Genomic DNA, 230,686 nt, shown 5'->3' with positions numbered 1-230,686 from the left:
CTCGGTGAGCGTGGCGACCGCCCCGTCGACCGCATCGCCCAGCCCGCTCGCGACCAGCGCGACCACCCCCAGCAGGGGCCAGCGGCCCCCGGCCTCCGCCGTCGCGAGCGCCACGAGCGCGAGCCACACCGTGGCCCCGGTCAGCAGGTCCGGGTGCACCCCACGGCGCGCGAGCGGGCGCGCCAGCGCGTAGGCGACCGACAGCCAGCCGCGCACCCACACGTTGTCCGCCGGGTCGTAGCCACCGTGCAGGGCCGACCAGCGCGCGAAGTAGGCGGCGCGGTCGGGTACCGGCGACGCGGGGGGTCGCGCGAGGCCCCACGTGAACGCCAGGTGCATGACCGTGCCGGCCACCGCGAGAGTCACGAGCAGCGCACCCATCTGGGCGGACCCTACCGGTCATCGATGGGTCACGACCCATCGACGAGTCACGACCCACGGGCCGCAGCCGCTGAGTCCGTGCGCTCCGCGCGTGCCGACGGTTGCAGCAGGATGTGGTGGTCATCGGGGCGCAGGATCTCGCGTCGGATCGACGTGAACATCCTGGTGCAAGCGGAGGTCACCGCGACTCCGGCAATCCGGCGCGAGATCCTGCGCCCCGATGACCTCGTCGATCCTGTGCACGCCATCCCCCGCACGCGATGACCCCCTGCAGGCCGTGTGACGGCGACCCACCCCGCGCAACCTGACCGCGGTCACCCGCACCAGTAGGATGCCGCGCGACCCCGCACCCTCACAGGAGTCGCCATGGACCTCGGCCTCAACCTCGGCTACTCCGGCTCGTCGATCGGCGAGGTCTTACCGCTGGTCACCCACGCCGACCGCGTCGGGCTCGACAGCGTCTGGGCAGCCGAGGCGTACGGCAGCGACGTCGTGACCGTGCTCAGCTACCTCGCCGCACGCACCGAGCGGATCAAGGTCGGCAGCGCGGTCATGCAGATGCCCGCGCGAACCCCCGCCAACACCGCGATGACCGCCATGACCCTCGACCACCTGTCGGGCGGGCGCTTGTTGCTGGGGCTCGGCCTGTCCGGCCCGCAGGTCGTCGAGGGCTGGCACGGGGTCCCCTACGGCAAACCGCTCGGGCGCACGCGCGAGTACGTCGAGATCGTGCGCAAGGCGATCGCCCGGGAGGAGCCGCTCAGCCACGAGGGCACGCACTACGAGATCCCCTACCGGGGCGCCGACGCCACGGGGCTCGGCAAGCCGCTCAAGTCGATCTTGCACCCCCTGCGGCCGACCATCCCGATCTACCTCGCCGCCGTGGGACCCAGGAACACCGCGCTGGCCGCGGAGATCGCCGACGGCTGGTTGCCGATCTTCTACTCACCCGAGCGCGAGGCGATCCTGACCGAGCACCTCGACGCGGGCCTCGCCGCGGCCGGACGCGACCCGGCCGACCTCGACATCGCCGCGACGGTGTACGCGGCCGCCGGTGACGACGTCCAGGCCTGCCGGGACCGGCTCAAGCCGATGCTCGCGCTCTACGTCGGGGGCATGGGCTCGCGGGACAAGAACTTCTACAAGGACCTCATGGTCCGCTACGGCTACGAGGCCGCCGCTCAACGGATCCAGGACCACTACCTCGCCGGCCACAAGGCCGAGGCCGCGGCCGCGGTGCCCGACGAGCTCGTCGACGAGATCGCGCTGGTCGGGCCGCTCGACCGCATCGTCGACCGGCTCGCCGCCTGGCGGGAGAGCCGCGTCGGCACCCTCATCCTCGGCACCCAGCAACCCGAGATCCTCGAGCCGATCCGCGACGCCCTCGGTTGATCCGACGCGCGTCCGCCGGCGCTCAGGCCGGGGCGTGCAGGTCGTCCGAGTGCTCCGCGACTCCCGGCGACGGGCCGACATAGGCCGCGCTCGGACGGATGAGGCGGTTGGTTCCGGCTTGTTCGAGTGCGTGGGCGCACCAGCCCGCCATCCGCCCGATCGTGAACGTCGGGGTGAACAGCTCCGCGGGGACGCCCACCCGTTCCATCACCACCGCGGCGTACAGCTCGACGTTGGCGTGCAACTCGCGTCCGGGCTTCAGCTCGGCGAGGGTGGCGACCACGCGCTCCTCGACCTCGTGGGCGAACCGCACCCGCTGCCCGCCGAGTTCCTCGGCGGTCTCGCGCAGCAGCCGCGCCCGGGGGTCGGCGGTGCGGTACACCCGGTGTCCGAACCCCATGATCCGATCGCCGCGCGCGACCGCCTCGCGGGCACGCCGCTCCGCATCGTCGATGTCGTGGGCCGCGTCGAGGAACTCGAGCGCACGACCCGGTGCGCCGCCGTGCAGCGGTCCGGACAGGGCACCGGCCGCCGCGGTCACCGCCGCCCCAAGGTCCGCGCCGGTCGAGGTGACCAGCCGCGCGGCGAAGGTCGAGGCGTTCAGCCCGTGTTCGGCGACGATCGACAGGTAGCGCTCCAGGGCGGCAGCCGCCGTGTCGTCGGGGTCCCGCCCCGTCAGCTGCCGCAGGTAGTCGTTGGCCAGACCCCGCGCGGGATCGGCGGCGATCGGCGCGAGTCCGCGCGCGAGACGATGCAGTCCGGCCACCAGGCTCGGCGTCACGCCGATCAGCCGAGCGGCCACGGCCCGCTGCGCCTCGGGGTCCTGGTCCTGCCATGGCGCCGCGCCGAGGAGCGGCGCGGCGATCGACAGCGCCGACCGCACCCCCTCGAGCGGACGCCCCGCGGACGCACGCGCGATCACCGGCAAGGCCTCGGCGACCGGCTCGGGCAACTCGCGAGCCGAGGTGAGCTCGGCCGCGAACGCGGCGTGCTCCGCTGCACCGGGCAGGTGCCCCGTGAGGAGGAGGTGCGCGACCTCCTCGAAGGTGCGTTCGCGGGCCAGCCGGGTGGCATCGAGGCCCCGGTAGGACAGGAGGCCCTCGCTGCCTCGCACCTCGCCGATCGCGGTCTCGACGACGCGCACGCCGGCCAGGCCGGGTGGGACGTCCAGGCCGGACTCGGCATCGGGGCGAGATGGGGTCGGGGTGGACATGGCGGCCTCCGAGGACGGCGAACCGATCGACGACCGCAGTGTCGGACGCTCCCTCGGTAGAATCAATCTCGATCAATGTTCAATATCGTGGGCCGGAGGGAGCGGCGAGGGGATGGGCGACAGCGACGCGACGGGCGACAGCGACGCGACGGGCGACAGCGACGCGACGGGCGCGAGCGACGGGATGGGCGACAGCGACGCGACGGGCGACGGCGACCTGGTGGACGGCGATCGCTGGGTTCCCTCCGACGAGGCCTGCCGCCGGCTCGGGGTGAAACCACAGACCCTGTACGCGTACGTGAGCCGCGGCCGGATCGAACGACGCCGCGACGCGCACGGTCGGAGTCGCTTCCCCCTCGACGCGGTCACCCGACTGGCCGCCAGCGGGCGCGGCGGCCAGCGCACGCGCGCCGACGCGGTCGAGGTCGCCATCTACTCGGACCTCACCTGGATCGACGGGGTCACCGTCGCCTACCGCGGGCACGACGCGGCCACGCTGGCCGGCGCGCAGCCGTTCGAGGCGGTCGCCGAACTGCTGTGGACCGGCACGCTGCCTCGGTCGGCGCCGACCTGGCCCGCCACGCCGGCCTCGCGCGAGCTATGCCGTGAGGCCGCGGCCGGAGCGGGCGCCCACGCCACACCGCGCGACCGCCTCGCCCTGGCCACCACCGCACTCGCCACGGCCGACCCTTTCCGGGGGGACCTGCGCCCCGACGCCGTGCGCACCGCCGCCCGTCGGCTGCTCGCTGCCCTGCCGACCGCGCTCGTGCCGGGAGGCGAGGCGCTCACACCGGAGCACGAGACGCCCGCGCCGGGAGGCGAGGCGCTCACACCGGAGCACGAGACGCCCGCGCCGGGAGGCGAGGCGCCCGACACGGTCAGCGGGCGCCTCGCCGACGAGATCGCCGCCCGCCTGGCGGGTGACGGGGCGGCGAGCGCGACCGGAGACCTCGTCGACGCGGCCTTGGTCCTGCTCGCCGACCACGAGCTCGCCCCCTCGACCGTGGCCGTGCGAGCGGCCGCCTCCACCGGCTGCGACCCCTACGCGGCGGTGGCCGCCGGCCTCGCGGCGGTGAGCGGGCCCCGACACGGTGGCGCCTCCCGACCCCTCGAGGGGATGTTCGCCGCGATGGCCGACCCCGGCGAGGCGCCGCACCGGCTCGGCGAGCTGATGCGGGGCCGGCAGGAGACGCCCGGCTTCGGCATGCCGCTCTACCCCGGCGGCGATCCGCGGGCGAGCCGGCTGCTCGAGCTGGCGAGCGACGCAGCAGCCGACGACCCGCGGCTCGCGCGCGTACAGGCCGTGCGCACCGCCGCCGCGGACCGGGGACTGCCTCCGCCCAACATCGACCTCGCGCTCGCGGCCGTCAGCGCGCTGGGCAGCATGGCACCCGGCGCGGGCGAGGCCCTGTTCGCCATCGGTCGCAGCGCCGGCTGGATCGCCCACGCCCTGGAGCAGTACACCCAGGGCAGCCTCCTGCGACCGCGCGCGGTCACCGCGCCTCGCTGACGGTGCCCGCCCGGAGGGCGGTGCGAGCCAGTGACCTCGCACCGGCGCACCTCACGTGGAAGCGAGGGGGCAGTGACCTCGCACCGGCGCACCTCACGTGGAAGCGAGGGGGCAGTGACCTCGCACCGGCGCACCTCACGTGGAGGCGAGGCCGAGCAGCCGCGCCGGGTTGTCGTGGCAGACCGCCCGCAGCCATGCGGGGCCGAGGTGGAGTCGGCGCAGCGCCTCGAGCTGGTGGGCGTAGCGATGGGGGATGTTGGGGAAGTCGGTTCCCAGCACCACGCGTTCGGGCACGTCGGCGAGCCGGTCCCGCAGCTCCAGTGGGTAGGCGGAGCCGAGCGTGCCCTCCATGAAGTCGGTGAACGTCATCGTCGTGTCCAGGTGCACCCGCGGGTAGGCGAGGGCCAGGTCGAGGAACTCCCGGTACTCGGGGCCGCCCATGTGCGCGATGACCGCCACGAGCTCCGGGTGGGCGGCGAGCACCTCACCGAACGGTCCGGGCCCGGTGTACGCCCCCGGCTGGGGCCCTGACCCGCAGTGGACGACGACCGGCACCCCGGCGAACTCCAACCGTCGCCACACCGGCGCGAGACACGGGTGCCGCGGGTCGTAACCCCCGACCTGCAGGTGCACCTTGAACACCCGTGCACCCTGCTCGAGCGCCTCGCCGACGTAACGGTCGGCTTCCGGCTCCGGGTAGAAGGTGGCGGAGTGCACCACCTCGGGGTGTGCGGCCGCCAGCTCCGCGCTGTAGGCGTTGAGCCACTCGGCCATCCCCGGCTTGTGCGGGTAGTTCAGCGCGGTCCAGGCCCGAAGGCCCATCGCCCGCAGGCGCGCGAGACGGCTGGCTTCGTCCTCCCGGTACTGGATGGGCCACGGGCCGGGATCCTCGACCCGGTCGAAGAAGGCCCAGACCTTCTCGAGCACCCGCTGCGGCATGAAGTGCACGTGCAGGTCCACGAGCCCTTCGACGCCGAGCGCTGCGGCGAAGGCCGGCACGTCGGCGTCGCTCTCGAGGGGCGGGGGAAGGCTCACCATCGACGACGTCAGCGTAGCGAATCCCCGCCCGCGGCGGGTCAGCCGCCCGCGGCGGGTCAGCCACCCGGACCGGTCAGGCCGCCGCCTTGAGCCGCTCGAGATGCTCGATGATCGCGTCCACGAGCCGCTTGTCGCCGGAGACGAAGCCCTCCCACGTCTTGCCCGGATCCCCGGCGCGCCCGGTCGACTGCAGGGGCTCGGGACTGGTCTCGAAGCCGACGAAGGCGACCGGCTCGGGCGAGCTGGTCAGCAGGTACCACTGGTTCTCGAGCGCCAGGGGGTCCTCCTCGAGGGGGACCCAGTCGACCTCGAGGGCGAGCCGCGGCTGCCCGGCCCCGAACGCGGTGACGTGCGTACCGCCGGCCACGAGATCACGGTAGATGTCGCGCTCGGTGTCGAGTTTCTCGCCCCGCTGGAACCCGACGTAGAGCGCCGTGTCGACCCCCGACACCGCGGCCTCGATCTCGCGCGTCGACGCGAGCATCTCACCCGCGTCGTGCAGGAAGCGGGTGCCCGTGAGGGGCGGGCCACCGATGGCCTCGTACGCGCGGCGCAGCAGGTCACCGATCCCGTGGGGATCGGCGGGGTCATCGCGTGGGATGCGCCGCCACTGCATGAGCACCATAACCGCATGATCCCCCACGGAGGTACGCATTGACACGCCTGGCCGTCCGTCGCCGACCACGATGCCCGTCCGGGTCGAGCTTGACGGGCGACGCCGAGGTTCGTACGGTCTCGCGCATGTGCGCCACGGTTACGATTGTACGCACAGCGCACAGCCGCGGATCGTGACCTGCCCCCGCTCGGTCGGCGCACCTCGCGAGGTCCCGATCGTCGCCGGGCTCTTCCTCTGCTACGGGGCGGTGTTCTTCGATCGGCTCGCGCCGCTGTACCTCGTCACGCTCATCGCCGCCGACCTCGGCGTCCCGTCCGCGGCCGAGGGCGGTCGCCGCCCTGCTGTTCCTGGTGGGGGGCGTCGGCATGGGCGGCCTGCCGTTGGTGATCTCGATCGTGCCCGCCGAAGCCGTCGCCGAAGGCGAGGTCAGTCGCGCCCTCCTGGTGCCCATCGCCAGCGCCGAGCTGCTCGGGGCGGCAGCGCTACTGCTCGCCGCGGCGGCCGCAGCGGCGGCCGTGGGCCATCCGCCGGTCGTGGCCGCCACCGCCGCGGGCCTCGTCGTCCTCGCCGCCGCGGCGCTCGGCCTCCGCCGGATCCACGCCTCCGCGACCGGGTGAGGCGGGCGGACAGTGCCGCGGCGGCGAGGCCTCGAAGCCGCCCGCCCCAAGGCGGCCCACCACGCACACCACGTTCCTGCGCGTGTTGACCGGAACGGCAGAGGTGGTAGCGTGCGTTCAGAGAACAGTCGTTCGTATCGCGAACACAATTGGCGGTCCGGCGTACCGTCGACCCGTCAGCGTATCGGCCGCACGCACCACGAGGACCAGGTCGGGCCGGGAGGAGAGGAACCCGATGAGAACCCAGGTCGGCATCGTCGGTGCAGGACCCGCGGGGCTCCTGCTCAGCCACCTCCTCGCCCTGCAGGGCATCGAGTCCGTCGTGCTGGAGAACCGCAGCCGCGAGTACGTCGAGGCCCGCATCCGCGCCGGCGTGCTCGAGCACGACACGGTCGACGTACTGATCGAGACGGGCGTCGGGGACCGGATGCAGCGAGAGGGCCTCGTCCACGAGGGGCTCGAGCTCCGGGTCGACGGCCACGGCACCCGGATCCCCCTCACCGAGCTCACCGGTCGGCGCATCATGGTCTACGGCCAGCAGGAGGTCGTGAAGGACCTGATCGCCCACCGCCTCGCCGATGGGGGGACGGTGCTCTTCGAGGCGGAGGCCACGTCCATCTCCGGCATCGACAGCGACGAGGCGGTGATCCGCTTCACCCAGGACGGGGAGGAGCACGAGCTCGCCTGCGACGTCGTTGCCGGGTGTGACGGCTTCCACGGCATCAGCCGCGCCGCGATGCCCGACCACGCCTACCGGGAACGGGTCCACGACTACCCGTTCGGGTGGCTGGGGATCACCGCCGAGGTGCCCCCCTCGACCGACGAGCTCATCTACACGTGGCACGAGCGCGGGTTCGCGCTGCACAGCCTCCGCTCGCCCGAGCTCAGCCGCCTGTACGTCCAGTGCGATCCTGGCGACGACATCGAGCAGTGGCCGGACGAGGCGATCTGGGCGGAGCTGCAGACGCGCATGGCCCGCGCGGGCTGGACGCTCAAACAAGGACCGATCGTCGAGAAGGCGATCACCCCGATGCGGGGGTTCGTGACCGAGCCCATGCAGCACGGGCGCCTCTACCTCGCCGGCGATGCCGCACACATCGTCCCGCCGACGGGCGCGAAGGGGCTGAACCTCGCGGTCGCCGACGTCCGCGTGCTCGCGGACGGGCTCGCGGCCTGGTACGCCGACGGCCGCACCGACCTGCTCGACCGCTACTCGGAAACCGCGCTCAAGCGCGTCTGGAAGGTCCAGCACTTCTCGACCTGGATGACCCACATGCTGCACACCTTCCCCAACGACCCCGACGGCTTCTTCCGCCGTGTGCAGCGCGCCCAACTCGACTACGTGACCGGCTCGCGAGCCGCCGCGACCAGCCTCGCGGAGTTCTACGTGGGGCTGCCGACGATCATTCGGTCCGATGAGGAGCCCTCGCTGCGCGAGCTCTGAGCCGGCCCGCCCCGCGGCCACGCGACCGGGTGAGAAGGGAACGGTTATGGACGTCACTGACGATGTCCTCGGACCCGAGCGACTCCCCCGGTACTTCCACGCGGGCACCGGCGCGGAGCTCGGCGTGCCCCCGCCGGCCGACTACCGGGGCCAACCGGTTCGCACCTGGGCCCGGACCCTGGCGGGCATGCAGAAGGAGGCGGTCGTGCTCTCGGGCGCGACCGGGCACGTGTGGCGGCTGGTCAGCGACGAGGGTCCCTACCTGGCGGGACACGACCGGGCGCCCTGCCCGCTCGCCTTCATGACTACGGGCATGGTGGCCTCCTACATGGAGGAGTTGCGCACCGTTGCACGGGCCCGCGGGATCACCCTGCACGACGTCGAGCTCGTCCTCGACAACCGGTACACGTTGGAGGGCTCGGCGCTACGCGGGACCGGGACCATGATCGGTGGCGCGCTCGACCCCCACGTGGAAGCCCGTGTGGACAGCGACGCAACCTCCGACGCGGTCGAGGAGGCGCTCGCCGCCGCCGTCGCGTCGTCGCCGGTGCGCGGCCTGGTGGAGGACGCGCTCACGAGCCGGTTCTCGCTCATCTGCAACGGCGAGCCCGTGCCGGTCGGCCGCGTCGGCACGGTCGAGGCGCTGGCCGACGCGACCGCGCTCGGACCGTACGAGGCCGCCCGCGCCGCGGGCCCGGGCGACGCGCAGCTCGTGCGGATGCGGACCCCCGCCGACGAGGTCAGCGGCGTGCCGGGCGCGGCGGGGTCGAGCCTTCAGGCGGACCAGAGCCGCACCCTGCACGTACGGGGCACGTGCACGCTGGAAGCCGACGGCACCAAGCGCGTCGAGCAGGAGCTGTTCCAGCCAATCGGCTCCGCGTACACCCTGTGGTCGGACGAGGCCGGGTCGGGCGAGGCCGAGCCGAGCGGTTCCAGCGAGCCGACCACCTCGCCCCGCGCCCCGGACGCGGCGACGTACGTGGCCGCCGGCCTCGCCTTCTGCTTCATGACCCAGCTGGGCCGGTACGCGACGATCGCCCGCAAGCAGCTCGACGCCTATCAGGTCGTTCAGGACCTGCAGCTCTCCCCGACCGCCGCCCCCGAGCACCGAGGGCTCGCGCACCCGGTCGAGACCCACGTGGCCCTCGAAACTCCCGAGGGCGACGAGTTCGCCCGCACGGTGCTCGACACGGGCGAGCGCACCTGCTTCCTGCACGCGCTCTGCCGCAGCAAGCTCACCACCCGGGTCACCGTCGACGCGCCGGTGCGCTGACACCCCTCGCGGCCGCGGGCCCTGCCGGGTGGTCAGTACATCAGCCCGGGCAGGAAGAGCACGATGTCCGGGAAGGCGATCACGAGCAGCACCGCCGCGATGAGCGCGAGCCAGAACGGCGCGACGGCCTTGAAGATCTTGCCGAGCGGGATGTCACTGATTCCGCCCACCACGAACGTGACGAGCCCGACGGGCGGGGTGAGGAGCCCGGACAGCAGCATCATCACCGTCAGCACGCCGAACCAGATCGGGTCGTAGCCGAGCTGCAGCATCACCGGGTACGTGATCGGCGTCATGATGACGAGGATCGCGATCTCGTCCATCAGTGCGCCGAGCAGGAAGTACACGGCGAAGACCATGGTGGCCACGACCCAGGGAGCGACCGCGAGGTCGCCGACGAACGAGCCCATGGCCTGCGGGATCCCGGTAGCCGAGAGGAAGAACCCGAAGATCTGGCCGGCGATGATGATGAGGAAGATCATCGCGCTGATCCGGATTGCCTGGCTCGCCGCGTCCCAGACGCCGCTCCATCCCAGCCGGCGGGTCGCGATGCTGTAGACGAAGGCCATGGAGGCGCCCGCCGCGCCCGCCTCCGTCGGGGTGAAGACCCCGAAGTAGATGCCGCCCATGCTGAGGCCGAAGATCACCGGGACGGCCCAGACGCGCAGCAGCATCCGGACGACCCCGGGCCCGAGTCGCTCGGGCACCGCCGGCGCGAGCTCGGGCCGCCACCAGACGATGACGAGCGCCGTGACCATGAGCAGCAACGTGGTCATGATGCCCGGCACGATCCCGCCGATGAGGATCTGGCCGATGGACTCCTCGGTGAGGATCCCGTACAGGACGAGGACGGCACTCGGCGGGATCAGGGTCCCGAGCGTCCCACCGACCGCCGTGCAGGCGGCCGCGAGGCCGTCGTCGTAGCCGTAGCGGCGCATCTCGGGGATCGCGACCACCGACATCGTCGAGGCGGAGGCCACGGCGCTGCCGCTCACCGAGCCGAACCCGCTCGAGGCCGCCACCGTGGCGAGGCCGAGACCCCCGCGGACGCGCCACAGGGCGGTATTGAACAGGTCGTAGAGGTCCTTGCCGAGCTCGGCGCGGGCGAGCAGTAGGCCCATCAGGATGAACAGGGGGATCACGCTCAGCGTGTAGCTCGCGGCCCCGCTGAAGACGTCACCGCCGAGCCGCGCGAGGGCGGCGTCCGGGCTCACGATGAGGGCGTAGCCGGCCATCGCGACGGCGATCATCGCGATCCCGACCGGGACCCGGAGCACGAGCAGGAGGATCAGGGCCAGGAAACCCAGCAGGCCGACGAGTTCGCTCTCCACGGTCACACTCCCCCGCCCGAGTCGGCCTCACCGTCGTCCGGGCCGCCCGACTCGTCGTCGGTGGCACCGCGGCGCGATCGCTCGATCCAGGTCGAGATCACCGCGAGGCCGTACGCGACGATACCGAGCACGGCCAGCCACGCGACGGGGTGAAGCGGGATGCCGAGGGTGTTCGTCTCGCGTCCGGTGTCAACGAGCCCTTGGCGGTACACGTTGAGCTGCCACGCGACCAGCGCGAGCACGACGATCGTGAGCAGCGACGCGAAGACGTCGGTCGCACGCTGCACCGGCCGCGGCATCTTCAGGTAGGCGAGGTCGATCGTCACGTGGTCGCCACGGTTCTCGGCGTAGGCCATGCCGAAGAAGACGAGCCCGGTCATCGCCAACTGGGTCAGCTCGACCGTGCCCGGAACCCCGAACCCGAGACCCCACCGCCCGACGATGTTCGTCGCGATCATCAGCATCAAGACCAGCAGGATGCTCGCGGCGATGTAGTGCAGGCCGCGGTTGATGAGGTCCGAGCCGCGTACGAAGCGGTCCATGGCCGTTCCGCTCTCCGAGTGTCGGCATCATCGCACCCCTGCCGGTGCGCGGCAGGGGCGCGCTCAGGGGCGATCGGCCGGCCGGCGCGCGCTGCACCGGCCGGCCGACGTCGCCGACCCTACTGGCCGCTGATCTCGAGGAGACGCTCGTACATCTCCTCGGCCGGCACGTCGGGGTCCTGGTCCTGCATCCACTCGTCGGGGACCTCGTCGGTGGCCTCGATCCACTCGTCGAGCTCGTCGCCCTCGAGCTCGGTCACCTCCAGGCCCTCCTCCTCGAAGCTGGCCTGCACGTCCTCGTAGATCTCGTCGTAGGCGCGCGCGCCGGTCAGCGACAGCTCCCGACCGCTGGTCTCCTCGATGACCTGCTGCTGCTCGGCCGACAGCTCCTCCCAGGTGCCCTGGTTCATGACCGCGTACTGCGCACCCACGTAGAAGCTGCCGACGGTCGCGTACTCGAGGGTCGGCCAGAGATCGAAGCTGTTCAGCCCGGAGTTCGCGATCATCAGGCCGTCGATCACCCCGCCGTCGAGGGCGTCGAACAACTCGGGCGCGGGCAGGCCCTGCGCGTCCCCGCCGAGCGCCTCGACGAGGTTGCTCTGCTCCGGCCCGGGGGCGCGGAGCTCGAGGCCCTCGAGATCGGACGGTGACTCGACCGGCTGCTCCGTGGTGAACAGATCCCCGATGTCGTGCACCCACAGGGCGATGACCTGGGTGTCGTCGAACTCCTCCTGGAACTCGGGGAACTCCTCGTAGAGGTCCCACAGCCCGTCGGTGGCGTCCTCCGCGCTGTCCCAGACGAAGGGCAACTCCACCAGGCGCGTGATCGGGAAGCGACCCGGCGTGTAGCCGTGCAGCGCCCAGCCCATGTCGAAGGCGCCGGCCGCGGCGTTCTCGTACACCTCGTCCGGCGGCGACAACGCGCCACCGGGCTGGACATCGAACGTGACCGTCCCCCCGGTGCGCTCCTCCACGTCCTCCATCCACGGATCGAGCATGTTCACCGCCATCGGATGCTCGGCGGGGAAGGGGTGCGCCAGTGTGATCTCGACGTCCGGCCCCTCGGCCGCCTCCGCGTCCACGTCGTCGGTGTCCTCGGCTTCCTCGTCCGGCTCGTCGTCCTCGTCCGGCTCGTCGTCCTCGTCCGGCTCGTCGTCCTCGTCCGGCTCGTCGTCGTCCTCGTCCGGATCGTCCTCGACGTCCTCCTCGGGGTCGTCGTCGACCTCCTCGTCGTCGACGTCCTCCTCGCACGCCGCCAGGAGCAGCAAGGCGAGTACCGACAGGAGCAGCAGGGGCAACGGGGCTCTCGAGCTACGCATGGGATCCACCCTCCTCATCGACCGGCCACCCGCGTGGACGGGCTCACCGACAATTGCAGCGCCCGGACGACCCGGTCCACCGTCCCGCCTCCGGCAGGGGTCCGGATAGGAGCAGGCCGGACTCGCGGCCCGGCGCCTCTCGACCGAGGACTCTAGCCGCAGCGGACTAACAGCGCACATCCGTTCGCATCGCGTACGCAGACGATTGTCACCGAGAAGTCGAGGGGACGCAACGGGCCCGGTCGTATCCGAGCGGCCCGCCGTCCGGGCGCGGCGTCAGGCCGCGACCTCACACGGGCTGCATGCATCATCACCCGTTCATCCCCCTCACTGCATGCAGGACTCCGCCGACACGGCGCTGACTTCCCGCCGTACGGGGCATCGTGGCACCACCCACTGCCAGCGTTGCATGCAGGATCCGGGTCACCGTATGCTCATTCGGCGTCGCCGGACGTGCCCACCTCGGAGGCTTGCATGGACGACGTCCCACCGGAGCACGGGCAGCTGGGGTCGGCGAGATGACCGCCGCGACCGGCCGCGGCCCCGAGGAGCGGGACCAGCGACCCTCGCAGCAGCTCCGCGCCCAGTTGGGGCTGCGCGAACTGATCCTCGCCGGGGAGTTCGAACCCGGCGAGCGGGTGAGCGAGCTGCCCCTCGTCGAGCGCCTCGGGGTCTCCCGCACCCCGCTGCGGCTCGCGCTGACCGCCCTGGCTCACGAGGGGCTGCTCGAGGCCCACGCGACATCGGGGTTCGTCGTCCGATCCTTCACGTTCACCGAGGTGATCGACGCGATCGAGCTTCGCGGGCTCCTCGAGGGCAACGCCGCGCGGCTGGCGGCCGAGCGCGGCCCGAGACCAGCCGATGTGCAGCGAGCACACGAGCTGGTCACCGAACTCGACGAGATCGTGCGGCTCGGAGGCCTCGAGTTCGACGACTTCCTCGCCTACGTCGACCGGAACGAGGCGTTCCACGCGCTGTTGCTGGACATGGCCCGCAGCTCGGTCCTGCGCCGCGCACTGGAGCACGCGGCGGCGTTGCCCTTCGCCTCCCCCAGCGCCTTCGTGCACACCGAGGCCGAGCTGCCGGAATCCCACCGTGTCCTCGTCGTCGCGCAGGAGCACCACCGCGCGATCGTGGAGGCCATCGAACGGGGCGAGGGCGCCCGCGCCGAACAGCTGGGGCGTGAGCACGCCCGCATCGCGCGCCGCAACCTCGAGCTCGCGCTCACCGACGAGCGGCTCCGCGCCTCGGTGCCGGGCGGATCGCTGATCCTCATGCCCGACACGCAGGAGGTCGGCAAGGCCCGGGACTCGCCCTCGCCGCCAGACCGCCCGAGACCGCCCGTGGCGTGGGGCGGGACGCCCCACGCGCCAACCGACCAGGGAGGACGGCATGTCACTCGGTAACAAGCCCCCGTTCCGCGCCGACCACGTCGGCAGCCTGCTGCGGCCGACGGAGCTGATGCAGGCCCGCGAGCAGCACGCGGCCGAAGAGATCGACGACCCGAAGCTCAAGGAGATCGAGGACCGTGCGATCACCGAGGTGGTCGCCGCCCAGGAGCGGACGGGCCTGGCCGCGGCCACCGACGGCGAGTTCCGCCGCGCGTCGTGGCACATGGACTTCATCTACCAGCTCGGTGGGATCACGCGGGTCGACAGCGACCTCGCGGTGAAGTTCCGCAACGAGCACCGGTCCATCGAGTTCACGCCCTCGGCCCCCTACGTCGCCGAGAAGCTGCACCTGGCGTACCCGATCTTCGGGGAGCACTTCTCGTACCTCGCGGAGCAGGTGCGCACGGCGGTGCCCAAGCTCACGATCCCCTCACCCAGCATGGTGCACTACCGCGGCGGGCAGGCGGCCATCGACCCTGACGTGTATCCCGACATCGAGGAGTTCTGGCACGACCTCAGCGCCGTGTACGCCGAGCAGCTCGCGGCGGTCTACGAGCTCGGCTGCCGCTACCTGCAGCTCGACGACGTGAGCCTCGCCTACCTCAACGATCCCGAGCAGCGGCGGGAGCTCGCCGAACGCGGTGGCGACCCGGACACCCAGCACCTGCGCTACATTCGCCAGATCAACGCCGCCATCGCGGACAAGCCGAGCGACATGACCGTCACCACGCACATGTGTCGGGGCAACTTCCGGTCCTCCTGGGCCGCGGAGGGCAGTTACGACTTCGTCGCGGAGGCCCTGTTCAGCGAGCTCGACGTGGACGGCTTCTTCCTCGAGTACGACGACGCGCGGTCGGGGGGATTCGAGCCCCTGCGCTACGTGCCCGAGGGCAAGTACGTCGTGCTCGGGCTCGTCACGAGCAAGAGCGGCGAGCTCGAGGATCCCGACGCCATCAAGCGCCGCATCGAGGAGGCATCGAAGTTCGTGCCGCTCGACCAGATCTGCATCTCCCCGCAGTGCGGCTTCTCGTCGACTGTCGAGGGCAACGACCTGACCCACGACCAGCAGTGGGCCAAGCTGCGGATGCTGATCGACGTCGCCGAGGACGTCTGGGGCTAGCGTGCACGGCACGCTCGCCCCAGACCGCGAGGGCCCGCCGCACGGCGGGCCCTCGCTTGACGGGGCCCCCGCCCGCAGCTACTGTTCGCCAGAAGAACGATCGTACGTATGACGAACAGTTGACGGTGGGGAGGGCGGCTCTCGCGCCGAGCCCCTCCCCGCGGGAGTGGGATGGCACAGATCACGAGCCTCTCGGAGGGCGTCGCCGAGCTCGTCGGCGACGGGGACACCGTCGCCTTGGAGGGCTTCACGCACCTCATCCCCGTCGCCGCCGGCCACGAGCTGATCCGGCAGCGTCGGCGGGATCTCACCCTCGTCCGCATGACGCCCGACATCGTCTACGACCAGCTGATCGGCGCCGGCTGTGCGCGGCGTCTCGTGTTCAGCTGGGGCGGGAACCCGGGCGTCGGCTCGCTGCACCGCTTCCGCGACGCGGTCGAGCACGACTGGCCGCGACCGCTCGAGCTCGAGGAACACAGCCACGCGGGCATGGCCAACCGCTACGTCGCCGGCGCCTCCGGGCTGCCGTTCGCGGTCCTGCGCGGCTACAGCGGCACCGACCTCGCCGCGCACACCGACACGATCGCGACGGTGGCCTGCCCCTTCACCGGCGAGGAGGTCACCGCGGTCCCGGCGATCAACCCCGACGTGGGCATCGTCCACGCCCAGCGGGCCGACCGTGACGGCAACGTGCAACTCTGGGGCATCACCGGGATCCAGAAGGAGGTCGTGCTCGCCAGCGACCGTTCGCTCGTGACCGTCGAGGAGGTCGTCGACCGGTTCGAGCGGGTGACGGGCGACCTGGTCCTGCCCTCGTGGGCGATGACGGCCGTCGCTCCGGTTCCGGGCGGCGCCCACCCCTCCTACGCACAGGACTATTACGACCGCGACAACCAGGCCTACGTCGCATGGGACGCGATCAGCCGGGATCGGTCGACCTTCGGCGACTGGCTCCGCGACGAGCTCGGCGTGTCCCTGGACGACGAGCCCGCCGGCGAACGGGGTGAGCGGTGAGCACCGAGCAGGGCAGCCAGCGGGACTGGACCGCGGACGAGATGATGACCGTCGCGGCCTCGCGGGCACTGGCCAACGACACGGCTTGCTTCGTGGGGATCGGGTTGCCGAGCAAGGCGTCGAACCTCGCGCGCCGCACCCACGCCCCCGGCCTCGTGCTGATCTACGAATCGGGCACGATCGGCGCGAAGCCGGCCACGCTGCCGCTCTCGATCGGCGACGGCATCCTCGCCGAGACCGCCGACAGCGTCGTCAGCGTCCCGGAGATCTTCAACTATTGGCTGCAGCCCGGCCGCATCGACATCGGGTTCCTCGGCGCCGCCCAACTCGACCGCTTCGGCAACATCAACACGACCGTGATCGGCGACTACGACGACCCCAAGGTGCGGCTCCCGGGCGCCGGTGGTGCCCCGGAGATCGCGGCGAGCTGTGGCGAGGTCATCGTCGTCGTGCGCCAAACGGCGCGCTCGTTCGTGCCCGAGCTCGACTTCGTGACCTCGCTCGGGTACGGCCGGGGGGCCGGCGACCGCGAACGGCTGGGCGTGCGGGGCCGCGGCCCGACCATGGTCATCACCGATCACGGCGTCCTGGAGCCGGATCCCGGTACGCGCGAGCTCACGCTCACCCGAGTGCACCCGGGCGTCACCGCCGAGGAGGCGCGCGCCGCGACCGGATGGGAGCTCGCCGTCGCCGACGACCTGGACACGAGCCCGGAGCCGACCGCGACCGAGCTCGAGGTGCTCCGGGCGCTCGAGGCCGCGACCGCCGAGGCGGTCGAGTCCACACCCTCCGCACCAGGAGTGCGTACATGACCGCCCTCACCGAGACCTACGTCCTGGACGCCGTCCGGACGCCGTTCGGGCGCTACGGGGGCGAGCTGGCCGGTACCAGACCCGACGACCTGGCCGCCTACGTGGTCGCGACCGTGGTGGGGCGCCGTGCGGCGCTCGACCCCGCCGACATCGACGACGTGCTGTTCGGCAACGCGAACGGGGCGGGCGAGGACAACCGCAACGTCGCGCGCATGGCCGCGCTGCTCGCGGGCCTGCCGACCAGCGTCCCGGGAGCGACGTTCAACCGGCTCTGCGGATCGGGGATGGAGGCGATCATCGCCGCCAACCGTGCGATCGCGACCGGCGACGCGCGGCTGGTCGTCACGGGCGGTGTCGAGTCGATGAGTCGCGCACCGTGGGTGCTCGAGAAGCCCGAGCGCGCCTTCCCTCGCGGCCACGAGACGCTGCACTCGACGACGCTCGGCTGGCGGATGGTGAACCCGCAGATGCCCGAGCAATGGACGATCTCGCTGGGCGAGAGCGCCGACCTGCTTGCGGAGCAGTACGACCTGAGCCGGGAGGCCCAGGACGCCTTCGCACTGAAGAGCCACGAGCGCGCGGCCGCTGCCTGGGACGCCGGCCGCTACGACGCCGAGGTCGTCCCTGTTCCGGGGACCGAGCTCACCGAGGACGAGGGTGTCCGTCGCGACACCTCCCTCGAGAAGCTCGGCAAGCTGGGCCCGGTCTTCCGCCCGGGCGGCACCGTCACGGCCGGCAACGCCTCCCCCATGAACGACGGCGCTGCGGCCCTGCTCCTCGGGGACGCCGAGACGGCCGATCGGCTGGGGCCACCGCTCGCGCGTGTCGTGAGCCGCGGCGTGTCCGCGGTGGACCCCGACGTGTTCGGGATCGGCCCGGTGCGGGCGGCGGAGATCGCGCTGGAACGGGCCGGGCTCGCCTGGGGGGACCTCGCGGCGGTCGAGCTGAACGAGGCGTTCGCGTCACAGTCGCTGGCCTGCATCGCCGACTGGCGGGGGCTCGACCCCGAGATCGTGAACCCCAACGGCGGGGCGATCGCGATCGGCCACCCGCTCGGGGCGTCGGGGGCGCGCGTCATCGGGACCCTCGCGCACGAGTTGGCCCGGCAGGGCGGCGGCTACGGGCTCGCGGCCATCTGCATCGGCGTCGGCCAGGGGCTGGCGGTCGTCCTCGAAGGGAGCGCGCGATGAGCGAGAGCGAGATCCTGCTGCCCCGCTACCCGCGGCCGGACGGCGTCCATCCCCCGCTGCTGTTCCCCGACTACCGCTCGACGCCGCGGCGCGCTCCGTCCCGGCGCCTCGACGGGATGCCCCAGACCCTGACCGAGATCACCGGGCCGGTCTACGGCGAGGCGATCGTCCGCGACCTCGACGCGGACCTCACCCGGCAGCACGCCGACGAGCCGCTCGGCGAGCGGATCATCGTGCACGGTCGGGTCCTCGAGGAGGACGGCCGGCCGGTGCGCGGCGCGCTCGTCGAGGTCTGGCAGGCCAATGCCGGGGGGCGCTATCACCACGACCGCGATCGCCACCCGGCGCCCCTGGACCCGAACTTCACCGGGGCGGGGCGATGCGTCACCGACGACGAGGGGCGCTACCGGTTCGTCTCGATCAAGCCGGGCGCCTACCCGTGGGGCAACCACGACAACGCGTGGCGTCCGGCGCACATCCACTTCTCGCTGATCGGACGCTCGTTCATGCAACGGATCGTGACCCAGATGTACTTTCCCGGCGATCCGTTGTTCTACCAGGATCCGATCATGAACTCCGTGCCCGATCCCAAGGCGCGCAGCCGCATGATCGCCCGGTTCGACCTCTCCGAGACGGTGCCGGAGTGGGCGCTCGCCTACGAGTGGGACATCGTGCTGCGCGGGCGCGACACCACGCCGCGGGATCCCGACGACGAGCCGGAGGCGTAGACGGTGACCGACACGTTCGACTACGGGCCGACCCCGTCACCGGGACTCGGGGAGCCGACGGGGCTCACGCCCTCCCAGACCGTGGGCCCGTACCTGCACCTGGGCCTGCCCTGGCCCGACGGGCCCAACGCCGTGCCCGAGGGCACGGCGGGAGCCTTCTGGCTCTCGGGGCAGGTCCGCGACGGCGACGGCGCACCCGTCCCCGACGCGCTCGTCGAGACGTGGCAGGCCGACCCGGACGGCCGCTTCGCTCATCCCGACGACCCGCGCGAGCCCGGCCGACGCCCGCCGGGCTTCCGAGGGTTCGGGCGCTGCGACACCGACGGGGAGGGCCGGTACGCGATCCGCACCGTCAAGCCCGGAGCGGTGCCGGCCCCCGACGGCGGATGGCAGGCGCCGCACATCGCGATCGGGCTCTTCGCCCGCGGCCTGCTCGACCGCGTGATCACCCGTTGCTACTTCGCCGACGAGCCGGAGGCGAACGCCAGCGACCCGGTCCTCACCCGACTGGGCGAGGCCGAGCGCGTCACGTTGCTGGCCAGCCCCACCGCTGACGGCTACGCGCTCGATCTCGTGCTGCAGGGCGGGGACGCGACCGCGTTCTTCGACCTCTGATGCACCGCGTCACGCTGCATCGCACCGTCGACGGGCCGGCCGACGCGCCGGTGCTGCTGCTCGCCGGCTCGCTGGGCAGCACCCGAGCGATGTGGGAACCGCTGCTGCCCGCCCTCACCGACGCCTACCGGGTCGTGCGGGTCGATCTGCGCGGGCACGGCGGCTCGCCCGCGCCCCCCGGCCCCTACACCGTCGACGACCTCGCCGGTGACCTGCTCGGCGCGCTCGACGAGCTGGGGATCGAGCGCGCTCACCTGGGGGGCGTCTCGCTGGGCGCGATGGCCGCGATCCGCGCGGCCGCACGAGCCCCCGAGCGGGTGAGCAGCCTCGCGCTCCTGTGCACCGCCGCCAGGCTCGAACCGGCGGATTCCTGGACGCAACGCGCGACCACGGCCCGCACGCAGGGGACCGCGAGCCTGGCCGCCGCCGTCGCCTCGCGCTGGCTCACCCCAGCCGCGCAGACCGCTGACCCGGCTCGCCTCGCGTGGCTGGCGGCGATGATCGGCGCGACGGACGACGAGGGCTACGCCGGTTGCTGCGAAGCGATCGCCGCGATGGACCTGCGCCCCGATCTCTCCCGGATCGAGGCCGCTACGCTCGTCGTCGCCGGGGCCGACGACCCCGCGACGCCGCCCGCCGACGGCGAGCGGCTGGCGGCGGGGATCCCCGACGCGCAGCTCGAGGTGGTCGACCACGCGGCGCACCTCGCCAGCGTCGAGCAACCCGAGACGGTGGGGCGGCTGCTGCGCGCCCACCTCGACGCTCACCCCATCCCGTCGGCCGACGCGCCCGCGGCCCGCGCCCCCGCGGGTGGGGAGTCGGCCGCCGCCGAAACCCGCGACCCGCAGTGGGACCGCGGCATGCGGGTGCGGCGCAGCGTGCTGGGCGACGCCCACGTGGACCGAGCGACGGCGAACGCGACGCGGTTCTCCGCACCGTTCCAGGAGTACGCGACCCGCGCCGCATGGGCCGAGGTCTGGGCACGCCCCGGCCTCGATCGTCGCACACGCAGCCTGCTCACCCTCGCCCTGATGACCGCGCTCGGCTACGAGGACGAACTCGCCATGCACGTGCGCGCCGCGGTCGCGGGGGGCGTGACCGCCGAGGAGATCGCGGAGGTCCTCCTCCACGCGGGCCTGTACGCCGGGATCCCCGCGGCTAACGTCGCCTTCGGGGTGGCACAGCGCACCCTCGCCGATCTCGGTCTCGAGGCGGCGACCCAGGGGAAGGACGCACCGCATGACGAGCACCCCCGAGGAGACTGACCCCGACGGCCTCCCAAACCCCGCGTCGGCGGACGAGCCCACGGACCCCGAGCATCCCAGCGGGTACGTGCAGTCCCTCGCGCGCGGCCTCTCGGTGATCCGGGCGTTCGACGCCGACCAGCCCGAGATGACGCTGAGCGACGTCGCGCGGGCCACCGGGCTCACGCGCGCCGCCGCCCGCCGGTTCCTCATCACGCTCGTCGACCTCGGGTACGTGCGTCAGCGTCAGGGGCGGTTCGCGCTCACCCCGCGGATCCTCGAGCTCGGCTATGCGTATCTGTCCAGCCTGACCCTGCCCGAGCTCGCCCACCCCCACCTCGAACGTCTGGCCAGCACGGTCCGCGAATCCACCTCGGTCTCGGTCCTCGACGGCGACGAGGTCGTCTACGTCGCGCGGGTCGCGACCTCGCGGATCATGACCGTCCGCATCGACGTGGGGACCCGCTTCCCCGCGCACGCCACATCCATGGGCCGCGTCCTGCTCGCCCACCTCTCCGGCGAGGAGCTCGACCGCCGGCTGGTCGACACCAAGCTCGTCCCGCTCACCGACCGGACCATCACCGATCCGCAGCGGTTGCGGGCCGAGCTCGCAGCGGTCCGCGAGCAGGGCTACGCCCTGGTCGACCAGGAGCTCGAGGAGGGTCTGCGCTCGATCGCTGCCCCCGTGCGCGACGGATCCGGTCGGGTGGTGGCGGCGGCCAACGTCTCCGCCAACGCGACCCGCACGAGCGTGGACGAGATGCGCGACCGGCTGCTGCCCGCGCTGCGGGACGCGGCCGAGGCGATCAGCCACGACCTCGCCGTCGGCGCGGGCGGCGCGCAGTCGACGGTCGGGCCGCACGACTGAGCCGGCGGCTTGCACGCGGGGGACGCGTGGGACACAGTGACTCCCGTATCCGTGCCGCCTCACGAGGGAGCTGTTGTGGATCGTCCCCGCTCCACCGACGTCACCGAGGGTCAGCGTCGCGCGCCCGCGCGCGCCATGCTGCGGGCGGTCGGGATGACCGACGAGGACTTCGCCAAGCCGCAGGTCGGCGTCGCGAGCTCGTGGAACGAGGTCACCCCGTGCAACCTCCCGCTCGACCGGCTCGCGAAGGCCGCGAAGGACGGCGTGTCGCGCACCGGCGGGTTTCCCCTCGAGTTCAACACGATCGCGGTCAGCGACGGCATCAGCATGGGCCACGAGGGCATGCGCGCCTCGCTGGTGTCCCGCGAGGTGATCGCGGACTCGGTCGAGACCGTGATGCACGCCGAGCGGCTCGACGCGCTCGTCACGCTCGCGGGCTGCGACAAGAGCCTGCCCGGGATGATCATGGCCGCGGCGCGCCTCGACCTGCCCAGCGTGTTCATCTACGCGGGGTCGATCCTGCCCGGGCGCTACCGTGACCAGGCACTCGACATCACCAGCGTGTTCGAGGCCGTCGGTGCCTGTGCGGCCGGCACCATGAGCGAGGACGAGCTGGGCGAGATCGAGCGCCGCGCCTGCCCCACCGAAGGCGCCTGCGCGGGCATGTTCACCGCCAACACCATGGCCGCGGTCAGCGAGGCGCTCGGCATGTCGCTGCCGGGCTCGGCCTCCCCGCCCGCCGTCGACCGCCGGCGCGACGACGACGCGCGGGCCTCGGGCGATGCCGTGATGCGCCTCCTCGAATCGGGCGTGCGCCCGCGGCAGATCCTCACCCCGGAGGCCTTCGAGAACGCGATCGCGGTCGTCAACGCGCTGGGTGGCTCGACCAACGCGGTGCTGCACCTGCTCGCCATCGCCCACGAGGCCCGGGTGGACCTCCGGCTCGAGGACTTCAACCGCGTCGCCGCCCGGGTGCCGCACATCGCGGACATGACCCCGGGTGGACGCTTCCACATGGCCGACCTCGACCGGATCGGCGGCGTGCCCGTGGTCCTCAAGCATCTCCTCGACGAGGGACTGCTGCACGGGGAGGCGCTCACGGTCACCGGTCGCACGATCGGCGAGGAGCTCGAGGCGATCGACCCGCCGGCACCCGACGGGCAGGTCGTGCACGCCCTCGGCGACCCGCTCCACGCCGAAGGGGGGATCGTGCTGCTCTCCGGCTCCCTCGCGCCGCGCGGGGCGGTCGTGAAGGTCGCCGGCCTCACCGACGAGCAGATGCGGTTCGACGGGCCCGCCCGGGTGTTCGACGACGAGACCCACGCGCTCGACGCGATCCTCGCCCGCGAGATCCAGCCCGGGACCGTGCTCGTCATCCGCTACGAGGGCCCCAAGGGCGGGCCCGGAATGCGGGAGATGCTCGCGGTGACCGGCGCGCTCAAGGGCGCGGGCAGGGGCGGCGACTGCGCGCTGATCACCGACGGTCGGTTCTCCGGTGGCACGCACGGATTCTGCATCGGTCACGTGGCACCCGAGGCGGTCGACGAGGGGCCGATCGCCCTGGTGCGCGACGGTGACCGGGTCACGATCGACGTGCGCGACCATCGGCTCGACCTCGACGTCGACACCGGCGAGCTCGACCGCCGGCGCGGCGAGCTGAAGCACCCCGAACCGCGCTACACCACCGGGGTCCTCGGCAAGTACGCGAAGACCGTCTCGGGCGCCGAGCGCGGCGCCGTGACGGGCTAGCCGACCCGCCGGACGCCGGGAGCCGCCGTGGCCGATCCGCCCAGGGAGCCGTCCCACCCACCCGAGCTCCTGCTCGTGACGAGCAGCGCGGCGGCCGCCACGAGCGTCGCGCAACGCCTCGCCGACCCGAGGCCGGTGGAGACCGAGGGGTTGGCGGGCGAGCGGGGCGACCTCGCCGGTGCGGACACGGCGGTCCACGCGGTCGGCCTCGGGCGGGCCGCGGCCGCGTTCGCGCTCGCGCGGCTGCTGCGCGATCCCCCGACGGCGGTGGTCGCGTGCGGCGGGTTGCTGGCCTACCCCGACAGTGGCCTCGAGGTCGGCGACGTCGTATCCGGCACCGTGGACACCTACGCCGACCTCGGCGCCGAGCGGGAGGGGGACGGCCTCACCGACGCGGCGGAGCTCGGCTTCCGGGTCGCACCCGGCGCGCCCGGCCAGTCGTTCGTCTGCGATCCCCGCGTCGCCGAGGCCCTGCGCGATGCCGGAGCGGACCGGGACGGTCCCCTGCTGACCTCGGAGCTCGCGACGACGACGGCGGCCACCGCCGCGACGCTGCGACAACGCTGGGGCGCAGCGCTGGGCGAGTCCCGCGAGGGAGCGGCGGCAGCGCACGCGTGCCTGCTCGAGTCCGTGCCGTTCGCACAGCTCCGCAGTGTCACCGCGGTCGCCGGCGACGGGGCCACCGGACGGGCCGACGCCGAGTTGCCGCACCGCCTGCTCGACGTGCTCGCGACCGCGGTCCCCACCATCCGCGACACCCTCGACCACCCCTTCTCGTAGGGCGTCGATCACCGTCCGTCCCCGGCGGACGGACGGGAGGTGCCGAACGCCGGCCGAGCGGGGATACTGGGGGGTGCGACGCGGGCCCGCCCCGCGTTCCGGAACGCGCAAGGAGGCGCCGGTGGAGGTCCTGCTCATCGCTGCGGTGCTGCAGCTCGTCGCCGTGCTCGGACTGATCGTCCTCGCGTCGAACGACCCGGGGATTCCGCTGCGCTTGCGTGCGCGGCGTGACGGACGGACCGAACCCGCGCCCGACGACGGCGCGCTCACCCTGCGCCGCCGTGCCGCGTTCGTCCTGCTCGGTCTCCTGGCGGGCGCGACGGCCCTCGCGGCCCTCGGTGTCGGCCGCGTCTACTAGGGCGTCCAGCGGGCCCTGCCCGCGCCTACACGCCGTCGTCCGTCGACCCGCCCGCGACGGCGGGGATGATCGAGACGGTCGAGCCGTCGGGAACCGCCATGTCCAGGCCGTTCTGGAACCGCACGTCCTCGTCCTCGACGAAGATGTTGACGAAGCGGCGCAGATCCCCGGAGTCGTCGAGCAGCCGCTCGGCGATCCCGGGATGCTGACGCTCGAGGTCGTCGAGGACCCCACGCAAGGTCGTCCCCTCGGCCTCCACGGTGGCCGCACCGTCGGTGGCGGTGCGCAGCGGGGTGGGGACACGGACGGTGGCAGTCACGGGCGTCTCCTTCCAGGGTCGGTCACAACGGGGCGGATGAGCGGGGCGGATGAGCGGGGCCGATGAACGGGGCCGATGAGCTCGTCGCTCATGCCGACGCGAGCGGCGTGGTACCGCGTCCGGCGTTGGACAGCGCCTCCTCGAAGTCCCCGAGGCCGGCGCCGATCTCGAACGTCGGGCGAGCCATCCCGGAGATCGCGTCGGTCGTCTTCAGGCCGATCCCGCTGATGACGGCCACGGTGCGGCCGGCGGGATCGACCGCCCCCTGCGCGACGAGCTTGCGCAGGGTCGCGACGGTGACACCGCCCGCCGTCTCGGCGAAGACCCCCTCGGTCGAGGCCAGCAGGCGGATGCCCTCGACGACCTCGGCGTCGGTCACGTCCTCCATCGAGCCGCCCGTGCGTTGGACGGCGTCGATCGCGTAGTAGCCGTCGGCGGGCGTGCCGATCGCGAGCGATTTGGCGATCGTGTCGGGCTTGACGGGCCGGATCACGTCGCCCTCGCCCTTGAGGGTGGCCGAGATCGGCGCACAGCCGCTGGCTTGGGCGCCGGAGATCCGCCACTGCCCCTCGTCGACCAGGCCGACCTTCGTGAGCTCGCTGAAGGCCTTGTCGATCTTGACGAGCATCGAACCGGACGCCATGGGCGCGACCACGTGGTCGGGCAGTCGCCAGCCCAGTTGTTCGGCGATCTCGAAGCCGATCGTCTTCGAGCCCTCGGCGTAGTAGGGGCGGACGTTCACGTTGACGAACGCCCACGGGAACTCGCCCGCGACCTCACCACAGAGCCGGTTCACGTCGTCGTAGGTGCCGTCCACCGCCACGAGGTTCGGTCCGTAGACCGAACTCGCGATCACCTTCGTCTCCTCGAGGTCCCGTGGGATGAACAGGTAGGCGTCCATGCCCGCGTGCGCGGCGTGCGCGGCGACGGAGTTGGCGAGGTTGCCCGTGGAGGCGCACGCGGCGACCTCGAAGCCGAGGCTGCGGGCCGCGGACAAGGCGACGGTCACGACCCGATCCTTGAACGAGTAGGACGGGTTGACGGTGTCGTTCTTGATCCACAGGTCGGACAACCCGAGCGCCGCTCCCAGCCGGGGGGCCGGCACCAGCGGGGTCAGGCCGGCACCGAGGTCGACGCGGTCCCCGGGGGCCGCGTCGGGGAGCTCGGGCAGCAGGTCCGCGTAGCGCCAGAGGCTCCGCGGACCGTTCTCGATCCGCGCCCGCGACGTCACCCCGGCGATCGCGTCGTAGTCGTAGACGACCTCGAGCGGCCCGAAGCAGAACTCGCAGACGTGGACTGCCGCGAGCGGGGCGTCCTTGCCGCATTCGCGACAGCGCAACCCGGTTACGAAACTCATCCGTTGATCCCTCCTCGTCCGGTGCGCGGCCCGTGGCACGGAGGGATCGTTCGAGCCATCTACCCCCTCGCGTGGGGCCGGAGTTCGCACCTGCGCGCGGCGCGCGTGGTTGCGGCGGCGTCGACGGGCCGGTTCCCTCAGCCGCTCTCGATGGCACCGACAACCTTGGCAGCCGAACGGCTCGACCGCAAGCCGGCCCGGCGCGGGAGCCCATGGCATGCTTGCGCCATCGTGAGCTTCCTCGACGATGCTGCCGCCCGTCTCGTGGCCCTGCCCACGGTCCGCGTGCTCTACGCCGACCTCGACGGCACGCTGCTCGGCCCCGGCGGGTCGTTGCTGCACGACGTGCACGGCCGCCCCAGCGCTCGGGCCGCCACCGCGTTGGCCGAGGCGGCGGCCGCGGGCCTCCTCGTCGTGCCGGTCAGCGGCCGGCACCGGGCCCTGGTCGTCGAGAACGCCCGGCTGCTCGGCCTCGGCGATGCCATCGGGGAGGCCGGCGGGGTGCTCCACCGCGGTGGGGAGGTCACCTACGCCTGGGGGCAGTGCCCCCGAGGGCTGGCGGACACGCCCCGCGGCGCGCTCGAGGCGGCGGGGGTGGTGACCACGCTGCTCGAGGCGTTCGCGGGCGATCTGCGCCCCTACGAACCGTGGGACGCCGGTCGCGAAGCGGGCTTCCTGCTGCACGGCGACGTCGATGTCGGCCGCGCCAATGCCGTCCTGCGGCGAGCGGGCCTCGGCTGGGCCGAGCTGGCCGACAACGGACCCGCGGACGGCTGGCCGGGGCGCGCGGTCCGGACGTACCAGTTGCGCCCGCACGGGGTCGGGAAGTCGGTGGCGGTGGCCGAGGACCTCTCGGCCCGTGGCCTGTCGCCGCAAGCCGCGGCGGCGATCGGTGACTCTCCCGAGGACGCCTCGATGGCGAGCGCCGTGGGGGTCTACTTCGTGGTGGCCAACGGCACCGGAAGGCCACCGGATCCGGCGCTGGTCACCCCCGGCGCGATGGGTGAGGGCGTGGCGCAGGCGATCGAGGCGCTGCTCGCGGTGGCCGAGGTCCGCGCCGAATCAGGCACCTGAGCTACTGCGGCGGCGTGCTCCGCGTCCGGGTGACCGGCGGCCGCGCCGGGACCTCGCCGGCATCGGTACCGCCGGGGGCGCCGTGCTCGATCGGCGCCGCCTCGCCCGGTGACGGCCCCGCGGGGGCCTCGGCAGGGGTCGACCACTCGCCCGGGGGCGCGTCGTCCGGAGCCGCGTCGTCCGGGGTCGCATCGTCCGGGGTCGCGTCGTCGCTGCCGGCGCTCCGCGATGCCGCCTCGCCACGCGCCCAGGGGACGCGGGTGCGCCAGAAGTGGCCGGCCAGGACGTTCGCGGCCGCGACGATGGGCACCGCCACGATCAGCCCGAAGATCCCGTACAACGTGCCGGCGACGAGCAGCGCGAGGAGCACCACCAGCGGGTGCAGCCGGACGGTGCGACCCATCACCAGGGGCGACACGATCTGGTTGTCGCCCTGCTGCACGATCGTCATCACGGCGACGACGACGAGCGCCAGCCCGACGCCGTCGGTCAGCAGCGCGATCCCGACGCCCAGCGCGCCCGCGATGAACGGCCCCACGAGCGGGACGAGGTTGGTCACGCCGGCGACAACCCCGAGCACCAGCCAGAACGGCAGGCCGACGATCGCCAGCCCGATCGAGGTGGCGATCCCGACGTAGGCGGCGACGATCAGCTGCCCGCGGATGTAGCCGCCGACGACCTCGGACAACTGGCGTCCCACCTTGTTGACCTCGGCGCGATGGCTCGGTGGCAACAGGCCCTGCACCCACCGACGGACCCGGGGCAGGTCCCACAGCAGGTAGGCGGCGATGAAGGGTCCTACGACGATCGCGAGGCCGAGGGTGACGACCCCCGTCGCCAGCCCCGAGAGCCCGCCCAGGAGCTGGAACAGGGCGCCCCGGCTCTCGGGGTCCGCGAGGAACTCCTGGGCCTCCTCGGCGGCCGCGGCGGGATCGATCGCGTCGACGCCGACGTCGATGCCCACCCCGGCCAGCCACTCGTTCGCGTTGTCGGTGAGCTGCTGGCCCAGTTCGGGCAGCTCGTCGGCGAACGTGCCGACCTGTTCGGTGAGGGGCGGGCCCACCGCCGCCCCCAACCCGAAGAGCGCGCCGATGAACAGCGCGAGGGCGACGAGGGTCCCGATCAGCCTCGGGATCTTGATCCTGTTCAGCCCGCTGACGATCGGGTTGAGCAGGTAGACGATGATCAGCGCGACGAGCAGTGGGGGGACGACGACCGCCAACGGGCGCGCCAGCACCCACAGCAGCGCCGCGCCGAGCAGGACGAGCCCCACGGTGAGCCACACCCGGTAGGTGATACGCTGCAGCCGCGTCAGCTCGCCCGTTGCCATGTCCCGATCCTAACCACGTGGGACCGTCGGTAGGGATCGTCTGCACGTCCGGTCGGGATTCGTGGGAGTCGTGGGAGGGCTGGCACGTCCGTGGACCGACGGCCTACCCTTCCCGATCAACGCCGGGATAGCTCAGCTGGCAGAGCAGCCGCCTTGTAAGCGGCAGGTCAGGGGTTCGAGTCCCCTTCCCGGCTCTCGCCGTAGCCGGCGCCGGCGCCGGCGAGCGACTCCAGGCGCAGCGGCCGGGACGGGACGAGGTCAGGCGAGCCCGTACGCGGACTCGAGCAGCTCGCGAACGCCTGACTCCGTCACCGGGCGGGGTGAGGCAGGGGCGGCCTCCACCACGTGGGCGACGACCTCCTCGATGCGCTCGACTCCCGGGCCCGCGACCTCGCGCAGCGACGTGGGCGCTGCGAGCGCGCGCGAGAGGGCGAACACGCCCGCGGCGGGCTCGGCCGCGAGCACCCCGACGAGCGGGGCAGTGACCGCGTCGGCGTAACCCTCCTGCCATGCGAGGACGTGGGGCAGGAGCGCAGCGTGGGTCGCCGCGTGATCGCCGCCCATCCCGCCGAGCACGTGGCAGGCCTTGTGGTGGATCCCCATCGTCGCGTTCGCGAGGCAGGCTCCGGCGAGGAGCGCCCCGCGCAGCGCGACGGCCTGTCCCTCGCGGTCCGTGGGATCGGCCACGCAGCGCGGCAGGGCTCCGGCCAGCGAGCGTGCGCTGTCGAGGCTCGCGTCTCGCACCGCCGCCGTGCGATCCGGCGCCCAGAGCGCCTCGACCGCGTGCGCGAGGGCGTTGAGCCCGCTGGTCGCGATCTGCCCCGGGTCCAGGGTGGTGAGCAGCCCGGGGTCGGCGAGCACGACCGCCGGGAGCACCCGCCAGTCCCGGCCGGTCGTCTTGCGATCACCGTCCGTCTCGCCCCAGACCGGCGTCATCTCGCTACCCGCATAGGTGGTCGGTACCGCGAACAGGGCGACGTCGCGATCGCGCGCGAGCACCTTGCCGAGTCCCGTCGCGGATCCGCCACCAACGGTCACGACGGCGTCCGCTCCCGACTCGTCGAACACGGCGATCGCCTCCGACGCCCGCCGCCTCGGTACGTGGGGCGCCACGTCGGCGATCCGGGCCACCTCGCGATCGCCCAGAGCCTCGCGAACGATGGTGCTGCCGGGGTGGTCGCGTCCGGCGACGAGCAGCGCGCGGGTGCGGCCGAGCGCATCCAGCTCCTCCCCCACGCGCGCCAGCGCGCCGCCACCCACGAGGACACGAGGGGTCCGCAGGCCCCGGGGAGGGTCGAGGGCTTCGACGGTCCCGTGGGAGCTGCCACCGCCGCCGGGTCGGGTCGAGGTCACCGAGTCCCCTTCCGTCGGCTCCGCGTGGCCGGCATCGAACGAACGCGTGTCCGCTCACCGTAGACTGCCCGCATGAGCGAACGGGATGCCCCCGCACGGGTGGTCGCTGCAGCGAGCGAGTTCGGGATCTCGGTGGAGGTCGTGACCTTCCCCGACGGCACCCGCACCGCGGCCGATGCCGCCGCGGCCATCGGCTGCGAGGTCGCGGCGATCTGCAAGAGCCTGGTGGTCACCACGGACGACGGCCCCGCGCTCGTGCTGTGCAGTGGTGCCAAACGGCTCGACGAGACCCTCGTCGGCCGGGCGCTGGACAGGAGCGGGGTGCGTATGGCGACCCCCGACGAAGCACGGAACGCCACGGGGTTCCCGATCGGTGGAACCCCGCCGTTCGGTCACGCCATCCCGCTGCCGGTGCTCGCCGACCGCGACCTGCTCGACCACGAGACCGTGTGGGCGGCGGCGGGCACGCCCCAGGCGGTCTTCCCGATCCCGCCCGGGGAGCTGTTGCGCGCGAGCGGCGCGCGAACGGCCGAGGTGGCCGCCTAGCTTCGACGCCCGCCCCATCGACGTGGGGGCTCAGCCTCGCGCGGGGGGTTCACCGTCCTCGGACTCCTCGCCGGGCAAGCGCGGCTCCGCGAGCCCGTCCGGAGGAGACCCCCCGTGCGCGCCGCGGGTCAGCGGCCACGGCTGCCGACGACGGGCACGGGCCAGCATCGCGAGGTCCACGACGGTCGCGACCAGGAACCCCCCGGCGAGGCCGGCTCCCGCCGACAGCGCGGCCACGAGCGGTGCCCCCGGCGCCGCGGCCACCGCCACGACACCCGCCACGAACGGCACGAGCCCGACCCGGCCGCCGGAGAGCAGCAGCACCGCGCCCGCGATGAGCAGCGGGACGGCAGCGGCGAGCGCGAGACCGACCGCTCCGGCGTCGTCGGGCGCGAGCGCGAGACCGACCGTGCTGACCACGCCACCCGCGATGACCGCGACCGCGCGATGGGCCGGCCCACCCGCCGGATCCGTGGGTTCGGCCGGCCGGAACGCCGCCACGAGCCCGAGCGGCACCGTCCACCACGGGCCCTCCAGCGCGCCGAGCGCCGCGGCGACGAGCGCCGCACCGGTCAGCGCGAGGCCACCCCGGGCGACCTCGCTCATGTCTGCCCACCCGCGGCCTCGGGCGCCTGTTGCGTGCGCGCCACGGGACCGGGCCGGACCGGTTCGGGCGGCGCGTCGAGCTCGGAGGTTCCGTCCCACGCGGCATCGGGCGGCGTCGTCCCCGCGGGTGCCGCCCCCCGACGGCGCCGGTCCCTCCAGCGGTGATAGCGGTCCCACAGCACCAGGCCGCTCGTCTCGGCCACGATCGCGGCGATCAGGGCGTAGAGGATCGTGATCGAGGTGACGATCCCGAACTGGCGGATCGGCTCGAGGTTCGACAGCCCGAGCACGCCGAACGCCGACGCGGTCGTCACCGCGGAACCGATCAGCGCGGCACCGGTGTTGCTCACGGTCTGGTGGATCGTCCCCGCGATGTCGGCACCGGCCCCGCGCTGCTCGAGGTAGCGGTTCGTGAGGTGGATGCCGTACGGCACCCCGATCCCGACCGCGATCGAGGCGACCGTCGCGGTGAGGGCGTTGAACGCGAGGCCCACGACCCGCATCGACCCCAAGATCAGCGGCACCGCGAGGATCGGCGGGATCATCGTCACCACCCCGAGCATCGGCCGGCGAGCGGTGGCGGCGTAGTAGACGACCAGCAGCACGAGGGCAGCACCGAGGCTGATCACGATCGCGCCGACCTGGGCGTTGGTCAGCTCGTCGAGCGTCTCGCTGATCAGCAACTGCTCGCTCGCCACGACTGCCTGCGCGCCCGTCGCGGTCAGGGGCTCCAGCTCGGCCCGGATCGTGGCCGCGAGAGCCTCCGCCTCCTCCTCGCCGGCCTGGCTCGAGACGATCAGCAGCCCCGCGCCACCGTCCTCGGTGAGGACCGAGTCGAGGTCGGCGCCGAGGAGCTCCCGCGTCAGGGCGTAGAGGCCCTCCACGTCCGCGTCGTCAGCCACACCGTCACCCGTCCAGCCGAGTTCGCCCATTCGACCGGCGGCGTCGAGCAGGTCCCGGGTGGAGTCGTCCAGCTCGTCGAGCGGGTAGCCGTGCGCCTCGAGCGTCGCCGTGTCGAGCTCCTCGGGATCGAGATCGGCGAGGGTCTCGAGGTGCTCGTCGCTCACGCCCTCGGGCCCCTCGTCCTCGAGCTGCTCGGCGAAGCCTGCCCGGAGCTCTCCCGCGAGCTCCGCCCCGGGGACGACCGACAGCAGCGCGTCCTCGGCGGTGACGCCGCTCGGCAGCCGGTCCTCCAGCGCGTCGAGGTCGACCTCGTCGAGCGGGACGTCCCCGCCCAGCTCGTCGCCGGTGAGCTCCTCCCCGTCCTCGAGCTCGTCCTCGAGCAGCGCGTCGGGAAGATCGTCGACGGTGAGATCGGTGGGCAGCGGCAGCTCCTCGGCCCCGGCCTCGGGATCGGCGAACAGTTGCAGTTGCGCGGACAGTTGCTGCTGGGCCGCGTCGATCTGCCGGTCGAGGTTCTCGAGCACCGAGAAGGGGCTGCGGACGTCCGCTGCGTCCCCGCGGGTGTTGACGTCGTCGACGGACGCGAGGTCCTCCTGGACCTGCTGCATCGCCTGCAGGACCCCTGGATCGCGAAGGTCCCCGTCCACGAGCACGAACGTCTCCTCCGAGACGTCGCCACCGAACAGGTCCTCCTGGCGGTCGAGCAGCTCGGCCGCGTCGGAGTCGCCGGGGATGAACTCGTCCTGGCTGAACGAGGTGTCGATGCCGACGGCGAACCATCCGGCGAGCGCGGCGAGGAGCGCGGCGGCCACGAGGGAGAGCACGGGCGCGCGTGCCGGCAGCTGCGCGACCGCGTCGACCGGCGAGCCGCTGGCGGGGGCCGCGGTCTGGCGCTCCGTGCCCGAAGGCGCGGCCGGAGCCGTGGCCTGCCGGTCGCGCCGGCGGTCGAGCAGGGTGCGGGTGCTCGGGACGAGCAGGCCCATCACGACGAACGCCGAGGCGATGCCGCCCGCGGCGAACGCGCCGAAGTCGGCGATGGGCGGCAACGGGGTCGCGAGGTTCGAGAGGAACCCGATCACGGTCGTGATGGTGGCCAGGAGCAGCGCCACCCCCACCGTCCGCACGGCGGTGGAGGCGGCGTCGGCGCCCGGTGCTCCGGCTCGTCGCTCCTCCTGGTAGCGCGCGTTCAGATGGACGCTGTAGTCGATCCCGAGCCCGATGAGCAGGACCGGGACCGCGATCGCGATCTGGTTGAACGGTCCGGTGAGCTCGAGGTAGCCGGGCCCGAGCAGCACCGCGATCCCCTGCATCCACAAGATCGTGAGGACCAGCCCGCCGACGCCGAGCACGACGTCGCTCGCACGCCGGAACAGGAACGACAGGATCACGATGATGAGCGCGAAGCTCACGCCCATGAGGATCGGGAGGTCGTCGAGCATCCCGTCCTCGATGTCCTCGGACAGGATCTCGAAGCTGAAGGCGTCGGCGGAGATCCACTCGAAGTCCGCGGCCTCGAGTGCGTCGACGAGCGCGAGCCCCGCCTCCCGCGCCTGCTGCTGCTCGAGCCCCGGCTCCAGCGAGATCGAGACCAGCCCCCCGCGCGCGGTCGCCCCGTCGCCGCGCTCGTCAAGGTCGTCGGAGAGCAGGCTGCCCATCTGGTCGCCCTGCCCCGAGTCGAGGACGTCGTCGACGATCGCGTCCACGAAGCTGTCGGTCAGTTCGTCGACGTCGAGGTCGTACACCTCGACCTGCCCGAGCAGCGGCGCGGCGTACGTCACGATGGCGGGCGACCGCTCGGTGTCCTCCTGCAGTGCCGCCTCGACCTCGGGCGTCTCCTCCACCACGTCGACGATTCGTTCGGCCGCCTGCAGACCGTCGGCGGTCAGGACGTTGCCGCCCGGCCCCGCGTCGACGATCACCTGGATCGAGCCGCCCCGGCCGCCGAAGTCCTCCTCGACCCGATCGAAGATGCGGGAGGTCTCGCTGTCGGCCGAGAACTCCGCGATGTCGGTCTCGACCTCCTGCTGGGTCCCCAGCGCCCCGAAGACGACGCTGCCGACGGCGACGACGAGGATCATCAGGCCCGGATGGCGGGAGACCCCTCGGGCCATGAGTGCCAGGATCCACCTCACGCAGCACCCCCGCGCGTTTCCCGACGGCGGCGCGAGGGCGCACGTTCCGACTGTGCGGACGCTGATCGCGGTCGCGAGCACAGGCGCGCCCGCGCATCGGAGCGCGACCGCCCGCGAAGATCGTGGTGGCGGCAAGCTGGCATGGTTCCACCACCGTACCGACCTAACTGGACACCGTGTCAAAACAGTGCCGATGGGACCCGTGCCCGCCCCCGACCCCGCGCGCCCTCGTCCCTCCGGCCCAGCGGTGCACCCGCAACGGGGAGCCGTCATCGGATGACTAGGCGACCGACTGCTCTGATGTGACCATCTCGGGGTGGTTCGGACCGACTACCCAGAAGGACCCTAACGAGGCATGGTCACGTCACAGTGTGTTGGGCATGCTTTCATCACTCCAGGTAATGGCGGGCTACCTGGGAACGGGGTGTCCCTGCCCAGGCGGGATGGGCAGGGACGCCCCGGACTCCTTCCCCGTGATTGGGCGCGTCCCGGCCTCCCATGGTCGTCGAGGCATCCAACGCACCCACGACGTACGACGCGGGAGCTCGGCTGCGCCCTCGTGGCCCTCGCCCTGTTGCTCGTGGGCGCGTGCACGCCCGCGGAGGATCCCAACGAAGACGTCACCAAGCGTGACGGCGCAGCGAGCGAGCCCTCCCCGAACGGAACCACCCCGCCCTCCGACGAGGCGGTCGACGTGTGCGCGGCCCCCGAACGGCTCGGGTCGTTCGACACCGAACGCGTCGCCTGGGACGCCGACGACCGCGGCTACACGACCGTCAGCGAGCGAATCGGCGACGTGTGGCAGGCGCGCTGCGGCGGTTAGCCCCCGTCGCCGTCGCCCTCGCCTTCATCGCCCTCATCGCCGTCATCGCCGTCATCGCCGTCATCGTCGGGTTCGGCGTCATCGTCGGGGTCGGGGGCGGGAATGACGAGCTCGGTGCCCTCGACGAGCAGGTCGGGATCGTCGATGTCGTTGGCCTCGACGATGGCGTCGGCCTCCACGTCGAACTCGTTGGCGATGGCGGACAACGTGTCACCGGACTGGACCTCGTAGGTCTCCTCCTCGGGTTCCTCCGCCTCGTCCTCGTCGTCGGGCTCGTCGTCCATGTCGAGCTCGTCCTCGCCGTCCTCGTCGGGCTCGGCGTCGATCTCGAGCTCGTCGCCCTCGTCATCGGCCTCGTCGACCGTCTCGTCGTCCTCACCGCACGCGACGAGGAGCGCCACGGCCGCGCTCACGAGCAACAGCCATCCAGTGCGTCGTGCCATGATTCCTCTCTCGCACGCGGTGGGCTCCGTCACCCCATGGAACCACATCCCGTCGCCGAAGGGGCGCAGGTCCGACGCGCGTTCACGACCCGGCGGGGGAGGTTCCGCGCCGGGATCCGGGCATCGCCGTGACCGCAGCTGGGCACATCCGTGCCCGAGACGAGACGCCGTACCCGCCACTCGGACCGATCGCCGGTGCGCCGCGGACGAGCCCACCGTCGGCGACAAGGAGCATCCGTGCGACACCGACCGACCGTCGCCCACCGCGCCGGGTGCGGGACCGACCTCGGCGCCGCGCTCGCCCCCGACGAGGTCCTCTCGCAGGACGTGTGCGCGGGGCCGCGATGATCACCGGCGCTGGCGAGCCAACGCCGAGTGGCCCACCGACCCCCTGGTGGCGCGAAGCCGTCGTCTACCAGATCTATCCCCGCTCGTTCTGCGACACCCGCGGCGACGGCGTCGGAGATCTCGACGGTGTGCGCCGGCACCTCGACCATCTCGCGTGGCTGGGCGTCGACGCCCTCTGGCTGTCCCCCATCTACCGGTCGCCGATGGCGGACTTCGGCTACGACGTCGCCGACCACACCGACGTCGACCCCCTGTTCGGTGACCTCGCGACGTTCGACTCGCTCCTCGCGGACGCACACGCCCGCGGTCTGCGGGTCCTGCTCGACTGGGTGCCCAACCACACCAGCGATCGTCACCCGTGGTTCGTGAGCGCCCGCGCGAGCCGCGACAGCCCCCACCGAGACTGGTACGTGTGGCGCGACGGGGCCCCCGACGGCGGTCCACCCAACGCGTGGGTCGCGACCTTCGACACCAGCCGTCCGGCCTGGACATGGGACGCGGCCACCGCGCAGTGGTACCTGCACCTGTTCCTTCCCCAGCAACCGGACCTGAACTGGAACCACCCCGCGGTCGAGGCCGCTCAACTCGACGGGCTGCGCTTCTGGCTCGATCGTGGGGTGGACGGCTTTCGGGCCGACGTCGTGCACCTCATCGGCAAGGATCCGGCACTCGCCGACGATCCCCGCGACAGCGCCGGTGAGCCTCGGGTGAGTTTCCACTACGAGCCGGAACGGCTCCACCCGCGACTCGAGCGAATCCGTGCGCTCCTCGACACCTACGGCGGGGATCGCACGATGGTCGGCGAGATCAACCTCCACGACTCCGGGGCGATCGCGGACTGCTGCGCCGGGGCCGAGCACGGCGAACGGCTGCCCCTCGCGTTCGATTTCTCCCTGCTGCGGGCACCGTGGGACGCGGGGGTCTGGCACGACGTGATCGCCACGAACCTCGCGGCGTACCCGCCGCGCGAGGCGTGGCCGACCTGGGTGCTGTCCAACCACGACGAACCGCGGCATCGGACACGGCTCGGATCGCTCGCCCGCGCCCGGGCTGCCGCGCTCGTGCTCCTGACACTGCGCGGCACCCCGTTCCTGTTCGCGGGCGAGGAGCTCGGCCTGGTCGACGCCGAGGTCGCGGCCGATCGGCGCCTCGACCCGGGCGGACGGGACGGTGCTCGGGCCCCTATCCCGTGGGACCCCGGCCCGGGGCACGGCTGGGCCGGCCAGCCCTGGCTGCCCTGGCCACCCGACGCTGCGGGGCACAGCGCCGCGGCCCAGCGCGAGGATCCGGCGTCGACCCTGCACCTCTACCGCGACCTCCTGGCCGTCCGACGGCGCAGTGACGCGCTGCGCAACGGCACGCTGGAACTCCACGACGCCCCTCGCGGGGTCCTGGGCCTCGAGCGCCACGGCGACGACGGGCGGTGGAGCGTGCTGGTGAACATGACCGAGACGCCACGCTCGGTGGAGACCACGGGCGACGCGACGGTCGTGATCGGCAGCGATCGGCGCGGTGAGGGGCACCCTTTCGGCGACTACCTCGAACCCTCACAGGGCGTTCTGCTGCACCACGAAGCATTCACCGGTTAAGTTCGGCGCGCAGGAGTCGAGAATCGCCACCGTGACCCCACATCAGCAGGGACAGGGCGCGAACCCGATGACCGGCACGACATGAGCCCCCGCAACGGCGCGACCGAGGTGCCCCACCCCGGGGGCCCCGCGACCCACGACCCCCCGGCCGACAGCCCCTCGGGGCTCGACGAATTGGTCGTCCGGGTCGCGAGCCGCTTGATGCCGGCCCGGCACGACACCGCCGGCACCGCCGTCGCGGACACGTTGCGGGTGTTGCAGGAGTACTTCGGTGTCGACACCGTCTTCCTGCGGCGCCACGACCACGAGCGTCGGATGTCGGTGCTCGTCGACGAGTGCCCGCGGCGGGAACCGGTACCCGAGCCCGACCCCCTGGGGGAGGTGCCGTTCGACAGCGACGCCGTCTGGCGGGCCACCGAGCACCTGGGCGAACCCTTCATCCAGCGCCCCCGGGACTCCCCCGCCTCCTATCAGGAGCGCGTCCGAGAGGCCTCCGGTGTCGAGGAGGTGTCCCTCGCGGTCGTCCCGCTCTGCGACGAGGAGCAGACCACCGGCGTCCTCGGATTCATCGCCTTCGGCGATCGCCCGTGGTCCGAGCGCGAGGTCGGGGCACTGCGGGCGATCGCCTCGCTGCTCGCGCAGATGCGGGCACGGACCGAGGCCGAGGAACAACTGCACGTCCTGGCCAGCTACGACGCATTGACGGGGCTGCCGAACCGGCGCCTCTTGTTCCCCGAGCTGCAGCGCCGGCAGGCCGCCCACCGAACGTCGCCCGCCGCCCTGCTGTTCATCGACCTCGACAACCACAAGGACGTCAACGACGTGCTCGGCCACCGGGCCGGGGACGAGGTGCTCGTCACCGTCGCGGAACGGCTGCAGGCCGCGTGCCGACCAGACGACTTCGTGGCGCGCTTCGGCGGGGACGAGTTCGTCGTGCTGCTCGACGGGTTCGCCGACGAGGAGAGCGCCCGCGAGGCCGCCACGCGACTCGTCCGCCTCGCCACCGCCGAGATCCGGGCCGCCGGCCAGCTGCTCCGCCGCACCGTGAGCGCGGGCGTGGCTCTGTCGGTCGGCACCGCCACCGCCGACGAGTTGCTCGCGGACGCCGACGCGGCGCTGCACCGAGCGAAGACCGACGGGCGCGACCAGGTCGTCGTGTTCGACGATGCGCTCCGCGCCGAGACGGTGGCCCGGCGCGACCTCCAGATCATGCTCCGACGTGCGATCGATCGGGACGAGCTGCGGCTGCACTACCAGCCGGAGATCGACCTGCACACCGGCGCGATCCTGGGCGTCGAGGCGCTCGTCCGCTGGCAGCACCCCCGCCACGGCCTGTTGCCCGCGGACGCCTTCATCGAGGTGGCCGAGAGCTCCGGCATGATCCTCGACATCGGCCGCTGGGTGATGGTCGAGGCGAGCCGGCAGGCCGCCGAGTGGCACGAGCGCATCCCCGGACTGGACGCCGTCGTGCGCGTCAACGTCTCACCGTTGCAGCTGCGCAACCGCGACCTGCTCCACACCCTCGCCCAGTGCCGGGCGCACGGGCCGCTGCGGGGCCGCCTGTCGCTCGAGCTGACCGAACACGCCGTGCTCCAGGACGTCGATCACGCGGTCTCGGTGATCAGGGAGGTGCGCAACCTGGGCGTGAGCGTGGCCCTCGACGACTTCGGGACCGGGCAGAGCTCGCTGAGCCAGCTGAAGCGCCTGCCCGTGGACTTCCTCAAGATCGACCGCAGCTTCGTCCGGGATCTCGGGACCGACCCGGCCGATCGCGCCGTCGTCGACGCGATGGCCGATCTGGCGCGCGCATTCGACCTGTCACTGATCGCGGAGGGCATCGAGACGCACCGACACATCGCGCAGCTGCTCGAGGTCGGCTGCCGACGCGGGCAGGGATTCCTGTTCTCGCACCCGCGTCCCGCCCACGACCTGGACCCGATGCTCGCGGACGGGGCGCTGCCCCTGCCGACGCGATCACGACGTACAGCCACTGCAGCGATACCTTGAGTTTACTCAACCCATTCTGTACCGTCATCGCAACCAATGCGAGAGGCGGGTAATGCGCAGAGTAGGGTTCGGTTCCTCGTTCGTTGACCGGCCCTCAGGGCTCGACATCGTCGGCCACCACCCCGCGGAGGCGCCCGAGCAGTGGCGCCGGTACCTGGACGGGGTGACCGCCCGGTACCGCGAGTTCGGCGTCGAGGACGTGGTGCGCCGCGAGGAGATCGCCGACGGTCGCACGACGCCCCTGTTCTGGACCGCGCACGACGGCGACCGGATCGTCGGCGGCATCCGTTGTCACGGCCCGCTGCTCGTCGCGGCGCAGGCGGTCGCGGTCGAGGAGCTGGAAACCCACCCCGACCTCCCGTCGTTGCAGGCCACGCTGGACGCGTGTGCGCCGGCCGGACTGCTCGAGTTCAAGGGGATGTGGGTCGAGCGGGACCATCCCCGACAACGCGCCGTGAGCGCCGCGCTCGCTCGGTGTCAGGCCCACTCGCTGCACTGGCTCGACGCCCGTTTCGCGGTCTGCACCGCAGCCGCGCACGCCGCGCCGTCCCTGGCCTCGTCCGGCGGTCGCCCCGATCCACGCATCGAGCCGTTCCGCTACCCCGACGAACGCTACGAGAGCCGGGTGTTCTGGTGGGACCGCGATCGGCTGCCGTTCGACGCCTCCCCCGACCAGCTCGAGCTCATGACGGGGGAGGCCGAGCAGTTGCAGCGGACCCCCGCGGGCACGCCACCGCCCGCGGCCCCCGTGGAGACGTGGCGCCCGCTCGTGCTCGTCGAGGGAGCCGACGGGGCGGACGACCGGCTCGCGGCGCTGCGAGCCGACCCGGGCGTGACCGTGACCGACCGGCTCGACCGTCAGCGCGAGGAGCTGCGGAAGCTGCGGCCGGCGTGTCCCCCCGAGCTGCTCGAGGAGCCGCCCCGGTGGGTCTACTACCCCTGGCGTCGAACCGCCGTGCGGCTGCTCGGTCCGCAAGGGTTCCGGCGCCTGCGCCTCGATCGCAACCGCAACAAGATCACCCTCGAGGAGCAGGAGCAGCTGCAGACGCGGTCGATCGGCGTGGTGGGCCTGTCGGTCGGCCACGCCATCGCCCACACCCTCGCCCTCGAGGGTCTCTGCGGGCACCTCGCCCTCGCGGACTTCGACCACCTCGAACTGTCCAACCTCAATCGCATCCCGGCAACGGTGCTCGACCTCGACATCCACAAGGCGGTGATCGCCGCCCGTCGAGTGGCCGAGCTCGACCCCTACCTCGACGTGAGCGTGTGGACCGAGGGGATCGGCACGGGGAACCTCGACGCCTTCTGCGAGGGGCTCGACATCCTGGTCGAGGAGTGCGACTCCCTCGACGTCAAGCTCATGGTTCGGGAGGCGGCACGCCGTCACCGCCTGCCGGTGCTGATGGAGACCAGCGACCGAGGGCTGCTCGACGTGGAGCGGTTCGACCTCGACCCGACCCGCCAGGTGTTCCACGGACTGCTCGACGGCGTCTCCGCCGAGCAGCTGCGCGGCCTGTCGACGCGCGCGAAGGCGCCCTACGCGCTGCGCCTCCTCGAGGCCGACGGTCTGTCCGCGCGGATGGCCGCCTCGATGGCCGAGATCGACGAGACCGTCACGACGTGGCCACAGCTCGGCGGGGACGTCACGCTCGGCGCCGCCACGATCGCGGCCGCCGTGCGGCGCACCGTCCGCGAGCCCGGCCTCGCGTCCGGCCGCCAGCGCATCGACCTCGACGAGGCCCTCGGGGGCATCGCCGAACCCGACCCACCGAAGCACCTGGTCGACGTGCGTGTCGAGCGCGAGCCGCTGCCCGACGATCCGCTCACCGCGCTCGCGCACGCCGCCCACCTCGCCCCGTCGGGGGGCAACGCCCAGCCGTGGCGTTTCGTGCTCGATGGTGAGCGACTTCGCCTCCACCGCGAGCCGCGCGCGAGCGTGACGATGGACGTGGCCCATCGCGGCAGCTACCTCGCCCTCGGCGCCGCGCTCGCCAACGCGCGGATCGCCGCCAGCGCCGCGGGCGTGCTCGGCGAGGCCCGGGTGCTTCCCGATCCCGGTGACCCGGACCTGGCCGCGACCCTCGAGTTGGGGCGGGGCACCGACCTCGACCTGGCCGGGCTCCACGACGCGATGCTCACGCGCCACACGAACCGCCAACCGGGGACGCCCACTGCGCTGGACCCGTCGGACCGCACGGCACTCGCCGAGGCCGCGGAGCGGGAGGGTTGCGGCCTGCGGCTGCTCGACGAGGCCGACACGATCACGCGCTGCGCGGAGTTGCTCGCCGAGTCCGATCGGCTGCGGTACCTCTCCCCCTGGTTGCACGCCGAGATGATGCGCGAGGTGCGCTGGCCCGGGCACGACGACCTCGCCCGGGGCATCGACGTCCGCACGCTCGAACTCGACGCGACGGAGCTCGCGAAGCTCGACGTCGCCCGGCGGGGCGACGTCATGCGCCACCTGGCCGACTGGGACGCCGGAACGGCCCTCGGTGAGGTCACCCGCGACCGGGTCGGGACGAGCTCGGCAGTGGCCGCCGTGACGATCCGCGGCGACGATCCCGCGAGCTACGTCCGCGGCGGCGCGGCGGTCGAGCGGGTATGGATCGCCGCGGAGCAGGCCGGGCTCGCGGTCCAGCCGGTCTCGCCGATCTTCCTGTACGCCACCAACGAGGACGAACGCGCCGAACTGGTGCCGGACCGCTTCCTCGACCCGCTCACAGCGGTCGCGCGACGGCTGCGGGCGCTGCTCGCGCTCGAGGAGGACGAGCAGTTCGCCCTGCTCCTGCGGCTGTCGCACGCTCCGGCGGCCACGACCCCGAGCGGGCGCCGACCGTTCTCCGAGGTCATCGAGCGCACCGGGGTGGTCGAGCTCGCGACGTGAGCTCGGGCGGGCCGGTCGCCTCGCAGGCTGACGCGGCTACTCAGCGGCCTCCGCGCGCTCGAGGAACGCGTACGCCTCGGCCAGGTCGACGCCCGGGAACGTCCCGGCGGGCAGCGCCGCGAGCACGTGGCTGTGCGGGCGGGGGCTCGGCCAGACCTTGCCGTCCCACTTCTGCACGAGCTGCGGATCCGGTTCGCGGCAGCACGGCCCCTCCGGGCAGCGCGAGCGTGACCGACGTCTCGTGTCGCGCCCACGGAAGTACTTCGCCTCGGCGAACCGGGCCCCCACGGTGATCGCATGGCTGGGTTCGCGGTCGCCCTCGAGGTAGGTCACGCACCAGTAGGTGCCGCTCGGCGTATCGGTGTACTGGTAGTGCAGGTCGAACTTCTCCTCGCTGGAGAACACCTGCCGGGTCGCCCACTGCGCGCAGAGGCGCTGCCCCTCGATCGCACCGTCGGGGTCGGCGGGGAACGGCACTCCGTTGTTCTCGTACGCCTTCCAGATCACCCCGTCGGCGTCGGAGCGGACGAAGTGCACCGGGATGTCGAGGTGCCGCGTCGCGAGGTTGGTGAAGCGGTGCGCGGCCATCTCGTAGCTGACGCCGAACAGTTCCTCGAGCTCGGCGACCGAGAGGTCGCGGGCCTCCTTCGCGGCCTGCAACCTCGCCACGGCGGCGTCCTCGGGCATCAGCACCGCGCCGGCGAAGTAGTTGGCCTCGACCCGTTGCCGCAGGAACTCGCCGAAGCGGCCGGGATCGGCATGGCCGAGCGCGAGATGGCCGAGCGTCTGTAGCACGACGGTGCGGGCGCTGCGACTGTCGAGCTCGTCGCGCTGCGGGATGTAGATGCGGCCGTTGCGCTGGTCGACCAGCGAGCGCACCGAGGCGGGCAGCTCCTGCACCGGGCGGACCGTGAAGCCGAAGTGGCGGGCCAGGTCGGCGAGCTTGCGTTGCGGCAACGGGCCGTCGCGGTGCCCCACCGCGTCGAGCGCGTCGCGGGCGAGGCCCTCGATCGCGGGGAAATAGTTGCCGCGGTCCCGCATCTCCTCCCGCAGGGCCGCGTTCGTCTTGCGAGCCTCCTCGGGGGTCTGGGCGCGCACGCCCCGCTGGCGCTTCAGCTCGGCGAACAGGCGGACGATGTGCTCCAGCGCCTCGTCGGGCAGCCGCGCGGAGGGCTGCAGGTCCGGGAGCCCGAGCTCGCGGAAGAGCGGGTCGGCCTGCGCGCGCCGCAGTGCGATCTCGAGCTCGGCGCGGCGGCTGGGCGGCGTCGGGTCCAGCAGGCCGGCGACATCGGTGCCGAGCGCCGACGCGATCCCGCCGAGGAGCGACAGCGTCGTCTCGCGCTTGCCGTTCTCGATCTGGGACAGGTACGGGGCCTGGCGGCCGACCAGCTCGCCGAGCCGGGCGAGGGTGAGGCCCTGCTCGACGCGCAGGTGGCGGATGCGCTGGCCGATCACCAACGGGTCGGCCTCAGCGGGGGCGGAAACTTCCTCGGTTACGCGAGACTCGGAAACTTCCGTCATTGTTTTCGCCTCGCTGGTTGGATTCGCGACTCAACCGAAAACAATCCTACTCCTTGTCGGGGCGGGCGCGACGCTCGGGCCTCCGAGCCACGCACGCGCCACCGCACCGACGACGACCGGCAGACACAGCGACAGGAGGACGACATGGGCACCCCCGACCGTCAGCGCATCGTCGAGCAGCTCGAGCAGGAGTGGGCCTCCCCCCGCTGGGCGGGCATCCGCCGCGACTACACCGCGGATGACGTGGTGCGGCTGCGCGGGTCGGTGGGCGTCGAGCACACGCTCGCGCGCCGTGGTGCGGAGCGGTTGTGGCGGCAGCTGCACGACCTCGACTACGTGCACTCGCTAGGCGCGGTGACCGGCAACCAGGCCGTGCAGATGGTCAAGGCCGGGCTGCAGGCCATCTACCTGTCCGGGTGGCAGGTGGCCGGCGACAACAACCTCGCCGACCAGACCTACCCCGACCAGTCCCTCTACCCCGCCAACTCCGCCCCCGCGCTCGTGCGCCGGCTCAACAACGCGCTCATGCGGGCCGACCAGATCGCCTGGGCCGAGGGCGACGGCTCCACGGACTGGATGGTGCCGATCGTCGCCGACGCCGAGGCCGGTTTCGGCGGGGCGCTCAACGCCTTCGAACTGATGAAGAGCTTCATCGAGGCCGGCGCCTCCGGGGTCCACTTCGAGGACCAACTCGCGAGCGAGAAGAAGTGCGGGCACATGGGCGGCAAGGTGCTGGTGCCGACCCAACAGCACGTGCGGACGCTGACCGCTGCCCGGCTGGCCGCCGACGTGATGGACGTGCCGACGCTCGTGGTCGCACGGACCGACGCGAACGCCGCCACGCTGCTGACCAGCGACGTCGACCCTCGCGATCACGCGTTCCTCACCGGTGAGCGCACCGCCGAGGGCTTCTTCAAGGTCCGCCCGGGGCTGGAGGCCGGCATCGCCCGGGGGCTGGCGTACGCGCCGTACGCGGACATGCTGTGGCTGGAGACGTCCTCACCCGACCTCGACGAGGCCGAGCGCTTTGCGGCCGCCATCCACGAGCGCTTTCCGGGCAAGAAGCTCGCCTACAACTGCTCGCCCTCGTTCAACTGGCGCGCGAACCTCGACGAGCCCACCATCGCGAAGTTCCAGAAGGAGCTTGGGCGCATGGGCTACGCCTTCCAGTTCATCACGCTGGCGGGTTTCCACGCGCTCAACGCGTCGATGTTCGAGCTCGCGAACGGCTACGCCGAGCGTGGCATGAGCGCCTACGTGGAGCTGCAGCAGCGCGAGTTCGCCATGGAGCCGCACGGCTACACCGCGACCAAGCACCAGCGCGAGGTCGGGGCCGGCTACTTCGACGAGGTCAGCCAGGTGATCTCGGGCGGCAGCTCCTCGACCCTGTCGCTCAAGGGCTCGACCGAGGAGCAGCAGTTTTCCCACGCGTGACGGAGGGGGTCGCCAGAGCGCCCGCTCCGATACGTGGTGCGGTTACCCGCGCCCGCGCGGGTAACCGCACCAGCCCTCTGCGCGGCGAGCGCACTCGGAGGCTCCGCTGTGCGGCGATCGCACGCGGAGCCCGTCCCTACCAGCGGTGGTGGACCTGCGGGGCGATCCGCTCCTCGTAGAGCCACCGCACCACGTCTTGGAACTCCTCGTCGAGGGCGGGCATGAGCGAGGCCGCGGCGTTGTCGCGGGCCTGCTCGGGGGTCTTCGCGCCCGGGATCGTGGTCGAGACGCCCTCGTGCATGAGGATCCAGCGGAGCGTGACCTGCGGGAGCGTGGCCCCCTCGGGCACCCGGTCGGCGAGCTGTGCGGCGGCCTGCACCCCCGTCTCGAAGTCGACCCCCGAGAACGTCTCCCCCACGTCGAAGGCGGCGCCTTCGACGTTGAACGTGCGGTGATCGTCCTCGGGGAAGGACGTCGCTTCCGTGAACTTGCCGGTGAGCAGGCCACTCGCGAGCGGCACACGGGCGATCACCCCGACGTCGCGCTCCTTCGCGCGTGCGAGGAACAGATCAGCGGGGCGCTGACGGAACGGGTTGAAGACGATCTGCACCGAGCCGAGATGGGGATACTCGACCGCCTTGAGGGCCTCCTCGACCCGTTCGACGCTGACGCCGTACGCGTTGATGACGCTCGCAGCGACCAGCTCGTCGAGCGCCTCGAACACCTCCGGGGTGTAGTAGACCTCCCAGGGAGGACAGTGCAGCTGCACGAGGTCGAGACGCTCCGTGCCCAGGTTCTCGCGCGAGCGGTCGATCCACTCGAAGAGGTTGTCCGGGGTGTACTCGCGCACGTCCAACGGTGCTCGGCGGCCCACCTTCGTCGCGATGACGATCTCCTCGTCACGCTCGGCCCGGAAGCGCGCGAGCAACCGCTCGCTGTGGCCGTCGCCGTAGACGTCCGCGGTGTCGAAGAACGTCACGCCGGCGTCAGCGGCTGCGTGCAACGCCTCGAGGCTCTGATCGTCGTCCACCGGGCCCCAGCTGCCGCCGATCGCCCAAGCGCCGAAGCCGATCTCGGACACCTTGTAGCCGGTCTTGCCCAAACGGCGGTAGCGCACGTCGCTGCTCCTTGCATCGCGGTCGCCTCACGGGCGTGGCGGTCAAGGTCCTACCCGCTGTGCGCGCGTCAACCCGGACCCGGGAGGATGCAACCTAACGGCCCGAGTCAGCGGCGCCGACGCCCATCGGCACAGGGAGCAAGGCAGCCGTCCGCTCCAGCGCGTCACGAACCGCGGACTCCACCGCCATGCACCGTCCCCGAGCGTACGCGGCATCGGCGGCCGAGGCGCCCAACCAGCGGCGCACCTCGGTCAGGGTGTGCGACTGCTCCGCGCGTTCCGTCGCCGTGAGGGGCAGCTCCACCGCGGTGTGCAACGTCGCCGCGGCGCCGAGCAGTTCGGCGGCGAGCTCGTGCGAGTCGGCGCGGGCGGCGATCGCCGCGAGCCCGTGCAGATCCTGCGGCAGACCAACGAAGTCGAGGCTCGACACGGTCAGCCGCAGACTGCGGACGAGGTTCTCCCGGTGCAGCCGCAGCGCCGTCTCGGGGTCGCCCTGACCGCGAGCGACCCGCGCGGCCCCCAGCCGGGCCAGGCACCCGCTCCACTCGTCGCCCCCGTCGCGATGCGCGCGCTCGGCCCGGGCGAACGCGGTCGCCGCGTCACCCAGCCGGCCTTCTCGCCAGGCGACGAGGCCGCGGGCCTCCTCGATCTCGGCGGCGACACCCGGGGCCTCGTCGGCCGCGAGCACGTCCGCGACACGGGCCAGCGTCGCCTCGGCCGCCGCCAGATGGTCCAACGGGGAGGTCACGTCGACGCCGCGCCCCTGCGACGCCGGCGCCGCGATCGGACCCCGCCCGACCCCCGATCCGGAGGACTCGGCCACCGCGACGGCCAGGCGGGCGGAGCCCGTGGCTTCCAGCGCGCCATCGCCGGCCCCGGCCGCCGTGTCGCGTGCCGCCGCGAGCCGCTCGGCGCTGCGCACGTGTTCGCCCCGGGCGCCCGCGATGCGCCCGGCGCCGAGGAGCAGCCGCGCGCGGACCCACGGCGGCGAGGACGGATCATCGAGCGCCGCCGCCAGCCACCGCTGCCCCTCGGCCACGTGCCCGAACTGCAGCCAGAACCGCCAGCAGCTGGCCGCCACCCGTGCCGCGGTGTCGTCGCCCTGCGGTCCGCCGCCGCGCGCGAGCACCGCACGCAGGTTGTCGTGCTCGACGTGCAGGCGGTTGAACCACGCAACCTGGTCGGCACCCGTCAGTGCGGGTGCCGCGCGCTCGGCCAGGCCGGCGAAGAACTCGGCGTGGCGAGCCTCGAGACGCGCGACGTCCGGATCGGCGGCGGCATCCGGTCCGCCGAGCCGGGCTCGCGCGTACGTGCGCACGGTGGCGAACAGATCGTGGCGGGCGGGACCGGCGGCCCGCACCGGCTGCACGAGCGACTTGTCGATCAACGCGGCGAGATGGTCGAGGACGTCGGCCTCATCGACGCCGTGCCCGGCGCAGACCGCCTCGACCGCGTCCAGCGTGAACCCTCCGGCGAACACCGACAAGCGGGCCAGGAGTCGCTGCTGCGGCCGCTCGAGCAGGTCGTGGCTCCAGTCGATCGCCGCCTCGAGCGTCCGGTGCCGAGGCGGCGCCGAGCGCCGGCCGTGGCGCAGCAGTCGGAAGCGGTCCCCCAATCGATCGGCCAACTCCTCCAGCGAGAGCACCCGCAGCCGCGCGGCCGCCAGCTCGAGGGCCAGGGGGATCCCGTCGAGCTCCCGGCAGACCCGCGCGACCGTGGCCGCACGCTCGTCGTCCATCTCGAACGAGGGGTCGGCCTCGCAGGCGCGGGCGACGAACAGTTGCGCCGCTTCGCTCTCGCGCAGGTCGTCCGCGTCACGCACCTCGCGGGGCGGCAGGGCCAGCGACGGCACCCGCGAGGTGCGTTCGCCCGTGATGTCGAGCGGCTCGCGGCTGGTGGCCAGCAGCGAGAGCGCGGGACAGGCGGCCAAGAGCTCCGAGGCCAACTCGGCGCAGGCGTCGACCAGATGCTCGCAGTTGTCGAGGACGAGCAACGTCGGGTGCGTCCCGAGTCGCCGTGCGATGCGGAGGGCCAGGTCGTCCGGCCCACCGTCCGGCACCCCGAACACCTCCGCCACGGCGCGGGTGACCAGGCGCGGCTCCACGTGGCTGCCGAGCTCGACGAGCCACACGCCCCCGGGGAACCTCGGGGCGAGGTCGCTCGCGACGCGCAGGGCGAGGCGGGTCTTGCCGCAGCCGCCCGCGCCGGTCAGCGTCACGAGCCGTTCGCTCGACAGCAGGGCGGCGAGCTCGCCGCGCTCCTCGCGACGGCCGACGAAGCCGCCGAGGGGCAGCGGCAGGTTCCCCAGCGGGCGGTCGGTGGCCGACGGCTCACCGGTGCGGCCGTCCCCCGCGGGCACCTCCCGGCTTGACCACCGCTCCTCCCACGGCGCGAGCGAGGTCGCCTCGTGGGGGTCCACGGGCCCCTCGGCCGCCGAGGGTGCGGCGAGCGTGGGGTCCTGTTCGAGCACGCGCTGCTGCAGCGCCCGCAGTTCCGTCCCCGGCTCGATGCCGAGGCCCTCGACGAGCGCCACACGCGCCTCGCTGTAGGCCGCGAGGGCATCGCCCTGCCGTCCCGCGGCCGCCAGCGCGCGGACCCGTTGCGCGTGCAGCGACTCGCGCAGCGGGTGTTCGCGGACCAGGGCCGCGAGCTCGCCGGCGAGCTCGGAATGGGCACCGAGCGCCAACTCCGCCTCGATCCGCTCCCCCAGCGCCGCGAGACGCAGGTCCTCGAGGCGCGCCACCTCGGCACCCAGCAGAGGCCCCATCCCGGCAGCGGATGCCTCCCCGGGCACGAGCTCCTCGACCACTCGCCCGTGCCACCGGGCCAAGCCGGCGCGGAACGCCGCCGCCGCGGCTGCCGGCTGGTGCTCGCGCGCGGCCCGGCGACCGCGCTCGACATCGGCCACGAACGCCGCCGCATCGACCGTGTCCGGACGCAGCTCGTAGCTGCTGCCGTGAGTGACCAGACGGTCGCCGACGCCGACCCGGGCGAACGCCGTCCGCAGTCGCGACAGGTAGCTCTGCAACGTGTCGACGGCGCTGCGCGGTGGGGCCTCGCCCCAGACCTCGTCGACCAGCCGCTCGATCGGCACGGTCCTGCCGGCACGCAGTGCGAGCACGGCCACGATCGTCTTCGGCCGGCGCCCGCCGAGCGCCACGGGGACGCCGTCGACGACGACGTCGACGGGTCCGAGCACACGGACCTCCACGTCGCCCCCTTGCCTACCGCCGCGGAGGCCATCGTAACCTGTCCGATCGGACCTCTGCAGGCGCGTTGCAGGCGTGTTGCAGGCCGTGTCCCGGATCCTCGGTCGCAAGGCCGTGTCCTCGCGATCCCACCGTGGGAGGCACCGGCGCCCCGCCGTCCGACAGGAGGATCCACGATGGTCGATCTGAACGCACCGGTGCTCGTGACCTTCGTCGTCTACCTGATCGCGATGATCGGTATCGGCCTCTGGGTCTACCGGCGCACCGTCACCCTCAGCGACTTCGCGCTGGGGGGCCGTGACCTGAACGCACCGACGGCGGCGCTGTCGGCGCAGGCCAGCGACATGTCCGGATGGCTGCTGCTCGGCCTCCCGGGTGCGGTGTACGCCGCGGGGATCGGCGCGACGTGGATCGCGGTCGGCCTCGCCGTCGGCACGTACCTCAACTGGCTGATCGTCGCGCCGCGGCTACGCACCTACACCGCGCGGGCGAACAACTCCATCAGCCTCTCGGCCTACTTCGAGGAGCGCTTCGAGGACCGCACCCGATCGATCCGGGTCGTCTCGGCAATCGTCATCATCGTGTTCTTCACCGTGTACGTCTCCAGCGGCCTGGTCGCGGGCGGGGTGCTCTTCGAGTCGACGTTCGGCGTCCCCTACACCACCGCCGTGACGGTCGCGACGCTGGTGATCGTCGTGTACGCGTTCCTGGGCGGATTCCTGGCCGTCAGCCTCACCGACGCGGTGCAGGGCACCCTCATGTTCCTGGCACTGCTGGTCCTGCCGCTCCTCGGCATCGGCGTGCTCGGCGGGTTCGACGTGCTCACCGGCCAGGTGCAGGCGGCCTCGCCCGACCTGTGGACCCTGGGCACCGAGGCGACCTACGACGCGGAGGCGGGGACCTGGGGCGCGCCGGAAGCGGTGGGGGCGATCGGGATCGTGTCGTTGCTCGCCTGGGGGCTCGGATACTTCGGGCAGCCGCACATCGTCGCGAGGTTCATGGGGATCCGGTCCGCCACGATGGTCCCGACCGCGCGCCGCATCGGCACGACCTGGGTCGTCGTGACCCTGGCCGGGGCGACGCTCGTCGGCCTCGTCGGCATCGGCCTGCTCGACCAGCCGCTCGACGATCCGGAGACGGTGTTCCTCGCGTTGATCCAGGAGCTCCTCAACCCGTGGGTCGGCGGCGTGCTGCTGGCCGCGGTGCTCGCGGCGATCATGTCGACCGCCGACAGCCAGCTGATCGTGTCGTCGACCGCGCTGACCGAGGACTTCTACCGGGCATTCCTGAACCGTGACGCCAGCGGCATGACCCTCGTCTGGGTAGGGCGCGCCACGGTGATCGCCGTGGCGATCGTCGCCTACATCATCGCGCTGCCCGGCGAGACCGCGATCCTCGACATCGTCGCGTTCGCCTGGGCGGGGTTCGGGGCCGCGTTCGGGCCGGTGATCATCCTGTCGCTGTTCTGGTCGCGGATGACCGGGGCCGGCGCGATGGCTGGCATCGTCGCCGGCGCAGCCACCGTGCTCGTCTGGGAGCAGGTCCCGGCCCTCGTCGACACCGGCGTCTACTCGATGCTGCCCGGCTGGGCCGCGGCGCTGATCGCGGCGTTCGTGGGCGGGCGCTTCTTCGGCAAGGTCCCCGAGCGCGCCTGGGTCGGCGACTACGCCGACGAGGAGGCCGAGGCCGCCCCGCAGGCATAGCCGACGCAAGGCCCCTCGGCGGTGCGGCGGGCGCGGACATCGCGCCGCCGCGCCGCGGGCACGATGACGGTCCCGGCGACCGGGGCCGGACCGAGAGGAGCCCGCGATGGTGTCGACCGTGCTCGCGAAGGCGTCCGAGTCACGCCGCTTGGAGCGCCTGGTGGCTCGCAGCCGGCCGGCGCGTGCGGTGGCCATGCGGTTCGTGGCGGGAGAGCGCCTGGAGGACGGCCTCGACGCGGCCTCCGCCCTCGCCGAGCGGGGACGGTCGACGAGCCTGGACTTCGTCGGCGAGCGCGTGGTGACCGAGGAGGACGCCCGCGAGGCGGCTGCCATGTACCACCGGGCGCTCGACGGCATCGACGCGCGTGGTCTGCCCGCGGGCATCAGCGTGAAGCCGACCCAGTTGGGGTTGTTGGCGTGGCCGGCGCGCTGCGCCGAGCTGGTGGACGGGATCGCGACCCGCGCGGGTGAGGTCGGCGCGCACGTCACGCTGGACATGGAGGACTCGGGCACGACCGAGGCCACGGTGCAGCTGGTGGAGGCCTGCCATCGCGCCGGCCACCACCACGTCGGCTGCGCGTTGCAGACCTACCTGCGTCGCACGGAGGCGGATGTGGTGCGCCTCGAGGGGATCGGCGCGAGCCTGCGCCTGTGCAAGGGCGCGTACGCCGAGCCGGCGCATCTGGCCTACCAGTCGCGTCGGGAGACGGACGCGAGCTACCGCCGTTGCGCCACCCGCCTGCTGGCGCACGGCACCTACCCGCGGTTCGCGACGCACGACGACGCGCTGATCACCCATGTGCTCGACGAGGCAGCGCGACTGGGCCGCTCGGCGGACAGCTTCGAGTTCCAGATGCTCTACGGCGTGCGCGCCGAACTGCAGGCGCGCCTGGTCGACGAGGGCTTCCGGGTCTGTGTGTACGTCCCGTTCGGGCAGCGTTGGTACGCGTACTTCATGCGCCGTCTGGCCGAACGCCCCGCGAACGTGTTGTTCCTGGCCAGGGCACTGCGCGGACAGGTGTCGCGCCGGGCCGACCGAGGGGCGCGCACCGTGCCGTCGTTGCCGGTCGATGCTCGCAGTGGGCCGCGCCCACCCGAGACGGTCCCTGATCCCGCTGGCACGGAGGAGGTCGATCGCTGATGACGTTCCGAGTCCCCGCCCCGTACAACGAGCCGATGCGTGCGTACGCGCCGGGCAGTGCCGAGCGCGCCGCGCTGTCCGGTGAGATCGAGCGGTTGCGCAAGGAGCGCGTGGACGCGCCGTGCGTGATCGGCGGGCAGGAGGTGCGCACCGGCGAGGTGTTCACCGCGCGCAGTCCGCACGATCACACCTGCGAGCTCGCGGACGTCCACGCGGCGCGGCAAGAGGAGGTCGAGCAGGCGATCGACGCGGCCCGGGAGGCCAAGGCCGAGTGGTCGCGCTGGTCGTTCGCCGCCCGCGCGGCGGTGTTCCTCAAGGCCGCGGACCTGCTGAGCGGCCCGTGGCGGCCGACGATCAACGGCGCGACGATCCTGCACCAGGGCAAGTCGGTGCACCAGGCCGAGATCGAGGCCGTCGCCGAGTTCGCGGACTTCCTGCGCTTCAACGTCGCGTTCGCCCAACAGCTGTACGAGCAGCAGCCGTACTCGCCCGAGGGCGTCTGGAACCGCATGGAGTACCGCCCGCTCGAGGGGTTCGTGTTGGCGATCACGCCGTTCAACTTCACCGCCATCGCCGGCAATCTTCCGACCGCGCCGGCGCTCATGGGCAACACGGTGGTGTGGAAGCCCTCGGAGAAGCAGGCCTACGCCGCGCACTTCACGATGGAGATGCTGCGCGCGGCGGGGCTGCCCGACGGGGTGATCAACCTCGTGCACGGCGACGGGGCACTGGCCACCGATGTCGCCACCGCCCATCCCGAGCTCGGCGGGGTGCACTTCACCGGCAGCATTGACGCGCTGCGCTCGATCTGGAAGAAGGTCGGCGCCGGCATCGATCACTTCTCGAGCTTCCCGCGCGTGGTCGGCGAGTCCGGCGGCAAGGACTTCGTCGTCGCACACCCCACCGCCGACGTGCCGGCGCTGGTGGTGGCGCTCGGGCGCGGCGCGTTCGAGTACCAGGGCCAGAAGTGCTCGGCGGCCAGCCGCGCCTACATCCCCCGCTCGCTGTGGCCCGAGGTGCGCGACGGCCTCGCCGACCTCGCCCGGCAGGCCAAGGCCTCCATGGGTGACGTGAGCGACCTGTCCACGTTCATGGGCGCGGTGATCGACCGAGCCGCGTTCGAGAAGCACCGCGACGCGATCGAGGGGATGCGCGCCGACGGCGCCGAGATCATCGCCGGCGGCGGCACCGACGAGACCGACGGCTGGTTCGTCGACCCGACCGTGATCGTCACCACCGACCCGCAGGCCGACACCATGCAGCGCGAGCTGTTCGGGCCGATCCTCACCGTGTACGTCTACGACGACCCCGACTGGGACGACACCCTGGCCCTGGTGGACCGGACCAGCCAGTACGCGCTGACCGGCGCGGTGTTCAGCCAGGACCGCGCCGCCGGCTACCACGCGCTCGACCAGCTCCGCGACGCCGCCGGCAACATCTACTTGAACGACAAGCCCACCGGCTCGGTCGTGGGCCAGCAACCGTTCGGCGGCGCCCGCATGAGCGGCACCAACGACAAGGCCGGCAGCCTGCTCAACATCACCCGCTGGACCAGCGCCCGCGCCATCAAGGAGAACTTCGTGCCACCGCACGACTGGCGCTACCCGCACATGGGATAGGGTCGACGGCCCACCGCCGACCCGGAGCTGCCTTGGCGTCATCCGTCGCACCTCGCCGCTGGCCGCGGCGCCTGGTCGTCACGCTGCTGGTCGTGCTGCTGACCGCGGTGCTCGGGGTGACGGTCGGGGGATGGCTGCTCCTTCGAGCCGCCTACCCCGACCACGCGGGCGAGGTGAGGCTCGCCGACCTCGACGCGGAGGTGGAGGCCCGACGCGACGAGCGGGGGGTCCCCTACCTCCTCGGCGACACGAGCGAGGACCTCTACCGCGCGCAGGGGTTCGTCCACGCCCAGGACCGGTTCTGGCAGATGGAGACCATGCGCCACATCACCGCCGGCCGAACGGCGGAGCTGTTCGGACCCGAGCAGCGCGACACGGACCGGTTCCTGCGCACGCTGGGGTGGCACCGCGTCGCCGAGGAGGAGTACGCGGCCCTCGACGACGAGCACCGCGGGCTGCTCGACGCGTACGCCGACGGGGTCAACGCCTACCTCGAGGATCGCGCGCCGCACGAGCTCGGGGTCGGGTTCCCCCTCCTGCGCCTCACGGGCGTGGCGCACGAGCCCGAGCCGTGGCACCCGCGGGACACCCTCGCGTACCTCAAGCTCATGGCGTGGGAGCTCGGGGGGAACCTCGAGGAGGAGCTCGAGCGCGCCGTGCTCGCCCGGACGCTGGACGACGACGAGATCGCCGAACTGTTCCCCGAGTACCCCGAGGACGTCCCGCGGATCGTTCCGTCCGACCCCGACGACGAGGGGAGCCACACGGGTCCGGCGACCCCCGGGTCCTCGAACCTCGCGTCCGAGACGTCCGAGGGCCCGGGCGTCGCCGACGCGCTCGCCAGGGCGGCCGCAGCGCTGGAGGCCGGCGAGCGTGCCCTCGGACCGGTCACCGACGGGATCGGCTCGAACGCCTGGGTCGTCGGCGGGGAGCACACCTCCTCGGGCGCCCCGCTGCTCGCGAACGATCCGCACATCGGCGTCCAGAGCCCCGCGATCTGGTACGAGGTCGGCTTGCGTTGCCGCGAGCGGACCGAGGCCTGCGCGGACGACGTGACCGGGTTCTCGTTCCCCGGCGTCCCCGGGGTGGTGATCGGCCACAACGATTCGGTGGCCTGGGGCTTCACCAACCTCGACCCCGACGTGCAGGACCTGTTCGTCGAGCGCGTGGACCCCGACGACCCGACCCGCTACGAGACCGGGGAGGGCCCGGCCGAGGCCGAGGTCCTCACCGAGGAGCTGCACGCGAGCGACGGCTCCGTGGAGACCCTCGAGATCCGGGTCACGCGCAACGGGCCGATCATCTCGGACGCCTTCGAGCCGCTCGACGAGCTCGACGTCGACGGTACCGCCGCGCGCGCGGGTGAGCCGTCGCCCCTGGCCGAGCGCACCGATGGCGAAGCACCGACCGGAACCGGCGGGGGGCGCATCGCGGACCCGGTGCACGAGATCTCGTTGCGCTGGACGGCCCTGGAGCCGACCACGGTCTTCGAGGCCCTACCGGCGATGAACCGGGCCCGCGACCTGGAGGAGTTCCGCGAGGCCGCCGCCCGCTTCGAGGTGCCGGCACAGAACCTCGTCTACGCCGACACCGCCGGCACGATCGCGTACCAGGCGCCCGGCACGATCCCCGTTCGCGGCGCCGGCGACGGGACGGTGCCCGCACCCGGCTGGGACGACGCGTATCAGTGGCAGGGCTCCATCCCCTTCGACGAGCTGCCGCGAGAAGCCGATCCGGACCGAGGATGGATCGTCACCGCGAACAATCCCGTGCCACCGGAGGACTACCCGTGGTTCCTCTCGGTCGACGACGAGCACGGGTACCGGGCCGGCCGGATCATCGAGATGCTCCAGCGACGCGTCGACGCCGGCGGCGACATCGACGTCGCCGCGGCCGCCGCCGACCAGCTCGACACGAGGGACGGGTCAGCGGACTTCCTCGTGCCGCATCTGCTCGCGCTGGACTCGGACGCGCCTGCGGTGGCCGAGCTCGGGGACCTGCTCGACGAGTGGGACGGGCGCGCGCACGCGGACAGCGCGGGCGCCGCGGCGTACGCGGCGACGTGGCGGGCGCTGCTCTCGCAGACGTTCGGCGCGTACCTGCCGGAGGCGTACCAGCCCGAGGGCAACTCTCGGTGGTTCGAGGTCGTGCGCCGCGCCCTCGAGGACCCGGGGAGCCCGTGGTGGGACCACCCGGACACCCCGGTCACCGAGACCCGCGACGACGCCCTCGAGAACGCGCTCGCCACCGCGTGGTTCGAGCTGCGACGCGAGCTCGGCACCGACCCCGACGATTGGCGCTGGGGCGACCTCCACACCGTCACGTTCGTCGAGGGCACGCTCGGCGAGTCGGGGATCGCACCGGTCGAGGCCCTGTTCAACCGCGGTCCCTACCCCGTCGACGGCGGGACGGGCATCGTCAACGCGACCTCGTGGGCGGCGGACGAGGGGTACGAGGTGCGGGCGCTGCCCTCCATGCGGATGGTGGTCGACCTCGGCGACCTCGACCAGTCGACGCGACAGGCCACGACGGGCCAGTCGGGCCATCCGGGCCACCGGCACTACAGCGACACCATCGATGCGTGGCTCGAGGGCGAGCAGTTCGACGTGCCCTGGTCCGAGGCGCGCATCGAGGACGCGACCGTCGACCGCCTCCGCCTGCAGCCGTAGGCCGAAAGAGCCCGCGCGGGGTCTCCTGACTCAGCCGTCGAGGGGCGTCTCCGGCAGCGGCACCGCGTCGGGCCGGGCCCCGACCGCCGCGGCGAGGCGGCCCGCCAGCGGCCCGAGGCCCCACCCGTCCAGGGTGGCCGCGACCGTTTGGGGGGCGGGGCGTCGGAAAGCGGCGTCGAGGTCCACATCGAGATCACGGCGCACGTTCATGAGCGCCACGTTGCGTCGGTGAACGGAGTCCGGTCCCCGCGCGAGGTCGTCGAGCAGCGCCTGACCCGCCTCGCGCCCGAGCACGCTGCGACAGCCGATCGGGTCGGCACCGGCCGCTTCCACGTCGTCGAACGCCTCCAACAGCGCGGCGGCCCGCCGCGGCCCGATGCCGGGGACCCCCGGCAGGTTGTCGCTCGTGTCGCCCCGCAGCGCGGCGTACTGCACGTAGCGCGCCGGCTCGATCCCGAGCTTGCGCCGCAGCCGCTGCGGCGTGAGGTGCTCGGTCCGCTCGGCCGCGTTGCGCAGGCGCAGCACGGTGGTGCGCTCCGTGGCGAGGGCGTAGGCGTCACGGTCGCTCGTCGCCACCGCGCAGCCCCAGCCGCGGGCCTCGGCCGACGCGGCGGCGGAGGCCACGACGTCGTCGGCCTCCCACCCCGGCGCGACCACCGCGCAGAGGCCGAGCCGCGTCAGGTCGTGCGGCAGCCGGTCCAGCAGCTCGACGAGGTCGTCGGGCTTGTCGCCGCGCTGTGCCTTGTAGGAGGGCTCGAGGTCCCTGCGGTGGGATCGCTCCCGGCAGTCGAATCCGACGATCAGCCCGTCCGCGCCGGCCTCGTCGCAGATCGCCGCGAGCAGTGCGAGGAACCCGTAGCGTCCGCCTCGTCCGTTCGCGTAGGCGTGGTAGGCGCGGTGGGCGACCGAGTCGCCGTCGACCGCCAGCACGCGTGGACCCGCGGCCGCTTGAGCCGCGGTCGTCGACCAGGGGGCGGCAGCGGGGCGGGGGGGCGCCGCGGCGGTGTCGACGCCCACCGCCGACCCGGCCGCCCTCGGGTTCAGCTCGGCGTCGAAGAGCGTGAGCGCATCCACCGGTGGGGTCCTTCGCTCGTCACGCGGGAAGGGTCGCGGGGAAGCGGACCCCAGCATGCCCGATGGGATCCGCCGAACGCGAACACCTGACCCCGGTTCCGGCCCGCCGTCCCCAACGTCGGCCGGTCCCCGGGCCGTACCATCGATCGTCGGCCGGCCACCCGGGCCCTACTATCGATCCTTCGTGTTCCGACCATCGCTGCGGCCCGCGACGGAGGAGGCGGCGTGGAACTGGACGGCAAGATCGCGGTGGTGACCGGCGCCTCGAGCGGACTGGGGGAGGCCGTCACCCTGCGGCTGGCCGAGGAGGGCATGACCGTGTACGCGGTGGCACGTCGGGCCGAGCGGCTCGACGGCCTCGCCACCGCGCGCCCGCCCCACGCTCCCGGCCGGATCGTGCCGCATCCCGCGGATGTCACCAGCGACGACGACGTCCGTCGCCTCGCGGCGCGCGTCCGCGACGAACGCGGTGCGTGCCACGTGCTCGTCAACAGCGCGGGCGCGGTGTTCGGCGGACGGTTCCGCTCGGACGAGGACCGCGCCGACGTGGAGGCGCTGATGGACCTCAACTTCGGCGGCACGGTGCGCTGCATGGGAATGTTCGCCCGTTTGCTCGCCGACAGCGCTCCCAGCCGGGTCGTCAACGTCGCGAGCGTCGCCGGGAAGCTCGCCGCGGGCCCGCCGGGGTACCCGGCCAGCAAGTTCGCGACGGTGGGGTTCACCGAAGCGGTCGGCCCGCACTGGGCACGGCGCGGGGTCGAGGTCAGCCAGCTCAACCCGGGCTTCGTGCGCACCGAGGGCTTTCCGCAAGTGGGGCTCGTCGGATCCTGGATCGGGCGCCGCCTGGTGATCGAGCCCGCCGACGTCGCCGAGGCCGTCGTCGACGTCGCCCGCCGGGGCACCCCTGAGCGCACCGTGCCGCGTTGGTACCGGCTGTTCGTCGTGGCCCGCCACGTCGCGGCGCCCGCCATCCGGTTCGTGAGGCGGCGCGTCGGCTGAGCCCCGAACGCACAGCACCCGGGGCCGGCCCCGGCAGTGCCGGACGTCAGGGCCGCGCCGCCGAGTCGCCCGAACGGTGGCCGTCCGGCTCGTCACGCTCCACCACCGGACCGGGCCGCAGGATGACCGCCAATCCGGCGCCGACGAGCAGCAGCGGCCACCAGTCGGCGGCCGCCACTAGCACGTCGAGCGCCTCGGCGAACTGGATCACCCCGACGGCGGTGAGCGTCGCTCCCGGCAGCAGCGGCCACCACCCGCCGACACGCCCGCCGGTCGCGAGCCGGTCGAGCAACGCGACGAACAGGAACCCGGTCCCGAGACCGAACAGCGTCGCGCCGGGGACCTCGAGCTCGACCTCGATGACGAAGCCGCTCCCGAACCCGGTGAGCAACCCGCCGGGAACCAGGAACTCGTAGCGTCGCGTGAGCGCGTAGACGCCGAGGAAGCCCGCTCCGATCAGCGCCGGTACCAGCGTGGGGGCGAGATCCAGCTGCAAGACCGTCAGGAGGATGATCCCCACGGTCACCAGGGCAAGCCCCACGACGCGGTCTCGGCTCACGGGTGGCTCGTTCCTCTCTGGTCGGGCGGCGCCCCCATCTTCACCGATCGACGGTGCCACGGGCAACGCAGCGTGCACGAGTCCGTCCGATCCCGCCGCACCGCTCCCCCGCAAGCCTCGTACCCTGGACGCCTGCAACCCACGACCGGGGTCCCCCACTCGAGAGAAGGCCGTCGCGTGCATGCCAACCTGACCCGTGAGGAGGCCCGCGCCCGCGCAGAGCTCGTCAGCGACGTCGCGTACGTGGTCGAACTCGACCTGCGTGAGGGCGACGATCCCGCCGTTCCCACGTTCCGGACCCGCACGACCGTGTCGTTCCACGCGCGGCGGCCCGAAGCGGCGACCTTCCTCGACCTCGACGCCAGCGAGCTGCTCGCCGCGTCCCTGAACGGCGAGCCCGTGCCCTCCGACGCGTACGACGGGACGCGCCTGCACCTCGACGGGCTCGAGGAGCGCAACGTCGTGGAGGTCACCGCCCGCGCGGCGTACGAGCGCTCGGGGGTCGGCCTCCACCGCTTCTTCGATCCCACCGACGGCGCCGCCTACCTGCACACCCAGTTCGAGCCGTTCGACGCCAACCGCGTCTACGCGTGCTTCGACCAGCCCGACCTGAAGGCGCCGTTCCGCCTCGTCGTGACCGCGCCCCCCGCGTGGACGGTGATCGGCAACCAGCCCCCCGACGGCGAGCCGGTGCCCGTCGACCCCGTGACGCCGGAGGCCGGGCGCACCTGGCGCTTCGGTGCGACGCCGCCGATCTCGACCTATCTCACCGCGGTGTGCGCGGGCCCGTTCCACGCGGTGCACGACACGTGGCGGCCCTCCCCCGAGGCCCGCGAGTTCGGCGCCCAGCCGGTGACCCTGGGGCTCTACGCGCGCGAGTCGTTGGCCCCGCACCTGGACACGGACGCGCTGTTCGACGTCACCCGACGTGGCCTCGAGTGGTTCACGACCGCGTTCCGCCACCCCTATCCGTTCGCGGACTACGAGCAGCTGTTCGTGCCCGAGTTCAACTGGGGCGCGATGGAGAACCCCGGCTGCATCACCTTCAGCGAACAGTTCGTCTTCCGGTCGCGCGTGACCGATGCCTCCCGTCAAGCGCGTGCCTCGACGATCCTGCACGAGATGGCGCACATGTGGTTCGGCGACCTCGTGACGATGCGCTGGTGGGACGACCTGTGGCTCAACGAGTCGTTCGCGACCTACGCCGGCACTCGGGCGCTGGCCGAGGCGACGGAGTTCACCGACGCATGGGCCAGCTTCTCGGTCGGCACCAAGGCCTGGGCGATCACCCAGGACCAGCTGCCGTCCACCCACCCGATCGCGGCCGACATCCCCGACGCGGAGTCGGTCCGGACCCACTTCGACGGGATCACCTACGCGAAGGGCGCGTCGGTGCTCGTGCAGCTCGCCGCCTGGGTCGGCGACAAAGCCTTCTTCGACGGGCTCGCCGCCTACTTCTCGCGGCACGCGTGGGACAACGCCGAGCTGGGCGACTTCCTGGCCGCGCTCGAGGAGGGCTCGGGTCGCGACCTCGCGGCCTGGTCGCGCACGTGGCTGGAGACCAGCGGCATCGCGACGCTGCGCCCGACGGTCGAGTCGGACGCGGATGGCCGCTACACGCACGTACAGGTGCACCAGGAGGTCCCCGACGCGCACCCGACGCGGCGGCCACATCGCCTCGCCCTCGGCTGCTACGACGACGACGGGCAGTGGATCACCCGCCGGGAACGCATCGAGCTCGACGTCGACGGCGCGATCACCGACGTCCCCGACCTGGTCGGCGCTGCCCGACCGGACCTGCTCGTGCCGAACGACGGTGACCTCACGTTCGCGAAGCTGCGCCTCGACGAGACCTCGCTGGCGACGCTCGAGCGCGGGCTGCCGCGGATCGCCGAGCCACTGGCCAGGGCCGTCTGCTGGGGTGCCCTGTGGGATCTGACCCGCGACGCGGAACTGCCCGCCAGCCGGTTCGTCGGTCTCGCCGCCGACCATGCCCCCTCCGAGGGGACCATCCCGCTGCTGCAGGTCGTGACGCGCCGCGTCGAGCACGCCATCGCGGCGTTCGTCGAGCCGTCGCGGCGCGAGGACGCGCGCCAGCGGATGTGGGCGGCCGCGCAGGCGGCGCTCGGCGACGCAGCCCCGGGCTCGGACGCACAGTTGCAGTGGGCCCGGGTCGCCGCGGCCGTCGCGGCCGACACCGAGCACCGCGAATGGGTGCGCGGCCTGTTGGGGGGCAACGTCGTGATCGAGGGCCTCGAGGTCGACGTCGACCTGCGCTGGTACCTGCTCGTCGCGCTCGCCGCGCACGGGGATGTCGACGAGGACCGCATCGACGAGGAGGCACGCCGGGATCCCACCGACATGGGTGCCCGTCGGGCCGCGGCCGCACGGGCGGCCCGCCCGGACCCGACGGCCAAGGCCCACGCGTGGGAGCAGCTGACCATCTCCGACGAGCCGTCGCTGGCGCTGCGGCGCGCGATCGCCGAGGGGTTCTGGCAACCTGGCCAGGAAGCGCTCCTCGCGCCGTTCGTCACCGAGTACCCCGAGACCGTGGCGCACGCATGGCGCGACCGGAACGTCGAGGAGGCGATCACCATCACGACCGCCGCGTACCCGCGCACGGTGGTCGGCACGGAGGCCGTGGAGACCGCGGACGCCGCCCTGGCGCGCGGCGACCTGCCGGCTCCCGCGCGCAGGACGGTCGCCGAGGAGCGGGACCACACGCTGCGGGCACTTCGGGCTCGCGAGGCCGACGCCACGGGCTGAGCGTCCGGGGACGTGGCCGGTCGGACGGGGAGCCCGGGCATGGTGGGCGTTTCCCGCACCAGGAGACATGGGTAGGCCGTGCTCGCGAATTCCGGCCAAGAGCCGGAAACGCCCATACTTCCCCATTCGGAAGGCGCATCCATGCCGCGCATGCGACCTCGCCCGCCGTCCACGCTTCCGGTCATCGCGCTCGCCTTCGCGTTCGCGGCCACCGCCGAGTACACGGTGGAACCGGGCGACACGCTCTCGGGCATCGCCGCCGAGCACGGCGTCTCGCCCGCAGAACTGGCCGAGGCCAACGACCTCGCCGACCACGACCTCGTCCTGGCCGGCACGACCCTGCGCATCCCGGAGGCCCGTCCCGGCGGCTCGGGAGCGTCCGCACCGGGCGGCGACGGCGTCCCGATGTCCGCCCCGCCCGCGATCGGCGACCTGATCGAGCGCACCGCGCACGAGCACGGCTGGAGCCCGGCCTTCGTCAAGGCGGTGGCCTGGCAGGAGTCCGGGTGGCAGCAGCAGCGGGTGAGCAGCGCCGGTGCCGTCGGGATCATGCAGGTCATGCCGGGAACGGGGACGTTCGTGTCCACGCGGCTCGCGGGAGAGGACCTCGATCTGGCTGACTCCGCCGACAACGTCCGCGCCGGCGTGCTGTTCCTCGACCACGTCCACGACCTGACCGGCGGGGACGTGGAGCTCACCCTGGCCGGCTACTACCAGGGCCTCGCGTCGGTCGAGCGGTACGGCAAGTTCGACGACACCCGCGCCTACATCGACAACGTCCTGGCGCTGCGCGAGCGATTCCGCTGATCGGACAGCAGGGCTCACGGCGGGACCCGGGCGCCTAGCCGAGCGCGATCGCCGCCGCCGCGGCCGTCACCGCCGCCGCGTTCAGGCCCCAATGGGCCAGCAGCGGCGCCAGCAGGCTGCCACTGCGCCCCCGCAGCCAACCGAACAGCCACCCACCGATCGCGGACACCACCACCGCACCGCCGATCGCGCCGACTCGCGCCGCGGGCGCCTGGGCGAGTTCGTTGGCCTCGAGTGCGATCCACGTCGGGGTCACGTGCCAGAGACCGAACACGGCGCTCTGCACCAGCTGGGCGCGGCGCCAGCCGATCCGCCGCGCCCAGGCCCCGAGCAGCGCCCCGCGGAACGCGACCTCCTCCAACAGGGCCGTGCCGAACGGGATCCGCACGAGCGCGCGGAACGCCACCCCCGCAGCACCCAGCTCCGCGATCCGGGCGTCGGCGAGCAACGGCCGCGCGGCGGGCACCAGCACCGCGGCGCCGAGGCACAGGAAGGCAGCCAGCGCGACACCACCGCCCCAGGCGACACCCGAGGGCACACGAGCCCTGGTGAGGCCCAGCTCCGGCGTCCCCAGCCCGGCGGACCGGCTGAGCAGCACGATCCCCGCAGCGACTGCCAACGAGACCGGCATGTACCAGCGCTCGAACGGCTGCCAGAGGTTCGCGACGTTGTTCCAGAGGGCGAGGAACGCGGTGAGCCCGGCGGCGAACCACATCGGGCCAAGGGTGCCGCCCGCGGTCGGAGCTGGCACCCTGCCGTGGCCGGCCCACGACACCGTCGGTGCCAGCCGGCCAGCGGCGGCACCGACCGGCGGGCCCGGCGACGAGCACGCGGCCGGACGACGAACACGGCCGGCGACGAACACGGCCGGACGACGAACACGGCCCGGCGGTAAGGGGCCCGGGGACGAGGAGGGCACGGTGAGACCCGCGCACACGCTGCACGCCGCACAGAGCCATGCGGGCTGGGATCGCGACCTCGCCCCCGAGCTCGAGGTCGCCCCGGGAACGACGATCGCGCTGGAGACCCACGACGCCTCGGGCGGGCAGCTGGCGCCCGGCAATGACGCCGAGGCGCTCACCACGCTGGACTTCGGGCGTGTGAACCCGACGACCGGGCCGGTGCGCATCGATGGTGCGCAGCCGGGCGACGCCCTGGCCGTGCGCATCGAGGCGCTCGAGCCCACCGGCTGGGGCTGGACCGCGAACATCCCCGGCTTCGGGTTGCTGGCCGACGACTTCCCGGAGCCGGCGCTGCGCCATTGGGACCTCACCGGCGGTTCCTCCGCGGCCTTCGGGGACGCGGCGCGGGTGCCGCTGCGTCCGTTCCCCGGCACGCTCGGCGTCGCACCCGCCGAGCCCGGCCCGCACAGCGTCATCCCACCGCGGCGGGTCGGGGGGAACATGGACACCCGCGACCTCGTCGCCGGCACGACCGTGTGGCTGCCGGTGGAGGTCGAGGGCGCGCTGTTCAGCCTCGGCGACACGCACGCCGCCCAGGGCGACGGCGAGGTCTGCGGCACGGCGATCGAGTCGCCGATGACGGTGACGGTGACCCTCGACGTCGTGCGGGGCGACGCACCGCACGCACCGGTGTTCGAGACGACCCGCTCCCAGCGCGACGGCGAGGACCGCGACGGTGTGCTCGCCACCACCGGGGTGGGTCCCGACCTGTTCGAGGGGGCCAAGGAGGCGGTCCGAGCGATGATCGAGCTGCTTGGCCGACGTCACGGGCTGGAGCCGGTCGACGCCTACCTGCTCTGCTCGGTCGTCGCCGACCTACGGATCTCCGAGATCGTCGACCAGCCGAACTACGTCGTCACCTGCGCGTTCCCTCGCGCGGTGCTCACCTGAGCCCCACCCGGGCGGGATCGTGTGCATCTGTGCACGTCGCTCCGCCCGGGCGGGTTGAGGCTCACCGCGCCCGGGCAGGACCATGTGCAGGGACGCACACACCCCCGCCCGGATCCCGGGTCGGCAGCGACAGGAGCGCACGTGCGGCCGAGAACAGGAGCGCGCGCGGACGAGGCCACCCGCCTCGACGCGGTGATCTTCGACCTCGACGGGGTCCTCACCGACACCGCCGAGTTCCACGAGCGCGGCTGGGCGCGGCTCGCCGACGAGCAGGGCTGGCACTTCGACTCCGCCCTGGCCGACGAGCTGCGCGGGGTCTCGCGGATGGACTCGCTGGAGCGGATCCTCGCGGAGAACGGCGTCACCGCGGACGTCGAGCAGAAGCGCGAGTGGGCCGACCGCAAGAACCGCTACTACGTGGACGCGCTGGACGAGCTCTCCCCCGCCGACCTGCTGCCCGGCGCCCTCGAGCTGGTGCTCGCGTGCAAGGACGAGGGCCTCGCGGTCGCGATCGGTTCGTCGTCGCGCAACGCACCGATGGTCCTCGACCGGCTCGGGATCACCGACCAGTTCGCCGCGGTCAGCGACGGCAACGCCGTCGAACGCGCCAAGCCCGCGCCGGACCTGTTCCTCCACGCGGCGGACCAGCTCGGGGTCGCGGCCGAACGTTGCGTCGTGGTGGAGGACGCGGCCAGCGGGGTGGACGCCGCCCTCGCGGCCGGCATGGTGACGGTCGGCGTCGGCCCGGCCGAACGGCTCGGCCACGCGCACCACCGGTTCGACACCGTCGCCGAGATCGACCTCGACCGTATCCTCGATCCCGAGGGTGCCGGGTCCTGACGAATACGACTCCGCACGTCGTTCGTGGGCCGTCGCGCGTCTCAGCCACGACACATCCCGAAACGGAGTCCTGAGGAGGCCACATGTCCGCCCATCCGCTCGGCTCGACCCGGATACTCGCGGCCGCGGCCGCGGCGGTCGGCGCGCTGGCGCTCGTGGGGCTGGTGCTGGCCACCGGCTCGGCCGGGGCCGCGGAACACGACGGAGCGGACCCGACCGTCCCGCGGGTGGCGGGCGCCGATCGCTTCGAGACGGCCGCCGAGGTCGCCGGCGACGGCTGGGAGACCGCGGCCACGGCGGTGGTGGCCACGGGCCGCGACTTCCCCGACGCGCTCACCGCCGGGGCACTCGCCGCGAGCCGCGACGCCCCGCTCCTGCTCACCGAATCGGACGAGCTGCCCGGCGCCACCGCCGACGCGCTCGACGATCTCGAGGTCGAGGAGGTCCTTCTGGTGGGCGGTCCCGCCGCCGTCGACGAGGCGGTCGCCGGCGAGCTCGAGGGCCTCGTCGACGACGTCGATCGGCTGAGCGGACGAGACCGCTACGAGACCGCCGCCGAGGTCGCCGCAGCCGCCGCCGAGGGGACCGACGTGGAGGAGGCCCTCGTCGTGTCCGGCGAGGACTTCGCGGACGCGCTGGCCGCCGGCGCGCTTCTCGACGGGCAGCGGCCGGTCCTGCTCGCGCTCCCCGGCGCGCTCCCGCAGAGCACCGCCGACGCGCTCGACGAGCTCGCGCCGGACCGGGCGACCCTGCTCGGAGGCGAGGCCGCGCTCGACGCCGCGGTGGCCGAGGACGTGGCGGCGCTGGTGGACGAGACGGACCGCCTGGCGGGCGACGACCGCTACGGGACGAGCATCGCGGCGGTGACGCGGGCGCTCGACGAGGGCGCCGATACCGAGGCCCTCGCCGCCAGCGGGGCGACGTTCGCCGACGGCTTGTCCGCCGGGCCGCTCGCGGCTCGGCTGGACGCGCCGCTCGTCCTCGTCCCTGCCGAGCGGCTGACGGATGCGCTCGACGCGGCGCTGCGCGACGACGTCGATCTCGAGGCCGCGCGCATCGTCGGTGGGGAGGCCGCGGTGAGCGCCTTCGTCGCCGAGGAGCTCGCCGCAGCGTTCGCCGGGGACCCGCGGCCGTCGCCGCCCGAGGACCCGGTCGAGATCACCGAGACCGACATCGCCACCGGCCTCGACGCCCCGTGGGACGTGGTCTTCCGCGAGAACGGCGACGTGCTGGTGACCGAGCGCGACAGCGGCCGGGTCCTCGAGCTCGACGCCGAGGGCGGGACGCAGGAGGTGCACCGGTTCGACGTGAACAACGCCGGGGAGGGGGGGCTGCTCGGCCTCGCCGAGCGGCCCGGGACCGGGGATCTCTACGCCTACTACTCGCGGGCGAACGAGAACCGCGTCACCCGCCTGTCCGACCCCGGGGAGGCCGAGGAGGTCGTCTTCGACGGCATCCCCCACGGGAGCATCCACAACGGCGGGCGGATCGCGTTCGGTCCCGACGGCTACCTGTGGGTCGCCACCGGGGACGCCGGCGACGGCCAGCGCAGCCAGGATCCCCGGGATCCCGCGGGGGCGATCCTGCGGCTCGAACCGGACGGGAGCGTGCCGTCTGACAACCCCACGTGGGATGGCGGCGAGCCCAGCCCGGTCTACGCCACCGGGATCCGCAACAGCCAGGGCCTCGACTGGGACGCCGAGGGTCGCCTGTGGGCCTCGGAGTTCGGTCCCGATGTCGACGACGAGGTGAACGTCATCACCGCCGGCGGCAACTACGGCTGGCCGGACGAGACCGGCGTCACCGGCGACCCCGAGCTCGAGGACCCGGTGTTCGTGCGCCAGCCCCCGGTCGCGTCGTGGTCGGGGCTGGAGGTGCTGGTCGACGGGGCGATCCCGCAGTGGGAGGGCGACGTGCTCGTGGCGGCACTGCGCGGCGAGCGGCTGTGGCGCCTCGAGGTCGACGGCGACGAGGTCACCGCCAGCGAGGAGCTGCTGACGAGCGAGCGCGGCCGGCTGCGCGAGGTCGTGACCGCGCCCGACGGGAGCCTGTGGGTCCTGACGAACAACACCGACGGGCGCGGCGACCCGCGGGCGGGCGACGACCGGATCATCCGCCTCGGCGCGGAGCCCGAGGCCACGACCCGTGCACTGAACGACGACGAGCGCGACGCGATGAACGGCACGAGCTGGGAGCAGGGCTGTCCGGTCGATCCGCCCGATCTCGCGATCGTCGAGACCCCCCACTGGGACTTCGCGCACCAGTTGCGGACGGGCGAGCTCGTCGTCGCTGACGACATCGCGGGGGAGGTCGCCGACATCATGAGCGACCTCGCCGCCGCGCGCTTCCCGATCGAGCGGATGGAACCGATCGCCGCCTACGGCGGCGACGACGACGCCTCGATGGAGGCGAACAATTCGTCGGCCTTCAACTGCCGTCCGATCACCGGCAGCAACACGTGGTCGGAGCACAGCTTCGGCACGGCGATCGACCTCAATCCCGTGCAGAACCCGTATCGGCGTGACGGCGAGGTGCTCCCGCCCGCCGGTGAGGCGTATCTGGACCGCGGCAACGAGCGGCCGGGGATGATCGTGGAGGGCGACGCGGTCGTGGAGGCGTTCGATGCCCGCGGCTGGGAGTGGGGGGGCCGCTGGCGCAGCCTCGACGACTGGATGCACTTCGAGCGACCGTAGGTGCGGGACCGTCGGGAGCGATGCCCGCAGGCCTGCTGTCAGACGACGCGCTCGGCCTCAAGCAGCTCGTCCGCCTCGCGCAGCTCGGCGAACGTGGTCGCGCCGAGCTGGTCGAGCAGGGCTTGCTGCGCACGCGCCCACGGCTCGTGGACCGCGCAGCGGTCCTCCCACCGGCACGGTCCCCCGCGGAGCACGCAGTCGGTGGAGCGCACCTCGCCCTCGACGGCGGTCACGACGTCGAGCATCGACACCCGCTCGGGCTCGGTGGCGAGCGCGTAGCCCCCGTCCGGTCCGGCCACGCTCGTGACGAGCTCGGCGCGCACGAGCGCGGCGAGGATCTGCGGCAGGAACGTCTCGGGGACGTGCATCGCCTCGGCGATCTCACGAGCCTTCGCGCGCTCGCCGTGGCGCCGCGCGATGTGCAGCACGGCGCGGATGGCGTAGTCGGCCCGACGGCCCAGCCGGATCTGCATTGAGGAACCTTCCGATCTCGTCGCGATCCTAGTGCACGCACCACCCCCCCTCGGCCGCTCGCAACCCGGCCCGATGACCAGCGCACCCTCGGCCACCAACCCACCTGACCGATCGGCCGTCCCCATCCCGGGAAGCAGGCGGACCGCCGGCACCGCGTCGGGGTAGCCTGCCTGGCTGGCGGCGAGTGCGGGACCATTTGCCGCCCGACGCACCCCCACTGCGTCCAGCCCGCCGACGGGAGCCGACGAGGTGTCGACCTCATGACCCGTACGATCGCGTTGCACATCGACGAGGAACTCGCCTTCGAGATCGTCGACCGCGATCTCGCCCTCATGCTGATCGAGGCGCAGGCGGAGGCCCTCGCTGAGGATCTCGCCGCGAACGACGACGACCGCATGGCCTGGATGCGCGCGATCGCGAGCGCCCACCTCGAGCGCCGCCGTCTGCAGCGCTCGATCGCGCGCACGACCGGCGGCACCACCACGGCCGCCGACGTCGACCGTGCCGTGCGCCTCGCCCTGGTGCGCCGGGGGCTGGCCGGAGACCTGCTCGACGTCCCCGATGCCGAACCTCACCACCACCCCGAGGCGCCCGCCGCCTAGTCCTGGCGTGACGCAGACGGTCACCGCGTCGATCACGATCCCGAGACCGCCCGCGGTGGTGTTCACGATCGCCACCGACCCGGCGCGCATGGCCCGGTGGCAGGAGGGGCGTTCACGAGGTCCGGGCCCCGGACGGGCACGCCCACGCCGGCGGCGAGGGCTCCCTTGGCGCCACCCCGGGTGTGGGCAGCCGCCTCACCGGCACTCGCACCTACGCGGGCGTGACCTTGCCGTGGACCGTGGAGATCACCGCCTGGGAGCCCCCTCACCGTTACGCGTTCGCCTTGATCAACGGTCGGCTCCGGCTGGCGGGCGAGCAACGCTTCGAGCCGGCCGGCGACGGGTGTCGCGTCGAGGCGCGGCTGGACATCGGCGTTCCGTGGCTGCGGCTCGGCCGGCTCGGCGGTCGCATCGGCAGCGCGGTGCTGCAGCGGGTGGAGGTGGCGTTGGCCGAGGACCTCGACGCCCTGCACGACCTCGTCGTCGCCGAGACCTGAGCGTCGCCCTCGTCAGGCACCGGCCCGCGCGCGTCCGTAGGTGAGGCGGCGCCACAGCCGCTCGACCGGCCCCATGTCGAAGCGCGACATCCACAGGGTGCACCCGGCCACGACGATCACCCAGACGGCGACGACGACGAGCAGGGCCGCCGCCGGCGACAGGCGATCGTAGAACCCCAGCCACACGAAGAACGCGGTGCACAGCAGGCTCTGCGACAGGTACGCGGTCAGGGCCATCCGCCCGGTTCGCCGCAGCGGGTCCAGGCGCGCGAGCACCTCCGGACGCTGGCACAGGAGGGCGATGACGGACAGGTAGCCCACCGCGAGCAGCGGGGACCCGACGAGATAGGCGGCCATGGTGCCGGCGGTCTGCGCGGCGTCGACCTCACCGCCGGTCCCGATCGCGGCCGCCCCCAGCGAGCCGGCGAATCCCGACGGGAGGTTGAGCACCAGCCCCACCGGCAGCGCGACCATCGCCGTGCGCCGCAACCAGGGCTCGTGAAGACGGCGGTGCAGCCCCGCTCGACCCGCTGCCAGGCCGAGCAGGAACAGCGTGAGGACCCAGGGCAGCAGGAACAGTTGGCCACTCTGCAGGAACAGCGCCTCGATGGATCGAGCGGCGACCTGCTCGCCCAGGCCCCCCGTGGTGAAGGCCTGCTCCGCGAAGGCGGCGCGGTCGGCGAAGAACGCCTCCATCTCCTGCATGACGGGATCGTCGGCGGCCGGTTCGGGAGCCGTCGCCGCCAGCGTGGTGAACCCGACCGCCAGGACCAGGTAGGCCACGCCGATGCCGACCGCCCACCAGCGGGCCGTCCGGGCCCGCACCCCGAGGAACAGGAGCAGCACGAACCCCGCCAGCGCGTACTGGAAGAGGATGTCGCCGGCGAACAGCAGCGTCATGTGCAGGATCCCGAGGACCGCGAGGACCACGTAGCGTCGAGCGAGCAACCCGCGTGCTGGGCGTCCGGCAACACCGGCCCGCTCCGACATCATCGCGGCACCCAGTCCGAACAGCAGGGCGAAGCTGGAGAGGAACTTGCCGTACGCCAACCACCCGACGCCGAACTGCACGGCTCCGTCGACCCCGTCGTAGTCGGGGATCTCCCCCATCACGACCTGGTAGAAGTCCGATCCGCGGAACAGTTCGATGTTGACGATCAGGATCCCGAGGATCGCGACCCCGCGGAGCACGTCGAGCGTGGCGACCCGCTCGCGCGTGGCCGTCGGACGGACCGGCTCGGGCACCTCGGACTCCTGCACCACGATCCACCTCCGAGACGCCACGACGTGTCCCGCCGAACGGCAGACTACTCGAGACGCTCCGACGCACGGGGACCGTTCAACTGACGACACGGGGGCCCGTGGGTGTGGATGGCCGTGGGCGGGGTGCCGCGCTGGGCGGGTCTCCGGTCCGTCAGCCGCTGAGCGGCTGGAACCGGGCCTGGAAGAACCGCAGCTCGCCGGGCTCGTAGGTGAACTCGAGCCCGGGGATCTGCTCGGCCTCGTCCGTGACGTGGGCGATGGACTCGGCGGTGACGTCCATGTGCGCCTGCGTGTAGACCCGACGCGGGAGGGTGAGCCGCACGAGCTCGAGCTTCGGGGTGTGGTGCTCGCCCGTCTGGGGGTCGCGGCCGGCGGAGACGATGCCGCGCTCCATGCCCCGCACCCCGGAGTCGCGGTAGATCGCGGCCGCGAGCGCCTGCGCGGGCAGGTGTTCGTGCGCCAGGTGCGAGCAGATGCGGCGGGCGTCCAGGAACACCCCGTGCCCGCCGACCGGTCGCACGATCGGCACCCCGGCCTTCACGAGCAGGTCTCCGAGATACTCCACCTGCCCGACGCGCGCCCCGACGTGGTCGTCGGTCTCGACCATCTCGTGGATGCCGCGGGCCAGGGCCTCCATGTCGCGCCCGGCCATGCCGCCGTAGGTCTGCAGGCCTTCGAACGCCACGAGCAGTGTGCGGGCGCGGCGGGCGATCTCCGGGTCCCGGACCGCGAGGAAGCCGCCGATGTTGACGAGGTTGTCCTTCTTCGAGGAGACCGTCGCCCCCTCGGAGTGGTCGCAGACCTCCCGCAGGATCTCCGCCACGCTGCGGTCGGCATAGCCGCCCTCGCGCTGCTGGATGAACCAGGCGTTCTCGAGCGCGCGCGTGGCGTCGAGCATGACCGGGATGCCGTAGTGCCGGCACCGTTCGTGGACCGCCTTGATGTTGGCCATGGACGCCGGCTGTCCCCCGGCCATGTTCACGTTCGTCTCGAACGAGACATAAGGGACGCGATCGGCCCCGTGCGTGTCGATCACGGCCTGCAGCTTGTCGAGGTCGATGTTGCCCTTGAACGGGTGCAGGCTCTCGGGATCGTGCGCCTCGTCGATGATGACGTCGACGAACCGCCCCCCGGCGTACTCCTGATGGAACCGTGTGGTGGTGAAGTACATGTTCCCGGGAACCACGTCACCCGGTGAGATGAGGACCTGGCTGAGCAGGTGCTCGGCGCCGCGGCCCTGATGGGTGGGCACGAGCTCCTCGTACCCGTAGACCAGACGGACCGCCTCCTCCAGGCGGTAGTAGCTCCGACTGCCCGCGTAGGCCTCGTCGCCGACCATCATGGCCGCCCACTGCTGGTCGGACATCGCGGCCGTCCCCGAGTCCGTGAGCAGGTCGATGTACACGTCCTCGCTGCGCAGCAGGAACGTGTTGTAGCCGGCTTCTGCGATGCGCTCCTCGCGTTCGGCCCGCGTGGTCATCCTGATCGGCTCGACGACCTTCACGCGGTACGGCTCGGCCCAGCTGCGACGCTCCACGGCATCCTCCCCGTCACATCGAGCACGGCAGCCGCGAACGAGCGCTCCCCGGCGCATCGGAGGCCCGGCCTCCCGAGCCGGCTCGCGGTGCGTGCGTCGCGTTCGCCCCGGCAGCCTAGCGGCTGACATCCTCGACGGGGGTGCCGCGGGTGACCCCGAGGGCCGCCACCGCCCCGACGAGCGGGAACACGCTCAGGGCCACGAGCGCCCCTCGGAGGCCCAGCATCCCCGCGAGCCCGCCGGCGAGCGCCGCGCCGACCGCGCCGCCGGTGAACATCGCGAGGTTGAACAGCCCGATCGCCCCGCCGCGCAGCCCCTCGGGCACCAGATCGGGCACCGCGTCGAGCAGCACCACATGGGCCCCGCCGAAGCAGGCGGCGACGAGGGCGAGGCCGAGTACGAGCGGCGCCGGCTCGCCACCCGCGGCGCCGCCGATCGCGAGCCCGACCGCACCGATCACCAGGAGGCCGGCGGCGATGCGACCGCGGTCCCGCTGCCGACGACGGGTCGAGACCGCCCGGGATGCGAGCGCGCCGATCGCCGCCCCGGGCACCATAGCGACGCCGATCCGCCACGGCTCCCAACCCTGGACGCCGGCCAACAGTTCGGGCACGGCCAACAGCATCGCGAGCCACGACGTCAGGGTCGCGAACCCGGCGAGGCAGGCTCGCCGCAGGCCCACGTCACCGAGCAGGCGCCGCGGCAGGAACCCGCGGGGGCGTCGCCGGACGTGCACCACGAGCGTGGCGGTGGAGACGGCCGCGACCACCGCCACGCCACCCATGGCAAGAGGGGCGAGTGTCCCGCCGACCGCCTGCAGGAGGACCATCCCGCTGCCCACGCTCGTACCGGTCAGGAGGGCTCCGGGCAGATCGAGCCCGACGCCGCGGTCGTCCCCGGAGGTGGTTGCCAGCCGGGCCACCGGGAGCACGAGCAACAGCACCAGCACCGGCAGACCCACGACGGCGCGCCAACTGAGCGCGTGCTCGATCGCGCCGCCGATCAGCGGCCCCGAGCCGGACACGATGCTGACGATCACGCCGATCACACCGAGCATGCGGGCTCGCTCGGCACCCGAGAAGCGGGCGGTGACCAGGCCGGTAACCACGACCGGCACCGCCCCGCCGCCCGCACCCTGCACGAGCCTGCCGGCGATCAGCACCTCGAACGACCCGGCGGTCGCCGCGGTCATCGATCCTGCGGCCACCAGCGCGACGCCGACGAGCAACGGCCGGCGCAGACCGACCAGGTCCGCCCATCGCCCGAAGACGGCGGTGGCCACCGCCAGCGTCAGCCCGAACGACGCGAGCACCCACGACGTCGCGGCCACGTCGAGCCCGAGATCGGCCGACAGCGTCGGCAGGGCCACCGCCACCCCGGAGGAGCCGATGATCATCAACGCGACCATGCTGCCGAGCGGGAGCGCGAGCCAGGTCCTCGACACGTGGGGCCTCGTTGACAGCGGCGATGGCGCGGATCGTCCGAAGAGTGCCACGCCGTACTCTGCGACCTCGGCCGCCACCGGGCAAAGCCCCTGGCGGGGCACTGTTCGTCGCCGCCACCACGGCCAGCGAGGACCTGCGCGACGTCCCCGGCGTCGCGAAGGTCTCGGCACGCCCACCCTGGTTCGCCTTCGGCCACGACGGCTGACACACTTTCCGCCGCGTGTCCGACATGGGGCAGGCAGGCGGTCGGGGACGGGCAACCGGCACACCTGACGCCACCCACGCCGGTCGGCCAGGCCGGTCGCCCCAGGCCGGTGGCGCCATGCCGGTCGCCGGATACCGGTCGCCGGATACCGGTCGCCGGAGCCTCAAGGGGACGAATGTGCTCAGTCGCATGGTGCTGAACCCGTGGGTCGCGAGCGTGTCCGCGACGGTGATCGCGGCCTTCGTGGTGCTCGGCGCGACCGCCCCGGAGCTGCTCGGGACCCTCTTCGATCGCGCGCAGGCCGGCATCGCCGCGAGCCTCGGCTGGTACTACATCCTCGTCGTGGGTGGGCTGCTCGTCCTCCTCGTGTGGCTCGGCGCCAGCCGGTTCGGGCGCATCCGCCTCGGCCCGCCCGACAGCCGGCCCGACTACGGGTATCCGACCTGGTTCGCGATGCTCTTCACCGCGGGGATGGGCATCGGCCTCGTCTTTTGGTCGGTCGCCGAGCCGCTGAGCCACCTGACCGACCCGCCGCAGGCCGAGGCCGGGACCGTGGCGGCGCGGCAGGAGGCGATGCAGTTCACGTTCTTCCACTGGGGCTTGCACGCATGGGGCGTCTACGCGGTGGTGGGCCTCGCCCTCGCCTACTTCGCGTACCGCCACGAACTGCCGCTGTCGATGCGCTCGGCCCTCTACCCCCTGCTCGGCGACCGGATCCACGGGGGCGTCGGCAACACCGTCGACGTGTTCGCGGTGTTCGGCACCATGTTCGGCGTCGCGACCTCCCTGGGGTTCGGGATCCTGCAGGTGAACGCCGGCCTCTCCAGCCTCGGGCTGCTGCCGCAGAACCAGGCGGTGCAGCTGCTCATCCTGGTCGCGGTCACCGCCGGCGCGGTCACCTCCCTGCTGCTCGGCATCGACAAGGGCATCCTGCGGCTCTCGATCACGAACCTGTGCGTGGCTGTGACCCTGCTGGTCTTCGTGCTGTTCGCCGGCCCGACCGAGTTCGTGCTGTCGAGCTTCGTGGAGCAGGTGGGTCGCTACGTCCAGACGCTGCCGGAGACGACGTTCTGGACCGACGCGGGCGGCGACGGTCGCTGGCAGGCCGAGTGGACGATCTTCTACTGGGGCTGGTGGCTGTCGTGGTCGCCGTTCGTCGGCCTGTTCATCGCGCGTGTGTCCCGCGGACGCACGATCCGCGAGTTCGCCTTCGGCGTGTTGTTGGTGCCGGCGGGGCTCACGTTCCTGTGGATGGCGGTGTTCGGGAACACGGCCTTCACCATGGACGAGGCGACCGGCGGAGAGCTGTCCGCCGCGGTCGCCGAGGATCCCGCGATCGCACTGTTCGAGCTGCTCGGGGCGTTGCCGCTCACCGAGATCATGACCGTGCTCGCGATCCTCCTCGTCGCGATCTACTTCGTGACGAGCTCGGACTCGGCGTCGCTGGTCATCGATCAGCTCACGAGCGGGGGGTCGACCGAGACGCCACGTTTCCAGCGCGCGTTCTGGGCGATCGGTGAGGGCGCCGTCGCCGGTGCGCTGCTGCTCGCCGGGGCCGGGGGGTTGGAAGCCCTGCAGACCGCCGCGATCACGACGGCCCTGCCCTTCAGCGTCGTGCTCCTGCTGACGTGCTGGGGCCTCGTACGGGCGCTCTACGCCGACGATCTCGGCACGCCCATCGAACGGGTCGTGCTGTCCCAGCCGGACCATGAGCGCGTCCCGCCCGGGAGCGCGGGCCGCAGCCCGTTCAAGGACGGGATCTCCGGCTCACCCTGACCGGAGGGACGAGTGACAGGCGCTCCGCGGGATGGTGGGGCATCATGGTGGTCGATGCCATTGCTCACCGTGCTCCGCCACGCGAAGTCCTCGTGGAACGACTCCTCGCTCGCCGACCACGATCGCCCGTTGAACGAGCGTGGGCGCGTCGATGCCCCGCACATGGCCCAGCGCCTGCTGGGAACGGCCCCGCCCCCCGACCTCGTGCGCTGCTCGACGGCCCGGCGCGCGCAGGAGACCCTCGCCCTGCTCGAGGCCTGGGTCGGTAACGCGCCGGTGTCGAGCGAACCGGAGCTCTACGGCGCCAGCGCCGCGGAACTCCGGGACCGGCTGCGCGACTCCGAGGCCACCGCGGGCCACGTCCTGCTGATCGGCCACAACCCCGGCATCGGGGAGTTCGCGGCCGCTCTGGCCTCCAGCCCGGAACACGCCGCCGACCGCCTCGGCAAGTTCCCGACCTGCGCGGTGGCGATGCTCGACGTCGAGGTCCCCTGGGAGGCGCTCGACTGGCGCACGGGGCGGCTGAGCCGCGTTCTGACCCCCAAGGACGCCGCCGGAACGGACGGGGGACGCTAGTGCTCATCGTGCTGTCCGGCCGACCGGGGGTCGGCAAGACGACCGTGGCGCAGGCGGTCGCGAGAGAGCTCTCGGCCGCAGGGGTCCCCGTCGGGGGATTCGTGACCGAGGAGGTGCGCACCGGACCGGAGGCCGCGGGGAGCCGCGGGGCCTCTCCGAGCCGTCGCGGCTTCGCCGTCGAGGACCTGCAGAGCGGACAGCGGGCGACGCTCGCCGACGTCTCGCTCCCCGGGCCACCGCGCATCGGGCGCTACGGGGTCGACGTCGAGGCGTTCGAACGCGTCGCGCTGCCGGCGCTCCGGCGTCCTGCCGGCGGTGTGCTCGTCGTCGACGAGGTCGGGCCGATGGAGCTCGAGAGTACGGCGTTCCGCGACCGGATCGCGAGGCTCGCCGACGATCCCGAGCCGGCGGTCGTGACGGTCCCCGCCCGCACCCACCCACTCCTGGAGCGGCTGCGCGCCGCCGGGGACGAGGACGCCGTCACGACCGAGACGCGCGACGGGCTTCCGGCCAGCATCGTCGCCCGTCTACGGCGGTCGTTGCGGGACGAGGAGGCCGCGTGACGATGTCGGCTGGCTGTCAGGCCTCGCCGCCGCCACTCTCGTCGGGCACGAGCGGCACGAAGCGCGCCGCGGTCAACTCTCGGTCGCGGACGAGCGCGTTGTCCCGGCGGACGTACCGGACAACGACCTGGTGGCCCTGCGCCCCGACGGGTGCGACCAGCCGTCCCCCGTCGGCGAGCTGGGCCTCGAGTGCCTCGGGCACCGACGGGGTCGCCGCCGAGACGATCACCGCGTCGTAGGGCGCGTGCGCCGGCACGCCCCGAAACCCGTCGCCCACGACGACGCGGACGTGCGGGAAGCCGGCGAGCCGTTCCGCGGCCTCTTCCGCGAGGGACGCGTGCCGCTCGATCGAGACGACCTCGGAGGCGAGCTGGGCGAGCAGCGCGGTCTGCCAGCCGAACCCGGTGCCGACCTCCAGCACGCGGTCCGAGGGGTCGACCTCGAGCGCCTCGACCATGAGGGCGATGAGCGAGGGCTGGCTCGTCGTCTGGCCCTCGCCGATCGGCAGGGGCTCGTCGGCGTCGGCATCGCCGACGAGCGAGGCAGGAACGTAGGCCGATCGGGGCGTGGCCTCGACCGCCTCGAGCACTCGCGCGTCCCGCACGCCCGCTCGACGAGCCGCGCTCACGAGGACGCGCTCGGCGCGGCGGCGCCGACGCCAGCCACCGCGACGTTGCGTGGAGCCGCCCGATTCGTTCGACATGACCCCTGCACCCTTCCCGGTATGGGGCACGCCGCAACCCGGACGCCCCCACCGACCCCGATCCGGCGCGGACGAGCCCGGAGTCGATCGGGGTGATCCCCCGCAGCGGGAACCCCCCGCGGACGCTTCATTGGGGGTTGCACCGCACGATCCGCAACGCACGGCCGAGGAGACGTCCCCATGACCGCGACACCCGATCCCGCGACGGGCACGACCGGGGCTCGGGCCCCCGACAGCGCTCCGGACCCCGACAGCGCTCCGGCCGCCGACAGCGCTCCGGCCCCCGACAGCGCTCCGGCCCCCGACAGCGCCGGCCTCGATTCGCAGAGCCGAACGTTGGCGAGCCTCGCGCACCTGTCGGCGCTGGTGACGCTGCTGGGCCTGCCCGGTGTGCTCGGACCGCTCGTCGTGCTGTTGGCCGCCCGCGACGACCCCTTCGTGCACAGCGAGGCGAAGGAGGCGCTCAACTTCAACCTGTCGGTGCTGATCTACGCCATCGCCGCGGCGGCCCTTGCGGTGCCGGGGATCGTGCTCACGCTCGGGCTGGCCGCGCTCGCCCTGCTCCCGCTCGCGCTCGCCGCCGCCGTGGCGTGGCTCGTCCTTGCGATCGTCGGTGGTGTCCGCGCCTCGCAGGGCCAGGGCTTCCGCTACCCGTTGACGATCCGGTTCCTGGCGTAGGCCTCGCGCACGGAAGGAGCCGCCGCGGCGACGACCGCGGCGGCTCGATGCCCGGGCCGGCGGCTAGTCCTTGCGTGTGACGAGGACCGGGCACCGCGCGTGACGGACCACCTGCTCGGACACGGAGCCGAGACGCAGTCCCTTGAAGCCCCCGTGCCCGCGCGAGCCGACCACGAGCAGATCGCAGTTCTCGGAACGCTCGATCATGGCGCGCGACGGCCGCTTGTCGGGCACGACCGTCCAGCGAACATCGAGATCGTCGAGATTCACGTCGATCTTCTCGAGCCACTCCCCCAGGTCCTTGTCGGCCTGCTCCTTCGCGCGCTCGGTGTCCACCCGGTCCCTGCCCTTGTCGGGCATGGCCGGGAAGGCCGCGGCCTTCTCGGGGGGCTCGAAGGCGTAGACGACTTCGAGCGACGCACCGTGCCGACGTGCTTCGTCGGCGGCATACCGGACCGCCTCCTCGGCGTTCGGGGAGGCATCGACGCCCACCAGGATTCGTTGCATGCTCCTACCCCTTTAGTTCGAGCAAGTTGCGGCTGGGACGTAGCTGACGTGGGGCTGCCGGGGCCGCCCGCCTCGGACGGCCAGCGACCCCGACACCGATTCGGTCAGGCACCGATCCGGCTAGGCCGGCCCACGCTCGTCACCCGAGTCGGTCGCCTCACTGGCTGCGGCGTCGTTCATGCCGTCTTCGATCGGCTTGGGGCGCTCCTCGGGGTCGGCACCGGCCGCGATCTGCGACAGGGAGTAGTAGCTGCGCTCGGTGCGCAGCCCCTTGATCAACCCCACCACGACGACGAGCAGCACGATCGTGAACGGCAATCCGGTCGCGACCGCGCCCGCCTGCAGGGCGTCGAGGGCGAACTCCCCGCCGGCCCACAGCAGGACCGCCGCGACGAGCCCCTCGCTGACCGCCCAGAAGATCCGGGTGGGCACGGGCGGGTCGGGATTGCCGCCGCTGGTCAGGATGTCGATGACGAACGAACCGGAGTCCGAGCTCGTCACGAAGAAGAAGATCACCACGAGCATCGCCACGATCGCGGTGAGCAGCGACAGCGGGAACGCGTCGAGCATCGCGAACATCGCGACCTCGTCGCCTCCCTCCTCCATCGCGCCGAAGATGTCGACGACCCCCCGGTCCATCAGGTCGAGCGAGGTGTTGCCCATCACCGTGAACCAGAGGAACGACACGAGGGTCGGGACGAGCAGCACGCCCAGGATGAACTGCCGGATCGTGCGGCCACGCGAGATGCGGGCGATGAACATCCCGACGAACGGTGCCCAGGAGATCCACCACGCCCAGTAGAACAGCGTCCAGTCACTGAGGAACGCCGGCAGCGCGTACTCGGCGTCGACGGTCTCGTACGCCCCGCTCGCGGTCAGCACCTGGACGAAGTTCTGGACGTAGTTGCCGAGATTGTCGAAGTAGGCGGTGAGGATCAGGATCGTCGGGCCGACGAGCGCCACGAACAGCAGCAACGCCCCCGCGAGCACCAGGTTCGTCTGCGACAGGATCCGGATGCCCTTGTCCAGCCCGGTGACGACCGAGGCCACGGCAGCCGCGGTGATGACGGCGATGATGATCAGTTGGATCGTGATGTCGACCTGCACGCCGAACACGAACTCGAGGCCGGCGTTCACCTGCATCGCCCCGAGCCCCAGCGAGACGGCGACGCCGACGAGCGTCCCGAGCACCGCGAGGATGTCGACGATGTTGCCGATCGGGCCGTAGATCCGGTCCCCGATCAGGGGGTAGAGCGCCGCACGGACCGTCAACGGGAGCTTGTGGCGGAACCCGAAGTACGCGAGCGACAGACCCAGAACCGCGTACACCGCCCACGGGCCGAGCCCCCAGTGGTGGTAGGTCCAGAGCATCGCCTGCTCGGCCGCCTGCTCGCTCTCCGGCTCGGCGAACGTGTCGGACACGTAGTGCCAGACCGGCTCGGCGACGCCGTAGAAGAGCAGCCCGATGCCCATGCCGGCGCTGAACAGCATCGCGAACCAGGTCGCGTAGCTGTAGTCCGGTCGCGAGTCATCCGGTCCGAGCCGGATCTTGCCGTAGGGGCTGATGACGAGATAGATGCAGAAGACCAGGAACACCGCGACCGCGGCGATGAACAGCCATCCGAAGTTGTCGGTGACACCGGCCAGGATGTTCTCGTTCAGGACCTCGAACGCCGCCTCCGGCCAGATCGCACCCCAGATCACCAGGGCGATGGCGAGGCCCGCCGCCGTGAAGAACACGGGCTTGTGGATCTCCAGCCTCATGCCACCGGAGCTTTGTTGCTCCTCCTGCTGCATGCGTCGCTCCTTCGTCAGTCTGCGGCCCCGCCGAGTTGCGGGCCGGGAACGTCCTCGTCGCGACCGCCACCGAATCCCGGCGATGAACGGGCACTCGAACCACCCGGAGCCGGACCTCTCACCTTCTGCTCGGTACGGACACTACCGATCACAGCACGACACACAAGTGAAACAACGCTACGTCTCGCCCGCCTGATCGCGGGGGACCGTCGATGTCGGCAACCCGGATCGTTCCGCGCGGCGCAGCAGGCTAGCGTGCACACCCGGGCAGCGGAAGCCCCGACCGCCGCGGGTGCCCCGACCGGCGCGGGTGCCCCGACGGTCGCCGGCGCCCGGACCGTCGCGGGAGCCCGGACCGTCGCGGGTGTCCAGACCGTCGCGGAGCCCGGACCGTCGCGGACGCCCGCCCGCGCGCGAAGAGTTCGACCCGAGGGGCACAGGAGGGGTCCGTTGGCACGACCTGACGCATCAGACGCCCCACCCGGCTCGATCGTGCTGATCGGGGGCGGCCTGGCAGCCGCCAGCACGGCCCAGGGTTTACGCGATCGCGGTTTCGACGGCTCCGTCGTGATCATCGGTGACGAGCCGAACCCCCCGTACGAGCGCCCGCCGCTGTCCAAGACCTACCTTTCCGAGCACGCTGCGGCGGATGAGCTGACCCTGCTCGACGCCGACCGCGCCGCCGAGCTCGAGCTCACGATCCGCACCGGCGAGCGCGCCGATGCCCTCGACCGAGGAGCGGGGGAGGTCGTGCTCGAGTCGGGCCATCGCATCGCGGCCGACGCGGTCCTGCTCGCGACGGGCGGCACCGCGCGCACCCTCCCCCGCCTGTCGGGTGAGCACGTGCACACGCTCCGCACCCGCGCCGACGCCGAACGCTTGCGCGCGACCCTGGGGTCCGCGGAGCGGCTGCTGCTCGTGGGGTTCGGGTTCGTCGGCGCCGAGGTCGCGGCGACCGCGCGGGCCTTCGGCGTCGAGGTGACCGCGGTGGAGGTCGATGGCCACCCGTTCGCGCGGGTTCTCGGGGGCGAGGTCGCGGAGGCGTTGCTCAGCCGTCACCGCGAGGCGGGGGTCGACCTGCGCACCCGCACGACCGTCGAGGCCTGCGACCCCACCAGGGAGGGCGTCCTGGCGGAGCTCTCCGACGGGTCACGGGTCGAGGCGACGGCGGTGCTCGTGGGCGTCGGCATGGCTCCGTCCACCGGGCTGGCCGCCGACGCCGGGCTCGACGTCGACGATGGGGTGGTCTGCGATGCCTCCGGGCGCTCGAGCCTGCCCGGTGTCTGGGCGGCCGGCGACGTGGCCCGCTGGGAGCACCCGTTGCACGGGGCGGTCCGGGTCGAGCACTACGACACGGCCCTGCGTCACGGGGAGGTGGTGGCCGCGTCGATCCTCGGGGGGTCGGAGACGTACGAGGAGCCGCACTGGTTCTGGACCGATCAGCACGAGCAGCGGCTCCAGGTCGCGGGCGTCACTGCCGACGCCGACGACGTCGTCGTGCACGGCCCGGATCATGAGGGCCGGCTCCTCGCCTTCTACCGGTCCGGCGAGGTGGTGTGCGCGGTCGCCGGGATCGACCGCACCCGGGACGTACGCGGCGGTCGACGGCTCGTGACCGCTCGCGCCACGCCGAGCCGCTCGGAGCTCGCCGACCCCGACGTCGACCTTCGTGCGCTCGCGCGCGCCCACCGCTGATCTCTGGTCGGCGTTGACCCTGCTCGGTGGCCGCTGCCCGTTGGCCGGGACCACTGTCCGTTGGCCGCGACCACCGCCCACTCACCGGGACCACTGCCCGTTGGCCGCGACCACCGCTCACTCACCGCAACGATCGGGTTGCCGCGCGTGATCGGGCGGTTCGATTCGTGGTGCGGTTACCCGCGCCGGCGATCACGGCCCGATTCGTGGTGCGGTTACCCGCGCCGGCGCGGGTAACCGTACGGCGGTTCGGATCAACGCCCAGGATCCGCGCCCGCGTCGACGCGCATCGGCGACGGCCAGCGCCCGTACGTTCCCGCCCGCCACAGCGCCTCGACCGGGCCGAACCGGAAACGCCGCACCCACCAGGTGGCGGCGGCGAGGTTGACCGCCCACATGACCGGGACGAACCCGAGCGCAGCCACGAGCGGAAGCTGTGCGTACAGCGCGAAGCCGTAGAACACCCCGGTCGCGACGAGGCTCTGGAGCAAGTAGCTGGACAGCGCGGTGCGTCCGACGGCCTCCATCGCTCGCACCGGGCCACTCCCCGGCCTCGCGAGCCCCACGCGGGCGGCGATGGACGCGTACCCCAGTGCCAGGAACGGCGCACCGGCGGTCATCAGAGCGAACGCAGCGATGCCGCTCGCGGTGCTGATCGCGGGATCGGTGGCCACGAGCGCTCCGGCGAGCAGGTTCACCGGCAGACCGATCGCGAGCCCCCGCCGCGTCCAGCGACGGAGGAGGTGCCCGTGATGGGCGAGGTGTGCGACGACGCCGCCGTTGACGGCCGCGATCCCCAGCTGGGCCATGGCGAGCGTCATGGGCACCAGGGAGAGGTGGCTCGCGGCGAAGAGCGGGAGCTCGGTGCCGACGCGGAACGCGAGGATCTCCGCGTAGTTCCGGGATGTGTACGCGGCCTCCGCCTCAGCGGCGAGTTCGGCCACCTCGGCCTCGGCGGCCTCGAGCTCCGCGGCGACCTCGGGATCCTGGCCCGCCACCTCCTCGCCGACCATGAACAAGCCCCCGGCGATCAGGAAGACGACCGCGCTCGCGCTGATCAGGACGGTGGCCCACGTCACGAGGGTCCTCGGCGCGCGGTCGAGGAACGGGATGAGGAGCAGCCCGAGCACCGCGTAGAAGAGCAGGATGTCGCCGGACCAGATCAGCGTCGCGTGTAGCCCCCCGATCACCGCCAGGACCACCAGGCGCCGGAGCAGGACCGCGTAGCCTCGGGAGCGCTGCAGGGCGAGTCCGAGCCCGAAGAGCAGGGCGAACTGGGTGACGAACTTCGTCTCGAAGAAGGCGCCGACGACGCCGCGAGCGACCTGGTCGACGAGGGTCTCGGGGGCCAGGTAGGCGCCGACACCCGCGAACAGCAGGATGTTGACCGCGAAGATGCCGAGGATCGCGACGCCGCGGGCGACGTCGATGGCGGCCACCCGCGACCCTGGGGAGGTGGGCCCGGCAGACGAGCCTGGGGAGGTGGGCCCGGCAGACGAGCCTGGGGAGGTGGGCCCGGCAGACGAGCCTGGGGAGGTGGGCCCGGCAGACGAGCCTGGGGAGGTGGGCCCGGCAGACGAGCCTGGGGAGGTGGGCCCGGCAGACGAGCCCGGGGAGGTGGGCCCGGCAGACGAGCCCGGGGAGGTGGACCCGGCAGACGAGCCCGGGGAGGTGGACCCGGGGGGACGTGGCTCGGTGGGCCGCGGGGCCTCGTCGGGATCGGTCATGGCGTTCCCTCGGACTCGTACCGGGTCGATGGAGCGTCGGACGTGCGCACCGCCAGCGTGGCGGGCCTGCGAGCCTACGACGTGGAGGCCGGCTGCTTGCAGCGATTCCCACGAGCCGCTACACCCACGGGCAGCCGCGGCGCGATGGGAGCGGGAATGGCAAGCAGCGAGGCGTCCGGGCGCGATCTTCCCCCGAGCGGGCCGGAGGTGACCCATGAGCCGGCGGGCGCCCAGCCGCCGGGGGACCAGGCGGGCGCAGGGGATCCCGCCGCTTCCGGTGGCCCGTCAGCGCCCGCCGAGGAGGAAGCCCCGGCCGACACGGCTCGCGCGCTCGGGGCCGAGGCTCCGCAGGCCCCGTCCGACGCCACCCAGCGTCGAGAGGGGGCGGACCCCGCCCCGGCGCCGATTCCCGGCCAGCCGGCGTGGCTCGCCGCGCGTCTGGTCGCCGCCGCGATCGACCTCGCGCTGGTCGCTCTCGTCGCGGCACTGCCCGGCGCGGGCCTGTTCGCGCTGCTCGTCGAGGCTCGCGGACCCTGGGGCGTCGACGCGCTGTCGGCCGTCGGCATCGCTGTGGCGACGCTCGGGCTCGTGACCTTGCCCCTGGTCGTGCTGGTCGGCATGGAAGCGTGGGGTCGCAGCCCGGGCCGTTGGCTCGTGGGCATCGCGGTGGTTCTCGGCAACGGCCATCGACCGGGACCCCGGCGCGGGGCGGCTCGCGCGTTCGCTCGCGTGGGGGGACTGGCGTTGTGGCCCTTCGGTCCTTGGGTCGCCGTGGGGGTGCTGGTGCTCGTGCACGGCGCTGTGCTCCTGCATCCACAGGGCCGTGGGCTGCACGACCGCCTAGCCGGCACGATCGTGGTGCGCCGGTGAGGGGCGAGAGCGACGTGCCGGCACGCGACGCGACCGACCGCGACGCGACCGGCCCCGTCCCGCGCCGGCGGTTCCTGGCGGGGGCCGCCGCAGTCGCCGGATCCGCCCTCACCGCCGGTGCGACCCCCCTCGTCGACCCCGAGCGGAACCGCGCTCGACTGTCCGATCCCGCCGCAGCGCGCGTTCGCGCCGAGGCCCCGACCGTGCTGGACGAGCTCGCCCGACTGGCAGGGCAGGCCGGCGAGGGCGAGCCCTGCTGCCTGATCGACCTCGGTGGCGTGGAGCACAACCTCGATGCGCTGCTGCGGTTCGCCGAGACCCACGGCTGGACGTTGCGTCCGCGCCTCGACGTCCTCGGTGGCCCGCAACCCGCCGCTCGTGTGCTCGACGCGCTGCCCGAGCCGCGCGGCCTGGTCCGCCGTTTGCGGGACGTCGCCCCCACGCTGGAAGCGGCGCCCGAGGAGGCCGACCTGATCGTCGCCGAGGCACCGACGGACCGTGAACTCGCGCGCTACCTGACCACGCCACCGACGCGCGCCAACCAGCGGGTACGGCTCTCGGTCGGCGACCTCGCGACCCTCGACACGACCATCGACCTCGCCCACGAGGCCGGCACCGACGAACCCGTCGAGCTGTGCCTGGAGCTCGACTCCGGAGCCGGGAGAGGGGGGTTCCGCGAGCCCCAATCGGTCGTCGCCGCCGCCGGGAGACTGCGCGATGCCGGTGAGGTGGTCCGCTGCACCGCGTTGCGCGCTCGCGACACCCACGCCCGGGTCACCGCCGCGAGCCCGGTGCGGACCGGTATCGCCCGCGACGCCCGGGCGCGTCTGCGCGAGCTCCGGAGGCTCCTGGTGGAGGCCGCCGGTGGCGCCATCGACCCCGACGAGCTCGTGGTCGGAGGCCCCGGCTCGGCGAACTACCGCAACTGGGCCGAGGGCGACGAGCTCGACGAGATCCATCCCGGCTCGGCGGTCGTCTACTCCCGGTGGTTGCGCGAGGGGTTCGACGACGACGAGCTGGTGGTCGCGCTCGTCGTCGCGGCGCCGGTCCTCGGGGTGGTGGGCGCGAGCCCGCGCGTGCCGCTGACGGACTTCTCCATGCCCGGCAGCGACCGCGAGCAACTCACCCTGCGCGGCGGCAGCTGGCCGGACGCCCGCGGCGAACAGCCCGAGCTGCTCTGGCCCGAAGGCCTCGACGACGACCGCCTGCACGGAGGTCGCGGGGAGCACACGAGCGCGATCACCGCACCCGCCGGGCGACTGGAACGCGGTGACTACGTTCTGATGTGGCCCGAGGACACCGACGCCGCGGTGGGACGGTTCGGGTCGGTGATCGGCGTCCGTGAGGGCACCGTCGAGGACATCTGGCCGACGTTCACTCGCTGGGGGGCACCGTGGTCCGAATGAGCCGACGAGACCAGCGACGCAGGCGGTTGGCGACCCGAGGGGCGCTGGTGGCGGCGGGTGCCACCGCCGGCGCCGCATGGCTCGCCAGGCCCACCCCGGTCGTGCCGCCCCGGACCCTGGTCACCCAACGCCCCACCCGCATCGCGCACCGCGGTGCGAGCGCGGCGCGGCCCGAGAACACGCTCGCCGCCTTCACCCACGCGCTGGACCTGGGAGTGGACGGACTCGAACTGGACCTGCGGTTGACCGCCGACGGGCACGTCGTCGTCCACCACGATCCCTCGGTCGATCGCACGACGGATGGCACGGGGCCCGTCGACTCCCGAACGCTGGCCGAGTTGCGACGGCTCGACGCCGGCGCGGGCTTCGTCGCACCCGACGGCAGCCGTCCCTTCGCGGGCCAAGGGATCGCGATCCCCACACTCGGGGAGGTCCTCACAGCCACCGACACCTTCTGGGTCCTGGAACTCAAGGCCGGCGGTGAGCGGCTCGCGGCCGCTGTGGCGGACAGCGTCCACACGCACGGGGCCGCCCACCGCGTCATCGCGGCCTCGTTCTCGGACCAGCTGCTCGCGACACTGCGGCGCCTCGCTCCGGAGCTTCCCACCAGCCTCTCCCCCCGCGAGATGCGCGCCCTCTGGCACCTGTCGCGCCTCGGTCTCGGGCGGTGGACACCGACGCGCGGGGTGGCCGCCCAGGTGCCCGAACACGCGAGTGGGCGCTACGTGCCGACCCCGCGCTTCCTCACGGCGGCGCACGCGCTCGGAATGCACGTCCACGTGTGGCCGATCAACGACGAGGGCAGCATGCACCGGCTGCTCGACGAGGGCGCCGACGGCATCATCACCGACGTGCCGGACGTCCTGAACGCGGTCCTGTCCGAGCGTGGCGACCCGCGTCTGCACCAGGGACTCCTCCAGCCCTGAGCGAGGGACTCCACCAGCCCTGAGCGAGGGACTCCGCGCGACGCCTGCTCAGTCGAGGTCCGCGCGACGCCTGCTCAGTCGAGGTCGGTCCGCAGGCTGCCCGGGGCGGGCAGCACGATCTGCGGGACACCGTCGCGCTCGTCGAGCTCGCCGACCGCGCAGATGCGCTCGCCCGGCAGCGCCTGCTCGGGGTCGAAGCCGAGGCCTTCGCGCTCGGACTCGTACACGACCACGTCGAATCGCGGCTCGTCGGGGTAGGCGTTGCCGAGGTTCAGGAACGTGGGCGCGCCCCCGAGGTCGGGTTCGGTGCTGGCCGCCTCGACCGGGCCTTCGACCGCGACCTCCGTGCCGACCTCGTGGCCGTCGACCGCGTCCCAGGCGACCGGGTCGTCGCAGCTGGCCCGCGGATCGGTATCACCGCCGATCGGTAGCGTCCCCCCGATCCGCCCGAAGCCGACGCCGATGACGAGCACCACGCCGAGCGCGATCCCCGCGATGTTGCCCCACCGGCGGCGCGAGCCTTCCTCGTTGCGACCCATCGGTGCCACCGTACGCGCGGACCACCGCTCCAGCCCCGCGCCACGGCCGGTGTGAGCCGGCACGGGCGGGCGAGGCGCGACGGTGGCGGGCGAGGCGCGACGGTGGCGGGCGAGGCGCGACGGTGGCGGGCGAGGCGCGACGGTGGCGGGTGAGGCGCGACGGTGGCGGGCAGGCTCGCCGCGCGGAGAGCACCATCGGAGCACCCGTCCCAAGGAGCGGCTTTGACGAACGACCTTCGCTCGGCCGAGCCCGTGGCCCGCAGCGGCGTGTTCGAACTGGCCGGTGAGCAGCCGGTCCGCCGCCTCGGCTTCGGCGCCATGCGCCTCACCGGGAAGGGCATCTGGGGCGAACCCGGCGACCCGGAGCAGGCGCGGCAGGTGTTGCGACGCGCCGTGGAGCTCGGCGTCACCCTCATCGACACCGCCGACAGCTACGGCCCCGAGGTGAGCGAGCGACTGATCGCCGAGGCGTTGCACCCCTATCCCGAGGAGCTCGTGATCGCCACCAAGGCGGGGCTGTGTCGCACGGGACCGGACCAGTGGGTGCCCAACGGGCGTCCTGCCTATCTCGTCCAGCAGTGCGAGCTCAGCCTGCGCCGCCTCGGGGTCGACACGATCGACCTCTTCCAGCTGCACCGGATCGACCGCGACGTGCCGATGGCCGAGCAGCTCGGGGCACTGCACCAGCTCCGGGAGGCGGGCAAGATTCGCCACATCGGCCTCTCGGAGGTCGACGCCGAGCAGCTCGCGGCCGCCCGCGAACACGTCGACGTCGCCAGCGTGCAGAACCGCTACAACCTCGCCGACCGTGAGCACGAGCCGGTGCTCGAGGTGTGCGAGGCCGCGGGGATCGGCTTCATCCCGTGGTTCCCGGTCGCCACCGGCGACCTCGCGCAGCCGGGGGGTGCGCTGGACGAGGTCGCCCGGCGCCACGACGCCACTCCGGCACAAGTCGCGCTCTCGTGGCTGCTGCACCACAGCCCGGTGGTGTTGCCGATCCCGGGCACGAGTCAGGTGGCGCACCTCGAGGAGAACTGTGCCGCCGCGACGATCGAGTTGTCCGAGCGGGAGGTCGCCGAACTCGCGGTCGCCGGCGAGCAGGTCCGGCCCGGCTACCTGCAGCGGGGGTGACCCGAGGAGATGCGTTCGGTCGGCCGCCTCAGAGGTAGAGCGGACTCGGCGGATCGATCAACCGGCGCAGTCGCCAGGCGGCCTGCGTGGACTGCGCGAGCGCACGGGTGGAGCCCTGCGGGAGCCGCGCCAGCGACCCGCCGTCGAGCTGCTCCTCGACGAGTTCGGCCAGGTCGGCGGCCAGCTTCTCCAGCGCCTCGGCGGTGCGCCGGACGCGCTCGCCGGCCGCGCTCCACGGGTCGAGCGGGGACACGTTCTGTTCGGCGGAGGCGAGCGTCACCTCGAGCCGCGTGGTCGCGTCGGGGAACAGCTCGTCCTCGAGCTCCCCCGCGGCCCGCACGACCTGTTCGGTGGCCTGGACGTGGATCGGCAGCGGATCCTCCGGCTCGGCGCCCGCACGGTAGGCCGCGACGACGTCGGCGAGCACGAGCGGCTCCGGGGTTCCGTCGGGTGGGAAGGCGAGCCACTGACCGCCGAACTCGGGCTCGGCCTCCTCGACCCACACGAAGCGGCGCACGACATCCTCGTTCATCGCGGGCAGCCTAGTGGATCCGGCGCCCGATGGATGCCAGGTGCGGTCGTCGGCTACGGAAGCTTCCAATCGACGGGCTCTGCGCCCTGCTCGGCGAGCAATGCGTTCGCGCGGCTGAAGGGCCGCGAGCCGAAGAAGCCGTGGTGGGCGGCCATGGGGCTGGGATGCGGCGACTCCACCACGGGGGTCCTGCCGAGCAGTGGCTTCAGGCTCCGCGCGTCCTTGCCCCAGAGGATCGCCACGAGCGGCTGATCGCGCGCGGCCAGCGAGCGGATCGCCTGCTCGGTGACCTCCTCCCAGCCCTTCCCGCGGTGGCTGGCGGGCTTGTGCGCCTGCACCGTCAGCACCCGGTTGAGCAGCAGCACGCCCTCCTCGACCCACGGCGTCAGGTCGCCGTTCGCGGGCATCGGATGGCCGAGGTCCTCGCTGTACTCGCGGTAGATGTTCTGCAGGCTCTTGGGCAACGGCCGCACGTCGGAGGCGACCGAGAAGCACAGCCCGATCGGGTGTCCGGGCGTGGGGTACGGGTCCTGGCCCACGAGCAGCACCCGCACCGCCTCGAGGGGCTGTTGCAGCGCGGCGAAGATCCGATCGCCACGCGGGAGGAACGGTCGACCCGCGGCCTGCTCCGCCCGCAGGAAGTCGCCGAGGCCGGCGACGCGGTCGCGCACCGGCTCGAGCGCCTCCGGCCAGCCGGGGCCCACGACGTTCGACAGGTCCCGCTCGCCCATCACGCACCTCGTCCGCGGATCGCGCCGTTCCGACCGTCCCGGGACACGTCCCGACCGCGGTGGCGGCGGGGTGCCCGCAAGGCGGCCGATGCTCGATCGGACCGGCGCGACGCGCAAGTCCGCCTGCTGGACCACCGTGCGACCAGGCGCGGTGGTCCGCGGCGGCGGCGCCACGCGGGTGATCCCGTCGCGGCCGAATCCTGCTGCGTCGGCCCGCGGAGGGCAGGATCAGGAGCATGACCCGGGACCGCGCCCTCGTCGTGCTCGGAACCTCGAGCCGCACTCCCACCCGCGAGCGCAACCACAACGGCTACCTCCTGCGGTGGGACGGCCACGCGATCCTGTTCGACCCCGGCGAGGGAGCCCAGCGCCAGCTGATCCGCGCCGGTGAGTCCCCCGCCGCGGTCGACCGGGTCTGCATCACCCACCTGCACGGCGACCACTGTCTGGGGTTGCCCGGCGTTGTCATGAACCGTTCCCAGCACAACGCGAGCGTGCCCCTCGAGACCCACGCGCCCGCCGAGGACGCGTGGCGGGTGGGGCGACTGATCGAGCTGACGGGCGAGTCCGCGGCGGGCACGAGGGTGCGTCCCGCCGAGCCCGGCGACCTGGTGGCGCCACCGCCCTACCGGCTGTGGGCGGCGCGGCTCGACCACGACATCCCGACCCTCGGCTACCGACTCGAGGAGCCCGACGGACGCAGCATGGATCCCGAGGCGCTCGCCGCTCGGGGGATCCACGGGCCGGCGGTCGGCCGGCTGCAGGAGGCCGGTCAGCTCACCGTGGGCGGGCGCACGGTCACCGTCGACGAGGTCAGCCGCCCACGCCCCGGTCAGCGCGTCGCGTTCGTGATGGACACGCGACCCTGCGAGGAGGCGGTCGCGCTCGCGCGCGACGTCGACCTGCTCGTGATCGAGGCCACCTTCCTCGACGAGCACGCCCACCTCGCGGAGCGCTACGGCCACCTGACCGCGCGCCGGGCCGCCGAGGTCGCCCGCGAGGCGGGCGCCCGAAACGTCGTGCTGACCCACTTCTCCCCCCGCTATCGCGATCCCGAGCGGATCCGGGCGCAGGCCGAGGAGGTGGTCCCGAACGTCCACGTCGCGGCCGATCTCGACCGCATCCCCGTCTGACGCCCACTGGAGGGGTCGGCGGTCGCGGCCGGGCTATCGGGCCAGCCGGATGCGGGAACACTCCGGGCCGACACGTCGTTCGGATCCGTACGAACCCCACGCACCTCCTGCCGACCCGGAAGCGAGCCCAACGATGACGCACACGGACACCGCGACTCCCACCGCCCTGCACCTCGCCCCCGAGGACTACCACGTGATCCGGGCCGAGGACTTCAACGCACCGGGCCTGCAGGCCCGCGAGGCGATCGGCCCGTTCGTGCGGGTTCAGGCGCTCGGCAACCTCCTGACCGTGCACGACTCGTCGTTCGAGGCCGAGCGGGGCATCGGCCACCACCCCCACCAGCGCATGGAGCGCCTGTTCTACATCGTGGACGGCACGGTCGACCACGACGACGTGCTGAACCACATCACCGGACACATGGGCACCGGCGATCTCGGCATCCTCACCGAGGGGATGCGCGGGATGATCCACTCCGAGTGGAACAACTCCCCCGGCCCGGCCCGTGCCTACATCTTCGTCTACCCGAACCAGCCGCTGCACGACAGCGCCTCGTTCGGCGCGATCCGCGACCACGAGGCACCGCGCGTGACCGAGCGGGACGGCGTGGTCGCCAAGCAGGTCGTCCGGCGCGGTGAGGAGCGCATCAACGGCGACTTCCGCCGGTTCGACGACGTCGCGGTCGCGGCCGGCGCGGCCACCGAATGGGAGCTCGACGAGGGGGAGGCCGGCCTGCTCTTCGTGCTCGACGGCTCGGCGGACGTGACCGTGGACGGCGAGCCGGTCGCCCCGGCCGGGTTCGAGCACACCGTGGCCCTGCCCCCGGGTCCCGAGGTGCGCCGTGTGCAGGCCACCGCACGCGAGGACAGCCGCCTGCTGCGCGCGATCACCGGGCCCGGCTTCGGGCTGCGGCTGCAGGAGTAGGGCGCCCGACCACGGGCAGGCCCACCGCCCCCGTCGGCGGCGACGCCTACCGCGGGGCCGAAGCCGCGACCGCGATCCGGTCGGCGAGCTCCGGCACCGCCTGGCTGGCCGGAGCCCGGATGGCCGCCCCCCGCTCGACCCGCCGCGCGAGATCACCGAACGGGTTGTCCTCCGGATTCACGTCGAGCAGCGCGCCGCCGCTGCGCACCACCTGCTGGACGACGAGGTTGGGCAGGTTCGTCGCTCCGCTCGTGCCGACCGTGACGACGAGGCTCGCCCGACCGGCCGCGTCCAGGCTCGAGTCGAGGCGGAACCAGGCCTCGTCGTAGGCCTCGTCGAACCAGAGCACGTGGGGCCGCGTCCACGCCCCGCAGCGCGGACAGGTGAGCAACTGCCGCTCGTGGTCGGTCAGCGCCTCGTCCCGATCCTTCGCGGGGATCTCGTCGGGCAGCGGCAGGAGCTCGCGCTGACACGGCTCGCTGCAGCGCATCCGGCCGAGCGACCCGTGGATCTCGTAGGTCCGTCCGGGGGTCGAGCCCGCCCGTTGGTGCAACCCGTCCACGTTCTGGGTGATGAGCACGAACCGGTCGGAGAGGGTCGCGTCGAGCTCCGCGATCGCGCGATGGGCCGCGTTCGGCTCGGCCTCACGGACCACGCCGAGGCGGAACAGGTACCAGCCCCAGACGGCCTCCGGCGCGCGGGCGAACATCGCAGCCGTCGCGATCTCCTGGGGTGTGTGGACGGCGCTGCCGACGGTCCAGTAACCCTCGGGTCCGCGGAACGTCGGGATGCCGCTCTCGGCGGATACCCCCGCGCCCGTCAGCACCACCACGAGCCCGTCCTCGGCGACCGACCGGTCGACCAGTCCGGCGATCTCGCGGTCGATCACCTCGCTGCCCCACATCGCACACCTCGACGTCCTCGCCGGCATCGGCCTCCTCCGGCCACATCGCCCGATCCTCGCACGCCCCGGCCCGGCAACGCACCCATGGACCGGGGCCTCAGGGGGTCGCGAGGCCGCGCACCGTCTCGATCGTGTCGGCCTCGTCCGGGCTCTTGTCGTCGCGATAGCGCAGAACGCGCGCGAACCGCAGCGCGAGCCCCGCGGGGTAGCGCGGACTCCGCACGAGCCCGTCGATCGCGACCTCGACGACCTGTTCGGGGCGAACGTGCACCACCCCGGGCTCGCGGTGGGTCTCGAGACCGAGGAACCGCTGCGTCTGCCACGCGAGCCGCTCGTCGGTGAGCCCCTTGAAGGTCTTCCCGAGCATCACGAACCCGCCGTCGGGGTCGGGGGCCCCGAGGTGGAGGTTGGACAGCCACCCGGTCCGCCGCCCCGAACCCCATTCCACCGCGAGCACGACGAGGTCGAGGCTGTGCGCGGGCTTGACCTTGCGCCACGCGCGCCCACGTCGCCCCGCCTCGTAGGGACTGTCGAGCGCCTTGACGACGACGCCCTCGTGACCGGCGTCGAGCGCCGCGTGATAGGCCGCCTCCGCGTCGTCGCCGGAGCGGACGGGGGTGTGGGTCACCCGATGTGGATCGGGGACGACGTCGCAGAGCTCGGCGCGCCGCCGGACGAGTGGCACGTCGAGCAGGCTGCGTCCGTCCCGGTGGAGGAGGTCGAAGAAGAAGACCGCGAGCGCCGTGTCCTCGTCGCCGAGGGCCCGCATCGTGTCCTGCAACGGCCGCGGCCGTCCGTCGGGGTCGAGGGCGAGCACCTCTCCGTCGAGCACCAACGAGGTCGCCGGCAGCTCCCGCACCAGATCGACGATCCGCCCCGCCCCGGTCGTCAGCTGCTTGAGCGTGCGCGACCACACCCCCACGCGGTGCCCGTCCCGGTGCACTTGCAGCCGTACCCCGTCGAGCTTGGCCTCCACGGCTGCGCCCCCCACCTCCTCGAGGGCGGTGACGACGTCGTCGGAGGTCTTGGCGAGCATCGGCTGCACCGGGCGGAACAGCTCGAGCTCGAAGGCGCGGACCGCGGCCTCGCCCCCGGTGGCCGCCGCCTGCGCCACCACGCCGAGGTCACCCGCGAGCATCAGCGCTCGGCGCACATCGGCCTCGCGCAGCTCCCAGGCCCGTGCGAGGGCCTGGGCCACCATCCCCTCGAGCGCTCCCTGGCGCAGCTCGCCGAGGACGAGGCCGCGCAGGAAAGCCTGCTCGGCGTCGGTCGCTGCGCCGAACAGCCCCGCCAGCAGCTCCGCGCGCCGGCCGGTCGAGCCGGGACCGGAGGCGGACGCGATCTCCCCGAGGACTCGGTCGACCTCGACGAGCCCCAGCCGGGGGTGGGGTGCCGGCTCGACCTCCACCGTTCGCAGCGTCCGCCACCCCACCGACACCTTGCCCTGGCGGGGGTGCCCGGCCAGGAGGCTCGCGGCGACCGGCAGTTCACGGGGCTCGGCATCGCGCAGCAGGTCCGCGAGCGCGGCCACCTTCTCGCGGCGCGAGCTCGTGGCGCGCACCGCGTCGCTCACCGCGACGACGTCCGCCAGCCTCATGGGCTCCTCCTTCCCCGGGCAACCCTCATGAAGGCCACGGCGCGGCCGACCTTGCTCGCATGCACGACTCTCCCGGCCGGCCATCGAGGATGCCCGCTTGGCATCCTCGCGGCCTTTCCGGCAGCATGCCGCGGGGCGACACTCGCCGGCGCGTCGCACCGCCCGCGCGAGCGGCCCGCGAGCCGTCGCCCGACCCCACGATCGACCACCCGCCGCATCCCGCGACGAGCCTCGGAGCGTGCCGGATGAAGACCCGTGAGCCCGAACCGCTGCCCGAGCACATCTTCCCTGTCGACCCCTGGCGACTCGTCGAGCGCCGCTTCGACCGGAACCTGCTCGACCGGACCGAGACGCTGTTCGCCGTCGCCAACGGCTACCTCGGCATGCGGGGCAATCCCGAGGAGGGGCGACCGGTCCACGACCACGGGACGTTCGTGAACGGCTTCCACGAGACCTGGGAGATCGTGCACGCCGAGGAAGCGTACGGGCTCGCGAAGACCGGCCAGACGATCATCGACGCACCCGACGCGAAGATCATCAAGCTCTACGTCGACGACGAGCCGCTGCACCTGCACACCGCGACGCTGCGCGACTACGAGCGGGCGCTCGACATGCGGACCGGGGTGCTGCGCCGGACGCTGTTGTGGGAGACGCCGTCGGGCAAGGAGGTGCGGGTCACGTCGACACGGCTCGCCTCGACGCGACACCGCCACCTGTGCGCGACGCGCTACGAGGTGCAGGTCACGAACGCGGACGCGCCCGTCGTGATCAGCTCGCAGCTGCTCAACCGACAGGACACCAAAGCGCCCGACGACCCCAATCGCCAGCAGTTCGACCCGCGGACCACGCGCACGTTCGACCACCACGTACTGGAGCGGCAGTCCGCGCGCGAGGGGGAGCTTCGCGTCATCGCCGGCTACCGGACGGCGAACAGCCGGATGACCCTCGGCGTCGGCATGGACCACGTGATCGATACCAACTGCGAGTGGCAGGCCACCCGGGAGACCAGCGAGAATCTCGGCAAGGTGATCTTCACGATCCCCGCACGCCAGGGCTGCACGATCCGCATCGACAAGTTCGCGAGCTACCACACGAGCCAGAACGTGCCGTCGAACGAACTCTGCGACCGCGTGGACCGGGTGCTCGACCGCGCGGTGGACCAGGGTTTCGAGGCGCTCGAGGCCGATCAGGCGGAGGACCTCGCCGCGTTCTGGGAGACCGCGGACGTCGAGGTCGACACCGACGACCCGCGCATCCAGCAGGCGGTCCGCTGGAACCTGTTCCAGCTCTTCCAGGCGAGCTCGCGCGCGGAGCACACCGGCATCCCGGCGAAGGGCCTCACCGGTCACGGCTACGAGGGGCACTACTTCTGGGACGTCGAGATCTTCGTCATGCCGTTTCTCGCCTTCACCACGCCACGTGTGGCGAAGAACCTGCTGCGCTTCCGGTACGGCATGCTGGACGCGGCCCGGGAGCGGGCACGCGAGCTCGACCTCGACGGCGCCCTCTACCCGTGGCGGACGATCACCGGCCCGGAGGCGAGCGCCTACTTCCAGGCCGGCACCGCGCAGTACCACCTGAACGCCGACATCGCGCACGCCCTCAAGGTGTACGTCGACGTGACCGGCGACACGGAGGCGCTCGGCGAGTTCGGCTCCGAGATCCTGGTCGAGACGGCGCGACTGTTCGGCGACCTGGGCTTCCACTCGAAGGACGACGACGCCTTCCACCTGCACGGGGTGACGGGGCCGGACGAGTACACGACGGTCGTGAACGACAACGCGTTCACCAACCTGATGGCCAAGCAGCACCTCGAGTACGCCGGCCACGTGCTGCGGATCCTCCGGGCGACCGACCCGGAGTGCTACGAGATCCTCTGGAACGAGCTCGAGATGACCGACGACGAGCTCGCCGCCTGGCGTCGCGCCGCCGCCACGATGCACATCCCCTACGACGAGCGACGCGGGATCCATCCCCAGGACGAGCACTTCCTCCAGCAGGAGGTGTGGGACTTCGCCGCCACCCCGGCGGACAAGTACCCGCTGCTCCTGAACTACCACCCGCTCATGATCTACCGCTACCAGGTGATCAAGCAGGCCGACGTCGTGCTCGCGATGTTCCTGCTCGGCGACCACTTCTCGCTCGAGCAGAAGCGCCGGAACTACCGCTACTACGACGCGCTGACGACGAGCGACTCATCCCTGTCACCGCCGGTGCACGCGATCGTCGCGAGCGAGATCGGCGAGGAGGACGACGCGCTCGAGTACTTCCGCCTCTCGCTCTTCATGGATCTGCTCGACGTCGCCGGCAACGCCGACCAGGGGGTGCACGTCGCCTCGACGGGCGGTGTGTGGATGGCGCTGGTGCACGGGTTCGCGGGGATGCGCTCCTACCACGGGCACATCACGTTCGACCCGCGCCTGCCGTCCGAGTGGCAAGGGCTGCGCTTCCCCCTGCAGGTGCGCGGCCGGAGCCTGCGCGTCGAGCTCACCCACCACCACCTCGGGTTGGAGCTGCGGTCCGGCAACCCCCTGACCGTCGGCGTCCGCGGCACCGAGGTCGAGGTCACGCCGGGCGAGCCGGTCCAGGTGGCGCTGAACGAGCTCGCGCCGATCGACTGAGGTCAGCCGCCTTTGCCCTTGCGGCGATTGCGCTTCTTCTTCGATCGCCGCGCGGCCAACTGACGGTTCGCGGCCTCCGCGCGCGCGGAGCGGCGGGCGAAGAACACCGCCAGCAGGATCACCACGAGCGTGACGAACAGGACGTTCACGAGCACGGCCTCGAGACCCTGCGGGATCGTGGCGAGCGCGACGACGACCGGCCCGATCGCCCAGCCCCAGCGCCAGAAGCGACGCTGGTTCGCGGCCAGCGCCGCCGCGACCAGCGCCTCGCGCGGGTCTCCCGATTCGACCTCGCGGCCGCGGTTGGCCGCCCGCCGGACACGGCGGCGACCGTCGCGGTCGAGCCGCGCCCATTGCGAGCGCATCTCCTCTCGGCTGGGAAGTGGAGCCTCGGAAGCCATGCCGCAGATGCTAGCCCCCAGCCGCCCCCGACGCGCCACGGTGTGCGCCCGCGCGGAGGCGTCGCGAGCCGCCTGCAGCCCCTACCCTGCGATGGTGGGCGGTGGTCCAGCGGCGGACCGTGGACGGTGCCGGGCTTGCGCCGGGATCGGGAGGACCGATGGCGACACCGACGGGCGACGCCCCCGTCGAGCGCAGCATGCCGATGCTCGAGCGGCTGGGGCTGCACCGCCGCGAGCTGCGCGCGTGGGCGTTCTACGAGTGGGCGACGACCGGTGTCTACGCCGTCATCGTGACGGCGGTCTTCCCCGTATACTACGAGACGGTCGCGGCCGACGGACTGTCCGCGGCGACCGCGAACCAACGGTTCGCGATCACGACCACCCTCGCCATCGTCTCGGTCGCCGTCATCGCCCCGGTCATCGGCGCCTACACCGACCAGGTCCCCCGCAAGAAGCGGTTCCTCGCCGCGTTCCTTGCCGTCGGCGTCGTGGGTACGGCCGGCCTCACGGCGGTCGGCACGGGCGACTGGCTGCTCGCCCTGGGATTGTTCCTGCTCGTGAACGTCGGGTTGAACGGGACCAGCGTGTTCTACGACGCGTTGCTGCCCCACATCGCGCGGCCCGGAGAGGTCGATCGGGTCTCCTCCGGCGCGTTCGCGCTCGGCTACCTCGGGGCGGGACTGTTGCTCACGGTCTGTCTGGTCGTCATCGAGGTTCCGGGACGGTTCGGCCTGCCCGAGCGCACGCTGCCCGCCCGGGTGGCGTTCGCGTTGGTGGCGGCGTACTGGCTCGCGTTCTCGTTCCCGCTCTTTCGGCGCGTACCGGAGCCCGCCCCCAGGATCGACCCGCGCGACCGCCCCGGCGACGGACCGGTCGTCGCCGCAGTGCGACGGCTCGCGTCGACCCTGCGGGAGCTCAGGCGCTTCCGCGAGGCCTTCCTGCTCCTCGTCGCCTACCTCGTCTACGGCGACGGGATCGGCACGATCATCCGCCTGGCCGGGACGTACGCATCGGGCCTCGGGATCGACCAAGCCACGATCATCGGCGCGGTCATCGCGGTGCAGTTCGTCGGCGTGCCGTGCGCGTTCCTGTTCGGCGTCCTCGCCGGACGCATCGGCACCAAGCGGGCGATCCTCCTCGGCCTCGTCGTCTACATGGGCGTCGCCGTCTTCGCCTTCTTCATGGAGACGGCGCTGCACTTCTGGGCGCTGGCGATCGCGGTCGGCACGGTGCAGGGCGGGACGCAGGCCCTGTCGCGCTCGCTGTTCGCCAGCATGATCCCGGCGCACAAGTCCGGGGAGTTCTTCGGGCTGTACGGCGTGATGGACCGGTTCGCCGGGATGATGGGCCCCGCCCTGTTCGCCGCGGTCATCGCGATCACCGGCGTCGCGCGGACCGGGATCGTCTCGGTGATCGTCTTCTTCGTGGTCGGCGGGGCGCTGCTGTTGCTCGTCGACGAGCGGCGCGGGAGGGACGTCGCCCGCGCGGAGGAACGAGCGGCGGTGCGGGCCTCCTCCACGGGGCAGGCCTGATCCGGCCGTCCGACGGCGTGACGGCCGTGTCGACCCGCCTGGCGTGACGGCGTGGCTGCCACAAGGTGTCAGTTGCGTCCGGGGTCCTCGGGGATGGTGGTGAAGACGCCGCCCTGACGCTGCAGCACCGTGCGCCAGAGCCGCTCCGGCTCCGGGGAGACGGCGTCGTCGGGCTCCGCGTCGACGATGAACCACCCGCCGTCGGCGCGCTCCTGCTCCAACTGCCCGGCATCCCAGCCCGCGTAGCCGGCGAACACCCGGGCTCGCTCCGTCACGCCCGCCGGACCCTGCGCGAGGTCCACGACCGCGAGTCCCGGGATGATCTCCTCGGGATCCGCGGTCCCGTGGGGTACGCGGCCGAGGCCGATGGTGACCTCCTCGGTCTGGACCGGCCCGCCCACGAACACTTGCCCCGGCGGGGCGACGACCTCGCCCCACTCCGGTAGGACGTCGGCGACCTCGACGGCGCTGGGACGGTTCAGCACGACCCCGAGAACGCCCTCGTCGTGCTGGTCGAGCACGAGGACGACCGTGTGGGCGAAGTTCGGGTCGCTGAGATCCGGGGCGGCGACCACGAGCCGCCCGGTCAGGGGGCGCGCGTCGGCGTCGGGGGCAGGCATCGGCGTGTGGTCCAGTTCCGGCTCCGGCGAGGGGACCCGGGAAGCCTAAAGGAGCGGCCGGCCGGCAGCGACCCGATCAGCGGCGGCGCCGCGGCTTCGGCGCACCGCGCACCGGAGGCCGTACCATGCGCGCGGACCGAGCGAGACGCGCGATCGAGCGAGACGCGCGATCGAGCGAGACGCGCGGACCGAACGAGCCATGGGGACGAGCGGCGATGGGTGAACTGGCGGACGACGACACCACGCACGAGGGCGGCTCGAGCGACGATCCCCGTCTCGAGCAGGTAGAGGAGCGGTTCGCTCTCCCCGTGATCCTCGCGGCGATCGTCTCCGTGCCGGCGGTCTTCATGACCATGCTCGACGGGACGACCGCGCTGGTCGGCCAGGTGCTCAACACGATGTCGCTCATCGTGCTGACCGGCGAGACGGTCGTGTTGTTCGTGCTGGCCCGGGACCGACGCCAATGGGTGCGCGAGCACAAGTTCATCATCGGCGTCACCGCCGTCACCGTGCCGGCCGTGATCTTCGCGGTCGGGCCGGTGCAGCTGCTGCGGCTCGTCCGTTTCGTCGGCGCGCTGCGGGTGATCCGTGTCGGTCGGATCCTCAAGGCGGGCCGGATCCTGTCCGAGCGTGCCGGCCTGACCCGCTGGTGGCAGAACGCCATCGCCTTCGGGGTCAGTGCCCTCGTGGCGGCGTTCGTAGCGATCATCCTCGCCGACGAGACGAGCACCAGCCGCGAGCTCGCCGACGCCATGCTCGGGCGGGTCGGGATCGATCCGGGACCGGGCCTCGCCGTGCTGGCGGGCGTGTTCCTCGCGATCGCGACCTTCGTCGTGCTGCGCTACGGGTCGTCGCGGGGGTCAAGCGAGGACGGGTCCGAGTCGAGGGCGGAGGCGACGCAGCCCAGCGGTACCCCTCGGGATCGTCAGCACGCGGACGAACGGCCAAGGCCCGACGTCTAGCTCGCCCGTAAGGGTCTACCACCGTCGTGCGTCTCTGGAGAGAGACGCACGACGGGCAGAGCCACCCCCTGGGTATCTGCGGAATGGCCGTGGGTCCCGTTTTGCCCTGTCCACTGCGTTTCGCGGTCGCCGGGACGGCGGCCGAAGTGCCGTGTTCGCGCCGTGCGGGCGCCGAGGACTTCGCTCTCGGGACGGCGCGACTCGGTGCGCCACCAGCAAACGCTGGCACGCCCACGAGCGTGAAGGAGGGCGTGCCGGCCGCTTGGGCGGCGCTGTCGGCAGCCGACAGCGTCACCGCGAGCAGCAGCAACGAAACCTTCGCGCGCAAACGAGCGACGAGGAGGCAGGTTTGCCCCGCGGGAGCGTGCAACGCCGGGACGTGCTGGCCGGCATGGCCGCAGGCGCGGCTCTGGTCGGCCTGCGGCCGCGGATCGCCCTGGCCGACAACGGCACGCGTCACGAGGTGATGACGCCGAGCGCCGTCGCCGCGAGAGCCAGACGCGACCTCGGCCCGGGCACGGTGCACACCGACTCGCCGTTCCGCGTCGTCGGGTTCCGCCTCCCCCGCGGTGCGAAGCACGTCCGCGTGCGCACGAGCAGCGACGGCGAGACCTGGACCGACTGGCGGACGCTGCGACCGGCGGGCGACGCCGGCGAGGCGCCGGACCGCGAGGCAGGCGAGGACACCCCCGAGACGGCGCGGGTCACCGAGCCGCTCAGCGTCCCCCGTTCGGAATGGATCGAGGTCCGCGACGTCGAACTCGAGGACCTGGAGATCCATCTCGTCGACGACACGGGCGAGGACGTGCCCGTCCGCCCACGCGCGGCGGGCGACGAGCCCAGCATCATCAGCCGCAGTCAGTGGGGGGCGCCGAGTTCGACGAGCCCCGCCAGCCGCCTGACCCGCGCGCGGTCGGTGATCGTGCACCACACCGCGACCAACGGTGACTACAGCCCCAGCGAGGTCAACGCCATCGTCCGCAGCTTCCATCGCTACCACACCCAGTCGTTGGGATGGAGCGACATCGGCTACCAATACCTCGTCGACAAGTTCGGCAACATCTACGAGGGCCGTGGTGGCCACGCCGCGGGCGCCCACGTGCGCGGCTTCAACAGCGAGACCGTCGGTATCTCGCTGATCGGCGACTTCAACGGCCGCAGCGCGACCGAGGACTCGTGGCGTGCGCTCGCCGAGGCCGCGGGCTGGCAGTGTGCCGTTCACCGCATCGACCCGCGCGGCGACCTCGCGCTCCTGTCCCGCGGCGGCGACCGTTTCGTGTCGGGTGCACAAGCGCCCGGCCCCGCCGTGCGCGGGCACACCGACCTCGGCTCCACGTCGTGCCCGGGCAGCCAGGTCCACAGCCGGCTGGACGACCTGCGCGAGCGGGTCATCGAGGACGCCGAGTCGCGCGCCTCCGCAGCGCAGCTGGGCCAAGCCGCGCGCCCGAGCAACGAGCTCGACTCGACGGTCGAGCGGATCGACAGCCGGGCCCCGACCGCCGTGGGGCTCGCGGCGGCCGCCCACGCGTGGGCTCACACCCCCACGTTGGTCATCGCGAGCGGCGACGACTTCGCCGACGCGCTGTGCGGTGGCGCCCTGGCCGCCGCCGAGGACGCGCCGTTGCTGCTCGTGCCAGAGGGCGGTCCGTCGAACTGGCTCAAGGGCGAGATCCTCGGCCTCGGGGCCGAACGGGTCTTGGTGCTGGGGGGATCTGCCGCGATCGACGAGGGCGCCGACGCCGACTTCGGCGAGCACGGCGCGACGGTCGAACGCATCTACGGCGCGGACCGCTTCGAGACCGCCGTGGAGATCGCCCGCAGGATCGGGGCGCCCACGGGGGAGGTCGCCATCTGCCTCGGCCGTCACGAGGAGTTCGACCGGGCCTGGCCGGATGCCCTGTCGGCCGCCGCTCTGGCCGCCGCGCCACGGCCCGTGCCGACGCTGCTCGCCCGGGAGGACCGGGTCCCCGACGCGACCCTGGACGCGCTGGAGGAGCTCGACGTCTCCACCGCGATCCTCATCGGCGGCGAGGCGGCGCTGCAGGCCTCGGTCGAGGAGGAGCTCGCCGGGGCAGGAGTCTCGACCACCCGGTTGGCCGGCGAGGACCGCTACGGCACGAGCCGAGCGGTCCTGCTGGAGGCCCTCTCGCGGTTCGACGGCGGGGACGGCTCCGTCGTGGCCGCACCCGGCCGCTCCTACCCCGAGGCGGTCGTCGCGGGCGCGCTCGCCGCGCACGAGGGCGCCGGCGTGCTGCTCGTGCCGAGCCACGACCTCGAGGACGAGTCCTCCGAGGTGCTCGGAGACGTCGACCGAGGCTTCCTCGTCGCGGATCCGAGCGAGGTCAGCGAGCAGGTCCGCGAGCAACTGGTCGAGTTCATCGAGTAGCCGATCACGCCACCCGGGCGGGATCCTGTGCACACCAGCACATCACCCCGCCCGGACGGTGGAGGACGATCCTCGCCTCGTTCGGCGCCGGTGGTCAGCGGAGATCAGCGACCGCGAGGCTCCGTAGACGGTTGAGCGCAGCGGCCACCTCGAACCGCCGCGGCCGGGCGAGATCGACGGGCGCATCACCGGCGAGCCCGTGCACGCCGACCTCGGCCAGGTGCGCGTCGAGCGCGTCGAGCCGCGCGGCCAGGGGCCGATCGTCACCGCCACGATCGTCCGCGAGCCAACGCAGCGCCCGACCCACGGCCGCGGTCTGGCTGGGGTCGACGAGCTGCTCGACGGCGTCGAGGTCGATCGTCGCCTCCCCGTAGCGCAACGCGTCGACGCCGCGCGCGGACACCTTCGGCTTGCCCGGGGGCGTGAGGCTGTTCGAGCGGGGCACGCGACCGCGGCGTGTGGGAAAGACCGCCGGCTCCCCCGGCTTCGGGGCGTCCTCGGCGATGGCGTGAGCCCGATCGGTCACGTCGTGCGGGGCGAAGGCGTCCATGTGCACGACCGTGTCAGCGACCCCGAAGTAGTCCCCGGAGCCACCGAGCACGAGCACGGTGGCCACCTCCCGGTCGCGCGCGAGCGAGCGCACCAGGTCGACGAACGGCGTGAGCGGTTCGCGGTCACCGACGACCAGCTCACGCATCGCCGCGTCGCGGATCATGAGGTTCGTCGCACTGGTGTCCTCGTCGATGAGCAGGCTGCCCGCACCGGCCTCGATCGCCTCGACGATCGCGGCGGCCTGCGACGTCGACCCGCTCGCGTTCTCGGTGGAGAAGTCGCGGGTGTCGTCCCCCGTGGGGAGTTCACCCACGAACGCGCTCACGTCGCAGCGGGTGACCGCCCGCCCGTCCTCGGCCCGGATCTTGACCGCGTCGTCGCGCGTCACGACCCGTTCCCGGCCGTCACCGGGCACGTGGTCGTACACGCCGCGTTCCAGGGCGCGCAGCAACGTAGACTTGCCGTGGAACCCGCCCCCGACGACGAGGGTGACGCCGTCGCGGATGCCGAGCCCTCGCACGAGCCCCGCGTGGGGAGCCTCGAGCTCGACGGCCAGCGTCTCGGGCGCCTCCAGGGGCACGCCCCCTTCGAGGGGGCGGTCGTCCACGCCGCTGGCCCGGGGCAGGACGCTGCCGTCGGCGACGAAGGCCACGAGCCCGCGTGCGGCGAGTTGCGCGCGCAGCGCGACGGCGTCCTCCACCGTGTCCGCGGTGGCGACGGCGGCGGAGGCGTCGATGGCCTCCCAGCGCAAGCTACGTGTGGCGGCCTGCGGGAGCTCCTCGGTCAGCAGGGCCGCGGCCGCGCGACCCTTGATCTTGCGGCCCGCGGCGGGAAGCGAGGCACCGAGCCGCACGGTCACGTTCCCGTCGGCGTCGAGGTGCACGGCAGAGCGCTCGAGCACCTCCTGCCGTCCGGCGTCCACGTGCAGGTCGCGGCCGACCTGGCCGTCGAGCAGCCGCAGGAGGTGGTCGGCGACCGCTCGGCGACGAGGTTCGTTGGCCCGCTCGCTCCCTGGGACCTTCGCGGTGGAGGCCGGGACGTGCAGCGTGAGGCGACTGGGTGGGGCGAACGGGTCGGCCTGGACGCGCTCGACACGCAGCTCCGCGCCGGGAAGGCCGGCCTCGTCGAGGGCGGCGCGCTCATCGCGTAGCGACTTGTAAGCGCCGTAGCCCTTGCCGTCGAGCTCCTGGACGTGTCCCCGCAGGGCGCTCAGGGTCGTGGGTGCTGCCATCGATCTTGCTCCGGTTGCGGTTGGGTCAGAGCCGGCGTAGCCATTGTTGGGCCCGGTCCGCGCGCCGCTCGAGCTCGTCGAGGGTCGCTTCGGTGACCCGTCGTACCCCGGCCAGGCGGTTCAATTCGGCGTTGACCTCCTTGTGGGACTTCCCCGTCAGCCGGGCGAGCTCACGGGCACGCTGCGCGTTGCGATCGCGCAGGGTCTTCTTCCGGGCCTCGCGGGTCGTGCCCTCCGCACCGCCCGCCTCGTCGATCCCACCGCCGCCCGACACGTCGTCCCCGCCGACGACGGGCGGCGGGGTGAGCTCGACGAACAGCTCGTCGTCCTCGTCCGCCCCGCCGAGCGGGGAGGCCGCGGGCGGGGCCTCCACCGAGGCGCCCACGGGCCGCGTCCCCGCTCCGACCGGAGGGTCGGCGACCTGGGGGTCACCGAGCGTTCGGGCGCTGATCGCCTCGAACAGCGACAGCTGCGCGTCCTCGCTGTCGACGGGCTCGACCGGGGGCTCGTCGAACTCGTCGTCGTCGCCCTCGGTCTCGTCCTCCTCCCGCCGGCGGAGCACGTGACGTCGTTCCTCGCCGATCTGTGCGGCGAACGCCCGCAGCCGCACGTCGTCGGGGATGAAGAGGTGCGCGGGATGCGTCCCCGTGTCGGCACGCACGCGGACCAGGCGGCCGACCGCCTGGCGGAAGAAGAGCTCGGTGACGACGTTCGTCGCGAAGACACCGACCCGAAGCCGGGGGATGTCGACGCCCTCGCTGACCATGCGGACGGCGACGATCCACGGCTCGTCCGACTGGGCGAACCGGGCGATGCGGCGCCCAGCGTCGGGATCCTCGCTCACGGCGACGACCGGCGAGATACCGACCCGCTCACGCATGAGCGACGCGATCGCCCGCGCGTGCGCCTGGTCCATCGCGATGACGAGGCCACCGGCGTCGGACTCGTGGCGCCGGGTCCCGAGCAGTTGCCCGTGCGCTCGCTCGAGGACCGCGGGCAGCCATTCGCCTTCCGCGCTGAGCGCGGTCCGCAGGCGCTGACCCGCACGGACCCGATCGAGCGGGTCGTCGAAGGTGTGGGCGTGGCGTTCGCCGTCCGGCGCGGTCCACTCCATCTCCCCGTCCACCCGGGGGAACCGCACCGAGCGGACGACCCCGCCCTCGGCGAGCGCGTCGGCGTATCCGTACACGAAGTCGGGCTCCGCCTCGTCGCCGTCGTACCGCACGAACGGGATCGCCTGGGTGTCGGAGCGGAACGGGGTGCCGGACAGCGCCAACCGTCGCCCCGCCCGTTCGAAGGCGTGCGCGAGCGCGGCCCCCCAGGCCCGCTCCTCGCCGGCGTGGTGGAGCTCGTCGAAGATCGCGAAGGCACCGTCGGCGACGCGGCGGACGGCATCGGGGTCCGCGGCGACCTGCTGGTAGGTGACGACCGCCCCGTGCAGGTCACGGGGCAGCACGCCGTCACGGCCGCTCCAGTCGGCTGCGAGGTGCAGGCCCAGCGCGGCGGCCGCCCCGGCCCACTGCGACTTCAGATGGGCGGTGGGTGCGACGACGACGACCCGGCGACCGGATCGGCTCGACCCATCGGGCCCATCGGGTCGACCGTGTTCGCCCGCGAGGTCGCGGATGGCGGCCGTGAGCGCGAAGGTCGTCTTCCCGGCGCCGGGCGTGGCGACCGCGAGGAAGTCGGCGCGACCCGCCTGGTCGAAGGCGGTGAGCGCCCGCTTCTGCCAGGGTCGCAAGCGGACAGATCTCGGCATGACCTCCGGATGCTGCCACCAGCGGGCGACGGTCGCAGATCGCCTGGCGAGCCGCTCGACTGGAATGGTTGACGACGCGACAGCTATTATGGAACGCTCCAATAGCTGTCCGCCCCGACGGGAGGTCCTCGTTGCCCGCTGGATACGCGGTGGCAGGGGCGCCCTGCAACCTCGGCGTCGGATCCCCGGACGCCGCCTCGTCCGACCCTGCAGCGTTCTTGGGCCGGCTGGCCGGGGACGGCTTCGACGGCACCGACCTCGGCCCTCCCGAGTACCTGGCATCGGCGGACGGCCTCGTCGCGAGCCTCTCCCACCACGGGCTCGGCCTGGCTGGCGGCTGGGTGAGCCTGGGCGAGGACTCGAGCGAGCGGGAGCTCGAGCACGTCCTCGACGCATGCGACATCGGGGCGTCCGCCCGACCGGACCTGCCCACGCCTCGGCCGACGTTCGGCGCACCACGCACCCGGTCCGGCCGGGTCGGCACGGGCGAGCACGAGACCGACGCGCGTGAATGGGCACGGCTCGTGACGCTGGTGGAGGACGCTCGGCGGCGCTGCGAGGACCGCGGCCATCCCGCCGTGTTCCACCCGCACGCCGGGACGCTCGTCGAGACCGCCGTGCAGACCGAGCGACTGTTGGCCGAAACCAGCGTCGAGTTGTGCTTCGACACCGGCCACGTGCGCTTGGGCGGCGACGATCCCCTGGCGACCCTGCAGGCGTGGCGCGACCGGGTCACGCACCTGCACGTCAAGGACGTCGACGCCGCGACCGCCGACCGCCTGCGGCAGGGGCGTTCACCGGTGGACGACGTCTGGGACAGCGGCGTGTTCGCGGAGCTGGGCACCGGCGACCTTCCCCTCGGCGAGGTGCTCGGGCAACTGCTCGACTGGCAGGGCTGGGTCGTGATCGAGCAGGACGCCAGCCCCCGGACCCCCGAGGCGGTGAGCCGCGCCCTCGAGGCCCACGGACGGAATCGGCGTTTCCTGGCGGAGCTGGGATGGTGATGGGGACACCGCAGGAACCGGTGCGGCTCGCGGTGGTCGGGCTCGGCACGGTCGCGCAGCTGGTCTACCTTCCCCTGCTGGCCCGACGCCGGGACCTCTTCCGGCTCGTGGCGGTGTGCGACCGTTCGCCCCGGGCCGTGGCAACGATCGGGGACCAGTGGTCCGTACCCCACCATCGACGCCTGGAGACGGTCGAGGAGGTCGCCGCCTGCGAAGAGATCGATGCGGTCCTGCTGCTCACCTCGGGCTCGCACGGTCAGGCCGCCCGGGTGCTCACCGAGGCCGGGATCGCGGTCCTGTGCGAGAAGCCCCTGGCGTTCACGCGCGAGGAGGCCGAGCAGCTCAAGGGCTCCGACAGGCTGCACTTGGGGTACATGAAACAACTCGACCCGGCCGTGGAGACGGCGGCCGTCGATCTGCGGGAGGTCGGCAGCCTGCGCAGCGTGGAGATCACGGTCCTGCACCCGAGTCTGGAGCGGCAGCTGACCCACCTCGGTCGCTCCCCCCAGACGTGGCCTCCCCCGGCGACCGTCGCGAACACCGACGCGGAGCTCCGAACGATCGCCCTGGGCCCGGCGGGCGCCACCACGCTGGGTTCGATCTACACCGACGTGCTGCTCGGCAGCGTGATCCACGAACTGTCGGTGCTGCGCGCGACCGTGGGCCCGCTGGCGACCGTCGACGCCGTCAGCGAGTGGGCGGGCGACGTCGGCCGCTCCCTCGTGCTGACCGGCCAGCTCCCCGGGGACGCCCGGGTCGACATCGGGTGGCACCTCATGCCCGACTACCCCGCCTATCGCGAGCAGGTCCGGGTGCACGGCGAGCGCGGCTCCATCGAGTTCGAGTTCCCCTCGCCGTACCTCCTCCACGCCCCGACCACCTATCAGCTCACTACCGCCGAGGGCGAGGGCCACCGCCAGCTGCACCGGACCTCGCACCGCGAGGCCTTCGAGCGACAGCTCGAGCGTTTCCACGCCGTCGCCCTGGGGCTGTCCGCGCCACCCAGCGGCGCCGTCGAGGGCCTCGAGGACATCATCACCTGTCAGAGCGCCATGGCCGTGCTGGCCGCCCAGCAGGGCGTCACGATCGGTGGAGAGGCCGCCCTATGAGCGCGACCCGGGTCCACGTGATCCCGCACACCCACTGGGATCGTGAGTGGTACGAGCCGTTCCAGACCTTCCGTTTGCGCCTGCTGGGGACCGTGGAGACCGTGCTCGCGATGCTCGAGGACGACCCACGCTTCGTCTTCACCTTCGACGGGCAGACCGCGGCGATCGAGGACTACCTGGAGCTGCGGCCCGAGGAGGAGCCGCGCGTGCGGGCGCTGGTGCGCGAGGGCCGCCTCCTCATCGGGCCCTGGCGGATCCTCGCCGACGAGTTCCTCCCGTCGGGCGAGACCCTGGTCCGAAACTTCGAGACCGGCTGGGCCGTCGCGGAGCGCCTGGGCGGGGCGATGCCGGTCGGGTATCTCCCCGACATGTTCGGTCACGTCGCCCAGATGCCGCAGATCCTCGCGCGCGCGGGCCTCTCGGATGCGGTCGTGTGGCGGGGGGTGCCTCGCGCCATCGAGCACCACGCGTTCCGCTGGAGCGCCCCGGACGGGTCGTCCGTGCGCGCCGAGTACCTGGTCGACGGTTACGGGCACGCCGCCCACCTGCTCCGGGTCGAGGACCGTCTGGCGGTGGACGTCCAACGCTTCCAGGAGCGGCGCGCGGGCTTCATGCCCGAGGGCCACCTCCTGATGCTGCACGGTGCCGACCACACCGCACCACCGACCGACCTCCCGCAGCGGATTCGCAAGGCCGACGCGCAGCTCGACGACGTCACCGTCGAATGCTCGACGCTGCCTGCCTACCTGCAGGCGGTGCGCGATCAGGGGCCACTGCCCACCTGGCACGGCGAACTGCGCTCCGGGGCCCGGGCGAACGTCCTGATGGGCGTGACCTCCACCAGGGTCGACATCAAGGTGCTCGCAGGGCGGGCCGAGCGCGCCCTGGAGCGCTACGCCGAGCCGCTCGCAACGGTGCTGGGCGACACGTGGCCGGGCGAGGAGCTGGCGTCCGCGTGGGCACGCCTCATCGAGAACGCCGCGCACGACTCGTCTGCGCGTGCTCGCACGACGAAACCGTGGCCCAGGTGGGTGTGCGGTACGCGGAGGCGGCGCAGATCGGTGAGGAGCTCGCCGCGCAGCGGCTGGCCGGACCCGCCGCCTCGGCCCCGATCGACGGCGCGGTGGCGTGGAACCCGTCGCCCGCGGCCCGCTCCGACGAGGTCCGGCTCGACGTGCCCGCGGACCGGATGCGTGCCGGCTCACTCGCCACCGGCGACGGCACGGTGGTCGGCGTGCAGGTGGTCACCGACCACCCGACGGTGCTGCTCGACCGGGAAACCACCGCCGAGGAGGCGCTGAACGTCTTCGAGCTACGCCACGCGCGAGAGCTCTACGGCCAGTTGATCAGCGGCTACGACGTCGACGCCGAGGCACGACCGCCGACGCTGACGATCACCGTCGACCGGCTGCCCGAGCCCCCCGAGGTCGACGTCGACGGGCTCGTCGCGAGCGCCCGCCGCGAGGTCGAGGCCGTCGGCAGGGACGACTGGAGGGTCGTGGTGTCGGCGCGCGCCTCGCAGCACGTTCGCGCGCGCGTCCCCGTCCCGCCCCTGGGCTGGACGACCGTCGCGCCGACCGATGACGCCCCCACCTGGACTCCGCTCGCGCCCGCCCGCCGCGAGGGGACGCGCCTCTCGAACGGCCTGATCGACGTGGGGGTCGCCGACGACGGCACGCTGTCGGTGAGCGGCGACGGGGTCCGGCTCGACGGGGTCGGTCGGCTCGTCGACGGCGGCGACGCCGGAGACACCTACAACTACGGCCCTCCCCCGCAGGACGAACTGGTCGACACCCCCGAACGCGTCGAGGTGCGGCCCGTGCACGACGGGCCGCTGGCCGCCGCCGTGGAGATCCTGCGCACCTTCGCGTGGCCCACCGGGCTCACCGAGGACCGACGGGCCCGGGCGGGGACGCGAGCGATCACCACGGTGCGCACCGCCGTCGAGGTGCGTGCCGACGAGCCGTTCGTCCGCCTGCGCATCGGCTTCGACAACGCCGCCAGGGACCACCGCCTGCGTTGGCACGCCCCCCTGCCCGAGCCCGACCAGCGAACGCGGGCCGAGGGCCAGTTCGCCGTCGTCGCGCGCGGCCTCCACTGCGAAGGCGGCCACGGTGAGCACCCGCTGCCCACGGCCCCGGCCCACGGGTTCGTCGCGACCGGTGGCCTCGCGTTGCTGCTGGACCACGTCAGCGAGTACGAGCTCGTCGACGGGGAGGAGCTCGCCCTCACGTTGCTGCGGGCCACGAGCCACGTCAGCGTGAACGACCACCCCTACCGGGCCGAGCCGGCCGGTCCGCAGCTGCCGACCCCGATGAACCAGTGCCAGGGGCCCTGGGAGGTGGGATTCGCCGTGCGCCCCACCGCGGATCCCGACGACGTCGGGGCGATCGCAGCGGACGCGGAGCGCTACCGCCTCCCGTTCCTCCAGCGCCCGGGCACCGCCCCGGGCGCGGGCACGCACACCGCAGGGGCGGGCGGGCTCGACCTCGCGGGCGAGGGGGTCGCGCTGAGCGCCCTCCGGCGCCGCGACGGCGGCCGGGAGGCCCGACTGGTCAACCTCGCCGCCGAGGCCCGCACGGCCACGCTGACCGGTCCGTTCGAGCGGTCGCGGACGCTCTCGCTGCTCGGCTCCCCCCTCGACGAGCCCACCACCGTCGCGGACGGCCGCCTCACCCTGCGGCTCGAGCCCCACGAGATCCGAACGGTCTGGCTCGGCGACTGAGCCGTTCCGCGGGATCGAGACGCGTGGGTCAGGGTGTGAGGGCGCGCACCCGCCCCGAACCGTCGAGGAGCACGTGCCATCCGGCGGCGGGTCCCAGGTCGGCGGGATCATCGGTCACGCCACGTCCCGGCGCGTCCGGCCCCTTCGCGAGCAGCGCCTCCCCGGTCACGCACCGCGTACCGCCGGCGTTCACCGCGACCAACCGCTCCTCGCAGCGAACGAGCAGCGGCGCGCTCGACGCCGCGCTGAGGGCGACGTGTCCCGCGGCGATCGCCGAGAGCACGTCGGGCTGCTCGGCCGAGGTGCACACCCACGTCGTCGGATGCCCGGGCAGGTCGCCGCGGGCGGCGTCGTGCACGTCGGTACCTCCGATCGGCACGCCGCCCACCTGCCGCCACCAGTCGAGCGGCCGGGGATCAAGTCCGTCCCACAGCCCGTGCCAGGCCTCGACGTGCGTGACCTCCCCGGGCAGCGGCTCGCGCCACGCGCAGTCGCCGGCGATGGGGTGGTTGATGCTGAAGAGGCCGCCCGACGCGCGGGCCAGCCGCGCCCAGACGGCCGAGGGCTCGCGGAAGTCGATCCAGCCCACGTCGCCGAACACGTTCGCGTGTCCGGTGTCGGCGGTGACCTCCTGTCCCGGCAAGAGCGTCACGTCCGCACGAGCACCGGCGGCCGCGAGGTGCGGGTGGTGGCTCACGGTGTTGTGGTCGGTCACCGCCAGGAACTCGAGGCCGAGACCCCGCGCCTGCACGGCGAGCTGATCGATCGTCTGCGTGCCGTCGGAGTGCAGCGTGTGGGCGTGCAGGTCCCCCGGCGTCCACCGCGCCCCGCCGGGGGCGGGCGGACGGGTCAGCTGCGGCCTCGCGCCGGGCCGCGGTGGGGGCGGGAGCGGGTCCGGCCGCGCGGGCTCGGTCGAGACGCGGACCTCCCACGGGAGGCCGCCGTCCGCCACGCGGTGCAACCGCAGGAAGACGTGCCACTCCCCCGCCGGCAGGGGCCCCGGAACGTACCCGGGGGTCGCCTGGTCCTCGGTGATCACGAACCGGTCCCTCGCCCCGCCCGAGTAGCCACGGAACTCGCCGGAGGGGTCGAACACCCCGAGGTCGAGAACGCCGGCGGAACGGTCATGGTCCAGCGTGACCGACAGGGCCGCCGCGTCGGCCTCCACGGGGACGGTCACGTAGCGGTGCGGCTGGGCGCGGCGGTCGGCGGGGGTGAACGTCCCCGTGCGAACCGTGACACCCACCGGGTCAGCCCTCGCGGTGGGCGCTGTCCACGCGCTCGGCGGACCCGTCGACCGGTCGGGATGCGAGCAACTGCTCGCTGTCCGGGTCGTACAGCAGCGACTGCTCCGGCGCGAATACGACACTCACACGATCATCCAGCGCGACCGCCTCCTTGGTGACGACCTGCACCGACAGCCCGTCGGCCTCGACGGTCACCAGATGCTGGGTGCCGAGGAACTCCGAGACGGCGATCCGCCCGGTGATCGCCTGGGGTGTCTCCGGCGCGGCGAGGCTCCCGTACTCCGGACGAACGCCGAGCACGACCCCGTCGTTCGGGCCCACCGACCCGGCGAAGGCCGGCGGCACCGGTACCCGTTGGCCCCGCAGCTCGACGTGGTCACCGTCCTCGCTGATCCGCCCCTCCATGAGGTTCATCGGCACCGAGCCGATGAAGCTCGCGACGAAGAGTTCGACGGGCCGGTCGAAGACCTCCTTGGGCGCGCCGAGCTGGCGGACCTGGCCGTCCTTCATGACCGCCATCCGGTCGCTGAGCGCGAGCGCCTCCGACTGGTCGTGGGTGACGTAGATCGTGCTCACGCCCAGATCTGCCTGCAGGCGCTTCAGGAACGTCCGGGCCTCCAGCCGCAGCCGGGCATCGAGGTTCGAGAGCGGCTCGTCGAACAGGAAGACGCTCGGCTCGTAGGCGATCGCGCGGGCCACGGCCGCGCGCTGCTGCTGTCCTCCGGAGAGCTCCGAGGGCCGGCGCTCCAGGTACTCCCCGAGCTGCAGGCTGCTGGCGGCCTCCGCGGCGCGTTGGCGGCGCTCCCGCTTGTCGAGCTTGCGCACCTTGAGGGGGTAGGCGATGTTGTCCACCACCTGCATGTGGGGGTAGAGCGCGTAGTCCTGGAACACCATCGCGACGTCACGTTCGCCGGGTGGGAGCCGGGTGACGTCCTGCCCGCCGATCGAGATCCTGCCGCCGGACGCCCGCTCGAGGCCGGCGGTCATCCGCAGCAGCGTGGTCTTCCCGCACCCCGAGGGTCCCAGCAGGGAGAAGAACTCGCCGTCGGCGATGTGCAGATCGAGGTCGTCGACGGCGACCACGCCCCCGGGGAACCGCTTGGTGACGTTCTCGAGCTCGATGTCGGCCATGTCAGCTCTTGATCCCTCCGTAGAAGCGGAACCCGTATCGCCGCTGGACGAACAGGTAGAGGGCCACGACCGGGATGGTGTAGATCAGGGAGAACGCGGAGAGCAGGCTGAGGTCCGCGATGCCGCCCTCGGTGTAGAAGTTGTACATCACCACCGCGGCCGGGTTGAGATCGGAGCTGCGCAGCAGGATGAACGGCACCAGGAAGTTCCCCCACACCTGCACCAGCGCCCAGACGCCGATCACCGCCAGCCCGGGCCGGACGACGGGGGCCACGATGTCGCGCAGGATCTGCAGGCTCGAGGCACCGGCGACGAGCGCGGACTCCTCGTAGCTGCGGGGGACGGTGTCCATGAAGTCCTTCAGGATGAACACCCCTGCGGGCAGGAGACCGCCGGCCATCACCAGGATGACCGCGGTGTGGGTGTCCATGAGCCCGATCTCGAACACCAGCCGGAAGAGCGGGACCATCGCCGCGGTCCCGGTCACGACTGCGGAGAACAGCAGCAGGACGTACAGCAGCACGTCCCGCCCGGGCAGCCGAACCCGGCTGAGCGCGTACGCCGACAGCGACGCGGAGGCCACGACCAGCAGCGTCGTCACGATCGCGAGGATCAACGAGTTGAGCAACGAGCGGAGCGCGAAGGGGTTCTCCATCACCTCGCGGAAGTTCTGCAGGGTGAGTTCCGGGACGGCCACCGACAGCCCGGGGGTCTCGTCGAACGGCGCCACCACCAGCCAGAGCACCGGCAGGGCGAAGAACAGCCCCACGAGGACGACGAACAGGTAGAAGCCGATGCGGGCCAGGACCATCCGGACCAGGTGCCGGGCGGGCGGGCGCGCGGGTGTGGCCGTGGTCATGAGGTGCGCTCCCGCAGGACGTGGATGTAGAAGAGCGCGATGACCAGGTTGATCAGGATCATGATCGCGGAGATGGCGGCCCCGTACCCGAGGCGTCCGTGGCTGAACGCCTCGCGGAAGACGTAGATCGGCAGCACCTCGGTCTCGAAGTTCGGCCCGCCCTGGGTCAGCAGGTACGGCGTGAAGAGGTTGAACGTCCAGAGGCTGACGAGCAGCAGGGCGGTGAGGATGTGGCCGCGGATGGTCGGCAGCACGACGTCGCGCAGCTGCTGGACCGCCGAGGCGCCGGCCAGCCTCGCCGTCTCGAGGTGCGACGGCGGGACCGCGTTCAGCGCGGCGCCGAACAACAGCATGGCGAAGGCCGTACCGCGCCACACGTTGAACACGATGATGGCGGGCAGGGCGTGCTCCAGGAGCCACTCGGTCTCGCCGACGAACGGCAGCAGTTGGTTCAGGGTGCCGCTGTCGCCGTCCAGGTAGGCGATCCACAGGAAGGCCACCACCGAGTCGGGCATGATCCAGGCGAGGATCACCAGGACCTCGAGTCCGCGGCGGACCGGGCTCTGCCAGCCCCGCAGGGCCCAGGCGAGGAGGAAGCCGAGGACGGTCTGGCCGATGACGGCCGAGCCCAGGACGAACAGCAGGGTGACGATCAGGGCGTTGTAGAACAGCGAGTCCGACAACGCGGTGAGGTAGTTCTCGATCCCGACGAACTGCGGGTCGGCCGCGGCCACCCCCGTGAGCCGGACGTCGGTCAGCCCGAGGTACAGCGTCCACAGGGCCGGGAAGATCAGGAAGACCCCCATGAGGCCCGCGGCGGGGGCAACGAAGCTGGAGGCGGTGATCCGCCCCAGCACCGTCGCCCCGCCGACGGTCTCGTCAGGCGCCTCGGGGGACTCCGCGGCACCGTCGGACGGGGTCGCCGTCTCCCCGCCCGGCTGCTGCTCCTCCCGCTGCTCGCCAGTCACGTCGCCTCATCGGATGTCGTCGGGGTCCACGATCCCCTCGAGCTGGATCTCGTAGCGCTCGACCGCCTCGTCCACGGACTCACGCCCCGAGACGACGTTCTCCGTCGCCAGCTGCAGGGTCTCCGACACCTGCGGGTACTCCTCGAAGCCGGGACGGTACGCGGTGATGTCGAGGATCTCCTCCGCCACGAAGGTGAGCATGGGATCGTCCTCGACGGCCTGTGCGTTGACGTCCTCGCGGGCGGTGATCCGCGGCTGGCGCTCGACGAACGCGAGCTGCGCCTCCTCCGAGCCGAGGTAGGCCAGGAACTCCCACGCCTCCTCGGGATGCTCGGTGTGGGGATTCAGCACCCGACCCGTTCCGCCCGAGACGCTCACGTGGTCCTGGCCACGGATGCCAGCGCCGGGCTCCTGGGCGGGGAACTTCGTGTAGCCGACGATCTCCTCGCGGTCCTCGATCGGGAACTGACCGTCGTCCGGCTCGACCACGTCGCGCCAGAACCAGTCGCTCTCGCCCAGTATCGCGATCTCGCCCTCGGAGAAGGCCTCGAAGGACGCCTCGCGGGCATCGGTGCCCAGCTGCAGGTCGGCGTCGCCGAGCTCCTCCTCGCGGTAAATGGTCTCGTAGAAGCCGAGGGCCTCGCGCAGCTCCTCGCTTTCGCCGAGCCAGCCGCCGTCGTAGAGCTCCGCGCCCGTGCCCAGCAGGACCGGCAGGAAGCCCTGCATGGTCGTGGCCTCCCCCATCGGGGTGCCGGCGTTGATCTGCAGCGGGCGCATGTCCGGATCGTCACCCTGGAGCTCGCGGGCCGCATCCAGGATGTCCTCCCAGCTCTCCGGCTCCCAGTCGGGGTCCAGACCGGCCTCGTCGAACAGGTCGCGCCGGTAGAAGAGCACGCGCCCGTCGGTCCCGGCGGGGACCCCGAATCGCTGGTCGTCGACTTCGAGGCTGCCCGCGACGGCCTCGGGGATCTGGTCCCAGCCCTCCCACTCGTCGACCTCGGGGCCGACGACCTCGTCCAGGGGCTCGAGGTACTCCGCAGCGTAGAACTCGCTGACCCAGAACTGGTCGAAGCCCATGATGTCCGCGCCCTCACCGACCGAAAGGTCCAGCGCGAGTTGGGTCTTGTAGTCCTCGTCGTCGACGCCCGTCTCCTCGAGCTCGACCTGCACCGGGCGCCCCTCCTCGGCCATCTGCTCCTCGAACGCGGGGATCGCGTCCTCGATGAGCCACTCGGCGGTCTCGGAGTTCTGCCCTCCCCGGACGGCGTTCTCGATGATCGTCAGCTGCGCGGCGTCCTCGGCCGCCGCGGCCTCGTCCGGGTCGTCGTCCTCCTCGTCCTCGTCCTCGTCCTCGGGAGGGTCCTCGTCGGGCTCCTCCTCGTCAGCCGGCGTGTCCTCCGGCTCGTCGTCGGCAACGTCGTCAACGGGGTCCCCGTCCTCGGCGCAGGCAGCAGCGAGCAGCCCCAACGACACCATGAGGGCGAGGAGAACGAGCGGGTAGCGGCGTGGTTCCAGCATGGACGTCCCCCAAGCCGGTGCGACAGCCCGATCCCGGGCAGTTGCCGCAATCTTGCGTGCGGTTGGAACGTAACAACGCCGTCAGAGAGGGTCAATGGAACGCTCCAAAGATTCATGCGCCGTTCGCGGCGCCGTCACGGGAACCGCGACACGAGACCGTGGCCAGGCGTCTGCCCCGAGGGCGTGTCGCCGGCCCTTCCGGCCCTGCTCGGCACGGGTGTCGCCCTCTACCCCGCCTCCGGCGGCGGGGCCGCAACGGTGGAACGCTCGACCAGGGTGGGAGGCAGCACCTCGTGCTTGGCCCGCTGGGACCCCCCGTCGATCCGCCCCAGGAGCGCGGCGAAGGCACGCTGGCCCATCTCGAAGCGCGGCTGATGCACGCTCGTCAGGCCGAGGGGGCGAAGGCTGGCGAGCTGGCTGTTGTCGTAGCCGACGAGGGAGATGTCCTCGGGCACGCGCAGCCCGCGGTCCTCGATGGCCGCCAGAGCACCGATCGCCGCGGGGTCGTTGACCGCGAGGATCGCCGTGGGTCGCGGATCGTTGCTCAGCAGCTCCTCCGCGCCCGAGTAGCCCCCCTCCTCGGTCGTGTAGGCGCCCGCCGCGATGAGCACGTGGTCGTCGAGGCCGAAGGCGCTCATGGCCCGCCGATATCCCTTCCCGCGGGGGTCGTCCGATTGCACCCGTCCGGCGATGTAGCCGATCCGGCGATGCCCGTGCTCGACGAGGTGGGCCACGGCCGCGTGGGTGCCTGCCACCTCGTCGCTGGTCACGGTGTCGATGCGGCTGACCTTGATGTCCTGCCGGCCGACGACGACGACCGGAACGGTGTCGCGGGCGACCCGCAGGATGGCGGGCCCGACGGTGGGGGTCACCAGCAGCAGCGCCTCGGTGCGGAGCTCGAGCATGGCCTCGATGACCTGCTCCTCCTGCAGCGAGCGGCGATTACCGGAGCCGAGCAGCGCTTGGTAACCATGCTCCTGCGCCGCTTCCTGGATCCCCTCGACCACGTCGGCGAAGAAGGGGTTGTGCAGGTCGGAAACGAGCACGCCGAACACCCGCGTGCGCCGCGTGACGAGGCTGCGCGCGACGGCGTTGGGTCGGTACCCGAGCGCGTCGATGGCCTCGAGCACCGCGGTGCGTCGGTGCTCGCTGACGTGCGGCGAGTCCCGCAGCACCAGAGACACGAGTGACTTCGAGACACCGGCCCGCTCGGCCACATCGACGATCGTGGGCTGATCGTTGCGTCGCCGTTCCCGCCGCTCTGCTCGCGACACCTCAACCGTCCTCTGCCATCACGTCCGGGCTCCGCCCGTCGAGTGTAGGGTGCCCGCCTCGCCCGACGACTTGGATCGGTTCCACCTCCGCCACGCGGGCGGGGACTTGTGCACCTGTGCACCCGCGCCCGCCCAGGCAGCGTTCCACCGAGCAGGTCGGCGGGAGCGCTCAGTTCAGAGTCGCGCCGGGGTCGGCCGCCTCGTCGTCGACGACCAGGCCGAGTCGCCGCTCCCCCTCCGGGGCGAGGTAGAGATCATGGCCGAGCGTGGCGCAGCGCGCCGCTTGTGCTCGTACGTCCTCGGGCGATGCTGACACCGAGCCCTCCGCGAGAGCGACGAGCGCGTTGGGCAGGTCGCCCACGACGCTCTGTCCCGGCGGGCCCTCCTCGACGAACGGCTCTCCCCACGACACCGAACCCGGGCCCACCTCGACGGGCCAGAGCACGCTGCGCTGATGGGTCTCGTCACGGGACGCGTCCACCCGGTACACCGTCACCGCCCGCTGGCGCAGGTCCCCGACGCCGGGCACGACCGGGGGCATCGGGTCGTCGAGCGACCATGCCCGCGCCCCGATCGACAGGGCGATGCGGTTCGCCCCGAGCGGTACCGCCAGTGCGGCCACCTCGACCACCGCGTCGAGGTGCGCGCCCCGCTCGAACGGTCGCAGGAAGGCCAGTAACAACGGCTCCTCGCCGGTGAAAGCAGCCACCGCCGGCCCGACCTCCCCCGCCTCCTGCAGGTCAGCGTCGGCCTCCCCCAACAGCAACTCCTCCACGTGCTCCCACTGCATGCCCGCTCCCCTCGCCGCGTGCCGTGTGCGCACGAGAACGTGCCCGCGCACAACCCGGTGGCGGGCGGATCACCGACCCACGCCTGTGGACACGTCCGCGGACGGGCACGGCCCGTTCCCTCCGTCGACGCCCGTGGCCCACGCTTGCCGGGGGAGGGAGTTGCAAGCAGGCCGTCGTCGGGTAGGCCCTTGTGGAACGCAGCCCCCGGAACGAAAGGAGTGGCCTTGGGTCTGAACATCGCCGACCTCGCGATCACGAGCCCGGCCTTCAAGTTCGGCGAGCGCATCCCGACCCGCCACACCGGTGAAGGCGAGGACGTCTCCCCCGAGCTCCAGTTCCACGGCGTTCCCTCGGGCACGCGCCAGCTCGCCGTGATCTGCCACGACCCCGACGCCCCGCTACCGCACGGCTTCACGCACTGGGTGGTCGCCGGCATCCCGCCGGACGCGGGCGGCATCCCCGAGGGCGGCGGCGGCCGGTACGTGCAGGGCGCGACCGACTTCGGCAAGAACGAGTACGGCGGGCCGTTCCCCCCGGACGGTCACGGGACGCACTTCTACTACTTCTTCCTCTACGCGCTCGACGCGGAGCTGGATGTGCGCGAGGGCATCACGCGCCTCGAGCTCCTCGACAAGATCCAGCCGCACATGATCGAGATGAACCGGCTGGTCGGAACGTACGAGCGGTAGCCAGCCAGCAACCCTCGACGCCCGACGTCGACCCCCCGGGCGGACGCTCCCGCCCGGGCAGGGCCCACCCACTCACCCGGGCAGGGCCCACCCACTCACCCGGGCAGGGCCCACCCACTCACCCGGCAAGCGGGAGCACGAGGTCGTCGATGACCTCGGCGCCCGGCAGGGCCCGCAGACCGTCGGGGCCCACGACGACCTTCAGTCGACGGCTGCCGCCGCCGACCACGATCCGCGCGTGCTCCAACAGCCCCGCGTCCAGGTAGACCGGCCAGCCCTCCGGGAGACCAAACGGGGTCACCCCGTCGGGGGCCATCCCCGTGCGCGCACGCGTGTCGTCGGCCGCAGCGAACGAGGCCTTGCGCGTCCCGAGCAGCCGTTTCACGCGGCGGTTGACGTCGAGGCGTCGCGTCGCACGCACGACGCACGCGCCGTAGACCGGCTCCGCGGCCTTGCCGATCACGGCGATGCAGTTGCCGGCCGCGTCGGGGTCCTCCCCGTACTCGCGGCAGAAGTCGGCCGTAGCCGCATGCGTCGGATCGATCCACAGGAGCTCGTGGTCCACGCCCAGCTGCTCCAAACGGTCGCGCACGCGCTGCTCGGTCTCCTCGTCGGTCATGCCCATCGGTCCTCTCGCCGCGATGTCGTCCTCGGCCGCTCGGGCACCGCAGCGTAGTCGCCCGCGAGGCACACACGACTAGGATCCGGTGCCTCGCGCGAGGTGCCGGCGGGCACGGTCGCGCCCGTCGGATTCGCAGAGGAGCTCATGCCCGCCTCGAGCGCGCGCCCATCGGTGGTGTGGATCTTCGCCGTGACCGCCACCGCGGTCTCGACGAACACGCTGATCGCGCCGTCGCTCCCGGAGATCACCGCCGCGCTCGACGCACCGCGCTCCGCCGCGGGGCTGCTGATCGGCGCGGGGACGCTCCCGGGCATCGCGCTCGCCCCGATCATCGGCGTGCTCGCGGACCGTCGAGGCCGCCGGCGGGTCCTCGTGCCGTGCCTGGTGATCTTCGGGGTGACCGGGGGTCTGGGCGCGCTCGCACCGGATTTCCCGACCCTGGTGGGTCTGCGGCTGCTGCAGGGCATCGGCTCGGCGGGACTCATGAACCTCGCCATCGTGCTGATCGGCGACCACTGGGAGGGACCCTCCCGGTCGCGGATGATCGGCCGCAACGCCGCGGTGCTCACCGTCTGCCTCTCGATCTTCCCGCTGATCGGCGGGACACTGGCCGAGGTGTTCTCGTGGCAGGCGCCGTTCCTGCTCTACCCGGTGGGCCTGCTGACCGCCGCCGCCATCCGGCTGCGCCTGCCCGCTGACCAGCCGCAGACCGACGCGAACCTCGGCCGGCAGCTGCGCGGCGTCAAGCCGTTGCTCACCGCGGGGCCACTGGTCACCATCCTCGCCAGCGGGGGCGTGCTGTTCGCCGTGATCTTCGGGCTACTCGTCACCGTGCTGCCGCTCTACCTCGAGAGTGCGTTCGGGGTCGGGGAGACGCTCCGCGGCGTCGTCCTGGGAATCCCGGCGATCGCGAACATGGCGACGTCGCTGTCACTGGGACGGCTGCGAGCCCGGTTCGCCCCCCGGGCCCTGTTCGTCGCCGGCAGCGCGTTGCTCACCATCGGCCTGGGGAGCGTGCCGCTGATGCCGACCTGGGTCGGCGTGATCGGCGCGATCAGCGTGTTCGGCCTCGGGGAGGGGATCCTGCTCCCCCTGTTGCAGGACCTGGCGACCTCCCTGGGGGAGGCCGCGCAACGCGGCACGATCGTCGCGCTGTTCGTGAGCATCGCCCGCCTGGGCCAGACGGTCGGACCGGTCGCCAGCGGCGCGGTGGTCACCGGAGTCGGCGAACCCGCGGCGTTCGCCGGTGGCGCGGTGGTCACGCTGATCCTGGGGACCTCGCTGGCCGTGATCGGTCGGCGTCTGTAGTCACTCGAAGTCGAAGAACGCCGCATCGACCTGACCCGTGAGCCGGCGGTGCAGCCGCGCTGCCTGGGCGTCGGTCATTGCACCGACGTGGTCGGCGATCGTGCGCAGCACCTCGACGTCGCCCTGCGTGTCGCCACGATCGAGCGCCTCCCGCACCGACCGTTGGAGGTCGCGCGGGAACATCCCCAACTCGCGCCGCGGACCGCAGGCCGCCTCGGCGTAGATCCGGAACAGCTCGGCCACGATGCGCCGCTGACCCCGCTGGTAGGTGGCGGTGCGTGGATGATCGATCACGTAGATCCACGTCATCTCGCGCAGCACATCGTTGCGCAGGCGCAGCTCACGGGGGATCTGCAGGTCGTTCCGGTGGCGCCGCGGCGGGGCGGTGGGATCGGCGGGCGCGACGCCGCGGGTGAACAGCTCGAACAGCCGTTTGCGCATGACCCGCAGCGCGTGCTGGCCCGCCGCCGAGCCGTCGAACTCCCCCGCGAGCGTCGCGAACGCCGCGAACGGCCCGCCGCCCTCCCCGAACAGACCGTGGACGGTGCGGTCGAGCTCGTCCGCGGTCGGCCGGCCCTCCGGGTCCTCGCCGGCTCCCTCCTCGACCGGGGCGGAGGGGGACGCCGCCTCGTCCGGTTTCCCGTCCGCGAGCTTGCCGCGGCGGGCCAACCGCTGGGTCAGCTGCTCGGCGAAGCGTTCGCGCGCCACCGCCGACTGGGTGAGCATCTCGAGCGGGACGAGTCCGGCGACGTACCAGTCCTCGATGTCGTGGACGGCGTAGGCGACGTCGTCGGCCCAGTCCATGACCTGGGCCTCGAAGCTCTTCGCGTACCGTCGCTCCGGCGGCACCGGCGAACGCACGCGGTCGGCCTCGGCCGCCTCCGTCGGGTAGAAGCACCACTTCGCGCGCTCGAACTCGTCGCGGTACCACGGATACTTGATGCTCGCGTCCAGCGTGCCGCGCGTGAGGTTGATCCCGGGGAACGCACCGCTGCCGGACAGCACCCGGGTGACGAGGCGAAAGTTCTGGGCGTTGCCCTCGTAGCCGCCGACGTGGTCCGGCTCGAGTCCCCACGCCCGCGCGGTCTCGTCGACCGCCTCGCTGAGCGCTTCCTCGCCGATGTGCCCGAAGGGGGGATGTCCGAAGTCGTGCAGGATCGCCGCCGCCTCGCAGCAGTCGGGATGGGCGCCGAGTCGTTCGGCGAGCCGGCGGGCCAGTTGGGCCACCTCGATCGTGTGGGTGAGGCGAGTGCGCAGGAACTCGGCCTCCCCCGGGGCGACGACCTGGGTCTTGCCCTGCAGCTTGCGGAACGCGGTGGTGTGCACCAGCCGGTCGTAGTCGCGGGCGAACGGCTGGCGATAGTCGTCGGGGTCGTCGTAGGCGGGGTGGCGAGCGAGATCGTCGGGCTCGTAGCCGAGGTCGAGCGCACGCGTCATCGGGTCCCCTGTATCGGGCTCAGCATTGGCCGGGCAGTGTAGGCGCTGACGCTCCCGGCTCCGCGGGTGGGGACCCGGCGGCTGGCGAGCCCGGCCGGTGGCAACCCCGCGGGTGGCGACCCCGCGGGTGGCGACCCGGCGGGTGGCAACCCCGGCGGCTGGCGACCCCGCGGCTGGCGACCCGGCGGCTGGCGACCCCGGCGGGCGCCGAGCCCGGCCACAGAGCAAGTCGCCCGTCCCACGCACACTCGATCCCACGGTGCGGACACGACCGGTTCCCGCTGGTCGCGCAAACGACCACAGCGTGGCAATCGTGCATCGAACGCACGCCTCTTTCGCCCGAGTGTGGACACAACTGGCGCCTCCATCCGGCGGATCCGTCCACACCGGCCACAACGGTCGACGAGCAGTGCGCACCGCGGACACTGAACACCCACATGAGTGCTGAACCGTCCACACCGCCGTCCCGACCGTCGCTACAGGTCGAGCAGCACCTGCCCGCGCCATCCATGCCGATCAGGCTCCAGCGCCGTGCCATGCCAGGTCGCGGCCTTGGGCGGGGCGCCCCGCAACGACAGGCCGTGGAGCGGTACCACGACGAACGTGCCCGCCAGCTCGACGTCTCGGGCACCGGCTCCCGCCGACCCGTCCGCTGCCTCGACGGCGCAAGCGAGCTCGCCGTCGACGTCGAGCCGCGCGATGACCTCGTCGACGAGCTCGACGAGCAGAGCCGGCGGGTCCGCCCCCACGAGTCGGAACGGCCGACGCTCCGCTGCCCCGGCCGCTTGCCGATCCGCAACGTGCTCCGCGACTGCGCGGACGACCGCGTCGGCGCAGGAGGCGAGGTCAGGTCCGCGCACGTGCAGTCGAAGGTCCGAGCCGTAGGGCTCGGTCCAGGCACTGGCGCCGTCCCGCCCGGTCACCCTCGCCATGCCGCTATCGTCGACCATCGGGAGCAAGCCTCACCGCATGCGCGGGCGGGTACGCCTCCTGCCGGTATGAACGCCGACGCGGCCGCCGCACCGCCGACGCGAACAGTCAACCGCCGCACACGCCGACGCGGGCGCCGAAGTCGCCCGCCGCACCGGCCGACGCGAACAGTCGACCGCCGCACCGGCCGACGCGACCCGCCGAAGTCACGCCACCGAGCCGGCAGGCAGCCGGTGCCGAGTGCACGATGAGGAGGAGGCCGCGATGCCCCAGCCAGCCGCCACCGAGCCCATCGTCGAGCTGCCCGCCTCCGAGGGCATGCACGTATCCGGCATCGTGTTCGCCAGCCGCGAGCTGCTCGGCGACGAGCCCGGCGACGTCTTCGACCAAGTCCGCGCGGTGGCGACGTTGCCGGGGATCGTCGAGGCGTCGTACGCGATGCCGGACGCGCACGTCGGTTACGGCTTCCCCATCGGGGGGGTCGCCGCGACCGACATCACCGAGGGCGGGGTCGTTTCGCCGGGCGGGGTGGGGTTCGACATCTCGTGCGGCGTCCGCCTGATGGCCGCACCGGTGGCTCTGGGCGAGCTGCACGGGGACCAGCTCGGACGGCTGCTCGACGCCCTGGCCGCCCTGGTGCCCCACGGCACGGGACCGGGCGGTCTGTGGAAGCTGCAGCGGCGCGACCTGAAGCGCCTGCTCGTCGAGGGCGCGGAGCTGACGGTGGCCGAGGGCCACGGCACCGAGGCCGATCTGGCCCGCATCGAGGACGGCGGGCGCCTGGAGGGAGCGCGAGCCGACGTCGTCGGCAAGCGCGCGCTCGAACGAGGCCAGTCGCAGCTCGGCAGCCTCGGCGGCGGCAACCACTTCCTCGAGGTGCAGGTCGTCGACGAGGTGATCGACCCCGAGCGGGCCGCGGCGTTCGGCCTGGGGGAGGACCAGGTGGTGGCCACGGTGCACTGCGGCTCCCGCGGCCTCGGCCACCAGGTCTGCAGCGACGCGATCAAGCAGCTGCAGCCGGCCATGGATCGCGCGGGTATCACGGTCCCCGACCCCCAGCTCGCGTGCGCCCCGGTCGACAGTCCGGAGGGCCGCGACTACCTCGCCGGGATGGCCGCCGCGGCGAACTTCGCGCGCGCGAACCGCCAGTTGATCGGCGAGGCGATCCGCGACGCGTTCGAGGACGTGCTGGGGACCCGCGACGTCCGGCTCGTGTACGACGTCAACCACAACATGGCGGCCCGTGAGCGGCACACGGTGGACGGGCGCGACCGCGAGCTGTGCGTGCACCGCAAGGGCGCGACCCTCGCCCTGCCGGCCGACAGCCCGCAGTTGCCGGACGACCTGCGCCCGCACGGGCAACCGGTGATCGTGCCCGGCTCGATGGGGACGAGTTCGTGGGTGCTCGCGGGCGACACCGGCCGTGCGTTCGCCTCGACCTGCCACGGCGCGGGGCGTCAGCGCAGCCGCGCGCAGGCCCGCAAGCGCATCCACGGCAACACGCTGCGCGATCAGCTGACCGGACAGGGTCTCGAGGTCAGGGCCAAGAGCGCCGCCGGCCTGGCCGAGGAGGCCCCCGACGCGTACAAGGACGTGGACGAGGTCGTGCGGGTCTGCGAACAGGTGGGGCTCTCGCGGCGGGTCGCCAGGCTGCGCCCCCTCGGCGTGGTCAAGGGCTAGGCGCCGGGCGAGCCCCGTGGCCGCGCGCCCACCTGACGCCCCGACGCCCCTGGATATCACCGAACGGGTGTCGAGCCTCGACGCGCTCCGCGGGCTCGCGGTCGCGGGCATGCTGCTGGTCAACGTCGTCTACATGACCGCCCCCGTGAATCGGCTCCTTCTGGCGGGCGAACCCCTGCCGGGGGGCGAGGCCGACCGGGCCCTGGTGGCGGTGGTCCGCGTGGTGGCGGAGCACAAGTTCCTCCCGCTGTTCGCGGTGCTCTTCGGGGTCGGGCTCAGTCTCGTCGCCACACGGCTGCGCGCCCGCGGGATCGATCCGGGCGAGGTGCTGGCCCGCCGCCTGCTCGTTCTGTTCGGCATCGGCCTCGCCCACGCCGTGCTGCTGTGGAGCGGCGACATCCTGGCCGCCTACGGGGTGCTCGGCATCGTGGTGGTGGGGTTCGTCGGCCGCTCGCCGCGACTCGTCGCGGGCGTGGGGGTGGTCGCCCTCGTGGTCGCACCCGCGGTGCGATGGGCGTTCACCGACGGCGGGACAGGCGCCGGGAGGACCGAGGCCGCACGGCAGCTCGCCGCCGAGGCGGATGCCTCGTTCACGAGCGGCTCGTTCGGGGCCATGACCGCCCAACGGATCGACGAGTTCGCGATCACCGCCTTCGGCCACGCGGCCGATGGTCCGCACCTGCTCGGGCTCATGCTGCTGGGACTCGCGCTCGCGCGTTGGGGGGTCCCGGCGCGCCCGTGGCCGTCCGTTCCGCCGTGGGCCGGGGCAGTCGGGATCGCCGCGGCGCTGGTCGTGGGGCTCGCCGCATCGATGTACGCCGTCGGGGCGGGCTCCGACACGTTCGCCGGCATGATCGCTCGCGACGCGGGGGGAGTGCTTCTCGGCGGGACCTACGCGGTGGGGCTGCTGTGCTGGCTGCGGCGCCGACCCGACGGGCGACTGGCCCGCGTGCTGTGCCCGCTGGGACGCGCGGCGCTCACGGCTTACGTCCTGCAGAGTGTCCTGGTCGCCAACGTCGTGTACTGGAGCGGCGGGTTCGGCCAGGTCCCGGTCTGGCAGGTCTATCCGCTGGTGTTCGCGGTCCTGGCCGTCCAGGTCGCGGGGTCGCGCTGGTGGTTGCGCCGCCACGCCCACGGCCCGCTCGAGGGGGTGTGGCGTCGTCTCACCTACGCGCGTGCCACGGCCGCCAGGTGACCCGACGGCGTCAGCGCCTCCGCCGGGCCGACGGCTCGTCGTCGGGCGGGCGCATGCCGAGGTAGAGGACCGTGCCCGCGACCGGCAGCACCAGCTGCACGACGAGACCAGCGATCCAGAGACGCACCGGCGCGCCCGCCCGCACGGCGTGCCGCAGGCGTCCCACGTTGTCGAGCACGCCGCGCACCACGAAGGAGGCCGCCATCACGACCACGAAGAACAGGGCCACCGAGGCCAGCGTCGGCTCGCCCGTGAACGGCCACATCCGGCTTCCTTGTCGACGACGCGCCGTGCGGTCCGGTCGTCCGATCGGCGTCACGCGCCCGGGTCACTCGCCATCTCGAGGGCTGCGCAGCGCATCCCGGACACCCTCGAACACGCGCCGGCCCTCCCCCACGACCTCCTCGACGTTGGCTCTCGCCACGTCACCGGGGGAGGCCGCGCGCTTGTCGGGCGTGGGCAGCACGACCCACAGGATGACGTAGGCGAGCAAGCCCCCGCCGCCGAGCAGGAGCGTCGCGAGGAACACGAGCCGTGCGACGATCGGCTCCAGCCCGAAGGCGCGCGCAAGCCCCGCGGCGACGCCGCCGATCAGCCGCTCGTCCGGGCGGCGCTCGAGCCGCCGCTCGGTACCGCCGGTGCCCCCTGCTCGATCAGCCACGGTCGAGGATCATACCCGCGCCGACGGTCGAGTCGGTCTGTTCGTCGACGAGCACGAAGCTGCCCGTGGAGCGGTTGCGGTCGTAGGGGTCGACGCACAGCGGCGTGGTGGTGCGCAGCCGGACCCGGCCGAGATCGTTGGCGGCGAGCCGGTCGGCCTCCGGGTCGCGGTGCAGCGTGTCGACGTCGAGGCGGTAGACGACGTCGGTGATCATGGCCCGCGCATCCCGGGTCGTGTGCTTCAACGCGTACATGCCGCGGGCCGCGAGCGGACGGTCGCTCATCCAGCACACCATCGCGTCGAGCTCCTGGGTCACCTCGGGTCGGTTGCGGGGGCGGGCGAGCATGTCGCCCCGGCCGACGTCGAGATCGTCGGCGAGCCGCACCGTCACCGCCATTGGTGGGAACGCCTCGTCCACCTCGCCCTCCAGGGTGTCGATCGCCTCGACCGTGCTCTCGAAGCCGCTCGGCAGCACGACCACGTCCTCCCCCGGACGCAGGATCCCCGCGGCCATCGTCCCCGCATAGCCGCGGTACTCGGGGTTGCGACGCCGTGTGACCCGCTGCACGGGGAAGCGCGTGTCGACCAGGTTGCGATCGCTGGCGATGTGCACGGTCTCGAGGTGGTAGAGCAGGGACGGCCCCTGGTACCAGGGCATCGCGTCGCTGCGAGTGACGACGTTGTCGCCGTGCAGGGCCGAGATGGGGATGAAGGTGACGTCGGTGGTCTCGAGCTTCGCGGCGAACGCGGTGAAGTCGTGGACGATCCGCTCGAAGGCGTCCTCGCGGTAGCCGACGAGGTCCATCTTGTTCACCGCGACCACGACGTGGGGGATGCCGAGCAGGCTCGCGATCGACGCGTGCCGCCGCGACTGCTGCGTCATCCCCTGCTGGGCGTCGACGAGCACGACCGCGAGGTTCGACGTCGACGCGCCGGTCACCATGTTGCGCGTGTACTGCTCGTGGCCGGGCGTGTCGGCGATGATGAACTTCCGCCGCGGCGTCGCGAAGTAGCGGTACGCGACGTCGATGGTGATGCCCTGCTCGCGTTCGGCGCGCAGCCCGTCGGTGAGCAGCGCGAGGTTCACGCCGTCGTCGCCGAGCGCCGCGCTCGCGGCCTCCACCTGCTCGAGCTGGTCGGCGAACACCTGCTTCGAGTCGTACAGCAGTCGCCCGATCAGCGTCGACTTGCCGTCGTCGACGCTGCCGGCGGTCGTGAACCGCAGCAGGTCCATGCCCGTGCGCGAGACGTCGTCGGGCAGCGCGGTCACGGGATCGCCCATCTAGAAGTAGCCCTCCCGCTTGCGGTCCTCCATCGCGGCCTCGCTCACCCGGTCGTCGGCGCGGGTCGCCCCGCGCTCGGTCACCCGCGTGGCCGCGGTCTCGGCGATCACGTCGGCGATGGTCTGCGCACTCGACTCGATCGCCCCCGTGCAGCTCATGTCCCCGATCGTGCGGAACCGCACCTTCGCACGGAACGGCTCCTCGCCCTCGAGGGAGGGCCGCATGTGCTCGCCGACGGCGTACAGCATCCCGTCGCGTCGGAACACCTCGCGCTCGTGGGCGAAGTACAGGCTGGGCACCGGCATCGCCTCGGCCGCCAGGTACTGCCACACGTCGAGCTCGGTCCAGTTCGACAGGGGGAACACCCGCACGTGCTCGCCGCGGCCGACCCGCGCGTTGTAGAGGCTCCACAGTTCCGGCCGCTGCTGGCGCGGGTCCCACTGGCCGAACTCGTCGCGGTGGCTGACCACCCGCTCCTTCGCGCGGCTGCGCTCCTCGTCGCGGCGCGCACCCCCGAACGCGGCGTCGAAGCCGTGTTCGGCGATCGCGTCGAGCAGCGTCACCGTCTGCAGCCGGTTGCGGCTCGCGCGCGGGCCCGTCTCCTCGACCACCCGGCCCGCGTCGAGCGAGTCCTGCACGTGGGCGACCACCAGCCGCTCCCCCAACGCGTCCATCACGTGGTCGCGGAACGCGATGGTCTCGGGGAAGTTGTGCCCGGTGTCCACGTGCATGACGGGGAACGGGAACCCCCCGGGGCGGAACGCCTTCTCCGCCAGCCGCAGGAGCACCAGCGAGTCCTTGCCGCCGCTGAACAGCAGCACGGGCCGCTCGCGCTGGGCGGCCACCTCGCGCATGATGTGCACCGCCTCGGCCTCGAGCGCGCGCAGGTGACTCAGGACGTAGTGGCTCATCGCGGCGAGGTTATCGCGTCGCGACACCGACCGGCCGCGCCGCCCGACGGCGCAGCCCCCCGTGCCGGGCATCGGCCCCCGACGAAGCAGCCCCGGCGCCGGGCATCGTCCGGATGCCGGACATCGGGATCGCTTTCCTCGACACTGTCGACCATGGACGAGGACCGGTTCGTCGTCGCGCACAACCCCGAGCCGGGCAGCAAGCTGCCGTACCTGTTGTGGCTGCCGCTCGAGGGGGGCGTGACCCTCAAGGCGAAGGACGTGTGGCCGCGGACGGGCCGCGTGTTCTGCTTGGAGGTCGACGAGTGGCCCGAGGAGGTGGAGACGGTCGACACGCAGCCGGTCCGCTCGATCCGCCGTCGCGGCGTCGCGGTCGACCTCATCCTGGAGCGCGGACGGGAGAGCCGCAGCCAGTTCGTGTTCACCCGGCTCAAGGACGGTCGTCCGGCGGTCTTCTGGCAGACGGCGAAGGCGGCTCGCGCGGCACGACCGGGGCAGCGCGTACCGAGCCGTCGCGCGCAGGGGATCGACGAGTTGGTGATCGCCCGCGACCGTCGGGAGCGCTACGGCTACCGGTTCGCGACCCAGAAGGCGAGCGTGCGCGACGCGACCCTGCGGGCGGGCGACTACGCGGTCCTCGACGTCGACGAGGCCCCGTGTGCCGCCGTCGAACGCAAGTCGGTCGACGACCTCGTGGGCGGGCTCGTCGACGGCTCGCTCGCGTTCCAGCTTGCCGAACTCGACCGCGCCGCGGTGGTCGTGGAGGCCGTTACCCGCAGCTGCAGCAGGTCGAGCACACCCAACCGGGCTTCGTGCTCGACCTCCTGGCGCGCCTGCAGGTCCGGTATCCGACCGTGCCGATCGTCTTCGCCGACTCGCGCAAGATGGCCGAGGAGTGGACCTACCGGTTCCTCGCCGCCGCCCATGCGGAGCTGTCGGAGTGACGACCTCGGGCCCCTCGCACACCCCGCGCAGTGGGGGCGCGCACGCTCCCGGAGCGCGGTGCCCGCTCGCTCTCCCGGGCGTTGCCCGCTCAGCCCTCCGGAGCGGTGCCCGATCCCGCGTCCGCCGTGTCGTCCTGCGAGGGGGCGAACCCCTCGACGAAGCGCCGCAGGGCCTCGGCGTTGGCCTCGGCGGGCTCGGCGGCGTCGAGCACGAGCGTCGGCACCTCCGCGCGCCGGATCCGCTCGACGGCACGCCGCCACGAGTCGAGGCTACGCCGGGTTCGTTCCACGACCTGCTGCTCGGACAGCCCGCGGTGCGAGCGGGCCCGCTTGCTCCGCTCGACGATCCGCGGCTGGATCAGGTCGGCCTCGGCGTCCACGTGCACGTAGGCCGCGCCCATCTCCGGGCGCTGCAACGTCTCCCGCAGGGTCTCGCCGCTGTGGCGATGGTTCAGCAGCGGCGGGGCGCCGGCCTTCACGAAGGCCTCGTCGACGATGAGCACCTGGTCGGGGCGTAGCCGTTCGGCCGCGTGCTCGAACTTGGCGAAGACGTGGTTCAACGCCTGGGTGCGCTCGAACATCCGCGCTGCCGCCGGCTCGTCACGGTCGAGCGCGGCGCGCCCGAGTGCCCGGAACAGGAACGCGGCGAACTCGGGATGGTCACGGACGAACCGTCCACGCGGCTTGAGGCCCCGGACACCGTCCCACGGACCCCCGCTCGCGTACTCGGGGTCGAGGGCCCAAGGGCCGTCGGGCCGCCGAGCCCCGGCGCAAGCATGCAGGATCGTGGTCTTGCCCACCCCGGGTGCCCCGAGCACCTCGACGTAACGTGGCAGCGGCAGCGACATCACCCCTTCGACTCGGACCGCGCCGTCCAGCCCTCGCGGACCCGGCAGCGCGACTAGATCGTGGGCCGGCCGACCCCCTGGGCCTCGTCCTCCGCGACGCGCTCACGGTCCTCGAGGGCGGCGCGGTCCTCGGCGTCAGCGTCGGCCTCGTCGCCACCGTCGGCGTCGGCCCAGACCTCGGCGTCGGCGTCGGCCTCGGCGTCAGCGTCGGCCTCGGACCCGGCCGCGGCCCCGTCGTCGACGCGCTGCTCGACCTCGGTCGGGAAGTCCTCGTCCCGCAGACCGAAGAGGGGCAGGGCCTGCTCGACCACGCGCAGCGCCCGCTTGGGCTCGCCGGCCTGGGCCAGCGTCTCGACCTGGTACAGCGTGCTGGCAGCCACGAGCGCGCCCAGGGCTCCCTCGGCCGGGATCCGATCGACCCGCTGCAACCGCACCGCGGACCGCGACAGCCACGCCAGGCCGTCAGCGTCGAGATCGAAGCCGGCACCGACCGGCTCCAGAGTCCACGAGCGCCAGTCGATCAACCGCGGCTCGCCCTCGTGGTCGCGGACGATGTTGTTCTTGCCGATCTTCGCGTTGATGAGCGCGAGTGGGAGGCTCGCCGCCTGCTCCCGTAAGCCCGGCAGCGCGTCACGAAACCCGTTGTACGCCGCCTCCGCCCACGGCTCGTCGGTGGCGAGGTCGAGCGCGGCCAGGCCCTCCTCGTCGAACCGGTCGGCCAGCAACGGCCGCGCGCGCGAGTACGCGCGCACGAAGTTGTGGGGAACCTCGAGCGCCCACAGGTGGCGCAGCAGGTCCCGCCGGGCCTGCTGCTGCGCAGAGCGCCGCTCGAACGGGGCCGCGCCGCGCCACTCGACGATCCGCGCCTGGAAGCCACGTTCGACGTATTCGGCCACCCGGGGCAGGCACCGCAGCTCGTCGGGCCCGAACCGGGCGAGCAGGTAGTCCTGATACCCGAGGCCCTTCGCGCCCTTGGTGGTGTAGACGTACTCGCGGAACGCGGGCTCGCCCTCGGCGGCATCGGGATCGACGTACAAGTCGAACGTGGCGTGGTTGCGGTTGCCGCTATCGGTGAACCGGGAGTCGACGACGGCCGCCAGCCCCGGCGCGGTGCCCTGCGCGGCGAGCGCGTGCACGCGCTCGAGCCGCCGGGAGCGGGCGAAGTGCTGACGCAGCTCGGGCCCCTGGCTGTTGTCGCGGGGGCGCAGCTGCGCGTTGTGGTAGACGAGCGCGCTGATCTCTTCGCGATTGCGGGCGAGGTCGAGGGCGCCGGCGGCGAACTCGCCGAACCCGTTGAACATCTGGCGACTCAGGATGATCGACACGATCCCGATCAGGATGTTCAGGTCGTCGGCGAGCAGGAACGCCCCGACCAGGAACAGGAACACGAGCATGAAGTTGACGGCCCGCAGCTTCTTGACCAGGGCCTTGGTCTCGCCCGCCACGTAGGCCCCGGCGCGACCCAACGATCCGAGGTCGGTGCCCCGGCGCAACAGGACCGCGCAGGCGAGGAACTCGAGGATCATGACCGCGGCGGCGAAGCCGAACAGCGCCGGGAACAGCACAAGGCCGCCCAGCAGCGCGACGCACCCGAACCCGAGCTTGGCGACGCTCCCGGTCACCAAACGGTAGTGGCCGCCGGCCCAGTTCTCCTCGTTGTCCGACAGCGGGACCTGGCCGATGCTCGTGCGCAGGCGCTCCACCCCGCGGGTCGCTGCGCGCTCGGACAACGACTCCAGGTTCACCGACAGGACGTACAGCACGAGCGTGCCGATGGCGAGCACGCTGATCCACGGAGTGCGCGTCTCCTCGCTGATCCAGAAGAAGTAGCGGGGGATGCCGTCGCTGCCGACGAGGAGCACGACCTTGAGCGGCAGCATGAAGGCGATGACGCCCGCGATGTGCGACAGGACGCTCGTCACGATCGTGCCCACGGTCGCGGGCCGGTCGATCCGCATGAGCTGACGGACAACGCCTCCGAGCCAGTGGAACAACTCGAGGGTCACGGCGGGCAAGGACATCGGCTCGGAGCTCCGGTCGGCATCGTGGTCCTCGCGCGGCCGGTGAGCCGCTGCGCACCGTGTCGCGCTCGGACCTCGGACTGTGCCGTCTCCAGCGTAGCCCCCGCCACCCCCACCACCCGGCGAGCCCGGATCGGCCGACGGCCCACGCCCGGTCCGCGACGCCCACGAGCCCGCGCACGAGCCCCACGATCGCCCGACGGCCCACGCCCCTCACTCCCCGGCCCTCGGCCCAACCTCCTTGGCGCAACACTGCCGGAAAAACGATTGCAACAACCCATTGACAGCGTCGCAATCGTTTGCTGCGATCAGCGCCCTCAGGATCGAGGCGGATCAACGACAACGGTGGGTCGGTCAGTACCTCGGTCCCGGTGCAGACAGGCGACACCGCGACGAAGCGCGTTGATCGAGAAGCGGCGCTCTCTGGGAGGGTTGGACATGACGGCAACCACAGGCTGGTTCAGACGCTGCCTCGTGCTCGTGGCACTGCTCGCCCTCGTGGCGGCGGCGTGCGGGGAGGACAACGGCGAGGACGACGGCGAGGACGCCGCCGAGGCCGATGCGGACGAGGCCGAGGGTGATGCGGACGAGCCCGAGGGCGATCCGATCGAGATCGGGGGGTCGCTCGCGCTCACGGGCGGCTTGGCGCCGACGGCGGTGATCCACGAACTCGTGGCCGATGAGTACGTCGAGTGGCTCAACGAGGAGCAGGGGGGCCTGCTGGGGCGGCCGGTCGAGTGGTCCGTCATCGACGACGAGTCGGAGCCCGAGCAGTCGGCCTCGGCCTACGAGCGCCTCATCACCGAGGACACCGTCGATCTCGTCATGGGGCCCTACGGCACCGCGAACATCACCGCCGCGATGGCGGTCGCCGAGCGGCACGGGTACGTGTTCCCGCACCACACCGCGAGCCTCACGTACGCCTACACCTACGACAAGCACTTCCCCACCTGGTTCGTCGGGCTCGACACCCACTACACGACCCCCGAGAAGGTGTTCGAGGCGTACGAGACGACCGATGATCCCCCCGAGACCGTCGGCTTCGTCGTGAACCGCTTCCCGGGTACCGACTTCCTCGCCTACGGCGTCGACGAGGACGAGATTCCCGAGGGCTCCGTGATCGAGCCCGGCGGCGGGGCCGCCCAGGTCGCCGAGGAGATGGGGCTCGAGGTCGTGCTCGACGTCAGCTTCGACATCGGCACCACGGACTTCATGCCGATCGCCTCGCGCATCGAGGAGGCGGACCCCGACCTCCTCTACGTGGGCGCGCTCGGCGAGGACGGCCCCAATCTGCTGGCGGCCATGGAGCAGATCGACTACCAGCCGCGCAACCACTTCTACCAGTGGCCGTCCCCGGGCCCGATGGTCGACGCCGGGGAACTCGGTGACGGCGCCACGAGCGTGACGATCTTCGAGGACGCCGAGGCCTACCTCGATAACGAGGGCGGCGACGTGCTCGTCGAGCGCTTCACCGAGGCGGCCGAGGAGGAGGGGCTCGGGTACACGGCGCCCGAGACCCAGGCCGGTGCGTCATGGGCGGCATGGCAGATCCTCACCGCGGGTGTCGAGGGCTGCGAGTGCCTCGACCACGACGAGATCGGCGAGTGGATCCGCAACAACGAGGTCGAGACCGTCCAGGGCACCCTCACCTTCGACGAGGACCGCCAGAACTACGGCGACGACATCCAGACGATCAAGCAGATCCAGGACGGCACCTGGAACGTCGTCTGGCCCGACGACATGGCCGAGGAGGGCGCCGACCTCGAGGGGCCGCTCCGCTGATGTCTCGGCGCAGCGCCGGGACGCTGCGATCCACGAAGGGTCCCCCGGTCGTCGTGCCGGCCGGGGGACCTCGAGAAGGAGAGGAGCGGCCAACGTGCTGACGATCCTCACCCAGACGCTCGTCACCGGCATTCTCCTGGCCGGGCTCTACGCCATATTCGGCCTCGGCCTCAGCCTGGGATGGGGCCTCTTGCACACGATAAACTTCGGGCACTTCGCGAACGCGTTCCTGGCCGCCTACGTGACGTTCGAGCTGACCCGCACCATCGGCTGGGACCCCCTCGTGTCGTTGGTGGTGACCATCCCGCTGGGCGTGCTGCTCGGCATGGCCCTGCAGGTGTTCGTCACGGTCACCAAGATCGACGTGTTCGGGACCCTGATCGTCACGTTCGGCTTCTTCCTGATCATCGAAGCCGCCATGACGATGATCTGGACCGCGGACCTCGTCCGGATCCCGCTCGAGGCGAACCCGTACTTCACCATGGCGTTCCGGGCGGGACCGCTCGTGATGCCGGCGATCGGCCTGTTCGCCGTCCTCGCCGCCACGGTCGCGTGTGGCGGGGTCTATTGGCTGCTCAACCGGACCTACGCGGGCAAGGGGATCCGCGCGTTCGTCCAGGATCCGGAGATGGCGGGCCTGTTCGGGGTCAACTACCGGAGCCTGTCGATGCTGGTGGCAGCGATCGCCGGTGGCACGGTCGGGGCGACGGGCACGCTCATCGCCCTGCTGTTCGTACTGACGCCGTCCGCGGCCGAGCTGTGGGTGGCGGTCATCTTCGCGGTCGTCCTGCTCGGCGGTCTCGCCAATCCGGTGGGCATCGCCGGCGCCGCGCTGATCATCGGGCTCGTGGAGTCGCTGACCCGCCAGTTCGCCGACCCGGCCATGGCGCGGCTCACCGCCCTGGTGGTCCTCATCATCGCGCTGATCTTCAAGCCCGAGGGCCTGTTCAAGCCCGTGGTCGAAAGGGCGCACGAATGACGGGTACCTCGCCGTTCCGGCCACGGACGATCCTCGCGTGGGTGGCGGTGGCCGCGGTCCTGTTCGCCGTCCCCACGATCCAGGACAGCCTCGGCACACCGCTGTACCACATCATCTTCCTCTACTCGGTGTTCTTCTGGATCACCCAGGCGACGAGCTGGAACATCTTCAGCGGGTACTCCGGCTACTTTAGCTTCGGGCAGGGGGCGTTCTACGGTGCCGGGGTCTATTGCACCGCGATCCTCGTGACCCGGCACGACTTCACCCTCCTGCCGTCGCTGCCGGTCGGCGCCATCGTCGGCGCGCTCATCGCGCTGGCCAGCGGCGTGCTCGTGTTCCGGCTGCGCCGGCTCACCGGTGAGATCTTCGCCCTCTTCTCGCTCGCCATCGCCCTGGGGCTGGGGGCGCTCGCCAACAACTGGGGGGCCATCGACGGGGGCCGCGGCATCACGCTCGGCAGCGTGGACTACCCCGAGTTCCTCGGCGACACCAACCAGATGCTCTACTACGTGGCCCTCGTGCTGATGCTGGGGGCGGTGTTCCTGGCCTTCTCGATCCAGCACTCCAGGTTCGGTTTCGGGTTGTTCGCGATCCGGGACGACGAGCGGGTCGCCAGCGGGCTCGGCGTGCCGGCACTCCGCTACAAGCTCCTGATCTTCTCCCTGAACGGGGCGATCGCGGGGATCTCCGGCGCGCTGCACGCGGTGCAGATCAACTTCGTGAGCCCGGCGAGCGCGTTCGGGATCCGCATCCCCCTGTTCGTGATCGTCATGAGCGTCGTCGGCGGCCGTCGGCACTGGCTGGGACCCGTGGTCGGTGCCGTGCTCATCTACACGGTCAACGACCGGCTCGTGGGAGCGGGGCTCGCCGAGGTCGCGCAGATGCTGCTCGCGGTCGTGCTGATCCTCGCGACGGTCTTCCTCAAGGGCGGGATCATCGTGCGGTTGCGGGAGCGCCCGTGGCTCGCGCTCGGGGCCGGTGCGGTCGTCCTGGCGGTGCAGATCGTCGTGCTCGACAGCTCGATCATCACCGACGCCGCCGTCGCCATGATGGTCGCGCTGGCAACGCTGTTCCTGCCCGAGCGCGTCTACGAGCTGATCCCCGGCGTCCGCACGCCGTCCGAGCGCTCGGACGACAGCGGACCGGAGGAAGAGGCGGTGGAAGGGGAGGACGATGACCGCGTCACCCATACTTAGCTGCCGGGACGTCACCAAGACGTTCGGGGGCCTGACCGCGGTGGACGGGGTTGACCTCGATCTCTACGAGGGCGAGATCCGCGGCCTCGTGGGGCCGAACGGGTCCGGGAAGTCGACCCTGATCAACGTCCTCACGGGCTTCCTGTCGCTCGACTCGGGCAGCGTCACGGTGGACGGGACGAGGGTCGAACGGCTGCCCGCGCATCGCGTCAGCGAGCTGGGCGTGGCCCGCACGTACCAGATACCCCGCCCGTTCGCGACCCTCTCGGTGATCGAGAACGTGCAGGCCGCCTCCTACTTCGGCAACGCCAAGCAGCGCCCCACGGACGTCCGCGAGGAGGCCGCCCGGTGGGTCGCCTTCGCCGGGATGCAGGACCTGGCGCACGAGGCACCGGACGCGCTCACCTTGCACCAGCGCAAGCTGCTGGAGCTGACCCGCGCCCTGGCGACCCGTCCGCGGGTGCTGTTCCTCGATGAGGTCCTCACCGGCCTGAACCAGCAGGAGCTGGCCGAGGGGATCGCGCTGGTGAAGCGCATCAAGGAGGTCGGTATCAGCATCATCGTGGTCGAGCACATCATGCGGGTGATCCTCGACCTCTGCGATCACCTCACCGTGCTCAACTTCGGCAAGGTCATCGCCCGGGGGGCGCCCCGTGAATGCCTGGAGGACGAGGACGTGATCGCCGCGTACCTGGGGAAGTCACATGCTTGAGATCAGCGGCCTGCACGCAGCCTACGGGGACGCCCGCGTCCTCTCCGACATCTCCCTGTCGGTCGGGGAGGGCGAGATCGTGGCACTGCTCGGACCCAACGGCGCCGGCAAGACCACGCTCGTGAAGAGCGCCTCGGGCACCCTGCCGCCCACCGCGGGCACCGTGCGCCTCGGCGACGCCGAGCTCACACGGCTGAGGCTGCACCACGTGGCCGCCGCGGGGCTCGCCGTGGTCCCCGAGGGGCGGCGATTGTTCACGCGGCTCACGGTGCTCGACAACCTCGAGGTCGGCGCCTACACGCGAGAGGCTCGCGCACACCTCGATGAGACCCTCGCTCGCGTCTACGAGCTCTTCCCGGTGCTGCGGGACCGCACGCAGCAGCAGTCCGGCACCTTGAGCGGTGGCGAGCAGCAGATGCTCGCGATCGGCCGAGCGCTGATGGCCCGCCCCCGGTTCCTGTTGATGGACGAACCGTCGCTCGGGCTCTCGCCGTTGCTCGTCGGGCAGATGTTCGCCCTGATCCAGCAGGTGGCCGAGCTGGGCCTCGGCGTCCTGCTCGTCGAGCAGAACGTGGCGCAGGCGCTCGAGGTGAGCCAGCGCGGCTACGTGCTCGAGGAGGGCTCGATCGTCGAGGAGGGCACGCGCGAGCAGCTGCTCGCCAGCCCCCGGGTCCGCGAGGCTTACCTCGCCCTCTGAACTCCCGCCCGGGCGGGAACGGATGCACCAGTGAACGAAAGCCCGCCCAGGCGGCGGCGAGGCGAACCCGCCCGGGCGGGAACGGGTGCACCAGTGAGGTAAACCCCGCCCGGGCGGCGGTGAGCCGACGGGTGGACGCGGCTCAGACCCCGGCGAGCACCGGCCAGGAAGGCTTCTCCGGCACCTGATTCGCCAGCCGGTCCCGGGCCGCCTCGAGCTCGTGGCGCACCGGGGTGAAGTCGTCGACCAGCCGGAAGTCCCGCTTGCGAAACTCCCCGGCGACCAGCACCGACTCGACCGTCCCGACGTCCGCGGAGAGCACCACGGTCGCGACCGGGTCGATCATCGGGGCCGTGGCCGGGCCGGTCCCGTCGATGAGCACGAGGTCGGCCTGCTTGCCCGGCGTGATCGAGCCGGTCCGGTCGCTCAGCCCGGCGACGCGGGCGCCGTCGATCGTCGCGAGGCGGAGCATGTCCCGAGCGGTCGGGGCCGTCTCGGGCAACGGGACGTCCTGCTGCCAGCAGTCGGCGTTCACCTGCACGCGCTCGGTGCCGAACGCCGCCCGCATCTGCGTGAACATGTCGCCGGGGTTGGTGGTCACCACGTCGATCGACAGGCTCGCGGGCACGCCGTGTCGACTGCACGGGCCGGTCGGCGGCCACCCGTGGCCCATCTGCGCCTCGATCTGCGCGGCGATCGACACGTTGCCGCCGGTGTCGGCGACGAGTTGCCACTCCTCGTCGTCGAGGTAGCAGGCGTGCACGTACGTCGTGTCGGGGCCGAGGAGGCCGAGGCGGTTGAGGTTGTGCACCATCGCGAAGCGGCCCGCCAGGCGCCCCATCGCGACGTGCACGGTGATCGGCAGGTCGAGCTCGCGCGCGAGACCCCACTCGGCGACGACCACGTCGTCGACGCAGAACCCGGGTCCACGGGTGGCCAGCGCCATGGTGAGCAACCCGTCATCGGATGCGAAGTAGGTGTCGCGCACGCGCCGCACGTCGTCGGCCGGCATCGCGATCGTCGACTGGTTCCAGTAGTCGTTCAGCGAGGTGTTCGCGCTGCCGTAGGCGTACTGCGCGCGGATCCCCGACTTGCGCAGCCCGTCGATCGCGGCGTCGGGATGCTCGGGGGTGTTGTTGATGTGCGACCAGTCGACCAGCGTGGTGATCCCCGCGTTGAGGCATTCGAGGGCCCCGGCGTGGTTGCTCACCCGCACGTCCTGTGGCGAGTAGACGGGAGCGAAGTTGTCGAGCACCTCGACGAAGTAGTCGTCGAGGGTCGAATTGGGAGCGCAGCCGCGCAGCGCCGTCTCCCACGTGTGCCGGTGGGTGTCCACGAAGCCCGGAATCACGATCCGGCCGGTGGCGTCGATCTCCTCGGCGTCAGTCACCGCGAGGTCAGGGCCCACCTCCCTGATCGCGTCGTCCTCGATCAGGACGTCCGCGCGCGGCAGGTCCCCGATCTGATCGTCCATCGTGAGTACGAAGCCATTGCGCAACACGCGTCGACGCGCCATGTTCCCACCTTTCCTCGCAACACCCCGGGACCCTCGGCCCGAGGCGATCTAAGACGGACCGTAGAGGACAAGCGCACGGACGTGCAATGGTTTGCGGCCGCAGATTCGATTCACCAGCCGACGGCCACGTACTTCGTCTCGCAGAACTCGAGCAGCCCGTCGTGCCCGCCCTCGCGGCCGATGCCGCTCTGCTTGACGCCGCCGAACGGCGCGGCCGGGTCCGAGATGAAGCCCCGATTCAACCCGACCATCCCGGACTCGAGGGCCTCGGACAGCGCGAGCCCGCGGCCGAGGTCACCGGTGAACACGTAGCTCGCGAGGCCGTGCTCGGTGTCGTTGGCCGCCTTGATCGCCTCGTCGTCGCTCGTGAACGTCCGGATCGGCGCCACCGGCCCGAAGACCTCCTCGTGGAGCAACACGTTGTCGGGTGCCACGTCGCTCAACACCGTCGGCGGGAAGAACGCGCCGGGCCGCTGGGGCGGCGCGCCTCCGACCTGCACGACGGCACCCTGTTCGACGCCCCGGGCCACGAGGTCGGCCACCTTGTCGCGCTCGGCGTCGGAGACCATCGCACCGACATCGTGCGACTCGTCGAGTCCCGGGCCCATGGCGAGGCCGCCCATCGCTGACGTGAGGCGGTCGCGGAACTCCGCCGCCACCCGCTCCTGAACGAGGAAGCGGTTCGCCGCGATGCACGACGCGCCGCCGTTGCGCATCTTCGCGATCATCGCGCCCTCGATCGCCGCGTCGAGGTCCGCGTCCTCGGTCACGATGAACGGGGCGTTGCCCCCGAGTTCCAACGAGCAGTTCACGATCCGCTCGGCCGCCTGCTGGAGCAGCGTCCGGCCCACCTCGGTGGAGCCGGTGAACGACAGCTTGCGCACCCGCGGATCGGCGAGCGCGGGCCCGACCAGCGACGACGACCGGCTGCCCACGACCACGTTCACGGTGCCGGCGGGCGCGCCCGCCCGGTGCAGGGCGTCGGCGATCGCGAGCGACGTCAGCGGCGCGGCCGAGGCCGGCTTGAGCACCACCGAGCAGCCCGCGGCCAGTGCCGGGCCGATCTTGCGAGTACCCATCGCCGCCGGGAAGTTCCACGGGGTCACCAGCAGCGCGACACCGACGGGCTGGCGCAGCGACATGATCCAGTTCCCGCCGCTGGGGGATCGCAGCAGGTCGCCGTCGAGCCGCACCGCCTCCTCCGCGTACCAGCGGAAGAACTCCGCGGCGTAGCGCGCCTCCCCGCGGGCGTCGGCCAGGCCCTTGCCGTTCTCCATGACGATCAGCCGCGCGACCCGCTCCTGCTCGTCGGCCAGCAGCTCGTAGGCCCGGCGCAGGACCTCCCCGCGGGTACGGGGGGCGGTCGCGGCCCACGCTGGCTGCGCCTCGTGGGCCGCGCTCACCGCAGCCTGGACCTCGGGCTCGCCGCCGTCGGCCACCTCGACGAGCACGTCGCCGGTGGCCGGGTCGAACACGGGGAAGCGGTTCCCGCCGTCGGCGGGCTGCCAGCGGCCACCGATCCACTGGTCGGCCGGGACATCGGGGTACTCGGGCAGGCTCACGCCAGCGCCCTCCTGACCGCGTCCACGACGCGTTCCGCCGTCGGCAACGTCACGTCCTCGAGTTCGTCCGCGCTCGGCAGGGGGACGTGCGGGCTCGTGACCCGCACGATCGGACCATCGAGGTGCCAGAACCCCTCCTCGGCCACGAGCGAGACGATCTCGGCGCCCCATCCGCACAGGCGCGGGTTCTCCTCGACGGTCACGAGGCGCGCGGTCTTACCCACCGAAGCCAGGATCGTCGAGGCGTCGAGCGGGACGAGCGAGCGCACGTCGACCACCTCGGCCGACACGCCCTCCTCGGCGAGCTGCTCGGCGGCCGTCAACGCCCGGGGCACCATCGCCGCGAGCGCGACGATCGTCACGTCCGAGCCCTCGCGCACCACGGTCGCCTTGCCGAGCTCGTCGAGGTGCTCGCCGTCGGGCACCTCGCCCTTGGACGGGTAGAGCGACTTCTGCTCGAGGAAGATGACCGGGTCGGGATCACGGATCGACGCCGCGAGCAGGCCGATGACGTCCCGCGGCGTCGAGGGGGCGACGACCTTGAGCCCGGGGATCGCCATCGCCCAGTTCTCGACCGCCTGCGAGTGCTGCGCGCCGAAGCGCAGGCCCCCACCGTTGGCCCCGCGCAGGACCAATGGCAGGCTCGTCTGACCGTCGGTCATGTAGCGGGTCTTGGCCATCTGGTTCGCGACGATGTCCCAGCAGGTGGCGTAGAAGTCGCTGAACATGATCTCGGCGACGGGCCGCAGTCCCGTCATCGCCGCGCCCATCACCGCGCCGGTGATGGCCTCCTCGCTGATCGGCGTGTCGCGGACCCTGCGGTCCCCGAACTCGTCCTGCAGCCCCGGCGTGGTCTTGAACACGCCGCCCGCGGCGGCGACGTCCTCACCGATGAAGTAGACGCGGTCGTCGCGGCGCATCTCCTGCGCCATCCCCATCGTGACCGCCTCGCGGTAGGTCACTTCCGCCATGAGGAGCCTCCGTCAGCCCAGACGTTGGTCAGGATCACGCTCGGGTCGGGCACCGGCGAGTCGGTGGCGGCGTTGGTGGCGTGATCGACCTCGGCCTCGGCCTCGGCGACGATCGCCTCCAGCGTGGCCGGGTCCACGCCGTCGTCGCGCAACCGCTCGGGATACCGCACGTAGGGGTCGCGGGAGATCCACTCCTCGACCTCCTCGCTCGGCCGGTACGTGCCGGGGTCCGCCCGCGAGTGACCCCCGTGCCGGTAGGTCTTCGCCTCCACGAGCGACGGGCCGCCCCCGTCGCGCGCCCGGCCGACCGTGTCGGTCGCGACCTCGTACACGGCGTCGGGGTCGTTGCCGTCGACGACGAGGCCCTCGAGCCCGTAGCTGGCGGCTCGGTCCGCGGCGGGATGCTCCGTGGCGGTCACCTCCCCGATCGGGGTGTACTCCATGTAGAGGTTGTTCTCGCAGACGAACACCACGGGCAGCTCCCAGACCGCCGCCATGTTCAGCGCCTCGTGGAACGCCCCGATGTTCGTGGCCCCGTCACCGAAGAAGCAGACCGCGACCTGCCCGGTGCCCCGCGCCTGCGCCGACCACGCCGCGCCCACCGCGATCGGCAGGTGCGCGCCGACGATCGCGTACGACCCGAGCGCGCCGTGCCGCACGCTCGTGAGGTGCATCGACCCGCCCTTGCCGCCGCAGATGCCCGACGCGCGGCCGAGCAGCTCGGCCATGAGCGCGTCCATCGGCGCGCCCCGCAGGAGGGTGTGCACGTGGCCGCGGTAGGTGCAGAGCACGTAGTCGTCGGAGCGCATCGCGGCCGCGTACCCCGCCGCGACCGCCTCCTGGCCGGTCGCCAGGTGCGAGGTGCCCTTGACCAGGCCCTTCATGAACAGGTCGTACGCGCGCTGCTCGAACAGCCGGGCACGCGCGATGTCGCGGAACATCGCCACGCGCGTGGCCTCGTCGATCGCGTGCGGATCCGCGGTGGTCGCCATGCTCTTGCTCTCCTGTGTCCGGAGCGCGCCGCCCGCCCCGCGTCCGGGCCGGGCGTGCGCCGCTCACGTTCGATCAGCACGTTCGGTCTAGCACTCGGATCAGTACTCGTTGGCGACGAACAGCTCCTCGGCGGGGAACAGGGTGATCACGTCCGCGCCGTCCCTGGTCACGACGACCTCCTCCTCGATGCGCGCCGCCGAGCCACCGTCCCCGGCGGGGCAGTACGTCTCGAGCGCGAACACCATCCCCTCCTGGATCTCCGCGGGGTGGTCCAGCGAGTTCAGACGGCTGATGATCGGGCGCTCGTGCAGCGCCATGCCGAGACCGTGGCCGAACTGCAACCCGAAGGCCTCCATCTCGCTGGAGAACCCGAACTCGTCGGCCCGCGGCCACAGGCGCGCGATCTCGTCCGTGCCCACCCCCGGTTTCACGGTCTCGATGGCGGCGTCGATCCACTCCCGCGCCTTCTTGTACGCGTCGCGCTGCTTCTGCGTCGCCCGCCCGACGTTGAACGTGCGGTAGTAGCACGTCCGATACCCGTTGAACGAGTGGATGATGTCGAAGAAGGCCTGGTCGCCCGGGCGGATCAGCCGGTCCGCGAAGTGGTGCGGGTGCGGGCTGCAGCGCTCACCGGACACGGCGTTGATGCACTCGACGTCATCGGAGCCGAGGTCGTACAGCATCTTGTTCGCGTGCCCGACGATCTCGTTCTCGCGGATTCCGGGCTTCAGGTGCTCGGTGATCATCTGGTAGGTGCCGTCGACCATCGCCGCGGCGGTCGACAGCAGCAGGATCTCGTCGTGCGACTTGATCTCCCGGGCGTCGAGCATGACCTGCTGGCCGTCGCGCACGTCGATGCCCTCGGCCTGCAGCGCGTGCAGCATCGGCAGCTCGACGAGGTCCATGCCCACCGGCATGTCGGCCACCCCGGCCTCGACGAGGCACTCCTTGATCTCCCGGGCCGCGCGCGTGAACAACCCCGCCTCGGGCGGCACGGCGCCGCGCATGCCGACCATGCCCGCGCGAGAGTTCTCCGGGCTCATCCACGGCGCGTAGAGCCGGTGGACCTTCGCCGCGGACCCGAAGTCCCACAGCACCGGCTCGGCGTTGCCGGGCAACAGGGCGAACCGGGTCATCTTGTCGCGGGCCCACTCACCGATGATCGTGCTCGTGAGGTACCGCACGTTGTTGGGGTCGAAGACGAGCACCGCCCCGAGCTCCGATGTCGACAGTGCCTCGCGGGCACGCCGCAGCCGATACTCGCGCAGGCGCCCGTAGTCGATGCGCTCCTCGTAGTCCACCCCCATGGTCCCGGGTGACGGGACCGTGGACACCGGGAAGTCCTCGCTCATTGCTCTCCCTCCGCATCGTTGTCTCGTAGGCCGTCGGACACCTCGACGTTCTCGGGTTCGAGCTCCATGCCCGCCCCCCGCGCGGCCAGCTCCAGCAGCGCCGCGAAGTCGCTGTCGCCGTGGCCCTCCCCGATCAGGCGCAGGAGCAACTGGTGGGTCTCGGACACGAGCGGCATCGGGACGTCGGCCTCGCGGGCGGCGTCGAGCCCGAGCTCCAGATCCTTGCGCAGCAGATGCGAGGTGAAGGTGGGCGCCCAGTCGAGGTTGACGAGCTGGGGAGTCTTGTAGCGGGTGAACATCGACCCCAGCGCGCTCGAGTTGATGAACGCGAGGAACTCGTGGCGCGACATCCCACCGCGCTCGGCGAGCACCGTGATCTCCGCCATCGATTGCGAGATCACCCCGAGCAGCAGGTTGTGGCAGATCTTGGCGAGCCGGGCCTGTTCCGCGTCGCCGACGTAGGTCACGCTCTGGCCGTACTCGGCGAGCACCGGTTCGGCGCGCTCGAACGCCGACGGGTCCCCCGACACCACGACCCCGAGGCGGCCCGCGGCAACGACCTTGGGGCTGCCGCTCACCGGCGCGGCCAGCACCTCGACCGGCCGATCGGCGACCGCGGCCTTGACCCGTTCCGCCGCGGCGATCGCGATCGTGGACGAGTCGCAGACCACCTCGGGCGCGCGGTCGGGATCGGTCAGCAAGCCCCCGTCGCCGGTCATCGCGCTCTCGAACGCGGCGGAGTCGGCCAACATGGAGCAGACCACGTCGCGGCCGGCGAGCTCCACGGGACGGTCGACGACTTTCGCCCCCTGCGCGGCGAGCGGCTCGGCCTTCTCCCTGGTGCGGTTCCAGACCGCGACGTCGAAGCCCGCCGCGAGCAGCCGCTCCACCAGCAGCGCGCCCATCCGCCCGGTGCCCATCCAGCCCACCGTCGGCGCCGCCCGATCGGTCTCGCCCATACCGTTTCCTGCCTCTCGCTCGCCGTCGGTCCTTGCGGCCCCGTGCGCTCGCTCAGTCCGGTGCCACGGCGATGGCCTGGACCTCGAGGCGCAGCCGCGGGTCGGTCGCGAGGCGCGAGACCTCGACCGTGGTGCTGGTCGGCAGGTGGTCGCCCAGGTACTCGCCCTGCCGCCGGTTGATGTCGTCCTGGTCGCCGTCGACGTCGACGAGGAACCGCGTCAGGCACACCACATTGGAGGGCCCGCACCCCGCAGCCCGCAGCGCCTCGTCGAGGTGGCGGAAGGTGAGCTCGGCCTGCGCGTCCGCGTCGAGCGGAATGGTGTCGAAGTCCTCGGGGCGGTGGGGGTGGTCGTGGTACGTGGGCGCCGCCGTGAAGCCCGAGAGGAACACGAGGCTCCCGCCGTGCACCTTGATCGCGGGAAGGAATAGCGAGTTGATCGCGGGGTCGTAGCCGTCGTGGTGGACGGCCTCGAGATGGGGTCCCATGACGTTCGCGGCTCCTCCGTCTCCTGCCTCTGCACCCTGCCTGCCGTCGCCCCCCCGGGGCGCTCCTGCCGGGAGCGCTCCGGCCGGCCCGCCCGCTGCCACCCGCAGCGTCGCAAACGATTGCTAGCAGGTCAATCCCCGTCCGACAAACCGCCCGCTCACGCCGGCCATCCGGCCCGCACCACGAGGCTCGCCGCGAGGAGCACGAGCACGCCGAGCACCGCCCGGTCGAACCCTCGGTGTCCGAGCCGGGCGCCGAGCCACATCCCGACCGGCAGCGCGAGCAGGGTCGGCACGAGCGCGAGACCGGCGGCGAGCAGCCGCTCGGACGTGTAGAGGCCGCCGGCCGCAATCGCGAGCACGTGCGCCACGCCGAACAGCTGGAACAGGACCGCGACGGTGAACACGTAGCCGTCGCGCGACAGCCCCAGCCAGTGAGCGTACGTGGCCACCACCGGTGCCGAGATCCCGGTCGCGCCCTGCAACAGACCCGAGCCAGCCCCGACGAACGGGGACAGGACGCGGTTGGCCTCCGCCGACAGACGCAGGTCGGGACGCCGCCAGCGCAGCGCGAGGTACGCGATGACGAGCGCGGCCAGGACCAGCGACAGGCCACGCTCGGGCACCGTCGTCAGCGCGACGGTGCCGACCGCCACACCCGCCAGCCCGGCGAGGATCAGGAGGCCCAGGGCGGACACCTCGGCGCGGCCTCGCCAGTGGTGCACCAGCAGCCACGTGTTCGTCGCGAGGTTGGGGAGCGCGATGACGACCACGGCCTCCTCGACCCCGACGAACAGCGCGAGGGCCGGGGTGGCCAGCAGCGGGAGCCCGACGCCGGTGGCGCCCTTGATGGCGGAGCCGACGGCGATGGCGGCGAGGACGAGGAGCAGCTCGGCAGCGGTCACGCCGAGGGGTCCGCGAGGTGCGCGAACGCGCCCTCCGCGTGCAGCGCGCGGCCGTCGACGACGGTGAGCTCGGCGCGCAGCTCGCGGATGCGGGCCTCGGGCACGGTGAAGTAGTCGTCGTCGAGGACCGCCAGGTCCGCCCGAGCACCGGGTCGCAGCGTGCCGCGTTCGTGCTCCTCGAACGAGAACCACGCGCTGCCCGCCGTGTAGCAGTGCAGCGCCTCCTCCCGCGTCAAGCGTTCGCCGGGATCCCGCGGGGGGCTGCCGTCGAGCGTGCCCCCGGTCACCAGCCACCACAGCGAGACCCAGGGATTCGGCGACGCGACCCGGGTCGCATCGGTGCCCGCGCCGACGGGGATCCCCGCGTCCCTCATCCGACGCAACGGCGGTGCGGTGGCGGCCACCTCCGCACCCCAGGCGGCCGCCGAGTCGCCGCCCCGGTAGACCAGCCGATCCTGCACGCCGATCCCCGCGCCGAGCGCCTCGAGCCGCCCGAGGTTGCGCGACGAGATCGCGTCGGCGTGGGCCAGCGACCAGCGCAGCCCGGCCAGCGGGGTGTGCGCGTCGATGCGCTCCCACACGTCGAGCACGGCATCGATCGTCTCGTCGCGGATCGCGTGCAGGTGCAGCGGCCAGCCGCGCGCGGCGATCCGCTCGCCCACGCGCTCGAGCACCGCGGCGCTCTCGGGCGTCACCTCGTGCGGGGCGAGCCCCTCCATGTCGTGGCAGCCGAAGGCCGCGATCTCGCCGATGCCGGTGAGGCGCAGCCACGGGTCCCCGAACCCGCTGGCCTGGTGCCGCAACCAGCCATCGACATCGGCCTCCTCCTGCCCGGGCGCGGTCGGACACACGTACAAGCGGGTGCGCAGCGGCAGGGCGTGGCCGCGCCAGAGCTCGAACAGCGGCGCGTACGTGTCCGCGTCCATGCCGAACCCGCCGGGATCGACGACGCCGGTGAGCCCGAACGCGAGGAGGTGCTCGGCCAGCTGCCGGGTCGAGGCGACGGCGGCTGCCCGGTCGGGCGCCGGGACGGCGGACAGGACCGCGTTGAACGCCGGGACGCCGGTCACCACGCCGGTCGGTGCGCCCTGCTCGTCGCGCAGGAACCGCCCACCGGCGGGATCGGGCGTCCCGGCGTCGAGCCCGCAGGCCCGCATGGCCGCCCGGTTGAGCAGGGCGCGCTCGTAGAGCAGCTGGACGTAGACGGGGTGGTCCGGCGCGACCTCCTCGAGTTCCGCGAGCGTCGGCTCGCGGTGCTCGACGAACTGGCCCGGGTGCCACCCGCCCACGACCGCCAGCCACTCCCCTCGCGGGCGCTGCCGGGCCGCGCGTGCGATTACGTCGAGGCCCTCCCGCAACGACGGGACCTCGTCCCAGCGCAGCTCCCACGACCAGGTGAGGCCCGCCCGCACGACGTGAACGTGCGAGTCGATCAGCCCGGGCACCACCGTGCGGCCCTGCAGGTCCACCACGACGGTGCCGGGACCGGCCGTCGACCGGCACTGCTCGTCGCTGCCGACGGCCAGCACCCGGCCGTCGGCGATGGCCACGGCACGCTCGCGGCCCAGCCCCAGGCCGACGAACACCTCGCCGCCGGTCAGAACCAACTCCGCCGAGCGGGTCGCCCGGCCGCCGACGCGCTCGGCCAGCGGTGGCATCGCCGTTTCCATCACGCCTCCTCCCTCGCCGGGGCGGTGCCCGTACCCGCGATCCACACCGAAGCGGTGGCCTCGGGGGTGCCCGCGACCGGGATCATGCGGATCGTCGCCGACGAGCACAACCGTTTGCACCCTCGAGGGCGTCCGGCACCCCTTCGGGGTTGCAACCCTTTGCTGCAGGGGCCGGGGCACCTATGGTGCACGCAGACCGACGCCACGCGGGCACCGCTCCGGGCCGCCGAGAACCCGATACGACCCCGACACGGAAGGTGGACACCGATGGCCGACATCGCCCTCATCGGCACCGGCAGGATGGGCGCCGCCATGGCCGGCACGCTCGCGCGCAGCGGGACCGACGTCGTCCTGTTCAACCGGACGCGCGCGACGGCGGAGGCGGTCGCGGAACAAACCGGTGCGGCCGTGGCCCGGACCGCCGCCGAGGCCGCCGCCAGCGCCCCCGTGGTCCTCACCAGCCTCTCCGACGACAACGCCGTTCGGGCCGCCTTCCGCGGGCCCGAGGGCGTGCTCGCCGGCGCCACGCGGGGCGCCCTGGTGTTGGAGACGAGCACGATCGACCCGCAGACGGTCCTCGAGCTGGGCCCCGAGGCCGACGCGGCGGGGGTGCGGCTGCTCGACGCGCCGGTCTCGGGCAGCGTGCCGGTCGTGGAGCGCGGCGAGCTCGTGTTCATGATCGGTGGCGAGGCCGACGCCGTCGACCGGGCCCGTGACGCGATCGCCCCGCTCGCACGCAAGGTCGTCCACGTCGGCGACCGCGGCGCCGGCGCGACGATGAAGCTCGCGGTCAACGGCATCGTCCACGCCCTCAACATGGCGCTGTCCGAGGCTCTGGTGCTCGCCGAGCGGGCGGGGGTCGACCGGGGCGCCGCCTACGAGGTCATCGCGTCGAGCGCGGTCGCCGCCCCGTTCGTCGAGTACAAGCGACAGGCGTTCGAGCACCCGGAGGAGGCGAGCGTGGCGTTCAGCCTCGACCTCGTCGACAAGGACCTCGACCTCATCCTCCAGCTCGCCGAACGCGTCGACCTCACGATGCAGCAGGCGGCCGCCAATCGCGGGATGGCGGAGCGGGCGGTCACTGCCGGCCTCGGCTCGCAAGACATGAGCGCGGTCGCAGGGCTCCTGCGCGGCGAGCTGGGCTCCTGACGTTTCCGACCGGCCCGACCGGCCCGGGCGTTCCGACCGGCCCGGGCGTTCCGACCGCCCGGCCTCCCCGGGCGTTGCATCCGGCGAAAGGCGCGTCATGCACCGCGAGATCGAGTTCCCCAGCGAGCACCCCGACGAGCGCATCCGCGCGGACCTCTACACGCCGGATCACGGGCAGGGCCCGTGGCCGGTGGTGGTGATGGGCGGCGGGTGGTGCTACGTCAAAGAGCTGATCATGCCCGAGTACGCGCAGTACTTCCTCGATGCGGGCTGCGCCGCGCTCATCTTCGACTACCGCCACATGGGGGCCAGCGATGGCGAGCCCCGCCAGCACATCGACCCGTGGAAGCAGATCGCGGACTACCGCAGCGCGATCGACGCGGTCAGCTACCTCGACGAGTTCGCCGGCGAGTTGGACCCCGAGCGCATCGGCATCTGGGGGATCTCCTACAGCGGGGGCCACGTGCTCGCGGTGGGCGCGCTGGACTGGCGCGTCGAGTGCATCGTGTCGCAGATCCCGGTCATCGAGGGCTGGTACAACTCGATGCGGGCGCACGGCTCGGTCGGGTTCCGGGAACTCACCGAGCTCGTGCACGAGGAGCGGCGGCGGCGCTACCTCACCGGCGAGCACCGCACCCTCCCCCACTCCGGTGATCCCAAGTCCGAGGTCGTCACCTGGCCGCATCCCGAGACGCGTCCGGTCTTCATGCGGATCAAGGAGGAGTCCGCGCCGCGCCACGAGCACTACAGCACGATCGCCTCGGTGGAGGGCGTCTGGCAGTACGACATGAACCCGTACCTGCCGCGGATCCTCGACACGCCCACACTCATGATCGTCGCCCACGGGGACGATCTGACGATGTGGGAGCGCGAGATCCCCGCCTTCCAGCGCATCGCCACGGACAAGAAGAAGCTGTTCGTCCAGCGCGACAGCACGCACATGACGATGTACTCGAACCTCTCGCACCTCGAGGTGGCCGCACGGCAGGCGGCCGACTGGTACCGACAGTGGCTCGTCGCCCCCCGTTCCGAGGTGCCGTCGTGAGAGCGGCGGTGCTGAAGGAGTTCGGTGCGGCGCCGGTCGTCGAGGAGGTCGCCGAGCCGCCGTGCGGGCCGTCCGACGTGCTGGTGCGCACGAGCGCCGCCGGCGTCTGCCAGACCGACGTCAAGATCGTGGACGGGCTGGTGCCCACCGTCGAGCTGCCCCGGGTGCCCGGCCACGAGATCGCGGGCGAGGTCGCCGAGCTCGGCCGCGACGTGACCGGCTTCTCCGAGGGCGAGCGGGTGCTCGTGAGCCTCGATGTCTCGTGCGAGTCGTGCCGGTACTGCCTGATCGGCAAGTTCGACTACTGCGAGGCCTTGCGGCGGGTGGGCTTCGAGCAGGACGGGGGTTGGGCCGACCTCGTTCGGGTGCCGGCGCGGAACCTGTTGGCGGTGCCCGACGGGGTCACGCTGGCCGAGGCCGCGACGATCCCCGACGCGGTGGGGTCGCCGTACCACGCCGTCGTCGGGCGCGCCGGGGTCCGCGTGGGCGACGTCGTGGCGGTCTACGGTCTGGGCGGCCTCGGGCTCGCGGCGGTCCAGATCGCCCGTGTGGCGGGGGCCCGGGTGATCGCGATCGCCCGGACCCCCGAGCGGCGCGAGCTGGCCGAACAGCTCGGGGCGAGCTGGTCGATCGATCCACGCGACGGGCCGGTCGGCGAGCAGGTCCGCGAGCTCACCGACGGGCTCGGCGTCGACGCGTTCTTCGACGTCGTCGGCGCCGAGGGCACGGTCGAGCAGGGCGTGCTCGCCTGCCGCAAGGGCGGCCAGGTCGTGATCGTCGGCTACGTCGTGCCCGAGGTCTCGGCACCGACGGTGGGGCTCGTCTACGGCGAGGTGTCGATCCGCGGGTCTCGCAGCTCGACCCGTGACGAGCTGGAGCGCGCCACACGCCTCGTCGCCGAGCGCCGGGTCACCCCCGTGATCGGCCGCGAGCTCGGGCTCGACGAGGTCGGCCGCGCGCTCGAGGAGCTCCGCTCGGGCACCGTCATCGGACGGCCAGTCCTCACCCTCCCCTGAGGTCGGGGCAACCGGGTCGACGGCGCGCCCGCCCGGCGCGCTGGGCGACCACCCTGGGATCGAGACGAACGCTGCTAACCTTTGCGGGCGGCTCCGCCCACGACGTGCAGGCAGCATCGCGTCACGCAACGCGCCGGCGGAACGGCTGCCCGCACGGATACGGCACCGGTTGCGCCCGATCGTCGATCCACTCGGCCGACGATCGTGGTCCACGAACCCTTGAAGCCCGGAAGGCGCTGGCATGGACGGCAGCGAGGCGACGCATCGTGACAACGTCCCCGTCACGCTGCACGACGTCGCGCGCGAGGCCCAGGTCCACGTGTCGACCGTCTCGCGCGCCCTGGACCCGAGCAAGTCCTCGCTGGTGAGCGACCGTACGCGGGAGCGGGTCGCCGCCGCCGCGGAGTCGCTCGGCTACCGGCGGCACCTCGTGGCCTCCGGACTCCGACGCGGCCGGACCTTCACGGTCGGCGTGGTCGTTCCGGACATCGCGAACCCCATCTACGCCCCGGTCGTCCGCGGCATCGCCCACACGCTCGACGACGAGGGCTACATGCCGGTCGTCGCCGACACCGAGGACGACGACGAGCGGTTCGCCCAGGTGATCAACCACCTGCTGAGCCGCCGGATCGACGCGCTCATCACCACCGCGGCCCGCGAGCGCGACGAACCACGCCTGCGGTCGCTGTGGGCCAGCGGGACCCCGGTCATCCTCGCGGTGCGGACCCTGTCCGGCAGCGGACTACCGTCGGTGGACTCGAACGATGAGGCCGGCGCGGCGATGGCCGCGCGCCACCTCTGGGATCGGGGGCACCGGGTCGTCGCCCAACTGCGCGGACCGCACGACGTCGAGCCGTTCTCAGCACGCGGGCGGGGCTTCGTCGAGGAGGCCGAGCGGCTCGGGTTCGAGCTGCGCACGATCGACGAGGAGGCCGCGCGACCCACGATCGAGGACGGCGAGCACGTGGCCGATCGGCTCCTGACCGCTCACCCGGACGTGACGGCGGTGTTCGCCCAGAACGACCTGCTCGCGCTCGGGCTCCTGATGAGCCTGCGTCGCCTCGGCCGGAACTGTCCCGACGACCTCGCGATCGTCGGCTACAACGACGCCATGTTCGCCGCCCATTCCGATCCGCCCCTCACCACGGTGCGCCTGCCGACCTACGAGGTGGGCCGGCACGCCGGGGCCACCGCCGTCGCGTGCATCGACCGCCCCCACACCCCTCCCCCGCGCAGGTCCGTGACCCCGGAGCTCATCGTGCGAGCCTCGACCGGCTGACGGCCACCCACCGGTCGCGGTCGTCGAGGACGCCGGGCGGCCCGGATCCCGCGTCCCACGACGACCACCTTCCGTCAGCGATCCACCTCCCAGGCGGACGGGAACCTCCTCCCGACCGCCTCGAGCCGCAAACCATTGCATTCCCACGCGACGCTCCTCTACGGTGCCTGACGGCACGGTCGGCCAGGGTGGTCACGAGAGGAGAGTCGAACCTATGGCCCCACTCCACGTCGTACAGCGGGCCGACGAGGCGGTCTACGAGACCCCGGAGGAGTTCGCCGGTCGGAGCAGCGGGTTCCGCCGCTGGCAGCCGGTGGACGAGGCCGGGCCCTCGGTGCACATGGGCTTCGGGGTCTGCGAGCTCGACCCCGGCGGGTACGTCCCCTGGCACGTCCACGCCTACGAGGAGAGCTTCTACGTCCTCGAGGGCGAGGTCGTGTGCGAGACGAGCGCGGGCGCCGTGCTCCTCACCCCCGGGGACTACGGCCTCATCCCCTTCGGTGGCTCGCACCGATGGCACAACCCCGGTGACGCGCGCGTGCGCTGGGCCGAGATGCTCGCCCCGCAGCCCCGCGCCGAGCTCGACGACCTCTTCCTCGTGGATCCGCCGTTGCGGGACCCGGGGGAGCCGATCCGGCTCGACGTTCGCGATCCGCGGACCCGCTCCTTCGGGCACATCGAGCCGAGCAACATGGAGGTGGACAAGCAGAGCCAGGACCAACTCGCCGTCTCGGCGAGCATGCGCACCGCGCTGCTGGTCTACAGCGGGATCACCGTCAAGATGATGGTCGACAGCGACCTCGGCGCGGACCTGTCGACCATGTTCATGGTCCAGTACGTCCCGCACGGCGTCGCCGGAGCCCACGACCACCCCTTCGAGGAGGCGTACCTGATCCTCGAGGGCGAGGTCGAGGCGACGCTCGACGGGCGGACCCACCGGCTCGGCCCCGGGGACATCGCCTTCGCCGGCGTCGGGTCCCGCCACGCGTTCAAGAACCTCGGCGACGGTCCCGTCCGCTGGCTGGAGACGCAGGCGCCCCAGCCTCCCGGTCGGGACTCCTACCGCTTCGCCCGCGACTGGCAGTACCTGCGCGACCTCGGGTGAGTCGGCCGGTACGGGCGACGACGCGCACGAGAAGCGACCGCGAGAAGAGGAGCTGATTCCCATGGCAACCGATGGCTGCATCGTCGTGGTCGGCGGGACCGCCGGCCTGGGACGCGAGCTCGCGCAGCACTACGCCGACGCGGGCCACGAGGTCGTGCTCACCGGTCGTGACGCCGAACGGGCGGCGCAGGTCGCCAAGGAGGTCGGCGGGCGCACGAGCGGCCTCGGCTTCGACCTGGCCGAACCCGAGGGCATCGCGGACGCCACCGCCGGGATCGGCCCGGTCTCGCGCCTCGCACTGGTCGGGATCGAGCGCGACAACAACACGGTGCGCGAGTTCAACATCGCCGCCGCTCGACACCTGGCCGCCCTGAAGCTCGTCGGCTACACCGAGGTCGTCCACGCACTGGCCGACCGCTTGTCCACCGAAAGCTCGATCGTGCTGTTCGGCGGGCTCGCGAAGGACCGTCCCTACCCCGGGTCGATCACGGTGTCCACGGTCAATGGTGGCGTCACCGGGATGGTGACCGCCATGGCGACCGAGCTCGCCCCCATCCGGGTGAACGCGCTCCACCCGGGGATCGTCGCGGACAGCCCGTTCTGGGCGGACAAGCCGGAGTCGGTGCTGGAGGGCTTCCGCTCGCGCACCCCCACCGGCCAGCTCGCGACCATGGCCGACGTCGTCTACGCGGCGGAGTTCCTGCTGGAGAACCCCTCGATGAACGCGGCGAACCTGCACGTCGAGGGTGGCGCGCTGATCATGTGAGATCCATGGCCGAGGACGGGGACGGGGCGCTCGCACCGGGCACGTCGGTCACCCTGCGCGACATCGCCAAGGCCGCCGGGGTGGACGTGTCCACCGTCTCGCGCGCGCTGGACCCGCACAAGGAGTCGCTGGTCAACGCCGGCACGCGCGCGAGGATCCGGGCGGCCGCCGAGAACCTCGGCTACACGCCGCACCTGATCGCCTCCGCGTTGCGACGTGGCCGTAGCCTGTCGGTGGGCGTCATCGTTCCCGATCTCGGCAACACCGTGTACGCACCCGTCGTCCGCGGGGTGGCGCACTCGCTCGACCGTGGCGGCTACATCCCCGTGGTGGCGGACACCGAGGACGACAGCGGGCGGCTGGCCACCATCGTGAACCACTTCCTCGGCCGGCGGGTCGACGCGCTCGTCGTGACCGCCGCGCGACGGAGCGACACGGCCTCCCTGGTGCGCTGCCACGCCACCGGCACGCCCGTCGTGCTGGCGGTCCGCACCCTGCCCGACAGCGGGTTGCCCGCGGTGCTGCACGACGACGAGGGCGGGGGCGCGCTGGCGGCGCGCCACCTCGTCGAGCAGGGTCACCGAGTGCTGGCCCAGATCCGCGGGGCGAACGACGTGCAGCCGTTCGTCGACCGGTCGCAGGGGTTCGAGAAGACGGCCACGGCCCTCGGCGCGCGCGTCGAGGACCTCGGCGAGGCGGCGTACGCGCCCACGATCGACGAGGGACGCCGACTGGCCGAGCGGCTCCTGCGCGAGCATCCGTCCTGCACGGCGATCTTCGCGCACAACGACATGCTGGCGCTCGGCGTGCTGGCCGCGGTCAGGGCCAGCGGGCGGCGATGCCCGAACGACGTCTCGATCGTCGGCTACAACGACGAGTTCTTCGCCGAACACCTCGATCCCGCGCTGACGACGGTGCACAACCCGTCGTACGAGCTCGGCCGCCGGTCGGGGGACCTCGCAATCGCGCACATCGAGCGACCCGACGACGAGCCGCCCCCCGACTCGCCCGACTCGATCGCCGCGGAGCTCACGGTGCGCGCCTCGACCGCCGCGCCGCCCGCCACCGCGAACACGCACTGAACGGGGGACGGGAGGTCACGCCTGCCGTGTCGGGAGCGCGGCCCAATCGTCGGGGAAGAAGAACGCCTCCCGCGGCGGGGGCATCGGTGCCTGCACCTCCAGCCACCGCAGCGGTTCGGTGCCGGTGCTCACGAACCCGTGCGTCGCCCCGACGCCGGTCCAGATGACGTCGCCCGCCGCGATCCGCACCTCCTCGCCGTCGACGAGGCCCCACGCCTCGCCCGAGACGAGGTAGTAGCCCTCCTCGAAGGCGTGGTAGTGCTCGCGCGCGCTGAGCTCGCGCGAAGGACGCGGATCGAACTGCACGACGAACAGCGTGTGATGGGCGGCCCCGAGGATGTCATCGACCATCATGCGGATCGCGATGTCGGTGATGTTGTGACCGTGGTAGCCGGGCATCGAGACGGGGCCCGGTGCGCCGAGATCGGAGTCGTCGAAGTGCCCGACCCACCGTGACCGCGGGTCCTGCTCGTCGGGACGCGCGCCGTCGGCGGGGAGGGCGGGCTCCTCGGCGGGATGCGTGGTGACCTCCGGCCCGCCGCGAGGCTGCGGTGCGCGCACGCGCAGCCAGCGCGCCGGGCGGTCGCCGGGGTTGAACCAGGCGTGTGGACACGGGACGGGCGCGAAGCCGAAGTCCTGCGCCGCGAGCCGGTACCGGTCGAGTCCCAGCGCCACCTCGACTTCGCCGGCGAGAACGAAGAAGGACTCCTCGAAGGGGTGCCGGTGCGCGTCGACAGCGGCGCCCGGCGCGAGCTCCACGAGCGCGACCTCCATGTGAACCGAGCCCATCGCCCCGGTGATGAGCGGCGCCACCCGGTAGCCGGGCCAGGGTCCGTCGTGCCACCGCTGCTCGCGCTCTCGGAGGATCCCGTACGTCATGCGGCTGCCTTTCGTGTCGTCGGCGTCGCGCCGAACGCGCGGCGCTCACGCGCCCAGGGATCGATGAGGGTCTTGATCCGCTGCGCCCGCCCACTGGCCAGGGGCTCGAGGCCGTCCTCGACCAGCTCGTCGAGTCCGAGCACGACCGGGGCGACGCGGTCCCAGGCGAGATCGGGCTGGGCCAGGAGGTCGAGCGCAGCTGGCAGGTCGACCTCGCGCACGAGCGCGTTGGTCCCGAGCAGCTCCTGTTCGCGCAGGGAGATCGGACGGAACGCCACGGCCGCCTGTCCGTCGTGCAGCCCGACCACGACGATCCGAACGCCGGGGACGGCTGCGCGCAGGATCGCGTCGAGTACGGGGCCGACGCCGGTGATCTCGAACACGGCGTCGGGTGTGGCCGGCAGCTCACGGATCCGCTCCCCGATGTCGTCGTTCGCGCGGACCTCGAGCAACTCGTGCGCGCCCAGTTCATCGGCGATCGCGAGGCGTTCGCGGTCCCGGTCGAACACGCTCACCCGAGCGCCGGCCCGCACGAGGGCGGGGACGAGGAACGCCCCAATGCCACCGACACCCACGACCGCGACGTGCTCACCCGGGTCGACCCGGCCACGGCGCAGAGCGTGCATCGCGATCGCGGCCGGCTGCCCGAGCGCGGCGAAGTCGGCGGGCAGGTCGAACGTGCTCGCGTCTTCGCACGCGATGCCTGGCACCGCGGCGTACTGGGCCAATCCACCGTGGCGGTGCAACCCGACGGCTGCGTAGTCCGCGCAGAGGTTCGGGCGTCGCTCGCGGCAATAGCGGCAAGCCTCGCATCCGTAGCCGCCTCCGACCGCGACGTCGCACCCCATCCAGGCCGGGTCGCCCCCGTCTCCGACGCCCACGACCCGTCCAGCGAACTCGTGGCCAGGGATCAGCGGACCACGGTGACCGGTGACGGGGTGTTCGCGGTCGATCGGGAACATCACCGGCCCGGCTGCGTACTCGTGCGCATCGGTGCCGCAGATGCCGGCGACCCCGACCTCGACGAGCAGCTCACCCGAACCGGGGCTCGGCGCCGGGACATCCTCGATGCGGATATCGCGGGGTCCGTGGTAGATCGCCGCGCGCATCGTGGCGGAGGCGTTCTCGGCCATGATCTGACCCCAATCCCTCTTCGATCAGCTGTGCACCGCAGCGTGACCCGTCAGTTGTTGCCGGCGCCGACGCGCTAGACGCCGAACCGGCTCCCCTTCTCGCGCTGCACGAGACCGACGATCCCGCGCTTTGCGTACAGCGCAGCCAGAAGGAGCAAGAGCCCCAGCACCATGCGGCTCGACTCCCGAGGAATCTGTTCCCCGAACACTTCCACGCCGACGACGCGGGTGCGCAAGAACTCGGACAGCATCACGATCAGGGGGGCGCCGATCACGGGTCCGATCCAGGACCCCGCTCCACCAATGACCGCCATCAGGACCACGTCGATCGAGATGTTGAGGTCGAAGACGCCTCCTGGCTCGATGTAGCCGAGTCGATAGGAGTTCAGCCCACCCACGAACCCGGCGATGACCGATCCCACGACCAGCGCCTGGATCTTCACCCGGGTCGTGGCCACGCCGAGCACCTCGGCCGCGTCCTCGTCCTCCTTGATGGCGCGCAGGGCATACACGAAGGCGGTCCGTTCGAGCCACCACACCAGCAGCACGACGATCATCGCCCCCGCCAGGAACAGGAAGAAGAAGAACTGCTCGACCGATAACGGACCAGCAGCGGGTGCGTCGAGGAACAGGCCCATGGCCCCGCGCGTGAAATCCGCGTTGTACACGACGATCATCACGAGAAAGCTCAGGATGAGCGTGATGATCGTGAAGTAGGGGCCTCGAAGCCGCAGGGTGGGACCACCCACGATCAGCGCGAACAGAGCGCCGACGACCATCGCAGCCGGCAATGCGATCAGAATGGAGAACCCGTAGGACCCGGACAGGATGCCGGTCGTGTAGGCGCCCACGCCGAAGAAGGCGGCCATCCCGAGGTTCAGGTAGCCGCCGTAGCCTCCGAGCAGGTTCCACGCCTGCGCCAGGAGCAGATACATCAGCGCGGTGGTCACGACACTCACCGTCGCGACCTCACCGAATAGCCCCAACCACACGAGGCTCGCGATCACGGCAATCGCAACGGCCCAGCCGAGCCTCGGTAGCCACGGCATGTTCCGGCTACCGGCGGGGGCCTCGGTCGGTGGTTCGGCCGGGGCCGCGTCCTGCTCCACGGTGCTGGAATCCGGGTTGGTTGACACTCAGATCGTCCTCGCTTTCGAGCCGAAGAGACCTTCGCTTCGGAACAGGAGTGCCGCGGCCAGCAGCCCGTAGACGAGAATGTACGTGTAGTGGAATGGCAGCAGGACGCCGGCGAACGATTCCACGAGCCCGAGGAGGAGCGCTGCGGCCGCGGTGTTCCGCACGTTCCCCAGGCCTCCGACGACGACCACGAGGAACGCCCAGGCCAACCACACGACGTGCATCTGGGGCGTCAGGGAGAAAACGATCGCGAGCGCCACCCCACCGACCGCCGCCAAGGCGGTGCCAATCGCGAACACGAGCGCGTCGAGGCGGTCTACCCGTATTCCTACCAGAGCCGCGGCGTCGCGATTCTGCGCCATGGCCCGGATGCTCCGCCCCGTCATGGTTCTCTGGAGGAACAAGTAGAGCGCCACGACCGCCACGGCCGCGATGGCTGCTCCCGCGAGTCGCGTCAACGGCACGCTGACCCCGAAGCCCCGGAGGGCGGCGTCCAGGTAGCCAGTCGCCATGGACCGCGTGTCCGTCGTCCAGATCACGATCGCGAGGCTCTCGAGGAAGACCATGACCCCGAACAACGCCAACAGGCCGGTTGTCGCCGGCTCCCGAGCAATCCGCCGAATGGTCGTTGAACCGACGAGATAACCAGCAACCGCGAAGATCGGCACGATCAGCGCTCCCGCGAGGAACGGATCGAGCCCCCAGTTGTTTACCAAGGTGATCGTGAGAAAGGCAGCGAAGATGAGAAAGGCGCTATGGCTCACGTTGACGATCCTCAGGACACCCATCGTGAGGCTGAGGCCGACGCCCACGGCGGTGTACACGAGTCCCAGGAGGATGCCGGAGATGGTGGTTTGCACGAAGACTGTCAACGCCACCGTGCGACCTCCTTCACGCCGTTAACTGCCCTCGGACCGCTCAGATGCGCAACCATGACCGGATCACATCCCCGAGTTGGCCCTCGAAGGCCTCGGTGTCCCCGTGCACGTCGTTCTTGCCGTATGCCAGCGTGTAGATGTAGTCCGCGAGATGCGCCGCGGCCTGCACGTTCTGATCGACCAACAGGATCGTTCGGCCGTCGTCCTTCAGCGCCTCAAGGTCCTGATACACCTCGTTCACCAGCACGGGCGCGAGGCCGACGGACGGTTCGTCGATCAGGAGTACCGATGGGTCGAGAATGAGCGTGCGGGCGATCTCGAGGATCCGTTGCTGTCCCCCGCTCAAGCTCCCCGCATGCCGCTTGCGCAGGTCGGCGAGCTTCGGGTACCGCTCGAAGGTGTCCTCGACCGCCCTCCGCAGCCGAGCGCGGTCGTGGCGCCAGAGCCACCCACCGAGTTCGAGGTTCTCCTCCACCGTCATCTCGGGGAAGGTCGACCGGCCTTGCGGGAGTAGGGAGATGCCGAGTTCCAAGCGCTCCTGGGGACTCGTCTCCGTGATGTCGGAGCCGTCCAGCAGGATGCGGCCCTCGCGTGGGGACAGGAAGCCGTAGAGCACCCGCAGCGAGGTCGACTTGCCCGAACCGTTGGGACCAAGAACCGCGGTCACCTTGCCGGGAGCCGCCTCCAACGTGACATGGTTGAGGACGAGGTCCGAGTCGGAGTAGCCCGCAACGACGTCCTGCATCTGCAACAGCGGGGCCGAATCGCTCACTGGTCGTCTCCTGCGCCGACGGGCTGGCCGAGGTAGGCCGTCACGACCTGGTCGTCCTGCTGAACGTCGGTGGGCAGTCCCTCCGAGATCGCGCTCCCCTGGTCCATGCAGACGAGCCACTCCGACATGGCGATCAGGTCCGGGACTTCGTGGCTGACGATGATGAAACCCGTGCCTTCCTCGTTGGCTGCGAGGATCCGCCCTTGGAGGACCTCTTTGATCGTGGGATGCACCCCCGCGAATGGCTCATCCATAAGGACGACGTGTGGATCGGTGACCAGGGCCCGCGCGAACTCCAAGAGCTTCTGCTGACCCCCCGAGAGCTCGCTGGCCGCCTGATCCCGCTTGTCGATCAGGTTCACCAGTTCGAGGAGTTGGTTCGCGCGATCAACGAAGCCGGCACGCCTACCGTGGAGATGCAGCGTCGGCGTCAGCATGTTCTCCATGACGGTGACGCTCTTGAAGACGCGCGGTGTCTGAAAGGTGCGGCTGACCCCTGCGGCCGCGAGCTGGTGTGGGCTGCGGCCGGTGACGTCCACATCACCCAGCAGGACCCGCCCCTCATCGGGCTTGTACACACCGTTCAGCACGTTCAGCAACGTGGTCTTACCGGAGCCGTTCGGCCCGATGAGCCCGACGATCGATGACGGCTCGGGCCTCAGCGTGACGCCGTCGACCGCCCAGAGACCACCGAACCGTTTCCGAATCCCTTCGGCTGCTAATGCGCTGCGCATGGACGCTCCCGTTCCAAGCCGGATCAGGTCGTGAGGCTGACTGGTGGGACACCCGGGGCCTCGCACCGGTATGTCCCACCAGATGAGTGAACAGCCTCAGCCCGCGAACGTCACGGGGTCGGCATCGGGATCTCGGGCTCGGCCGTCGCCCGGTCCTCGGGCCAGACCAACTCGTTCTGACCGTCGACGAACTGCACCACCGCCGCGTAGTAGGCGGGCATCCGATTCTCGTCCAGGTCGAGCGGCCCCGTGGCCGTCTCGAACGAGTTGTTCGTCACGTGCTCGCGTAGCTCCTCCTGATCTAGTGAGCCGACCTCCTCCACCGATTGCTCGAGCGTCTGCAGGATCGCCAGGGCGCCCGACGCGTAGGTGGGCATCTCCTCCCAGCCGAACTCCTCCTGCAGCACCTCGTGGAGTTCGTCCAGCTCGGGGAAGTCGTCCGCCGGCGGCCACGACATGGTTGTGGCCATGACACCCTCGCCGGCGTCGCCCAGGTCCTTCCAGTAGGGCACCGTCGTGACCTGCGACCCGCAGGAGCAATAGATGTCCGGCTGGAACCCGAGCTCGTTCGCGGTCCTCGCGAGCAGCGATGCACCATCCGGGAGCGACAATGCGAAGAAGAGGTCCACGTCCTCGGCCATGGCGTTCTGGATGATCCCGCTCACGTCGGTGGCGTCCGGCGAGTACTCCTCCTCCACGACCACCTCGATGCCCAGGTCGTCCGCCCGCTCAAGCACACCGGGGTACTCCTCGAACCCGTCCCGCACCACGAGCGTGAACGGGTTCTGCTCCGTCGCGATCCCGATTCGCTCGGGCCGCTCGTTCTCCGGCATGGCCTCGACCATCTCGAAGATCCCCCGCGCGTACTCGGGATCCTGATAGGTGAACGACCCCACGAGCCAGTCGGAGCTCTGGAACAGCTCCACACCCACGAAGCCCCCGTTCCAGAGCAGCATCTCGTTCCGCTCGGCGATCGGGATCACGGCCCCACCGACCGCAGTCGTGTAGGGGGCCAGCAGGAGGTCGACCTCGTCTTCGTTGATCAGACGCTGGTAGAGATCCTGCGCGACGTCCGGTGTGCTCTCGTCGTCGTAAATCTGGAGCTCAACCGGTCGTCCGAGGAGGCCGCCCTCCTCGTTGATCCGCTCCTCCCAGTACTCGTACGCGGCCAGGTAGCCGGCCGAGGGCTCGGCGAACCCACCCGTGAGACCGAGGCTTCCCCCGATCACGATCGGGTCCCCGTCCGGCTCTCCCTCGACCGCTTCGTCCTCGTCATCCGCGTCGTCGGGCTCATCCGTCTCGTCGTCGGGCTCGTCGGCCTCGTCGTCGGACTCGTCCGCCTCATCGTCGGGCTCGTCGGCCGCATCGTCGGGGGCATCCTCCCCCTCTGCCTCCTCGGGGTCCTCGATCTCACATGCCGCGGTCAAGAGGGCCAGCGCCGCCAGGACCGCACAGACCGTGGCGCCGCGTTTCCACTTCGATCGCATCAGCCTTCCTCCTCCTCGCTGAACGCCGAACCTGCGCGCTTACGCCCCCCGGTTTGTGTGGTTGGCTCGTTTCCCTCCGACTGCAAACGGTTGTCTTGCAAACGGTTGAATGCAACAACGCCGTTGTCCTGCTGTCAACCCCCGAATCGATGGGCGCACCGACCGAGCTCGATCTGCGCGCGAGCAGGCGCTCGCAAGGGGCTATGGCGCGGCGCGCACCGAGGACCGCAGGGCCCTCACGAACCCACAACGACCCGTCCGTGGCCTCCTGGCGGGGCACAGTCCAGCTCGCCTTCGATCGTGACCCCTCGCCCACTTGGCCGAGAACGGGTGGACCGTCGTGGCTCCGCAACAGGGACTCGTGCCACTGCTCCCCACGACCCCGGGACAACCTCCGGGTCCTGACGGCTGGTGGCCATCTCCAGCACGACGCCACTGGGTTGCTCGAACGAACTCTTCTTATGAGTTCGTTCGAACAACGCTCTTGTTCGCCCGGTCAGTGCAGCCGCTCACCGCGTTGATCACGAGGCGCCCTTGCCCCCTTCGCCAGGTCAACCGTCCTTCGGTTCGTCCTCGGTGTCCGCCGCACCTCGTACGCTTGACCGCATGTCAGAGGCCCCCTTCCCGGAGATCGAGATCCGGGACTCCGAGCAGCTGCCGTTGATGAGCCGGGTCGAAGGCGTCTACCTCGACCGGTTCGGCGACGCGTGGGACTACCAGGCCGACGCGTGGAAGCGACTCAGCCGCGTCTTCGAGCGCCTCGACAGCGGGGGGGACATCCTCGACGTGGGCGCTGGCTCGGGGCAGTTCGCCAACTGTCTCGCGTGGTCGGAGCAGTTCGCCTCGGTCACCACGATCGATGCGACCCGCTTCGGCAAGTACATCGAGCTCGACGACTCGATCCAGTACCACGAGATGAGCGTTGGCGAGATGGCCTTCGAGGACGACGCCTTCGACGTCGTGACCTGCATGGAGGTGCTCGAGCACGTCCCCGAGGAGATCTTCGAGCCCGCCATCGCCGAGCTGCGGCGCGTCTGCCGTGGCCAGCTGGTCATCACCGTGCCCTACCGCGAGCCCGAACCGATCTCCGAGACCCACGTGCGTCGGTTCGAGGACGAGGACTTCCTGCGCCTGTTCCCGAACGCCGAGTTCGCGATCCTGCGCCGCCCACGCAAGCCCTGGATGATGATCCAGGAGCGCTTCGACGGGCAGCCCAACCAGATTCCCCTGGAGGTGGGGCGGGAGGGCCGGCTGCGGCAGGCCGAACGCGAGCGGGATGCCGCGCAGCTGCGCGAACGCGACAGCGCCGCGCGGCTCCGCGAGCGGATCGCGGCTCTGGAGCGGGAGGTCAACGCGCTCCGTGGGCGCAAGGTGGTGCGAGCGGCCAACGCGGCCGGCCGCGGGCTCCGACGCATCCGGTCGACCGCGCGCCGCCGGTAACAGAGGGGCGATCAGCCCATGGCCTCCCGCGGTGGGCTTCTGCGGACCCAGATGCCGGAGTCCTGAGCCTCCGTCGCGGCAAGGTCGCCGGTGCGCTGGCGCGCCATCCACTCCTCGACGGTCCAGACCACCGCCTCGACACCGTCGGGCGACGGGGAGCCCACCGCCTGTTGCCGGGCGGCGGCGCCGTCTGGCAAACGCTCGGCGAGCACGACCACGTCGATGTCGCTCTCGTCGTGGAAGTCGCCGCGCGCTGTCGAGCCGATGACCGCGACGCCCCGCACGTCGAGTTCTGCGGGCAACCTCGCGGCGAACGCTCGGGCGACCTCCACCCGCTCTTCCTGCGAGCGCCGACGCGCTCGGACCACCTCGTCCGGGCTGGGGCTCATGATGGCTCTTCCTCGCTGGCCTCCCGAAGACGCTCCGCGTGCTCGACGACCTCCGCGATGGTCTGTCGCGCCGTCTCGATCGCACGGTGCGCTGCTTGGGGACCGTAGTGGTCCGCTGGAGTGCCGTCGGCCAGCGCATCGGGGTAGCGGGTCGGTTGGTATTGGGCCGCGAGCTCGCCAAGACGCTCCCGGAGGCCGGCGTCCAGCTGCAGTCCCCCACGCGCGTAAGCACCCTCGGCGAGCCGTGGGAGCGCATGGCTGCGCGAGTCTGAACGCGCCCCCACGGCGTGCCGCAAGGCTTTCAGCGCGCACTGCGCGGCCTGTTCGGCGTGGAGGACCGCGGCATCGTGGAATCCCCCGCCAGAGCTGTGCTCCGCGACCGCGAGCTGGTGCCGGGCCGTGGCGATCCACCGTGTGAGGTCGTGCTCGTCCAACATGCCGACACGATACGCCTGCAATCGGCGAACGGACCGGGCGAAGTGCTTACTCCGGCCGCTCAGGGGCCGATGGAACCACTAGAGCCGGCCGCCTACGAGGTGGGGGGTTCCTGTCAGGCGAAGCCCCGACCTCGGGAGAAGGGGTCGGGGCTTACGCTTGCCCGCCGGGAGGATCATCAGGCTCCACGCGGCTGCCGACCGAGACGGGCGGCTGACCCGGGAGTCCGGGGACGCACCCTTGACTTCCACTCGATCCCGAAGGTAGTTTCAGATTAATGTAATGACATTACATCATAGTCGTTCTGTTACTCGCGCGCGCACCGCGAGACTGGCCCTCGCGCCGAACACCACAGGGAGGTGGCGGCCCTGACAGAAGCACTTCGGGACGTGAGACTCGACCACGCGAGCCCCGTGCCCCTGTACCACCAAGCGGCGACATGCATCGAGGAGATGATCGCGAGCGGGGCGATCGGACTCGGCGAGAAGCTGGAGGGCGAGGTCGAGCTCGCTGAACGGTTGGGGGTCAGCCGTCCAACGATCCGTGCCGCGCTCACGGTGCTCGTCGACAAAGGACTCCTGGTCCGCCGCCGCGGTTACGGCACCGTTGTCGCGGCGATGCCCATCACCAGGCCCTTGGCACTCACCAGCTTGCACGACGACCTGATCGAGGCCGGCAGGACACCCCGCACGGAAGTGCTCGAGGTCAGCACCCAACCGTGTCCCGAGGAAGCGCGCGGGGCCCTGCAGCTCACTGCCACGAGCGAGACGTACGTTCTGCGCCGGCTACGGTTCGCCGACGAGGAGCCCATCGCGCTCATGCGCAACACGGTCCGAGCCGAAGGCTTGACGCTGAGTCGGTCAGCGCTTCAGGACCGCAGCCTCTACCACCTGCTCGGCCAACAGGGGATCCGCCTCTACGGGGCCCACCAGCGCATCGGCGCGACAAGCGCCGACCCCGAGCAGAGCCGGCACCTGCAGGTGGAGCAGGGTGCGGCGTTGGTGCAGGTCGTTCGGACGAGCTACGACGCGGCGGGAACCCCGATTGAGTACGCCCACCTGCTGTATCCAGCACATTCCTACTCGGTCGAGATGACCCTCATGGAGCGCTGACATTGCGGCTGGTGGTCCTGGGCACGGGTCGAATGGCAGGGCAACGGGCGCTGACAGGGGGCTCCCACCCCGACGTGAGCGACCTGCTGATCGCCGGCCGGGACGTCGACAGAGCTCAGCAGGTCGCCAACCGAAGCGGGGGGCGCGCCGTCCATATTGAGGATGCGTTCTCGAATGCGCCCGACGTCGCGATCGTCGCCACCGCCACCGCAGCACATCCGGAGTTGATACGGCAAGCCATCTCCCACGGGGTGCCGATCCTGTGCGAGAAGCCCATCTCGGAGTCCCTACCAGAGAGTCGTGAACTCGTATCCGCGGCCGAGCAGACCGGCATCCCGGTACACGTCGGCTTCCAACGGCGCTTCGATCCCGGTATGCGAGCGGTCCGACGCGCCGTCACCGAGGGCACCCTCGGTCGCCTCTATCACTTGCGAATCGCGGCCCACGATGCGGAACCGGGCGACGAGCACTACATCGCCAGCAGCGGCAGCATGTTTCGCGATATGCACGTGCACGACTTCGACCTCGTGCGATGGCTCACCGGCGAGGAAGTCGTCGAAGTCGACGCGGTGGGCACCGTGCGGGGACACGAGCGGTACGCCCGGCACGGGGACGTGGACGTTACCGCGCTCCGCCTCACCACCGATTCGGGATTGCCGGTGCTGGTTACCGGGTCGCGTCACAACCCGGCCGGCTACGAGGTGCGGCTCGAAGCGCTCGGGTCCGGCGCGTCGCTGGGTGCGGGCAACGCCACCGCGGTCGCCCCCAAACCCCTCGATCCGGGAGCCGAACACCACTCGCATCCGCGCTTCGAGGGGTTCTTGGACCGCTTCGCCACCGCGTTCGAGCTCGAGACGCACGCGTTCCTCGACGCCCTCGCGCGAGGAGACGCGCCGCCCACACCGGCCGAAGCTTCGCTGGCCGCCCTGCAGGTGGCGGTCGCGGCGGAGCGATCCTGGCAAGACGGGACTCGAGCGCTCGTCGCCGACAGGGAGGCGTGAATCCCCTCACCGAAGCCCGCTCGCACGACGATTGGGACGAGCGCATCTATGTTGTGCTTACAAATAAAAGTATTGACATTAGAACGCCCGCCGTCCTAGCCTCCCCGACCATCCTTGAGGTGTGGGTGAAGGAGTGTGGTCGGGCATGCCGGAGCGTTCCGCGACCGTGGACGCGGATAAGGGTCGCCTCCAGCACGACCTGGCCGCCGTTGTCATCGACATCGACGGCACGCTGGTCGACACCTCGACCGAGGTCTCGGTGGACGACCGCGCAGCCGCCGGAGAGCTCCTGGCGAGTGACCGGGCACTCCACCTCGCCACCGGTCGCAACGAGACGTCCGCCGCCCGGATCGCCGCGCAACTGCCGACCACCCCACCCGCGATCCTCTACAACGGCGCCCGGCTGGTCGATCTGTCCACCGGTGAGGTTCACTGGGAAGCTCGCCTCCCTGCGGACGAGCACGAGGCCCTCATCAGGCTCCTCTCGAGCGGCGATCTCCCCGCCGAGCCGGTCGTGTACAGCGACGACGGTGTGCTCGTCCGACGGCGCGAGAGCCCGGTTCGGGAACTGCTGGAACGCGACGGCACGCCCGCGGAGCTGATCCCCGACCTGAGCGCCACGAGTGGGCGCCCGGCCATCAAGTGGCTGCTGATCACGGACCCCTCCGAGGTGTCCACCCTCGAGGCGCGCCTCAGCGAGGCAGTGCCACGATTGACCACCACGCGCTCCGAACCTGGCTATGTGGAAGTGCTCCCCCCTGATGTCGACAAGGGAGCGGCCCTGCTGCGCCTTTGCGAGCTGCAGGGATACGAGCCCGCGCACGTGGCCGTTGCCGGTGACAACCCCAACGATGGCCCCATGCTCGAGCACGCCGGACTGCCACTCGCGGTCCAGAGCGCAGACGAGCGTCTTCGAGACCTCGCCTTGGCCGTCTTACCCGATCCGCCGAACGGGTCACTCCGAACGATCGTCACGTGGATTCTCGACGACGAGCGGGGCGCGTCCGGGGGGCGCGGAGGTCGAGCGAGCGCGCACGAGCAGGGGGCTTCATGACGCTGCTCGGTCGAACCCGCACCGCCGTCTCCATCGCGCGCAGCGCCGCCGACGCGATCCGTCGGGCGGACACCCCCCGCCTGCCCCGGTTGAAGCGGAACGTTGCTGACCTGCAGACCGCGACCGACCGCGCCGTTGAGGAACTCATCCGTCGACAGCTCAGCACCGCCTTTCCGGGCGAGGCCATCATCGGCGAGGAAACCGTCGGTCCCAGCGAGCACGACTGGACCACGCCCGCCTGGCTGGTCGATCCCATCGACGGCACCACCAACTACTTCCGCGGACTGCCCGCCTACGCCGTCAACCTCGCGTTCTGGGACGGCACCCGGGTGGCCCTCGGGGTCATCGCGGACGTGCCCCGACGCCGGATCTATGCCGCGGAGCGGGGCCGGGGGGCATGGCGCGGTCGCCGGCGTCTCCGCGTTGCGTCCACGTCCAGCTTGGAGCGCGCCTGCTTGAGTACCGGTTTCCCCCCGGACATGTCGGACCCGGAGCGCAACAACCTCGAGCCGTTCGTCCGTGTGGTGCCGTTGGTCCGAAGTATGCGACGACTCGGCTGCGCGGGCTTGGACATGGCTGCCGTTGCGACCGGAACGACAGACGGCTACTGGGAGCTGAGCGCCGGCCCGTGGGATTGGGCCGCCGGGGCCGTGCTCGTTGAGGAGGCCGGCGGTCGAGTCACCGCTCGTGACGGAACGCCGTGGCATCCCGCCGACGGCGAGGCTGTCGCCACGAACGCACGGATCCACGAGGAGCTCCTCACCTGCCTGAGGGCTCGTGCGACGGCTGGTTGAGGACCCAGGGCTACTGCCCCGAGCGCAGGAGGATGGAAATGAGCCGACGTTTGGTGATTCTCGCGTCCCTGCTGGTGGTCGCGTTGTTCGCTGCCGCCTGCGAGACGGAAGAGACCGCCGACCCGGGCGCTGATCCGGTGGACGATCCCGACGGGGACGAGGAGGCGGTGGACGACGATGTCGAGGAAGTCGAGGAGGAGGAACTCACTGACGTCCCTGACGACGCCGAACTCGTGATCTATGGCGCGCTCCACGAGGAGGAGATCGACCGGATCGCCTCCGCATTCGAGGATGCGACGGGGGTCCCAACGGAGACGATCCGAGCCAGTGCCGGCGAGATGACCGCACGCATCGAGGCGGAGGGGGACAACCCTGACGGCGACGTGTTCCTCGGTGGCCCGAGCGAGACCCACGAGCCGCTCGTCCCCGACTTCCTTCGGGCCTACGAGTCTCCGGTCGCGGTCGAGGACTATGACGAGGACCATTACCACTCAGAGCACTACTGGCACGGCTTCTACATCGGCGCGCTCGGTGTCGCGATCAACACGGAGCGCTGGGAGGACGAGTTCGGGGACGATCCCTATCCCGAGACGTGGGACGACCTTCTCGACGAGCAGTACGAGGGAGCCCTCGCCATCGCCGAACCCGCGTCGTCCGGCACGTCGTACAACATGCTCGTCACACAGGTATTCCGACTGGGTGAGGACGAGGCGTTCGACTGGTACGAGGAGTTCGACCGGACGGTGGGCCAGTACACGTCGAGCGGTGCGGCCCCAGCTCGCATGGCGGGCGCCGGCGAGTTCACGCTCGCGGTCACCTTCGGCCACGACATCCTGACGCCTATCCAGGCCGGCTTCCCACTGGAGCTGGTGTACCCGGAGGATACCGGCTTCGAGATCGGAGCCGTGTCGATCATCGACGACGGCCCGAACCCGGAGGCCGCCGAGGTGTTCGTCGACTGGATGCTTGGCCCGGAGGCCAACCAGTTGCACACCGATCTGAGCCTGCGGGTGCCGCTCCGGGATGATGTTGAGCTCCCGGGAGCCGCGGATCCCGTCGACGAGCTCGACCTCGTCGACGGCTTCGACGCGGAATGGGCCGGCGAACAACGCGACCATCTCCTCGACGAGTGGGAGGAGCGGGTCGGTGGTTGAGTAGTGGCTGGGCGGGGCGCGGCGAGCTCCGAGCTGTTGCGCCCCGCTTGGTGCGAGTCCGACGACCGCTCACGAGGAGACGATGGCCACGCAGACCGCTCCGCGGAGATCCGCCACCTCGGGCTTGTTGCGACAGGTCCAGCAGGACCCTTCGTCCTACGTGGTCGCGGCGGTCATGGCGATCGTCCTGTTGATCTTCGTCCTGTGGCCGACGGTGGCCCTGCTGTTCGAGCCTCGCGGTGGGGATTGGCTGGACTACCTCACGAGCGAGCGCCTTCGGGGCATCACTCGCAACACGGCGGTAATGGTCGTGCTCTCCACCGTCACCGCGACGGTTACCGGTTTCCTCTTCGCGTTCGCACTCACCCGCGACGACATACCCGGGAAGCGGTTCTTTCGGTTCATCTCGCTACTGCCGCTGGTATCGCCCCCCTTCGCGCTGGGCCTGGCCTTGCTGTTGCTGTTCGGTCGCCGTGGCCTGCTCACCTACGAATTGCTCGGGCTCGAGGTCGACGCGTACGGCCTCAGCGGCATCTGGATCGTGCAGACGTTCTCCCTGTACCCGGTCGCCGTCCTCTCGCTCGCGTCGGTGTTGCGCAACCAGAGCCCGGCGCTGGAGTGGGCGGCGCGGGATCTGGGCCGCAGCTGGTTCGGCGTCATCCGCACGGTCACGCTGCCGCTGGCGATGCCCGGGTTACTCAGCGCCGCGCTCCTCGTCGCGATGTTCGTGCTGGCGGACTTCGGCAACCCACTGCTCGTCGGTGGTGACTACCGTGTGCTGGCCGTTGAGGCCTTCATGCAGGTCACCGGGAGATTCGACCTCGGTGTCGCGGCCGTGCTCTCCGCGGTGCTCCTGCTGCCGGCGCTGCTCTTCTTCCTGATCCAGCGCCGCATCCTGAGTCACCGCTCCTACGTCACGGTCACGGGCAAGGAGAGCTCGCTGTCGCCGATCCCCACGCCCCCCGCCGTGCGCTGGGGGCTCGCCGTGTTCATGGGCGTGGTGACCGCCTTCCTGCTGATCACCTACGCGAGCATCTTCGCGGGCGCCATCACCACCACGTGGGGCATCGACTGGTCACTGACGGCCGACCACCTCGACTACGTGCTGTTCCGCACCGGCGATCTGCAGAACAGCGCCGTGTACGCCGCGATTGCCGCGTTCGTCTGCGCGTTCTTCGCCGCGGCGGCCGGCTTCTTCCTCCACCGACGATGGGTACCTGGTCGCGGGGCCCTCGATGCCCTTTGCGTACTGCCCGCCGCGCTCCCCGGAACAATGCTGGGGATCGCCTACGTGATCACGTTCAACACTGAGCCCCTCGTGCTCACCGGGACCGCCTTCATCATCATCATGTCGATGATCATCAGGAACCTTCCCGTCGGTTATCGCAGCGGGGTGTCCGCCTTGCATCAGATCGGCTCCTCGATCGACGAGAGCGCGGCCGACCTCGGGGCCAGCGGCTTACGCACGTTCCGAACGATCATGCTCCCGCTCATGAAAGGCGCGTTCACGGCCGCGTTCGTCTACGCGTTCGTGAAGTCGATCAACACCCTCAGCGCCGTGATCTTTCTGACCAGTCCCGGCAACCAGCTGGCTTCGGTGTCCATCATGGGCCTGGCGGAGCACGGTTACTGGGGCGAGGCCGCCGCCATGTCCTCGGCGCTGATGCTCATCACCTTTGCGGCGCTCGCCGTCTTCCGCGTGGCGACCCGCGGTCGCGTCCGCCTCTTCGAACTGTGAGGACTCGCCCATGGCCGACGCACACTTGCAGCTGGTGAACCTCCGGAAGACGTTCGGGGAGGATGTGGCCGTCGACCACGTCGACATGGCGATCGAGCGTGGCAGTTTCACGTGCCTACTCGGCCCGAGTGGGTGCGGGAAGACCACGACCCTGCGGATGATCGCCGGATTCGTCGATCCCGACGACGGGGACGTCCTCATCGGCGGGGTCTCACAGATCGGACGATCGGCGCACCGGCGGCCAACGTCCATCGTGTTCCAGGACTATGCCCTCTTCCCGCACATGACCGTCGAGGACAACGTGGCGTACGGCCTGCGTACCGCGAAGATCGACAAGGAGACGGTCGAGCGGCGCACCCGGGAGACCCTGGAGCTCATGGGGCTGGAGGGCCTGGCCAAGCGCTATCCGCGGCAGCTGTCCGGGGGACAGCAGCAGCGCACGGCCCTCGCACGATCGGTCGTGACCGAGCCCGAGGTGTTGCTCATGGACGAGCCCCTCTCCAACCTCGACGCGAAGCTCAGAGCGCGGCTGCGGACCGATCTCCGCGCGTTGCAGCAGCGGCTCGGCATCACCACGCTCTATGTCACTCACGACCAAGAAGAGGCCTTGGCAATGGGTGACGCCGTCGCGGTGATGTTCGACGGACGAATCGAGCAGTCCGGCACGCCCCACGAGCTCTACTACGAGCCCGAGACCCCTTTCGTTGCGGACTTCATCGGGATGAACAATTTCATCCCTTGCGAGATGCGCAAGTTCGCCGAGGGACAGATCGTCGTCGAGCTAGCGGACCATCAGCGACTCGAGTTCGACGGCGCGCGCATCTCGGGCGGCGACGTGAGCGAAGGGGAGGAAACCGCCCTCGTGATCCGACCGGAGGCGCTCTCCGTCGATGTCGACGGCTCCGCGACTGCGGGAGCCGAGATCCAGGGATCGCTCATCGGGAGCCAGTTCCTCGGGCCTCTCCGGCGCCATTGGGTCAAGGTGGCCGGAACGGAAGTAGTCATCGACGAGTACGACCCGGACCTGGAGCCCATCGCCGAGCCGGATGATCCCGTTCGGGTCCGACTCCCCACCAACTCCATCACCATCATGAAGGGTGGAGCCGAGAAGGCCACGAGGGGCGATCCCGCCCTGCGAACCTAGGTACCTGTCGTCACCCCAGTGGCAACCGCGACTACGCCCACCGCCACCGTCACGTGCACGGTGCCCACGGCGAGCCGAGGTCAGGTCGCTGCATCGGCCACCGGCTCGAGGACCTGCTGGGCTCGGCGCCCGCGCTCGTCGTCGATCTCGGCGTCGGCGATCCACTCCTCGAGGTCGTTGATCAGCTCCCCGGCGTCATCGGCGCGGTCCTCGGCCTCCTCCGCCTCGAGCAGGTCCTCGAGATCGCTCAACAAGTCCTCGCCCTTCTCGCCCCAGGCGCGTCGATCGATCGCGACCTCGGCGAAGAGCGCGCTGACCTCAGCGAGCTCCGGGGCATCGGGACGGCCGACCGGCTCGAGCGCCTCGACGGCCTCGCGACCGACCTCCGCCTCGAGCTCGTCGTCGGCGATCCAGTCCGCGACCTCCTCGATGGCGTCGCGGGCCTCCTCGGCGCGTTCGGCCCCCTCGTCCTCCTCGCGGACGTTCATCAGTTCTTGGAGGAGGTCCTCACCGCGCTCGCCCGCCGCCCCCGGATCGCGCGCGAGGTCGCCGATCAGCTCATCGAGGTCCCGGGCGTCCGCCTCTCCCTCATCGGCCTCTTCGGCGTCAGCACCCTGGTCAGGCTCGGAGGTGCCGGGGTCGACCTCCGGCCCCTCGGGCTCGGCGCCGGGTGCCGCCTCGTCCGTGGGTCCGAGGGGGTCGTCGGGCGCATCCTCGCCCAGCAGCAGGCTCGCGAGCGCGATGACGGCCAGCACACCCCCGGTGAGCAACGCGGCCAGCTGCCAGCGACGCGATCCCGCAGGACCGGACGGAGGCGCATCCTCGGGTCGCAGCGCCGCGGTTTCCCCCGGCGTCGGCGTGGGCTCGCTGGCCGCGACGGTCTCGCCGTCGGCTCGAAGGTGGGCGCGCATCTCGGCGGCATCCACGAAGCGGTCGGCCGGGTCCTTGGCCAGCGCGCGCTCCACCGTCGTCACGAGCGCCGGGGCGACGTGCGGTGCATGGTCACGCAGTGGTGGCAGCGGGTCCTGCTGGTGGGCGAGCGCCACCGCCACCGGGTTCGACCGCTCGAAGGGCGGGTGGCCGGCCAGGCACTCGTAGAGCACCACCCCCAGCGAGTAGAGGTCGCTGGCCGCCGATGGCTCGCGCCCCGCGGCCTGCTCGGGCGCGAGGTAGCGAGGGCTGCCGACCACCTGGCCAGTGCCGGTCACCCCGCCGGTGGCGGTGTCGAGGGCCTTCGCGATGCCGAAGTCGGCCAACTTCACGCCGCCCCGCGTGGGCAGCAGCACGTTGGAGGGCTTCACGTCGCGGTGCACCAACCCGCGGGCGTGCGCGGCCTCCAGCGCGTCGAGAACCGCCCGCCCGATCGCGACCGCCTCGTCGGCGGGGATCCGGCCACGCGCCCGGAGCCGGTCCGCGAGGGTGGCGCCCTCGACCAGCTCCATGACGACGAAGGGACGCCCGTCGTCCTCGCCCACGTCGTGCACCGCGACGGTGTTGGGATGGTCGAGTCGCGCCGCCGACCGGGCCTCGCGCAACAGGCGCTGCCGGCTGTTCGGATCCGCGTCGAGCAACTCGTCGTGCACGAGCTTGACCGCGACACGGCGATCGAGACGGCGGTCGTAGGCGGCGTGCACGCGCGCCATCCCACCCGAGCCCAGCAGCTCGGCGAGTTCGTAGCGGTCCGCCAGGACGGTCACGCGCGAGGGCTCCGAGGGCAGGCTGGCCGGGGCGTCCTCAGGGTAGCGATCGGCCCGATCGAGGATTCCCCGGTCAGCGCCCACGGGCGAGAGGGCGATCAAGCGCGGGGCCCTGGGGACTGCGGTCAGCGCGGCAGTGCCACGCAGCGGCGCTCAGCTCGGCAGCACGTCGCTGAGGGCTCCGGTCCCCTCGGCTGTCAACGCGCCGGGATGCAGCGGACCTGGCGCCGGCTTCGCGAAGAAGAAGCCCTGCCCCATCGTGCAACCAGACCCGGACAGCGCGGCGAGTTGCTCCGGCGTCTCGATGCCCTCGGCCACGGTCTGCAGGTGGAGCGTGTCGCCGAGCTCGAGCAGACCGCGGATCATCGCCGGTAGCTTCGCTGGGTCGTTGATCGTGTCGATGAAGGAACGGTCGATCTTCAGGATGTCGGCGGGGAACTGCCGCAGGTAGCTGAGGGACGAGTACCCGACGCCGAAGTCGTCGATGGCCAGCTGGACGCCCAGAGCCTTGAGCTCGTGGAGGCGTTCGGCGGTCCGCGCTGGCTCACCGACGAGCACCGACTCGGTGAGCTCCAGGGTCAGGCGCTCGGGTGGTAGCCCGCTCGCGGCCAGCGCATCGACGACGTGCCCGGACAGCCCGGGGTCGCTGAGCTGGCGTCCGGAGAGGTTCACGCTCAGCGTGAGCGGAGCGCCGTCCTCGGGCGCCTCCCACGAGGCGGCGTCACGGCAGGCCTCCCGCAGCACCCAGGCGCCGAGCGCCACGATCGCGCCCGTCTGCTCGGCGACGGGAATGAACTCGTTCGGGTAGAGCAGCCCGCGGGTGGGATGCTGCCAGCGGACCAGCGCTTCGTAACCCACCACGCGATGCCCATCGAGCTGCACGATCGGCTGGTAGTGCACTACGAGCTCGTCGCGCTCGATCACCGAGCGGAGGTCGGCCTCGAGGGCGAGGCGTCGCTGCGCGGTCTCGCGCATGCCCTCCTCGTAGCACATTACGGCGTCGCGACCCGCCTCCTTCGCCCGGTACATGGCGATGTCCGCGTCGCGCAGCAGTCCGTCGGCAGTGGCCTGCTCGTCGGGGCCCACCGCCACGACCCCGACGCTGGCGGTGACGATGACCTCCCGGCCGGCGACGAGGAACGGGTCCGCGGCGACGGCGCGGACACGCTGACCGGCGGCGACGGCCTCCTCCAGGTCACTCTCGCCCTCCAGCAGCACGGCGAACTCGTCGCCGCCCATACGAGCGACCGTGTCGGACTCGCGGACGACACCATCCAGCCGGCGGGCCATCGCGTCCAGAAGCTCGTCGCCGGCCGCGTGGCCGAGGGAGTCGTTGATGACCTTGAAGCCGTCGAGGTCGCAGAACAGGACCGCGACCCCCTGGCCGTTCCGCGCGCGCCGAGTGAGGGCCTGGCCGATCCGGTCCTCGAGCAGCACTCGGTTCGCCAGCCCGGTCAGGGGGTCGTGCAATGCCTGATGGGCGAGTTCCTGCTCCACCTGCTTGCGCGCCGTCGCGTCGTGGATGTTGACGACGATTCCGCACACGGCCGGCTCGCTGAGCAGGTTCGTGCACCGCACCGCGGTCCACACCACGGGGCCGTCCCCCGAGGCCAGGCGCAGCTCGCCGCACGCGGTGTCGCCGGGCGCGCGGGCAGCCCTCGCCAGCAGCATGTCGGCGAGCTCGTGGTCCTCCTCATGGACCAGCGACCGCAGCGGAGCGCCGACGAGCGTTGACGGGGCGGTTCCCGCCAGACCCTCGAGCGCACGTGAGGCGTCACGGACCGTCCCGTCGGCGGCGACGACCAGGAACACGTCGCTCGCGTGGGTCGCGACGGAGCGGTAGTAGGCCTCGCGGGCCGCGACCTCGTCGTGCGCCTCCTGGAGGTCGCGCCGCAAACGCGCGAAGCGCCAGAGCACCAGCGGGACGACCATCGCGGTCGCCAGGGCGATGCTCCAGGCGTTCGGTTCGTGCCCGAGCTCGTGTGCGAACGCGTAGACGCCGGGCACCGCGACCAGTGCCGCGCCGGCCACGACCAGGCGGCCGGCGCCGAACGCCGCGCCCGACGGCTGCGACGGGCGGCCGAGCTCGCGCATGCTCGGATGCAGTGCCGCGAGCGCGAACAGCGCGTACTGCGCCAGCCACGCCGCCTCGACCACCGGCACCGCGTCTGTCGCGAACGCCGCGGTCTGTTGCAGCACGGCGTAGACGATGTCGGCGACGAACGTCATGGCCATGCCCACGCCCAGCAGGGCGGCGGCAGGACCCCGCGTCGTCGGCTCGAGCAGGAGCTGGGCGACGAGCACCAGCAGCACGGCCCCGAGCACGGGGTACAGGGCCACGGTGAACCGCTCGAGGGTGGAGGCGCCGGGTTCGCCGAGCGCCGGCTCGATGACGAGCACCCACACCGAGAGCAGCGCCGCGACCCCCACCAGGGCCGCCTCGATGAGGCTGTCGGCGCCCTTGCGACGCGCGCCCGCGCGCAGGAAGTAGACGACTAGACCGACGATCGCCAAGTAACCGGGCACGTACAGCGCGTCCGCCAACGACAGGGCGGGCTCGGTGGTCAGCGTGTCGTAGCGGATGTCCCCGAGCGCCCAGGCCGCGGTCACGGCGACCAGCAGGCCCCACGGCCACCGCGGCTCGGGGCGCTGCCGCGCCACCGCGACGACGAGGACGAACATGCTCACCGCGACGGTGAGGTAGTACGGGTTCAGGATCGTCCCCCCGCCGAGCCACGGCCAGCCGGGCACCACGGCGTACGCCGCGACGAGCGCGATCAGGACGGCGTGGGCGAGCACTCGAAACGTCATTACAGGACCTGTCGGCCGGGCGCGGGCAGGGCTTAGCGAGCGTGTTGGGCGCGCCCGGCCGCTGCGGGGTCACTCCTCCGCGGTCTCAGCCCACCCGCGGTCTCAGCCCCCCGCGGTCTCAGCCCACCCGCGGTGTCAGCCCTCCGCGCCAACGGCCTCGAGCGCATGCCCCTGCACGTCGTTCCAAGCGGGGGTGATCGCCGGGTAGATGTCGATCGGGTGCAGGTCCCAGGGGCGCTCGGTGCCCCGGTGCTGGCGGTTGGTCAGCAGCACGACGACGAGGTCGTGCTCGGGATCGAACGCGAACTCCGTGCCGGTGAAGCCGCCGTGGCCGTAACCGCCGCCCGACAGCTCGCCGGTCTGGAACCCGTGCGCCTGCCCCGCATCGAACGGGGTGTCGAGGAACGCCTCGACGGTGTCCGGCCCCGCGAGGGTCGCATCGCCGTAGCCGCCCTCGTTCAGCATCGTCTGGCCGAACCGGGCGAGGTCGCGGGCGGTGGCGAACAGACCGGCGTGCCCCGCGACGCCTTCCCAGCCGTACCAGGCGTTGCCGTCGTTGACCTCCCCGGCCAGCGTGTACTCGCGCCACCCGTCGAAATCACCGGGGTCGACGTCGCCGATGATCGCGTACGGCCATTCGTGTTCCACCATGCCGTGCTCGTACGGGTTGCCGTGGCTGGTGGCCGCGAACGGGCCCCCGTCCTCGGCCGGCAGGTACCGGGTGTCGGCCATGCCGAGCGGTTCGTGGACCCGCTCGCGCACGTGCTCGTCGAACGGGATGTCGGTCGCCGACTCGACCACCGCCGCGAGCAGCATGAACCCGAGGTCGGAGTAGGCGTAGCTCTCGCCCGGGGCGGCCTGGGGGTCGAGGTCGGCGAGGTAGTCGAGCACCTCGTCGGCCCCCGTGCCGTGCATCCACGTGGGCTGCCACGGCCGCAGCCCCGAGCGATGCGTGAGCATCTGGCGCAACGTGATGTCGCCCTTGGCGCCGTCGAAGCGGTCGAGGTGCGCGGAGAGCGGGTCGTCGAGGTCGAGCACGCCCTCCTCCACCAGCTGCATCACTGCCGCGGTGGTGGCTGCGACCTTCGTGATCGAGGCCTGGTCGAACACCGTGTCGGTGGTCATCGCGCGAGACTCGTCGATCGGCTCGACCACGTCCTCTCCGCGAGCGAACGCCTCGGCGTCGCCCACGGCGCTCTCGTGCACGACCTGTCCCTCGTGGGCGACGAGGGCGACCGCGCCCGCGAACAACGAGTCCTCCTCCCTGCCGGCGTATTCGGCCAGCGTGTCGTCGATCGCGGCGAGCGCGTCCGGATCGACGCCGGCCTCGGCCGGCTCGGCGTCGACTAGCACGGGGTGATCGACCGAGACGTCGGCGCGGCCGCGGACGAGGCGGACCTCCAGCTCGTTCGTGCCGGCCTCCACCGCGTCCGAGAGGTCGACCTCCCCCTCGCCGCGGGCGAGCGCGGCGGTGGCGGCACCGACGGTCCGTCCGTTCACGCGGATCTGCCCGCGCGCGTCGGCGTTCGCGTCGAGCCGCAAGGTGGCGGCCCCGTTCGGCGCCTCGAAGCTCGCGCCCGCCTCGTCGTGCCGGCCCGGCTGGGCCTCGAGGCGAAGGACGGCCTGCCCCTCCAGCGCGGATCCGTGCGCGAACGCCGAGGTGGCGTCCAACGACTCGGACGGGTCAGAGGTGCCGGACGGGTCAGATGTGCCGGACGGGTCAGATGTGCCGGACGGCTCGGCGCCCTGCGCGGTCACCGCTGGCGCGGCCAGGCCGACGAGCAGCGCCCCGGCCGCGAACAGCACGACCACGCGGGCGCCGAGCCCGGCGGGATTCGTGCGTGGGTCGCGATCACCCGTGATCGTGTGCATGGAAGACTCCTCGCGGGTCACGAACGGCCGCCGGTCAGTGCCCGGGGACGTCACGCTCGACGGTGAGGTCGGCGACCACGGGCAGATGGTCCGAGGCCTGCGTATCGACGACCTGGGCGTCGCGCACCTCGATGTCGGGCGTGGCCAGGACGTAGTCGATCCGCGCGTCCGGGTCCTCGGCCGGGAACGTGAACCCGTCACCCTCGCCGGCCACCGCCCAGGCGTCGTCCATCACCTCGAACAGCGGGGCGAGCTCGGGGGCCTCCGGCGGAGCGTTGAGGTCGCCCAGCAGCACGGCCGGGGCCGGCTCGTCGCCGAGGATCTCGAGGGTGTCATCCACCTGCAGTTCGCGAACGGTGGGGTCGCCGCGGTAGTCCAGGTGGGTGTTGTAGAGGTCGACGGTCACGCCCTTCACGTTCGCGGTCACCTGGGGGAAGCCGGGCATGGGCTCGGGCTCGGGATCCTCGCCCTGGGTCGACAGGCGCGTGAGGTCGTGGTTGATGGTCTCGTGCAACGGATAGTCGCTCAGGAAGGCCAGGCCGTACTCGCGGTCGGGGTCGCCCTCCTCGAACGGCTCGAACGTGTAGATCGGCGCGAAGAAGACCTCCATGTCGAGCATCTCGGCCAGCCGCGCGGCCTGGTCCTCGAAGTCGCTACGCGCGCCCCAGTGCACGTCGACCTCTTGCAGGCCGACGATGTCGGCATCGAGGTCCTCGATGGCGTCCGCGGTCGCCGACAGGTCGCCCATGCCGGCGGCCATGTTGAAACTCGCGACCCGCAGATCGACCTCCAGGCCGGGCGCTCGGTCGTGACCGGGGGGCTCGGCCGCCACGGGGGAGGCCGCGACCGCGAGGGCCAGGGCAGCGACGAGGGCGAGTAGCGCGAGGGACACGCGACGGACGGGACGAGGGTATAGACCTGCCATGACGCACCTCCATGCGTGGGGAGAGACTGCCGCGGACCTACTGGTTTAGGTCTAGACCACTACGGCGCGGGGGAGCCTAGAAGGGCGAGTTGCAGCGCGTCAATGGCCGATCGCTGGGGGTAGTCGGTCGAAGCCCGCCAGCACCTGCGCGCAAGGCGTGGCTCCGCGTGCGGGGACCTGTGTTGACCCGCCGTCGCATGCGGTCGCCCAGTCAACGCACCCGTCGGCCCCCATCGCCGCGCTCACGGACCTGCGTTGACCGGCCGTCGTGTAGGGTCGCCCAGTCAACGCAGCCGTCGGACCCCCGTCGCCCACACGGGTCTGCGTTGACCAGCCGTCATGTGGAGTCGCGCAGTCAACACAGCCGTCGGACCCCCATCGCCGGGCAGACCCGGTGCGAGACTGGACGCTCGTGCGTGTCGTGCAGCTGATCGCCCGGCTGAACGTCGGCGGCCCCGCCGCGGTCGTCGACATGCTCGCGCGCTCGGCCGACCACGAACGGCTGGACCTCGAGATCTGGACCGGCCGACCCGGCCGCGGCGAGGCCGATCACCGCGACCTGCACGGCCCCCTGGCCGGGGTGGTGCGCGACGTGCCCGGCCTCTCCCCCGCGCTGCGTCCCGACCAGGACGCCCGCGCGGCCTTCTGGCTGGCCCGCCGCAGCCGTGCCGACCGCCCCGACGTGGTCCACAGCCACACGGCCAAAGCGGGACTGCTCGCCCGCACCCCCGGCCTGCTGCCGCGCGGCACCGCCCGGGTGCACACCTTCCACGGCCACGTGCTGCACGGCTACTTCTCCGACCGCGCCGTGCGCGCCATCCGCGCCGCCGAGCGCCGCCTCGCCCGCCGCAGTCATGCGCTGGTCGCGGTCAGCGAGCACGTCCGCGACGACTTGCTCGACGCGCGGATCGGCGAACCCGACCAGTACCGCGTGATCCCGCCGGGTGTCGAGCCACCCGCCGCACCGCCGCAGGAGCAGGCTCGCCGGGAGCTCGGCCTCGACCCCGACCAACCGGTCGTGGCCTACGTCGGACGGTTGACCGGCATCAAGCGCCCCGACCGGCTGATCGCGCTCGCCGAACGGCTCGGCCGCTCCCACCCCGACGCCACCCTGCTCGTCGCCGGCGGCGGGGACCGTCTGGACGAGGTCGAGGCCGCCGCCCGCCGGCTGCCGAGCGGGACCCTGCGTCCGTTGGGCTGGCGCGACGACGTCCCCACCGTGCTCGGCGCCGCCGACGCCGTCGTGCTCACCAGCGACAACGAAGGGGCGCCGCTCAGCCTGGTGGAGGCGCAGCTCTGTGAGCGCGTCGTCATCGCGACCCCCGTCGGGGGCGTGCCCGACCTCGTCCTCGACGGTGAGACCGGCCTGCTCGCCAGCGAGCCCACCGCGTTCCACGAGGCCGTCGCCGCCGTGCTCGACGACCCCGCGCTGCGCGGCCGCCTGGCCCGCGCCGGCCGCGGCCGCGCCGCCTCCCGCCACGACCCGCGGCGAACCGCCGCCGAGACCGCCGCGCTGTACCGCGCCCTCGCCGGGTAGGCGACAACCTCAGGTCCCCCGATGCCTCTTGCGAGCCCCGCGGCGCGGTCGACGGGAGGCCCGCGGGCCCGCGGGCCCGCGCGCACGAGGCCGACGCCAGCGCTGCCCGCGTGGGCGGCCCGCGAGGGCCCGCGGGCCCGCGCGCACGAGGCCGACGGACGCCGCGCGGCGTCCGCGGTCTTGTCGCACCCCTGCGGCACACTGTCCTGGATGAGCAACCGCACCGCGCCGGCCCACCGTGAGGTGTTCAAGCACGTCACCACCGAGCACGTCGACCGCTACCGCGCGATGATGGGGTGCTTCGCGGCCGCGAAGCAGCGTTTCGTCGTGCACCTGCGCCCCGAGGACGTGCAAGCCGCGCTCGCGGAGGCCGACGGCGGGGCCCCTAGCATCGAGGACGTCGGCGCGGCCCTCGAGCAGCTGCGCGAGTGGGGCAACCTACGCGCCGACCCCGACACCGCGCGGGTCACGAGCGTCGAGGACTTCAACCGGGCCCGCTACCTCTACCAGCTCACCCACGCCGGGGAGGCCGCCGAGGAGGCGCTCGCCGCCTACGACGCGGCGCTCGGGCGCCGTGGGGCGCTGCAGGCAGTCGCGCTCGCCGACATCCGCGAGCGACTGGAGGAGCTCGCACGCCAGAGCCGCGCGCACCAGCCCGATGCCGGCCTGACGCGGCAGGCGCTGCGGGACCTCGCCGCGGTGTTCGACGGGCTCGCCGACAACGCGCAGGCGTTCATGGCGAGCCTGCAGCGCACGATCGACCTGCACGAGGCGGAGGTGGAGGCGTTCCTCGCCTACAAGGAGCAGCTCGTCGCCTACGTCGAGCGGTTCGTCGGCGAGCTCGTGACCGCGTCGGCGGCGATCGCGACCACGCTCGACGAGCTCGACGCGGCGGGGGTCGACCGGCTGCTGGTCGTCGCCGCGGAGGCGGAAGCCGCGGACGCGAGCCCCGACGAGGCCGACCCCGTGGGCGCGCGGCTCGCCGCGTGGCGCGACCGCTGGCAGGGGCTGCGCCAGTGGTTCGTCGGCACCGATGCCGCGCCGGCGCAGTCGCAACTGCTCCGGCGCCGCGCGCGGCAGGCGATCACCGCACTGCTTGGCGTGGTGACCGAACTCGCCGAACGCTCGAGCGGCCGCAGCGACCGGGCGGCGGACTTCCGCGAGCTCGCGCGCTGGTTCGCGCAGGCCCCGACCGAGGCCGATTGCCACCGGCTGTGGCGCACCGCGTTCGGGCTCGCCCCCGCGCGCCACCTCACCGTCGATGCCGACACGCTCGCCGAACGGGACGAGGCGCCGGTCGGCAACGCGACCCCCTGGGCGGACGCGCCGCCGGTGCGGGTGAGCCCCCGGCTACGCACGACCGGGCGCTACGAGCGGCGCGGCAAGCCCGAGCGGGTCGCCGACCGCAGCGCCGAGCGCCGGGCCCTGGCCGAGCGGCTCGCCGAGCAGTCGGCCCAGGCCGAGGCCGCGCGGGCGCGGTTGGCCACCGAGGGCACCGTGCGGCTCTCCGAGCTCGGCCACCTCGACCGCGCGGCATTCGGACTGCTGCTTGATCTGCTGGGCGAGGCCCTGACGCGGCCGTTGGTTCCCGGACACCCGAACGAGGCCTCCACCGCAGACGGTCTGCTCGCGATCCGCCTCACACCCGCCGACGACGGGCGCGTCGCCGCGATCCCGACCGAGGACGGCGAGCTGCGCGGGCCCGACTGCCATGTGGCGATCCAACGCGTCGCGCCCGGGCGCCTATCGACGACCGGGCTGGACGGCGCCAATGCCGTCGCGACCGAGAGCGCCTCCCGGGCGGTGGCCTCCGGGGCCTCCTCCCCACCGACCGCGTCGCCGTCGGCCCACGCCCCACGGGAGGTCGCGGAGTGAGCTTCGACCCGATGAGCGGGGGGCTCGAGGACACGACGGCCCCGACCGCGGGGCCGCGATCCTCCGCCGGCGCGCTCGATGACGCGCGCAGCCAGGCCCGCGCCGCGGAGCTCGCCCGGGCACGTCGCGCGCTGCTGCGTCACCCGTTGCTCACCGAAGCGGGGCCCGATCCGGCCGCGCTCACGCTCGTCCGACGCCATGCGAGCGAGCTCCGCGCCTGGTTCGCCGAGGAGACCGGGTGGCAGCTCCTCGTGGGCCCGGAGTCCGCGCGCCTACGCAAGACTCCCGCCGATCTCGCCGACGCGAGCCGACCGGCGCGTTCCGGCCGCGGGCACCCGGCGTTCAGCCGCCGACGCTACGTGCTGTTGTGCCTCGCGCTCACCGCCCTCGAGCGGCTCGAGCAGCAGACCACCCTCGGCCTGCTCGCCGATCAGGTGCTCGGCGCAGCGAGCGACCCGGCCCTCGCCGAGGCCGGGATCAGCTTCACCATGGAGCGCCGCGACGAGCGCAGCGACCTCGTGGCGGTCGTGCGGCTGCTCCTCGCGCACGGGGTGCTCGCGAAGGTCGCCGGCGACGAGCAGGCCTACCTCGACGAGCGCGGCGACGCCCTCTACGATGTCGACCGGCGGGTGCTGGCCACGGTCCTCGCCTCCCCACGCGGCCCGTCCACGATCGCGGCGACCGACCACGAGGCGCGGCTGGCCGCGGTCACCGGCCAGGGGGAAGGCGACACGGAGCCGGCTGGGCCGGCCACGATCCGCCGCCGCCTCGCCCGACGCCTGCTCGACGACCCCGTCGTCTACACCGCGGACCTCGAGCCCGACGAGCAGGCCTACCTCACGACCCAGCGGCCCCAGCTCGCCCGCCGCCTCGCCGAGCCGTGCGGCCTCGTGCCCGAGCTACGCGCCGAGGGCACGGCGCTGCTCGACCCCACGGGCGAGGCGACCGACGCCGGCCTGCCCGAGGAGGGCACCGACGGGCACGCGACGCTGCTGCTCGCCGAGCGCCTCGCCGCCGAGCCCGACCGCTGGCACGGGGTCGACGAGCTCGAGGCCCACACCGCCGCGCTCGCCGCGGAGCACGCCACGCACTGGCGCAAGGCCGCGCAGACCCCCGAGGGCGCGCGCGACCTCTGTCGCGGGGCGCTCGACCGGCTCGCCGGACTGCGCCTCGCCGAGCGCAACGGGGACGCGGTCCGCGCGCTGCCGGCCCTGTGCCGCTACGCCGCCGACGAGCCGACGGTGACCCAGCCCCGCCAGCAGGGCCTGTTGGAGAGCCACGACGAGGTGTAGGATTGGTGTATGGTGAGGACGCGAACGAACATCGAGCTCGAGGACGACGACGTGGCGCGCGTCATGGAGCGCTACCGGCTGCGCACCAAGACCGAGGCCGTCGCCCTGGCGCTGCGCCACCTCGCCGGGCAGCCCATGACGCGCGACGAGGCGCTCGGGATGCGAGGCGCACACGCCATCGATCCCATCCCCGAGGACGACCTCGACCTCCTCGATCCGCCCATCGAGGGCGAGCGCGTCGAGCCGGAGTGATCCTGGTCGACACCTCGGCCTGGATCGAGCACGACCGGGCCACGGGAAGCCCGTGCGACCTCCGCATGCAGGACCTCCTCGCCCGCGATGATCCCTCGATCGCGGTGACCGAGCCCGTCACCGCAGAGGTCCTCGCTGGTGCACGTACCGACGCTCGCGAGCGGCAGCTGCCACGACTCCTCGATCGGTGCGCCCTGCTGCCGTTCGAGACGCCTACCGACTTCGACGGCGCGGTGCGCATCTACCGAGCATGCCGACAACGAGGCACCACCTTCCGCAGCCTCCACGACTGTCTCATCGCGGCCGTGGCCCTCCGGCACGGAGCCCCGGTCCTCGCCCACGACACCGACTTCGCGCGGATGGCAAGCGTAGTGCCGCTTGCCCTCGACCTCGCCACTCAGGGGACTAAACCCGCATGAGTCACGACCCGAGGCACGCGGCCGGCGACGGGCAACTCGTCGCGCACACACCCGAGCCGCCGGCCGAGCTGCCCGCACCCACCCGGACGCGCTGGCAGCCGCTGCGACTCGGCCTCGTCGACGTCTTCCACTACGACCACCAGGAGCTCTGGTTCCGCGACGGGCGGCTGCTGCTCCGCGGCAACAACGGCACCGGCAAGTCGAAGGTGCTCGCGCTCACGCTGCCGTTCCTACTCGACGGGGAAGTCGCCCCGCACCGCGTCGAGCCGGACGGCGACCCGGGCAAGCGCATGGAGTGGAACCTGCTGCTCGACGGCGCGTACGCCGAGCGCACCGGCTACGTCTGGCTCGAGTTCGGCCGCATTCCCGACGAGCCGGGCGGCGAGCCCGAGACGCTCACGCTCGGCTGCGGGCTGAAGGCCACCCACGGGAAGGGCGCGCCGGCCCGCTGGTTCTTCGCCACTCGCCAGCGCGTCGGACGCGACCTCTGGCTCGTCTCGAGCGCACGGACGGCGAAGACCAAGGAGCGCCTCGCCGAGTCGCTGGACGGAACCGGCCGGCTACTCGAACAGCCCGGCGCGTGGCGGCGGCTGGTCGACGAGACGCTCTTCGGCCTCGGTCCGGAGCGCTACGAGGCGCTGTTACGCTTGCTCATCCAGCTGCGCCAGCCTCAGCTGTCGCGCCGGCCCGACGAGGAAGCCCTGTCGGCCGCGCTCACCGAGGCGCTCGCCCCGCCCGACCAGGACCTCGTCCACGACGTCGCCGAGGCGTTCCGCAGCCTCGAGACCGATCGCGCCGACCTCGCGGCGCTCGCCGAAGCCCGTGACGAGGTCGCCGAGTTCGCGCAGGTCTACTCCGCGACCGCCGGCATCGCCGCTCGCCGGGCCGCTGGCGCGGTGACGAGCACGAACGCCACGTACGAGCGGCTCAGCGGCGAGCGCTCGACCGCAGAGCGCGAGCGGGCGGAGGCCGAGCGGGCCGAGCAGGCCGCCGCGGCCGAGGTCGCGCAGGCCGACACCGCCCTCGCCGAGACCCGAGCCGAGCAACAGGCGCTGCGCGACTCGCGGACGATGGACGATGCCCGCGCGCTCGAGCGCGAGGACGAGCTCGCCGACCAGGCCCAGCGCCGCGCCGACGAGGCCGCCGACCGCGCGGCGCAGACCGCCAGCGATCGCGACGAGGCTGCCGAGGCGCTCGCGAGCGCCGAGACGACCCGTGAGCAGGCGCGCGCCGAGCTCGACGCAGCACTCGCCGAAGCCGACGAGGCCGCGGACGTCGCCGGGGTCGACGCGGCGCACCGCTCGCTGCTGGCCGAGCACCCGGACGACGACGGCGCGGCACGACAAGCCGCCGACGCGCTCGCCGCGCGCCGGCGCGAGCAGGTCGCGCACGTCCGCGGCCTCGCCGACACGGCGGTCGCCCGCGACCGCGACGCCGCCGAGGCCCGCCGCCGACGCGACGAGGGGGCCCGCGACCGCGACCGCGCCGCCGAGGACGAGCAGGAGGCCACCGACGCCCTCGCCCGCGTCGGTGGGGAACTTGCTGCCGCGGTGCGCGCCTGGAGCGCCGGGCTCGCCGAACTCGTCGCCGACGGGGAGGCGCTCGAGGCCGACGTGGCCGCCTGGGCCGAGAGCGGGACCGGCGACGACCCCCTCGGCCCCACGATCGCGGCCGCGCACCGGACCGCCGACACGCGGCTCGCCGAGGAGGACGCGCACCTCGCCGCCCGCGACGCCGAGCTCGGCGCGCGACGCGACGAGCTCGCCTCTGAGCGCGAAGGGCTCGTCGTGGGCGCCGCCCCCACCCCGCCGGTGCCGCACACCCGCGACGAGGCCGCCCGCGAGCACCGGCCGGGCGCACCGCTGTGGCAGCTCGTCGACTTCGCCGATGGGATGGCCGACGACGAGCGCGCCGGCCTCGAGGCCGCGCTCGAGGCCGGCGGGCTGCTCGACGCGTGGCTCACCCCCGACGGCGCGCTGCTCGATCCCGACCTGCTTGACGTCGTTCTCGCCCCCAGCGAGGCGACGGACCCGCCCTCGGACGCCGACGCCAACCGCGCCCTCGTTCCCGCCGCGACCTCGCCCGACGGCAGCGAGCCGGCCGTGCCCGCAGCCACCGTCCACCGCGCGCTGTCGGCGATCGGGCTCGGCCCCGCGACCGCGCCGACGTGGGTCGCCACCGACGGTCGCTACCGCGTCGGTCCGCTCGAGGGGCGCTGGGCCAAGCCCTCCGCGGCCTACGTCGGCCACGCCGCGCGCGAGGCCTCCCGCCGAGCCCGTCTCGTCGAGCTCGACGATGGCCTGGCGACGCTCGACGCCGAGCGGGACGAGCTCGGCGGACAGCGCGAGCACCTGGCGATCCGCCGCGAGCAGCTCGACGCGGAGGCGAGCGCGGCGCCCTCGCCCCGGCCGGTCTTCGACGCGCACACCCAGCTCGCCGAGCGCACGGCCGCCCGCGCCCGGCTCGACCGTCGCGTGGACGAGCTCGACCGCGCGGTCGCCGACGCCGACGAGCGCGCGCGGCAGGCGCGGGCCGACCGCGACGAGGCAGCCGCCGACCTCAGCCTCCCGGGCGAGCCCGGCGAGCTCGACGCCGCGCGGCAGCACGTCGATGCCTACGCGCTCGCGGCCCGCTCGCTGTGGCCGGCGCGCGCCGCGCACCGCGGGGCGGCCGCCACTCGCGAGCGGGAGTTCGCGCGCCACGAGCGCCTCGCCGCGACCGCCACGACGCGGTTCGACGAGGCCGCGGCCGCCCGACGGGAAGCCGACGCCGCCCGCCGCCGCGCCGACACGCTCCGCGCGCAGGTCGGCGCGGCGGTCACCGAACTCACGGAGCGACTCGACGAGGTCGCCCGACGCATCGAGGAACTCGAGGCCCAGCGACAGCAGGCCGACGCGCAGCGCAGTGCCCACCACGACGAGACCACGCGCCTCGCCGAGCGGGTGCGCGGCCTCGGCGATCAGGTCGAGGCCGCCGAGGAGGACCGACGCGGCGCGGTCGACGCGTTCCAGCAGTTCGCCGCGACCGGCCTGCTCACGGCCGCGACCCCCGACCTCGACGCGCCCGACCCGAACGCCGAGGCGTGGGCCGCCGACCCGGCGGTGCGCCTCGCGCGGCGGGTCAACGCCGCGCTCGAGGAGGTCGACGCCGGCGACGAGGCGTGGCAGCGCGCCGACACGCGGCTCCTCGAGCGGTTCGGGCAACTGCAGGAGGCGCTCGGCGCGCACGACTACCGCCCCGAGCTGCGCCGCGAAGCCGGCGCACCGGTGATCGACATCGCCGCCCGCAGCGAGCGGCTCAGCCCAGCCACCCTCGCCGAGCGACTCCGCGCGCAGATCGCCGAGCGCGAGCAGCTGCTCACCAGCCGCGAGCGGGAGCTGCTCGAGACCCACCTCATCGACCAGGCCGGAGAGCACCTCGCCGCGCGCGTGCACGCGGCCGATCAGCAGGTCGCCGCGATCAACGAGCAGCTCGCCCAGCGGCCGACCTCGACCGGCATGACGCTGCGGCTCGAGTGGGCACCCCGTGCCGATGCGCCCGCCGGCCTGAAGGAGGCGCGCCAGCGACTGCTGCGCCAGCGGGTCGAGGCGTGGTCGGACGAGGGCCGCGCCGCGGTGGGGGGGTTCCTGCAGGACCAGATCGCCGCGGTACGGGCCGCCCGCGAGGGCGGGCGCTGGGAGGAGCATCTCGCCGAGGCGCTCGACTACCGCCGCTGGCACGCGTTCGCGATCCAGCGCAAGACCCCCACCGGGTGGCGGCGCGCGACCGGCCCGGCCTCCGGAGGCGAGCGGGCACTCGCGGCCACCGTGCCGATGCTCGCCGCTGCCGCGAGCTTCTACGGCACCGCGGGCCGCGACGACGCGCCGCGGCCGATCATGCTCGACGAGGTCTTCGCGGGCATCGACGACGACGCCCGGGCGAAGTGCCTGGGGCTGCTGGCCGAGTTCGACCTCGACGTCGTCGCTACGAGCGAGCGCGAGTGGGGGTGCTACCCGACCGTGCCGGGCCTCGCGATCGCCCAGCTCGCGCGCGTCGACGGCATCGACGCGGTGCACGTCTCGCACTGGGAGTGGGACGGGGCCGCGCTCGCTGCCGCCGAGCGCCCGACCCCGCCGCTCGCCGAGCCCGCCGAGCCCGCCGAGCCGGAGGCGTAGCCGCGCATGGGCGGCGGGGCCGAGGTCGACCAGGCGCGCCTCGAAGCGCTGCTTGGCGACCCGGCGCTGTCGTGGCTCGTCGAGCGGTGCGCCCGCCGGCTCGCTCGCGGGCAGACGCTCACCGGCACGATGACTCTCGCCGAGGCCTCCCGGGCGCAGCGGGAGGCCGCCGCCCGACTGCTCGGCCGCCACCCGGGCCGCGGCTCGTCGCTGTCGGTGCCGCTCGCCCGGGTTGCGGAGGTCCTGGCCGAGGCCGGGATCGCCGGGGACCTCGCGACGGCTGTGCAAGCACTGGCCGGCCCCGTCGACGACGAGCACGCGGCGGCCCTCGCGCACGAGGCGCGCTGGCAGCAGCTGTGGCAGTGGGCCCGCGCGAGGGTGTTGGCGGACGACGACGTGCCCGAGGACCACGGGCCCCGAGCCCGCTGGGTCGCGCAGCTGCGGGCCGACGGGCTGCTGCGGCGCCTGTCGGCCAGCGACCCGGACCGGGCCTGGCATCTGCTCGAGGCCGCGGCGGCGGTAATCGACGAACTACCTGCCGCCGGCGAGAGCCGCAGCGTGCTGGCGGCACGGGTCATCGGCGATGGGCATGCGCTCGACGACGACCGGCCGGTCACCACGCTCGTGCTCCGGGCGATCGACGAGCTCGCCCCCGGGCAGCCCGCGGGCGACCGCCGGGAGCGCTGGGCAGCGGCCGGCGTGACGGTCGATCCGCTGACCTCGCGGGTCGTCGTGCTCGGCCTGCCCGGAGACGAAGCGTCGGTGAGCGGCCGGACGTTGTCGCTGCACGCCGATGCCGGCGAGCCCGCCACTCTCACCCTGCGCGAGCTCGTACGCGCACCTCCCGACCTCGCCGCGAGCGCGGTCCAGCCGGTGTTCGTCTGCGAGAACCCGAGCATCGTCGCCGCGGCGGCCGACCGACTCGGCGCGTCGAGCGCCCCGCTGGTCTGCACCCACGGGCAGCCGACCGTGGCCGCGTGGCTGCTGCTCGACCGCCTCGCTGCGGCCGGCGCCCGCCTGCATGTGCAGGCCGACCTCGACTGGGCCGGGATGCGGATCGCCAGCGCGGTCATGCGACGCACAGGGGCATCGCCGTGGCGCCTGTGCGTCGCGGACTACGAGGCTGCCGCCGAGCGCTCGAGCAAGCGCCTCACCGGCCCCGCCGCCGAGGCCCCCTGGGATCCCGCCCTCCCGACCGCGATGCACGCGCGGGGGATCGCGGTGGAGGAAGAGCTGATGCTCGAGGAACTCCTCTCCGACCTCGCGATCGATCCCCGTAGCGACCCCAGGCGCTGAGTCGACGCGGAGCACAACCAGTCGGGCACACAGTCGGGTCCACGAGGGCGAGGGAGCCGAGGCCGCCCCACGCATCCGGGGGAGGCCGCAACCGGGTCTTGACAGCTTCGTGACCTGCCGGCATCTTTTGGCTAACTGGCTCAGCCAGTCATCCACGATCGGTGCCGTGACGGGCGGCGACGAGCATCCGCTCGCACCGCACGGCCGGAGCGCACCGCACGACCGAGGCGCACCGCACGACCGAGGCGCACCGCACGACCGAGGCGCACCGCACGACCGAGGCGCACCGCACGACCGAGGCGCACCGCACGACCGAGGTGCACCGCACGACCGAGGTGCACCGCACGACCGGGGTGCACCGCACGACCGGGGTGCACCGCACGGCCGGAGCGCACCACACGAGTGAAGGGGCCCTGCGAATGCCCACTTCGTCCGACTTCGAGCACGGCGGGGAACGTTCTGCCGCCGACGGCCGGGATCCCGCCGCGCAGCTCGCGACGCGGATCCGCCAACGAGCGCTGGAGATGATCGGCCTCCACGGCTTCGGCTACCTCGGCCAGGCGATGTCCTCGGCCGAGCTGCTGGCCACGCTGTTCTCGGGCCCGTACCGACCCGACACGGACGATCTCGTGCTCTCGCCCGGGCACTACGTCGTCGCGGCGTACGCCGCCGGCGCGGAGCTCGGCCTGATCGACGAGGCGGAGCTGGCGACCTACGGCCGCGACGCCTCGCGCCTTCCGGCCATCGGCAGTGAGGAGTCGCCGATCGTCGACCTCACCTGCGGGTCGCTGGGACAGGGCCTGTCGGGAGCGCTCGGGTTCGCGATCGCGAACCGCCTCGCCGGTCGCCCCGCCTGGACGTACGCCTTCCTGAGCGACGGCGAGCTGCAGGAGGGACAGGTGTGGGAGGCCGCGATGGCCGCGCCGCACCACGACGTCCGCACGCTGATCGTGCTGCTGGACTGCAACGGGTCCCAGGTCGACGGCCAGGTGAGCGACGTCATGTCGATCGAGCCCGTCCCCGAGAAGTGGGCCGCCTTCGGGTGGGACGTGTTCGAGCTCGACGGCCACGACACCGTGGACATCGCCAGCGCCCTCGCGGAGGCGCAGCGATCGCCGGCGCCGGCGGTCCTCGTCGCGCGGACCTCCCCCACCCGAGGCCTCGAGGAGCTCGAGCACACGGTGGACGCGCACTTCATCAAGATCTCGCCGGAGGACTCCGCCCGGGTCCACGAGAGTCTGGAGGCACGCCTTGCACCGTGAGCCGCCGTTCTCGATCGAGCAGAAGCCGTACGGCACGGCGCTGGTCGAACTGGCCACGACCGTCGAGGAGGTCGTCTGCCTCAGCGGGGACCTCACCCGTCAGTGCGAGGTCGACGGCTTCGCCGAGGCCCTCCCTGATCGCTTCCTCAGCATGGGCATGGCGGAGGCGAACATGATGGGCGTCGCGGGCGGGCTGGCGCGCAAGGGCTTCGCGCCGTTCGTGCACACGTTCGGCGTGTTCGCGACCAGGCGCGCCTACGACCAGGTGGCGATGGCGATCGCCTATCCCCGCCTGCCGGTCACGATCGTCGGGTTCATGCCCGGCCTGTCGAGCCCGGGTGGGCCGAGCCACCAGGCGATCGACGACCTCGCGCTCATGCGCGCGCTGCCCAACATGACCGTCATCGATCTCGCGGACGCGGCCACGATCAAACAGACCGTGCCCGACGTCCTCGACCGCGACGGGCCCGTGTACCTGCGGCTCAAGCGCGGCGACATCCCGGTGGTGTTCGAGGAGGGCAAGCGGCTGCCCGCCGAGGGCGCCGAGCTGCTGCGGCACGGGACCGACCTCGCGGTCGTCGCCGCCGGCACCCCCCTGACGACGGCGATCCAGGCGACCGGACTGCTCGAGGAGGCCGGCGTGTCGACCAGCCTCCTCCACGCCCCGGTCGTCAAGCCGCTCGCCGCCGACCTCGTCCGCGACACGGCGGCCAGCGTCGACGCCGTCCTCGTCCTCGAGGACCATCCCGCCCTCGGAGGCTTGGCCTCGGCGGTGTCCGAGGCGCTCAGCCAGGTCGGCTGCCCGACGCCGCTGCACAAGGTCGGGCGCACGGACACCTTCGCCGAGCCGGCCCAGGACCGCGCGTTCCTCTACCGAACCTACGGCCTCACCACCCAGGACGTCATCGACACCGCGTGGGACGCGCTCGAACGGCCCGGCGAGCCCCCGATCACCACCCCCGAGCCGGCTTCCTCGCCCGATGTGTACGCCCCGGTCTAACCCCGGCTGATCGCCGGGCCCCGGCCCAGGAGCGGGTGGCACCACGCCGGGACGGCCCCGTCAGGCCCCGCCTCTCGACAACGGAGGACCACGATGCAGCAACACGGACTCGGCATCTCGTCACCGGGAGCCATGCACGCAGTGGAGTGGGAGTCCCGAGTCGACATGAATCGGCTCCGGACCGATCGCATCGAGCGGATGCGCGACGAGCTCCGACGGTCGGAGCTCGGAGCCCTCCTGCTGTTCGACCAGAACAACATCCGCTACGCCACCGGCACGCACATCGGGAACTGGGCGCGCGACAAGTTCTTCCGCTGCGTGCTCGTCATGCAGGACCACGACCCGATCCTGTGGGACATCGGATCCGCGGCGAAGAAGCACCGGCTCTTCGCCCCCTGGTTCGACGAGGACAGCTGGCGGGCGGGCATCTCGAGCTGGCGTGGCTCGATCCCCGAGGACGTCGGGGTGGAGCGCACCAACGCCGCGCGCGTCGCGGGCATCCTCCACGACGCGGGGCTGGCCGGCGAACCCGTGGGCATCGACATCGTTGAGCTGCCGGTGCTGTTCGCCCTGCAGGGCGAGGGGCTCGAGGTGCGGGACGCCCAGGGCCTGATGCAGCGCGCCCGGCGGATCAAGACCGCCGACGAGATCGCGCTGCTCGACCAGGCGGCCGGGCTCGTCGACGGGGTCTACGAGGAGCTCTTCCGGTACATGCGGGCCGGCGTGCGCGAGAACGACTGCGTCGCGCTCGTGAACCGCCTGCTGTACGAGCGCGGCTCCGAGGAGGTCGAGAACGTCAACGCGATCTCCGGCGAGCGGTGCAGCCCGCATCCCCACGTGTTCTCGGACCGCTCGCTGCGGCAGTGGGACACGGCCTACTTCGACATCATGCACTCCCTCAACGGCTACCGGACCTGCTACTACCGCACGTTCAACGTCGGTGGGGCCACGCAAGCCCAGGTGGACGCCTACAAGCGGGCGCGCGAGTTCATCGACCGCGCGATCGCGGAGGTCAAGCCCGGAGCCACGTCGGCGGACGTCATCCAGCACTTCCCCGCGGCCCACGAGTTCGGCTTCGAGGACGAGGAGGAGGCCTTCGGGCTCCAGTACTGCCACGGGATCGGGCTGTCGGCGTGGGAGCAGCCCCTGATGAGCCGGTACCACTCCCACGAGTACCCGGTCGAGATCGAGGAGGGCATGGTCTTCGCCCTCGAGACCTACTGGCCCACCGAGGACGGCTCGGCCGCCGCGCGGATCGAGGAGGAGGTGGTCGTCACCGCCGACGGGGCGCGGATCATCACGCGCTTCCCGGCCGACGAGCTCCTCGTCACCGGGATCCAGTACTGGCGGGGCGCGGATCTGGCGGTGCCCGCGTCCCTCGAAGGGGTGGGCTTCTCGCAGGCGACGATGCCGGTCCCGAGCGGCAACGGTGCCCAAACGACCCAGACGGCCGGGGCGACGCGTTGAGCGACCGCTGGGCACGGGCCGCTGAACCAACGTCGGACGACACGAGTTGGTGGCAGCTCCGAGGTTCCCGGAGCACGAGGCAGGGAGGAGACTGGATGCACGGCAGACGGAAGCTCGTGCCGGGGGCGCTCATCGCGCTCGCGGCGATGCTCGCGCTGCTCGCGGGCTGTGAGGCCGACGACGAGGTCGTGGCCGAGGACGACGAACCCGAGGCGGACGAGCCCGACGAGGATGCCCCCGACGACGAGCCCACGGACGAGCCCGACGATGATCCCGACGACGACACCGACGACGAGCCGACCGACGACGAGCCGATCCGCATCGGGGGGACGTTGGGCCTCACCGGGGCGTTCGCGCAGCCTTCGTCGCAGTTCCAGGTGGCCTACGAGTACTGGGAGGATCGCGTCAACGAGGACGGGGGCATCCTCGGCCGCCCCGTCGAGATGGTGATCTACGACGACGAGAGCGAGGTGGAGACCGCACAGGACCTCTACCAGCGTCTCATGTTCGAGGACGAGGTGGACCTGCTGCTGGGCCCGTTCGCGACCGGCCCCGGCGGCGCGGTCATCACAGCCGTGGCGGGCAACGACCGTGTGCTGTGGAATGACGGCTTCATCGGCCTCGAGCTCTACATCGAGCACGAGGACAACATGATCAACTTCCTCACCTATAACGAGCTCGACTACATCCAGCCGCTGTTCGACATGCTTGAGTCGCTGCCCGAGGACGAGCGGCCGGAGCGGCTCGGCCTGGCCACCGTCCAGGAGCCGTTCCAGCTCATGGTCCGCGACGGGCTCGAGGGCGAGGGCGGCGGCGTCATCGAGATGGCCGAGGAGCTCGGTATCGAGCTGGTGATGGACGAGGAGTACCCGTCCGGGCCGGCGGACGTCGGTCCGATGATCTCGGAGGCGCAGTCCGCCGACGTCGAGGTGTTCCTGAACATCGGCTTCCCCGACGACGGGACCCTCTTCGCGTCGACCGCGCACGAGGAGGGCTTCGAGCCCGACGTCTTCTGCGTGTGCGGCTCGCAGGTCACCGTCCTGCCGGTCTGGGACGACCTGGGGGAGGCGGGCGAGCACGTCATGGGTCCGACCACCGGCTGGCCGGAGTCCGACGACTTCGCCGAGCTCGACGAGCTGTACGACGTGGTCCAGGAGGAACTGGGGACCGAGTCCATCGCCTCCACCTCCATCCAGGGCCTCACGGTGCTGCAGGTGCTCGAGCAGGCCATCGAGGAGACCGGCACCGTCGACGAGTGGGAGCTGTACGACCACGTGCTCGACAACACCTTCGAGACCGCTTCGGGCACGCTCGAGTTCCCCGACCGGACCTGGCCCGAGGACATGTCGATGCTGCTGCAGTGGCAGGACGGCAGGAACGAGGCGGTGTGGCCGGAGGAGCGCGCAACCACCGAGCCGATCATCCCCATGGATCGGTAGCCGTCCGACCCGACCGAGACCGCAGATGGCCGGGAGCCGGGAGACGCCGCGCGTGTCCCGGCTCCCGGCCCGGAACACGCCCCGCCGAGGGTCGTGCTGGGGAGAGTCGGCCATGAGCATTCTGGACGTCGAGGGCGTCTCGAAACGCTTCGGTGGGCTGTGGGCGCTGCACGACGTCCACGTCCGCGTCGAACCGGGGACCGTCGTGGGTCTGATCGGCCCGAACGGCTCAGGAAAGACCACCCTGTTGAACGTCTGCAACGGGGTGTACGCCCCGAGCGAGGGCGAGGTCCGCCTCGACGGAACACCGATCCGGAGCGGCCGCCCCCATCGGGTCGCGGCCGCCGGGGTCATGCGGACGTTCCAGGACAGCCGCGTGTTCCGGACGCTCACCGCGATGCAGAACATGCGCGTGCCGCTGCTGCACTCGCGGGTGTCGGAAGGCGAGGTCCGTCGCCGCGCGTGGGAGCTCCTCGAGTTCGTGCACCTCACCGATCATGGGAACACCGCCGCGAGCGAGCTCTCCGGCGGACAGCGCAAGTTGCTCGAGTTCGCGCGAGCGCTCATGCCCCGGCCGCGGCTCATCCTCATGGACGAGCCACTCGCGGGTGTTCACCCCGAGATCAAACAGTTGCTCACCGAGCGCATCAGGGCGGCCTGCGACGACGGCGTGAGCGTGGTGGTGGTCAGCCACGAGCTCCCCGCCCTGCTCGGGGTTACCGACCACGTCGCCTGCCTGGTCGAGGGCCGGGTCCTGTTGACGGGCGAGCCCGCCGAGGTCACTGGTGACTCACGGGTCGTGGAGGCCTATCTCGGCACGGAGCTGGGCGAGGAGCTGTCCGGCGGCGGCGTCGCCGGCAGCGAGGAGGGAGTCTCGTGAACGGCCTCGCGCTGAGCGACGTCACCGCCGGCTACCACGCCGAGGACCTCGTGCTGAACGGCGTGTCGCTGGGGGTTCCCAAGGGGCGCACCACCGTGCTCATCGGGCCGAACGGCTCCGGCAAGTCGACGGCGCTGCGGGTCCTCTGCGGGTTGCTGTCGGCGCGCGAGGGACGCGTCGAGCTCGACGGCGAGGACGTCAACGCCACCCCGCCGCACGAGCGCGTGCGCCTCGGTCTCGGCGTGTTGCCGCAGGGCCGGTCGGTCTTCCCGTCGCTCACCGTCCGGCAGAACATCGAGCTCGGGGCCTGGACGTTTCGTCGTGACCGGCGGGGTCGCCGACGACGGGTCGAGGAGCTCCTCGATCGCTACCCCGTGCTGGCCGAGCGCAGCGAGGTCCTCGCCGGCCGTCTCAGCGGGGGCCAACAACGCCTCACCGAGATCGCGCGCATGATGATGAGCGATCCTGATTACGTCCTTATCGACGAGCCGGGCGCCGGGCTCGCGCCCGTCTTCGTCCAGGACGTCTACGAGGAGATCCGTGCCCTCGCCGACGAGGGCAAAGGGGTCCTGCTCGTGGACCAGAACGTGCGCAAGGCCATGACGCTCGCGGACTACGTCTACGTCCTCGAGCTGGGACGGAAACGACAGGAGGGGTCCCCGGAGCGGTTCACCGAGGACCTCACTGGCGTCGTCCGCGAATGGCTGCGCATCGAGTAGCCCGCCAACCCGTCTTCCGCCGTCACTTGAAGCGTCCCGCAACCCAGCACCCTCCAGCCTTCGAACCCCGGGAGCGCAGTCATGTTGGAGCTCGTCGCCCAGGTCGTGATCAGCGGTGTCCTCCTCGGCGCCGTCTACACGCTCATGGCCGTGGGCCTGAGTATCGCGCTCGGGGTCATGCGCATCATCAACGTGGCGCACACGACCTTCATCATCCTCGGCACCTACGTGGGGTGGCAGGTGTGGCGGATCTGGGAGGTCAATCCGATGTTGACCCTCCTCGTGCTAGCGCCGCTGTTCTTCGGCCTCGGCTACGCGATCGCGAGGTGGATCGTCCAGCCGCTGGCCCGCATGGACCCGACCATGACGGTGGTCGCCCTGTTCGGCGTCCTGCTCGTGATCGAGACCGTCATCGCGATCGTCTGGACTGCGGACACGCGGGCGGTGACCGTCGGCTACGCGGGTATGCAGATCGACCTGGGAGTCGCCAGCGTGTCGACGCGCCGCGTGGTCGCCGGCGCCGTCTGCCTGGTCGTGGTGGCGGGGCTGCACGTGTTCTTCCAGCACACGATTGCCGGGCGTTCCATCCGGGCGATGAGCGAGAACCGCGACGCCGCCCGGGTGCTCGGGATGAACGTGACCGCGCTCGGCGCCACGGCGTTCGGGCTCGCGACCGCGACCGCGGCCTTCAGCGGCGCGGCGCTGTCCACGCTGCTCGCCTTCGAACCCCAAACCCACTACGTGTGGCTCGCGTGGGCGTTCCTGGTCGTCGTCGTGGGAGGGTTCGGCTCGGTCCTCAACACGCTGGTGGCGGGCATGGCGCTCGGTCTCGTCGAGACCGTGCTCAACCTGTTCCTCGGCTTCGAGTGGGCCTACCTCGCCATCTACGCCCTCCTCGGAATCGCGCTGTTGCTGACCGGCGAGGGTCTGCTCGGAAAGGCCACGGCGACCCGTCGGATCTAGGCCACGAGAAGGAGTGTCCGTTGCAGCTGCCCACGATGCACAAGGGTGCCGATACCGCCGGTGAGCAGCCCGAGACCGGCCAGCCTCGGCGCTCGCTCCGCACGGGCGCGATGGCCGCGTTGACCGCGGGCGCGCTGCTCGCGGTCATCGCCTTTGGCCTGTGGAGCCCCCGGCAGGGCTGGATCAGCCTCGCGGCGACGATCTTCATGTACATGGCGATGGTCCAGGCCTGGAACGTGCTCTCCGGCTACGCGAAGTACCTCAACCTCGGCACCGCCGCGTTCTTCGGCGTGGGCGTCTACACCAGCACGATCCTCGCCGAGACGGTGCCGCTGCACCACGTGGCGACGCCACTGATCGGCGGGCTCGTCGCCGCTGCGGCCGCGACCGTCATCGGGTTCGCGGCGCTGAGCCTGCGCGGCGCGTCGTTCGTGATCTTCACGCTAGCGCTCAGCTTCTTCGTCCAGACCCTGGCCCGCAACGTCGAGTTCACGCGCGGAGGCCTCGGCATGTTCGCCCCGGTGCTCCCGTTCGACGGCGTCACAACCGCGCGGGCGTGGTACTTCATCTTCTTCGGCGTCGCCCTCGTCGTCACCGTCGCGGTGTTCGCCTTGGAGCGAACACGCTTCGGCGATGCGCTGCGGGCGATCGGCGAGGACGAGGACGGCGCGGTGGTCCTGGGCGTCCGCGCGACGCGGATCAAGCTCGCGGCGTTCGCGGCCGGGGCGTTCATCGCCGCGGTGATCGGAGGGCTACACGCCTACCGCGTCGGCTACATCGAGCCGGTCGGCGCGTTCGAGCTGATCATCTCCGTCAACGTCGTCGTCATGGGGGTGATCGGAGGGCTCGGACGCTGGCAGGGACCGCTGATCGGCGCGCCGCTAGTCCTCATCCTCGCCGAGATCATGCGCGCAGGCGTGCTGCGTCTGCAGCTGCTCGGGACGAACCTTCCGGTCGAGAGCTACAAGCTCATGCTCGGGGTCCTGGTCGTGCTGATCGCCCTGTATGCGCGGGACGGCATCGCCGGGCTTTTCAGCGAGCGGCGGCAGAGCCGGCTGGGCGTGTAGCGGATCGCTGCCTGGGCGCGTCGCGGATCGCGGTTCACCCCGTCGCGGATCCCGGTTCGCCGTGTCGCGGGATCGCGACGAGGGGCCACCGCGACGAAGGCCGCCGAGGTCGTCGGCGCGCCGGCGGGGCGCTACCGCGCGGCCCGCTGGTGCAGATGCGCGTGCACGGACTCGTGGTGCTGGCGCAACGCGTGCTGCAGCTCCACGGCGTCGCCGTCCTTCACCGCCTGCAGGATCGGACGGTGCAGCTCGACCTGTTGTCCGCGCGCGTCGTCCCGCAGCCACGCCGGGACGACGTCCCGCTCGACCCACTCCTTGTAAAGCTCGGTGACCATCGCCGAGTGGACCGCCTCGTAGACCTGGTTGAGGTAGAGATTCCCGGACGCCCGCACGAGCGTCGCGTGGAAGATCGTGTCGGCGGCCATCCACTCGCTGACGTTGCCGTCGTTGGCCTCGAGCCGAGCGAACGCGGATTCGAGGTCGCTCGCGACCTCCGCTTCCGCGGACTTCATGGCCTTCGACGCGCCGACCTCCTCCAGCCAGAACCGCAAGTCCGCGATCTCCGACAACGAGCCGCCCTGGGACCGGATCAGCATCTCCATGGCGGTCGTGAACATCGTGCCGGGGTTCCGGGTCACGTAGGCGCCGGATCCGGGACGAACCTCGACGAACCCCATCAACGAAAGGGTCCGCAGCGCCTGGGTGATGATCGCCCGGCTCGTGCCGAGCCGCTCGGCGAGGTCGCGTTCGGAGGGAAGCCGCTCCCCCGGATCCAAACCCTTCGAGAGGATGAGCTCCTGGAGCTGGCTGGTGACGCTGTCAGCGAGGCCGGTCGGTCGCAACGGCCGCAGCGACTGCAGGAGATCGTCGTACTCGCTCACCGGCCAACTCCCTCGGCCACGGTCCGTTCACCCGAATGCGTGGAAGGTGGGTCCTGCGTGATCCACCTCCACCACACCCGAACCCGCTTCCGACAACGATAACCATAACAAGGCGACCGCGCGACCCTCATCGCACTTCATCGCGCGAGCCTTCGTCGCCTCCCATTATGGGAACCCCGTCCTCCCGGCGCGACTCGGTCAGCGCGCACCCCGGCCGCACCGACGCTGGATCAGCTCCCGTCCGAGCTCGTGCGCGTCGTCGAGCTCGAGGACGAGTCGGTCGTCACGCTCGGCGCACCACGCCTCGGCCGCCGACGAGTCGACCAGGAAGTGCACCGCGCCGCAGAAGCTCGCGCGCAGATCGTCGGGGTCGATCCGCTCGGGCGACAGGAACGAGAGGACCACCTCGGGCGGATCGCGGTCGAGGATGCCGGTGGGCGCGATGCGCAGCGTCACCGGCTCGGCGGTCACCGGGCACCGCGAGGCGACCGTGACCTCGCGATCGATCGCCGCCGGCAGGAAGAGGGTGTCCCAGGCACACCAGGCGTAGCGGGTCGCCCCCTCGATCGTGATCTCGTGACCGGTCGGCCGCAGGGTGAGCCCGCCGAACCCGATCACCGCGCCCGTCGCGTCGCGCTCGACGTTCGGCAGGCGCGCGAGCAGCTCGTGTGCGCGGGCCTCGTCCCACTCCACCGTGGTCGCCAGCCGCGGCACGGTGACCGGCTCGCCGTCACGCAGGCTCGCGTAGACCGCGCGAATCGCTGCGCGCTCCTCCGTCGAGGGCGTAGCGGTCCCACAGACCGCGTCGAATAGTCGGTTCGTCGCGTCGGGATCGAGAGCGCTGCCCATCGGTCCTCTACCAGTCCTCCGCGGCGATCGCTCGGAGACGCGCGCGGTCACGAGGGTCGGCGTGTACCTGGAAATCGTGGAACAACCGGGCGATCTGACTCTCGTAGCGCACGCGGGCCGGCTCATCGGCGGAGTACAGCACGATGCGCTCGCGTCGGATCCGACCTGCCAACGGCAGCGGTGCCTCGTTCAGGACCACCAACGCCTCGACCGGACCCACCCCAGCTACCGCCTCGAGCTCGCCGGCCAGTCGCAGCGACCGTTGGAGGAACTCGGTCGGTGACACCACTCCCGTGAGCATCACCGCCACGTCCACGTCGCTGCGCGCTCGGGCACGCCCGGTCGCCTGAGAGCCGAACAAGTACGCGAATGCGACCGGCTCCCCAGCGAACGCCGACGCAGCGCCGGCAGTGAGCCTTGCGACGACCTCGCTCATCCGTTGCCTCCCGCCCGCAGGCTACCGGCCGGGCCCCGCGGTCGGCACGTGCCTCGTGACCGATCAGCGGCCGTTCCTCTCGGGGGAGGAGTCCAGCTCGCCGGCGTCGGTGAGACCGGGCATCCCGACGACGCGGTCGCGCCCCTCGCGCTTGGCGGTATAGAGGGCGAGGTCGGCGCGGCGCAGGATCGAGCGGGCGTCGTCGTCGCCGGTCAGGGTGGCGACCCCGAAGCTCACGGTGAGGTGCCCGACCCCGGGGAAGGGCGTGCGGGCGATCCCCTCGCGGCATCGCTCGGCGAGGTCGAGCGCCGCATCGTGCTTGGCGTACGGCGCGAGGAGCAGGAACTCCTCCCCGCCCCACCGGCCGAGCAGGTCCCCCTGGCGCAGCAGGGCCGAGAGTCGGGTGACCACCTCGATCAACGCGCGATCCCCGACCTGATGACCCAGCTCGTCGTTCACGCGCTTGAAGTGATCGATGTCGACGAGCGCGACCGACAGGGGGCGACCGTAGCGCCGGGCGAGCGCCAACAGCCGGTCGAGCTCGTCGTCGAGCCGGCGACGGTTCGGCAGGCCGGTCAGCGGGTCCTCGTTCGCCTGGGCCGCGAGCAGGGCGGCCTCGGTGCGGGCGCGCGCTCGCGTTCGCCGCCGCCGGCCTCACCTGACCGGCGCACGCTGCGACGGCTCGAAGCCGACCTGGCATGGCCCGAGGAGCTGGTCGCAGTCCGCGATGACCCGTAGCTGGCGAGCGACGATCGGCTTCCTGGTGCCGCTGCGATGCCCGACGTCAGGTCGGCATGGCCATCGGCGACACCCGAGCGGCCCGCCGTACCGCGTCGTACCATGCCAGGTGTGCGAATCGATGACGTACTCGCGGTCCTCAGTGCGTTGGAGCGCGAAGGCGTGGACTACGCCGTCATCGGAGCCATGGCGATGGCGGCCCATGGCCTCGATCGGGCCACCCGCGACCTCGACTTGTTCGTTCGCCCCAGCGAGGAGAACGTCGCGCGGCTCCGCCGTGCGCTGCGGTTCGTCTTCGACGACGCCGCCATCGATGAGATCACCGCGGGCGACCTCGGCGGCGATTATCCCGCCATCCGCTACGGACCCCCGGAGGTCGACTTCACCATCGACCTGGTAAGCCGCCTGGGCGACGCCTTCACCATCGATGATCTCCACATCGTCGAGACCCACGCCGGGTCCACGACCATCAGGGTCGCGAGTCCCGCGACGCTGTACCGCATGAAGCGTGACACGGTTCGCGGACGCGATCGCGACGACGCTGCGCGGCTGCGCGACGCATTCGACATCGAGGAGTAGCCGGTGCCAGTCCAGCGCTACCGCCATATCGGGGACATGCCGCCCCCACCACGTGCCACCTCGGCCCTGGCGGGGCTGCGTGCCGCCTGCGCGTCGACCGCGCTCGGGTCCCAACTCGCCGGGGACCGACGCCCTCCCTCCCCCGGCCCCCGCGGCGTCCAGCGGTTCCGGTCCATCGAGGACGCCGCCGCGGCACGGTTGCGGTGGGAGGCCGACGAACTGCGCGGCCACGACGGACAGCACCTGCAGGAGTGACCGCCGAGCAGTCGGTCACCGCCCTCTTCGCGCCCTACGCCTGAGCTTCCACAACCTCGACTCGCCGATGCGGACCTCGAGCAACCCGCTCGAGGACACTTCCGTGGGTTGCCGTCCAGGCCCACGGAGGGGATCATGCCGGAAGCAGACGCGAAACGACTGCGGTTGTTGCGAAAGCTCGAGTCGGTGCTGGGGGCCGAGGAGGCCGAGACCCTGATGACCTACCTGCCACCAGTGGACTGGTCGCAGCTGGCCACCAACGACCACGTCGACCAACGAATCGACGCGCTGCGTAGCGACCTCCGCGCCGAGCTCGCCGACACCCGCGCCGAACTCCGCGCCGAGATCACCGACACCCGATCGCAGATCCGCCTGGAGATCGCCCGCTGGGGGCGCTTGCACGTCTACACCACCCTCGGCGCCGTCGTCGCCACCGGGGCGCTCGCGTTCGCCGCCGCCGGCCTCAGCTGACCCGCCGCGTCGGCTCACCCGCGACCCCGGCGGCAGCGTCCTCCCGACGGTTCCACCACCTCCACCTTGCGCCGTAACCTTGTTAAAGTACTCTCGCAAGAGCACTCTTACCGCAGTCATTGTGGAGGTCGCCGCACGTGGTTTCGTCTCCCCCGGCTCCACCCCCCAGCACTCGGCAGGGGCCACGGTGGCCCGCCAGCGCCCTCCGCGTGCTCGGGGGCACCGTCCTCGGTGCCGCCGGCCTCGTGGGGGCGCTCTGGTGGCCGCTCGACTCCCGCGTCGGATGGGTCCTGGGCGCCTGGTTCGTGCTCGTCGGGGGAGCCCTCGCGGCGTCCGGCATCGTGCCCCGTTGGCGACGATGGCCATGGGGGCGCCCGCGTCGGCGCGCGATGCGATGGGGGATCGGGGCACTCACCGCAGTGCCGCTGCCGCTGCTGCTCGGCCTCGCCTGGCTGCTGGCGACCGCACCGGTCTCCAACGTCGGCGAGCAGGAGTTCCGAAACGAGCTCGCTATCCCGGAGCTCCTCGAACCACGCGTGGACGCGCACGGGCGGAAGGTCTTCGACCTCGAGGCCCGTCGCGGCCAGCGCTCGTTCCTGCCCGGCACCACCACCGACACCGAGGGCGTGAACGGCGACTACCTCGGGCCGACCCTCCGCGCCTCACGAGGCGACACGGTGCGCATCAACGTGGCCAACGGGCTCGACGAGCCGACCACGATGCACTGGCACGGCATGCACCTGCCGGCAGCGGCGGACGGGGGACCGCACCAGATCATCGCGCCAGGGGAAACCTGGCCGCCCGAGTGGACCATCGATCAGCCCGCCGGGACGTTGTGGTACCACCCGCACCTGCACGGAAAGACCGGCGCGCACGTCTATCAGGGCCTCGCCGGCATGTTCATCGTCGACGACGAGGATTCGGGACGCTCGACCTTCCCGCCGAGTACGGCGTCGACGACGTCCCCCTCATCGTGCAGGACCGCCTGTTCGACGCGGACGGCGCGTTCCGCAAGGCGCCGACGTTGTCGAGCTTGGGGGTGCTCGGCGACGAGATCCTGGTGAACGGCACCCACGACCCCCACCTTGAGATCGGCCACGAGCGCGTGCGGCTGCGCGTGCTCAACGCCGCGAACGACCGGATCTTCGCCTTCGGGTTCGACGACGAGCGCGCCTTCGACCAGGTCGCGACCGACGGTGGGCTGCTCGAGCAACCGCACCGCACCCGCCGCGTCCAGCTGTCCCCCGGCGAGCGCGCCGAGCTCGTCGTCGCGCTCGAGCCGGGCGACGACGTCGTCCTGCGCAGCTTCGCCCCCGAGACCGGCGCGTTCCTGGAGCGTCGCGTCGGCGGCGCGGACACCTTCGACATCCTGCGCATCGCGGCCGAGGACGAGCTCGAGGCCTCACCACCGCCGGCCGACGAGCTCGCCCCCATCCCTCCGCTCGCCGAGCCGGGGAGGTCGCCGGATCGGTCGATCGATCTCGGTGACGAGGTCATCGACGGGCGCGCGATGGACATGGAGCGGATCGATCACATCATCGCTGCGGGCACGACGGAGGTGTGGGAGGTGACCAACACCGACGGCGATCCCCACAACCTGCACCTCCACGACCGGCACGTGCAGGTGGTGGCCGTCGACGGCCGTTCACCGCCCCCCGAGCTCACCGGCTGGCACGACACAGTGCACGTGCCGGCGGGCTCGACCGTGCAGCTCGCGATCGAGTTCGGCAGCTACGTCGACCCGACCACGCCGTACATGTTCCACTGCCACGTGCTGACCCACGAGGACGCCGGGATGAGGGGGCAGTTCACGATCGTGGAGCCCGACGAGGTCGACACCGCCCCGCGGCGCATCGACGCGCCCGACGACTATGGCCACCACTGAGCCGGTGGGGACGCGGACCCGGCGGTTCCACGGCCGGGCACGTCATAGGCTGCGCGCATGAGCTCCGTCCGCCTGTTCCTGCTGGGCGCCCTGGCCCGGAAAGGCCCCATGCACGGCCACGAGATCCGGCGGAACGCCGAGCGGGACCGCACCGAGCGATGGACCGACATCACCGTCGGCTCGCTCTACGGCGCGTTGAAGCGCATGGCCAACGAGAGCCTCATCGAGGTCCACGCCACCGAGCAGCACGGCAACCTGCCGGCCCGCACCGTCTACGCGATCACCGACGAGGGACGCCAGGAGCTGGCCCGGCAACGCCAGCGGTTCCTGGAGGACACCCGGCCGCGCCCCGACCCGGTCGACCTCGCGCTCCAGTACAGCGACGACCTCTCACACGAGCAGCTGCGCGAGCTCGTCACCGAGCGGCAGCTCGCGCTCACCGCGCAGCTCGACTCCTGGCAGGACCTCGTCGAGTCCGCCACCCCCCACCTCCAGGGACTAGAGCCGGTGATCGTGCGGCACACGCTGCGACGGCTCGAAGCCGAGCTGGCCTGGCACGAGGAACTGCTTGCCTTCCTCGATGACCCCGAGGCTGGCTAGCGGCGATCGGACCCGAACCTTCGTCGAGCGGAGGTCGGGCGGAGGGGAACCGGGGGTATCGGCATTTCAGCGGTCGCGGACGACCGCCTCGGCCTCCACCTCGATGAGCACGTCCGGGTGAACCAGCGCGGCGACCTGCACGAGCGTCGCGGCGGGCGGGTTGCCGCCGAAGGCCTCCCGGTGGGGCTCGCTGAGCTCGCCCGCCAGCGTGATGTCGGTGACGTACATCCGGGTCGCGACGACGTGACCGGGCTCGGCCCCGACGTCCGCGAGCCCCTGCGTCAGGATCTCGAGGCATCGGCGGGTCTGTGCGGCCATGTCGCCCGGTGCGACGACGCTGCCGTCGTCGGCGAACGGTGCGGTTCCAGCGACCCAAGCGCGGTCGTCGACGCGCACCGCGCGGCAGTAGCCCGCGCGTTCCTCCCACGGCGATCCCGACCACGAGCGACGGGTGTCCATGGCGTGTGTCTCCTTTCGTGGCGCGCGTCCGCGCCGAGGGGTCAGAAGCTGTCCGGCTCGAAGAAGCTGGTTTCGCGGTCGAAGCAGTGCACGCCCATCGTCCAACGCTGAGGACTCGGCTATTGAGAATTCTGACGAGACCCTCGCAGGCTTGGCGATGCATCGGTCCGAGTCAAGTTCCTGCTGCGGGGACGCATCACCGCTGCGCTCGGCACCACCCGATCACCCTCGTGGCTGCTTCCCGGCAGCGCACACAGGGCAGCATCCACATCCACAGCACAGGGTGCTGTTCAACTTACCAAACCTCGACTCCACGTCAGAGGGGTGACGCAGAGTCAACGCAGAGGATGCGCAGGCGGCTGTCGGTCCGAGCGTTCGAGAAGAGGTGGGGGCGTTCGGCCGAGTAGTGCGCGCTGTCACCCGGGAACAGCGTCCTGACGTGTTGGCCGTTTACTTCGAGCCGGAGCACGCCCTCGAGAACGTGCACGAACTCCTCGCCTTGATGGCGTCCGGGCTCGGCCAGCGTCGCCCCCGGCTCGAAGACGAGCAGCATCGGCAACATGTCGCGGTCGACATCTGAGATCATGAGGTACGCATCGATGCCCTCAGCCGGGGAGTGCAGCAACTTCTGCTCGGAGGCACGGATGACGTCGGGCTCCTCGTGTCGCTCGTCCGGAAGCAGATCCAGCACGGACACGTCGTAGAACTGGACGAGCCGAGTGAGGCGTCCGACCGTGATGTCGTTCTTGCCGGTCTCCACGAGGGAGAGGAACGAGGGGGAGATCCCGGTCGCCTTGGCGACCTCCGCGAGAGACAGCCCACGTTCCTGCCGCAGGGCACGCAGCGCCTCACCCACCGAGGAGCCAGGTCCTTGGTGTGCTGCGCCTGGCGCCGGATCCGTGACCGCCATCGGCTCGTTCGCTCCCACGTTCGTCCTCGCACCGGTGTACGGCGACAGTGCGTGCCGCTCAGGCGCGCATCAGCTACTTTGCAGCGGAGAATAGCTCTCAGTGTTGAGTATGCCAATGGGCGTCGGCCATCACGCCCTGGATGGTCCTCACCCCGAACTCCCCGTCATGGTGTTGTCACCCCCTCGTCGCGGCTCAGATCCTCGCGCACCCGAGCGGTCGCGTCGGCGTCCAGGAATTCCCCGACCTCATCCACCACCACCCCGTAATGGAGCCGAGCCGCCGCGGATGTGACGTAGCCACGTTCGACGTCGAGCCGGACCTGCTCCGGGTCTCGGGCCAGCGGGGAGCCCCACCCGCCGCCACCGGGCGTTTGAACACTGACGACCTGGTCTGCACCCACCCGTACGCGACGCCCGTTCCCGTACTCGGCGGGCGCTGCGCCTTCGGCGTCCACCATCACTCGCGCAGGTGAGCCGCTTCCACCGCCCTGAAGACCCCACGGCGGACAGGTGCGCCGATCGATCACCGACGTCATCTCGGGGTTGTGACCGAGTACGCGGTAGTCGCGATAGGTACCCAGCCCTCCGCGATACATGCCTGGACCGCCGGTGTCAGGACGCAGGGCATGCCGCTCAACACGGAGCGGGAACCGCGCCTCGATGATCTCCGCCGGTAGGTTCTGCGTGTCGCCGTTCGCGATGGAGATCATCGCGCTCTCCCCATCCCCGTGGGGCCCCGCCCCCCACCCACCGTGCTCGGGTTCCTGGTGGATGTACAACTCCCCATCCGTGGGCTCGAAGCCGACGAAGAAGAATCCACAAAGGTGCCCGTAGTGCCCCGCCACTGCCATCCGCGGCGTTGCTCCGCTCAGCGCCCGGATCACGAGATCGGTCAGCGTGATCAGGTGGGTGGTGTACATGAACGTCGGAGCCGGGAACTGGGCGTTGAACATGCTGTCCTCGGGGCAGAGGACGCGTAACGCCTCGAAATCCCCGTCCGTTGTCGGGGTTCGCGGGTGCGTGAGAGCCTTCAGCGCGATCTTGCAGGCGGCCTCGGTCGCTGGGAGTCCGGCATTGACGGGACCCACGTTCTGTCCGTGCGAGCCCGCCAGATCGATAGTGAGGTCGCTGCCCTCCACGGTGGCCGTCACTTTGACGGGCAGCGGGCCGTTGCCGCGGCAATCGTCGTCCATACAGGTTTCGGCCTCGTAGACCCCATCCGGCATGAGTCGGATGGCGTCGCGTGTCCGCTGGTCACCCTGCTGGTGCATGGACGCGATGGCCTGCTCGACGACCGACGTTCCGTGACGAGCGAAGATCTCCCGAACCCGTTGAGCGCCCACGTGGGTTGCGGCGACTTGCGCGCGGAGGTCGCCGAGCATGTTGCGCGCGTAGCGGATGTTGTGCTCGATCATCCGGTACACCGCGGGGACCGGTTCGCCTGCCCGCTGTAGTAGTACCGAGCGGAACCACAGCCCCTCCTGCATTATCTCGGTCGCGTCCAGGCTCCCCGCAGGGTCCTTGCCCCCGATGTCGAGCCAGTGCGCACGTGTGCAGGCGAAGCCCAACAGCTCGTCCCCGTCCGAGAAGACCGGCGCGATGGTCGCGACGTCGTTGAGGTGGTTTCCCGCCTCGTACGGGTCGTTCATGAGGTACACGTCGCCCGGCCGAAGTCGGTCGACGCCCACGTCGGCCACCATGGTGCTCACCGTGGCCGTCAGGTTACCGAGGAAGATGGGCAGGCCGTCGGACTGCGCGACCATTCGGGTGTTGCGATCCAGCACCCCGCAGCTGAAATCGAGAACCTCGTAGATGATCGGGTTGTAGGCCGTGCGGCGGAGGTTGGTCTTCATCTCCTCCGCAGCAGCGATCAGCGCGTGGCGCACGACCTCGACGGTGATGGGGTCAACCATGTACCAGCCCTTCCTCCGCGACAGGCGCAACGAGCGGTGCGTCATCGATGGGTGTCACCCGGGGTGGCTGCGCGGCTTTGCTCGAGGAGGCGGGTAGGTCGTCCGGCTGTGCGCGACGCCGCCCACGACGAGGAGTTCGGTTAGCTTCAGCGCAGTGACGTTGGGATCGAGGACAGGGACACCAAGCCTCTCCTCCAGCCACTTCGGGGCGCCAACGTTGCCGAGTCCCCCGCAGCCCAGGATGAGGACGTCGGCGCCATCCTCCTCCACGAGCCGCCGGGCCGGAACGAGGGCTTGCTCCAGGAGCGTGTCTCGCCCTTCTCCCGGTGCGCTGCTGCCGAGGATCTCGGGGACCGACGCGCCCAGCGGACGGATACCCGCCAACCGATGCGCGTGGCCGTACGAACTAGCGAGGTCACGCATCAGGGGAATGCCGTTCTCCTCGACTGCGACGAGGCCGAAGGCACTCCCCAGCGTGGTGGCCACCGTCATCGACGCGAGCCCGGTCCCCATCACGGGGATGCGGACCGCCTCACGGCAGGCGCGCAGACCCGGGTCCCCGAAACACGCGTTCAATACAGCGTCGCAACCCTCACGCTCGGCGCGCTCCGCCTCCATCACCGCGTAGCCGGCAGCCAGCGCCTCGTCGTAGTGCTGCTCGACCGTCGATGGGCCGCCGGTAATCTTCGCGACCGAGAGCTCGGTGCTCTTCGCCCCGACCTGGGCGTACAGCTCGAGAAGTTCGTGCATCGGCTCGTCCCCGACACCCTCAAGGGTGAGAGGAACGAGCACCCGGATCCTCATAGATTCCACAGGACGACCCTTCCGCCGATGTCCGATGAACATGTCACGACGTCACGAACCCTTCGTGGCGTCGGCGTCGACCTGTTGCTCGACGTCCAGCGCCTTCCAGCAGCGCGCCCAGTGGGCCGGCGCGACCTGCACCAACTCCTGCGGCTCCTCGCACCGAGCCTCCGCGAAGGGGCACCGTGGAGCGAGACGGCAGCCCTCGCGTTCGGCGTGCTCGAGCGACAGCTCGCCATGCAAGCGCCCGAGGCCGACCGCGTGATCGGCTGCTCCCTCGGCGATCGCGGACCGGCGGGTGACCCCGATGAGGGCCCGCGTGTACGGATGCAGCGGTCGCTCGAACAACTCTTCCTTGGCACAGACCTCAACAAGCTGACCCAGGTACATCACACCGACCCGATCGGCCATGGCCTCGACGACGCGCAAGTCGTGGGTCACGAGGACGTAGCCGACCGACTGTGTCTCCTGCAGCTCGGACAGCAGGTTCACGATCTGACCACGGATCGAGACGTCCAGCGCGGAGGTGGGCTCGTCGAGAAACACCAGCTCCGGCTCCGGCGCTAGGGCCCGAGCGACGCCAACACGCTGGAGCTGGCCGCCGCTCAGCGCTCCGGGCCGACGTCGGGCGAGGTCCGAGTCCAAGCCCACGGACGCTAGGGCGCGAGCCACTTCGCTGTTCACGGCGCTCCGCGGCACCCCGCGTAGCCTGAGGAACTCGGCGAGGCTCTCCCGGATCGTCATCCGGGGATCGAACGCAGCCATTGGGTCTTGAAACAACATCTGGATGCGATGCCGGAAGCGGCGGGCCTGACGTTCGGAGAGCCTCCCGATTTCCTCACCGTCGAAGACGATCGAGCCCGCGGTCTGCTCGGTGAGGCGCAACAGGACCCGCCCCACCGTGGACTTCCCGGAGCCCGATTCGCCGACGAGCGCGAACGTCTCGCTGCGACCTACCGTGAACGACACTCCGTCCACTGCCCGAAGAGGACGACGCCGCAGGGAGGCGTCCGTGCGCACGTAGTCCTTAACGAGCCCATCCACCTGTAGGAGCGGGGAACCGTGGTCGTCCCTCGGGGACGGGGAGGTGGATGCTGCGATCTGCGTCTCAGACTCGATGACAGGCCACCTTTCTGCCGTCCATCTCGCGGAGCTGAGGGACCGATGAGTGGCACTCCGGCCCGACCGACGGGCAGCGGTCGGTGAAGGGACACCGCGTATGAGGGGTCGTGATGGTGGGGACCTGCCCCTCGATCGTGTGCAGCCGCTGCCCCGGTTGTCGGTCGAAGCAACGAAGGAGCTCGCGGGTGTACGGGTTCCTGGGATCCTTGAGAACCCGCTCCGCGGGCCCACTCTCCATCACCATTCCCGCGTAGAGGACGACCACGTCGTCGCAGATACGCGCTACAGCGCCGAGGTCATGGCTGATGAAGAGCAGGGACGCCCCTCGCGCGTCGATCTCGCTGGTCAGCAGCTCAAGGACCTGCTCCTCGACGGTCACGTCCAGTCCGGTTGTGGGCTCGTCCGCGATGAGCAGGTCGGGTGAGCACGCCATCGTGAGCGCGAGCGTGGCCCGCTGGGCCATCCCACCTGAGTACTGGTGCGCGTACTCGCGCGCACGTTCCTGCGGATTCGGGATGCCCATCTGACGCAGGAGGTCGACAGCCCCCTCGTGACTCTCTCGACGTGACAGTCCCTTGTGGATACGCAGTACCTCCGCGATCTGGCTCCCCACCGTGAGGACGGGGTTCAGCGACGCCTTCGCGTGCTGGAACACCACCGACAGTCGCGTTCCGCGGACCCGGCGCATCTGGCGCTCCGACGCGCGCACGAGGTCCAGTCCGTCGAGGTCGATGCGACCGCCGTCGACGACGGCTTGTGGGGGGAGCATGCCCATGATCGCGGCCGCGGTAAGGCTCTTCCCCGAGCCCGACTCACCCACCAGCCCGACGCGTCGTCTGGGCGCCACGTCGAAACTGACCCCCTGCAAGGCGTGGACGTCGTGCTCTTGGCCACGAAGGCGCACGCGCAGGTCGTCGACCGCGAGCAAGGGTCCATCCGCGTCGCACGCGCTTGCGGGCAGTCGGCCTGGCTCAGTCTCCATGCCGGATCCGTTCTGCGACCGCATTGAGCGTGAGGACGGTCACGAGAATCGCGAGACCCGGGAACATGGCCACCCACCATTCGCCGTACACCACGCGGTCAGCGCCACCGCGCACCATCGCCCCCCACTCCGCCGTCGGTAGCGCGACGCCTACACCGATGAAGCTCAAGCCGGCGAGGATCTGGATCGCCCAGGCGCAGTTCACCGAGAACTGCGCGGCGACGACGTTCGTGACGTTCGGGAGAATGTGCCGAGCGACGATCCTTGGCGTTCCGTGGCCGGCGCACCGCGCGGCGAGCACGAAATCGCTTTCCTTGAGGGGCACGACCGCACTGCGCGTCAGCCGCACGTACACCGGGATGTTGACGAGGGCGATGACGCCGATCAGATTCGGGATGCTCGATTCGAGCGCCGCGATGATCGCCATGCCGAGTAGCAGGACCGGAAAAGCCTGAAACGACTCCGAGATACGGAGGACGACGTTGTCGAGCCAGCCGCCTCGGTACGCGGCCAGCGCGCCAAGCGGCATCCCGATCGCAACCGCGATCGCGGAGGCGCTCACTGCGACGCCGAGATCCAGGCGCGCCGCATGCACGACCCGCGACATCATGTCCATGCCGAACTCGTTCGTGCCCATCGGATGAGCCAGCGACGGTCCTGCGAGGGTCGGCCCGGTCCCGACGGCCTCGGGATCTCCGACCAGGAACGGACCGACCAAGGCGATGAGCACGATGATGGTGAGGGCTACGTACGCCGGGCTCGCGAACCTTCGCAATCCCGCGATCGGGCGACGTGCTCCGTCCGGTGTGGCGCTCGGTGCGCTCATGCGCGAGACCTCGGGTCGAGGAAGAAGTGCATGATGTCCACAAGCATGTAGACCAGCAGGTAGCTCAGCGCGCTTACCAGCACGACCGCCATGACAGGGGCATAGTCACCAGCGTTGATCGAGTCCACGGCGTACTTCCCGAGTCCCGGCCAGGCGAAGACGTACTCGACCATGACGGTCCCCCCCAGCAGGTAGCCGAAGAGCATCGCCATCATCGTGGTGACCGGCAGCAAGGCGTTCGGCAACCCGTGTCGGAAGACCAGGGAGGCCCGGCCCACGCCCAACGCCCGCGCGGCTCGAATGTGCTGCGCCGACATCGCCTCACGCATGAAGGCGCGTGTGACCCGCAACAACGGGGCACCCAAGACGAAGGCAAGCGTCGCGGCCGGCAGCAGCAATTGTCGCAATGCGGCCCACAGGGCCGCCCACTGTCCGGCCATCAGGGCGTCGACCAAATAGAAGCCGGTGATCGTCGGGGGCGCGGACACCCCCGAGATGCGTCCCAGGGGGGGCGGCGCCCACCCGAGCGTCCCGAAGAAGACGAACAACAGGAGCACCCCGAGCCAGAACTCGGGCATCGACACCCCGAGCCCGGAGAGGGCGTTCGCGAACCGATCGGGGACGGAACCCGGGCGAGTCCCAGCCCAGATCCCGAGTGGCAATGCCCAGAGAAGGATGAGCACGAGGGCAAAGCCGGCGAGCTCGACGGTCGCAGGCCAACGCACCGCGAGGTCGGCCACCACGTCGTTGCCCGTGCGCCAGCTGGTGCCCAGGTCCCCCTGAAGCAGGGAGCCCAGGTACGTGAAGTACTGCTCGTGGAGGGGCCGGTCAAAGCCCAGGCTCGCGATGACCTCCTCGACCCGGGCATGGTCGGCGTACTCCCCGACGATCAACGCCGCCGGATTCCCCGGCACCACCCGCGTGACCACGAACGTGATGATGCTCACACCGAGCAAGGACACGAGCAGCAGTCCGAGACGCTTGGCAAGGTAGAGGGCGAGACGCATCCAGGGCCTCTCCGCCACGGTGTCGGGCGAGAACCCACCCCGCCCGAGACCGCGCTAGTCGTCGTCGCTGAGGGACAGGTCGTAGTAGCGGGGGAGCTCGTCGATGTAGTGGACGTAGCCCTCAACGTGGTCACGCATGGCGAGCTGGAAGTCGGGGTGGGCGATGAACACCCAGGGCGCCTCGTCGACGATCGTTCGCTGGGCCTCCCCGAACATCTCCTGCCGCACGTCCTCGTCCATCTCGGTCCAGCCTTCCTCGATGGCCGCATCGATGTCCTCGTTGCAGTACTCAACGTGGTTGATCAGGACGCCGCATTGGAAGTTCACCGAGAGGAAGTACGCCGGGTCGTCGATCCATGACAGCGATTCGTCAACGAAGAACTCGAGTGTCGTCTCGTTGCGCTGCTCAGCGAACACCGAGGGAGTCATCTGGTCGATCTCGACGTCCACGTCGATCGCTGCAAGGAAGGACTGGACGCGCACGGCGACCTCCTCGTGCTCAGCGACCGAGTTGTCGATCGACAGGGTGACCGGCGAGCCGTCGTAGCCGCTCTCCTCGAGCAACCGTTCCGCCTCGGCAAGGTCGGTCTCGTAACCGATCTCGTCGCCGAGCGAGTGGGGGGAGCCTGCAGGGCCCTCCGGGTACGGGCCGTGCAGGCGCTCCGCGTCACCTCCGTAGACCTCCTGGATCAGCTCGTCGTAGTCAACCGCATGAGAGACGGCTTGACGAAACGCCTGGTCGTCGTAGGGCGCCACCGTGTTGTTCATCCCCAGGAAGAGACGGTTCTGCGACGGCACCGAGACGATGTCGACCCCATCGGCACCCTCGACCGCGGCGATCTCGTCGGGCCCCAGCCCCTCGACCATGTCCACTTCGCCAGCCTGCAGCAACTGCACCCGCTCAGAAGCGGAGGGGACGATCTCCCACACGATCCGGTCGATGTCGGGGGCGCCTCGCCAGTAGTCGGCGTTAGCCTCGAATACAACGCGCTGGTCACGCTCCCACTCGACCAACTCGTACGGCCCGCTACCCCCGGCGACGTTGTCGGACAGCCACGCGTTCGCCCACGGATCGTCCTCGGGCGCGTTCTCCTCGATCTCCTGGGAATCCAGGATGCCCATCTGGATCGCGGTGAGGCTGCGCATCGTGAGCTGCGAAGGCTGCTCGACCGACAACTCGATAGTGTGCTCGTCGATGACCTCAGGCGGCTCGGTGATCCCGGAGACGTTGGTCAGGTACCAGTTCGAACCGCTCTCGCCATCCTGGGTCTCAAAGGACCGCTCGAACATGTAGTGCACGTGCTCCGCGGTGATGGGCTCCCCGTCGTGGAACGCGGCGTCCTCGCGGATGGTGATGGTGTAGGTCTGCCCATCGTCCTCGGTCTCCCACTCCTCGAAGATCAGTCCCTCGAGGGCCGTGGAGTCCCCGATCACCGTTCCGTCGTCCAGCTCGACATGCTCGTAGGTGAACGGCGAATCGTAGAGCTGCACGAGCGCGATGTTGGATCGTGGCGAGGTCGCGTCGGGCGGATTAAGCGTCGCGATGTCGTCAGGGATCGCGATGGTCAGCGTCGAGCCCTCCGTGGACTCGGCGTCCTGGTCCTGGGCTTCCTCGCTGTCGCCCGCCTCTTCCTGAGCCTGGGGGTCGTCCTCGACGTCGTCCACCTCGTCGGGGTCACCCGGCGCACAGGCCGCCGCGAGGAGCATCACCAGGGCGAGAACGCCGAGTGCGCCGAGGCGGACTCGGCGGTCCCGCGTGTCACGATTGAACATGGCTTGCCCTTCTCCTCGGTTTGCTGCTCAGACGGCGTGGCGTGAATTGCCAGCGGCGACCGCTTACGCGTCCGATCCGGTGGGGTCGGCCCGTCGTTGGTTGGTGGGGGTAGGGTCGATGTCGAGGCTGTGGGGGTCGAGGACGACGTGGTAGTCCCGCTCGGCGGCGTGAGCGCTGACGTAGCCGGCTTCGACGTCGCGGCGCACGGCCTCGGGGTCGCGGTGCGCGGGTGGACCCCAACCGCCGCCGCCGCCGGTTTGGATGCTGACCAGCCCGTCGGCGCCCACCGGCACCCGCATGCCCTTCTGATAGACCTGCTCCGCCCCGGTACCCGGATGCGCGACCGTGCGACAGTGGGCAGCCGCCTCACCCCCGAAGAGGCCCCAGGGTGGGCATTGTTGGCGCTCCATGATGCAGGTCATCTCGGCGTGGTGGTCCAGCACCCGGTAGTCGCGCACGATGCCCAGCCCACCGCGGTGCTGTCCGGGTCCGCCCGAGTCCTGGCGGAGCTCGTGGCGCTCCAGCCGCAACGGGAACCGGGTCTCGATCACCTCGGCCGGGATGTTGCGCGTGTCCCCGTCGGCGATGAAGATCATCGCTGACTCCCCGTCGCCGTGCGGCCCGGCGCCCCACCCCCCGTTCTCGGGCTCCTGGTGGATGTACAGCTCCCCACTGCGCGGATCGGTCCCCACGAAGAAGAACCCCGACAGGTTGCCGTAGTGCGCGGCGGCCACCCGCTCCGGGATCGCCTCGCTCAGCGCGCTCACGATCGTGTCAATAAGCAGGATCAGATGGGTTCCGTACATGAAGGTGGGGGCGGGGTATTGGGCGTTGAACATGCTGTCGTCGGGGCAGTCGAGGTGTAGGGGCGCGAAGTCGCCTTCGGTGGCGGGGGTGTGCGGATGGGTCAGGCACTTCAACGCGATCCGGCACGCCGCCAGCGTCGCCGGGAGCCCGCAGTTGACCGGTCCCACGTTCTGGGCATGCGAGCCCTGCAGATCGATGTGCAGCTGATCGCCGTGTACCTGTGCGGTGACCTCCACCGGCAACGGCCCGTTGCCCAAACAATCGTCATCAAGACACGAGGACGCGCGGTACACCCCGTCGCGCATGTCGCTGATCGCCTGCCGAGTGCGCTGCTCGCCCTGCCGATGCATGACCGTGATCACCGACTCGACGGTGTCGCGACCATGCCGGCCGAAGATCTCGGCCACCCGCGCTGCGCCCGACAAGGCCGCCGCCGTCTGCGCCCGCAGATCGCCCATCATGTTCTTGGTGTAGCGAATGTTGTGCTCGATCAAGCGCGTGACGTGCTCGTCCTGGCGGCCCTCCCGCAACACCTGCACCGACCGGAACCACAGTCCCTCCTGCACCACATCGGTGCTGTCGATACTGCCGCCCGGGTCCTTGCCGCCGATGTCCAACCAATGCGCCCGCGTCGACGTGAACCCCAACAGCTCGCCGCCGCGGGAGAACACCGGCGCCACCGCCGCGACATCATTGAGATGATTACCCGTCAAATACGGATCGTTCATCAAGAACACATCGCCGGGCCGCAGCGACTCCACCCCCACGTCATGCACCACCCACTGCACCGCCACCGCCAGATTGCCCAAGAAGATCGGCAACCCATCGGCCTGCGCCACCATCCGACCCGCCCGATCAAAGACCCCACAACTGAAGTCCAACACCTCATAAATGATCGGGTTATACGCCGTGCGCATCAGATTCGTCTTCATCTCCTCCGCCGCGGCAATCAACGCATGCCGCACAACCTCCACCCGCACCGGATCGATCTGCTGGACCGTGTTCATCACTGATCGCTCCGAGCCGTCTGGGAAGCCTGCTCCTCCACGTGGATAACCAGGTTGCCGAATTCGTCGAGCTCACCTGTGGCCGTGGGTGGCACGACGGTCGTGGACCCCATGTCCGCGATGATGCAGGGCCCCTTCACTACGTTGCCGGCCTCCATGGAGGCGCGGTCGTACACCGGCGACTCGACCACGTCCTCGGAGCGGTCGAACACGATCGATTGCGAACCGACGACGGAAGCCGTCCCCGGTTCCGAGGAGCCGATCGGCAAGCGCTGGAGTTTGAGACTCGGCAGCCGCCCGATCGCGGCGACGCGCAGGTTGACTAGCTCGGGCTGTTCCTCGGGGGAACTGTGGCTGTACACCTGCTGATGCCGACTGTGGAACGCCTCGAAGACCTGCACTAGGCCATCGTGGTCGAGAGCTCCGGAGGGTACCGGGATGTTGACGGTGTATTCCTGGCCCGCATAGCGGAGATCAACGGACCGTGAGAACGCCATGTCGCCCGGCGCGACACCTTCGCGCTCAAGCGTTCCCCGGGCTTCGCCTTCGACCGCTCCGAATTCCTCGCTGAGTTCCTCGGCGGTGGGCTCCCTGAGGCGCTCCGCGGCGGTCCGCACGAAGTCGTGGCGGATGTCGCTCATGAGGATCCCCAACGCGGAGAATTGACCCGCAGCGAGCGGGACGATCACCTTGGGAATTCCGAGTTCCTCGGCGATCGCGCACGCATGCATTGGCCCGGCGCCGCCAAAGGCAAACAGCGAGAAGTCTCGGGGATCCAGGCCACGCTCGACCGTGAGCGAACGCACGGCCATGGCCATCTTCAGGTTGACGAGCTCGACGATGCCCGCAGCGGACTCCTCTGGGGTGAGTCCCAACGGTTCGCCCACGTGCTGGTCCAGCGCCTTGCGAGCGGCGTCCTCGTCGAGGGACATCTGGCCCGGCAGGAACCGCTCCTTCGGAAGCCGGCCGAGCAGGAGGTCCGCATCAGTGACCGTCGGCAGCTCACCACCGCCGCCGTAGCAGGCGGGGCCGGGTTCCGCACCGGCGCTCTGTGGCCCGACATCCAGCGCGCCGACCTCATCGACCTTGCCGATGGAACCTCCACCTGCGCCGATCGACTCGATCGCCATCATCGGGACCATGACCGGGATGCGGTCGATCTTCGCGTCGGCGGTGATGGGGAGCGTCCCCCCCTCGATGACGGCGACGTCTGTACTCGTGCCCCCCATGTCGAAGGAGATGATGCCGCCCGGCAGGTCCATGAGCTCCGCGACGTGAGCCGCTGCGGCTGCACCCCCCGAGGGCCCGGACATCAGCGTTCCAACGGGCTTCCACTTGGCGGTGGTGGCCGACATCACACCCCCCGCCGACTGGTTCACGAAGAGGGTGTTCGCGTAGCCCTGGGCCTCGAGGCCGGTGATGAGGTCGTCGATGTACTCACCCGTGCGCGGCATGATGTAGGCATTCACGCAGGTGGTGCTCGTGCGCTCGTACTCGCGCCATTCACGAACGAGCTCGTGGGACGTGCAGACGAAGGCGTCGGGCAACCCCTCGCGCACGATCTCGGCGACTCGCCGCTCGTGGGCGGGATTTACGTACGCGTGGATGAGGCACACCGCGACGGTGTCGACCTCGTAGCGCCGGAGTACCTCCATGGCCGACCGCACGCTCGCCTCGTCCAAGGGGCGTACCACCTGGCCATCCACAGCCAAGCGCTCGTCGACCTCGAGCCGGCGTTCCCGGGGGACGAGCGGCTGGGGCTTGCGGAAGTGCAGGTTGTACACATCCGGTCGTGCCCCACGGCCGATCTCATAGGCGTCTCGGAAGCCCTTGGTGGTCAGCAAGCCCGTCCTCGCTCCACGACGCTGGAGCAAGGTGTTGATGCCCACGGTCGTACCGTGCGCCAGGTGGCCGATGGCGTCCCCGCTGATCCCGGCCGAGTCAAGCCCCCGCAGGATTCCCTGCGACAGCTGCCCGGGTGTGGTCGGCGTCTTCTCGAGCCGAACGGAGCCTTCATCGTCGTCGACGATCACGAGGTCCGTGAACGTCCCGCCGATGTCAACCCCAACCCGCAGGGAGCGAGCCGACCCAGCCTGCTGTGTCACCATGCTGTCCCCTTCGAACGTGTAGAGACCCGGAACCGAAGGTCACCGATCTCCCCCGCGTAGCGGGAAGCGACGCGGGGGATCTGTGCCGCTTGAAGGACGCACGACTCCGCTCGGTGAGGCCGATCGTCCGTGAACCGCGACCGGGCAGCGACGGTCTCGCTCAGCCGCGCCCGACGTGGTGGACGCGGGCGCTCTGGTGGGCCGCATCGTCTCAAGAAGCCTCCAGGAAGACCCTTGTTCAACATTCTCAATGTCGGTAGAGTCTGCCCGGCCCTGCGAGGAAGGTCAACAGGTCAGCCAGAATCGGCTACGGGACAGTGGAGAGACCAGCGAAGCCCGAGGTCAAGCCGGCAATCGCGGCCCTGCTGACCGGTATCGCCACCTGACACCCCGGGGAGGTCCGTTCAGCTTCCTCAAGGCTCATCGTCCCGATGAGCTGTGACGACCCCAGCGGGTGCTATTGCCCCGAGCGAAGGAGAGGCCCCACGTGAACCCACTAGCCACTGGTCCCATGGCAGCTGGGGACGTCAGCCCGGTGCGGGTGGAGGTTGTGCGGCATGCGTTGATTGCCGCGGCGGAGGAGATGAAGACGAATCTGATGCGCACGGCGTATAACCCGATCATTTATGAGGTGTTGGACTTCAGTTGTGGGGTCTTTGATCGGGCGGGTCGGATGGTGGCGCAGGCCGATGGGTTGCCGATCTTCTTGGGCAATCTGGCGGTGGCGGTGCAGTGGGTGGTGCATGACGTGGGGGTGGAGTCGCTGCGGCCCGGCGATGTGTTCTTGATGAACGATCCGTATTTGACGGGTAATCATCTCAATGATGTCGCGGCGGTGGCGCCGGTGTTCTCCCGCGGCGGCGAGCTGTTGGGGTTCACGTCGACGCGGGCGCATTGGTTGGACATCGGCGGCAAGGACCCGGGCGGCAGTATCGACAGCACCGATGTGGTGCAGGAGGGACTGTGGTTCCGGTCGGTGCAGGTGTTGCGGGAGGGCCGCCAGGACGAGCACGTCACGCGCTTGATCGAGCACAACATTCGCTACACCAAGAACATGATGGGCGATCTGCGGGCGCAGACGGCGGCGGCCTTGTCGGGCGCAGCGCGGGTGGCCGAGATCTTCGGCCGGCATGGTCGCGACACCGTCGAGTCGGTGATCACGGTCATGCATCGGCAGGGCGAGCAGCGCACTCGGCAGGCGATCAGCGACATGCGCGACGGGGTGTACCGCGCGTCCTCGTGTCTTGATGACGATTGTTTGGGCAACGGGCCGTTGCCGGTGGAGGTCACCGCACAGGTACACGGCGATCAGCTGCACATCGATCTGCAGGGCTCGCATGCCCAGAACGTGGGACCGGTCAACTGCGGGCTCCCGGCGACGCTGGCGGCGTGCCGGATCGCGTTGAAGTGCCTGACCCATCCGCACACCCCCGCCACCGAAGGCGACTTCGCGCCCCTACACCTCGACTGCCCCGACGACAGCATGTTCAACGCCCAATACCCCGCCCCCACCTTCATGTACGGCCAACACCTGCGCATCTTGATCGACACCGTGATCACCGCGCTCTCCGACACCCTTCCCGACCGCGTCGCGGCGGCGCACTACGGGGACCTGTCGGGGTTCTTCTTCGTGGGGACCGATCCGCGCAGTGGGGAGCTGTACATCCACCAGGAGCCCGAGAACGGGGGGTGGGGCGCCGGGCCGCACGGCGACGGGGAGTCAGCGATGATCTTCATCAACGACGGGGACACGCGCAACATCCCGGCCGAGGTGATCGAGACCCGGTTCCCGTTGCGGCTGGAGCGCCACGAGCTCCGCCAGGACTCGGGCGGACCCGGACAGCACCGCGGTGGGCTGGGCATCGTGCGCGACTACCGGGTGCTGGACCACCACGCCGAGATGACCTGCATCCTGGAGCGCCAACAATGCCCACCCTGGGGCCTCTTCGGGGGCGGCAGTGCGCAGCACGGCCAAGTCGTCGCGCATCCGGGTACCGGGGCGGAGCAGGTCTATCAGAAGGGCATGCGGGTGCCGGTGGGCGCCGACGGGCTGGTCAGCATCCAAACCGGCGGCGGCGGCGGTTGGGGTCCACCCGCGCACCGCGACCCCGAGGCCGTGCGCCGCGACGTCGAAGCCGGCTACGTCAGCGCTCACGCCGCCGAGCGGGACTACCACGTCGTCCTCGACCCCCACAGCCTCGACATCGACCCCACCCCCACCAACCAACAACGCGCGAACACGTCCGCCCCCATGGGCGAGACCACTGCACAAGGGAGCAACCACTGATGGTCCTCACACTGGATGGCCCGAGACTGTTCGACCCCGTCCGGGGCCGGATCAGCGATCCCGTTGCCGTCGCCATCTCCGACGACCGAATCGACGCGGTCGGTCCGGCCGCCGCACGACGCGACACCCCCACGGTGGATCTGGACGGGATGGTCGCCCTGCCGGGACTCATTGAGGCACATGCGCACCTAGGCATCGTTGGGCCGGTACCTGACTTCCGGACTCCCGCCGCGGTCACCGCTGCTTTGATCTTCCGCAATTGTGCGCTGGCACTCGAAGCAGGTTTCACCACCGCCCGTGATTGTGGGGGCGTGGACGGTGGTGTCGCACAGGCGATCGCACGGGGCCACGTCCGCGGCCCGCGGCTCCTTCCGTCCGGTCCGATGATCTGCCAGACCGGCGGTCACGGCGACTTGTCCGTGCCGTACCTGGGCGAGAAGAACGACGTGTACCACAGCGGCATCCCCGGACTCGTCAAGCCCTCGATGGTGTGCGACGGGCCGGACGAAGTGCGCGAGGCCGCGCGCAAGGCCTTTCAACGCGGAGCGACGCAGCTCAAGCTCGCAGTCAGCGGAGGCGTGATCTCGCACACCGACCGCCTCGAGGACGCCCAGTTCACCGTCGATGAACTGCGCGCGGCGGTGACAGAGGCCCAGGCACGCGGACGCTACGTGACCGTCCACGCCCACAACCGCGAATCGATCACTCAAGCGCTCGATGCTGGTGTCTCGTGCATCGAGCACGGCACGTTCCTCGATGACGCCCTCGCCACTGAGATGGCTCGCCAGGGCGCAGCGATGGTGCCCACCCTGTCCATAGGTCACCTCCTTCAGGAGCACTGGCAAGAATGGGGCGCTCCCGAGGAAGCGGTCGGGCGCGCGCAACAAATGCGCTCAGCGCTGCGTCAAGCTCTCAAATCCGCGCGAGGAGCGGGCGTGCTGATGGGCTTGGGGAGCGACCTCATCGGTGCCGAGCAGAGCGGCCGAGGCCTCGAGATTCGACTGCGTGCCGAGATGACCGATCCTCTCGAGGCCCTCACGGCCGCGACGCTGCACAACGCGACGATCATCGGGCAAGCCGACGACCTCGGGACCGTGGAGCCGGGCAAGATCGCCGATCTCGTCGTCGTGGACGGGGACCCACTGGAGAACCCGGCTCTGCTCGAGGACCCCGAGTCCGTGGTGTTGGTGATCCAGGCCGGTCAAATCGTCAAGGACCTGACCGGTCGGATGACCACATGACACCCGACCGGCTTCACATGGACCGCGGGCCAGGAGGTGGTGGGGAGATGTCCAGCAGGCGCAATCGCGACGTGGTGATCGTCGGGGCGGGGGTGACCGGACTCTCCACCGCCTTCGAGCTCGCGAGCCAGGGCGCGGGCGAGGTGACAGTGTTGGAACGCGACCGCATCGGAGCCGGAGCGTCCGGGGTTCAGCCCGGGGGGGTTAGGCAGCAGTGGGGGACGGCCGTCAATTGCCGGCTCGCACGAGAAGCGTTCTTCTTCTATCGCGACATCCACGAGCGTCTCGAGACCAGCGCGCGGCCGAGGTTGTCATCGTGCGGCTACGTCTTCCTGGCCGAGTCCGACGAAGTGATGGCGCAACTGCGAGATAATGTCGCCTTGCAGAACAGCCTCGGGATCCCATCCGACCTCATGACTCCCGAGGAGGCCGCCGAGGTGGTCCCCGACCTGATGACGGAGACCCTGGTCGGGGCGGCCTACTGCGCGGAGGACGGCTACTTCGACAACGCGCAGGCCCCCGTGGAGGCCTATGCGGAAGCCGCCACGAGACACGGTGCCCAGATCGAGCACGCAGAGGTCCAGCGCCTCGAGCGCACGGGAGCGGCGTGGACGGTGGTGCTCGCAGACGGGTCCAGCATCTGCGCGGAGCACGTCGTAATCGCGGCCGGCTACGACACTCCCCCCTTGCTCCGCCCCCTCGGCATTCGCTTGCCGATCGAGAAGGAGCGGCGCTACCTGTTCATGAGTGCCCCCATCAACGAGCGGCTGCTCGACCCGTTGGTGGTCGCCACGGAGCGGCACTTCGCGGCCAAGCACCTTGCCGATGGACGCATCCTGGCGAGCGACCTCCTCGCCAGGGGTGAGGCCACCGAAGCGGGTCGGCAGCAGTGGCGCCAACGAATCGACGAACAGATCGAGAAGCTGTTGCCGCGGCTGCAGTTCGTGTCCTTCCCGCTGCTCGTCGAGGGGCACTACGATATGACGCCCGACGGCCAACCCATACTCGGCCCTGTCGGCGAGCACGCCAATCTGTGGATAGCAGCGGGCTTCAGCGGCCACGGGTTCATGCTCGCCCCCGCAGTCAGCCGCCGCCTCGCGCGAGCAGTGCTCGACGGCGTGATGGCCGAGGAGTTTGAGGAGTTCTCGGCGACCCGCTTCCGCGGCGAAGGACTCGACGGACTCGTCCACGAGCCCCAAGTCTTCTAGCCTCAGGTGGTGGTCTAGACGACGAATCCTTGGCCCAGCGGGTCCTGGTCGTCGATCCACATATCCGACACCCCCGTTAGCCACGCGTCACCCGTCACCTCGGGAATCACGCCGCGGTATCCCTCGACATCTATGATTCGCCTGATCCGCGCATGGAAGCGCGTCCCTAGGATCCCCTCGTTGACGAACGGTTCGTCGACCTCGAGCCCCTGCTGGGCGTGGAGCACCGCCAGCCGTGCACAGGTCGCAGTTCCGCAGGGGGATCGATCGAAGACGCCACCGGGTGCGATCGGAACGTTGCGGGCATCGCCGGCCTCCGAGGCTGGTTCGGCATACCACACGATGTTCGCCACAGCCGGCGGCGATCCTGTCCGAGGGTCCGGCGTCTCCAGTGCCGCCACCAGTGAGCTGCGGACCTCGTCGGCCGCTGCTTGCAATCGTGTCAGCTCCTCGGGCACGACACGCAATCCAAACGCGGAGGCTGGAAGGAACCCGTACCACTGCCCTCCGTAGGCCACATCTACGGGCACGTCGCCCTGCGGTCCCGGGACGGCGACCCTCTTGAGATGGAAAGCCGGTTGATTCCGAAACGTCACAGCGTGGACCCGGGCGCCTTGCCGCTGCAGCGACACCTCGATGAGTCCCCCCGGCACGTCGAGCGTCAGTACCTCGTCGCCGGGATCGACCCAGCCCATCTCGACCAGCGTCGTGGCAACCCCGATGGTGGCGTGACCACACATGTCCGGATAGCCCGCTGCCGACATGAACACGACGCGGGGAATCGCTGGGTCCGGCTGGCCGGGGTACAGGGCCGCGACGAACATGTCGTTGTGTCCTCGGGGCTCGTACACCGAGGCTCGACGTACCCAGTCGTGCTGCTCGGCGAGCTGGTCGCGGAGCTCGGAGGCTGAGGCCCCATCGAGCTCGGGCAACCCCTCAAATATCACACGCGTCGGTTCGCCGCCGGTATGCGAGTCGATGGCGTGGAGTCGAGCACTCGGGGCTCGTGGGGGCTCGGGCAGTGAGTACAGCTGTCGAGCATGCATCGGCGATCCCTCGATTGGCGGGCCGGGCATCGGATGGGGTAGGAGTGTCGACGCAAAGGGTCCGCTGAAGACCTTCGTTTATGGCGTGGATCGAGCATACCTTCAATATCCCGAACACGTACCGGGTGCCGCGCTCGTTGGGGCTGGACACAGTCGCGCCCCAACGTCGGCGCCTTCCCTTTCAGCATTTCGTAGGCCGTCTACCGGACGAGACGACTCCCCTTCCGACCCGCGCGCGGGGGGCGTTCGGCCCGTCCAATGAGGCTCGTTCGACCTTCCCGTGGCCACGGCCACCTGCCTACCGTTGCCTCGAGAGGCGGCGGGCCAACCAACCGCATCGGAGGGCAGCCGCCGTGACCGGCACCGTGTCGTCGACTCGCGCCGACCGTCGTACCGGCCGTGGAGAGGTCGCACCGCCGCGGACCGGGCGCCGTCGCCGACGCCTCGGCTACCCCGTGGGCGGGGTCGGCGCCGTGGTGGCGGCGGGGTGGATCGGACTGCAGGTCCAGTCGGCACCGTTGCCACCACCAGACCTCGCACCCGCCGAGGTCTCGACCATTGCGATGCCCGACGACCTGCCGGAGCCGGTCGCGCGCTTCTGTACGACCCTCTACGGCGACGCGGTGCCGGTGGTCGACAGCGCCGTGATCAGCGGCCGGGGCGAGCTGCGCATCGCCGGGATCACCTTCCCGGCTCGCTACCGCTTCAGTCACGTCACCGGACGGGACTACCGCCACTACATCGAGCTCACCCTCTTCGGCCGGCCGCTGGTGACGGTCGACGAGCGGTACCTCGACGGGCACGCCCGACTCGAGCTGCCCTTCGGGGTCAGCGAGGGCGCCAACGTCGACCAGGGCGCGAACCTCGCGCTGTGGGCCGAGGCGGTGTGGATGCCGTCGGTGTGGCTCACCGACCCTGCCGTGCGGTGGGAACCGAGCGACGCCGACACCGCTCGCCTCGTCGTGCCGTTTGGCGACGAGGAGGAGACGTTCACCGTGCACTTCGACCCCGACACCGGGTTGCTGAGCCGCATGGAGTCGATGCGCTTCAAGGGCGAACAGGACCGTGAGAAGACGCTGTGGCTCAACCACGCGCTGGACTGGGGCGAGGTGGACGGACACCCGTACCGCTACGCGCCGAGGTCGCGTGGGCCGACGAGCGCGCACCGTGGGCGCGCCTGCGCACCGAGGAAGTGCGCTACAACGTCGACCTCAGGGACTACATCGGCGCGGACGGGCCGTAGCACCCCGAGCCTCCGGTGGCATGACAAGGAGACGGGAAGCTCCCGATGACCAGGCAGTCGGTTACCCCGCCCGCGGCCCAGAAGAAGCACGCCATAACGGGCCCTAGTGGATGGCCTGCGCGGCCTCCAGCGCCTCGAATCGCTGGCCCGCCAGCGCATCGTTGAGTAGGCGTCCCTCGGCTTCGAGCCAGAGGTCTCCAAGCCATCGGTCCGTCTCATCGTCGAAGCGGTCATACCGAGCAGGCTTCGCGCCCATCTCGCCGAACACGAGTCCGTTTCGGCCGTGCAGGAAGTCGATGCGCATGAACGGCGCGGGGATCTCCGCGCTGAACCGCTCGACCATCTCAACGTCCGCGTCACTCACCCCGACGCCCGCGAACGCGCTGTCCCCATACTTCCCGGTCGCAATCCGCTCCCCGTCGCGGGACCACCAGCAGTGGCGCGTCTCCGGATCGCGCACGATCTCCAGCACCAGGCCGACGCGGCCGTAGAAGCAGTAGAACTTCACGTCGCGGGCAGGCCCCTGCTCGGCGACGTCCTCGACAAGCTCCTCCAAGACCCACTCGTCGGTCTCGATGCGGCCCTCATCGAGCATCTCGCGGCTCATCGCGACCGATTCGCCCCAATCGGTCCAGAGCTGCTCCTTGGGGCGGAACACACGCTGCTCCTCGAAGCACAGCATGACGCCTCGGGCGCCGGCCGCGTTGGTCGGCTTGAACGCGTACCCGGGATGCAGCTCCAGTTCGTCGAGCGTGCGGGTCTCCAGCGACGAGGCGGGCACTCTGATGCCGCAGAGCTCGGCGAACCTCGCCGACACTGCCTTTCGCTCAAGCGGGCCTTCGAGCTTGAACGGGCCGAGGTGGTGGCGCTGGCGGCGGATGGGGATGAGTCGCCGGAAGGAGGAAACCGGCGCCATCCCGGTATCCAGTTTCAGCGCGTAGCGCAGCATCTCTTCGGGGAGCTGACCGGGTTCGAGCGCGCCTAGCGCGGCCATGACAGCGCGACTACGCAACTCCGGCGACTCTGTTCGCTTGAGTAGGCGCCGGAACGCCTTGACGATCTCTTCCGCGGACTGTCGGTCTGCCTCAGCCTTCTCGCGGCAGAGATGAGCGAACACGTCGAGATCGGTGTCGGCGCTCGCCACCGGGGGGGCCGGTTCGACGGCGTGCTCGGCGGGCTGATCCTGCGGGTCCCGTCGTCTCATGGGGCGGGAGTATAGGTTGGGGAGGTCGAAGCTGATGGCGCCGCCGCGTTGGGCGCGCACAGCGGTGTCTCTCGTTCCCGTTGCGATGGCGCTACGGGCCTCAATGTGCGATTCATCGGCAGTTCGCAGCGCAATGCCGACGTTGACCGCCGACGCGTTCCGCGCAACGTGTGAGCGGACACGGCATTCTCCCCAGTGGTGGACATGCGAGGTCCCCGCTCGTATTGCGGCGCGGCTGAGCTGGCTGGCTGTGATCAGCACACCGTCAAGCGCTACGTCCAGCGCCGCGACGCGGGGCTGTCGCCGGAGACTGGGGTGGTGCGAGCGTCGATGATTGACGGGTTCCGCCCCAAAATCGCCGAGTTGGTGGCGCGTTCGAAGGGCAAGATCCGCGC

Annotated in this window: 198 protein-coding genes, 1 tRNA gene, 3 pseudogenes and 1 riboswitch (2 of these 203 only partly in view); of the genes and pseudogenes, 110 read left to right on the top strand and 92 right to left on the bottom strand. The window is 71.7% G+C overall.

The window, feature by feature from the left end; translation table 11 throughout:
• Nucleotides 1-381 carry the 5' portion of a CDP-alcohol phosphatidyltransferase family protein gene (locus tag ER308_RS16490; protein WP_205745672.1) on the bottom strand. 363 nt of this gene lie to the left of the window's left edge, so only the first 381 of its 744 coding nucleotides appear in the window; its start codon is at nucleotides 379-381; its stop codon lies off the left edge, out of view.
• A gap of 366 nt (nucleotides 382-747) precedes the next feature.
• On the opposite strand from ER308_RS16490, the gene ER308_RS16485 reads away from it, so the two are divergent.
• Nucleotides 748-1,773: an LLM class F420-dependent oxidoreductase gene (locus tag ER308_RS16485; RefSeq protein WP_131156008.1), complete on the top strand. Its 1,026-nt coding sequence runs from the start codon at nucleotides 748-750 to the stop codon at nucleotides 1,771-1,773.
• A gap of 22 nt (nucleotides 1,774-1,795) precedes the next feature.
• Here ER308_RS16485 and ER308_RS16480 read toward each other — a convergent pair whose 3' ends face one another.
• Entirely contained in the window at nucleotides 1,796-2,986 is a 1,191-nt protein-coding gene (locus tag ER308_RS16480; RefSeq protein WP_131156007.1) for a citrate synthase, read from the bottom strand.
• Nucleotides 2,987-3,098: 112 nt separating this feature from the next.
• Between ER308_RS16480 and ER308_RS16475 the strand changes: the two genes are divergently transcribed.
• Entirely contained in the window at nucleotides 3,099-4,496 is a 1,398-nt protein-coding gene (locus tag ER308_RS16475; RefSeq protein WP_131156006.1) for a citrate synthase, read from the top strand.
• A gap of 135 nt (nucleotides 4,497-4,631) precedes the next feature.
• On the opposite strand, the gene ER308_RS16470 is transcribed toward ER308_RS16475, so the two are convergent.
• The gene (locus ER308_RS16470; protein WP_131156005.1) at nucleotides 4,632-5,534 is read right to left on the bottom strand and encodes an amidohydrolase family protein; all 903 of its coding nucleotides are present in this window, start codon (nucleotides 5,532-5,534) and stop codon (nucleotides 4,632-4,634) included.
• 73 nt (nucleotides 5,535-5,607) lie between these two features.
• Nucleotides 5,608-6,159 (bottom strand): hypothetical protein, encoded by a 552-nt coding sequence (locus ER308_RS16465; RefSeq protein ID WP_131156004.1) that lies wholly within the window; start codon nucleotides 6,157-6,159, stop codon nucleotides 5,608-5,610.
• Nucleotides 6,160-6,500: 341 nt separating this feature from the next.
• On the opposite strand from ER308_RS16465, the gene ER308_RS16460 reads away from it, so the two are divergent.
• From ER308_RS16460 to ER308_RS16450, 3 genes are all read left to right on the top strand, one after another.
• Entirely contained in the window at nucleotides 6,501-6,767 is a 267-nt protein-coding gene (locus tag ER308_RS16460; protein ID WP_131156003.1) for a hypothetical protein, read from the top strand.
• A 235-nt stretch (nucleotides 6,768-7,002) separates the two neighbouring features.
• Nucleotides 7,003-8,211: a 4-hydroxybenzoate 3-monooxygenase gene (locus ER308_RS16455; protein ID WP_131156002.1), complete on the top strand. Its 1,209-nt coding sequence runs from the start codon at nucleotides 7,003-7,005 to the stop codon at nucleotides 8,209-8,211.
• Between the two features lie 46 nt (nucleotides 8,212-8,257).
• Complete coding sequence (locus ER308_RS16450) at nucleotides 8,258-9,484, top strand: OsmC family protein (RefSeq protein WP_165492180.1); 1,227 nt, start codon at nucleotides 8,258-8,260, stop codon at nucleotides 9,482-9,484.
• A 32-nt stretch (nucleotides 9,485-9,516) separates the two neighbouring features.
• Here ER308_RS16450 and ER308_RS16445 read toward each other — a convergent pair whose 3' ends face one another.
• The 3 genes from ER308_RS16445 to ER308_RS16435 all read right to left on the bottom strand — a co-directional run bounded on the left by ER308_RS16445 (nucleotide 9,517) and on the right by ER308_RS16435 (nucleotide 12,676).
• Nucleotides 9,517-10,815, bottom strand: coding sequence for a TRAP transporter large permease (locus ER308_RS16445; protein WP_165492179.1), 1,299 nt, complete (start codon nucleotides 10,813-10,815; stop codon nucleotides 9,517-9,519).
• A 2-nt stretch (nucleotides 10,816-10,817) separates the two neighbouring features.
• Nucleotides 10,818-11,357 (bottom strand): TRAP transporter small permease, encoded by a 540-nt coding sequence (locus ER308_RS16440; RefSeq protein WP_131155999.1) that lies wholly within the window; start codon nucleotides 11,355-11,357, stop codon nucleotides 10,818-10,820.
• Nucleotides 11,358-11,476: 119 nt separating this feature from the next.
• On the bottom strand, nucleotides 11,477-12,676 hold the full coding sequence (locus tag ER308_RS16435) for a TRAP transporter substrate-binding protein (RefSeq protein ID WP_165492178.1): 1,200 nt from the start codon (nucleotides 12,674-12,676) through the stop codon (nucleotides 11,477-11,479).
• 518 nt (nucleotides 12,677-13,194) lie between these two features.
• On the opposite strand from ER308_RS16435, the gene ER308_RS16425 reads away from it, so the two are divergent.
• The 12 genes from ER308_RS16425 to ER308_RS16370 all read left to right on the top strand — a co-directional run bounded on the left by ER308_RS16425 (nucleotide 13,195) and on the right by ER308_RS16370 (nucleotide 24,545).
• Nucleotides 13,195-14,082 carry a GntR family transcriptional regulator gene (locus ER308_RS16425; protein WP_131155997.1) on the top strand — a complete coding sequence of 296 codons (888 nt, stop codon included), beginning with the start codon at nucleotides 13,195-13,197 and terminating at the stop codon, nucleotides 14,080-14,082.
• Nucleotides 14,069-15,187, top strand: coding sequence for a 5-methyltetrahydropteroyltriglutamate--homocysteine S-methyltransferase (locus tag ER308_RS16420; protein WP_131155996.1), 1,119 nt, complete (start codon nucleotides 14,069-14,071; stop codon nucleotides 15,185-15,187). The genes ER308_RS16425 and ER308_RS16420 overlap by 14 nt, the downstream gene beginning before the upstream one ends.
• Before the next feature lie 171 nt (nucleotides 15,188-15,358).
• On the top strand, nucleotides 15,359-16,201 hold the full coding sequence (locus ER308_RS16415; RefSeq protein ID WP_131155995.1) for a CoA transferase subunit A: 843 nt from the start codon (nucleotides 15,359-15,361) through the stop codon (nucleotides 16,199-16,201).
• A gap of 41 nt (nucleotides 16,202-16,242) precedes the next feature.
• Nucleotides 16,243-17,013: a CoA-transferase subunit beta gene (locus tag ER308_RS16410; protein ID WP_131157062.1), complete on the top strand. Its 771-nt coding sequence runs from the start codon at nucleotides 16,243-16,245 to the stop codon at nucleotides 17,011-17,013.
• Nucleotides 17,010-18,203, top strand: a complete 1,194-nt coding sequence (locus tag ER308_RS16405; protein WP_131155994.1) for a thiolase family protein — start codon at nucleotides 17,010-17,012, stop codon at nucleotides 18,201-18,203. The genes ER308_RS16410 and ER308_RS16405 overlap by 4 nt, the downstream gene beginning before the upstream one ends.
• Nucleotides 18,200-18,931 (top strand): protocatechuate 3,4-dioxygenase subunit beta, encoded by a 732-nt coding sequence (gene pcaH / locus ER308_RS16400; RefSeq protein WP_131155993.1) that lies wholly within the window; start codon nucleotides 18,200-18,202, stop codon nucleotides 18,929-18,931. The genes ER308_RS16405 and pcaH overlap by 4 nt, the downstream gene beginning before the upstream one ends.
• A gap of 3 nt (nucleotides 18,932-18,934) precedes the next feature.
• The gene (gene pcaG / locus ER308_RS16395) at nucleotides 18,935-19,546 is read left to right on the top strand and encodes a protocatechuate 3,4-dioxygenase subunit alpha (RefSeq protein ID WP_131155992.1); all 612 of its coding nucleotides are present in this window, start codon (nucleotides 18,935-18,937) and stop codon (nucleotides 19,544-19,546) included.
• Entirely contained in the window at nucleotides 19,546-20,811 is a 1,266-nt protein-coding gene (gene pcaDC / locus ER308_RS16390) for a bifunctional 3-oxoadipate enol-lactonase/4-carboxymuconolactone decarboxylase PcaDC (RefSeq protein ID WP_131155991.1), read from the top strand. Before pcaG ends, pcaDC begins: the two co-directional genes overlap by 1 nt.
• Nucleotides 20,786-21,658 (top strand): IclR family transcriptional regulator domain-containing protein, encoded by an 873-nt coding sequence (locus ER308_RS16385; protein ID WP_131155990.1) that lies wholly within the window; start codon nucleotides 20,786-20,788, stop codon nucleotides 21,656-21,658. Before pcaDC ends, ER308_RS16385 begins: the two co-directional genes overlap by 26 nt.
• Before the next feature lie 75 nt (nucleotides 21,659-21,733).
• A complete protein-coding gene (gene ilvD / locus ER308_RS16380; protein ID WP_205745671.1) occupies nucleotides 21,734-23,407 on the top strand; it encodes a dihydroxy-acid dehydratase in 1,674 nt (557 codons plus the stop codon).
• A gap of 27 nt (nucleotides 23,408-23,434) precedes the next feature.
• Complete coding sequence (locus tag ER308_RS16375) at nucleotides 23,435-24,187, top strand: phosphorylase family protein (RefSeq protein WP_131155988.1); 753 nt, start codon at nucleotides 23,435-23,437, stop codon at nucleotides 24,185-24,187.
• Between the two features lie 121 nt (nucleotides 24,188-24,308).
• Nucleotides 24,309-24,545, top strand: a complete 237-nt coding sequence (locus ER308_RS16370) for a hypothetical protein (protein WP_131155987.1) — start codon at nucleotides 24,309-24,311, stop codon at nucleotides 24,543-24,545.
• A 25-nt stretch (nucleotides 24,546-24,570) separates the two neighbouring features.
• On the opposite strand, the gene ER308_RS16365 is transcribed toward ER308_RS16370, so the two are convergent.
• Together ER308_RS16365 and thrC are read right to left on the bottom strand one after the other, a co-directional pair.
• Nucleotides 24,571-24,864, bottom strand: coding sequence for a MoaD/ThiS family protein (locus tag ER308_RS16365; protein WP_131155986.1), 294 nt, complete (start codon nucleotides 24,862-24,864; stop codon nucleotides 24,571-24,573).
• Between the two features lie 88 nt (nucleotides 24,865-24,952).
• A complete protein-coding gene (gene thrC, locus ER308_RS16360; RefSeq protein ID WP_131155985.1) occupies nucleotides 24,953-26,221 on the bottom strand; it encodes a threonine synthase in 1,269 nt (422 codons plus the stop codon).
• A 52-nt stretch (nucleotides 26,222-26,273) separates the two neighbouring features.
• Nucleotides 26,274-26,378: riboswitch (SAM riboswitch) on the bottom strand.
• 74 nt (nucleotides 26,379-26,452) lie between these two features.
• Here thrC and ER308_RS16355 point away from each other — a divergent pair.
• Nucleotides 26,453-27,295, top strand: coding sequence for an HAD family hydrolase (locus ER308_RS16355; protein ID WP_131155984.1), 843 nt, complete (start codon nucleotides 26,453-26,455; stop codon nucleotides 27,293-27,295).
• Between the two features lies 1 nt (nucleotide 27,296).
• On the opposite strand, the gene ER308_RS16350 is transcribed toward ER308_RS16355, so the two are convergent.
• A complete protein-coding gene (locus ER308_RS16350; protein WP_131155983.1) occupies nucleotides 27,297-28,625 on the bottom strand; it encodes an AI-2E family transporter in 1,329 nt (442 codons plus the stop codon).
• A 121-nt stretch (nucleotides 28,626-28,746) separates the two neighbouring features.
• On the opposite strand from ER308_RS16350, the gene ER308_RS16345 reads away from it, so the two are divergent.
• Nucleotides 28,747-28,819 (top strand) — tRNA-Thr (locus ER308_RS16345).
• 64 nt (nucleotides 28,820-28,883) lie between these two features.
• Here ER308_RS16345 and ER308_RS16340 read toward each other — a convergent pair.
• Nucleotides 28,884-29,978 (bottom strand): iron-containing alcohol dehydrogenase, encoded by a 1,095-nt coding sequence (locus ER308_RS16340; protein ID WP_131155982.1) that lies wholly within the window; start codon nucleotides 29,976-29,978, stop codon nucleotides 28,884-28,886.
• Between the two features lie 72 nt (nucleotides 29,979-30,050).
• On the opposite strand from ER308_RS16340, the gene ER308_RS16335 reads away from it, so the two are divergent.
• Complete coding sequence (locus ER308_RS16335) at nucleotides 30,051-30,524, top strand: YbaK/EbsC family protein (protein ID WP_131155981.1); 474 nt, start codon at nucleotides 30,051-30,053, stop codon at nucleotides 30,522-30,524.
• Nucleotides 30,525-30,554: 30 nt separating this feature from the next.
• Here the strand turns inward: ER308_RS16335 and ER308_RS16330 are convergent, their stop codons facing one another.
• Nucleotides 30,555-31,130 carry a hypothetical protein gene (locus tag ER308_RS16330; RefSeq protein WP_131155980.1) on the bottom strand — a complete coding sequence of 192 codons (576 nt, stop codon included), beginning with the start codon at nucleotides 31,128-31,130 and terminating at the stop codon, nucleotides 30,555-30,557.
• Nucleotides 31,127-34,144: an efflux RND transporter permease subunit gene (locus tag ER308_RS16325; protein ID WP_165492177.1), complete on the bottom strand. Its 3,018-nt coding sequence runs from the start codon at nucleotides 34,142-34,144 to the stop codon at nucleotides 31,127-31,129. Before ER308_RS16325 ends, ER308_RS16330 begins: the two co-directional genes overlap by 4 nt.
• Nucleotides 34,145-34,724: 580 nt before the next feature.
• Here ER308_RS16325 and ER308_RS16320 point away from each other — a divergent pair.
• Entirely contained in the window at nucleotides 34,725-34,988 is a 264-nt protein-coding gene (locus tag ER308_RS16320) for a hypothetical protein (protein WP_131155978.1), read from the top strand.
• On the opposite strand, the gene ER308_RS16315 is transcribed toward ER308_RS16320, so the two are convergent.
• Entirely contained in the window at nucleotides 34,985-35,431 is a 447-nt protein-coding gene (locus ER308_RS16315) for a LysM peptidoglycan-binding domain-containing protein (protein WP_165492176.1), read from the bottom strand. The two genes, ER308_RS16320 and ER308_RS16315, sit on opposite strands and share 4 nt — an antisense overlap.
• A gap of 344 nt (nucleotides 35,432-35,775) precedes the next feature.
• Here ER308_RS16315 and ER308_RS16310 point away from each other — a divergent pair, with 344 nt between their 5' ends.
• The 3 genes from ER308_RS16310 to ER308_RS16300 all read left to right on the top strand — a co-directional run bounded on the left by ER308_RS16310 (nucleotide 35,776) and on the right by ER308_RS16300 (nucleotide 42,259).
• Nucleotides 35,776-37,368, top strand: a complete 1,593-nt coding sequence (locus ER308_RS16310) for an alpha-amylase family glycosyl hydrolase (protein ID WP_131155976.1) — start codon at nucleotides 35,776-35,778, stop codon at nucleotides 37,366-37,368.
• A gap of 81 nt (nucleotides 37,369-37,449) precedes the next feature.
• The gene (locus tag ER308_RS16305) at nucleotides 37,450-39,375 is read left to right on the top strand and encodes a putative bifunctional diguanylate cyclase/phosphodiesterase (protein ID WP_131155975.1); all 1,926 of its coding nucleotides are present in this window, start codon (nucleotides 37,450-37,452) and stop codon (nucleotides 39,373-39,375) included.
• Between the two features lie 685 nt (nucleotides 39,376-40,060).
• Nucleotides 40,061-42,259: an Rv1355c family protein gene (locus ER308_RS16300; protein WP_131157061.1), complete on the top strand. Its 2,199-nt coding sequence runs from the start codon at nucleotides 40,061-40,063 to the stop codon at nucleotides 42,257-42,259.
• Nucleotides 42,260-42,295: 36 nt separating this feature from the next.
• Here the strand turns inward: ER308_RS16300 and ER308_RS16295 are convergent, their stop codons facing one another.
• Nucleotides 42,296-43,714 (bottom strand): helix-turn-helix domain-containing protein, encoded by a 1,419-nt coding sequence (locus ER308_RS16295; RefSeq protein ID WP_240732113.1) that lies wholly within the window; start codon nucleotides 43,712-43,714, stop codon nucleotides 42,296-42,298.
• A gap of 210 nt (nucleotides 43,715-43,924) precedes the next feature.
• Here ER308_RS16295 and aceA point away from each other — a divergent pair, with 210 nt between their 5' ends.
• The gene (gene aceA, locus ER308_RS16290) at nucleotides 43,925-45,214 is read left to right on the top strand and encodes an isocitrate lyase (protein ID WP_131155973.1); all 1,290 of its coding nucleotides are present in this window, start codon (nucleotides 43,925-43,927) and stop codon (nucleotides 45,212-45,214) included.
• A gap of 136 nt (nucleotides 45,215-45,350) precedes the next feature.
• Here aceA and ER308_RS16285 read toward each other — a convergent pair whose 3' ends face one another.
• Nucleotides 45,351-46,331 (bottom strand): aldo/keto reductase, encoded by a 981-nt coding sequence (locus ER308_RS16285; RefSeq protein ID WP_131155972.1) that lies wholly within the window; start codon nucleotides 46,329-46,331, stop codon nucleotides 45,351-45,353.
• A gap of 94 nt (nucleotides 46,332-46,425) precedes the next feature.
• Nucleotides 46,426-49,542 (bottom strand): AfsR/SARP family transcriptional regulator, encoded by a 3,117-nt coding sequence (locus ER308_RS16280; RefSeq protein ID WP_131155971.1) that lies wholly within the window; start codon nucleotides 49,540-49,542, stop codon nucleotides 46,426-46,428.
• Nucleotides 49,543-49,716: 174 nt separating this feature from the next.
• Between ER308_RS16280 and putP the strand changes: the two genes are divergently transcribed.
• The 4 genes from putP to ER308_RS16260 all read left to right on the top strand — a co-directional run bounded on the left by putP (nucleotide 49,717) and on the right by ER308_RS16260 (nucleotide 56,672).
• Nucleotides 49,717-51,243, top strand: coding sequence for a sodium/proline symporter PutP (gene putP, locus ER308_RS16275; protein WP_131155970.1), 1,527 nt, complete (start codon nucleotides 49,717-49,719; stop codon nucleotides 51,241-51,243).
• Between the two features lie 106 nt (nucleotides 51,244-51,349).
• The gene (locus tag ER308_RS16270; RefSeq protein WP_131155969.1) at nucleotides 51,350-52,384 is read left to right on the top strand and encodes a proline dehydrogenase family protein; all 1,035 of its coding nucleotides are present in this window, start codon (nucleotides 51,350-51,352) and stop codon (nucleotides 52,382-52,384) included.
• Nucleotides 52,384-54,003, top strand: a complete 1,620-nt coding sequence (gene pruA, locus ER308_RS16265; protein WP_131155968.1) for an L-glutamate gamma-semialdehyde dehydrogenase — start codon at nucleotides 52,384-52,386, stop codon at nucleotides 54,001-54,003. The genes ER308_RS16270 and pruA overlap by 1 nt, the downstream gene beginning before the upstream one ends.
• A 32-nt stretch (nucleotides 54,004-54,035) precedes the next feature.
• A complete protein-coding gene (locus tag ER308_RS16260; RefSeq protein WP_165492175.1) occupies nucleotides 54,036-56,672 on the top strand; it encodes a penicillin acylase family protein in 2,637 nt (878 codons plus the stop codon).
• 30 nt (nucleotides 56,673-56,702) lie between these two features.
• On the opposite strand, the gene ER308_RS16255 is transcribed toward ER308_RS16260, so the two are convergent.
• Complete coding sequence (locus ER308_RS16255; RefSeq protein ID WP_165492174.1) at nucleotides 56,703-57,746, bottom strand: 5'-3' exonuclease; 1,044 nt, start codon at nucleotides 57,744-57,746, stop codon at nucleotides 56,703-56,705.
• A gap of 225 nt (nucleotides 57,747-57,971) precedes the next feature.
• On the opposite strand from ER308_RS16255, the gene ER308_RS16250 reads away from it, so the two are divergent.
• Nucleotides 57,972-58,745, top strand: a complete 774-nt coding sequence (locus ER308_RS16250; protein ID WP_131155965.1) for an SDR family NAD(P)-dependent oxidoreductase — start codon at nucleotides 57,972-57,974, stop codon at nucleotides 58,743-58,745.
• 46 nt (nucleotides 58,746-58,791) lie between these two features.
• Here the strand turns inward: ER308_RS16250 and ER308_RS16245 are convergent, their stop codons facing one another.
• Nucleotides 58,792-59,304, bottom strand: coding sequence for a hypothetical protein (locus ER308_RS16245; protein WP_131155964.1), 513 nt, complete (start codon nucleotides 59,302-59,304; stop codon nucleotides 58,792-58,794).
• 177 nt (nucleotides 59,305-59,481) lie between these two features.
• On the opposite strand from ER308_RS16245, the gene pepN reads away from it, so the two are divergent.
• Both pepN and ER308_RS16235 read left to right on the top strand, forming a co-directional pair.
• A complete protein-coding gene (gene pepN / locus ER308_RS16240) occupies nucleotides 59,482-62,070 on the top strand; it encodes an aminopeptidase N (protein WP_131155963.1) in 2,589 nt (862 codons plus the stop codon).
• A 141-nt stretch (nucleotides 62,071-62,211) separates the two neighbouring features.
• On the top strand, nucleotides 62,212-62,877 hold the full coding sequence (locus tag ER308_RS16235; protein ID WP_131155962.1) for a lytic transglycosylase domain-containing protein: 666 nt from the start codon (nucleotides 62,212-62,214) through the stop codon (nucleotides 62,875-62,877).
• Between the two features lie 34 nt (nucleotides 62,878-62,911).
• On the opposite strand, the gene ER308_RS16230 is transcribed toward ER308_RS16235, so the two are convergent.
• Entirely contained in the window at nucleotides 62,912-63,592 is a 681-nt protein-coding gene (locus ER308_RS16230; RefSeq protein ID WP_131155961.1) for a CPBP family intramembrane glutamic endopeptidase, read from the bottom strand.
• 205 nt (nucleotides 63,593-63,797) lie between these two features.
• Between ER308_RS16230 and ER308_RS16225 the strand changes: the two genes are divergently transcribed.
• The 3 genes from ER308_RS16225 (at nucleotide 63,798) to ER308_RS16215 (ending at nucleotide 68,263) form a co-directional block, all read left to right on the top strand.
• Entirely contained in the window at nucleotides 63,798-64,730 is a 933-nt protein-coding gene (locus ER308_RS16225; protein WP_240731831.1) for an acetamidase/formamidase family protein, read from the top strand.
• Between the two features lie 141 nt (nucleotides 64,731-64,871).
• Entirely contained in the window at nucleotides 64,872-65,570 is a 699-nt protein-coding gene (pgmB, locus tag ER308_RS16220; RefSeq protein WP_131155959.1) for a beta-phosphoglucomutase, read from the top strand.
• Between the two features lie 83 nt (nucleotides 65,571-65,653).
• Nucleotides 65,654-68,263 (top strand): PQQ-dependent sugar dehydrogenase, encoded by a 2,610-nt coding sequence (locus ER308_RS16215; protein ID WP_131155958.1) that lies wholly within the window; start codon nucleotides 65,654-65,656, stop codon nucleotides 68,261-68,263.
• 38 nt (nucleotides 68,264-68,301) lie between these two features.
• Here ER308_RS16215 and ER308_RS16210 read toward each other — a convergent pair whose 3' ends face one another.
• Nucleotides 68,302-68,736 carry an RrF2 family transcriptional regulator gene (locus ER308_RS16210; RefSeq protein WP_165492173.1) on the bottom strand — a complete coding sequence of 145 codons (435 nt, stop codon included), beginning with the start codon at nucleotides 68,734-68,736 and terminating at the stop codon, nucleotides 68,302-68,304.
• A gap of 261 nt (nucleotides 68,737-68,997) precedes the next feature.
• Here ER308_RS16210 and ER308_RS16205 point away from each other — a divergent pair, with 261 nt between their 5' ends.
• The 3 genes and pseudogenes from ER308_RS16205 to ER308_RS22580 all read left to right on the top strand — a co-directional run bounded on the left by ER308_RS16205 (nucleotide 68,998) and on the right by ER308_RS22580 (nucleotide 69,836).
• Nucleotides 68,998-69,339: a hypothetical protein gene (locus ER308_RS16205; protein ID WP_131155956.1), complete on the top strand. Its 342-nt coding sequence runs from the start codon at nucleotides 68,998-69,000 to the stop codon at nucleotides 69,337-69,339.
• Nucleotides 69,299-69,508, top strand: a pseudogene (locus ER308_RS23295) (SRPBCC family protein); the annotation flags it as partial. The gene ER308_RS16205 and the pseudogene ER308_RS23295, both read left to right, overlap by 41 nt.
• 52 nt (nucleotides 69,509-69,560) lie before the next feature.
• Nucleotides 69,561-69,836, top strand: coding sequence for an SRPBCC family protein (locus tag ER308_RS22580; protein ID WP_240731830.1), 276 nt, complete (start codon nucleotides 69,561-69,563; stop codon nucleotides 69,834-69,836).
• Between the two features lie 12 nt (nucleotides 69,837-69,848).
• Here the strand turns inward: ER308_RS22580 and ER308_RS16195 are convergent, their stop codons facing one another.
• The 3 genes from ER308_RS16195 to ER308_RS16185 all read right to left on the bottom strand — a co-directional run bounded on the left by ER308_RS16195 (nucleotide 69,849) and on the right by ER308_RS16185 (nucleotide 74,080).
• Nucleotides 69,849-71,096, bottom strand: coding sequence for a DUF418 domain-containing protein (locus ER308_RS16195; RefSeq protein WP_131155954.1), 1,248 nt, complete (start codon nucleotides 71,094-71,096; stop codon nucleotides 69,849-69,851).
• A 154-nt stretch (nucleotides 71,097-71,250) separates the two neighbouring features.
• Nucleotides 71,251-72,636, bottom strand: a complete 1,386-nt coding sequence (locus ER308_RS16190) for a tryptophanase (protein ID WP_205745668.1) — start codon at nucleotides 72,634-72,636, stop codon at nucleotides 71,251-71,253.
• Between the two features lie 115 nt (nucleotides 72,637-72,751).
• A complete protein-coding gene (locus ER308_RS16185; protein WP_131155952.1) occupies nucleotides 72,752-74,080 on the bottom strand; it encodes an MFS transporter in 1,329 nt (442 codons plus the stop codon).
• Between the two features lie 44 nt (nucleotides 74,081-74,124).
• Here ER308_RS16185 and ER308_RS21770 point away from each other — a divergent pair, with 44 nt between their 5' ends.
• The 4 genes from ER308_RS21770 (at nucleotide 74,125) to ER308_RS16170 (ending at nucleotide 77,201) form a co-directional block, all read left to right on the top strand.
• Nucleotides 74,125-74,286, top strand: coding sequence for a hypothetical protein (locus tag ER308_RS21770; protein WP_165492171.1), 162 nt, complete (start codon nucleotides 74,125-74,127; stop codon nucleotides 74,284-74,286).
• A gap of 189 nt (nucleotides 74,287-74,475) precedes the next feature.
• Nucleotides 74,476-76,062: a BCCT family transporter gene (locus ER308_RS16180; RefSeq protein ID WP_205745667.1), complete on the top strand. Its 1,587-nt coding sequence runs from the start codon at nucleotides 74,476-74,478 to the stop codon at nucleotides 76,060-76,062.
• A 54-nt stretch (nucleotides 76,063-76,116) separates the two neighbouring features.
• Nucleotides 76,117-76,638, top strand: a complete 522-nt coding sequence (locus tag ER308_RS16175; RefSeq protein ID WP_131155950.1) for a SixA phosphatase family protein — start codon at nucleotides 76,117-76,119, stop codon at nucleotides 76,636-76,638.
• A gap of 8 nt (nucleotides 76,639-76,646) precedes the next feature.
• A complete protein-coding gene (locus ER308_RS16170) occupies nucleotides 76,647-77,201 on the top strand; it encodes a nucleoside-triphosphatase (RefSeq protein WP_165492170.1) in 555 nt (184 codons plus the stop codon).
• A gap of 16 nt (nucleotides 77,202-77,217) precedes the next feature.
• On the opposite strand, the gene ER308_RS16165 is transcribed toward ER308_RS16170, so the two are convergent.
• Nucleotides 77,218-77,904 carry a protein-L-isoaspartate(D-aspartate) O-methyltransferase gene (locus ER308_RS16165; protein WP_131155948.1) on the bottom strand — a complete coding sequence of 229 codons (687 nt, stop codon included), beginning with the start codon at nucleotides 77,902-77,904 and terminating at the stop codon, nucleotides 77,218-77,220.
• A gap of 180 nt (nucleotides 77,905-78,084) precedes the next feature.
• Here ER308_RS16165 and ER308_RS16160 point away from each other — a divergent pair, with 180 nt between their 5' ends.
• Nucleotides 78,085-78,582 carry a DUF4870 domain-containing protein gene (locus ER308_RS16160; protein WP_205745666.1) on the top strand — a complete coding sequence of 166 codons (498 nt, stop codon included), beginning with the start codon at nucleotides 78,085-78,087 and terminating at the stop codon, nucleotides 78,580-78,582.
• A gap of 63 nt (nucleotides 78,583-78,645) precedes the next feature.
• On the opposite strand, the gene ER308_RS16155 is transcribed toward ER308_RS16160, so the two are convergent.
• Both ER308_RS16155 and ER308_RS16150 read right to left on the bottom strand, forming a co-directional pair.
• Nucleotides 78,646-79,089 (bottom strand): universal stress protein, encoded by a 444-nt coding sequence (locus tag ER308_RS16155; RefSeq protein ID WP_131155947.1) that lies wholly within the window; start codon nucleotides 79,087-79,089, stop codon nucleotides 78,646-78,648.
• Between the two features lie 120 nt (nucleotides 79,090-79,209).
• Entirely contained in the window at nucleotides 79,210-80,886 is a 1,677-nt protein-coding gene (locus ER308_RS16150) for a BCCT family transporter (RefSeq protein ID WP_131155946.1), read from the bottom strand.
• Nucleotides 80,887-81,336: 450 nt separating this feature from the next.
• On the opposite strand from ER308_RS16150, the gene ER308_RS16145 reads away from it, so the two are divergent.
• Nucleotides 81,337-82,581 (top strand): NAD(P)/FAD-dependent oxidoreductase, encoded by a 1,245-nt coding sequence (locus ER308_RS16145; RefSeq protein WP_165492169.1) that lies wholly within the window; start codon nucleotides 81,337-81,339, stop codon nucleotides 82,579-82,581.
• Nucleotides 82,582-82,835: 254 nt separating this feature from the next.
• On the opposite strand, the gene ER308_RS16140 is transcribed toward ER308_RS16145, so the two are convergent.
• Nucleotides 82,836-84,020, bottom strand: a complete 1,185-nt coding sequence (locus ER308_RS16140; RefSeq protein ID WP_131155944.1) for a DUF418 domain-containing protein — start codon at nucleotides 84,018-84,020, stop codon at nucleotides 82,836-82,838.
• 444 nt (nucleotides 84,021-84,464) lie between these two features.
• Between ER308_RS16140 and ER308_RS16130 the strand changes: the two genes are divergently transcribed.
• The 3 genes from ER308_RS16130 to ER308_RS16120 are packed head-to-tail and all read left to right on the top strand — an operon-like array spanning nucleotide 84,465 to nucleotide 87,510.
• Nucleotides 84,465-85,178, top strand: coding sequence for an RDD family protein (locus ER308_RS16130; RefSeq protein ID WP_165492168.1), 714 nt, complete (start codon nucleotides 84,465-84,467; stop codon nucleotides 85,176-85,178).
• Entirely contained in the window at nucleotides 85,175-86,584 is a 1,410-nt protein-coding gene (locus tag ER308_RS16125; RefSeq protein ID WP_165492167.1) for an alanine racemase, read from the top strand. The genes ER308_RS16130 and ER308_RS16125 overlap by 4 nt, the downstream gene beginning before the upstream one ends.
• The gene (locus ER308_RS16120) at nucleotides 86,581-87,510 is read left to right on the top strand and encodes a glycerophosphodiester phosphodiesterase family protein (RefSeq protein ID WP_131155941.1); all 930 of its coding nucleotides are present in this window, start codon (nucleotides 86,581-86,583) and stop codon (nucleotides 87,508-87,510) included. Before ER308_RS16125 ends, ER308_RS16120 begins: the two co-directional genes overlap by 4 nt.
• A 74-nt stretch (nucleotides 87,511-87,584) precedes the next feature.
• On the opposite strand, the gene ER308_RS16115 is transcribed toward ER308_RS16120, so the two are convergent.
• Nucleotides 87,585-88,049, bottom strand: a complete 465-nt coding sequence (locus ER308_RS16115) for a hypothetical protein (protein WP_131155940.1) — start codon at nucleotides 88,047-88,049, stop codon at nucleotides 87,585-87,587.
• 222 nt (nucleotides 88,050-88,271) lie between these two features.
• On the opposite strand from ER308_RS16115, the gene ER308_RS16110 reads away from it, so the two are divergent.
• Nucleotides 88,272-89,180: an aldo/keto reductase gene (locus ER308_RS16110; protein ID WP_205745665.1), complete on the top strand. Its 909-nt coding sequence runs from the start codon at nucleotides 88,272-88,274 to the stop codon at nucleotides 89,178-89,180.
• A 28-nt stretch (nucleotides 89,181-89,208) separates the two neighbouring features.
• On the opposite strand, the gene ER308_RS16105 is transcribed toward ER308_RS16110, so the two are convergent.
• Nucleotides 89,209-89,712, bottom strand: a complete 504-nt coding sequence (locus ER308_RS16105; RefSeq protein WP_131155939.1) for a hypothetical protein — start codon at nucleotides 89,710-89,712, stop codon at nucleotides 89,209-89,211.
• Between the two features lie 53 nt (nucleotides 89,713-89,765).
• Nucleotides 89,766-90,443 carry a uracil-DNA glycosylase gene (locus ER308_RS16100; RefSeq protein WP_131155938.1) on the bottom strand — a complete coding sequence of 226 codons (678 nt, stop codon included), beginning with the start codon at nucleotides 90,441-90,443 and terminating at the stop codon, nucleotides 89,766-89,768.
• A 236-nt stretch (nucleotides 90,444-90,679) separates the two neighbouring features.
• On the opposite strand from ER308_RS16100, the gene ER308_RS16095 reads away from it, so the two are divergent.
• Entirely contained in the window at nucleotides 90,680-91,576 is an 897-nt protein-coding gene (locus ER308_RS16095) for a ribonuclease Z (protein ID WP_131155937.1), read from the top strand.
• A 133-nt stretch (nucleotides 91,577-91,709) separates the two neighbouring features.
• Nucleotides 91,710-92,498, top strand: coding sequence for a pirin family protein (locus ER308_RS16090; protein ID WP_165492166.1), 789 nt, complete (start codon nucleotides 91,710-91,712; stop codon nucleotides 92,496-92,498).
• A 46-nt stretch (nucleotides 92,499-92,544) separates the two neighbouring features.
• Here the strand turns inward: ER308_RS16090 and ER308_RS16085 are convergent, their stop codons facing one another.
• Together ER308_RS16085 and ER308_RS16080 are read right to left on the bottom strand one after the other, a co-directional pair.
• Nucleotides 92,545-93,402, bottom strand: a complete 858-nt coding sequence (locus ER308_RS16085; RefSeq protein WP_131155935.1) for an SIR2 family NAD-dependent protein deacylase — start codon at nucleotides 93,400-93,402, stop codon at nucleotides 92,545-92,547.
• Nucleotides 93,403-93,499: 97 nt separating this feature from the next.
• Nucleotides 93,500-94,999 (bottom strand): ATP-dependent DNA ligase, encoded by a 1,500-nt coding sequence (locus ER308_RS16080; protein WP_131155934.1) that lies wholly within the window; start codon nucleotides 94,997-94,999, stop codon nucleotides 93,500-93,502.
• A gap of 245 nt (nucleotides 95,000-95,244) precedes the next feature.
• Between ER308_RS16080 and ER308_RS16075 the strand changes: the two genes are divergently transcribed.
• Nucleotides 95,245-97,620 carry a glycoside hydrolase family 65 protein gene (locus ER308_RS16075; protein WP_131155933.1) on the top strand — a complete coding sequence of 792 codons (2,376 nt, stop codon included), beginning with the start codon at nucleotides 95,245-95,247 and terminating at the stop codon, nucleotides 97,618-97,620.
• Between the two features lie 2 nt (nucleotides 97,621-97,622).
• Here the strand turns inward: ER308_RS16075 and ER308_RS16070 are convergent, their stop codons facing one another.
• The gene (locus tag ER308_RS16070; RefSeq protein ID WP_131155932.1) at nucleotides 97,623-98,021 is read right to left on the bottom strand and encodes a hypothetical protein; all 399 of its coding nucleotides are present in this window, start codon (nucleotides 98,019-98,021) and stop codon (nucleotides 97,623-97,625) included.
• Between the two features lie 158 nt (nucleotides 98,022-98,179).
• Here ER308_RS16070 and ER308_RS16065 point away from each other — a divergent pair, with 158 nt between their 5' ends.
• Nucleotides 98,180-99,553: an MFS transporter gene (locus ER308_RS16065; protein WP_205745664.1), complete on the top strand. Its 1,374-nt coding sequence runs from the start codon at nucleotides 98,180-98,182 to the stop codon at nucleotides 99,551-99,553.
• A gap of 68 nt (nucleotides 99,554-99,621) precedes the next feature.
• On the opposite strand, the gene ER308_RS16060 is transcribed toward ER308_RS16065, so the two are convergent.
• Complete coding sequence (locus tag ER308_RS16060; RefSeq protein ID WP_131155931.1) at nucleotides 99,622-100,173, bottom strand: YqgE/AlgH family protein; 552 nt, start codon at nucleotides 100,171-100,173, stop codon at nucleotides 99,622-99,624.
• Nucleotides 100,174-100,388: 215 nt separating this feature from the next.
• Between ER308_RS16060 and ER308_RS16055 the strand changes: the two genes are divergently transcribed.
• Together ER308_RS16055 and ER308_RS16050 are read left to right on the top strand one after the other, a co-directional pair.
• Entirely contained in the window at nucleotides 100,389-101,135 is a 747-nt protein-coding gene (locus ER308_RS16055) for an ion transporter (protein ID WP_205745663.1), read from the top strand.
• A 349-nt stretch (nucleotides 101,136-101,484) separates the two neighbouring features.
• Nucleotides 101,485-103,521, top strand: a complete 2,037-nt coding sequence (locus ER308_RS16050; protein WP_131155930.1) for a cell wall-binding repeat-containing protein — start codon at nucleotides 101,485-101,487, stop codon at nucleotides 103,519-103,521.
• Between the two features lie 94 nt (nucleotides 103,522-103,615).
• On the opposite strand, the gene ER308_RS16045 is transcribed toward ER308_RS16050, so the two are convergent.
• Nucleotides 103,616-105,304 (bottom strand): ABC-ATPase domain-containing protein, encoded by a 1,689-nt coding sequence (locus tag ER308_RS16045; RefSeq protein ID WP_131155929.1) that lies wholly within the window; start codon nucleotides 105,302-105,304, stop codon nucleotides 103,616-103,618.
• Nucleotides 105,305-105,329: 25 nt separating this feature from the next.
• The gene (locus ER308_RS16040; RefSeq protein ID WP_165492165.1) at nucleotides 105,330-107,063 is read right to left on the bottom strand and encodes a DEAD/DEAH box helicase; all 1,734 of its coding nucleotides are present in this window, start codon (nucleotides 107,061-107,063) and stop codon (nucleotides 105,330-105,332) included.
• Nucleotides 107,064-107,212: 149 nt separating this feature from the next.
• Here ER308_RS16040 and ER308_RS16035 point away from each other — a divergent pair, with 149 nt between their 5' ends.
• The 4 genes from ER308_RS16035 to ER308_RS21765 are packed head-to-tail and all read left to right on the top strand — an operon-like array spanning nucleotide 107,213 to nucleotide 111,901.
• Complete coding sequence (locus tag ER308_RS16035; protein ID WP_165492164.1) at nucleotides 107,213-108,067, top strand: sugar phosphate isomerase/epimerase family protein; 855 nt, start codon at nucleotides 107,213-107,215, stop codon at nucleotides 108,065-108,067.
• On the top strand, nucleotides 108,067-109,176 hold the full coding sequence (locus tag ER308_RS16030) for a Gfo/Idh/MocA family protein (RefSeq protein ID WP_165492163.1): 1,110 nt from the start codon (nucleotides 108,067-108,069) through the stop codon (nucleotides 109,174-109,176). Before ER308_RS16035 ends, ER308_RS16030 begins: the two co-directional genes overlap by 1 nt.
• Entirely contained in the window at nucleotides 109,173-110,477 is a 1,305-nt protein-coding gene (locus ER308_RS16025; protein WP_131155925.1) for a glycoside hydrolase family 38 N-terminal domain-containing protein, read from the top strand. Before ER308_RS16030 ends, ER308_RS16025 begins: the two co-directional genes overlap by 4 nt.
• A complete protein-coding gene (locus tag ER308_RS21765; RefSeq protein ID WP_165492162.1) occupies nucleotides 110,411-111,901 on the top strand; it encodes an alpha-mannosidase in 1,491 nt (496 codons plus the stop codon). Before ER308_RS16025 ends, ER308_RS21765 begins: the two co-directional genes overlap by 67 nt.
• Nucleotides 111,902-111,929: 28 nt before the next feature.
• Here the strand turns inward: ER308_RS21765 and ER308_RS16020 are convergent, their stop codons facing one another.
• The 7 genes from ER308_RS16020 to ER308_RS15990 form a co-directional block, all read right to left on the bottom strand.
• Nucleotides 111,930-113,147, bottom strand: a complete 1,218-nt coding sequence (locus tag ER308_RS16020) for a CehA/McbA family metallohydrolase (RefSeq protein ID WP_131155924.1) — start codon at nucleotides 113,145-113,147, stop codon at nucleotides 111,930-111,932.
• Nucleotides 113,148-113,151: 4 nt separating this feature from the next.
• Complete coding sequence (locus ER308_RS16015; protein ID WP_131155923.1) at nucleotides 113,152-114,279, bottom strand: ABC transporter ATP-binding protein; 1,128 nt, start codon at nucleotides 114,277-114,279, stop codon at nucleotides 113,152-113,154.
• 1 nt (nucleotide 114,280) lies between these two features.
• Nucleotides 114,281-115,138 (bottom strand): carbohydrate ABC transporter permease, encoded by an 858-nt coding sequence (locus tag ER308_RS16010; RefSeq protein WP_205745662.1) that lies wholly within the window; start codon nucleotides 115,136-115,138, stop codon nucleotides 114,281-114,283.
• Nucleotides 115,135-116,106, bottom strand: coding sequence for a carbohydrate ABC transporter permease (locus tag ER308_RS16005; RefSeq protein ID WP_205745661.1), 972 nt, complete (start codon nucleotides 116,104-116,106; stop codon nucleotides 115,135-115,137). Before ER308_RS16005 ends, ER308_RS16010 begins: the two co-directional genes overlap by 4 nt.
• A gap of 6 nt (nucleotides 116,107-116,112) precedes the next feature.
• Nucleotides 116,113-117,624, bottom strand: a complete 1,512-nt coding sequence (locus tag ER308_RS16000; protein ID WP_131155922.1) for an extracellular solute-binding protein — start codon at nucleotides 117,622-117,624, stop codon at nucleotides 116,113-116,115.
• Nucleotides 117,625-117,851: 227 nt separating this feature from the next.
• A complete protein-coding gene (locus ER308_RS15995; RefSeq protein ID WP_205745660.1) occupies nucleotides 117,852-118,898 on the bottom strand; it encodes a LacI family DNA-binding transcriptional regulator in 1,047 nt (348 codons plus the stop codon).
• Nucleotides 118,899-119,067: 169 nt separating this feature from the next.
• The gene (locus tag ER308_RS15990) at nucleotides 119,068-119,688 is read right to left on the bottom strand and encodes a hypothetical protein (RefSeq protein WP_131155921.1); all 621 of its coding nucleotides are present in this window, start codon (nucleotides 119,686-119,688) and stop codon (nucleotides 119,068-119,070) included.
• Nucleotides 119,689-119,913: 225 nt separating this feature from the next.
• On the opposite strand from ER308_RS15990, the gene ER308_RS15985 reads away from it, so the two are divergent.
• A complete protein-coding gene (locus ER308_RS15985; RefSeq protein WP_131155920.1) occupies nucleotides 119,914-120,378 on the top strand; it encodes a YbhB/YbcL family Raf kinase inhibitor-like protein in 465 nt (154 codons plus the stop codon).
• A gap of 118 nt (nucleotides 120,379-120,496) precedes the next feature.
• Here the strand turns inward: ER308_RS15985 and ER308_RS15980 are convergent, their stop codons facing one another.
• Nucleotides 120,497-120,997 carry a YbaK/EbsC family protein gene (locus ER308_RS15980; RefSeq protein ID WP_131155919.1) on the bottom strand — a complete coding sequence of 167 codons (501 nt, stop codon included), beginning with the start codon at nucleotides 120,995-120,997 and terminating at the stop codon, nucleotides 120,497-120,499.
• 147 nt (nucleotides 120,998-121,144) lie between these two features.
• On the opposite strand from ER308_RS15980, the gene ER308_RS15975 reads away from it, so the two are divergent.
• Entirely contained in the window at nucleotides 121,145-122,308 is a 1,164-nt protein-coding gene (locus ER308_RS15975; RefSeq protein ID WP_131155918.1) for an MFS transporter, read from the top strand.
• Here the strand turns inward: ER308_RS15975 and ER308_RS15970 are convergent, their stop codons facing one another.
• Together ER308_RS15970 and ER308_RS15960 are read right to left on the bottom strand one after the other, a co-directional pair.
• Nucleotides 122,309-123,745: a deoxyguanosinetriphosphate triphosphohydrolase family protein gene (locus tag ER308_RS15970; RefSeq protein WP_131155917.1), complete on the bottom strand. Its 1,437-nt coding sequence runs from the start codon at nucleotides 123,743-123,745 to the stop codon at nucleotides 122,309-122,311.
• Nucleotides 123,746-124,221: 476 nt separating this feature from the next.
• Entirely contained in the window at nucleotides 124,222-124,677 is a 456-nt protein-coding gene (locus tag ER308_RS15960) for an archease (protein ID WP_165492161.1), read from the bottom strand.
• Nucleotides 124,678-124,939: 262 nt separating this feature from the next.
• Here ER308_RS15960 and ER308_RS15955 point away from each other — a divergent pair, with 262 nt between their 5' ends.
• Both ER308_RS15955 and ER308_RS15950 read left to right on the top strand, forming a co-directional pair.
• The gene (locus ER308_RS15955; protein ID WP_131155914.1) at nucleotides 124,940-126,355 is read left to right on the top strand and encodes an RtcB family protein; all 1,416 of its coding nucleotides are present in this window, start codon (nucleotides 124,940-124,942) and stop codon (nucleotides 126,353-126,355) included.
• A 67-nt stretch (nucleotides 126,356-126,422) separates the two neighbouring features.
• Nucleotides 126,423-127,550 carry a DUF418 domain-containing protein gene (locus tag ER308_RS15950; protein ID WP_131155913.1) on the top strand — a complete coding sequence of 376 codons (1,128 nt, stop codon included), beginning with the start codon at nucleotides 126,423-126,425 and terminating at the stop codon, nucleotides 127,548-127,550.
• 10 nt (nucleotides 127,551-127,560) lie between these two features.
• Here the strand turns inward: ER308_RS15950 and ER308_RS15945 are convergent, their stop codons facing one another.
• The 4 genes from ER308_RS15945 to cysD all read right to left on the bottom strand — a co-directional run bounded on the left by ER308_RS15945 (nucleotide 127,561) and on the right by cysD (nucleotide 130,432).
• Nucleotides 127,561-127,815: a hypothetical protein gene (locus ER308_RS15945; RefSeq protein ID WP_131155912.1), complete on the bottom strand. Its 255-nt coding sequence runs from the start codon at nucleotides 127,813-127,815 to the stop codon at nucleotides 127,561-127,563.
• Nucleotides 127,816-127,878: 63 nt separating this feature from the next.
• A complete protein-coding gene (locus ER308_RS15940; protein WP_131155911.1) occupies nucleotides 127,879-128,211 on the bottom strand; it encodes a PspC domain-containing protein in 333 nt (110 codons plus the stop codon).
• The gene (locus tag ER308_RS15935) at nucleotides 128,204-129,493 is read right to left on the bottom strand and encodes a sulfate adenylyltransferase subunit 1 (RefSeq protein WP_240731828.1); all 1,290 of its coding nucleotides are present in this window, start codon (nucleotides 129,491-129,493) and stop codon (nucleotides 128,204-128,206) included. Before ER308_RS15935 ends, ER308_RS15940 begins: the two co-directional genes overlap by 8 nt.
• Entirely contained in the window at nucleotides 129,494-130,432 is a 939-nt protein-coding gene (gene cysD, locus ER308_RS15930) for a sulfate adenylyltransferase subunit CysD (protein WP_420826168.1), read from the bottom strand.
• 126 nt (nucleotides 130,433-130,558) lie between these two features.
• Here cysD and ER308_RS23290 point away from each other — a divergent pair.
• Nucleotides 130,559-131,182 (top strand): annotated as a pseudogene (locus ER308_RS23290) (ERCC4 domain-containing protein); the annotation flags it as partial.
• A gap of 35 nt (nucleotides 131,183-131,217) precedes the next feature.
• Complete coding sequence (locus ER308_RS22860) at nucleotides 131,218-131,349, top strand: hypothetical protein (RefSeq protein ID WP_276319851.1); 132 nt, start codon at nucleotides 131,218-131,220, stop codon at nucleotides 131,347-131,349.
• Between the two features lie 89 nt (nucleotides 131,350-131,438).
• Here ER308_RS22860 and ER308_RS15925 read toward each other — a convergent pair whose 3' ends face one another.
• Complete coding sequence (locus tag ER308_RS15925) at nucleotides 131,439-132,197, bottom strand: ATP-binding protein (protein WP_131155909.1); 759 nt, start codon at nucleotides 132,195-132,197, stop codon at nucleotides 131,439-131,441.
• Between the two features lie 53 nt (nucleotides 132,198-132,250).
• Nucleotides 132,251-134,218, bottom strand: coding sequence for a hypothetical protein (locus ER308_RS15920; RefSeq protein WP_131155908.1), 1,968 nt, complete (start codon nucleotides 134,216-134,218; stop codon nucleotides 132,251-132,253).
• Between the two features lie 438 nt (nucleotides 134,219-134,656).
• On the opposite strand from ER308_RS15920, the gene ER308_RS15915 reads away from it, so the two are divergent.
• The 5 genes from ER308_RS15915 (at nucleotide 134,657) to ER308_RS15895 (ending at nucleotide 139,584) form a co-directional block, all read left to right on the top strand.
• Entirely contained in the window at nucleotides 134,657-136,000 is a 1,344-nt protein-coding gene (locus ER308_RS15915) for an amino acid ABC transporter substrate-binding protein (protein WP_131155907.1), read from the top strand.
• Between the two features lie 94 nt (nucleotides 136,001-136,094).
• Entirely contained in the window at nucleotides 136,095-136,979 is an 885-nt protein-coding gene (locus ER308_RS15910) for a branched-chain amino acid ABC transporter permease (RefSeq protein ID WP_165492160.1), read from the top strand.
• On the top strand, nucleotides 136,976-138,175 hold the full coding sequence (locus ER308_RS15905; protein ID WP_131155905.1) for a branched-chain amino acid ABC transporter permease: 1,200 nt from the start codon (nucleotides 136,976-136,978) through the stop codon (nucleotides 138,173-138,175). Before ER308_RS15910 ends, ER308_RS15905 begins: the two co-directional genes overlap by 4 nt.
• Nucleotides 138,153-138,887, top strand: coding sequence for an ABC transporter ATP-binding protein (locus ER308_RS15900; protein ID WP_131157053.1), 735 nt, complete (start codon nucleotides 138,153-138,155; stop codon nucleotides 138,885-138,887). Before ER308_RS15905 ends, ER308_RS15900 begins: the two co-directional genes overlap by 23 nt.
• The gene (locus ER308_RS15895; protein ID WP_131155904.1) at nucleotides 138,880-139,584 is read left to right on the top strand and encodes an ABC transporter ATP-binding protein; all 705 of its coding nucleotides are present in this window, start codon (nucleotides 138,880-138,882) and stop codon (nucleotides 139,582-139,584) included. The genes ER308_RS15900 and ER308_RS15895 overlap by 8 nt, the downstream gene beginning before the upstream one ends.
• Nucleotides 139,585-139,726: 142 nt before the next feature.
• Here ER308_RS15895 and ER308_RS15890 read toward each other — a convergent pair whose 3' ends face one another.
• From ER308_RS15890 to ER308_RS15850, 9 genes and pseudogenes are all read right to left on the bottom strand, one after another.
• Nucleotides 139,727-141,100 carry an amidohydrolase family protein gene (locus tag ER308_RS15890; RefSeq protein WP_131155903.1) on the bottom strand — a complete coding sequence of 458 codons (1,374 nt, stop codon included), beginning with the start codon at nucleotides 141,098-141,100 and terminating at the stop codon, nucleotides 139,727-139,729.
• Between the two features lie 110 nt (nucleotides 141,101-141,210).
• Nucleotides 141,211-142,662 (bottom strand): NAD-dependent succinate-semialdehyde dehydrogenase, encoded by a 1,452-nt coding sequence (locus tag ER308_RS15885; RefSeq protein WP_131155902.1) that lies wholly within the window; start codon nucleotides 142,660-142,662, stop codon nucleotides 141,211-141,213.
• Entirely contained in the window at nucleotides 142,659-143,633 is a 975-nt protein-coding gene (locus ER308_RS15880; protein WP_131155901.1) for an alpha-ketoacid dehydrogenase subunit beta, read from the bottom strand. The genes ER308_RS15885 and ER308_RS15880 overlap by 4 nt, the downstream gene beginning before the upstream one ends.
• A complete protein-coding gene (locus ER308_RS15875; protein ID WP_131155900.1) occupies nucleotides 143,621-144,625 on the bottom strand; it encodes a thiamine pyrophosphate-dependent dehydrogenase E1 component subunit alpha in 1,005 nt (334 codons plus the stop codon). The genes ER308_RS15880 and ER308_RS15875 overlap by 13 nt, the downstream gene beginning before the upstream one ends.
• A 99-nt stretch (nucleotides 144,626-144,724) precedes the next feature.
• A complete protein-coding gene (locus ER308_RS15870) occupies nucleotides 144,725-145,978 on the bottom strand; it encodes a M24 family metallopeptidase (RefSeq protein WP_131155899.1) in 1,254 nt (417 codons plus the stop codon).
• A pseudogene (locus tag ER308_RS15865) lies at nucleotides 145,975-146,940 on the bottom strand (NAD(P)-dependent oxidoreductase); the annotation flags it as partial. The gene ER308_RS15870 and the pseudogene ER308_RS15865, both read right to left, overlap by 4 nt.
• A 49-nt stretch (nucleotides 146,941-146,989) precedes the next feature.
• Nucleotides 146,990-147,424, bottom strand: a complete 435-nt coding sequence (locus ER308_RS15860) for a RidA family protein (RefSeq protein ID WP_131155897.1) — start codon at nucleotides 147,422-147,424, stop codon at nucleotides 146,990-146,992.
• 158 nt (nucleotides 147,425-147,582) lie between these two features.
• Nucleotides 147,583-148,329: a sulfite exporter TauE/SafE family protein gene (locus ER308_RS15855; protein WP_131155896.1), complete on the bottom strand. Its 747-nt coding sequence runs from the start codon at nucleotides 148,327-148,329 to the stop codon at nucleotides 147,583-147,585.
• Nucleotides 148,326-149,999 carry an amidohydrolase gene (locus ER308_RS15850; RefSeq protein ID WP_131155895.1) on the bottom strand — a complete coding sequence of 558 codons (1,674 nt, stop codon included), beginning with the start codon at nucleotides 149,997-149,999 and terminating at the stop codon, nucleotides 148,326-148,328. The genes ER308_RS15855 and ER308_RS15850 overlap by 4 nt, the downstream gene beginning before the upstream one ends.
• Before the next feature lie 267 nt (nucleotides 150,000-150,266).
• Here ER308_RS15850 and ER308_RS15845 point away from each other — a divergent pair, with 267 nt between their 5' ends.
• The 7 genes from ER308_RS15845 to ER308_RS15815 all read left to right on the top strand — a co-directional run bounded on the left by ER308_RS15845 (nucleotide 150,267) and on the right by ER308_RS15815 (nucleotide 157,441).
• On the top strand, nucleotides 150,267-151,148 hold the full coding sequence (locus ER308_RS15845) for an NAD(P)-dependent oxidoreductase (protein WP_131155894.1): 882 nt from the start codon (nucleotides 150,267-150,269) through the stop codon (nucleotides 151,146-151,148).
• Between the two features lie 97 nt (nucleotides 151,149-151,245).
• Nucleotides 151,246-152,193, top strand: coding sequence for an alpha/beta hydrolase (locus ER308_RS15840; RefSeq protein ID WP_131155893.1), 948 nt, complete (start codon nucleotides 151,246-151,248; stop codon nucleotides 152,191-152,193).
• Nucleotides 152,190-153,209, top strand: coding sequence for an alcohol dehydrogenase catalytic domain-containing protein (locus ER308_RS15835; RefSeq protein WP_165492159.1), 1,020 nt, complete (start codon nucleotides 152,190-152,192; stop codon nucleotides 153,207-153,209). Before ER308_RS15840 ends, ER308_RS15835 begins: the two co-directional genes overlap by 4 nt.
• 241 nt (nucleotides 153,210-153,450) lie before the next feature.
• Nucleotides 153,451-154,488 carry a LacI family DNA-binding transcriptional regulator gene (locus ER308_RS15830; protein ID WP_131155891.1) on the top strand — a complete coding sequence of 346 codons (1,038 nt, stop codon included), beginning with the start codon at nucleotides 153,451-153,453 and terminating at the stop codon, nucleotides 154,486-154,488.
• A gap of 214 nt (nucleotides 154,489-154,702) precedes the next feature.
• Nucleotides 154,703-155,593: a cupin domain-containing protein gene (locus ER308_RS15825; protein WP_131155890.1), complete on the top strand. Its 891-nt coding sequence runs from the start codon at nucleotides 154,703-154,705 to the stop codon at nucleotides 155,591-155,593.
• A gap of 61 nt (nucleotides 155,594-155,654) precedes the next feature.
• The gene (locus tag ER308_RS15820) at nucleotides 155,655-156,359 is read left to right on the top strand and encodes an SDR family oxidoreductase (RefSeq protein ID WP_131155889.1); all 705 of its coding nucleotides are present in this window, start codon (nucleotides 155,655-155,657) and stop codon (nucleotides 156,357-156,359) included.
• Nucleotides 156,360-156,364: 5 nt separating this feature from the next.
• Nucleotides 156,365-157,441 carry a LacI family DNA-binding transcriptional regulator gene (locus tag ER308_RS15815; protein WP_131155888.1) on the top strand — a complete coding sequence of 359 codons (1,077 nt, stop codon included), beginning with the start codon at nucleotides 156,365-156,367 and terminating at the stop codon, nucleotides 157,439-157,441.
• Between the two features lie 15 nt (nucleotides 157,442-157,456).
• Here the strand turns inward: ER308_RS15815 and ER308_RS15810 are convergent, their stop codons facing one another.
• The 7 genes from ER308_RS15810 to ER308_RS15780 all read right to left on the bottom strand — a co-directional run bounded on the left by ER308_RS15810 (nucleotide 157,457) and on the right by ER308_RS15780 (nucleotide 164,461).
• A complete protein-coding gene (locus tag ER308_RS15810) occupies nucleotides 157,457-158,320 on the bottom strand; it encodes a cupin domain-containing protein (RefSeq protein WP_131155887.1) in 864 nt (287 codons plus the stop codon).
• Entirely contained in the window at nucleotides 158,317-159,453 is a 1,137-nt protein-coding gene (locus ER308_RS15805; protein ID WP_131155886.1) for a zinc-binding dehydrogenase, read from the bottom strand. The genes ER308_RS15810 and ER308_RS15805 overlap by 4 nt, the downstream gene beginning before the upstream one ends.
• A 74-nt stretch (nucleotides 159,454-159,527) precedes the next feature.
• Nucleotides 159,528-160,589 carry a branched-chain amino acid ABC transporter permease gene (locus ER308_RS15800; RefSeq protein WP_131155885.1) on the bottom strand — a complete coding sequence of 354 codons (1,062 nt, stop codon included), beginning with the start codon at nucleotides 160,587-160,589 and terminating at the stop codon, nucleotides 159,528-159,530.
• On the bottom strand, nucleotides 160,590-161,468 hold the full coding sequence (locus ER308_RS15795; protein ID WP_131155884.1) for a branched-chain amino acid ABC transporter permease: 879 nt from the start codon (nucleotides 161,466-161,468) through the stop codon (nucleotides 160,590-160,592). It abuts the gene before it with no gap.
• Between the two features lie 40 nt (nucleotides 161,469-161,508).
• Nucleotides 161,509-162,240 (bottom strand): ABC transporter ATP-binding protein, encoded by a 732-nt coding sequence (locus ER308_RS15790; RefSeq protein ID WP_131155883.1) that lies wholly within the window; start codon nucleotides 162,238-162,240, stop codon nucleotides 161,509-161,511.
• Nucleotides 162,237-162,974, bottom strand: coding sequence for an ABC transporter ATP-binding protein (locus ER308_RS15785; protein ID WP_131155882.1), 738 nt, complete (start codon nucleotides 162,972-162,974; stop codon nucleotides 162,237-162,239). Before ER308_RS15785 ends, ER308_RS15790 begins: the two co-directional genes overlap by 4 nt.
• Nucleotides 162,975-163,084: 110 nt before the next feature.
• Nucleotides 163,085-164,461 carry an amino acid ABC transporter substrate-binding protein gene (locus ER308_RS15780; protein ID WP_131155881.1) on the bottom strand — a complete coding sequence of 459 codons (1,377 nt, stop codon included), beginning with the start codon at nucleotides 164,459-164,461 and terminating at the stop codon, nucleotides 163,085-163,087.
• 606 nt (nucleotides 164,462-165,067) lie between these two features.
• Between ER308_RS15780 and ER308_RS15775 the strand changes: the two genes are divergently transcribed.
• Entirely contained in the window at nucleotides 165,068-165,901 is an 834-nt protein-coding gene (locus ER308_RS15775; RefSeq protein ID WP_131155880.1) for a class I SAM-dependent methyltransferase, read from the top strand.
• Between the two features lie 11 nt (nucleotides 165,902-165,912).
• Here the strand turns inward: ER308_RS15775 and ER308_RS15770 are convergent, their stop codons facing one another.
• Together ER308_RS15770 and ER308_RS15765 are read right to left on the bottom strand one after the other, a co-directional pair.
• Complete coding sequence (locus ER308_RS15770) at nucleotides 165,913-166,290, bottom strand: nucleotidyltransferase domain-containing protein (protein WP_131155879.1); 378 nt, start codon at nucleotides 166,288-166,290, stop codon at nucleotides 165,913-165,915.
• Entirely contained in the window at nucleotides 166,287-166,727 is a 441-nt protein-coding gene (locus ER308_RS15765; RefSeq protein WP_131155878.1) for a HEPN domain-containing protein, read from the bottom strand. Before ER308_RS15765 ends, ER308_RS15770 begins: the two co-directional genes overlap by 4 nt.
• A gap of 387 nt (nucleotides 166,728-167,114) precedes the next feature.
• Here ER308_RS15765 and ER308_RS15760 point away from each other — a divergent pair, with 387 nt between their 5' ends.
• The 7 genes from ER308_RS15760 to ER308_RS15730 all read left to right on the top strand — a co-directional run bounded on the left by ER308_RS15760 (nucleotide 167,115) and on the right by ER308_RS15730 (nucleotide 174,722).
• Complete coding sequence (locus ER308_RS15760) at nucleotides 167,115-167,837, top strand: GntR family transcriptional regulator (RefSeq protein ID WP_131155877.1); 723 nt, start codon at nucleotides 167,115-167,117, stop codon at nucleotides 167,835-167,837.
• Between the two features lie 11 nt (nucleotides 167,838-167,848).
• Nucleotides 167,849-168,838 carry a Gfo/Idh/MocA family protein gene (locus tag ER308_RS15755; RefSeq protein WP_276319850.1) on the top strand — a complete coding sequence of 330 codons (990 nt, stop codon included), beginning with the start codon at nucleotides 167,849-167,851 and terminating at the stop codon, nucleotides 168,836-168,838.
• A gap of 145 nt (nucleotides 168,839-168,983) precedes the next feature.
• Nucleotides 168,984-169,892, top strand: coding sequence for an HAD-IIB family hydrolase (locus ER308_RS15750; RefSeq protein WP_131155875.1), 909 nt, complete (start codon nucleotides 168,984-168,986; stop codon nucleotides 169,890-169,892).
• Nucleotides 169,889-170,686 carry an inositol monophosphatase family protein gene (locus ER308_RS15745; RefSeq protein ID WP_131155874.1) on the top strand — a complete coding sequence of 266 codons (798 nt, stop codon included), beginning with the start codon at nucleotides 169,889-169,891 and terminating at the stop codon, nucleotides 170,684-170,686. Before ER308_RS15750 ends, ER308_RS15745 begins: the two co-directional genes overlap by 4 nt.
• A 38-nt stretch (nucleotides 170,687-170,724) precedes the next feature.
• A complete protein-coding gene (locus ER308_RS15740; RefSeq protein WP_165492158.1) occupies nucleotides 170,725-171,840 on the top strand; it encodes an ABC transporter substrate-binding protein in 1,116 nt (371 codons plus the stop codon).
• Between the two features lie 82 nt (nucleotides 171,841-171,922).
• Nucleotides 171,923-173,578: an ABC transporter permease gene (locus ER308_RS15735; protein ID WP_131155872.1), complete on the top strand. Its 1,656-nt coding sequence runs from the start codon at nucleotides 171,923-171,925 to the stop codon at nucleotides 173,576-173,578.
• 10 nt (nucleotides 173,579-173,588) lie between these two features.
• Entirely contained in the window at nucleotides 173,589-174,722 is a 1,134-nt protein-coding gene (locus ER308_RS15730; protein ID WP_131155871.1) for an ABC transporter ATP-binding protein, read from the top strand.
• A gap of 80 nt (nucleotides 174,723-174,802) precedes the next feature.
• On the opposite strand, the gene ER308_RS15725 is transcribed toward ER308_RS15730, so the two are convergent.
• From ER308_RS15725 to ER308_RS15710, 4 genes are all read right to left on the bottom strand, one after another.
• Nucleotides 174,803-176,503 (bottom strand): serine/threonine-protein kinase, encoded by a 1,701-nt coding sequence (locus ER308_RS15725; RefSeq protein ID WP_131155870.1) that lies wholly within the window; start codon nucleotides 176,501-176,503, stop codon nucleotides 174,803-174,805.
• Nucleotides 176,504-176,572: 69 nt separating this feature from the next.
• Nucleotides 176,573-179,230 carry a putative bifunctional diguanylate cyclase/phosphodiesterase gene (locus ER308_RS15720; protein ID WP_131155869.1) on the bottom strand — a complete coding sequence of 886 codons (2,658 nt, stop codon included), beginning with the start codon at nucleotides 179,228-179,230 and terminating at the stop codon, nucleotides 176,573-176,575.
• Between the two features lie 135 nt (nucleotides 179,231-179,365).
• A complete protein-coding gene (locus ER308_RS15715) occupies nucleotides 179,366-181,102 on the bottom strand; it encodes a serine hydrolase domain-containing protein (RefSeq protein ID WP_131155868.1) in 1,737 nt (578 codons plus the stop codon).
• A 34-nt stretch (nucleotides 181,103-181,136) separates the two neighbouring features.
• The gene (locus tag ER308_RS15710) at nucleotides 181,137-181,994 is read right to left on the bottom strand and encodes an endonuclease/exonuclease/phosphatase family protein (protein ID WP_205745659.1); all 858 of its coding nucleotides are present in this window, start codon (nucleotides 181,992-181,994) and stop codon (nucleotides 181,137-181,139) included.
• 445 nt (nucleotides 181,995-182,439) lie between these two features.
• On the opposite strand from ER308_RS15710, the gene ER308_RS15705 reads away from it, so the two are divergent.
• From ER308_RS15705 to ER308_RS15635, 15 genes are all read left to right on the top strand, one after another.
• Nucleotides 182,440-183,564 carry a glycosyltransferase gene (locus ER308_RS15705; protein WP_131155866.1) on the top strand — a complete coding sequence of 375 codons (1,125 nt, stop codon included), beginning with the start codon at nucleotides 182,440-182,442 and terminating at the stop codon, nucleotides 183,562-183,564.
• A gap of 210 nt (nucleotides 183,565-183,774) precedes the next feature.
• Nucleotides 183,775-185,439, top strand: coding sequence for a TIGR02677 family protein (locus ER308_RS15700; protein ID WP_205745658.1), 1,665 nt, complete (start codon nucleotides 183,775-183,777; stop codon nucleotides 185,437-185,439).
• Nucleotides 185,436-186,731 carry a TIGR02678 family protein gene (locus ER308_RS15695; RefSeq protein ID WP_205745657.1) on the top strand — a complete coding sequence of 432 codons (1,296 nt, stop codon included), beginning with the start codon at nucleotides 185,436-185,438 and terminating at the stop codon, nucleotides 186,729-186,731. Before ER308_RS15700 ends, ER308_RS15695 begins: the two co-directional genes overlap by 4 nt.
• Before the next feature lie 9 nt (nucleotides 186,732-186,740).
• Nucleotides 186,741-186,983 carry a type II toxin-antitoxin system VapB family antitoxin gene (locus ER308_RS15690; protein ID WP_131155865.1) on the top strand — a complete coding sequence of 81 codons (243 nt, stop codon included), beginning with the start codon at nucleotides 186,741-186,743 and terminating at the stop codon, nucleotides 186,981-186,983.
• Nucleotides 186,980-187,402: a type II toxin-antitoxin system VapC family toxin gene (gene vapC / locus ER308_RS15685; protein ID WP_131155864.1), complete on the top strand. Its 423-nt coding sequence runs from the start codon at nucleotides 186,980-186,982 to the stop codon at nucleotides 187,400-187,402. The genes ER308_RS15690 and vapC overlap by 4 nt, the downstream gene beginning before the upstream one ends.
• Complete coding sequence (locus ER308_RS15680; protein WP_131155863.1) at nucleotides 187,399-191,556, top strand: TIGR02680 family protein; 4,158 nt, start codon at nucleotides 187,399-187,401, stop codon at nucleotides 191,554-191,556. The genes vapC and ER308_RS15680 overlap by 4 nt, the downstream gene beginning before the upstream one ends.
• Nucleotides 191,557-191,562: 6 nt before the next feature.
• Entirely contained in the window at nucleotides 191,563-192,852 is a 1,290-nt protein-coding gene (locus ER308_RS15675) for a TIGR02679 family protein (protein WP_131155862.1), read from the top strand.
• A gap of 419 nt (nucleotides 192,853-193,271) precedes the next feature.
• The gene (locus ER308_RS15670) at nucleotides 193,272-194,114 is read left to right on the top strand and encodes a 1-deoxy-D-xylulose-5-phosphate synthase N-terminal domain-containing protein (protein ID WP_131155861.1); all 843 of its coding nucleotides are present in this window, start codon (nucleotides 193,272-193,274) and stop codon (nucleotides 194,112-194,114) included.
• The gene (locus ER308_RS15665; protein WP_131155860.1) at nucleotides 194,104-195,114 is read left to right on the top strand and encodes a transketolase family protein; all 1,011 of its coding nucleotides are present in this window, start codon (nucleotides 194,104-194,106) and stop codon (nucleotides 195,112-195,114) included. The genes ER308_RS15670 and ER308_RS15665 overlap by 11 nt, the downstream gene beginning before the upstream one ends.
• 93 nt (nucleotides 195,115-195,207) lie before the next feature.
• The gene (locus ER308_RS15660) at nucleotides 195,208-196,581 is read left to right on the top strand and encodes a M24 family metallopeptidase (RefSeq protein ID WP_131155859.1); all 1,374 of its coding nucleotides are present in this window, start codon (nucleotides 195,208-195,210) and stop codon (nucleotides 196,579-196,581) included.
• 95 nt (nucleotides 196,582-196,676) lie between these two features.
• A complete protein-coding gene (locus ER308_RS15655; protein ID WP_131155858.1) occupies nucleotides 196,677-198,020 on the top strand; it encodes an amino acid ABC transporter substrate-binding protein in 1,344 nt (447 codons plus the stop codon).
• A gap of 112 nt (nucleotides 198,021-198,132) precedes the next feature.
• A complete protein-coding gene (locus ER308_RS15650) occupies nucleotides 198,133-198,900 on the top strand; it encodes an ABC transporter ATP-binding protein (protein WP_165492156.1) in 768 nt (255 codons plus the stop codon).
• Entirely contained in the window at nucleotides 198,897-199,619 is a 723-nt protein-coding gene (locus tag ER308_RS15645) for an ABC transporter ATP-binding protein (protein ID WP_131155856.1), read from the top strand. The genes ER308_RS15650 and ER308_RS15645 overlap by 4 nt, the downstream gene beginning before the upstream one ends.
• 81 nt (nucleotides 199,620-199,700) lie before the next feature.
• Entirely contained in the window at nucleotides 199,701-200,582 is an 882-nt protein-coding gene (locus ER308_RS15640) for a branched-chain amino acid ABC transporter permease (protein WP_131155855.1), read from the top strand.
• Nucleotides 200,583-200,602: 20 nt separating this feature from the next.
• Complete coding sequence (locus tag ER308_RS15635; protein ID WP_131155854.1) at nucleotides 200,603-201,649, top strand: branched-chain amino acid ABC transporter permease; 1,047 nt, start codon at nucleotides 200,603-200,605, stop codon at nucleotides 201,647-201,649.
• Between the two features lie 131 nt (nucleotides 201,650-201,780).
• Here ER308_RS15635 and ER308_RS15630 read toward each other — a convergent pair whose 3' ends face one another.
• From ER308_RS15630 to ER308_RS15615, 4 genes are all read right to left on the bottom strand, one after another.
• Nucleotides 201,781-202,530, bottom strand: coding sequence for a FadR/GntR family transcriptional regulator (locus ER308_RS15630; protein ID WP_131155853.1), 750 nt, complete (start codon nucleotides 202,528-202,530; stop codon nucleotides 201,781-201,783).
• A gap of 198 nt (nucleotides 202,531-202,728) precedes the next feature.
• On the bottom strand, nucleotides 202,729-203,379 hold the full coding sequence (gene merB / locus ER308_RS15625) for an organomercurial lyase (protein ID WP_165492155.1): 651 nt from the start codon (nucleotides 203,377-203,379) through the stop codon (nucleotides 202,729-202,731).
• Between the two features lie 7 nt (nucleotides 203,380-203,386).
• Complete coding sequence (gene mntA / locus ER308_RS15620) at nucleotides 203,387-203,815, bottom strand: type VII toxin-antitoxin system MntA family adenylyltransferase antitoxin (RefSeq protein WP_131155851.1); 429 nt, start codon at nucleotides 203,813-203,815, stop codon at nucleotides 203,387-203,389.
• A 63-nt stretch (nucleotides 203,816-203,878) separates the two neighbouring features.
• Complete coding sequence (locus ER308_RS15615; protein ID WP_240732111.1) at nucleotides 203,879-204,385, bottom strand: GGDEF domain-containing protein; 507 nt, start codon at nucleotides 204,383-204,385, stop codon at nucleotides 203,879-203,881.
• 279 nt (nucleotides 204,386-204,664) lie between these two features.
• Here ER308_RS15615 and ER308_RS15610 point away from each other — a divergent pair, with 279 nt between their 5' ends.
• From ER308_RS15610 to ER308_RS15590, 6 genes are all read left to right on the top strand, one after another.
• Nucleotides 204,665-205,132: a nucleotidyl transferase AbiEii/AbiGii toxin family protein gene (locus ER308_RS15610; protein WP_165492154.1), complete on the top strand. Its 468-nt coding sequence runs from the start codon at nucleotides 204,665-204,667 to the stop codon at nucleotides 205,130-205,132.
• Nucleotides 205,133-205,135: 3 nt separating this feature from the next.
• A complete protein-coding gene (locus ER308_RS15605; protein ID WP_131155848.1) occupies nucleotides 205,136-205,387 on the top strand; it encodes a hypothetical protein in 252 nt (83 codons plus the stop codon).
• A 135-nt stretch (nucleotides 205,388-205,522) separates the two neighbouring features.
• The gene (locus ER308_RS15600) at nucleotides 205,523-205,858 is read left to right on the top strand and encodes a hypothetical protein (RefSeq protein ID WP_131155847.1); all 336 of its coding nucleotides are present in this window, start codon (nucleotides 205,523-205,525) and stop codon (nucleotides 205,856-205,858) included.
• A 209-nt stretch (nucleotides 205,859-206,067) separates the two neighbouring features.
• Nucleotides 206,068-206,922: a multicopper oxidase domain-containing protein gene (locus ER308_RS22110; protein WP_205745656.1), complete on the top strand. Its 855-nt coding sequence runs from the start codon at nucleotides 206,068-206,070 to the stop codon at nucleotides 206,920-206,922.
• On the top strand, nucleotides 206,883-207,743 hold the full coding sequence (locus ER308_RS22105) for a multicopper oxidase family protein (RefSeq protein WP_205745655.1): 861 nt from the start codon (nucleotides 206,883-206,885) through the stop codon (nucleotides 207,741-207,743). Before ER308_RS22110 ends, ER308_RS22105 begins: the two co-directional genes overlap by 40 nt.
• Nucleotides 207,744-207,800: 57 nt before the next feature.
• Nucleotides 207,801-208,343 carry a PadR family transcriptional regulator gene (locus tag ER308_RS15590; RefSeq protein ID WP_131155846.1) on the top strand — a complete coding sequence of 181 codons (543 nt, stop codon included), beginning with the start codon at nucleotides 207,801-207,803 and terminating at the stop codon, nucleotides 208,341-208,343.
• A 66-nt stretch (nucleotides 208,344-208,409) separates the two neighbouring features.
• Here ER308_RS15590 and ER308_RS15585 read toward each other — a convergent pair whose 3' ends face one another.
• The 11 genes from ER308_RS15585 to ER308_RS15535 all read right to left on the bottom strand — a co-directional run bounded on the left by ER308_RS15585 (nucleotide 208,410) and on the right by ER308_RS15535 (nucleotide 222,062).
• Nucleotides 208,410-208,802, bottom strand: coding sequence for a RidA family protein (locus tag ER308_RS15585; protein ID WP_131155845.1), 393 nt, complete (start codon nucleotides 208,800-208,802; stop codon nucleotides 208,410-208,412).
• Between the two features lie 316 nt (nucleotides 208,803-209,118).
• Nucleotides 209,119-209,658: a cupin domain-containing protein gene (locus ER308_RS15580; RefSeq protein WP_165492153.1), complete on the bottom strand. Its 540-nt coding sequence runs from the start codon at nucleotides 209,656-209,658 to the stop codon at nucleotides 209,119-209,121.
• Nucleotides 209,659-209,876: 218 nt separating this feature from the next.
• Nucleotides 209,877-211,625 carry a hydantoinase B/oxoprolinase family protein gene (locus tag ER308_RS15575; protein WP_165492152.1) on the bottom strand — a complete coding sequence of 583 codons (1,749 nt, stop codon included), beginning with the start codon at nucleotides 211,623-211,625 and terminating at the stop codon, nucleotides 209,877-209,879.
• A 54-nt stretch (nucleotides 211,626-211,679) separates the two neighbouring features.
• Complete coding sequence (locus ER308_RS15570; protein ID WP_131155842.1) at nucleotides 211,680-212,429, bottom strand: aspartate/glutamate racemase family protein; 750 nt, start codon at nucleotides 212,427-212,429, stop codon at nucleotides 211,680-211,682.
• A 51-nt stretch (nucleotides 212,430-212,480) separates the two neighbouring features.
• Entirely contained in the window at nucleotides 212,481-213,398 is a 918-nt protein-coding gene (locus ER308_RS15565) for an ABC transporter ATP-binding protein (RefSeq protein ID WP_165492151.1), read from the bottom strand.
• Nucleotides 213,399-213,537: 139 nt separating this feature from the next.
• Nucleotides 213,538-214,533, bottom strand: coding sequence for an ABC transporter ATP-binding protein (locus ER308_RS15560; RefSeq protein WP_165492150.1), 996 nt, complete (start codon nucleotides 214,531-214,533; stop codon nucleotides 213,538-213,540).
• Nucleotides 214,523-215,359, bottom strand: a complete 837-nt coding sequence (locus tag ER308_RS15555) for an ABC transporter permease (RefSeq protein ID WP_131155839.1) — start codon at nucleotides 215,357-215,359, stop codon at nucleotides 214,523-214,525. The genes ER308_RS15560 and ER308_RS15555 overlap by 11 nt, the downstream gene beginning before the upstream one ends.
• Nucleotides 215,356-216,366 (bottom strand): ABC transporter permease, encoded by a 1,011-nt coding sequence (locus ER308_RS15550; protein ID WP_131155838.1) that lies wholly within the window; start codon nucleotides 216,364-216,366, stop codon nucleotides 215,356-215,358. The genes ER308_RS15555 and ER308_RS15550 overlap by 4 nt, the downstream gene beginning before the upstream one ends.
• A gap of 54 nt (nucleotides 216,367-216,420) precedes the next feature.
• The gene (locus ER308_RS15545) at nucleotides 216,421-218,139 is read right to left on the bottom strand and encodes an ABC transporter substrate-binding protein (protein ID WP_131155837.1); all 1,719 of its coding nucleotides are present in this window, start codon (nucleotides 218,137-218,139) and stop codon (nucleotides 216,421-216,423) included.
• A gap of 63 nt (nucleotides 218,140-218,202) precedes the next feature.
• A complete protein-coding gene (locus ER308_RS15540) occupies nucleotides 218,203-219,954 on the bottom strand; it encodes a hydantoinase B/oxoprolinase family protein (protein ID WP_131155836.1) in 1,752 nt (583 codons plus the stop codon).
• Nucleotides 219,954-222,062: a hydantoinase/oxoprolinase family protein gene (locus tag ER308_RS15535; RefSeq protein ID WP_131155835.1), complete on the bottom strand. Its 2,109-nt coding sequence runs from the start codon at nucleotides 222,060-222,062 to the stop codon at nucleotides 219,954-219,956. Before ER308_RS15535 ends, ER308_RS15540 begins: the two co-directional genes overlap by 1 nt.
• Before the next feature lie 511 nt (nucleotides 222,063-222,573).
• Between ER308_RS15535 and ER308_RS15530 the strand changes: the two genes are divergently transcribed.
• From ER308_RS15530 to ER308_RS15520, 3 genes are read left to right on the top strand one after another with little or no spacing between them, the layout of a single operon-like run.
• The gene (locus tag ER308_RS15530) at nucleotides 222,574-224,349 is read left to right on the top strand and encodes a hydantoinase B/oxoprolinase family protein (RefSeq protein WP_131155834.1); all 1,776 of its coding nucleotides are present in this window, start codon (nucleotides 222,574-222,576) and stop codon (nucleotides 224,347-224,349) included.
• The gene (locus ER308_RS15525; RefSeq protein WP_131155833.1) at nucleotides 224,349-225,590 is read left to right on the top strand and encodes a metal-dependent hydrolase family protein; all 1,242 of its coding nucleotides are present in this window, start codon (nucleotides 224,349-224,351) and stop codon (nucleotides 225,588-225,590) included. The genes ER308_RS15530 and ER308_RS15525 overlap by 1 nt, the downstream gene beginning before the upstream one ends.
• A 47-nt stretch (nucleotides 225,591-225,637) precedes the next feature.
• Nucleotides 225,638-226,798 (top strand): NAD(P)/FAD-dependent oxidoreductase, encoded by a 1,161-nt coding sequence (locus tag ER308_RS15520; RefSeq protein ID WP_165492149.1) that lies wholly within the window; start codon nucleotides 225,638-225,640, stop codon nucleotides 226,796-226,798.
• Between the two features lie 14 nt (nucleotides 226,799-226,812).
• Here ER308_RS15520 and ER308_RS15515 read toward each other — a convergent pair whose 3' ends face one another.
• Nucleotides 226,813-227,844, bottom strand: coding sequence for a proline racemase family protein (locus ER308_RS15515; protein WP_165492148.1), 1,032 nt, complete (start codon nucleotides 227,842-227,844; stop codon nucleotides 226,813-226,815).
• 353 nt (nucleotides 227,845-228,197) lie between these two features.
• On the opposite strand from ER308_RS15515, the gene ER308_RS15510 reads away from it, so the two are divergent.
• A complete protein-coding gene (locus tag ER308_RS15510; protein ID WP_205745654.1) occupies nucleotides 228,198-229,136 on the top strand; it encodes a DUF6544 family protein in 939 nt (312 codons plus the stop codon).
• Nucleotides 229,137-229,190: 54 nt separating this feature from the next.
• Here the strand turns inward: ER308_RS15510 and ER308_RS15505 are convergent, their stop codons facing one another.
• Nucleotides 229,191-230,351 carry an ATP-grasp fold amidoligase family protein gene (locus ER308_RS15505; protein ID WP_131155830.1) on the bottom strand — a complete coding sequence of 387 codons (1,161 nt, stop codon included), beginning with the start codon at nucleotides 230,349-230,351 and terminating at the stop codon, nucleotides 229,191-229,193.
• A gap of 144 nt (nucleotides 230,352-230,495) precedes the next feature.
• Between ER308_RS15505 and ER308_RS15500 the strand changes: the two genes are divergently transcribed.
• Nucleotides 230,496-230,686: the 5' portion of a hypothetical protein gene (locus ER308_RS15500; RefSeq protein ID WP_131155829.1), read on the top strand. 145 nt of this gene lie beyond the right edge of the window; 191 of the gene's 336 nt are visible here — the first part of the coding sequence; it begins with the start codon at nucleotides 230,496-230,498; its stop codon lies off the right edge, out of view.

It is taken from the genome of Egibacter rhizosphaerae, assembly GCF_004322855.1.
In the GTDB taxonomy this organism is placed as follows: Bacteria; Actinomycetota; Nitriliruptoria; order Euzebyales; family Egibacteraceae; genus Egibacter; species Egibacter rhizosphaerae.
This window is presented reverse-complemented; position numbering and strand designations above follow the sequence as displayed.

Excerpts from the sequence above, each read along its gene's own strand:
- ER308_RS16040 (WP_165492165.1), bottom strand. The coding sequence starts at position 107,063 with ATGCCGAGATCTGTCCGCTTGCGACCCTGGCAGAAGCGGGCGCTCACC.
- ER308_RS16090 (WP_165492166.1), top strand. The coding sequence starts at position 91,710 with ATGACGCACACGGACACCGCGACTCCCACCGCCCTGCACCTCGCCCCC.
- ER308_RS15820 (WP_131155889.1), top strand. The coding sequence starts at position 155,655 with ATGGCAACCGATGGCTGCATCGTCGTGGTCGGCGGGACCGCCGGCCTG.
- ER308_RS15535 (WP_131155835.1), bottom strand. The coding sequence starts at position 222,062 with ATGGTGACACAGCAGGCTGGGTCGGCTCGCTCCCTGCGGGTTGGGGTT.
- ER308_RS15975 (WP_131155918.1), top strand. The coding sequence starts at position 121,145 with ATGCCCGCCTCGAGCGCGCGCCCATCGGTGGTGTGGATCTTCGCCGTG.
- ER308_RS16045 (WP_131155929.1), bottom strand. The coding sequence starts at position 105,304 with ATGGCAGCACCCACGACCCTGAGCGCCCTGCGGGGACACGTCCAGGAG.
- ER308_RS15670 (WP_131155861.1), top strand. The coding sequence starts at position 193,272 with ATGCCCACTTCGTCCGACTTCGAGCACGGCGGGGAACGTTCTGCCGCC.
- ER308_RS15720 (WP_131155869.1), bottom strand. The coding sequence starts at position 179,230 with ATGACGTTTCGAGTGCTCGCCCACGCCGTCCTGATCGCGCTCGTCGCG.
- ER308_RS16210 (WP_165492173.1), bottom strand. The coding sequence starts at position 68,736 with ATGCAGATCCGGCTGGGCCGTCGGGCCGACTACGCCATCCGCGCCGTG.
- ER308_RS15525 (WP_131155833.1), top strand. The coding sequence starts at position 224,349 with ATGGTCCTCACACTGGATGGCCCGAGACTGTTCGACCCCGTCCGGGGC.
- ER308_RS16130 (WP_165492168.1), top strand. The coding sequence starts at position 84,465 with ATGGCAAGCAGCGAGGCGTCCGGGCGCGATCTTCCCCCGAGCGGGCCG.
- ER308_RS15770 (WP_131155879.1), bottom strand. The coding sequence starts at position 166,290 with ATGAGCCCCAGCCCGGACGAGGTGGTCCGAGCGCGTCGGCGCTCGCAG.
- ER308_RS16060 (WP_131155931.1), bottom strand. The coding sequence starts at position 100,173 with ATGCCTGCCCCCGACGCCGACGCGCGCCCCCTGACCGGGCGGCTCGTG.
- ER308_RS16420 (WP_131155996.1), top strand. The coding sequence starts at position 14,069 with ATGTCACTCGGTAACAAGCCCCCGTTCCGCGCCGACCACGTCGGCAGC.
- ER308_RS15690 (WP_131155865.1), top strand. The coding sequence starts at position 186,741 with ATGGTGAGGACGCGAACGAACATCGAGCTCGAGGACGACGACGTGGCG.
- ER308_RS15680 (WP_131155863.1), top strand. The coding sequence starts at position 187,399 with ATGAGTCACGACCCGAGGCACGCGGCCGGCGACGGGCAACTCGTCGCG.
- ER308_RS16230 (WP_131155961.1), bottom strand. The coding sequence starts at position 63,592 with ATGTGGTTCGCCGCCGGGCTCACCGCGTTCCTCGCCCTCTGGAACAAC.
- ER308_RS16435 (WP_165492178.1), bottom strand. The coding sequence starts at position 12,676 with ATGCGTAGCTCGAGAGCCCCGTTGCCCCTGCTGCTCCTGTCGGTACTC.
- ER308_RS15915 (WP_131155907.1), top strand. The coding sequence starts at position 134,657 with ATGACGGCAACCACAGGCTGGTTCAGACGCTGCCTCGTGCTCGTGGCA.
- ER308_RS16410 (WP_131157062.1), top strand. The coding sequence starts at position 16,243 with ATGATGACCGTCGCGGCCTCGCGGGCACTGGCCAACGACACGGCTTGC.
- ER308_RS15850 (WP_131155895.1), bottom strand. The coding sequence starts at position 149,999 with ATGGAAACGGCGATGCCACCGCTGGCCGAGCGCGTCGGCGGCCGGGCG.
- merB (WP_165492155.1), bottom strand. The coding sequence starts at position 203,379 with ATGGGCAGCGCTCTCGATCCCGACGCGACGAACCGACTATTCGACGCG.
- ER308_RS15815 (WP_131155888.1), top strand. The coding sequence starts at position 156,365 with ATGGCCGAGGACGGGGACGGGGCGCTCGCACCGGGCACGTCGGTCACC.
- ER308_RS16000 (WP_131155922.1), bottom strand. The coding sequence starts at position 117,624 with ATGCTGGAACCACGCCGCTACCCGCTCGTTCTCCTCGCCCTCATGGTG.
- pcaDC (WP_131155991.1), top strand. The coding sequence starts at position 19,546 with ATGCACCGCGTCACGCTGCATCGCACCGTCGACGGGCCGGCCGACGCG.
- ER308_RS15775 (WP_131155880.1), top strand. The coding sequence starts at position 165,068 with ATGTCAGAGGCCCCCTTCCCGGAGATCGAGATCCGGGACTCCGAGCAG.
- ER308_RS16160 (WP_205745666.1), top strand. The coding sequence starts at position 78,085 with ATGACCGCGACACCCGATCCCGCGACGGGCACGACCGGGGCTCGGGCC.
- ER308_RS16305 (WP_131155975.1), top strand. The coding sequence starts at position 37,450 with ATGAGCCCCCGCAACGGCGCGACCGAGGTGCCCCACCCCGGGGGCCCC.
- ER308_RS15875 (WP_131155900.1), bottom strand. The coding sequence starts at position 144,625 with ATGGCGACCACCGCGGATCCGCACGCGATCGACGAGGCCACGCGCGTG.
- aceA (WP_131155973.1), top strand. The coding sequence starts at position 43,925 with ATGGGCACCCCCGACCGTCAGCGCATCGTCGAGCAGCTCGAGCAGGAG.
- ER308_RS15585 (WP_131155845.1), bottom strand. The coding sequence starts at position 208,802 with ATGGACACCCGTCGCTCGTGGTCGGGATCGCCGTGGGAGGAACGCGCG.
- ER308_RS16150 (WP_131155946.1), bottom strand. The coding sequence starts at position 80,886 with ATGCAGCAGGAGGAGCAACAAAGCTCCGGTGGCATGAGGCTGGAGATC.
- ER308_RS15840 (WP_131155893.1), top strand. The coding sequence starts at position 151,246 with ATGCACCGCGAGATCGAGTTCCCCAGCGAGCACCCCGACGAGCGCATC.
- ER308_RS16450 (WP_165492180.1), top strand. The coding sequence starts at position 8,258 with ATGGACGTCACTGACGATGTCCTCGGACCCGAGCGACTCCCCCGGTAC.
- ER308_RS16065 (WP_205745664.1), top strand. The coding sequence starts at position 98,180 with ATGGCGACACCGACGGGCGACGCCCCCGTCGAGCGCAGCATGCCGATG.
- ER308_RS15765 (WP_131155878.1), bottom strand. The coding sequence starts at position 166,727 with ATGTTGGACGAGCACGACCTCACACGGTGGATCGCCACGGCCCGGCAC.
- ER308_RS16300 (WP_131157061.1), top strand. The coding sequence starts at position 40,061 with ATGACGGGGGAGGCCGAGCAGTTGCAGCGGACCCCCGCGGGCACGCCA.
- ER308_RS16120 (WP_131155941.1), top strand. The coding sequence starts at position 86,581 with ATGAGCCGACGAGACCAGCGACGCAGGCGGTTGGCGACCCGAGGGGCG.
- ER308_RS15780 (WP_131155881.1), bottom strand. The coding sequence starts at position 164,461 with ATGCGATCGAAGTGGAAACGCGGCGCCACGGTCTGTGCGGTCCTGGCG.
- ER308_RS16205 (WP_131155956.1), top strand. The coding sequence starts at position 68,998 with ATGACCCGTACGATCGCGTTGCACATCGACGAGGAACTCGCCTTCGAG.
- ER308_RS16485 (WP_131156008.1), top strand. The coding sequence starts at position 748 with ATGGACCTCGGCCTCAACCTCGGCTACTCCGGCTCGTCGATCGGCGAG.
- ER308_RS15575 (WP_165492152.1), bottom strand. The coding sequence starts at position 211,625 with ATGGTTGACCCCATCACCGTCGAGGTCGTGCGCCACGCGCTGATCGCT.
- putP (WP_131155970.1), top strand. The coding sequence starts at position 49,717 with ATGGTCGATCTGAACGCACCGGTGCTCGTGACCTTCGTCGTCTACCTG.
- ER308_RS16015 (WP_131155923.1), bottom strand. The coding sequence starts at position 114,279 with ATGGCCGACATCGAGCTCGAGAACGTCACCAAGCGGTTCCCCGGGGGC.
- ER308_RS15955 (WP_131155914.1), top strand. The coding sequence starts at position 124,940 with ATGCCCCAGCCAGCCGCCACCGAGCCCATCGTCGAGCTGCCCGCCTCC.
- ER308_RS15845 (WP_131155894.1), top strand. The coding sequence starts at position 150,267 with ATGGCCGACATCGCCCTCATCGGCACCGGCAGGATGGGCGCCGCCATG.
- ER308_RS16470 (WP_131156005.1), bottom strand. The coding sequence starts at position 5,534 with ATGGTGAGCCTTCCCCCGCCCCTCGAGAGCGACGCCGACGTGCCGGCC.
- ER308_RS16180 (WP_205745667.1), top strand. The coding sequence starts at position 74,476 with ATGGTGCTGAACCCGTGGGTCGCGAGCGTGTCCGCGACGGTGATCGCG.
- thrC (WP_131155985.1), bottom strand. The coding sequence starts at position 26,221 with ATGAGTTTCGTAACCGGGTTGCGCTGTCGCGAATGCGGCAAGGACGCC.
- ER308_RS16215 (WP_131155958.1), top strand. The coding sequence starts at position 65,654 with ATGTCCGCCCATCCGCTCGGCTCGACCCGGATACTCGCGGCCGCGGCC.
- mntA (WP_131155851.1), bottom strand. The coding sequence starts at position 203,815 with ATGAGCGAGGTCGTCGCAAGGCTCACTGCCGGCGCTGCGTCGGCGTTC.
- ER308_RS15740 (WP_165492158.1), top strand. The coding sequence starts at position 170,725 with ATGAGCCGACGTTTGGTGATTCTCGCGTCCCTGCTGGTGGTCGCGTTG.
- ER308_RS16080 (WP_131155934.1), bottom strand. The coding sequence starts at position 94,999 with ATGAGGCTGGCGGACGTCGTCGCGGTGAGCGACGCGGTGCGCGCCACG.
- ER308_RS15945 (WP_131155912.1), bottom strand. The coding sequence starts at position 127,815 with ATGTGGCCGTTCACGGGCGAGCCGACGCTGGCCTCGGTGGCCCTGTTC.
- ER308_RS16055 (WP_205745663.1), top strand. The coding sequence starts at position 100,389 with ATGGGTGAACTGGCGGACGACGACACCACGCACGAGGGCGGCTCGAGC.
- ER308_RS16175 (WP_131155950.1), top strand. The coding sequence starts at position 76,117 with ATGCCATTGCTCACCGTGCTCCGCCACGCGAAGTCCTCGTGGAACGAC.
- ER308_RS15715 (WP_131155868.1), bottom strand. The coding sequence starts at position 181,102 with ATGCACACGATCACGGGTGATCGCGACCCACGCACGAATCCCGCCGGG.
- ER308_RS16155 (WP_131155947.1), bottom strand. The coding sequence starts at position 79,089 with ATGCAACGAATCCTGGTGGGCGTCGATGCCTCCCCGAACGCCGAGGAG.
- ER308_RS15520 (WP_165492149.1), top strand. The coding sequence starts at position 225,638 with ATGTCCAGCAGGCGCAATCGCGACGTGGTGATCGTCGGGGCGGGGGTG.
- ER308_RS15785 (WP_131155882.1), bottom strand. The coding sequence starts at position 162,974 with ATGCGCAGCGCATTAGCAGCCGAAGGGATTCGGAAACGGTTCGGTGGT.
- ER308_RS16235 (WP_131155962.1), top strand. The coding sequence starts at position 62,212 with ATGCCGCGCATGCGACCTCGCCCGCCGTCCACGCTTCCGGTCATCGCG.
- ER308_RS15590 (WP_131155846.1), top strand. The coding sequence starts at position 207,801 with ATGAGCTCCGTCCGCCTGTTCCTGCTGGGCGCCCTGGCCCGGAAAGGC.
- ER308_RS16030 (WP_165492163.1), top strand. The coding sequence starts at position 108,067 with ATGGGGACACCGCAGGAACCGGTGCGGCTCGCGGTGGTCGGGCTCGGC.
- ER308_RS16075 (WP_131155933.1), top strand. The coding sequence starts at position 95,245 with ATGAAGACCCGTGAGCCCGAACCGCTGCCCGAGCACATCTTCCCTGTC.
- ER308_RS16315 (WP_165492176.1), bottom strand. The coding sequence starts at position 35,431 with ATGGCACGACGCACTGGATGGCTGTTGCTCGTGAGCGCGGCCGTGGCG.
- ER308_RS16115 (WP_131155940.1), bottom strand. The coding sequence starts at position 88,049 with ATGGGTCGCAACGAGGAAGGCTCGCGCCGCCGGTGGGGCAACATCGCG.
- ER308_RS16310 (WP_131155976.1), top strand. The coding sequence starts at position 35,776 with ATGATCACCGGCGCTGGCGAGCCAACGCCGAGTGGCCCACCGACCCCC.
- ER308_RS15990 (WP_131155921.1), bottom strand. The coding sequence starts at position 119,688 with ATGCAGTGGGAGCACGTGGAGGAGTTGCTGTTGGGGGAGGCCGACGCT.
- ER308_RS15600 (WP_131155847.1), top strand. The coding sequence starts at position 205,523 with ATGCCGGAAGCAGACGCGAAACGACTGCGGTTGTTGCGAAAGCTCGAG.
- ER308_RS15920 (WP_131155908.1), bottom strand. The coding sequence starts at position 134,218 with ATGTCCTTGCCCGCCGTGACCCTCGAGTTGTTCCACTGGCTCGGAGGC.
- ER308_RS15675 (WP_131155862.1), top strand. The coding sequence starts at position 191,563 with ATGGGCGGCGGGGCCGAGGTCGACCAGGCGCGCCTCGAAGCGCTGCTT.
- ER308_RS15825 (WP_131155890.1), top strand. The coding sequence starts at position 154,703 with ATGGCCCCACTCCACGTCGTACAGCGGGCCGACGAGGCGGTCTACGAG.
- ER308_RS15890 (WP_131155903.1), bottom strand. The coding sequence starts at position 141,100 with ATGGCGCGTCGACGCGTGTTGCGCAATGGCTTCGTACTCACGATGGAC.
- ER308_RS16415 (WP_131155995.1), top strand. The coding sequence starts at position 15,359 with ATGGCACAGATCACGAGCCTCTCGGAGGGCGTCGCCGAGCTCGTCGGC.
- ER308_RS15515 (WP_165492148.1), bottom strand. The coding sequence starts at position 227,844 with ATGCATGCTCGACAGCTGTACTCACTGCCCGAGCCCCCACGAGCCCCG.
- ER308_RS15735 (WP_131155872.1), top strand. The coding sequence starts at position 171,923 with ATGGCCACGCAGACCGCTCCGCGGAGATCCGCCACCTCGGGCTTGTTG.
- ER308_RS15805 (WP_131155886.1), bottom strand. The coding sequence starts at position 159,453 with ATGGCCGAGAACGCCTCCGCCACGATGCGCGCGGCGATCTACCACGGA.
- ER308_RS15810 (WP_131155887.1), bottom strand. The coding sequence starts at position 158,320 with ATGACGTACGGGATCCTCCGAGAGCGCGAGCAGCGGTGGCACGACGGA.
- ER308_RS15555 (WP_131155839.1), bottom strand. The coding sequence starts at position 215,359 with ATGAGCGCACCGAGCGCCACACCGGACGGAGCACGTCGCCCGATCGCG.
- ER308_RS15570 (WP_131155842.1), bottom strand. The coding sequence starts at position 212,429 with ATGAGGATCCGGGTGCTCGTTCCTCTCACCCTTGAGGGTGTCGGGGAC.
- ER308_RS15745 (WP_131155874.1), top strand. The coding sequence starts at position 169,889 with ATGACGCTGCTCGGTCGAACCCGCACCGCCGTCTCCATCGCGCGCAGC.
- ER308_RS15700 (WP_205745658.1), top strand. The coding sequence starts at position 183,775 with ATGAGCAACCGCACCGCGCCGGCCCACCGTGAGGTGTTCAAGCACGTC.
- ER308_RS15655 (WP_131155858.1), top strand. The coding sequence starts at position 196,677 with ATGCACGGCAGACGGAAGCTCGTGCCGGGGGCGCTCATCGCGCTCGCG.
- ER308_RS16085 (WP_131155935.1), bottom strand. The coding sequence starts at position 93,402 with ATGTGGGGCAGCGAGGTGATCGACCGCGAGATCGCCGGACTGGTCGAC.
- ER308_RS16385 (WP_131155990.1), top strand. The coding sequence starts at position 20,786 with ATGACGAGCACCCCCGAGGAGACTGACCCCGACGGCCTCCCAAACCCC.
- ER308_RS15925 (WP_131155909.1), bottom strand. The coding sequence starts at position 132,197 with ATGTCGCTGCCGCTGCCACGTTACGTCGAGGTGCTCGGGGCACCCGGG.
- ER308_RS15880 (WP_131155901.1), bottom strand. The coding sequence starts at position 143,633 with ATGGCGGAAGTGACCTACCGCGAGGCGGTCACGATGGGGATGGCGCAG.
- ER308_RS15830 (WP_131155891.1), top strand. The coding sequence starts at position 153,451 with ATGGACGGCAGCGAGGCGACGCATCGTGACAACGTCCCCGTCACGCTG.
- ER308_RS16270 (WP_131155969.1), top strand. The coding sequence starts at position 51,350 with ATGGTGTCGACCGTGCTCGCGAAGGCGTCCGAGTCACGCCGCTTGGAG.
- ER308_RS15540 (WP_131155836.1), bottom strand. The coding sequence starts at position 219,954 with ATGAACACGGTCCAGCAGATCGATCCGGTGCGGGTGGAGGTTGTGCGG.
- ER308_RS16335 (WP_131155981.1), top strand. The coding sequence starts at position 30,051 with ATGAGCGAACGGGATGCCCCCGCACGGGTGGTCGCTGCAGCGAGCGAG.
- ER308_RS15560 (WP_165492150.1), bottom strand. The coding sequence starts at position 214,533 with ATGGAGACTGAGCCAGGCCGACTGCCCGCAAGCGCGTGCGACGCGGAT.
- ER308_RS15860 (WP_131155897.1), bottom strand. The coding sequence starts at position 147,424 with ATGGGACCCCATCTCGAGGCCGTCCACCACGACGGCTACGACCCCGCG.
- ER308_RS15530 (WP_131155834.1), top strand. The coding sequence starts at position 222,574 with ATGGCAGCTGGGGACGTCAGCCCGGTGCGGGTGGAGGTTGTGCGGCAT.
- ER308_RS16475 (WP_131156006.1), top strand. The coding sequence starts at position 3,099 with ATGGGCGACAGCGACGCGACGGGCGACAGCGACGCGACGGGCGACAGC.
- ER308_RS15650 (WP_165492156.1), top strand. The coding sequence starts at position 198,133 with ATGAGCATTCTGGACGTCGAGGGCGTCTCGAAACGCTTCGGTGGGCTG.
- ER308_RS16330 (WP_131155980.1), bottom strand. The coding sequence starts at position 31,130 with ATGAGCGAGGTCGCCCGGGGTGGCCTCGCGCTGACCGGTGCGGCGCTC.
- ER308_RS16095 (WP_131155937.1), top strand. The coding sequence starts at position 90,680 with ATGACCCGGGACCGCGCCCTCGTCGTGCTCGGAACCTCGAGCCGCACT.
- ER308_RS15550 (WP_131155838.1), bottom strand. The coding sequence starts at position 216,366 with ATGCGTCTCGCCCTCTACCTTGCCAAGCGTCTCGGACTGCTGCTCGTG.
- ER308_RS16100 (WP_131155938.1), bottom strand. The coding sequence starts at position 90,443 with ATGGGCGAGCGGGACCTGTCGAACGTCGTGGGCCCCGGCTGGCCGGAG.
- ER308_RS15970 (WP_131155917.1), bottom strand. The coding sequence starts at position 123,745 with ATGACGCGTGCGCTCGACCTCGGCTACGAGCCCGACGATCTCGCTCGC.
- pcaH (WP_131155993.1), top strand. The coding sequence starts at position 18,200 with ATGAGCGAGAGCGAGATCCTGCTGCCCCGCTACCCGCGGCCGGACGGC.
- ER308_RS15640 (WP_131155855.1), top strand. The coding sequence starts at position 199,701 with ATGTTGGAGCTCGTCGCCCAGGTCGTGATCAGCGGTGTCCTCCTCGGC.
- ER308_RS15960 (WP_165492161.1), bottom strand. The coding sequence starts at position 124,677 with ATGGCGAGGGTGACCGGGCGGGACGGCGCCAGTGCCTGGACCGAGCCC.
- ER308_RS15660 (WP_131155859.1), top strand. The coding sequence starts at position 195,208 with ATGCAGCAACACGGACTCGGCATCTCGTCACCGGGAGCCATGCACGCA.
- ER308_RS15980 (WP_131155919.1), bottom strand. The coding sequence starts at position 120,997 with ATGACCGACGAGGAGACCGAGCAGCGCGTGCGCGACCGTTTGGAGCAG.
- ER308_RS16455 (WP_131156002.1), top strand. The coding sequence starts at position 7,003 with ATGAGAACCCAGGTCGGCATCGTCGGTGCAGGACCCGCGGGGCTCCTG.
- ER308_RS16480 (WP_131156007.1), bottom strand. The coding sequence starts at position 2,986 with ATGTCCACCCCGACCCCATCTCGCCCCGATGCCGAGTCCGGCCTGGAC.
- ER308_RS16440 (WP_131155999.1), bottom strand. The coding sequence starts at position 11,357 with ATGGACCGCTTCGTACGCGGCTCGGACCTCATCAACCGCGGCCTGCAC.
- ER308_RS16350 (WP_131155983.1), bottom strand. The coding sequence starts at position 28,625 with ATGGCAACGGGCGAGCTGACGCGGCTGCAGCGTATCACCTACCGGGTG.
- ER308_RS15750 (WP_131155875.1), top strand. The coding sequence starts at position 168,984 with ATGCCGGAGCGTTCCGCGACCGTGGACGCGGATAAGGGTCGCCTCCAG.
- ER308_RS15730 (WP_131155871.1), top strand. The coding sequence starts at position 173,589 with ATGGCCGACGCACACTTGCAGCTGGTGAACCTCCGGAAGACGTTCGGG.
- ER308_RS16405 (WP_131155994.1), top strand. The coding sequence starts at position 17,010 with ATGACCGCCCTCACCGAGACCTACGTCCTGGACGCCGTCCGGACGCCG.
- ER308_RS16105 (WP_131155939.1), bottom strand. The coding sequence starts at position 89,712 with ATGAACGAGGATGTCGTGCGCCGCTTCGTGTGGGTCGAGGAGGCCGAG.
- ER308_RS16425 (WP_131155997.1), top strand. The coding sequence starts at position 13,195 with ATGACCGCCGCGACCGGCCGCGGCCCCGAGGAGCGGGACCAGCGACCC.
- pruA (WP_131155968.1), top strand. The coding sequence starts at position 52,384 with ATGACGTTCCGAGTCCCCGCCCCGTACAACGAGCCGATGCGTGCGTAC.
- ER308_RS15900 (WP_131157053.1), top strand. The coding sequence starts at position 138,153 with ATGACCGCGTCACCCATACTTAGCTGCCGGGACGTCACCAAGACGTTC.
- ER308_RS16465 (WP_131156004.1), bottom strand. The coding sequence starts at position 6,159 with ATGGTGCTCATGCAGTGGCGGCGCATCCCACGCGATGACCCCGCCGAT.
- ER308_RS16165 (WP_131155948.1), bottom strand. The coding sequence starts at position 77,904 with ATGTCGAACGAATCGGGCGGCTCCACGCAACGTCGCGGTGGCTGGCGT.
- ER308_RS16325 (WP_165492177.1), bottom strand. The coding sequence starts at position 34,144 with ATGGCCCGAGGGGTCTCCCGCCATCCGGGCCTGATGATCCTCGTCGTC.
- ER308_RS15870 (WP_131155899.1), bottom strand. The coding sequence starts at position 145,978 with ATGAGCGAGGACTTCCCGGTGTCCACGGTCCCGTCACCCGGGACCATG.
- ER308_RS15895 (WP_131155904.1), top strand. The coding sequence starts at position 138,880 with ATGCTTGAGATCAGCGGCCTGCACGCAGCCTACGGGGACGCCCGCGTC.
- ER308_RS15905 (WP_131155905.1), top strand. The coding sequence starts at position 136,976 with ATGACGGGTACCTCGCCGTTCCGGCCACGGACGATCCTCGCGTGGGTG.
- ER308_RS15545 (WP_131155837.1), bottom strand. The coding sequence starts at position 218,139 with ATGTTCAATCGTGACACGCGGGACCGCCGAGTCCGCCTCGGCGCACTC.
- ER308_RS16070 (WP_131155932.1), bottom strand. The coding sequence starts at position 98,021 with ATGGCTTCCGAGGCTCCACTTCCCAGCCGAGAGGAGATGCGCTCGCAA.
- ER308_RS15935 (WP_240731828.1), bottom strand. The coding sequence starts at position 129,493 with ATGGGCGATCCCGTGACCGCGCTGCCCGACGACGTCTCGCGCACGGGC.
- ER308_RS16010 (WP_205745662.1), bottom strand. The coding sequence starts at position 115,138 with ATGACCACGGCCACACCCGCGCGCCCGCCCGCCCGGCACCTGGTCCGG.
- ER308_RS16025 (WP_131155925.1), top strand. The coding sequence starts at position 109,173 with ATGAGCGCGACCCGGGTCCACGTGATCCCGCACACCCACTGGGATCGT.